The following is a 230,686-nucleotide window of genomic DNA, read 5'->3' on the forward strand; positions in this document are numbered from 1 at the left end:
ATATTTTATGCTTTGTATCTGCGGTAACTTCAATGTTCGAATTCATCTGTATAAGTTGTTGAACCTGCAACTCTACATCCTCTATCTTCCTCGTAGCATTTCCCATATGACTCTCCCATCTGAAGCTATATGTCCTTACAGTTACTGACATGCTATAAGCTCGTAGCGAAAAAGCTGTTCCTAAAAAAATGCAGGAACAGCTTTATGCTCATTCTAATTATTGTGCTTTGTTTTTACGCTTCCTCTTCCAAAAATATAACCCACCGGCTGCTGGCGCCCCAATCGCACCTACCGTTAACATCAAATTACGCTGTTCTCTTTCACGCTCTTTTTTAATCCCCTGGCCTTTTGTAAAAAGGGAATCATAGAGGCTAATTGAGTCGTCATTGACCTTGTATTCTTCTGCTATGACGTATTCATCACTTTCTTCGCCTAGCGTTTGGGCGTTCGTTTTTATCTCTTTAGCGATTTCATTGCTTTCGTAGCCTTCTTTGTACCAGGCACTAAGAACTTCATTGTCCGTAAAGACTTCATTTACAAAATCTACTTGTTTAAACGCAGAATCATATCCTTCACTTTCCACTTCTTCTTTCCGTTTGTTCTTTCCATCTTCATACCCTTTTTCAAAAGCAGCTTGATAGCTTGGCTTTTTAGCTTCTTTCGGCACTACTAGCTCTGCCACTTCATATCCCGCTGCTTCCCCCTGCTTAGTAAGTTTTTCGATTTCTTTAGTATCCCGTTCTTGGACCCCTTTTACATGTCCTTTTTCGAACTCAGAACGCAAGGACTCTTCTTCACATGTTTTAGAAATTACCAGTTCATCTTGTTTCAATCCCTGGTTATAGCCCTCCTCAAAACAAGCTTCTGCAAGTTTAGCCGTTTCCCAAGAGGAAATAAATTTTTCATTGTATGCTTTTATATAAGTTTCAGAACTCTGAGCTTCATGAGTAAATGCATCTACTGCTTTTCCAGCATAATAGGCAATTTTTCCGTCTGCTTTCCCTTTTGCCGCTCCTTCTACTTTATCTTTTGCTGCTTTTTCTTCCGCTTCTTTTTTCTCGAGGCCTTCTGTATAACCAATATCAAAACCAGCAGTCCAACCTTCTATATAGTCATCGTTAGAATCGGTGGACTCTACACTGTCTTCTCCCTTTTGATAGCCCATCTCAATCCCTTTCGAGTAACCGGCTTTATAACCGTTATCATAGTAGACTTTCGGATTGTAAACGGGTTCCTGAGGCTTCGGAGTTGTACTCGGACTCGTTTTAGGTGCTGAACTTCCTCCGCCATTATGGTAATGATAGCCCGTACACAATCCTTTAGCTACTGACTTTGCCGAACAGTTATGTCCCCCACTACTATCTGTTCGTCCAGAATGAGCTTCTGCATTTAAGGCGAAAGAAAAGACAAGTATTATAACAAACAATAAAGACCATTTTTTCATATATATTCCTCCAATTCAAATTGCACAAATACATTATACTATGATATTACTAAGTAATTGGTAATTTTTTTATCTTACCTATCAAAAAGACTTACTCCACTTACCTTTACAATCTAAGTTGTCCCTTAATTTTTTTAGAGTATTTGATTACGCACGAAAAAACCCTCTCAAATGAGAGGGTTTTAATCCATTATTCAAGCATTGCACGGTTCACTATTTAACAAGTTTGCCGGAGTGCTACACCTTTTAAGTGGTTAATACTGCACTTTATAAAGGGATTTCTAGTAATGTTTTGTAAGTGCAAAATTCTGTTCATTCGAATTTGCACCTTTATACTCCTTACTCTTTCAATAGGTTTCTCAATGATTGCAAAGTTAAAACATCGTCTTTTCTTCTGTGGACCATACGATGGCAATTCGCACATAAGGGAATTAAATCCGTCTCCGGATTAACCTCAGTCGCTTCTGTCAATGTACTTAGAGGATTGATATGATGCACCTCTACAAAGTCTTTTCCCCGTTCTCCATATTTTTTTTCGAAATTAAACCCACAACCAAAACAGTCGAGACCATGCTTTTTGATTGCTAATTTTCTATTCTTTGAGTTCCTCTCAAAGCGTTTCCCATAGTAATTGGCCACTCTACCTTCTATTCCATACCCATCCTCTACCTCTTCCGCTTCCACGTCTAAATCAATATTTTTTTCTAATTCTGCATCAGTGGTTTTTGACTTTTGGAAATCTTGAACTGGTTCTTGTTCACTTGCACCTTGTTTGAAAGAAGATAAAGTTTGTTCACTTTGAACACCTTCAAATAATTTCGCCAAATTCTCGTAATACAAACTGTAAGTATGCTTCAAATAATCAAAAAAATAGGCGTCAGTTAAGTTGAATTTTGCGACCTCCTCATTAAGAATAGAGAATATCAATTGTTTTCCTTTCGGTGTTCGAAGCTTTATACCTTCACGCTGAAAAGGAAGATTCCACTTTTTGTAATATAACTCACTCGCCTTGCTCCTACCTCCAGTCCAATTTTCCACTTGGCATTTTATATGGATGGCCAGGCCTTTCCCTCGTTTTCTTTCATCAATTGAAATAACTCTAATCCATACTGATGGGTTTTCAAACCAGTTTAAAGACCCCTTCATATGACGGGCTTGGTGGTTATATAAATGATTCGAATCCTTGTAAAATTGAGTGTTTTCTTTATTTACTAAGTCAAATGATTGATATTTATTCTTCGAGCCTGGAAATGCGGTTACATCAAAATTTGAAGTAAGAAATTCGATTATTTCTTTTTTTTTTTGCAATCAACTCATTACTTGTTACAACAGTCATCGTATTCCCCCTACTAACGTTTTTATGAAAGAAAGTAACTATTGATGATTAAAAATCTGATTATGAGTTTAAAATGTTTGATTAACCCGACCTCTTCAGGTTTACGTTTTGAATGTAAAAATTTCAAGGTTAATCCAACATTTCAAAATTTCATTTCAGAGGACCCTGCTTTTTTGGTAAAGATAAGCTTATTCATCTAAAAAACCTGTTATGTCATCCAAATTTTTTATTCTATAAGAAAAGATAAACGCTTCATTAAGCATATCTCTTTCGCGGTTGATATTAAACTTAAATCGCTCAATGAGTTTTTTTCTTTATGCACAAGATGTTCTTGATATCCCTCATCTTATTTATCATCACATCAGCAGTAATTTTATACTCATACCCCTTCCAATAACTGTTTAATATCCAAAAATTCTTCATAATGATATTAAAATTTATGACGATAGATTAGAAAGTTAGATTCCAAGTGAATGTGGTATTTATGAAAGAACCAGCTCTTGGCGAATTATTTCTAATCAAAAAACACCCTCATATAAATGAGAGTGTTTTCATTCATTTTTCATATAACATGGAAATTATAATGCCATTTGAAATAACCTTTGGTATCCTCATTCCAGTATTTACACTCTTGATTATCATATTCTTTCAACAATTGAGTGATTGAAGGAGTTACCACAATATCATTTAGTGCATCTGTTCTTTTGAACTTCCCATTCTCATCAACTACTACTAAACCTTTTTCAAACATTGTGTCACATCCGAAAAGACACAACGGAATTACTACCTTGGCATCGAGTTTTTCATCGATTGTACAATATGCCCTTTTTTTGATATGGGCGGTAATTAGATAATTGATGGGATATTCTTTACCGCAACATGCACAAATTTCGGTTTCTTTTTTGTGGAACAACAATTCCCTTAAAATACTCTGTTCCATACGCGCCTTTCTCTTTGCTACCAAATCAAGTTCTTTGTTTTCCTCCAATAACAGAAGAGACTTTAAAAGTTCATTGGCAGACTTGGTGGCAAACCGATTTTTCTTTCTTGGCTTTGAAATATCCCTTGGTTCATCTTCAACGTTCAATCCATCGACAAGCAATGCAGTTTGCATTTCCGATAAAACTCGAAAACCCATTACAGGAAAGGATTCCTCTTTCCCGTATACTAGTTTGTTAAAAACTTGAATCTCTAGGTTAAAGGGCGAAACCTCAGCCAAGAAATAGATATTCTCGAATTGTGTATCGTCATTCCAAAGGTAATGAGAAAGCTGCTTACTGTGTAATTTATACATTACAAAAGCTTGTGAGTAAAACAAACTCGACTTATAAAACCACGCTAAGTCACCGACCTGAAGTTTGTCATACTGTTTTTTGGTCGCATCATTTTTACCGTTTTTCACACCCCAAACATTACATTTTCCAGAGGGATAAACGGCTTTTAACTCATCATATTCCTGAGATTGAATAAAAGGTTTAACTTCGTCCAAATCTATCAAATTTAGAATCGTTTTCTTGTAGTTTGCCTGAGCAGTCTTGTCACTAGTAGGTTGTAGAACCACTCTGAAATCATCTGTACTCTCTAACATTTGTTGAAAATCTGAAGGTTTTTCAGCTTCCTCCATTAGTTTTTCCGCATCAACGCTATACCGTTTAGAAAGTTTCTTCAAGCGTTCCTTTGGAATCTCCTTCTTCCCACTAAGCCAGGACTGAACTGCTTGCGGTGAAACACCAAGAGAGTCAGCTACATCTTTCATTGTTTCATTGCGTTCTTTCATGAATTGATGAAGAATTAGTTCCTTCTTGATTTTTGGTTGTTTTTTTGACATAATGAAAACCTACTTTAATATATATTGAGAACACGTAATACACGCTTTTCCGAGCGATTATTGTATTACTGGCGGTGGTACACACTATCTCCCCAGATAAAGACTACCGCTGTTCTCTATAAACCTAGTTTAGCAGGTTGTTTTCGACATATCTATCGAAATTAAGAAAATTGTTCTAAAACAGTTAATTAAAACCATTTATACAACATATATTCCTTCTTTTTCAATACTTTTTTTATAATAATGTTATTTATTTGTTGTTAACAAAAGAATATTGGTTGTTTTAAAAATATCCATCATGATTCTTGCCATTAACTTACATAGGCATCTGCCTTTACTTGTTTACTCATAAAAAGATTGCTGCGCACGAAAAAAACCTCTCAAATGAGAGGTTTTTAATCTGTTATTTTAGTATTTCACGGTGCGTATATTTAACAGGATTGTGGTGGCCCCACACCTTTAAATGGTTAAAACCGTTCTTTTATCCAACTAAAAAATGATACAATGTTATGATTTCAATATGGATAGAATTTACAACTTAAAGAAAATGTCGATATGGGGGTTAAAGTAAAATGGATTTTTTTAGAAAAAAGGAACTTATAATTAATCTAATTGAAGAGATGGAGAGTATAACTTATCAAAAAAAGTCATCCAAACTTTCAGATTTTCAAGCTACAGGAGAAGTAGTTCTAACTAAAATTTTTGGTGAAAAATCAATTCATATTGAAAAGTTCAAAAAAGTTAGATTTTCCCCTTCCTTTCTAAGTAGTGGAGACAATACTCATCTATATATTAATAGTTTTCAGAGAGGACAGACTTCTGTGTTAAGTATATTGAACGGGGCTTTAAAAGAAATTGAGTTGGACGAAGAGTTTTCCTCCACTACTCCAACTTTACCCACAAATACAGAAATAACTGAACCTATAAAAAGTAAAAAGGTTTTTATTGTCCATGGTCATGATGATGGTTTAAAAAATGAAGTTGCACGATTTGTAGAAAAGTTAGGTCTTGAAGCCGTGATACTTCACGAGAAAGCTAATGCAGGAAATACAATCATTGAGAAAATAGAGAAAAACTCCGATGTGGGTTTTGCTATCATTCTATATACTCCATGTGATGAAGGTAAATCGAAATTATCTGAAAAACTTAACAGTAGAGCTAGACAAAATGTTGTTTTTGAACATGGTTTCTTTATCGCTAAACTAGGTCGTTCAAATGTTGTTGCACTACATAAAGGTGAAGACCTTGAATTACCTAACGATATTTCAGGTGTTGTCTATGTTAAATACGAAAATGGTGCATGGAAAACTCAAATAGCCGATGAAATGGAAGCTAGTGGATATGAAATAAACTATAAATTGGTTAGATAGCCTGTTATTCTAGGACTTATGCTATTCACATGCCATAAGTCCTTTTTCTACCTTCAATTTCTTTTCGAAGAACTTCCGCAGCTCGACATGACGGGGAACTGGAGATTGACCATCTTATGCCTTGGTCGAAGGAACTTCAAAAGAGTGCTATATCCAAAAGAAAAAATAAAAAATGCCTTTCCGACAAAAAATCGGAAAGGCATTTTCTTTTCTAAGAAACAACGTGTGGACTATTGGACGCTTACATAACAGATTAGCTTTTCAATTCCGTCTATTTCAATTCATCACTCATTAGCAACTCCTTCTCTCTTATATTGTCAGGCGTCTTTCCATAACAAACAAAGGCGGGTCATTTGATATTAAGTGTTTAAAACTTCAATTTTATCTAAGGATACTGTTTTCGAATTTCAAAGGTTTTTGACAGGATATATAAGTTCACGCTCTTTTATCCTGTCGAAAACCCTTGTTCTTTTTATCTGTGGGTATGCTAAGTGAGTCCTCAATACTCCACCCCACTCTCACCCTAGCTGCTAGAGTTCCTCTAGCAATACCCGTCCTTTCTGCCCACAATTTAATCGGCAAGTTCTCTCCCTTATAACTCAATATTGTTGATGTACGCCTATTATTTGATTGCACTTCTTTAGTAGTCCACCGACAATTTTCTGGTTCGTAGTTGCCTTCCCCATTGATTCTATCAATGCTTAACTCGTCATTATATCCATTGGCTAAAGACCATTCCATGAATCCCTCGAACTTTAACCATGCCTCACAAATTTTAATACCCCGTCCTCCATAATCTTTATAGTTAGTGCTTTTAGGATTCAAGCACCTAGCTTTCATACCTACCCATCGTCCGTATAATAGGGTTTTTGACATGCCATGAGTTGTTCTTTCTTCTCTCATATTTTGGCGACTGATACACCCACAACTTTTCTGTCCCTTTTCTCTCTTTAACTCTGAAGCTAGAATGAAACGGATATTTCCACAGATACACTGACATCTCCACTTCCTTGTTCCACGCTTAGACTTTTCTTCACTCAGTTCTAACGCTGTAAAATTTTTAAATTTTTGTCCTTCTAGATGGTGCTTTCTTTTTGCCATTCTCTCCATTCCTTTTTTAATATCTAAAGATAATCCAACCTTTATATACGTTATTTTCCTTTCTGATTTTAATCTCAATTTTTCATTCGTTCACTCTTGAAATTCTCGATTAAATTTACGTTCCCCATCATATGGGTTTGTGTTTTTGTGTTTCACCTAAAGTTAATCCAGAATTCCAGAATCCTTACAACTCTTTAGTGGTTCTTCAATGCTCTCTATGTACTGTCTTTTTCGAATGATATAGCCGAATCCATCGCCATCTATGTTTAGCTCGGTTTTCAATTGCTTATTTAACCGAATGCGTTCTAGGTCATAGCCGTCTATTAACTCGCCCAGACAGATTCTGAATTGCTTCTTCTTAAATTTTTGTTGTCCCTTAAAGTACAAGGCGACATTATCTAAAATTTCTTGTTCGGTCGTAAAACCATAGTCTTTAATCAATTTCAGGGCATTCAACGTAATAACTCTGGTCACCTCCTCACTTAGCGGAGTGATAGTCCTGCCTTTATCTTGAGGAAAACATCTGTCAGCTTCTTCTACCCCGAAATTCCGTAAGATACCTTCATAATTGACTGAATTTGTGGTGCAGCCTTTCTCCATCCAAATGCGGCTCATGTCATCCAGTTCCCTAAAAAAATCATAGTCTCGGAGCGGCAGTTCATATGTGGAGTTTCGGTATTTATGTCTTTTCTTCCGCTTACTTGCCTGTTGAATTTCAAATAATTGCAACGGGACTTCATGAGATTCAAGCTTCGTAACTAACTTGAAAAACGAGAACAAGTTGATTCTTGTATGTGTGGCACTGGTGCTTCTGTTGAATTTCTTCGCGATGGTTTCGATGGAATGATGAAAAAGCAACCTTGGGTCATCTCCAGCTGGAAGATGCTCCTTCACTAAATCAAGCAACACGTACAAATCCTGTAAATAGTCATATCTGGAAAACAACCTGTAAAAGTTCGGATACAATTCTTCTAAGTCTTCGGATTGCAAAAGCTCCTTGTAAAAGTCAATCTCATCCCGTAATCCTTTTTGTGTTTCATTCTCCACCAGCTCAATTCGATACAATTCCATCAGAAATTTTCTGACTTCCCCTACTGAATATCCTAACAAGGCTTGTGTAATATGGAAGATTGTACCGACAAAAGAATGGCTATCTGAGTGACACTTATACAGTTGATGTCCGTTATTTTTGTTTGAGGCGAAAATTCCTGCACTCGGATTCGATTCATCATGAAATATATCTATAAAACTCCCACTGCTTTCAATCCCTAGATAGAGGCGTAAATCCTGTTGCTTTAAATAATCCGTCATTTCAAAGTTGTTATGCACGACTTTCGGTTCTGCGTTAATTCTTCTATGTAATTCACTAAGATTTTTATGTCTAATCAATTCTATGTTTTGAGCTATGTTCTTTTTACTGCTTGATTTTGGTGCTTGGGCTGCTTTTGGTTGTTTTGGGTTTTTGACAGGATATATAAGTTTACTTTCTTTTGTCCTGCAAGAAACCCCATCATCAAAATCCGTTATTTTAATCCGATTGTTGTAATTCAATTCGATAATCTCTGTTCCACCATAGAACAATCTGGTGCAATCTTTGCACTGTTTGTCTGCTGCTGGATATGCGATAAGTAACCGATTCAATAATCCTTCTACTGCTTCTATACTGTACGTCGGTTTGTCTAAGGCAAATACTACTCGAAATTTGTGTTGCAGTTCTGTATGTGAAAAGGTTTTGTAAATGAATACGGCTTTATCTTTAAACAAATCAACCGCTTCTTCCAAAGTCATTCCACTATCAAAATCTAATGCAATTATTTGCTGAGAATACCAGTAGGGTTTTTGCCTCATCACTTCCCCTCTATTTTCTCGAAAGTACGCTGGGGTAAATGTCTTCCCTTTCACTATATTTTTCGCTAGTTCTTCTAGTGAAATATCTACAGGATATTTTATTATCCTGTTATTGATAAGACCGCTTACATTTCCTTCCGGTTTTTTAACAAACTCTTTTACGTCTAACATTAACTTCATTCTTTATCCTTCCTTATTATTTTATTTTGTATTTTTCAATAGTTCAGCAAATCCCTCAGCAAAATCTTTATACTTCTTTGCTACTGCTGTTAACGGCAAATCCAATAGTTCTTCGTCAATGTTTAGGATATACATAATCACTTTGAACCTATCTATAAGATTTTTGTCAGACATAACTTTCATTACTCTACTCAAGGTTTCTGTATCCGATAAATCTATATGCGAAGAGTTGTTAATTTCTTCTATATTTAACGATTCTTCTTTATTAAAAATTGATTCGTCTGCCATCAGGGATTCGACAGTATTTCTAATGTAATTTTGTTTTTCTTTCTCCTGGATTAAGCTTTTTAAAAATTGTATTTCCTCTTCATAGCTTTCTTTTTCATAGTAACCTACCATTCTCCCGTTCTCGTCAGTGACAGGTTCAGTTTGCTTAATAGATATACTTCTAAGATACTGTATCCGTACTTCTGCCATTTCTTCAAAAGTTAATTCCTTTTGAAAATAAGTCTTAGAACAAGAGAATAAATCTGCAAGTTGGTCTAAGCGTTTATCTGGTATCTTCTTGTTTTTATTTACCCAATCATTAATAGTTGATGTGGTAATACCGAGACTTTTTGCAACTTCTTTATAATCCATTTTAAATTCTTTGACTATGTATTCTAAGCCTTTCATTATTGACACCTCCTTTTCACACTTCATTTAAAGACCCTGTATTTGAGGTCTTTATAAACTATAACACGACTCAATTATTGAGTCAAGTTGAGTCACTACCCGTTTTTTTCTACCTCTCAATAAGCTACTTACCTATTATAAAAATTAAAAAAATCTAACCATTTGAAGGTTAGATTTGCTTTTTAATATAGTTCCTCCTTACAGTCTTTTCCCCATTAAAGGACTCGCGTTTATAGCCTTAGTTAGGAGCTGCTCATCATTCATTGATTGCAAATATCGTTGCGTTACAGAGATGTCAGAATGCCCTAGGAGGCGTGATAGACTGTACACATCCATCTTACCTTCGTTTAAACATGTAACTGCATAGAAGTGTCTAAAGGTATGCGGAGACACCCTTTTCCCTGTTATAGCCGCTCGCTTACCAGCTTCTTTAACAACACTGTCTAATGCTACATGCGAAAGTCCTGACCCTGTATAAGATAGAAAATAATTGGTAGTAACATCTTTATCTTTAAAATACTGCTTTTTCATACGCTCATACTTGATTAATATTCTCTTTAGAACTGGGCTAATGAAAACTATTCGTTCTTTGTTTCCTTTCCCATTAACTAGAATGGTTGCTTCTTTTACATTGAGAGATTCTATCCCTCTTATTTCCATTGCTCTAATACCTGTATCGGCTAACATTGCAATCATCGCTTTGTTTCTGACTTCCAAATAAGATTTATAAGAAAACGAGTCAATCATTGCATGGACTTCTTGTATGGTAAAACCCTTTAATACCTTCCTAGGGACTTTAGGTGTCTCTACTTTGCTTGCAACGTTAATCTGTAGATATTCTTCTTTTACACACCAGCTAAAAAATGCTCGTATAATCTTAAACATTGAGTCAATACTTTGCGGTTGTAACCCGCCAATCTGTTTTAACCTTACATAAGCCTTCAAGTCATATGTCGTTACACTTTCCAACTCTGTAATTGCTCTCTTTTGAATTAAAAACTCCTTCACCTGCTTCAATTCCTGCCGCTTGTTAATCATGGTCTTTGTCGTAAATCCTTTTGCTTCACAGTGATATAAATATTCCTTTAGCACATCTTCTAATTCCATAGAAAAAACCACCTCTCTGGTTAAGTTTCAACAGAAAAAGTGGTTTGTTCAGTAAAGAATGAAGGATTAAGCAGCGGTTATAAAAATCCCAAGGAAAAATTCAGTCTACAGGTTTGTTGCAGATTTTTCCTTGTCATAATAACCACTTACTATCTTTCACTCATTATTGTTTAGGCTAGAAACCCTTGATAGCACTCCAAAAGAGTGCTTTTTATTTTTTAGCCGGTTTATTAGAAGCTTTATTCATTTGAGCCATCATTTGGTTGATTTTTTTCTGAGACGGTTTTTGTCCCATTTGCATCATCATAATGCGCAGCATTTCTTCATTAATCGGTGGATTGTCTTTCAAATACTTCATCATATATTGACGAGCGATGAAAAAGCCAAGCGCAACACCTGCGATCAACGCCACGATAACGATTACGATCCAGATCCAAGTAGCCATTCATGTTACCTCCTTCGCGTTGCATAAATAAGTAGTGCACCACAATGGATTATACTATAAAATCGTGCACATGACCATAAGATCAAAATAATAAAAGCGGAAGCATCTTACAGCTTCCGCTTTTATGGCATTTTATTGTTCGTTGATTAAATTCTTGACTTTAGCCACAACATTTTCTGGTGTGAAGCCGAATTCTTTCATGATGCGCTCGCCTGGTGCGCTGGCGCCAAAGCGGTCGATTGAAAGGATATCGCCTTCATCGCCTGTGTAGCGTTCCCAGCCAAATGAAGTACCCATTTCAATTGCCAACCGTTTTTTGACTGTTTTCGGAATAACCGACTGCTTGTATTCTTTGTCTTGTTTTTCGAAACGATCCCAAGACGGCATCGATACAACAGAAACCGAAATTCCTTCGTCAGCCAATTGTTTTTGAGCTGCTACCGCAAGGCTCACTTCAGAACCGGTTGCCAATAGCAAAGCTTGCGGGTTTTCTGCAGGCGAAACCACATAAGCTCCTTTTTCAACTCCGCTTGCTGCCAAGTCATTCGTGTGCTCAAGCACAGGCAGGTCTTGGCGTGAAAGAACCAATAAAGTTGGAGCCGTTTTCGCAGTCAAGGCCAATCTCCAAGCCGCTTTTGTTTCATTTGCATCCGCAGGGCGGACAACGCTCAAATTCGGCATAGCGCGCAACGAAGCCAAATGCTCGACTGGTTCGTGAGTTGGTCCATCTTCTCCTACCGCTACACTGTCATGAGTGAAGACAAAAGTTACAGGAAGGCCCATCAATGCCGCCAAACGGATTGCAGGGCGTACATAGTCACTGAATACGAAGAATGTCCCGCCGAACACATGCAGGCCGCCGTGAAGCGCCATACCGTTTAAGGCAGTTCCCATTGCAAATTCGCGTACCCCAAACCAGATATTGCGCCCGGTTGGATTTTCAGCGTCAAAGTCGCCTCCGCCTTTGATGTTTGTTTTGTTTGATCCGGCAAGGTCTGCACTGCCTCCAAAGAATGAAGGAACAGCTTTCGCGATAGCGTTGACCATATCGCCTGAAGAAGCGCGAGTGGCTTGCTTTTTGCCAACTTCATAAGTTGGGAAGTCGGCATCGAAGTTCTCTGGAAGTTCTCCTTTGATTGCTTTTTGAAGCTGTGCAGCCAGGTCAGGATGCTGCGCTTCGTACTCAGCATACAACTCGTTCCATGCCGCTTCAGCGTTGCCGCCAAGTTCTTCAGTTGCTTGTTTGAACGTTTCGTATACTTCTTCCGGCACGTGGAAATCCTGGTCGAAGGTCCACTCGTAGTATTCTTTCACCAGCTTCATTTCAGCTTCGCCAAGTGGTGCACCGTGCGCATCCGCTTTACCGGACTTGTTTGGAGCTCCGTATCCGATGACAGTTTTCACTTCGATGATTGTCGGTTTATCAGATGACTGTTTCGCTTGCGCAATTTTCTCAGACAAATCGTCCATTTCGTTGCCGTCTTCAACACGCAAATAATTCCAGCCATAAGACTCGAAGCGTTTCTTAATGTCTTCGGAGAAGCTCATGTGAAGATCGCCATCTAATGAGATGTCATTGCTGTCATAAAGTACGACCAATTTATTTAATTTCAAATGGCCAGCCAGTGAAATCGCTTCGCCGGCAACGCCTTCCATCAAGTCACCGTCTCCGCATAAAGCGAATGTATGATGATCAACAATATTCAAGTTTTCTTTATTGTATGTAGCCGCTAAATGGCGTTCTGCCATAGCCATTCCTACTGCCATCCCAATTCCTTGGCCGAGTGGTCCTGTAGTCGCTTCAACGCCTTCTGTATGCCCGTATTCAGGGTGTCCCGGAGTTTTCGAATCCCATTGGCGGAAGTTTTTGATTTCATCCAATGTAAGTCCATATCCGCTCAAATGAAGCAAGCTGTATAAAAGCATTGAACCGTGTCCAGCTGATAATACGAAACGGTCACGGTTGAACCATTTAGGATTTTTAGGATTATGGTGCATATGTTTCGTCCATAATGTATAAGCCATAGGAGCTGCTCCCATTGGCAATCCAGGATGCCCGGAATTAGCTTTCTCGATAGCATCGATGGAAAGTGTGCGAATCGTAGTCACTGCAAGTTGATCTGCATGGTTTGACATAAAAAAACATCCTCTCTAGAACAAAATTTCATCCCTTTCTAGTGTAGTCAACAATAGAAAAGAATACAAATAAAAAAAGCATAAACGCCCGTTTTAGCCCGAAATAAGAAATGCAGGAGTGCCTACTCAGCTTTGACAGGCACAAGACGGACCAATGGAGTAGTGGTTATTGACACGCAATTGGGCTGGTTTATGTCCCGAAGAGCTGGGCGTTGGAGTCAGGACACAACGAAAAAGAGAACAAGTATTAATTTAAATACTTGTTCTCCCGGATATTCTTAATTTTTTCTGGCGTTACATCGTCGCCATTCGGATCGATCACTTTTACATTTTCAATGGTTCCGCGCATCGTTTTCCGGAATGTCTGCAAGTATTCTTGGCGCAATAAAGATTGTTCTTTCGCTTCTTCTATCGACAGTCCTGCTCTTTTGGATTTACGTGATAATTCATTAATTCGATTTAATTTATCGGGTGATAACATCAAATCCCACCTTTCTACTTACATATCGTACAAAAGAAGATGGGTTTCTGCAATATATTAGCCCTGTTTCATCTGTTCAAATTCTTTATAGCGGCGATGGACAGTCGCTTTGCTCGCCTGGTAGCCGAATCCCTGCAAAGTAACTGCAATCTCATGGAATGTCAGTCCGTTTTCTTTCAGGCTTACGATTTGGTCGATTGGCAAATCAAGGCGCTCCCGTCCTTCCGGATTGCCTTTCCCTTTCAAATTCTTTTCGGGTTTATAGCCGTTTTCAACTGCACGTTTCATGCCTCGTTTAATTTTGGCGTTATGTATTTTCCGCTGGTATTCTTCGACGATCGCTAAAATTTCCAGCACCATATCATCCATATCATTCAAGGCAATCGGTCCTTGGTCAGATAAAGTGTAGACTTCAACGCCGTATTTTTTCATGACATGCAAAAGAGCGATGCGGGCATGCCCTCGTCCAAGACGGGTTTCATCCTGGATAAAAACAGCATCTATTTTTTCGGTCTTTATGCAGTTCAACATTTCCAATAAGCCTTCACGGTCCATTTCATAGCCGCTATGCTGATCGAAAAATATTTGATCGACGATATATCCTTGTTCAAATGCAAATTTCAGCAGCTCTTCTTCTTGCCTTTCGAGCGAAGTTTCCTGTGTATCTTTCGTGGTGCTGACCCGGCAATAAATTAACGCAGTTTTTTTCATTCTGCGTCACCTGCCAGCTTGATGGTTTCATCAGGGGTGTATTTGAGTTGGTCGCTGGGAATCTTGAGTGATTGGCCCGCAACGATTTTAGCAGTAGTTAATCCGTTTTCCTTCATAATTTCATCAATCCATTGCTGATGAGGGGTGTCTCCACTGAATGCTTCCGCTAAAGTCCACAAAGTATCGCCTTCTTCAATTTGAACATGGCTCATTTGTGTTTTCTCATTGTTATGGATGATTACCGAAAAAATTGAAAATACAAGTATAAGGGTAAATAATGCTGTAAAATAAGAGTTTTTTTGAATGATTGTCATATGAACCGCCTCCTAGGAATGTGTGTTCGGAATGTATGTTCTTATATTAATGCGAACAGGTGTTTTTGTCAACAAAGAAATTCGAACCTATGTTTGCATTTCATATCCCAAGTTGGTATACTATGGGTAGAAAAACATACTGAACAACTAAAAAGAGGTGAAACTGTTGAAAAAAGTATCGAAACGCCAAGAAGATATTTTGACATTCATAAAAGATGAAGTTCGTGCTAAAGGTTATCCGCCTTCCGTTCGTGAAATCGGAGAAGCAGTTGGCCTGGCCTCCAGTTCGACTGTCCACGGCCATCTGGCCCGTTTGGAAAGCAAAGGATTGATCCGCCGAGACCCAACTAAACCAAGAGCAATTGAAATTATAAGCACAGAAGATGCGTTAATTGAAAGAAACCCCGTGTTGCATGTTCCGTTAATTGGTAAAGTTACTGCAGGGGTGCCGATTACTGCCATTGAAAATGTTGAAGAATACTTCCCGCTTCCTCAATCCTACGGTACTGAAGATGACCATATTTTCATGCTTGAAATTATGGGTGAAAGTATGATTGAAGCAGGTATTTTGAACGGAGATTACGTGGTAGTGAGACAGCAGCAGACAGCTAACAATGGAGATATTGTAGTTGCCATGACCGCTGATGACGAAGCAACAGTGAAACGCTTTTTCAAAGAAGATAATTATTTCCGCTTACAGCCTGAAAATTCCTCGATGAATCCGATCATCGTCGATCAAGTCTCTATTTTAGGCAAAGTGGTTGGCGTTTATCGCCAAATCCTTTAATTAAAACGCTGAGAAAAAATTCTCAGCGTTTTTTCTATGAATGAACCTCTTTTTCCACTTTTATTTTTCACAGGAAAACGCCAGCATAATAGGAATTCTTTTGCGCCGCTGGTACTCTTCCTCATTCCTGAAATTTTCCCGTTTCGGTTCGCCTTCACGCAGCGAGACCACATTAAAGCCTGCCTCTGTGAGAGAGCTAAAATATTGCTCGGTGGTCCGGTGATGCTTTACGACGATTTTATCAATCCACGGCTCTTTTCGTTCGCCTGTGTTAAAATAATCATCCACAATCCAATTGCCTTTTCGTTCGCCTTCTTTTTTGCTGATAAAAGAAGAAGTTGTCAGTGGGTGCTGCACGCTAAAGACAAACTTGCCATTTTCTTTTAAGGATTGATGCACTTTTATAAACAGCTCTTTTATATCAGCAACATAATGAATGGCAAAGCGGGAAGTCACGAGATCAAATTTATTCGGAGAAAACGCATAAGTTTCCATCGCTTCTTGGAGAATGCTGCTATTGGTGCCTTTCAGGTTATTTTTCGCCATTGTAGCCATCTGCGCAGAACCTTCGACACCCGTATAACTCTTTGCTCCAGCCGTATGCAGCTCTTTCCCAAAGCTGCCATCTCCGCATCCCAAGTCCAGTATGTTTTTCCCTTCTAGCTCTCCCAGCAGTTCCATGATCATCGGTTTTTCAATCGCATTATTCGGGCTTTCTTCCCGGCTTCTCCTTTGTAGATACTGATTTAAAAAATCTTTCTGATCATACGCACTAGCGCCTTTGAATTCCACTTTTCTTCATCCCCTTGTCTGAAAGCTCCCTTATTTTTAGGTATAAAAAAAGCATTCGCTGCGAGAGCGATGCTTGTTTTATCAAGATGCGTTGACTACGATATATTTGACAAGATTAATGGTGATGCGATAGATTTTCCCGCTTGCTTCATCTATTACATCGTAAGTTCCGTTTGAAGGAATTTTACCTAAAGCAGCTTCTTTATCTGTTGCCTGTACAGATAGGACAATTGTATTCCCCTGGTCAAAATAGAATTCTACTTGAAATGTTTTCATTCACTGACCTCCTCTGTATACTTTCTCCAGTTTACCATAGATAGCGTTTATTGTTTTCCGTAGATCTCTTTATAGGCGATGACTTTCAATGCCAGCATCTCTTCTTCCGTCAGGTTCTGTTCCAGTTTTTGAATGGCTTCCTGATGAGACATGGTTCCATTTTCGACACCACTCTTAATATTGTTCAATTCCGTCAGCCCAACTTTTTGGATCAATACCCGTGTTGCCTGTCCGGTTGAGTTGAATGGCAAGGAACTTTCGTCAGCCACCTTTGCTTCTTCGATGTAACCTGACAATTCAGGATCATCTTCCACATACGACTGTATATTTTCCATTTGCCCGCTGGTGTCCAGTTTTTCTGTTGCTTCGTCTACAATTTTTTCTGAAGCCATATTAGTGCCGAAATAATACACACCAATCGCTCCAAGGAATAATACGATAAGCAGTACAATTAAAACCTTAAGTATCTTCATCCAGGGTTCCTCCAATTTCGTTCTCGTCATTAAGACGTCCGCCATCCAAGAAAGTTACTTTTTTAGGCAAGACAATACCCCGAACCCGAATTCTTTTCTTGAAAAGGATCCGGCTTCAGGGTGTTGTTAAAACTTAATTATTTTTGTTCTCCAGTTTCCGCTGTTCTGCTATCCACCAATCAATATGGCTTAAATCAAAAAAAATCGTATCGCCATAAGACTGGTTATGCGGAATCTTCCGTTGGGCCATGTATTCTTGCACCCGCTCTTCAGTCATCGGATAATCCGCTGCTTCGAGGTACCTCAGTAAACTCTTTACTCCTTGTACCTTTTTCATTTAATCACCCCCACAAAATTCTCTTGGCAGCGTTTGCCATAGAAAATTCAGTACGAATTATTAAATAGAGGTAAAGGCTATCTAGTTTATATATACCCTTATTTCAGGAAAATAATCTTTTCCCGTTCAAGAGCTTTTCCCAATCAACATAAAATTCTTTGGCATCTTTCTTAACCGCCTCTTCTAGAAGTGGTGACCGGCTCTGTATAATCTTTAACTTTCACCAATTTAACGTCTGCTTTATTAAAAATATTCAGTTCTCCAAAAACGTCCTCATACTGGACGATGCTTTCAGAAAGAGCCATGGTGGCCACACCTTCTCTTGACTCCGCTTCTACCGTTCTTTCTACAGTAAGGCCTTTTTCCAAAAAGTACTGGATGACGAATTTCTTCACACTCTCACCTCCTCCTTTAAAATTTCTTCAGCAACTATGCATAATCCTTTAAAATTTTATGTAAAGACAGTATTTACAGGAATTCAGTTAAAAAGTCATTGCTTTCTTTTTCCTATGAAAAGACCGCCAGCAGGTGAATGCGGGCGGCCTTTGACCGGAATTCTTCGTTAGTTCCCCAGCTGTTTGATTTGCTCTACAATGCTGGTGATTTCCTGAAGCGATTTAAATGCTTCCGTATTCTTCAGCACCTCTGAATCCAGTTTTCCATTTTCAATATTCTCTAAGTATAAATCGATCCCTTCAATCGCCCGATTGTTCTGATTGACCACTTGCTGATGGAGATCCGCACCAATTTTAGGTGCCTCGAGTTTATTGAACTCCTCAATTTTCGCTTTCATTTCCTCCAGCCGTGTTTCGAGTTCTTGGGCCGCCTGTTCGTCGTTGACTGCCTGTTTTGCCAAATCAGGCACTTCTTTCGCAAAAGCACTCGCCTCATTGGCATATTCCGATGCTTCAGTTGCGTAATTCAGTGTATTGCTGACGCCTTCAAGAGCAGAACAGCCGCTAAGCAACATACCGCTTACCATCAGTAGTAATACCATATATGTTTTCTTCATCGATTGTCCTCCATGTAATGCTTTATTGGTGGTATCAGTATAGCACGGACGAAAACAACTTCCTAAAAATTGGTCCACTTGCTTTGTGCTGTTCAAGGCAATCGAAAAACCGCCGGAGCCCTGAGGTTCCGGCGGGATTTATCATTTAGTCTACTGGCATTATCTTGACAATTTCATCAATTGGCAATCGCTTCATTCCAAAAGGTTCGTCGAAGACGATTGTTCTCGTCTGAGGATCCATTTCCACTATTCTCCCGACATGGTAATGAAGGTCATGGTTTTTCCACAATTGCATCCGAACTTGGCATTTGCGTATTAGCGCACTCGTCAATTCCTCCTGGATTAAATGTTTTGCCTTTTCATCTAATTCCGGTCTCTTTTCCTGTTTATCTTCTGCGTACCATTCGCTTAAGAATTTCATATGCTCGGACATCTTTAATCCCTGCCATTTGATATTTCTTTTGCCTATTGGATTGCCTGCTTGCTTCAGCTCTCTATTTAGTAGTACCATAACCTTCACCCTCCTGTCATATCTCTTTGTTGAATTACATTATACAGAACATTAGTTCTTATTACAAGAAAAATATAAATCTTCGGCCTATTCCCGGGATGAGGGCTTTCAATTACATGTTTTCAGCTTGTTGATCAAACCACTTTCATTCTTTTGATAGTCTCTGGTTTCTTTCGGTAATGCCGAACTTATTTGAAAGAGCCATTTGGGTTCCTCTTCGACTCATTCTTTCCATGCCGGCACGAAGTATGTCAGTGAACGTTTGAGCCATGCACATTATCAGATCACCGCCGACATTTATAACCACTTTTTTAAGAAAACGAAAGAACAATCCATGTAAAAATTTGATGAATACATGGAGCGTTTTTAAATTTCCTTGGTCAATAATTGGTGGTATCTCTGAACTTGCCCAATTTGCCGTCTTTCAATACAACACAAAAAACCGCTGGAGCCTTAAGGTTCCAGCGGTTTTGCCTTTTATTAATACATCTTCAGATATTGTTCGCGTTCCCATGGGTGTACAGCAATGCGGAACATATCCCATTCAATTTCTTTCGCTTCTACAAAGTTGTTAAGGATGTGTTCACCAAGTGCTTTGGTCATCACTTCGTCTTTTTGAAGCTCTTGTAGAGCTGAATATAATGTTGGCGGTAGATCCTCGATGCCCACCGCTTCGCGTTCTTTTCTGTTCATTGCGTAAATATTGCGGTCTACCGCTTTTGGCGGCGTCATTTTTTTCTTGATGCCGTCAAGGCCTGCACCAAGCAATACTGCCATTGCCAAGTAAGGATTCGCCGAAGGATCGACTGAACGCACTTCAACACGGGTAGACAATCCACGTGAAGCCGGAATACGCACTAAAGGACTGCGATTTTGGCCTGACCAAGCGATGTAGCAAGGTGCTTCGTAACCAGGCACCAATCGTTTGTATGAGTTTACTGTCGGGTTAGTGACAGCAGTGAAACCTTTTGCATGTTCAAGAATTCCAGCCATGAATTGATAAGCCGTTTCGCTCAATTTCATGTCGCCGTCTTCATCAAGGAATGCATTTTCATTGCCTTTGAAAAGGGACACGTTCATGTGCATACCTGAACCACTGACACCGAATAACGGTTTCGGCATGAATGTCGCATGAAGGCCGTGTTTACGTGCAATGGTCTTAACAACCAATTTGAATGTTTGGATATCATCGCAAGCTTTAATCGCATCTGCATATTTAAAGTCGATTTCATGCTGTCCTGGAGCCACTTCGTGGTGGGAAGCTTCGATTTCAAAGCCCATTTCTTCCAATTCCAATACGATGTCGCGGCGGCAGTTTTCCCCAAGGTCCATTGGAGCCAAGTCAAAATATCCGCCGTTGTCGTTTAGTTCAAGCGATGGTTCGCCGCGCTCATCCAATTTGAACAAGAAGAATTCCGGTTCTGGCCCAAGGTTGAAATGCGTGAATCCTAACTCTTCCATTTCTTTAAGGACACGTTTTAAGTTATTGCGTGGGTCTCCTTCAAACGGAGTGCCATCCGCACGGTAAATATCACAGATCAAGCGGGCGACTTTTCCTTTCCCGGTGATCCATGGGAATACGACCCAAGTATCCAAATCCGGGAATAAGTACATATCCGATTCTTCGATGCGCACAAAGCCATCAATGGAAGAACCGTCAAACATCATTTTATTGTCAAGTGCTTTGTCCAATTGAGATGTCGGAATTTCAACGTTTTTAATGATTCCCAGGATATCGGTGAATTGCAGACGGATAAAGTTTACTTCTTCTTCTTTCACTAATCGTTTAATGTCTTCTTTAGTAATTTTCCCCATGTTCTCTTCACTCTCCTATGAATTGTTTATGTAACCCGTTTCAATGAAAGAAACGGGATAAATCCGCTTGGCGATTTCCGCCTCTGTCATACGCTTTTAAGCTCATGAATTCTTCGCGCATAATCCGACGCAATTCAGCGTCACTGATGGTTTGCGGTTTGACCTGCTCAGCTTGCGGCTGCACTTTCATCGCAAAGATTTTCTTAATGCCTGCCATATTGAGTCCTTGGTCTAAATAGTCTTTGATCTCCAGTAAGGTGTCCACGTCATTCAATGAGAACATCCGCTTGTTGCCTTCTGTACGGGCAGGGCTGATTAACTCATGCTCTTCATAGTAACGGATTTGGCGCGCTGTTAGTTCCGTCAGCTGCATAACAATGCTGATTGGAAGCAGCGGCATCGTCCGGCGAACCCGATTCGTCATTTTTTTCACCCTTTTCACTTATTACTACTCTTTCAGTTTAACTCATGTCAGATTATTTGTCAACAATACGTTAGGTTTCCTGACACGAAAAATTCCCGCATCCTAAGATGCGAGAATCGATTTAAAGTAAATTCATTTTTTTTAAAGCTTCTACTGAGTTCAAGACCGCGATTTTCACATGTTCATAGGTTAATCCGCCTTGGACAAAAGCCGTATAGGGTGGACGGATCGGGCCATCCGCTGTCAATTCAATACTTGATCCTTGGACAAATGTTCCAGCAGCCATAATGACATCATCTTCATATCCTGGCATATAAGCAGGTTCCGGTTTGAATTGCGCATTGACTGGAGAACTCGCTTGAATAGTCTGACAGAACGCAATCATTTGTTCAGCGGTTTTAAAGGACACAGACTGGATTAAATCGGTCCGTTTATCTGCATAATGAGGCGTCGTTTCCATTCCGGCCGATTCAAGCAAGGCCGAAGTAAAAATTGCCCCTTTCAATGCTTGAGATACAATATGGGGGGCCATAAAAAATCCTTGGTACATATCCGGCAGCGCATTCAACGATGCCCCCGCCTCACCTCCTATACCCGGAGAAGTCATGCGGTAACCGCATTTTTCCACTAAATCTTTTTTCCCTGCGATATACCCGCCGATTTTCGCCATGCCGCCGCCAGGATTTTTAATCAGCGAGCCGGCAATCAAATCGGCTCCAGCTTCAATCGGTTCACGTTCTTCCACAAATTCCCCGTAGCAATTATCAACAAAAATAACGGCATCGGGCTTTAACGTGCGAATCCGTCTAACCATTTCTTCAATTTCATCTACGGTGAATGATGGCCGTGTATCGTACCCGCGGGACCGCTGGATTGCAATGATTTTCGTTTTTGCATGAACCGTCTCCTCAATAGCCTGCCAATCGATTTGATGAGCCGCTGTTAAAGGCACATGCCGGTAGCTGATGCCGAAGTCTTTCAGTGATCCGGTATCTTTTTCTCCACCGGATACAATAGAATCCAACGTGTCATATGGCTTTCCGGTAATATACAATAATTCATCCCCTGGCCGCAAAACACCAAATAAGGAAATCGTGATGGCGTGTGTTCCGGAAATGATCTGCGGCCGAACAAGAGCCGCTTCCGCTTTAAAAACTTCTGCATACACCCGCTCCAGTGTATCTCGCCCTTCATCGTCATAGCCATAGCCCGTCGACGGATTGAAATGGTGGTCACTGACTTTTTGGCTGTGAAATGCATCCAGAACTTTCTGCTGGTTGAAAAACGCGATGTCATCGGCATTTCGCAATTCATTTTGTATAATGTCTTCAATTTGTCTAATCATAGTTTGCATGGTATTCTCCATTCTAATTTACTCACTTACTTATTATGCAATTAAACTTGAAATTGCGTCAAATTCTGCTAAAATTCATACAGTTAAAGAAATTAGGAGGGTGCTGAAAATGGCGTGGGAGGTTTTAAGTTCTATTGGAACCATCGCTTTTGCGGTATCTGGCGCAATTATAGCAATGGAAGAAGAATATGATATTTTTGGAGTTTATCTGCTCGGGGTTGTTACAGCTTTCGGAGGAGGAGCAATCCGTAATTTATTGATTGGGGTGCCGGTATCGGCTTTATGGGAACAGGAGTTGTTTTTTCAACTGGCACTCGCTTCAATCACACTTGCATTTTTATTTCCCAATAGGTTATTAGGTCCATGGAATCGATGGGGCCATTTTTTCGATGCAATCGGATTGTCTGCCTTTGCCATTCAAGGCGCGCTTTATGCTGTGGATTTAGCAATGCCAGTGTATGCAGTAGTAGTAGCGGCTGTATTGACCGGTTCCGGAGGAGGTATGGTCCGCGACCTTCTTGCCGGCCGGAAACCGCTCGTCTTAAGGTCTGAAATATATGCAATTTGGGCAGCGATTGCAGGCATTCTCATCAGTTTCGATCTGGTTCGCTCAGACCTCCTCTTGTATCTACTCTTCATTTGCATTACCGTATTGCGCATTCTCTCCTATTTATACAAATGGAGATTGCCGACGCGCCATATTCATTCAGCTTCATAATTAAAAAAAGGCCGGTCAACTTTCAAAGTTGACCGGCCTTTTCAATTAGGCGATGGTTTCGCCGTTCCAATTCATCATGCCGCCTTCAACATTTACCGTTGCCATGCCGTTCGCTTCCAAAAAGTCGCAAGCCATCGCACTGCGCCCTCCTGCTTTACAAATCACATGGACGGGTTCTGCGCTTTCCAATTCTGCGATGCGCTCCGGCAATTGGCCAAGTGGAATATGTTTGGCGCCCGGCACCATGCCATATGCCACTTCTTCATATTCACGGACATCGATCAACTGAATCTCTTGTCCGGTTTCTACTATTTCAAGCAAATCGTCGGTTGTAATGGACTTCATGGTTAGTTGCCTCCTGCTTTAAATGGCTTTCAATTGAAAATGTTATACGGCAAAAGACGTGATGTCAAATAAAAAAACCAACAGGAGTAAGCTCCTGCTGGCAATGCAATTATTCCTGGTGTTCAATCGGTACCGACTTGGCAGGCGAAAAAGTGGAAATTGCATGCTTGTAGATCAATTGCTGTTTGCCGTCTGTTTCAACCAGCACCGTAAAGTTATCATAAGATTTAATGGTCCCTTTCAATTGGAATCCATTCAGTAAAAAGACCGTAACAAAAATATTATTTTTACGCAGCTGATTCAAATAAACGTCTTGAATATTTACTGGCTTCATGAATATCCCCCTCATTACCTCTAGTCTAAATTTGTTCTTCTATAATCCCAATTCGACGCTGCCGTTCTTTTTCCTGCATAAACGCTTCTATTTTCTGAATGTTTTTTTCCAGGTCAGCTAATGCATCAATCCAGAAAATTGGCAGCTTATTTCTGAAATAAGTAAATTGGCGTTTGGCATATTTCCGGGAATTTTGCTTGAGCAGACTGATGGCTTCTGCCCATTCCAATTTCCCGTCCAGATAAGCGTATATTTCTCTATAGCCGATTGCCTGAATCGACTGTACATCGCGGATTCCCCGTTCCTGAAGCAATCGGACTTCGTCCAGCAAGCCCCGCGCCACCATATCGTCGACACGCTGGTTGATGCGGTCATAAAGGATGTCCCGCTGCATATCAAGTCCGATGATCACTTCATTGTACATCGGCGATAGCGCTAACTTCCGGTCGGTTTTTTCATGGCCGCTTTTGATGATTTCAATCGCCCGGATGACCCGGCGCGTATTATTCGGATGAATATCCGCTTCCGGATCAAGCGCCATCAGCTTTTCATGCATATGAAGCGGACCGTATTCTTCCAGTTCCGCATGCAACTCCGCACGCAACTGTTCATCTACTTGCTCTTCTGTAAAGCGGTAGTCGAATAAGACAGCCTGAACATACAATCCGGAACCTCCTACAATGATCGGCAATTTGCCGCGGGAGCTGATTTCTGCGATTTTTTCCCGCACCAGTGTTTGGTACTCCGCAACTGAGAACGGTTCTTCCGGTTCTTTGATATCTAAAAGATGATGAGGAATACCCCGCATTTCCGCCGGCTCGATTTTTGCCGTGCCAATCGACATTTCCTTGTAAACCTGCATCGAATCCCCGTTAATGATTTCACCGTCCAACCGCGAAGCGAGCTCCAGGCTTAAAGCCGTTTTTCCTGAAGCAGTCGGGCCAACGATGGCTAATACGTCAATCATAAGCTAACATCCATTCTAAAATTGTTTCAAAATGCTGGTCCTTATCAATTTCATGGAGCAGTTCGTGGCGTGCACCTTCTGCCAGATAGACTTTTATATCAGTCATTCCCGCATCTTCATACTGCTTGGCTGCTTTGAAAATTCCTTGGCCATTGCCTCCTACCGGATCATTTGAACCGCTGATCAATAGCACAGGCAAATCCTTGCGAATTTTTGCCACTTCCCCTTTTTTATGGATCAAGTCCAGCCCGGTGAACAAATCTACGTAAAACTGGTTAGTGGTCGGAAAGCCACACATGGGATCTGCTTCATACTTCGCCACTTCAGAAACATCCCGGCTTAGCCAGGCAAAGGCAGATTTCTCACCTTTAAACTGTTTCATAAAACTGCCGAATGTCAATTTACCCAGCAACGCACTTGGCTCGTTTTTGCCTTTTCTCTTTGAAGCCATCAACGCCGTCACAAGGCCCGCCTTGCCGGCAGCCCCTGGGTTGCCGCCGCTTCCGGACAATACGACGCGGCTGATGCTGTCACCGTGTAATTGCATATAGCGCCTAGCAACAAATGATCCCATGCTATGGCCGAATAAAATCAATGGCAATTTGCCGATCTTACTTTGTACAGCTTCAATAACTTCCTGAACATCATCAACTACCCGATCAAAGCCCTTATCTTCTCCAAAAAAACCTTGAGTGCCATTGCGCTCCGCTGTTTTGCCATGGCCGCGCTGGTCATGGCCGGATACCGCAAAACCGTTAGAAGCCAAAAAGCGTGAAAATTCTTCGTACCGGGCAATATGCTCCGCCATGCCATGGATGATATGCACATGGGCAATAGGCGCTTTCGGTTCATAGAGTTCGCAGTATACTTCATGTCCGTCTGAAGCACGGATGAAATCCTTCACTCTGTTCAATGGAGCACCCTCTTTCCGAATCTAGAAGCTTTATCTAATTCCTTCAGCAACTCGCTGCGGTACTCATTTTGCTGTGATTCGCTATAAGCCAATATGCGGCTCATATAGTGAAGCACCGCTTCCTGGTACCGCACCACGTCATCAATATGGAAATACAAATCCCCGGTTCTTCTGATAAAGAAATCAGCCGGCGTCAAAGCCATCTCTTCTTCAACCGCATAGTCAATCACGGCAGCCAATGTTTTAGGGATGCCTTCCTGGATCTCATCCGGAAGCTTCTGAAAACGGCTAAATACCCGGTAAGCGTTGGTGCCAAAAAACTGGGCGAACATTCTTCCTTGCTCGGGCGTCAAGCCGTATTGCTCAGATGCCTCCGCCGCTTGCTGAACAAATTTCGCGAAATTTTCAGAGCCTCCGAAATCACCGCCAGACAAAGGCAGACTTTTCGTAACGCTTTTGCCATATTTCTTGCCTAGTTCTTTTTTCAAGCGCTTCGCTACTAGATCGACAATCGTCTCGGCCATGATCCGGTAGCCGGTAAGCTTGCCTCCCGCAATCGACACCAATCCGTTTTCCGACTCCCAAATTTCATCTTTGCGCGATATTTCTGAAGGGTCTTTTCCTTCTTCCAAAATAAGAGGCCGAAGCCCTGCCCATGTCGACTCAACATCTTCGGGAGACAAGTTAACACTTGGAAACATCGATTCCACTGCATGAATCAAATAATTTACGTCTTCTTTTGTCGCTGAAGGCTCATTTGGATCTTCTTCATAAAAGGTATCGGTCGTGCCGATATAGGTTTTGGTATCCCGAGGAATCGCAAATATCATCCGCTGATCCGGCGCATCAAAATAAACAGCTTGGCGAAGAGGGAATTTGCTTTGATCCACCACAATGTGAACGCCTTTGGTCAAGCGCAGCTGCTTTTCCTTGCCGTCAGAATCGAAGCTTCTTACTTCATCTACCCAAGGGCCCGTGGCATTGACCACTTTTTTTCCTTGGATCCGGATTGTTTTGCCTGACACCATATCGACGGCCTGAACGCCTGAAACTTTTCCTTCGTGATAAAGAAAGCCTGAAGCCCGGACGTAGTTGATGCACACTGCTCCCAGCTCCGCCGCTTTTTTTAACACCTCAAGCGTCAGCCGGGCATCATCCGTACGGTATTCAACATAAGAGCCGCCTCCTCTTAAGCCTTCCTTTTTGACCAAAGGCTCTCTTTGGAGAACTTCTTCTGCTGAAAGCATGACGCGGCGTTCGTTTTTTTTGACGCCTGCCAAAAAATCGTAAAACCGCAGTCCGAGGGAAGTCGTCAATGGACCGAACGTACCTCCTTTGTGAAATGGCAGCAACATGTGCTGAGGTTCAGTTACATGTACAGCATTTTCATAAACGATTTCGCGTTCCTTGCCAACTTCGGCAACCATTTTCACTTCAAACTGCTTCAAATAACGCAAACCGCCGTGGACGAGTTTCGTCGATCGGCTCGAAGTGCCGGCAGCGAAATCCTGCATTTCGATCAAAGCCACAGACATGCCGCGTGAAACCGCATCAAGTGCGATTCCCGCTCCCGTAATGCCGCCTCCTATTACAACCAAATCGAAACTCCGGGCTGATAACAAGCTCGTTTGCATCGGCCGCTGTTTTGATGAAAACATTGCGCTTCCCCCTTTTTTGCAGATAAAAAACCGTTTTTGCTCCCCCACGCTCATCTCTTTCCCTTGTTACATCACGCGCTTAAACATTTTCTCTACATCATAAGTTTTAAAATGAATGATGACCGGGCGTCCATGAGGACAGGTAAACGGCTGTTCCGCTTGTTTTAAATCTGCCAATAAACGTTCCATTTCATGTTTCTGCAAATGATGGTTTGCCTTAATGGAACGTTTGCAGCTCATCATAATTGCTGCGTCTTCTCGCAGCTTTTTCACATCTATCTTGCGATCGTTCAGCACTTGTTCAATCAAGTCTTCGACTATTTCCTGTTCAAATCCAGCCGGGAACCAAGTTGGGTGCTCACGTACGATGAACGACGTGTCTCCAAACTCTTCCAAGAAAACACCGCTTTCCGCCAATACACCGAGAGCATCTTTTAAGCGCATGGCCTCGTCACGGCTGTAGTGGAAAGTCAAAGGCAATAAGAGCGCCTGAAGTTCGCTGACATCAATTTCCCCAACTTTCTCCCGGAAGAATTCGTATTTGATGCGTTCCTGTGCCGCATGCTGATCAATCAAATAAAAACCGTCAGTGCTTTGTGCCACGATATAAGTGCCGTGGATCTGGCCTACTACTTCCAACTCTGGAAATTGCGGGCTATCGTCTTCCGCCGGTTCATTGATTGAAAAATCCACGGTTTCTTGCATTATTCCTTCTTCTATTCTATCTTCGAACTGGCCGTCAGGCTGAGGTTCTTCTTTTAAAACCGGATAAATATTATCTCCAGCTATACTTGGCTGATTTTCTAGTGCATGTAAAGATTCCGCAAAAGAACCAGCGGTTTGCTGTTCCACAGGTTCTTTCACGGTATAGGAAGTTTTCCATATATCGAGCTGCCTGCTTGGCACTTGTTTTGGGGCTTTCGGCTTTTCAATAATCGGCGCCCGCACAGCTGAGCTGATGGTTTGCCGAATCGTATCATGAATCAATTCCATCAGTTCTTTTTCTTTACTCAACCGGATTTGCTGCTTGGCTGGATGGACGTTTACATCCGTTAAATAAGGATCGCCTTCAATATTCAGAATCGTAATGGGTTGCCGCTCAAGAGGCAGGAATGTGTGGTAGGCCCTATGCACGGTGTTGGCTATGGCATAATGCTTTACCCAGCGCCCATTGACAAATAATGATATATAGTTTTTATTGGCACGGGTCACTTCAGGAAGAGAAGTGAAACCCGATACTTTATAGTCATGCGACTCCGCTTCAAATGGAATCATTTTCTTGGCAATGGAGACACCATAGATGTCCGAAATGACACGCTTGATTTCTCCGCTGCCGGATGTCTGCAAAATGGTTTTGCCGTCATGGACCAGTTTGAAAGATATGGACGGATAACTCAGCGCAAGCCGGTTCATCAAATCTATCGAATGGCCGAGCTCCGTCTGCAATGTTTTCAAATACTTCAGCCTTGCCGGGGTATTAAAGAACAATTGGTCGATTTTGATATCGGTGCCTTTTCGCAGCGAACCCGCCCGGTGCTCAATCAAGCGCCCCCCTTCCAGTTGGACAAAGGTGCCGCTTTCCCCGTTTGAAGTGTGGAGCGTCACTTTGGAAACCGAAGCGATACTGGCAAGGGCTTCTCCGCGGAAACCGAGTGTCCGGATCCGGAACAGATCGTGCTCGTTGGAAATCTTGCTTGTCGCATGGCGCGAAAATGACAATAACGCATCCTCCGAATCCATGCCGGCTCCATTATCGATAATTTGGATAGAGGTAAGACCAGCTTCAATCAGCAAAACTTCAATGGCAGTGCTTCCCGCATCAATGGCGTTTTCCACTAATTCTTTGACGACGGAAGTGGGCCGTTCGACCACTTCACCCGCAGCTATTTTATTGGATAACGGTTCATCCATCAATCGAATGACTCCCATAACCTCACTCCTTTTTGCTTAACTTGACTTGCAGGTCGTTCAATAATTGCAGCGATTGCAGCGGCGTCATCGCTGCAATATTAATATCCGCGATTGCTTGCAATACTTCTTCGCCTTCAGTGTCCCGCTCATCAAAAAATGACAGTTGTTCCACTTGGCTGACGTGTTTTTTATTTTCAGCTTCAAAACTGGCAAGCAATTCACGCGCCCGTTCTAAAATCGGCTGCGGCAGCTCCGCAAGTTCAGCGACATGAATGCCATAGCTTTTATCAGCCGGCCCTTTTTTCACTTTATGCAAAAATACCACTTTTCCGGATTGCTCCATTGCCGCAACATGGACGTTGCTCAATTTATCCAATGATTGGTCGAGTGCCGTCAATTCATGGTAATGCGTGGAAAACAAGGTATTGGCGCCGATATGTTCATGAATGTATTCAATCATCGACTGGGCGAGTGCCATACCGTCGTAAGTTGATGTGCCTCTCCCGATTTCATCGAATAGCAGCAGACTGCGCTCAGTCGCATGCGTGATGGCGTACTGCGACTCAAGCATTTCCACCATAAATGTACTCTGGCCCGACACAAGGTCATCAGCGGCGCCAATGCGCGTGAATATCTGGTCAACTATGGGCAAGTTTGCCGATTCCGCCGGTACATAGCTCCCGATTTGCGCCAGCACGATTGTCAAAGCGACTTGCCTCATATATGTACTTTTACCAGACATATTGGGCCCGGTGATCAACAGCATATTTTGGCTGTTCGTTAACACACAGTCATTCGGTACGTAGAGCTGCTTATTGAGCATTTTTTCGACCACCGGATGGCGGCCTTCGATAATTGATATTTCACGGGAATCGTTGAATACCGGCTTAACAAAACGGTATTTCTCAGCGACATTGGCAAAACTCATAAATACATCCAGTTCACTGAGTGTGGAAGCAAGCTGTTGGATGCGGCCGATATACTGTTTCACTTCTTCACGGATCTTAACGAATAATTCATATTCCAGATGCAGGCTTTCTTCTTCCGCAGTCAAAATCAGTGTTTCTTTTTCTTTCAGTTCCGGTGTAATGTAGCGTTCAGCATTGGCAAGCGTCTGTTTTCGCTCATAGCGGTCAAGATCGGCCAAGTGCATATTGGCTTTGGATATTTCAATATAGTAGCCGAAAATTCGGTTATAGCCGATTTTCAATGACTTAATGCCAGTCTTCACACGTTCTTCCTGTTCAAGCTGAGCAATCCAGTCTTTGCCATTGCGGGATGCATAACGGTATTCATCCAACTTTTCATGGAAGCCATCACGGATGACTCCGCCTTCTTTCGAAGACAGCGGCGGATTTTCACTGATTGCTTCCAGAAGCTCGCATACCTCCCCGCAGCGGTCGAGCTTATCGCTGAAATTAGCGAGGGTTCCATGTCCGGAATTCGCCAGCTCTGCAATGATGGTCGGCACTTTTTCAAGTGAACTTCTGAGCTGTGCTAAATCACGTCCACTGGCGCTGCCAAAAGCGATGCGGCCGCTCAAGCGTTCCAAATCATAAACTTCTTTTAATAATTCCTGCAACTCTACCCGGACAAAATACTGATCGATCAGCACTTCAACCAGTTGCTGCCGCTTTTCAATCAGATGGCGGTTCGCCAGCGGCTGATGCAACCATTGTTTCAATTTACGGCTGCCCATTGCGGTTACCGTTTCATCGAGCAGCCAAAGAAGCGTGCCTTTCGATTCACCACCGCGAATGGACTGCAGCAATTCCAAATTGCGCTTTGAATGGAAATCAATCGACAGCAATTGACCATTTTCATTAAAAACGAACGGTTGTATATGTTCGAGTGATTGCTTTTGCGTCCGTGAGATATAAGTTAAAAGTCGCTGAATGCTTAGCTTCAAATCTTCCGGACAAGTGGACAACAGCCGCTCATCTGCATTGTATATGAAGTCCATCGGTTCGATTGACAGTACCAAGTCCTGGGAATCTTCGTTCAGCAATAAAAATAATTGCTCGGAAACCACCAGCTCTTTGATATTTAATGACTGCAGTTCCTGAAGCAGCGCTTTTTCTGTTCCTGCTATGTACATGGCGCTAGCTTCACCTGTGCTGATGTCGACATATGACAAAGCAAAGCCATCTGTAAGCTGTTCAGCCGCTGCCAAAAACATATTCGATTTAGAATCGATGCTTTTGCCTTCGGTATGGGTGCCTGGAGTGATCAGCCGAACCACTTCGCGTTTGACCATCCCTTTTGTCGTTTTAGGATCTTCTACTTGCTCGCAAAGCGCCACTTTATGACCTTTGGAGATCAATTGATCGATATAGTTCTGCGCCGCATGATGGGGGACCCCACACATGGGAATGCGGTCATCCCCGGTGCCACCTCGGCTGGTTAATGTAATTTCAAGGATTTGGGATGCTTGTAACGCATCGTCATAAAACATTTCATAAAAATCGCCCAGACGGAAAAATAAGAAGGCGTCCTGGTAATCGGATTTCACTTGCATATATTGTTGCATCATTGGTGTAGGTGCCATTTTTTTACCTCTTTCACAAACTTTTCGTTGTCATTCCATTATAACAAAAACAAAGGGAGAAAAGAAAAAACTGAAAGAGCCGGAGCCCTTTCAGTTTATTTCATTATTTCTTAATTTCTTAGCGGTCAAAGCTGAGCAGCCGTTTCCGCTTTTCTTATTGGCCAGCTGCCACGGCCAACTCCTCGGGTCATAAGCCGACTTAGCTGTGCGGCAAAAATCGCCGCTTCGCCAATCCGTCTTATGCCTTTCGGAGCTGAACGGCCGTTTTCGCTTTTCTTATTGTCTAGCTGCAGCGCCTAGTCCCTCGGGGTCTTAAGACAGCCCACTTGTACGGCAAAAAGCGCCGTTTCGGTGTTCTGCCTTAAGCCTGTCGGGACTATTCAGGCGCTTCCGCTTTTCTTATTGGCTAGCTCCAGTGGCCAGCCCCTCGAGGTCGCTTCGGTCTTGTCCTGAATGGCCAAGTACGCCATTCAAGCCAAACCCTCCAGCGCTTGTCGGGGCTAGATGGCCCCCTGCGCTTTTCTTAAGATAGTTTAGTCGGTTTGCTGGCTTCCACTTTTGAGCCGGTTTCACCGCGAAGAAGGTCTCCGCCAGTTGAAGTGATGATGTTGTTTGTCACTTGGTTCGCGATAGCTGTTGAAACCATTTGCAAAAGTGCATTAACATCGCTTTGTGATTGTTTGAATTCCTGGACAATCGGCACAGCGTCGATTTCTTCTTCGATTTTTTGGATTTTTCCTTCGATCAATCCTAAAGCACGCTCTTTTCCGTATGCTTGGAAGTTGACCGCTTGTTTTTGAAGGCTCTTCATGCTGGCAATTTTCTCACGGATTTTTTGGTTTTCATTTATTTGAGCTTCCGCACGTTTGAAGAATTCCACTTCTTCTGTTTCGGCGATCATGTCCGCCACTTCGCGTGCTTTTGCAATAATTTCTTCTTTTGAATACGTCATGTAATTAGACACCCATTTCTTGGCCTGCTCCGGTTTCTACTAGTTCACCGTTCAGAGACCATGTTTTTGTTGTTGTAATCTTTACTTTTACCAATTGGCCGATAATCGACTTGGGGCCGACAAAATTGACGAGTTTGTTTTTCGCTGTATATCCCGATAATACATCGGGGTTTTTCTTGCTTTCACCTTCAACAAGCACTTCGACAATCTTCCCTTTATATGCAGTCATTGCATTTAAAGCGTATTCGTTCACAACTGCATTTAGACGCTGAAGCCGCTCTTTTTTCACTTCCATCGGGACATTGTCTATCATCTTCGCTGCTGGCGTGCCTTCGCGTGGAGAATAGATATACGTAAACGCCATTTCAAAACCGACTTCTTTGAATAAAGACAGGGTTTCTTCAAACTGCTCATCTGTTTCGTTCGGGAATCCGACGATGATGTCCGTTGTCAGCGATACAGTGGGAATGGCTTCCCGGATTTTCCGGACCAGTTCCAAATAATGTTCACGTGAATATTTGCGGGCCATGATTTTTAACATGCTTGTCGAACCTGATTGTACAGGTAAATGGATATGGTCGACAAGATTTCCGCCTTTTGCGAGTACTTGGATCAAATAATCATCGAAATCGCGCGGATGGCTGGTCGTAAAACGGATGCGCGGCAAATCGATCGTGCGCAGCTCATCCATCAAGTCACCAAGCCCATATTTTAAATCGGCAAAGTCTTTGCCGTAGGCGTTGACATTCTGGCCCAGCAGCGTCACTTCCTTATACCCTTGTGCTGCCAAGTGGCGCACTTCCTGGATAATGTCTTCGGGACGGCGGGAACGCTCTTTACCGCGTGTATACGGAACAATGCAATACGTACAGAATTTATCGCAGCCATACATGATATTCACCCAAGCCTTGATTTTGCCTTTGCGGACTTTTGGCAAGTTTTCAATGACATCGCCTTCTTTTGACCAGACGTCGATGACCATTTCTTTCGATAAGTACGCTTCATTCAAAATTTCAGGCAGCCGGTGGATATTATGCGTGCCAAAAATCATATCTACTTGATCGTAGGTTTTCAGGATTTTATTGACCACGGATTCTTCTTGCGACATACAGCCGCAAACCCCAATCAGCAAATCCGGTTTTTCCAATTTCAAAGGCTTCAAATGTCCCAGTTCCCCGAACACTTTGTTTTCAGCATTTTCACGAATGGCACAGGTATTTAACAGGATAACATCTGCATCGTTGACCGATTCAGTAATATCATAGCCCAATTGCATAAATATGCCGGCCATCACTTCGGTGTCATGTTCGTTCATCTGACATCCATAAGTGCGGATATAGAACTTGCGGCCTTCTCCCATCTTTTCAAATCGGGGATCGATTTTGAAATTATCGAAATAGGAGACTTGTTCTTTCCCTCGCTTTTTTGCTTCCTTCAATGAAGGCGGTGTATAAACACTCTGAAAGTATTGGCTATAGTCCTTTTCTGATGGCGCAGCCGTTACTTGAGTTGTTTGCATTCGCTGTTCCTCATTCATGAAAAAACCCCTTTCAATCATCACTTTATTATACTGAATACAGCAGCCTTACTACAAGGCAGGTGTATCAATTGTCGGAGAATCGACAAGAACGGGAAGAAAAATTAGTTCTGGAACGGGTAATCGTCATTAATGTAAACTCGTTCAAAAGAAACAGCTTTTCCGGTTTCGTCATCGACTTCCGTGAAAAAGCCGCTTACGACAGAACGCCCGCGTTTCGGCACTTCAAAACGAGTCGGCATATTTGTTTTGAACCGGTAAAGCACCGATTCTTTCGTCATGCCCAATATTTCATCGTAAGGGCCGGTCATCCCGACATCCGATATATAAGCAGTGCCATTCGGCAAGATCCGCGCATCGGCGGTTTGAACATGGGTATGGGTCCCTACGACAACGGAAGCTCGGCCATCCAAATGCCAGCCCATTGCAATTTTTTCGCTTGTCGCTTCAGCATGAAAATCGACAAAGACCAGTGGGGAGATGGCTTTCGCTTCTGCTAAAAGCTCATCCGCTTTTTGGAAAGGATCGTCATGCGGCAGCAAAAAGACGCGGCCATGCAAGTTGATCACGGATAAGGTCTTGCCATTTTTCGTGATTGTAGCCATTCCGCGTCCAGGAGCTTCCGGAGAAAAGTTAGCGGGACGGATCAAGTAATCGACATCATCGATAAAGTCGAAAATCTCTTTTTGGTCCCAGGTATGGTTGCCCATCGTAATGACGTCGACACCCATGAATAACAGGTCCTGATAAATTGATTGGGTGATGCCCCGCCCTGCTGCTGCATTTTCGCCGTTAGCGATGACAACATCGGGGGCATACTTCCGCTTCAACCTTGGCAAATATGACTCTAATGCTTCCCTGCCGATAGAACCGACAATATCTCCAATAAATAAAATTTTCAATTTTGTTCACCTTTTTCCATAAGAAAAAGGCTTCTTTGAATAGACATTCATCGAAGCCTTACTCTTATTATTTTGCATATTCAACTGCTCGTGTTTCTCTAATAACCGTCACTTTGATATGGCCAGGATAATCAAGCTCTTCTTCAATCCGTTTCCGGATATCACGTGCCAGACGATGCGCTGTCATATCATCAATTTGTTCCGGCCGGACCATAATCCGGATTTCACGGCCTGCTTGAATGGCGAATGATTTCTCAACACCTTCGTACGATTCGGAAATTTCTTCGAGTTTTTCGAGTCTGCGAATATAATTTTCGAGAGTCTCGCTTCTTGCGCCAGGGCGTGCTGCAGACAACGCATCCGCTGCTGCGACAATCACTGAAATGATCGATGTCGCTTCTGTATCCCCGTGGTGGGAAGCAATACTGTTGATAACAACAGGATGTTCTTTATATTTCATGCCAAGTTCTACGCCGATTTCTACGTGGCTGCCTTCAACTTCATGGTCAATGGCTTTCCCGATATCATGCAGTAGACCGGCACGTCTTGCCAAGGTTACGTCTTCACCCAGTTCCGCGGCCATTAAGCCCGAAAGGAATGCAACTTCCACGGAATGTTTTAAGACATTTTGTCCATAGCTTGTACGGTAACGAAGGCGGCCTAGAATCTTGATCAAATCTGGATGCAAGTTATGGACTCCAACGTCAAATGTGGTTTGCTCACCAATCTCACGAATTTGTTCATCCACTTCCCGTCTTGACTTCTCAACCATTTCTTCAATGCGCGCTGGATGGATACGGCCATCAGACACCAATTTCTCAAGAGCTAATCTGGCTGTTTCACGTCTGATCGGATCGAATCCGGATAAAATAACTGCTTCCGGTGTATCGTCAATGATTAAATCGATTCCGGTCAAGGTTTCCAACGTACGGATGTTGCGTCCTTCGCGGCCAATAATGCGGCCTTTCATCTCATCATTCGGCAAGTTGACTACGGAAACAGTCGTTTCTGCCACGTGGTCTGCTGCAAAACGCTGCATAGCCAATGATAAAATGTTTTTCGCTTTTTTGTCTGATTCTTCTTTCGCACGCGCTTCAGTTTCTTTGATCATTGCAGCAATATCTGTAGAAAGTTCATTTTCAACTTGCTGCAAAATAATCGATCTTGCTTCTTCGCGTGTCAAAGATGAAATGCGTTCCATTTCGGATTGTTGCTGCCGGACTAATTCCTCAGCTTTGCTCTCCATCTGTACAATATGCTGTTGTTTTTCTGCGAGCGCTTCGTCTTTGCGTTCCAGACTAGCTTCTCTTTTGTTTAATGCATCATCCTTGCGATCCAAATTTTCTTCTCTCTGCAACAACCGATTTTCTTGTCTTTGAAGTTCTAATCGGCGTTCCCGAATTTCAGATTCTGTTTCAGTACGCAATTTATGATTTTCGTCTTTCGCTTCCAATAATGCTTCTTTTTTCAGGGCTTCTGCTTCTCTTTTCGCATCTTCAACTATTTGCTCCGCAGAATTTTTAGCGCCTGCTATATTGGAATCGTTAGCTTTTTTTAACGCATAATACCCAACAACTACACCGACGATGATACCAAGCAAAGCGAAGATGATCTCGTTAATACCCATTCGGACACCTCCTCTTGCTATTCTTTTAACATTTTTCAAGAACGAAATAATAAAACCATTGTTCGACATCAATCGTTGTAAAAATAGTAAATTATACAATTTTAATTGTATAGATGGACTTATGTCGTGTCAACCCATTGACTAGCGAGAAAACCTGTACAATCAAGCATTGGCGATAGATTTCCGGCTTCTATCCACTCTTAATCTTCCAGGATTCTGCAAAAATGGAGCTATGAGAAAAAACCGCTCAGCAAAAGCTGGACGGTTTTTCATACGAAGCATATTATTCCTCATCAATAAGTAAATTAAACTCTTCCGGTTCTTCTTCACGTGCAGCAATCGTGTAGGTTGCTGCTTCCATGCCAAATGATTCCCGGATTTTGTTTGAGATTTCATGGCGTATTTCTGGATTGCTAATCAGGAATTGTTTGGCGTTTTCACGGCCTTGTCCAATACGTTCCTCATTATACGAATACCAAGAACCGCTTTTCTGAATAATCTCCATCTCTGAACCGATATCAACGATTTCACCTTCACGGGAAATCCCTTTTCCGTACATAATATCCACTTCAGCTGTACGGAACGGCGGAGCCACTTTGTTTTTGACGACTTTGATCTTCGTTCTGTTCCCGATGATATCCGTGCCGGATTTCAAAGCTTCAGCACGTCTTACTTCCAAACGGACAGACGAATAGAACTTCAATGCACGGCCGCCTGGAGTCGTTTCCGGGTTACCGAACATAACGCCGATTTTTTCACGGATCTGGTTGATGAAAATCACAATTGTGTTCGATTTATTAATGACGCCCGAGAGTTTACGAAGCGCCTGAGACATTAAGCGTGCTTGCAGACCCATATGTGAGTCGCCCATTTCGCCTTCAATTTCCGCTTTTGGCACTAATGCTGCTACTGAGTCAACTACAACAATATCAACAGCGCCGCTTCGAACTAATGCTTCTGTAATTTCAAGTGCTTGCTCGCCTGTATCCGGCTGAGACAGGAGCAGCTCATCAATATTAACACCTAGTGCTTTAGCGTACATCGGATCTAATGCGTGCTCAGCATCGATAAATGCTGCTGTCCCACCTATAGCCTGCACTTCCGCAATGGCGTGAAGAGAAACAGTCGTTTTACCCGAGCTTTCAGGTCCATATATTTCGATAACCCGTCCGCGCGGATATCCGCCTATTCCTAGAGCAGTATCTAGCGCCAATGAACCGCTGGAAACTGATGATACATTCCGGTCGCTTTTTTCTCCTAATTTCATGACCGAACCTTTACCGAATTGCTTTTCTATACTCTTTAACGCCATGTCTAATGCCGCTTTACGATCGCTCAAAAGAAGTCCTCCTCTAATTAAAACCATTTTTTCTACCTGTCTCTATTATACTAGGTTATTGAGAAATACACAAGAAAAAAGCGAACGTTTATTCGTGTTCGTGTTTTTAAATTTGTGATTTGTTCACCCTATAAATAGCAAATTCCCTTTTTGAGAACAAAAAAACACGCAAAATTAAATTTTGCGTGCATTTCCTTCTGTCAGTGTTCGTATAATATAAGAAAGCGCCAATTTTACAGCTCTTAGACGGTTGGTATTGCGCATTCCCGATAATTGAAGCCGGTAAGCTTTGGTTTCCTCAGCTGTCGCGATGCCGATCCAGACAGTTCCAGCCGGCTGATTGCCATGACTATCCGGCCCTGCAGCCCCTGTCAGGCCGACACTGATATCCGTGTTGAACTTCTCACGGACTGCTTCAGCCATCGCAATGGCAGTTTCTTCACTGACTACGCCGTATTCTTTAAGCAGCTCAGGAGACAACCCAAGCTGAGTAATTTTCATTTCTTCGTTATAGGCAATCACTCCGCCTGAAAGAACCGCACTCGCTCCAGCTAATGCTGCCAGCTCTGATTGGAAAAGTCCAGCTGTTAAACTTTCAGCAGCTGAAATTGTTTTCGATTGCTCACTCAATAATTCAATCGTTTTGGAAGCAAGTGAATCGTCGTCGTAACCATAAAGATATTCCCCTACATCATCCAAAATCTCTTTTTTCGCTTTGTTGATCAATTCCCAAGCCTGCTCTTCTGTGGCCGTTTTCGCGGTAATGCGAAGCGTCACTTCTCCGTCAGATGCCAGCGGGGCAATAGTCGGATTGGTTTGCCGGTCCAGCAGATCCTGCAGGCGGTCTTCCAGTTCCGCTTCCCCAATGCCGTAAAAACGCAAGACATGAGATAAAATGACATCCGCTTGATTCAATAAACGAGCCAATTTCGGTTTGCCTTCAAACTGGAACATCGGTTCCATTTCTTTTGGCGGTCCCGGCAGCAAAATATACACCCGGCCATCATTTTTATACAGCATTCCTGGAGCCATCCCATGGTTATTGACCAGCACTTCACTGTCTTTTAAAACAAGCGCCTGTTTTTTATTGTTTTCCGTCATTACCCGTCCGGCTCGTTCAAAAAATGCCTCGATGGATTTCAGGGCATATGCATCCATTTCAAGTGTTGTCCCTAAATGACGGGCTATGGTTTCTTTTGTCAAATCATCTTTAGTCGGGCCAAGGCCACCGGTAAAGATGATTAAATCAGCGCGCTCTTCAGCAATTTTAATGACATCCTCCAAGCGGCCGGCATTGTCGCCGACCACAGTGTGGTAATACACATTAATACCGAGTTCCGCCAAATGGCTGGATAAAAAACGCGCATTCGTGTTTGTGATTTGGCCAAGCAAAAGTTCCGATCCCACTGCAATAATTTCTGCATTCATCTGACTCCACCCCTTCTCAAACTGCAATCTTTATTTCGAAGCAAGCAATCCCCGGCGGTTGGCATAGAAATAATCCCAACCAGACCAAACCGTGAAAATAAGCGCTATATAAAGCATAATTTCCCCGAATGGAATATTAACTAAAGCAAAAATCGTATTATGGAGCAATAGCGCGGCAATGGCCAGAATCTGCGCAGTTGTTTTAATCTTGCCTAAACTGCCGGCTGCCACCACTTCCCCTTCTCCTGCCAATACCAAACGAAGTCCTGTAACCGCGAATTCCCGGCTGATAATGATAATAACAATCCATGAAGCGGCAAATTCAAGCTCCACTAAAATAATCAAGGCTGCTGAAACAAGCAATTTATCAGCAAGTGGATCTAAAAATTTCCCAAAAGTAGTAACTAGATTATATTTACGGGCATAGTAACCGTCGACCCAGTCTGTCAGTGAGGCAATAATAAAAATCAGCCCTCCGACAAAGTGTCTAACCGGCATTTCCGCTCCGAAAAGCGTCATGTCTCCCCATCCAAAATCGACTAGCATGATCACCATAAAAATTGGAATCAATAAAATTCTGGAAATGGTGATGCGGTTTGGAATGTTCATAGTGTTTCTCCTTTCGTCCTATCAAGAAAAATAGCCATCAAAAGATGGCTATTCCACGTCTTTAAATTGAATAACAATATTTTGAGTAAGAAGATCCTGCGTATATTTAACCGGTTCGCCGTTAAGTGTCAATACCACATTCGGGGTCGCCCCAAGCCGTATACGAATTTGTGAAAGGCCAGTTACATCGATGTTTTCGGCATCATTTTTAGCCATTGTGCGTGCGGGTATTAAATCTTTTTGGTCGGGCCCCATTGCCTGAACCCATGACGGTCCCCCGCTCGCTTTGATGACAAGCTCTCTTTTAGCCGGACCTGTCCAGGCATAGGTTGTTGTTTCGCCTTTGCTTCCTTTAACATCTAAGCTTGCCTCAGGTTTTGCCGGCTCTTTTTCTACAGGCTCTTTGGCTGGTTCTTCTTTGGCTGGTTCTTCTTTAGCGGGCTCTTTGGCCGGCTCGGCTGGAGTTTGTTCCTCAGCAGCTTCTTCATACTGTACTCCGCCTTCATTTTCTGTTCCTTCTTCAATCGGATCATTGGTATCAAGGTTTGAATAAAAGAAGACCACTACAGCCAAAATGACTACGATAAACAAAGCCACAATCACTTTCGGCATTATTTCACCTGTCCGATTAGAGGAATGTTTAGCGAAAGTTTCCCGGCGTGACGGTGTTGGCGGCGCAATCAATGCTCCCGACTCGTCTCTGGCTGGCACCGGTAATTCTGATTTATATTGTTCAAACAGTTCATCCGACTGGAGTCCTACTGCTTCCGCGTACTGCTTGATAAAAGCACGCGCGTAAAACGGACCTGGCATCATACTGTAATTGCCTTCTTCAATACCGGCTAAGTACCGTTTTTGAATTTTTGTTACCTCTTGTAAATCCTCTATACTATACCCTTTTGCGATTCTCGCTTCTTTCAAACGAGTACCTAATTCACTCAATACGATCACCTGCCTGCTTAAAAGTTAAAACCGCCGAACATATCCGCTTGGTTCCGGTCGTCCATGAAGTTGTTTTTCTCTAAAACTTCATATGTAATCTTCTCGTCTGGATGATGGCGCAATTCGATAATATAATCGAAATCTTCGATGTTGTACTCAGACTGCTGGACAAACAAATCGGGATGTTCCACCACTTTAATCGTAGGCATGCGCATCATTTCCCGAACCAGTTGCTGATGGCGCTCATCTGCGGAACGGCGTGTTACAATGCCATCCAATATAAAAATATTATTGGAATTGTGCTCATCGCCCATCAGACTGTTCCGCACGGTTTGTTTGATCATCGTGGAAGAAAGGAAAATCCACTTTCTATTGGCGCTGACACTGGCAGCGACAACCGATTCTGTCTTGCCAACCCTTGGCATCCCCCGGATTCCCACCAATTTATGGCCTTCTTGCTTGAAAATTTCAGCCATGAAATCAACCAGCAAGCCAAGTTCATCGCGGACGAAACGAAATGTCTTGCGGTCATCTGCATCGCGCTGGATATACCGTCCGTGCCGGACAGCTAAAATATCACGCAATTTGGGTTCACGGAACTTCTTCACTGCAATCGTTTCAATAGTTGAAACGATTTGTTCAAAACGTTCCAGCTGAACATAATGTTCAGCACGTAAGAGCATTCCTCGCCTGCCTTGGTCAACACCATTAATCGTCACAATATTAACGCGCAACATCCCAAGAAGTGAAGCTATATCCCCTAATAAACCCGGACGATTCACTTGAATTTCGTATTCAAAATACCATTCGATCATTCATCATCCGACCTTTCATATCAGTATATGGCGTTCAAAGTCCCTACCTCTTATGATAGCTGATTTACAACTACAAGAAAAGGGGCAATAAAAAGGAGTTGGCTTGAAAACATAAGCTGGCCAACTCCTTTAGTACTATTTGTTCATATTAAAAACCAGAAAACTTAGCAAATAGACCCTTTTGCATTGATTTTTGAAAGCTTTTCTACATATGCCAGCCACCATTGATATGAAGGGTTTGGCCTGTCATGTAATCCGCTTTGCCGCCTACCAGAAAATCGACTGCATCGGCTATGTCTTGGCAAGTGCCCAGCCCCAGCGGTATTTCTTCTGCAATGGCCAAAAGCTCTTCAGTGTCAAAAGCGTTATTCATTTTCGTTTGGATAAAGCCTGGAGCAATCGCATTTACACGTGTTCCTGACGCTGCCATTTCCTTCGCATAAGCTTTCACAAATGCTGTTTGTGCCCCTTTGACCGATGAATACATCGTCTCAAGCGCAGCCCCAGTTTGCCCCCAGATTGATGTGATAAAGACAACATACGTCTTCTGGTGGCGGTGGAAGTATGGAGAAATCAATTTGATAGCGGCGACAGGATTTCGGACATGGACACGCCATAACGCATCCATCTCCTCTTCAGATGTATCTATCAGCATTTTCATAAGGGCATGGCCGCTTGCTACTACGATGCAGGATGCATCATAGACATTTTCAGCGACTTTACGAGCTCCGTCCGGCTGGCTAAAATCAGCCTGGACGCCAATGAATTCCTGGTATGGATATTTTGCTTCTAATTTTCCAGTAAGCTCAACAACCGGATTGGTATTCCAGTGAAGATAAAGCGACCAGCCGGTTTCGGCCAGCTGCTGGGCAATCGCTTCTCCAATTTCTCCTGAAGCGCCCAAAATTACTGCAAATCGTTTCACACAGTTTCCTTCTTAGGAGGCACGATGGTAAAGACCGAACGCTGGCTGTCCAGACTGGCCGTAGCAAAAGCGGCTTGCAAATCAGGAACTTCTAAAGCTTCAAGAAAAGGCACCACATCGAAAAGATTCATTTGGTTGAACGTGTAGCGTGTAAACTGATTGGCAATATACTCAGGCGAATTCAAGGCTCTTAAGAAAAAGCCGATCTTTTTCCGGCGCACGCGGTCCAGGTCTGCCTGGCCAAATGGCCATTTTTCTATCGCTGCATCCAATGTATGCTGGATTTCTTTGGCCAGAACTTCAGGTTCAGACGTATCGGATCCAATCAATGCATAACCAAAGCCGTTTTCCAGCGAGTAATCAAACGAATACGATTCATCAATCCAGCCATTTTCATAAGCACGGTGATAAAAATCGGAAGTACGCCCGAATAATAATTCGAAAGCCAATTGTGATGCCAATTCATGTTTGAGCATCTGAGTGCCGGATAAATTCAAAACCTCGGGTTTGATGCCTACAAATACTTTCGGTTTTTGAACACTCATTTCCAATGTCCGTTCTTTGATTGCCGCTTCAATTGGCTCTTCCGGATAAATCCGTTTGATTTCTTTCGGCTCGTCAAACGTTTTTTCGCTTTGGTTTGTTCTGATAAAATCCATCATACTTTCCGGCTCAACCGCTCCAACGACGAACAAAACCATATTCGAAGGATGATAGAACGTGTTATAGCAAGTATATAAATGCTCAGCCGTGATTTCCTGGATTGAATCGACCGTTCCGGCAATATCGATTTTCACCGGATGGTTTTTATACAGGTTCTCGATCATGCCAAAGTACAGGCGCCAGTCCGGCTGATCGTCGTACATCGTAATTTCCTGTGCAATGATCCCTTTTTCTTTTTCGACTGTCTTTTCAGTGAAATATGGACTTTGAACGAAATCCAACAAAGTTCCGACATTTTCAGTAATTTGATCGGTTGCCGAGAATAAATAAGCCGTCCGTGTAAAAGAAGTGAACGCATTTGCAGAAGCGCCTTGTTTGCTGAACTGCTGGAATACATCGCCATCTTCTTTTTCAAACATTTTGTGCTCCAGGAAATGAGCGATGCCATCCGGTACTTTGACTGGTTCCTGCCCGCCAAATGGAACAAAATGATTGTCGATTGAACCGTATTTAGTGGTGAATGTCGCAAAAGTTTTCGAGAATCCTTTTTTCGGTAAGATATAAACTTCCAGCCCGTTAGGCAATTGCTCTTGATAAAGTGTTTCATCCAATTGATCAAAATGTACTTTATTCAACTGAATCATCCTCCTTGCCTGATAGGAAATAAGTCATTTCCAATGATAATTGCTGTGCAGCCTGTGCAATATCCTCTTTGGTGATGCTCTTCCATTTGCTGATTAAATAGTCCGGTTCAAATGAATCCGTCAATTCCATGTACTGGTCATAGATATCAATCTGGCCCCGTGCTGAATCCAGTGCTTCTCTCAATTGATTGATCAGCAATGCTTTTGTCTGTTCCAGTTCCGTATCGGAAATATTGCCTTTTTTCACTTCTTCCAATTGCTCAAGAACAAGTTTAACCGCCTTTTCTTCTAATTTGGAATCAATGCCTGCAAGTACGAACATCAATCCAAACTGGGAAGCGTACGAGCTGGATACGTAATAAGCCATGCTTTCTTTTTCGCGTATATTGACGAACAGTTTGGAATGCGCATAACCGCCGAGAATCCCGTTCATCAACTGCATGACTGGAAACTTTTCATCATAGAATGTAATCGGGGTAAAGAAAGCCATATGAAGCTTTCCTTGTTTCATATCTTCATATTCAACAACCCGTGATTGAGCCGGCTGTACCAATTCTACTGATGGTGCATCAATGGACTTTTCCCGGTCTTTGAAATGGAAGAATTCTTTTATATATGCTGCAATCGTCTCAGACTGAATATCTCCAACTGCATAAATCTCAATTTCGTTGTCATTGATCATTGCTTGATATTCCTTAAACAGCTTTTCGTTTGTCACCTGCTCTACTTCTTCGAGAGTTCCATTCGCTTGAATGGAAGCCGGATGTTCAGGGAGCGCCAGTTCCATCATCCGCTGCTGGGCATAACGCGTCTTCTCATCAAAAATGGATTCGATGCGCTGTTTGACCGCTTCTTTTTCACGGTTAAAAATGGTTTCTTTAAATAGGCCATTTTCAAAATTCGGTTTAAACAATACGATGTACATTAAATTCAGAACTTTTTCCAATACGCCTTCTTCAGACAAATACTGGTCGTTCACCGTTTCCACATTCAATGTCACAATATGCTCATTGCCCCGTTTAGAAGAATCTATGTACAGAGACGTGCCGTATAAATCATCAAGCACCATGCGAAGCGCAGTATGAGAAGGGTACACTTCATTGCTGTGCTGCAGGACATTCGCCAGAATCGACCGGGCAGACGCCTTTTCTTTTGTTAATTTATCTTTAAATTTCAGCGAAAAATTTATCGTTTTGAATTGTGTCGTTTCGTTAACATGCACATTGACGCCTTTTGCAATACTAGTTGTTTGAAACATATGGAAATCCCCTCTCTTCGTTCATAGTCTAACTATACCGAACCTTTTCGGCTAAATGCAAACAAAGAAAAGCGGAAACGGCCGCTCAGCTCCGAAAGGCATAAGACAAACCGGTGAAGCGGCGATTTTTGCCGCACAGCCAAGACAGCTTATGGCCCGAGGAGTTGGCCGCCGGAGCTGGACAATAAGAAAAGCTGAACGGCCGTTCAGCTTTCCAGGCAAAACAAAAAAGAGCCGTCGAAACGGCTCTTTTTTTGTTTTCTTATCGCTGTCCTTTGATATACGGAATTCCGTTCGCTTTAGGCGCATTGGCACGGCCAATGAAGCCTGCTAAAGCCAGGATTGTCAGTACGTATGGAAGAATCAGCAGGAAAACATTCGGAATGTCTTGGATATAAGGGATGGATGGTCCAACAATACTCAATGATTGGGCGAAGCCGAAGAACAAAGCTGCCCCCATGGCGCCCAGCGGATGCCATTTCCCAAAGATCATGGCTGCAAGAGCCATAAATCCTTGTCCATTGATCGTCGCATGACCAAAGTCCCCAGAAATTGTCTGTGCATAGATGGCTCCGCCAATACCGGCTAAAGCACCGGATATCATAACTGCGACATAACGCATTCTCGCAACATTGATGCCCATTGTGTCTGCAGCCATCGGGTGTTCACCAACAGAACGCAAACGCAAGCCGAATGGCGTCTTATAAATGACAAACCAAGCAAGAATTGCTATGGCAATTGCTAGGATAGACGTATTGTAAACCGAACTGAAGAACATTGGCCCGATGACCGGAATATCCGACAATACTGGAATATCATAACGCCCGAAACGTTCTGTAATAAAATCGGTCTGGCCTTTGCCAAATATTTTTTTAACCAAGTATATAGCTAAAGCAATCGCCAATAAGTTTATGGCTACCCCAGAGACGGTTTGATCCGCCCGGAAAGAAATAGAAGCGACCGCATGGACCAGAGACAGCAATAAAGCAGCGATCATAGCTGCTACCAAGGCAAGCCATGGAGTCGCATTGCCGAAAGTATCCGCATAAAATAAGTTAAACAAAATCCCCACGAATGCACCGATAACCATCAAACCTTCAAGGCCGATATTGATTACACCCGATCTTTCGGAAAATACACCTCCGATTGCTGTTAGGATAAGCGGGGCTGCGTAAAATATCGCTGAAGGAACGATGAAATACAAAACTTCCAAGAAACTCATATTACTTCGCCTCCTTCTTCTTAGCCGCGCGCAGCAGGAATAAGCGGATTACATAACCTGATGCCACAAAGAAAATAATAACGGCAATTACAATTTCAACGATTTCAAGCGGGATGCCCGCAGCATTCGGCATATTCAACGCACCGTATTTTAAAGAACCAAATAGCGTTGCACCAAAAATAACACCAAGCGGCGTATTCATCCCAAGCAAGGCAACCGCAATACCATCAAATCCGATACCTGTAAACCCGGCTTTTGACGACACATACTCAAACGTTCCAAGAGCTTCCATCGCTCCGCCAAGACCGGCAAAAGCACCTGAAATAACCATAGCCAAAATGATGTTTTTATTCACATTCATGCCGGCATATTTTGAAGCGTTTTGGTTAAAACCTACCGCTTTCAATTCAAAGCCCAATGTTGTTTTCTCTAAAATAAACCACATGACTCCCACCATTAATAAAGCAATAATAATTCCATAATGCAGGCGGGAAAATTCAGTCAAGTTCTGAAAAAATTCAGAGCGCAGCGATGCACTGGCAAAGATCGATTCTGTACGGTCTCCACCGCCAGAAACAGTTTTAATCAGTGCATTTGTCACGTGAAGGGCGATATAGTTCATCATGATGGTGACGATAACTTCGTGCACATGAAATTTCGCTTTCAATAAACCAGGTACGAATCCCCACAGCGCACCAGCTGCAGCTGCAGCTAAAATTGCCAAAGGCAAGTGAATGATTTTTGGCAATTCAACAGCTACTCCAACATAGGCAGCCGCAAACCAGCCCACAATCAATTGCCCTTCTACACCGATATTGAACAAACCGGAACGAAAAGCAAATGCCACTGCTAAACCGGCTAATAGGTAAGGCGTAATTTGACGCAAGGTTTCCCCAATTGTATACATATCACCAAAAATCCCATTCCAAAGGGCTGCATAGCCAATTACTGGATTGTATCCACTAATGAGCATGATAATTGCTCCAACCAGCAATCCGAGAATTACTGAAATGACGGGGACCAGAATATTTGTTGCTCTAATCGACATGCTGATCCTCCTTTACGCTATTTTCTTTTAGATGATCCTTTGAACGAACATGATGGCCTGCCATCAATAATCCAAGTTCTTGTTCTGTTGTTTCTTCCGGAGTAACGATATCAACAATTTCACCGTCGTGAATAACAGCTATGCGGTCTGACACGTTCATAACTTCATCCAATTCAAATGAAATCAACAAAACGGCTTTTCCATTATCCCGCTGTTCAATTAAACGGCTATGGATAAATTCGATGGCCCCAACGTCCAGACCACGTGTAGGCAAGGCGGCAATCAATAACTCTGGATTGCGGTCCACTTCACGGCCGATAATGGCTTTTTGCTGATTTCCTCCAGACAAAGCACGCGCTGGTTCATGCGGCCCTTGTGTGCGGACGTCATAAGCCTCGATGATATCCTTCGCTTTTTGATCAATTTTATCGTAATCAATGATGCCGGATTTCGAAATTGGAGATCCGTAATAAGTCTGCAACGAGATATTATGGCCGATTGGAAAATCCAGCACCAAGCCATGTTTATGGCGATCTTGCGGGATATGCCCTACTCCCGCTTCGGTAACCTTACGGGGTTTTAAATTCGTAATATTTTTCCCGTGTATTGAGATGATTCCATTTTTGACTTTGCGAAGTCCCGTAATCGCTTCAATCAGCTCTGTTTGGCCATTTCCATCGATTCCCGCAATTCCGACAATTTCACCTTGGCGGACGGACAAACTTAAGTTTTTCACTTTATCTACTCCGCGGTAATCTTCAACTACCAAATCTTTAATATCTAGAATTACGTCTTTTGGAGTTGCTGCTTTTTTCACGGTTTTAAATTCTACTTGGCGGCCAACCATCAGTGAAGCCAACTCAGCTGGATTCGTTTCAGCAGTAATGACCGTGCCGACTCCCTTCCCTTTACGGATAACCGTTACCCGGTCGGAAACATCCATGATTTCTTTTAATTTATGGGTGATTAAAATAATCGATTTTCCTTCTGCAATCAAGCGTTTCATAATTTGGATCAATTCGACGATTTCCTGCGGTGTCAATGAAGCCGTCGGTTCATCAAAAATCAGGATTTCAGCGCCTCTGTATAATGTTTTCAGGATTTCCACCCGCTGTTGCATCCCGACCGAAATATCCTCGATAATGGCATGTGGGTCCACGTTCAATCCATATTGTTCCGATACTTCCTGAACCCGTCTGGCCGCATCTTTTTTATTGGTGATGCCGAATTTCGTCGGCTCACTTCCCAGAATAATGTTTTCGGTTACCGAGAAATTCTCGACGAGCATAAAGTGCTGATGCACCATTCCGATTCCCAAGTCATTGGCGACGTTAGGATCTGTGATATCCACTTTTTTTCCGCGCACACGGATTTCTCCGCCATCCGGCTGGTACAGACCGAAAAGAACGTTCATCAATGTTGACTTGCCTGCTCCGTTTTCCCCAAGCAATGCGTGAATTTCACCCTTTTTCAACTGCAGAGTGATATTGTCATTGGCGACAAAATTCCCGAACACTTTACGGATATTGAGCATTTCGATTACATATTCCACTGTTTTCACTCCTTCGAAAACTGCTGACTTCTTTTTTTAAGTAATACAGGAAAGGTTTTTATTACTAAAAACCTTTCATCTATTATTAATTTTCTAAAAATAGGCGTAAAAAAAATCATAAAGACCGGATAGCCCGGTCTTTATGATGACCGTATCAACATGTATTTATCCCGCTTTAATGGGCAGTAGGACTCCCGCTTTTCCAAGCGGAAGATCCACTGACCGTAAAAGTCCGATTGAGGCCGACAGGATGTCGGTCACATAGGCGTTGCCGCAGTACACGGCGTTCTTAGCCTATGTTCTGCTGTTCCTCAGCGGATAAAGCTCCCGCTGAGTGAGTTTCACTTTATTCAGACAAAGTTTCTGGTACTTTGATTTCGCCGCTGGCAATTTTTTCTTTATATTCATTGACTTTAGCCATCACGTCTTCAGGGATTGCTCCACGTGAATCAGCAAGGCCTACGCCGTCTTCAGCTAAACCATAAGTTACAGTTTCGCCGCCAGGGAATTCGCCATCTTTGGCTTTGTTTGAAATATCAATTACTGCTTGGTCAACGCCTTTAAGAACTGAAGTCAAAGTTACGTTTGCATCGCCAACTTGGCCTTCGTCGTATTGGTCAGCATCAACACCGATAACCCAGATATTTGCGTCCGGATCTGCTTCTTTGCGTTCTTTTGCTTCGGTAAATACACCGTTGCCAGTACCGCCAGCAGCGTGGAATACAATATCCGCTCCCGCAGAGTACATGCGGTTAGCTGTTGTTTTACCTAATTCCGCTTTATCAAAAGCTCCTGTATATTGAACATCGACTTCAACTGCCGGGTCTACTGCTTTGACGCCTTCTTTGAATCCTGCTTCAAAGCGTTCGATAACTGGAATTTCCATACCGCCTACAAAGCCGATTTTTTTCGTTTCAGTCATCAAAGCTGCAGCTACTCCTGCAAGGTATGCTCCTTCTTGCTCTTTGAACAATACGCTCGCAACGTTCGGTGCATCTACAACCGCATCAATGATTGCAAGTTGTGCATCTGGCTGTTGCTCAGCAATTTCTTTTACAGCGCCTTCCATCAAGAACCCGATGCCGAAGACCACGTCAAAATCACGGCGGATCAAGTTGTTGAGGTTCGTGTTGTAATCAGCATCAGAAGCTGATTGCAGATAATCAATTCCGCCGTCCCCTTTTTTAAGGCCGTTTTCTTCACCAAAAGCTTGTAGTCCTTCCCAAGCTGATTGGTTGAATGATTTGTCATCCACGCCACCGACGTCTGTTACCATTGCTACTGAGAAATCGCTCGCTTCTCCGCCGCTTCCAGTTTCACCAGTAGAAGCGCCTTCTTCGCTGCCACATGCAGCAAGCATAGTGCCTGCAGCAAGCATTACAGATAGACCAAGACCAAATTTGCGTTTAATCAATGTAATAACCCCCAAGAATTTTTATCATATTAGCAGGAATTTGCCGTTTTACACACGTTTTCGAACTACATGGAAACTGAATTTATCAGCCCTGAAGTAGTTCTTTGAGTAAAGCACCACTCGATCGTCCTCATCGTAATGGAGCTGCTTTAATTCGAGTAATGCTGTTTCCGGATCACATTCCAAAATCGGCGAAGCTTGTTCATGGTAGCCAATTGGATCAATATATGTGACCGCATAGGAAATGTGTATATTCCCAGACTCCTCTAATGCAGAGAAGATGGAACTTTCTTTGCGTCCAAGAAAATCGGCAGGCAAATATGCGGAAGGAACTTTGTCAATGCAATAAACGACAGGTTCTCCATTTGCCGTCCGGACGCGTTCAATAGTTATGACAGTCTCATCGTTTTCGCAATGAAAGCGTTTTATATCATCTTCAGAAGATGGAGCCTCGGAAGTACTTAAGTAAATAGCACCTGGCTCCATTCCTGCTTGGCGGATCATATCCGAGACACTTGTCAATTGTTCGATGCCTGATGTAAACACCGGTTTCGCATTGACAAAAGTGCCGACTCCATGCCGTCTGACGATAATATTATCTTCTTCCAACAACCGCAGCGCCTCTCTTAAAGTAGCGCGGCTGACTCCCAGTGTTTTAGCTAGTTCGAATTCGGATGGCAACTTCTCTTTTTCTTTGTACAAACCGGCAGCAATATCCTGCTTCATTCGATCAATCACTTGAAGATACAAAGCACGATGATCCGATTTTATTGTCATACGATTCACCACCAATGACAGAGATCAGACATCTGATGTAAAACATTCCTACTAATCAAAATTACTATAACATTTATTCAAGACGAAATAAATAGTCTTTTGTCGAATTTCGCGAATTTTATTTTCAAAAAAAGTAATTGATGTAATCAATACGTCACGTAAAATACTTTGTTTTTTAATAATCCTCCTGCTTTGGAACTAATACTGTACGCGGTTTGCTTCCTTCATAAGGACCTACAACGCCTCGCTGTTCCATTTGGTCTATGATGCGGGCTGCCCGCGAATAGCCGACTCGGAAGCGTCTTTGCAGCATCGAAACTGATGCCGTTTGCATTTCAGAAACAAGTTGGACCGCTTCGTCATAAATTTCATCTGTGTCATCGTCTATAGCGGTTTCTTCAATTTCTGAAGGTATCATGTCTTCCTGGTATTGGGCTTTTTGCTGTTCAATCGCAAAGTCGACGATTTTTTCCACTTCGGAATCCGATAGGAACGCGCCTTGGACCCGGACCGGTTTCGATTTGCCGGCCCCTAAGAACAGCATGTCTCCCCGGCCTAGCAATTTTTCCGCTCCCCCCATATCCAGGATGGTGCGTGAGTCGATGGCAGAAGAAACAGCAAACGCGATCCGCGAAGGAATATTCGCTTTGATGACCCCTGTAATGACATTTACACTAGGGCGCTGTGTAGCGATGATCAAATGGATTCCCGCTGCCCGTGCCATTTGCGCCAAGCGTGTGATGGCATCTTCCACTTCGTTTGAAGCAACCATCATCAAGTCCGCTAATTCATCGACGATGACAACGATAAATGGCAGTTTTGGATGCTTTTCTTCGTTTTCTTCATTGAAAATCCGTACGTAATCGTTATATCCTTCGATATTGCGTGTTCCAGTATGGGAGAAAAGTTCGTATCTTCTTTCCATTTCAGAAACAATTTTCTTCAATGCCTGAGCTGCTTTTCTCGGATCTGTAACGACCGGCGCCAATAAATGCGGAATGCCGTTATAGACATTCAGTTCAACCATCTTCGGATCGATCATCATCATTTTCACTTCATGCGGTTTCGCCCGCATGATGATGCTCGTAATAATACCGTTGATGCATACCGATTTCCCGCTTCCCGTCGAACCGGCAACTAGCAGGTGAGGCATTTTGTTGAGTTCTGTCATGACCGCTTGTCCGGTAACATCCCGGCCAAGGCCGAACAGCAGCTTCGATTCAGGTTTATTGTTCTCTTCGGATTCCAATACTTCACGCAGCGAAACGATGGCCACTTCAGAGTTCGGCACTTCAATGCCGATCGCCGACTTGCCAGGAATCGGTGCTTCAATCCGGATGTCGCGAGCCGCAAGAGCCAACGCCAGATCATCGTGAAGCGCAACAATTTTACTGACTTTCACTCCTGTATCCGGCAGCACTTCATATTTCGTAACTGCTGGACCCATATGCACTTGAGTGACTTTTGCCCGCACGCCGAAACTTTGGAATGTTTTTTCCAGCTTTTTAGCGTTTTTCTGAATGCCAGCGTATTCTCCGCTTTGGTCACTGTGTGGAGGCAATGTCAGCAACTCAAGCGGCGGCAATTGATATTCCTCGTTTTCCATTTCTTCTCCCGAAGACAAAGTAACTTCTTCAGCAGCGTCCGCTTTGATATCTTCAGCCGGCACTTCCGCTTTTCTAGGACGGACATTTTCAGTAAACGCCGATATGATCGGTTCTTCATGCTGCATCACATGGACCGTTTCTTCTTCAGGATCGAGTGCTTCATCCACTTCAATCACTTGTTCAGGCTGCACTTTTTTGCGCGGTGCCGACAACCTCTTCGGTTTTGGCTTGCTTTGCTTCAAACGAGTTAATGACGATTTCAAGACCGGACGCAAACTAGGCACTTTCTCCGCCAAATAAGGAGCGGCCGTTTTTCCTGTAAGAATAATCGCTCCGATTGACAGTAGAATCAAAGCAATAACCCATGTCCCAGCCGTATCGAACAATAAATGGAACATGGCATATAGCACCGCCCCCATCATGCCGCCGCCGGTAGCTGTATAAGTCTCCCAAACTGACCCGGTAACTTTAGTTGACCGGATGGTCTCTGCTATCACATTGCCGGATGTAATAGGCAAAATAGAACCCGATGCCCAAATCAAGTGGCAAATTAAAAGAGTCCCTGTTATTAAAAACAATGAACTTGCAGCGATTTTCAGACGCGGTTTTGGCCAACGCCGTTTAACCATGATATGTGCTGCTAACAGCAATAACAGGATCGGCACAAAAATCGCCAAATACCCTGTCAATAATTCGGTTATATTTAATAATGTTTTTCCTATGATTCCTAACTGAAAAGCCATCAAGACCGCAACGCCGATCATCAGCAGCCCGATGACTTCATATCCAATCATGGACATCGGCTGCTTCTTTTTTTTGGCTGCCGGCTTTTTCTTAACTGGTGCCTTTTTTCTTGCCTGTGCCCGTGGCATATTGATCCCTCGTTTCCTAAAAATTGAAAAAGGATTTCCACCGAGTAGTTCGGTATGGAAATCCTTTCACTTTTTTCTTTCTTAGTATTCCATAATAATCGGAATGATCATCGGACGGCGTTTTGTTTGTTGGAATAAATAAGAATTCAGTGTGTCACGAATTTCCTGTTTGATGTTATTCCATTCAAAAGCGTCTTTCACCACATATTTCTCGACAATTTTACGGACCAATTGAGTGGATTCTTCCATTAGCTGCTCTGATTCACGGACATAAACAAAACCGCGGGAAATCATTTCAGGTCCGGATGCAATTTTCTTCTCTTTGCGGTTTAATGTTACCACTACAATAAAAATGCCGTCTTGCGAAAGAAGTTTACGGTCCCGAAGAACAATGTTGCCAACATCTCCGATTCCGATTCCGTCAATCAGCACATTGCCGGCAGTAACGCGGCCGCTCATACGAACTTTTCCGCCTTTGTATTCGACGATATCCCCTTTATCTGCAATAAAGATATCCGACTTATGCATACCGATTTGCTGTGCCAATTTCGAATGGGCAATCAGCATTTTGTATTCCCCTTGGATTGGGATGAAGTATTTCGGCTTCATCATGTTCAGCATCATCTTCAGGTCTTCCTGGCTTCCGTGTCCGGAGACGTGAACTTTCTTGCTCGATGTCAGTACATTCGCTCCGGCTTTCGCCAATTTGTTCATTGTCTGGAACATCTGGACTTCCATGCCTGGAGACGGTGTAAAGGTGATCATCACTGTGTCGGTGTCTTTGATTTTTACATCTTTATGCTGTTTACGGACCATTTTGTCCAAAGCTTCAAGCGGTTCACCTTGGTTGCCTGTTACGATAATCACGACTTCTTCATCTCGGTACTGCTCAAGCTCTTTTACCGAAATGACAGTCTCTTCATCGACTTCCAAATAGCCGAGCCGCAATCCGACTTCATAGCTGCTTTCGAGGCTTTTCCCAACCACTGCTACTTTTTTCCCTGTAGCTTTGGCAATATCGAATACTTGCTGGATCCGGATGAAGTTGGATGAATACAGCGATACTAAAATACGGCCTTCAGCTGCCAGGAATGCAGACAATAAATGGTCTGCCACAACTGTTTCAGGAGTTGTATGTCCTGGGCGTTCCGCTTCTGTAGAGTCTGACAGCAAAATCAAGACGCCGTCTTCTCCCAATTTTGCCATTTTAGCAATATCAGGCTTATAGCTTCCTTTTGCAGATTGGTCGAACTTGAATTCTCCCGTATGGACAATAGCGCCTTCCGATGTGTGGAAGACAATTCCAAGCGCATCCGGAATACTATGTGTTGTGTGGAAAAACGTCACATGAGTTTTATCAAAATTCATGCGGCTTTTGTTCGTCACTTCGAAAAATTTCACATGCTTCAATGAACCTTGTTCTTTGATATGCTCTTTCGCCAAAGCAATTGTCAATTTAGATCCATAAACTGGCGCCTGGATTTTTTTCAGCAAATATGCAATTGATCCAATTGCATCTTCGTGGCCATGAGTCAGGAAAATCCCTTTCACCCGGTCTTTGTTTTCCTCTAGAAATGATATGTCTGGGATAACAATATCGATGCCAAGCATTTCATTTTCCGGGAACATCAAGCCGCTGTCGACGACAAATAAATCTTCATCGATTTCGACGACATACATCGCTTTACCGATTTCTCCAACTCCGCCAAGCGGAATCACTCTAATTAATTCATTTTTTATTTTACTCAATTTATTTCCTCCTATAATTTACCCGTACACATCCATAGACTTTATTATACGGGAATCTTTGTAAACAGTCCAAAGAAAAAAATAAACCAGAGCGGCGTCCGGTTTATTTTAGGCGTCTTTTCATATTCAAATCTATTTTAAACAATTCCTTGTTCAATCATTGACTCAGCGATTTGAACGGAGTTCAATGCTGCGCCTTTCACTAAATTATCGGCGACTACCCATAAGTGGAATCCTTTTGGATTATCCAGATCTTGGCGGATTCGTCCAACAAAGACTTCATCAAGGCCAGTAGCCATCAACGGCATCGGATATACCTGATTGGCCGGATCGTCCATTAATTCCACTCCTGGTGCTGCAGCGATTGCCTGTTTTACTTCTTCCACTGTTGGTGCAGCGTCTAGCTCAACATACACCGATTCCGAATGCCCAGTCACCACTGGCAGCCGGACGCATGTAGCGGCAACCGATAAGGTATCATCATGCATAATCTTCTTTGTTTCATTTATCATCTTCATTTCTTCATACGTATAGCCATTATCAGTAAACTGATCAATTTGCGGAATAGCGTTGAAAGCGATCGGGTAGTGACGCTCTGCTGATTTCACTGGCAGCACTTTCGCTTCTGCATTCGGGGCATTGTCAAAATCCGCCGCCTGGTTCTTCAATTCATTGATGGCGTTGATCCCTGCGCCTGAAACAGCCTGATACGTTGAAACCACAATTTTATTTAAACCGAATTGTTCTTTCAATGGCTGCAAGGCACAAACCATTTGAATCGTGGAGCAGTTTGGGTTGGCAATGATTCCTTTATGCTCAGCGATATCGGTTTTATTGACTTCCGGCACGACGAGCGGCACTTCTTTATCCATGCGGAAAGCGCTCGTATTGTCGATGACTACAGCTCCGCGTTTAACTGCTTCCGGAGCGAACTTTTCCGAAATACTGCCTCCCGCACTGAATAAGGCTATATCAATCCCTTCAAAAGATTCGGGAACCGCTTCTTGTACTGTATATGTTTTTCCTTTAAATTCAATTTCCTGTCCAGCTGAACGGCTCGATGCCAAGAAAACAATCTCTTTAATAGGAAAGTTTCTTTTTTCCAGCTGTTCTTTCATTTGTTGTCCAACTGCTCCTGTTGCTCCCATAATTGCTACATTAAATGTTTTCAAATGACTCTCTCCTTCAGTGATGATTGGCGTTATTGTACCATAATTTACTGCACTAGAGGAATGACTTGTGTTTAAATAGTAAGTTATTTTAGATTTTTATCTAAAATTCACCTAAGTGTCAATTCTCGAACTTCCTTTAATTTATTTTCTCTTCAAAGCGAAAATGGCTTTTGAGTTCGATTGGCTTTCAAATTTCCGCCCATTAAAAAAAGCCCCCTCATTTTTAAGGGAGCTTACTTTGAGCGAATGATCGAAATAGCGGGTTCTCCTGCAAACAAATCCATCAATGAATTTACTTTTTCGAGTGAAACTTGGTCAACCAAATGGATGACTTCGTCGTATGGCTGATGTTTTTCCAGCAGCAATTCATTTTTTCCGTTGCGGTTCATCCGGGCACTCGTGCTTTCAAGCCCCAGCATGATATTGCCTTTAAGCTGTTCTTTTGAATCAGCCACTTCTTCAAGCGTTGCCCCGTTGCGCCGGACTTTCTGAAGTTCAGAAAGGATGACTTCCTGCAATTCGGGCATTTGTTCATTCGAAGTTCCCCCGTATATGGCTAAAGCGCCATGGTCGGAGTATGCCGAATGATAAGAATAAATGGAGTACGCCAACCCTCGTTCTTCCCGAACTTCCTGGAACAGGCGTGATGACATGGAACCGCCCACAATATTATTCAAGACGATAAAGTTATAGATGTTCTCATCTTTTACCGACAGTCCGGGATATCCTAGACATAAATGACCTTGTTCCGTCTCTTTATGCTTTAATGAATAGCCGGAACTAAATCCTGGAAATAGATAATGCTTATCCTGGTTCTTGCGCTGAAATGAACCGAAAAGTTGTTCAATCAATGCGATAAGCTGCGGCGTGATATTGCCTGCCACTGAAATCACCGTATTATTTGGCGTATAATGCCGGTCCATAAAGTGTTCAATCTTGTCTTTTGTGAATCCCTGCAAAGTATTTACAGTGCCGAGAATCGGAGCACCCATGGAATGGTGCGGGTACATCACTTTCCACAACTGCTCATGGACATCGTCATCCGGCATATCTTCGGTCATGCTGATTTCCTCAATTACCACTTGGCGCTCTTTTTCAATTTCTGACGCTTCCATCTTGGAATTGAAAAACATATCGGCTAGCACTGTCACCGCATGTTCAGCATGGTGGTCCAACACTTTAGCATAATAACACGTATATTCTTTGGAAGTATAAGCATTCATATCTCCGCCAATACGATCGAATTCCCGAGCAATCTGTTTAGCGCTTCTATTTTCTGTTCCTTTAAACAGCATATGCTCGATAAAATGCGTCATGCCGTTTTCATCCGGCAGTTCATCGCGAGATCCGGCTTTTACGAAAACACCAACGGCTACAGACCGGAAATGGGGAATGGATTCGGAAACAATCCGGAGCCCATTACCGCAAATATGTGTAGTAACCAATATTCATTCCTCCTAATACGAAAAAATTGCCAACATAAGCTGGCAATTTCGTTTGCTTTAAATTTTTTCGCTTCTATCGACAGCAAAAATTTTACTGATCAAAGTATCTGTTATTGATTGGCTTTTTCAGCAGTTTCTTTTTCTTCTTTCAAAACGATTTTACGTGAAAGGTTAACACGGCCTTGGCGATCGATTTCAATCACTTTAACTTTAACGACATCGTCAAGTTTCAAGACATCTTCCACTTCTTTCGTCCGTTCTTCCTGAATTTCAGAAATGTGAAGAAGTCCATCTTTTCCAGGGAACAGTTCAACAAAAGCACCAAATTTCTCGATGCGCTTCACTTTGCCTTCGTAGTACTCGCCGACTTTCGCTTCGCGGACGATATTTTCTATCATCGCTTTCGCTTTTGCGTTCATTTCCTGGTCAACCGAGGAAATGAAGATTGTGCCGTCTTGTTCAGTATCAATTTTAACACCAGTTTCATCAATGATTTTATTGATCACTTTACCGCCAGGCCCAATTACATCGCGGATCTTATCAGGGTTGATCTTTACCATGATAATCTTAGGAGCAAATTGCGATAACTGTTCTTTAGGCTCTGAAATCGTTGCAAGCATCGACTCCAAAATATGGATTCTTCCGATTTGAGCTTGTGTCAATGCCTCATCCAAAATTTCACGCGACAGGCCATCAATTTTAATGTCCATTTGAAGAGCTGTAATGCCTTTGGCAGTACCCGCTACTTTAAAGTCCATATCGCCAAGATGGTCTTCCATGCCTTGAATATCCGACAGCACAGTATAGTTTTCGCCTTTTTTAACTAATCCCATTGCAATTCCTGCAACCGGCGCTTTGATTGGCACTCCGGCATCCATCATCGCAAGCGTTGATGCACAAATACTTGCCTGTGAAGTCGAGCCATTCGATTCCAATACTTCTGCCACTAAGCGGATTGTATACGGGAAGTCTTTTTCAGACGGAATAACGGCTTCAAGCGCACGTTCTCCGAGTGCACCGTGCCCAATTTCCCGACGTCCAGGACCACGAAGGAATCCAGTTTCTCCTACTGAGAATAACGGGAAATTGTAATGGTGCATAAAGCGTTTCGTATCTTCAATGCCCAAGCCGTCGATGATTTGAACATCGCCAAGCGCACCTAAGGTACAGATGCTCATTGCCTGAGTCTGGCCACGAGTAAACAAACCTGAACCGTGTGTGCGATTCAAAATGCCGACTTCGGAAGATAAAGGGCGGATTTCAGATGGCGTACGGCCATCTGGGCGGATCTTTTCGTCTGTAATTAAACGGCGCACTTCATCTTTTACCATTTTGTCCAGAATCTGGCCAACTTGTTTTTTCACATCTTCATCGGCTTCTTCATAGGACTGCATGACACGGTCTTTAACAGCATCAATCGCTTCGTTGCGGGCCTGTTTTTCAGCTGTTTGCACAGCTGCATTCAACTCGTCTTCTGCAAGCGCCTTAATGGCTTCTGTAAGAGTGGCATCCAGCTCATAAAGCTGAATGTCTGTTTTTTCTTTGCCTACTTCTTCGGCAATCTGTTCTTGGAAAGCGATTAATCGCTTGATTTCTTCATGGCCAAACATAATAGCTTCCAGAATCTCTTGCTCCGAAACTTCCTTTGCTCCTGCTTCTACCATATTAATAGCATCTTTAGTTCCAGCAACTGTCAAGTTCATAGAACTCTGCTCCAGTTGGTCATTCGTTGGATTGATGATATATTCTCCATTAATTCTTCCAACGATAACGCCGGCGATAGGACCGCCGAATGGAATATCCGAAATCATCAATGATAGAGATGAACCGAACATTGCCGCCATTTCTGATGGGCAGTCCTGATCTACAGACATTACCATAGAAATAACCTGTACTTCATTGCGGAAACCATCCGGGAATAACGGGCGGATAGGACGGTCAATCAAACGGCTGGTAAGCGTCGCTTTTTCAGACGGACGGCCTTCGCGTTTGATAAATCCACCTGGGATTTTGCCGACTGCATATAAACGCTCTTCATAATTTACTGTGAGGGGGAAGAAATCCGTATTCTTCGGAGTTTTCGATGCTGTTGCCGTTGACAATACTGCTGTATCGCCGTAACGAATCAACGCAGCTCCGTTAGCTTGTTTTGCTAATTGGCCAACTTCAACCTGTAACTCGCGGCCTGCCCAATCTAATGTATAAACTTTTTTCGTTTGCTCCATAATCGAGCTCCTCTCTCTTACACTGTTTCATCATTCTCTTTACCCCGCTTTAACGGCCAGTAAAATCCACTACCAATCAGCGGGGATGAAGAAACTCCCCACTGATTGAAGTTTCTCTTTATCCCGCTTTAACGCTCAGTAGGACTCCCGCTTCCGCTGGGAGGTCCACTGTCCGTAAAAGTCCGATTGGATCAACTACCAATCAGCGGAGATGAAGAAACTCCCCGCTGATTGAAGTTTCTCTTTATGTATCCACTAGTAGTGTATCAAAAAAGCATTCACTGTGCGATTGAATGTTTAAATTTTTATCCATAAAGAAAAAGCGGGACGAATCCCGCTTTTGCTAATTGCTATTATCGGCGTAAGCCTAATTTTGAGATTAACTCGCGGTAGCGTGCTACATCGTTCTCGCGCAAGTATTTCAACAAGTTACGACGGCGTCCAACCATTTTGAATAGACCACGACGTGAGTGATGATCTTTCTTGTGAGTACGCAAGTGCTCGTTCAAGTTGTTGATGTCTTCTGTAAGAATGGCGATTTGAATATCTGCAGACCCAGTATCTGTGTCGTGCACTTTGAATTCATTGATCAATTCATTTTTACGTTCTTGAGTGATTGCCATACTGTTCCACCTCCTAATTTCTGATATCCCCAATTACCGAGCAACCGTTGGTGAATCGATTTGCCAAGCAATGGTTTGTACTTTTAGTACTTATAAATCATAGCATAAGCGCTTTTCAAAATCAACCGGTCACCTTATGTTAGGCTTTTGAAATAATCAATTGCCGTTTCCTTATCCTTTTGAATCTGAACCTTCAGTTCATCTATCCCCGAAAATTTCTTTTCATCCCGAATTCTCAAGTACCAATCTACATCCACCATTTCTCCGTAGATCGTTTTATCAAATTCTAAAATATAGACTTCAACCGTCTGCTTCTTTACGTCGGGATTGTTGAAAGTCGGTTTAAATCCAACATTGCAGACGCCATTGTATTTCCGGTCCTGAACCCAAATACTTACAGCATAAACTCCCCGGCCAGGAACAAACGTGCCAATTTCCGGCTCGACATTGGCAGTCGGGAAACCTATTGTCCTGCCCCTCTTATCGCCATTTACCACGGTGCCTGAAATTCTGTATGGCCGCCCTAATAAACGGCAAACTTCATCGACTTCACCGCTCTTCAGCAGATTCCGGATTCGTGTAGAACTGATTTTTTCTTCGCCGTCGACTTGTTTTTGAATAGTTGAAACAGAGAAAAAGCCTTTCCCAGCCTCTTCCATTGTTTTCATAGTCCCTTCACCTTTACAGCCGAACGAAAAATCGAATCCTGCTGTGACATGCACTACATTCAATTCTTTAATAAAAATATGGATGAATTGTTCAGGGGTCAACTTCGCAAAGTCGGAAGTAAATCGGACTACAAAACAAATATCAACTCCCATGCCATTCAAAATCTCTAATTTCTTTTGCATGGGCGTAATGTAAAATACTTCTTCTTTTCTTCCCCCTAAAACTACAGAAGGATGAGGATCAAACGTCATGACCGCCGATTGGATACTATGTTTTTTCGCATGGCTGATCGCTTCTCCAATAACCTGCTGGTGCCCTTTATGTACACCGTCGAAAAAACCGAGCGCAAGCGAAATAGGGCCAAGCTTTTCTTCAGGTCTAATATTGTTTGGATAACTTAAATGAATAATTTTCATGTCACACCTCGTTGATGCTCGGAATTCCGAACATTTTTTCAGGCTTCATTTTATCCACACGCTCCGGATGTCTTTTATATAATGCCAACGGCTGCCCGTTTACAGCAAATACTAAGAATTCCTGTGTTTCCATCAGAGGGTGCCGGTCTAGGACCTGGCCGTTTTTGATGGCAAAAACATCTTTTTTATCAACCTCGACAAATGGGAAATTGCTCAATCCGTAGCTTAGCGGTTTTAAAATAGAGCCGATATCTTCATTTTGAGCAAGTTCCGCCACTTCAGCAAGTGTTACGCAGTCTTTTGCTGCAAATTTTCCGGATTCGGTGCGCGTCAATTTGGACATATGGGCTGGGTATCCAAGAGCTTCTCCAATTTGAACGGCCAAAGTCCGGATATACGTGCCTTTTCCGCATTTAATGCGGATAGAGAATTTCAATTCTTTTCCGATCCATTCCGATTGCCCGTCAAGCAATTCTATGGAGTCAATCCGGACGACTCGTTGCGGCCGGTCCACTTGGATGCCTTGGCGCGCATATTCGTACAGCTTCTTGCCATTAACTTTTACAGCTGAATACATCGGTGGAGTCTGCATAATTTCACCCGTTAAATCTTCAAGCGCTTTTAATAAGTCACTTCTTCCCAAGTATTTCTCCGTGTCATCCACATCGACAGTTGCGCCGCTGGCATCTTCTGTTTCCGTTGAATAACCAAGCGTTACTTCAGCCTCATAGGTTTTCCCTTGATCAGTAATATATTCAGCCACTTTTGTTGCTGTCCCGATGCAAATCGGCAGTACACCATCAACATCCGGATCTAAGGTGCCCGTGTGTCCAACTTTTTTGGTTTTCAGGATTTTCCGCAATTTAAACACACAATCATGAGAAGTCATGCCTCTCTCTTTCCATAAAGGCAGAACGCCATTCATTGCCACTTGGTTCAGCTCCTTGCTTATTATGTATGTAAAGAAAAACTCCAGCCCACAGGGTTCTTCCCTCGTGGTTTGTAAGTTGGTCTTATCGGGATTTTACGGCCCTATAAGGCCATCTTCTAAAGAAACGGAAACCCTAACGACCGTTAAAGTATGAAAAAAATAGCCTGCTAATAATTAGCAGGCTCCAGTTTTATCATACTTTAAACGCTGATCAGTCCACTTTCGCCCCCGAAAAAGATGCGGGGCGAAGTTTTCCTTACTGGTCTTCTTTCGGTTCTTTTATGTCACGGAGCAATGTATCAATTCGATTTCCATATGCTATGGATGAATCAAATTCAAACGACAACTCCGGCGTTTTACGCAAGCGGATCCGCTGTCCGATTTCAGAACGGATAAATCCTTTTGACTTCGATAAGCCGAGCAAAGTTTGTTCTTTCGCTTTATCATCACCCAGCACACTAATATAAACAGTTGCCTGTTGAAGATCTCCAGTTACCTCTACATCCGTCACTGTCACGAATCCGATTCTAGGATCTTTCAGCTTGCGGCTGATAATTTCGCTAAGTTCTTTTTTCATCTGCTCGCCTACACGATTTGAGCGCATCGTCATTGTTTATTCACCTCGTTCTTACAAATATTCTTGCTGAACTTCAAGGCATTCCCAGGCGGGGTTGCTTTCCAAATACTGCAATACTTGCGCCATTTCTTTATCCACCATCTCTTTTGAGGAAGAAACAGTAACAAAGGCGATGCGTGTGCGTTGCCATACATTTTGGTGATCAATTTCCGCGGCTGAAACGTTGAACTTCTGTTTTGTGCGGGTCAGCATGCTTTTTAATACTGCCCGCTTTTCTTTTAATGAATGCGAAACTGGTATGAAGAATTCACATTCCATGTACAAAATCATTTGCGTTCGATTTCTTCCATTACGAATGCTTCAATGATGTCCATTTCTTTAACATCGTTGAAGTTTTTGATGGTGATTCCGCATTCGTATCCTTTTGCTACTTCTTTTGCATCGTCTTTAAAACGTTTCAGCGTATCAATTTCGCCTTCGAAAACGACTATGCCTTCACGAATTACCCGGACACCGCTATCTCGGGTAATTTTACCGTCGATTACATAGCTTCCTGCAATTGTTCCAACTTTAGATACTTTAAACGTACTGCGAACTTCAGCTTGTCCAATAATTTTTTCTTCGAATTCAGGATCCAGTAATCCTTTCATTGCGAATTCAATTTCTTCAATTACTTTATAGATGATGCGGTGCAAACGGATATCCACACCTTCTGCTTCAGCAGCACGTTTCGCATTAACATCCGGACGCACGTTAAATCCGATGACGATTGCATTAGACGCAGCAGCAAGTGAAATATCTGATTCTGTAATAGCACCAGCACCCGTATGGATGATTTTCACATTCACACCTTCAACATCAATTTTCATCAATGAGGCAGCCATTGCTTCAACTGCGCCTTGAACGTCAGCTTTAACAATCAGGTTTAGTTCTTTCATTTCCCCTTGTTTCAACTGGTCAAACAAGTTATCAAGAGTGACACGTGTTTTTTCAGAGCGCTGTACTTGAAGTGCAGATGTTGCACGAGTTTCACCGACTTGACGGGCTGTTTTCTCGTCTTCAAATACTACAAAACGGTCACCGGCTTGCGGCACATCATTTAATCCTGTAATTTCTACTGGAGTAGATGGGCCTGCATCTTTCACCCGTCGTCCAAGGTCGTTAACCATGGCCCGGACGCGCCCGAATGTATTACCGACAACAATTGGATCACCGACATTCAAAGTGCCATCTTGCACTAATAGAGTGGCTACCGAACCGCGGCCTTTATCCAGCTCCGCTTCGATAACAGTTCCGATTGCACGGCGTGCTGGATTTGCTTTCAATTCTCCAACTTCAGATACAAGCAAGATCATTTCTAGCAACGAATCGATGCCTTCTCCTTTTAAAGCTGAGATTGGAACAAAAATAGTTTCGCCGCCCCATGCTTCCGGTACAAGTCCATGTTCTGTCAGTTCTTGCATCACCCGGTCAGGATTAGCGCTTGGCTTATCCATTTTATTGACTGCGATAATGATTGGCACTTCAGCAGCTTTTGCATGATTGATCGCTTCCACAGTCTGAGGCATAACGCCGTCATCAGCTGCTACAACAATAATGGCCAGATCTGTTACTTTCGCTCCTCGTGCACGCATTGTTGTAAATGCTGCGTGTCCTGGAGTATCAAGGAACGTAATTTTTTTGCCGCCCTCATCCACTTGATAAGCACCGATATGCTGAGTGATACCGCCAGCTTCGCCTGCAGTCACTTTTGTGTTTCGGATAGAATCCAGTAATGTTGTTTTACCATGGTCAACGTGTCCCATGATTGTAACAACCGGTGGACGTTCTTCTAGAAGAGCTTCATCTTCCGGTTCGAAGTAAACTTCAAGATCCGATTTATCAACCAGAACTTCTTCTTCTACTTCTACCTCGTATTCAGCACAAATCAATTCAATAGCATCTTTATCCAATTCTTGGTTAATGGTAGCCATTACCCCAAGCATGAACAATTTTTTGATGATTTCAGATGGCTCACGGCCTAATTTTTTTGCTAATTCTGCTACCGTCAAAGACTCAGTAAACGTGATTTTAGCCGGCAGCTCTTTTTCTTTTCTAGGCATTGGCGGCATTGGATTTACCGGTTGCTGCTGTCTGCCTTTGCGGTTGCGGTTTTGGCCTCCGCGGCCTCCAGCGCCGCCTGGACGGTTGTTGCGCTGTCCTGGACCTGCAGTCGGTTTTGCAGCTTTCGGTGTGAAGTTCGATCCTTTAGCTGCTGCTGGACGGTTCTGCCCTTGGCCACTGCTTTGTGGACGGGATTGTCCTTGGCTGCTTTGTGGACGAGCTTGCCCCTGTCCGCTGCTTTGCGGGCGGGACTGCCCTTGTCCAGAAGGACGGTTCTGTGCTTGATGCTGTTGGCGCGCTTGTGTTTGCACACGCTGACCTGATGCAGATTTCTTATAAATGCCATCCAATTTTGAAACAGCATTGTCCTCCAAAGTTGCCATATGGTTAGCCACTTCAATATTCAGCTTTGATAACTGGTCAATAATCTCTTTACTTGGCTTGTCTACTTTTTTAGCGTATTCATGTACTCGAATTTTGGTCATCTGCTCACCCCCGGTTAATTTCTTCAAGCAAACTCGCTAGTTTTTTTGCAAACCCCTGATCGGTGATTGCTACTACTACACGCTCTGCTTTGCCTATTGCATGTCCAAGTTCAAAACGCGTTCCGAATACTTGGAGATCAACATTATACGAATTGCATTTGTCATGCACTTTCTTGCTAGTGTTTGCTGATGCGTCTTCTGACAATATGACCAATTTTGCATTGCCATTGCGCACTTCTGCCACTGCCATTCCTTCTCCGGAGGTCGTCATCCGGGCTCGGGTAGCCAATCCTAAAATTTGCAGGAATTTCTCTTTGGTCTGTAATTGCTCAGTGTTCATTATTTCTTCAACTGCTCTCTTAGGACTACGCGAATTAATTCGCTGTAAATTTCATCTGGAACTTTAACTTCCAGCTGATTGTCCAAAACTTTCTTTTTGCGCGCTAATGCTATCGCATCTTCCGATTTAGAGACATATGCACCGCGTCCTGATTTTTTGCCCGTCAAGTCGACAAATACTTCGCCTTCTTTTGTTCGGACCACTCGGATCATTTCTTTTTTAGGATGCATCTCGCCTGTAGCTACACACTTCCGCAATGGGATTTTCTTTTGCAGAGCCAACCGACATCACCTTTTCTACGTTATTCTTTTTCCTCATAAAAATCAAAATCGTCAAGTTCTTCACCGGATTCAACCAGTTCAACTGATGCATTTTCATTCGGATAAATGCCAAGTTCCCGGGCATCGGTCTCACTCTTGATATCGATTTTCCAGCCGGTTAATTTAGCAGCCAGACGTGCATTCTGTCCGCGTTTCCCAATCGCAAGTGACAATTGATAATCCGGAACAACGACAGTTGTTGATTTGTCTGCTTCATTTACTTGAACATCCAGAACTTTAGATGGGGAAAGTGCGTTTGCGACAAACACCACTGGTTCTTCTGACCATTCAACAATATCGATTTTTTCTCCGCTCAATTCATTTACAATTGTTTGGACACGGGCACCTTTCGCGCCTACACATGAACCAACTGGATCAATATCATCACGATGAGCGACTACAGAGATTTTAGAGCGGTCTCCCGCTTCACGTGCAATCGACTTGATTTCGACGATTCCTTCATAAATTTCCGGAACTTCGTTTTCAAACAGGCGGCGCAGCAACCCTGGATGGGTACGCGATACAAAAACCTGCGGCCCGCGAGTCGTGCGTTCTACTTTAGTGATGTATACCTTGATGCGGTCGTGCGGCTGGTAAGATTCATTTGGCATTTGTTCGGTCTGTGGAAGAACCGCTTCCACTTTTCCAAGGCCGACGTATAGATTGCGGGCATCCATGCGTTCAACAATGCCATTGACAATATCGTCAGCACGGTCAACGAATTCCTCAAAGATCAAACCGCGTTCAGCTTCGCGTACACGCTGAGTTACCACTTGTTTAGCTGTCTGAGCAGCAATACGTCCGAAATTCCGTGGAGTCACTTCTTCTTCAACGATATCGCCAAGTTCATAAGCGGGATTGATCACTTTTGCATCTTCCAATGAAATATGCAGGCGGTCATCTTCAACTTCTTCCACCACGTCTTTACGGGAATAAACAAGCATTGTTCCCGTGTTCAAGTTTAAATCCACCCGAACATTCTGCGCTTGGTTGAAATTGCGCTTATAGGCTGTAACCAGCGCAGCTTCAATGGCTTCTATCAGTACATCTCTCGAAATTCCTTTTTGCTTTTCTAAAGCATCTAATGCATCCAAAAACTCATTGCCCATTATTTATTCACTCCCATGTTCTTCAATCAGGTTTTACAGAAAAATCAATGGCGAGCCGGATAACTGCAATTTTGTCCCGGGCAATAACGATTGTTTTTCTGCGTGTTTTGATTTTAACTTCAATTTCTACTTCTTCATCATTGTAAGACATCAAGTAACCTTCGAATTCTTTTGCATTTTCCACAGGTTCATACGTCTTAATATAGATGTACTTTCCGCGCGCATTTTCGAAATCTTTTTCTTTTTTCAATGGGCGTTCTGCACCAGGTGAAGAAACTTCAAGGAAATAGTTCTGCTCAATCGGATCAAGTTTATCCAGGATTTCGCTTAACTTTTCACTGACAAGCGCACATTGATCAATGTCTATCGGCGCTGCCGGATTATCTACATAAACACGTAAAAACCAGCTGCGTCCTTCTTTTAAAAATTCTACATCCACAAGTTCCAAATGCAGTTCTTCTGTGATGGGCAATGCGATTTGTTCAATCTGTTCTGTAATTTTGCTCATATATGCCTCCCGCCGATTTATTCCATAACAACAGAAAAGAGCGGGAGAACCCACTCTTCTGCGACAGAGCTATCAGTAAATGTTATTACAATAATACCATATTTCCTATTGCTGTGCAACTTACTAGAACAGCGACAGTTGATTGGCATCCGGCATGCCCTCTAAGCATCCGTGGTCATCCATGTATTCAATAATGGTCTTGGAAACACGTCCACGCTGCTGCAAGTCTTCTTTCGATAAGAATGTTCCATGCTCACGGGCTGCAACGATTGATTTCGCTGCGTTTGTACCCAATCCCGGAATTGCATTAAATGGAGGAATCAATGTCTTGCCTTCAATGATAAATTGGTCAGCGGACGATTTGTACAAGTCGACTTTTTGGAACGAATAGCCTCGTTCAACCATTTCAAGCGCCAATTCCATGACTGTCAACAAGTTCTTTTCCTTGGTTGATGCTTCAAGCCCTTTAGCGTTAATCTCATCGATTTTAGCACGGATCGAATGAGATCCTTTGGCCATTGCATTGACATCGAAATCTTCTGCGCGGACGGTAAAGTATGCTGCGTAATAAAGAATCGGGAAATGCACTTTGAAATAAGCAATGCGTACTGCCATTAATACATAAGCGGCAGCATGGGCTTTCGGGAACATGTACTTGATCTTTTTACATGATTCGATATACCAATTCGGCACGCCTTCTTTTTTCATCGCTTCTTCCATTTCCGGAGTCAGCCCTTTACCTTTCCGTACCGACTCCATGATTTTAAATGCCAGTGAAGACTCCAATCCCTGATAAATCAAATAAACCATGATGTCATCCCGACAGCCGATTACGTCTGACAGCTGGCATGTACCATTTTGAATTAGTTCCTGGGCATTGCTGAGCCATACGTCTGTCCCATGGGAAAGTCCTGAAATCTGGACAAGCTCGGAAAACGTTGTCGGTTTTGTTTCTTCAAGCATCTGGCGAACAAAGCGCGTTCCGAATTCCGGGATGCCATATGTTCCGGTTTTACAACCGATTTGCTTCTCGGTAACACCCAAAGATTCCACCCCTGAGAAAATCTTCATCACTTCAGGGTCGTCTGTCGGAATCGTTTTTGGATCGATGCCTGATAAATCCTGCAGCATCCGGATAACGGTTGGATCATCATGTCCAAGAATATCCAGTTTCAAGAGGTTGTCATGAATAGAATGGAAATCGAAATGAGTCGTTTTCCATTCGGAATCCTGGGCATCCGCTGGGAATTGGATAGGTGAGAAATCATAAATGTCCATATAATCCGGCACAACGATAATTCCGCCCGGGTGCTGGCCGGTGCTCCGTTTAACTCCGGAACAACCTTGCACCAAGCGGTCTATTTCAGCGCCGCGGAGCGTCATGTCTCTGTCATTGGCATAGCCGCGGACGTAACCGTAGGCCGTTTTTTCCGCTACCGTTCCGATCGTTCCAGCACGGAAAACATTGTCTTCCCCGAATAATTCTTTTGTATAGTTGTGGGCTCTGGCCTGGTAATCCCCACTGAAGTTCAAGTCGATATCGGGAACTTTATCTCCTTTAAATCCAAGGAATGTCTCGAAGGGAATATCTTGTCCTTCTTTTTGGAAAGGGATATCGCAATCCGGGCAATTTTTATCCGGCAAGTCAAATCCTGAACCGACAGACCCGTCATCAAAAAACTCGGATTTTTTGCATTTCGAACAAATATAATGCGGCGGCAGCGGATTGACTTCTGTAATCTCCGTCAATGTCGCAACCAATGAAGAACCGACAGAACCTCGGGAGCCTACCAGATAACCGTCATCCAACGATTTTTTAACAAGCTTATGCGATATCAAATAAATAACCGCGAAGCCGTGTCCAATAATCGATTTCAATTCTTTTTCAATGCGTGCCTCCACAATTTCAGGCAGCGGAGAACCATAGATTTCGTGGGCCATATTATAGCTGAGCTCCCGTACTTCTTCATCCGCACCTTCAATTTTCGGTGTATAGAGATCGTCTTTGATCGGTTTTACCGTTTCAATCATATCCACGATTTTATTGGAGTTTTCAACCACTATTTCACGGGCGGTATCTTCTCCTAAAAATTCAAAGGCATCGAGCATTTCATTGGTCGTTCTAAAATGCACTTTAGGCAGTTTGTGGCGGTTCAATGGGTTAGCGCCGCCTTGAGAGCCAATGAGAACCTGGCGGAAAATCGCATCATTTTCGTCCAAGTAATGGACATTCCCTGTCGCTACCATTGGAATTTCAAGCTTCCGGCTGACTTTCACCAGTTTGCGGATCACATCTTCCAGGTTCCACTCATCGCGAATCAGTTCCCGTTCAATCAAATGAGAATAAACTTCTTTTGGATGGACTTCCAGATAATCATAGAATCTCGCTGTCTGTTCGACTTCCTCCATTGATTTTTGCATCACCGCTTCAAACACTTCTCCTTTATCACAGCCAGAACCGACCAGTAAGCCTTTCCGGTGGCGCTGCAATAATGAACGCGGAATTCGCGGGACACGGTAGAAATAATCAATATGTGAGGCAGACACTAGCTTGAACAGGTTTTTCAAGCCTTCATCATTTTGAGCCAGCAGCGTGCAATGTGTCGGACGCGAGCGTTTATACGCGTCCCCTGCACCGACATAGTCATTCAACTGGTCATGATACAAAATTCCTTTTTGATGAGCTTCTTTTAATAAATGCGTCATTAAATATGAAGTTGCTTCCGTGTCATAGATGGCCCGGTGATGCTGGGTCAATTCAATGCCGAATTTTTTTGCCAATGTATTCAACCGGTGGTTTTTCAATTCCGGATGAAGCATCCGGGCAAGTTCGAGCGTATCGATGGTCGCGTGTTTCTTTTCAATGCCGAATTTTTTATATGCCACATATAAAAAGCCCATATCAAATGATGCATTATGGGCAACCATAATATGGTCGCCGGCCCATTCATGGTAGTTGCGGATGACTTCTTCCACTTCAGGCGCATTTTTTACCATGTCGTCCGTAATCCCAGTCAAGTCAATCGTCGTTGCCGACAGCGCATGATGGGGATTAGCAAAACTCTCAAACTTATCAAGGATCTGGCCGCCTTTAATTTTCACAGCGGCAAGTTCGATGATGGTATCGTAGACAGCAGAGAGACCAGTCGTTTCCAAGTCGAATACCACAAATGTCTCTTCTTCCAATAAGGCATGCCGCTCTTCATAAGCAATCGGCACTCCATCGTCCACTAAATTCGCTTCTAAGCCGAATATCGCTTTAATGCCATATTTTTTACTGGCAGCATAGGCATCCGGAAAAGATTGCACACCGGCATGGTCCGTAATAGCAATTGCAGGATGGCCCCATTTTGCAGCTTGAGCGACCAGTGAATCGACCGAAGAGACTGCGTCCATCGCACTCATCGGTGTGTGTAAATGGAGTTCTGACCGTTTTTGATCGGCAGTATCTTGCCGAAGCTGCGGATTGATTTCCACCATATCCTGGGCCATCATCACTAAATCACGGACAAAGGTATCTGTCTGAATGGAACCGCGGGCTTTTAACCACATCCCTTTTTTGACATTGCCCATATGTTCCGCATCTTCTTTGTCTCGCGAGAACATCTTCACTAGTATCGAATCCGTGTAATCGGTCATTTTAACGGTCAACAATGAACGTCCGCTGCGCAATTCACGAACTTCAACATCAAATACGAACCCTTCGATCGTCACCCTGCGTTCTTCATCGACAATCGATTTGATTTCCGAAATTTTTTCATCCGGTTTAATCGCAATCCCCATTTGGAAAGGACCGGACGGCACGCCATTTTCTTTGCGGTCTGTTTCTCTTTTCTTCATATCCGCTAATGCCTTTTTCGCCATTTCATCTTCTTCGATCTGACGCTGTTCCAGAAATTCTTGGTGGGCCGCTTCTTGATCCCCTTCGGTCAATTGGAAATCGATGGCAATGCGCGGGAATCCAAACTGCTGGTAAACTTCTGCAATTTTATCGCTGTACTTCGACTTTAATGCCATCATTTCGTGTTCATGGCTGCAGCACAGCATTAATTTTTGGCCATTCCAATCCGGCACTTGCGATTGCAATTGCTGACGCAGTGGCGGAGCCATATCCGAAAATTCTTCCACTACATAGCGCCAGTAGTCCATGACTAACTGTCCTTCAGCTTTTGAAGATTCGCTTTCTATAGCAATTTGCACCGAGGCGATAGATGAGAAGGTTATATTTAGACGTTCTTTTAATTGAAGATATAGTTGCAGAGGCAGAATTTGTTTTACTTTGATCAGAAAACGCCAAGTCCGCTCTTTTTTATGGACTGTCATCCGTGTCAGTTCCGCCTCTTCAAAAAAAGGCATATGCACATCGTCCGTTAAGTCCAGATGCTGAAGAAGAAGCTTGAATCGCATCTTTGAATCCTGCTGGTTTGTCATAACTATCCCCTTCGTAACAGATTTATTGATAAGAATAAAGAAAGGAAAGTACAGTTGTACTTTCCTTTCATCATATCAGATTTGTCGATTATTTATTAAAGAATTGCTGTAATCGGTCCAGTAATTCTTCTCGTTTCCATTCAAAAGTTTCTCCCGTGCGGCGATATTTCACTTCCAAAATTCCTTCAGAAGCTTTTTTTCCGACCGTAATGCGAACAGGTATGCCAATCAAATCAGCATCTGCAAATTTTACTCCTGCCCGTTCAATGCGATTATCCAAAAGAACTTCATATCGGTACGATTTCAATAATTCATACAAATCCTCACCCAATTCACGTTGTGTTTCGTCCTTCATGTTGACAGGTACAATGTGTACATCGTAAGGGGCAATGATATCCGGCCAAGTAAAGCCGTTGTCATCTTGGAACTGTTCAGCAACAGCAGCCATGACGCGTGAAACTCCGATGCCGTAGCAGCCCATGATATAAGGCATCGCTCTACCCTGGTCGTTCAGGAACGTCGCTTTCATCGGTTCACTGTAGGTTGTGCCAAGTTTGAAGATATGGCCAACTTCGATTCCTTTAGCGAATTGGATAATGCCTTCGCCATCCGGCGATAGATCGCCTTCCTGGACAAAACGCAGATCCGCATAGGCTTCGACTGAAAAATCTTTTTCAGGATTGACATTGATGAAGTGGTATCTGTCTTCGTTCGCGCCTGTCACTCCATTGACAATCGATTTTACCGCGTTGTCTGCATAAACTTTGATAGATGAAGGCAGTTTCACCGGTCCTAAAGAGCCAATTTCACAGCCCAATAATTGCTGGACTTCTCCAGGCTCTGCAAGGTCGACAATGGTGGCACCAGTTGCATGCTTCACTTTGACATCATTAATTTCATGGTCGCCGCGTGATAAGACAATCACTAAATCGTCATCCGCTTTAAATACCAATGTCTTAATGCATTGTTCCGGAGTAGTATCAAGAAATTCTGCTACTTCCGCGATGGTCTTCTGGTCCGGAGTTGATACTTTCTCCATGTCTTTCAATGCTTCATCAGACTTCGGATAATCTGCCTTCACTGCAGCCATTTCAATATTGGCAGCGTAGGAAGACGTATCCGAATAGGCAATAGTATCTTCCCCGATTTCAGACAGCACCATGAATTCATGGTTATCTTTTCCGCCAATCGCTCCTGAATCCGCAATAACTGCACGAAAGTTTAAGCCAAGGCGCGTGAAGATATTTGTATAAGCCTGCATCATATCATTATATGTGTCATCCAAACTTTCTTTTGTTGCATGGAATGAATAGGCATCTTTCATCAAAAATTCTCGGCCGCGGAGCAAGCCGAAACGCGGACGCTTCTCGTCCCGGAATTTTGACTGGATCTGGAACAAATTCAACGGCAACTTCTTATATGATTTAATTTCATCGCGAAGCAAGCTTGTAATGACTTCTTCGTGCGTTGCACCAAGAGCGAATTCGCGGTTATTGCGGTCTGTCAATCTCATCAATTCGTCGCCGTATGAATACCACCGGCCCGTTTCCTGCCACAATTCCGCTTGCTGCAATGCCGGAAGAAAAACTTCAACGCTGTTCGCCGCTTCCATTTCCTCGCGGATAACCGTTTCCACTTTTTGCAGAACCCGTTTTCCGAGTGGCAAAAACGAATAGATGCCGCTTGTGTTTTGGCGGATAAATCCAGCCCGCAGCAAAAGCTGATGCGACTTAACATCCGCATCAGCCGGTGTTTCTCTTAATGTAGGGATAAAAGTTGCTGATTGTCTCATTCCAAAATGCACCTCAACTGACTATTTAATTTTTCTTGCGTTTTCTCTGTCCAACTCCGTCGCCTAGCCCCTCGAGGTCGCGGTCTGCCCCCTGCGCCATGGCAAAGCCCGCCATTACCGCCGGGTCTTCCAGCGCTTGTCGGGGCTTGACAGGCGACAGTGTTTTTCTTAGTTAAAAGAAGAATTTTTGTATATCGTTCCATGTGACGACAATCATTAACAGCATGAGCAGCATGATGCCGACGAAATGGACCATTCCTTCTTTTTGCCGATCGACTGGTTTGCCGCGGATTCCTTCAAGGATAAAGAACATCAACCGGCCACCGTCAAGTGCCGGAAGCGGCAGTAAATTCATAATCCCTAAGTTGATGCTCAACATACCCGCCCAGCTCATCAAAGTGAAGATGCCGTATTTTGCAACTTCTTCAGTGGTTTTGTAAATTCCGACCGGTCCTGACAAAGCATCAATCGTAAATTGGCCAGTCACCAGCATGCCAAGCAAGCGGAAAATTTCCTTGAACCAAAAGACTGTTTGTTCGGCACCGTATGCAAACGAACCTAAAACATCTTTTTCAAGAGGACTTCGGTATAAAACCCCAATAACCCCTACTTTTTCAGGAGATTGTTCCGATACTTCAGGCGTAATAGTGAAATCCAAAGGCTGTCCGTCCCGTTCGACTTTGAATGGCAGCGGATTTCCGGCGTTATCCTGGACCGCTTCTACTAACTCGTTCCAAGAGCCAATTGCTTTTCCATCGATTTCTGTGACCAAGTCTCCATTTTGCATTCCGGCTTCTGCAGCCGGGCTGTCTTCTGTTACTTCCGTTATTACAGGTTCATTCGTTGGAATGCCCTGCATCAAACCAATGGCTGTGAAGATGAAGAAAGCCAAAATAAAGTTAAACAGCGGCCCCGCCAGAATCGTCATAAAACGATGCCCAAGGCTTTTCGAGTCGAATTGCCGGTCATAAGGAGCAAGTATCGTTTCTTTGCCATTTTCTTCAACGACAGCATCACGCGCTACTCCAATACGGACAAATTGATCATCCTCGTCATAACCTTTAATATAAAGTTCTTTCTCTAAATCCGCTTCTTCAACTTCCATAAACAGAATATCCGGATACATTGTCTTCTGATTCATGATAATTTTTTTAGCTAGGCCATCCTTGTCCAATAAAACACCAATCCGATGCCCTGCTTGAAGATGGATGGTATCCATGTCTTCCCCGGCCATCCGGACGTATCCGCCAATTGGCAGCAAACGAAGCGTATAGACCGTCTCGCCTTTTGTAATGCCTAGAATCTTCGGTCCCATTCCGATGGCAAACTCACGTACTAAGATTCCGGCGCGCTTCGCAAACAAAAAGTGGCCAAATTCATGAAAAAATACTAAAGCACCGAAAATAATTATAAACGCTAGAACTGTTTCCATTTGAACCCATCCTTATAAACCGTTTTCGGTTTTAATCTTTAGTTATTTTAGCATGTTTTTAACGGATTTTCTTGTCTCAGCATCTACGTGTAGAATCGTCTCTAAATCCGGCTTCGAAACCACTTTATGATTATGCATCGCACGTTCAATAAGTTCTTCAATCTGTAAAAATTTAATTTCTTCATTTAAGAACATCGCAACGGCTTGTTCATTTGCTGCATTTAAAACAGTCGTCATCGTGCCGCCTGTTTTACCAGCCTCAAAAGCCATTTTTAAGGCACGGAACCGCTTGAAATCCATTTCCTGAAAATGTAATTTACCGATTTCCGCCAGATTCAGCCGCTTGGCTTCTGTACGAGGAAGCCGCTCTGGATAAGTCAGTGCATACTGGATGGGAACTCGCATATCGGGTGTGCCGAGCTGCGCCATAACACTGGTATCGTGGAATTCCACCATCGAGTGGATGATGCTTTCCCGGTGCAGAAGCACTTCGATATCTTTATAGTCAAAATCGAACAGAATATGAGCTTCGATCACTTCCAAACCTTTATTCACCATGGTTGCGGAATCAATTGTAATTTTCGCCCCCATTGACCAGTTTGGATGATTCAATGCTTCTTTAACAGTAACGTCTTTTAAGTCAGCACGTGTAGAATCTCGGAAGCTTCCTCCGGATGCTGTCAAAATCAGCCGGCTCGCCTGTTCTCTTTTTTCACCGTTCAGTGCTTGGAATAATGCCGAATGCTCACTGTCGACAGGAAGGATGGTGGCTCCGTATTCTCTTGCACTCTGCATGACGAGATGCCCTGCAGTAACGAGTGTTTCTTTATTTGCGATTGCCACAGTTCTGCCTAATTTAATCGCTTCCAAAGTTGGCTTTAGGCCGACGCTCCCAATCACGGCATTAACCAGGATGTCTGCATCATAGGTAGCCGTTTCAATAAGTCCTTGTTCACCGTGTACGATAGAAACGCCAGGGAACTCTTTGGCGATTTCAATGGCATCTTCTTCATTTTGCACGCAAACGATTTCTGGCTGGAATTCATGGATGAATTTCCTGGTGACTTCCATGTTTTTTCCTGCAGAAAAACCCTTTAGAGAAAAGACAGTTCCGTGCTCCCGTATTATATCAGCTGTCTGCACACCTATGGATCCGGTGGCACCCAGCAAAATTATGCTCTTGCCCATTCAGACGCTCCCTTTCTTAGATGAAATGTAAAAAGTGAAGTAGCGGCATCACAAACAGGATACTGTCGAACCGGTCAAGGATGCCTCCATGCCCAGGTAAGATGTTTCCTGAATCTTTAACGTTAAAATGCCTTTTTAATGCAGATTCGACTAGATCGCCCATTTGGCCGAATATCGATGCAACGATTGTCACTCCAATGATAAGCAGTATAGGCTTGTCCAAATCGATGAAATAATTCAAAATCAATCCGATGCCTATAGCCCATACGATGCCTCCGACAAAGCCTTCCACCGTTTTGTTAGGCGATATCTCAGGCCATAGTTTGCGTTTGCCGATCTTTCGGCCTGTAAAATAGGCTCCGGAGTCCGTGAACCAGACGATAAACAGGGCAAAGATGATAAATGCAAGACCAGCTTCGCGCGTTTCAATTGTGTAATAAAAACCCATTCCCAAATACAAAGTTCCGAGTACGGCAAAAGCAGCATCGTCAAAAGTAAAGCTGTTTTTAACTACCACAGTATGTATAAGAAGTAAAAGAACTGCTAAAAATGCGAACTCCACTTTTATATAGCCGGTCCATTCAAAAATTTGCAGCGCCCATTTATCGGGCAGCATAAGTGCGTATAACGCAAAAAGAGCGATAAGCCCTGGAATACTCCATAAATTGCGGCCTTTCATGTTAAGCAACTCTTGCAATCCCACCGTGCCTAATGCATACATCAGAAGTGTAAAAGGCGTTCCCCCAACATAAACAAAAGGAATGAAAAGAGCCGCAGCAATGATTCCAGTTATGATGCGCTGTTTCAATTTGCTTCTTCTCCTTTCAATCCTCCAAAACGGCGATTTCGTTTTTGGTAATTCTCAATCGCATCCAATAAAGCTTCTTCTCCGAAATCAGGCCACAAAGTCTCCGTGAACCAAAATTCTGTATAAGCCAGCTGCCAAAGCATGAAGTTGCTCAGCCGCACTTCCCCGCTTGTCCGGATCAATAAATCTGGCTCTGGCAACTTGCTGGTCATTAGCCCTTCAGTGATATGCTCTTCAGTAATATCTGCTATATTCAGAGTTCCAGCAGCCACTTGTGCAGCAATATCTTTAACCGCATCCACGATTTCCGCACGGCTTCCGTAATTCAAGGCGAAGTTCAACACAAGGCCGGTATTGTTCTTGGTTGCTTCTTTCGCTTTTCTGATGGCTTCAATGGTATGCGAAGGCAAATTCTGATGATACCCCATCATTTCTACACGCACATTCTCTTCAATTAACTCCGGCAGAAAAGTAGATAAAAACTCTTCAGGAAGACGCATCAGAAAATCTACTTCAATTTTCGGGCGTTTCCAATTTTCGGTGGAAAAAGCATAAAGAGTCAAGACGTTGACTCCTATATGACTCGCCAGCTTCGTAACTTTGCGGACTGTCTTCATTCCTTCATGATGGCCTGCCACTCTAGGCAGTGAACGTTTTTTAGCCCATCGCCCATTGCCATCCATAATGATGGCAATATGTGACGGGACCCCTGCTCTGGCAACAGCATATGAGCGCTCCTCATATTCCGGAACCGGATCTGCCATTCGTTTTAATAATTTATTGAACATAGTTTAATCCTCCACCTATTGCAAATCGGCATGTCTATTGCTTATCATATCAAAAAAATCGGCATTGTGCGCTTTCTTTGATGCAGCAATGCATATTTTGGCATGAAAAAGCGTCCTGCTAAACAGGACGCCCGGCAATCGTGAAAGTTCGAATTAAACTTCCATTATTTCTTTTTCTTTATCTTTTGCCACTTCATCGATTTTTGCAATATATGAATCCGTCAATTTTTGCACTTCATCCGAATAGCTGCGCAAATCATCTTCCGTTATCTCGCTCTTTTTCTCGAGTTTCTTGTATTCGTCATTAGCGTCCCGGCGAATGTTGCGGATACCGATTTTCGCTTCTTCCGCTTCTTTTTTCACTTGTTTTACAAGGTCTTTCCGGCGTTCTTCAGTAAGAGCCGGAATTGCCAAGCGAATTACCGTACCGTCATTAGTAGGGCTTAAGCCTAAGTCTGATTTAAGAATCGCTTTTTCGATGTCGCCCATTATGGTCTTGTCATATGGTTGAATAACGATTAGGCGTGCTTCCGGAACAGATACACCCGCCACTTGGTTGATTGGTGTAGGAGCTCCGTAATATTCAACAGTCAATTTGTTTAAAATTGAAGGATTTGCACGACCTGCTCGAATCGAAGAAAGTTCACGTGAAAAAGCTTGGATTGCATTTTCCATTTTTGTTTTCGTGTCGTTCATCACATTTTTCGGCATTATAAAGTTCTCCTCACTACTGTCCCGATTTTTTCACCGAGTACAGCCCGTTTTATATTTCCATTTTCCATAATTGAGAATACTACGAGTGGAATGTCATTGTCCATACAAAGTGTGGAAGCTGTTGAATCCATTACTTGCAAGCCTTGCTGAATCACATCAAAATAAGATAGCTCATCGTATTTAACAGCTGTATCATCAGTTCTAGGATCTGCTGAGTAAACACCGTCCACGTTGTTTTTAGCCATTAAAATAACATCGGCTTCAATTTCAGCAGCGCGAAGTGCCGCAGTCGTATCAGTAGAGAAATAAGGATTGCCTGTGCCTGCAGCAAAAATAACAACCCGTTTTTTCTCTAAATGGCGAATGGCTCTTCTTCGGATATAAGGTTCAGCCACTTGGCGCATTTCAATAGAAGAAAGGACACGTGTTTCTACTCCTTGTTTTTCCAAAGAATCTTGCAATGCCAACGAATTCATGACCGTTGCCAGCATTCCCATATAATCCGCTGTCGCGCGGTCCATACCCATTTCCGAGCCGACCTTGCCCCGCCAGATATTTCCGCCGCCTACAACTACAGCAACTTCTACACCGAGTTCTACAACTTCTTTTACTTGGCTAGCCACTGTTTTGATGATTTCAGGAGACAAACCGAAACCTTGTCCGCCAGCCATCGCTTCTCCACTTAGTTTTAGTACAATGCGTTTATATTGTTGAACACTCATCGGTACCCTCCGTTACACTTTTATTGAAAAATAGGGAACACCTTTCAGTGTTCCCCGGGTTGAATCTTATAAGAATAACCTTATTTTTTGTTTACTTGGCTCATTACTTCATCAGCAAAGTTATCTTCGCGTTTTTCAATGCCTTCTCCAACTTCATAACGGATGAATTCTTTTACAGTTCCACCAGTTGAAGCTGCGAAATCACGGACTTTTTGGTCAGAATTCTTAACAAATGCTTGGTCAAGCAAGCAAACGTCTTCGAAGTACTTGCCAAGGCGGCCTTCAACCATTTTAGCAACAATGTTTTCTGGTTTGCCTTCGTTAAGAGCTTGTTCAGTCAATACTTTGCGTTCATGTTCTACTTCCTCAGCAGAAACTTCGTCGCGTGAAACGTATTTCGGGTTCAAGGCTGCAATGTGCATTGCGATATCGCGTGCAGCGCTCGCGTCTGTAGAATTTTCAAGAACAACTAGCACGGAGATGCGTCCACCCATGTGAAGGTAAGGACCAAAAGCGTCAGCGTCAGTTTTAGTGCGGACTTCAAAGCGGCGCAAAGTGATTTTCTCACCAATTTTAGCGATAGCGTTTGAAATATGGTCTGCAACTGTAACACCGTTAGACATTGTCGAAGCAGTAGCTTCTTCAATAGTAGCCGGTTTAGTTTCGATCAAGTGCTCGCCCAATTCTTTTACTAACGTCTGGAAGCCTTCGTTTTTCGCTACGAAATCTGTTTCAGCGTTTACTTCGTAGATAACTGCGTCATTGTCTTTTACAAGGATTGAAGTAATCCCTTCAGCTGCAATGCGGTCAGCTTTCTTAGAAGCACTTGAAAGGCCTTTTTCACGCAAGAAGTCGATTGCTGCGTCAATATCGCCGTCTGTCTGAACTAGTGCTTTTTTGCAATCCATCATACCCGCGCCTGTTTTTTCACGCAATTCTTTTACCATTTGAGCTGTAACTGCCATGATTAAATTCCTCCTTAGGATATATACGTTTTCTCAAAAAAAGGTGATAAGTGGGGTTGGCCGCTTATCACCTGTACTACTTGTGAATTACTCAGCAGCAACAGCTGGAGCTTCTTCGTCTTCTTCCGGTTTAGACTCAAGCAAAGCGTCTGCCATTTTACCAGTCAATAGCTTAACAGCGCGAATTGCATCATCGTTTGCAGGAATTACATAATCGATTTCATCCGGATCACAGTTAGTATCAACGATACCAACGATAGGAATGTTCAATTTAATAGCTTCTGCTACTGCAATGCGTTCTTTGCGTGGGTCAACTACGAACATTACGTCCGGCAGTGAACTCATATCACGGATACCGCCAAGGAATTTAACAAGGCGTTCGTGTTCTTTTTTCAATTGAACTACTTCTTTTTTCGGTAGAACATCAAAAGTTCCGTCCTCTTCCATGCGCTCGATTTGTTTCAAACGGCTAACACGTTTTTGGATTGTACCGAAGTTAGTAAGCGTTCCACCCAACCAGCGTTGGTTGATGTAGTAGTTACCAGAGCGCTCTGCTTCTTCTTTGATAGCATCTTGAGCTTGTTTTTTCGTTCCGACGAATAACACTTTACCGCCTTCTTCGCCCACTTGTTTCATGAAGCTGTAAGCTTCCTCCAATTTGCGGACTGTTTTTTGAAGATCGATAATGTAGATACCGTTACGCTCAACGAAAATATATTTTTTCATTTTCGGGTTCCAACGGCGAGTCTGATGGCCAAAGTGTACACCAGCTTCAAGCAATTGTTTCATAGAAATTACTGACATGTGTGTTTCCTCCTGATAGGTTATTTTTCCTCCGCATTCTTCTTCTCTGAACCGTTACTTGTTCCAAGCACCTGCGATTCAAATCGAAATGCGTGTGTATTTAACACCATTTGAAATTATACCACGGTCTCTTATAGGACCGCAAGAAGTTTCTCTTATAAGATTCGGCTTCTTTATTTCCACTTCTTATTTTGTTTTTGACTCGAATTTAAAAACACTGACATTTTGAAGAAGGATTAATGAAATCCCTTGGGCAGTGGCTCTCCGCCAGAAGCGAGCCGCGGAAAAAATTTGCCTAAATCGTTTCTGGCAAAGCTAACGCAGCGGCTGTTTTTCATGCACCGAAGCTAGCACAGCGATGCAGGTGCAATGCGGAAACAAAAACAGCGAATGAACTAAAGAACGATACAAGAGCAAATGGTTTTGTGCGGCTGTTTTTTCGAGATATCATCAAGACCATCCAGCGTTTCAGAAAAAAAGCAAAACAAAAAAGGTGCCGGAATTGATCCGGCACCTTTTGATTTAATTAGTTCATTTTCAATTGTTCTAATTCAGCAAGGAATTTTGTGTTCAATACTTTAATGTATGTCCCTTTCATTCCTAGAGAACGAGATTCGATAACGCCAGCACTTTCAAGTTTGCGAAGTGCGTTAACGATAACTGAGCGAGTGATTCCTACACGGTCAGCGATTTTTGAAGCGACAAGCAAACCTTCGTTGCCGTCAAGCTCTTCAAAAATGTGTTCAATCGCTTCAAGTTCACTGTATGAAAGTGAAGAAATCGCCATTTGAACAACTGCTTTGCTGCGTGCTTCCTCTTCGATGCGGTCGCCTTTTTCACGAAGGATTTCCATCCCTACTACTGTTGCACCGTATTCACCCAAAATCAAATCATCATCTCCGAACGGCTGATCAACGCGGCCAAGAAGAAGTGTCCCTAAACGCTCTCCTCCACCAATAATCGGAACGATTGTTGTCAAACCGCCTTTGAACAATTCACGTTCTTCAACCGGGAAGATCGTGTGCTCGCTGTTTACGTCCAAGTTAGCAGACGTTTCAGTGATGGTAGATAAGTTTTGTGTGTATTCAAGCGGGAATTGACGCTCTTCCAGCATCCCTTTCATACGCTCGTTTTCGATTTGGCGGTTAACTGCGAAACCTAGCACCTTACCTTTACGGCTTACTACGAAAGCGTTGCATTGGATTACTTCGCTTAAAGTTTCGGCCATATCTTTAAAGTTTACAGGCTTTCCTGCCGCTGCTTGCAGCATCGAGTTAATACGTCTTGTTTTTTCCAATAAATTCATTCTAATGAACCTCCTACAGTTTCAAACACTATTTATTAAATATTCTAAAGGTTTTTACTCTTTTTTGAAACTACTTTGCCTTGATTTACAAGATAAATTGTGACAAATCTTTATTTTTCGCCACATTTTCTAATTTTTCGTTCACATATTGAGGAGTAATGTCAATTTGTGCCGGCGATATTTCTGCTGCCTCAAATGATAAGTCTTCCAACAAGCGTTCCAAAATCGTATGGAGACGGCGAGCCCCTATGTTATCGGTTTCCTGATTTACTTCATAAGCAATTTCCGCAAGTCTGACTATTGACGCATCATTGAAGTGTACCATAACTCCCTCTGTTTCGAGAAGCGCTTTGTATTGATTTATCAAAGAATGTTTTGGTTCCGTTAAAATTTTGACAAAATCATTCACTTCCAGCTTCTGCAATTCAACACGAATCGGGAAACGTCCCTGCAATTCCGGAATAAGATCTGATGGTTTAGACATGTGGAATGCGCCTGCAGCTACAAACAGCATGTAATCGGTTTTGACTGCACCGTATTTTGTGGATACCGTTGATCCTTCGACAATCGGCAAAATATCACGCTGCACTCCTTCCCTTGACACATCCGCTGACGAAGAACTATTTTTACTTGCAATTTTATCCATTTCATCGATGAATATGATGCCTTGCTGTTCGGAACGCTGAATTGCTTCCATAGCGACTTCCTCGTTATCCACCAGCTTAGCCGCTTCTTCGGCAACCAAAATCCGGCGTGCTTCTTTTACCTGCAAACGGCGCTTTTTCTTTTTCTTTGGCATTAACGAAGATAAAGCGTCTTGCATATTTGCACCCATCTGTTCCATTCCCGAACCTTGCAAGGCGTCAAACATAGATGGAATATTTTCTTCCACTTCGACAACGACCCATTCATCTTCCAATTTTCCAGCTTTTAAATCTGCAGCAATTTCTCTTCTCTTCACACGCACTTCCACTTCTGCTGTCGGATCTTCTTCTTCTGCATCCATCTTTTGCCCAAAAAGCATTTCAAGTGGATTTTGGCTGTTTGGTTTTTTCTTGCGTGAAGGTGCAAGAAGTTTGACGATTCGTTCATTAGCCGCAGATTCAGCTTGGAACTTGACCGCTTCAAACTTTTCCTCTTTGACGATGCGCACTGCTGCTTCCACCAAATCCCGCACCATTGATTCAACATCGCGGCCAACATAGCCCACTTCTGTAAACTTAGTGGCTTCCACTTTTACAAATGGCGCTCCGGTCAATTTGGCAATGCGTCTGGCAATTTCCGTTTTCCCGACGCCCGTAGGACCAATCATCAGAATATTTTTCGGGATCACTTCATCACGAAGTTCCTCGTCCAGTCGGCTGCGGCGGTATCGGTTGCGCAAAGCAATCGCAATCGATCGTTTGGCGTCTTTTTGGCCAACAATAAAACGGTCAAGGTGATCTGTAATTTGTCTAGGAGTCAAATCTTGCTGTTTTTTCATTTTGACAACTCCTCTACTACGATTTGATGGTTTGTATAGACACAAATGTCTGCTGCAGTTTCTAAAGCGGACTTCGCTATTTCAGCCGCTGTCATCTGGTCCCCTGCAAACTTCTTCAAAGCTCTTCCTGCAGCAAGCGCATAATTGCCTCCTGATCCGATAGCCAAAATCCCATCGTCAGGTTCAATCACTTCGCCGGTTCCTGAAACGAGCAATAACTCGTCTTTGTTCATGATGATCAGCATTGCTTCTAATTGGCGGAGCATTTTATCTCCCCGCCACTGTTTAGCCAGTTCGACAGCGGCACGCTGCAAGTTGCCGTTGTATTCGGTGAGCTTGCCTTCAAACATTTCAAATAAAGTGAAAGCATCTGCAACAGAACCTGCAAAGCCGGTCAGAACCTGGCCATTGTATAACTTCCGCACTTTTCTCGCCGTGTGTTTCATCACTACTGCATTGCCGAATGTGACTTGGCCATCGCCAGCCATTGCGCATTCACCGTTATGCTGAACTGCGAATATCGTTGTTGCATGAAATTGCTGCATGTAGATGTCTCCTCTCTAAGCTCGTGGATGTGAATTCAAATAAGTTTTTCTCAAATGCTCTTTTGTTACATGCGTATACACTTGCGTAGAACTCAAGTGCGAATGGCCCAGCAGCTCTTGCACAGTCCGCATATCAGCTCCATTGTTCAATAAATGGGTTGCAAACGTATGACGGATCATATGGGGATAAATTGACGAATTAACAGATGCTTTTTTCATGCATTCGCTCAATATATGCCGAATGCCTCTATCAGTCAGCGGCTCTCCGCGGCTATTGACGAACAATCCCATATGCTCTTGCTTCTTCATCAACCTTGGACGAACTTCATCGATATAATGTTCCAAAGCATCATGTGCAAACTGGCCATATGGAATATACCGTTCTTTCCGTCCCTTTCCCATGACTTTCACAATTTGAATTTGCCGGTCCAAATCCTGCATCCGAATTGATACACATTCGCTGACCCGCATTCCTGTAGCATATAGCAACTCTAGCAGAGCAGTGTTTCGGATCGATAAATTATCTTCACCTTGCACTGAGGCAAATAACACTTCCATTTCTTCTTCGTAAAAAAATTGCGGAAGCCGTTCTTCTTTTTTGGGATGGTAAAGCGAACGGAAAGCCGCTTCACTCAACCCGTATTCCCGGTTGCCGTATTTAAAAAAGGAGCGAATCGCTGAAATTTTTCTGGATATGGTTGTGCGCGACAATTGAGCATCATATAATTCCGTCACATAATTTCTTGCATGCAAATATTCTACATCCTGTATCTCCGGCACCTTCTCTTTTTCCAAAAACAGAAAAAAATCCGCCAAATCTTTTTCGTAATGGTGGACGGTGTGTTCAGAGTAATTCTTTTCGAGTTGAATGTAAGTCATAAAAGATTTGAGCATTTCTTCTTTCTTCATCCATGCACCCACCTTTTTTTACAAATACAAAAGCCTCTAAATTATAACAACATTTAGAGGCTTTTATCAATTAAACCGTCGCTGTATTCATATAATTTCGAATTGCCTCGAGAGCTCGTTCCGCATGTCTTTCAGCCCGTTCCTGTTTTGATTTGATACGCTCACCTAAATCAGGGAACAAACCAAAATTGACATTCATCGGCTGGAAGTTCTTGCTGTCTGCTTCTGTAATGTAGCGCGCCATGCTGCCAAGTGCTGTTTCAGCCGGCAAGACAATCTGTTCTTCGCCTAATGCCAGTTTCGCTGCGTTAATGCCTGCCAGAAGGCCGCTTCCAGCAGACTCTACATAGCCTTCAACACCGGTCATTTGTCCGGCAAAGAAGATATTCGGATTCGCTTTCAGCTGGTATGTCGGTTTCAAAACGCGCGGTGAGTTTATGAATGTATTGCGATGCATTACACCATAACGGACAATTTCCACGTTCTCAAGTCCTGGAATCAGTTTCAGCACTTCTTTTTGAGGGCCCCATTTTAAATGTGTCTGGAAGCCGACAATATTGTAAAGCGTTCCAGCTGCATCGTCTTGGCGCAGCTGAACAACTGCATAAGGCCGTTTTCCTGTTTTCGGATCTTCAAGTCCTACCGGTTTCATCGGTCCGAATGTCAAAGTTTTTTCGCCTCTTGCGGCCATGACTTCGATTGGCATACAGCCTTCAAAGTAAATTTCTTTTTCGAATTCTTTTAATGGCACTACTTCCGCTTCGACAAGAGCGGTACGGAAACGGTTGAATTCCTCTTCTGTCATCGGACAGTTCAAGTAAGCCGCTTCGCCTTTGTCATAGCGGGATTTCAGATAAACTTTGTCCATATCAATGCTGTCTTTTTCCACAATCGGCGCAGCCGCATCATAAAAGTACAGATACTCTTCACCAGTCATTTGGCGGATTTTTTCAGCGAGCGCCGGAGAAGTCAAAGGGCCGGTGGCGATGATCGTGATGCCTTCCGGGATTTCCGTCACTTCTTCGTTGATGACTTCTACAAGCGGATGGTTTCGCACTTTCTCTGTTACCAGTCCTGCAAATTCGTGGCGGTCTACCGCGAGCGCGCCCCCTGCCGGAACAGATGAACGGTCGGCAGAATCAATAATCACCGACTCCAATTGCCGCATCTCTTCTTTTATAACCCCAACCGCATTGGTTAAGGAATTGGCACGCAGTGAATTGCTGCAGACCAGTTCAGCGAATTTGTCGGTATGGTGAGCCGGAGTTTGTTTAACAGGCCGCATTTCATATAACCGTACATTGATGCCGCGCTTCGCTACTTGCCAAGCCGCTTCACTTCCTGCCAAGCCAGCTCCAATTATATTCACATATTTTGTCATCATAAAACACCTCTATTAATTATTGAACTTCTTCTTTGTAATCACAGCTTGTGCAATTGATTTGCACACCTTTTTTCACTTTCTTTTCTACAAGCAACTGGCTGCATTTTGGACATGGACGTTCAATCGGTTTGTCCCACGATACAAAATCACATTCCGGGTAGCGTTCACAGCCGTAAAAAATGCGGCGCTTTTTGCTTTTCCGCTCAACAATTTCGCCTTCCTTGCAAGTTGGGCAAGTGACGCCGATATGTTTCACGATAGCTTTAGTGTTTCGGCAATCCGGAAAATTGCTGCATGCCATGAATTTGCCGTATCGACCTAATTTAAATACCATCGCCGAACCGCATAATTCACAATCTTCTCCGGCAGGTTCATCTTTGATCTGCACTTTTTCCATTTCATTTTCCGCTACTTCAACGTGTTTTTCAAAATCTTTGAAGAAAGTGTGTATAATGGCTCTCCATTCTATTTCGCCTTCTTCAACACTGTCCAAGTCATTTTCCATTTTCGCCGTAAATTCAATGTTTATGATATCCGGGAAAAACTCAAGGACCAGCTGATGGACAATTTCTCCCAGCTCTGTCGGTATAAAACGCTTGGCGTCCAGTGACACATAACCACGTTTTTGAATGGTGTCCAAAGTCGGTGCATAAGTAGACGGACGACCGATTCCCAGTTCTTCCAGCGCCCGGACTAAACGGGCCTCTGTAAAGCGCGGAGGCGGCTGTGTGAAATGCTGTTTCGGTTCAATCGTAACAGCTTCAACCGTATCACCTTCCGCCATTTCAGGCAAAATATTATCTTTGTCTTCTGTCTGGTCGTCTGTTCCTTCAATATAAAGCTTCATGAAACCTGGGAACTTTACTTGAGAACCGTTTGCACGGAATACTGCATCTCCGTTCTGCAACTCCGCCATCACTGTATCCAAAACTGCAGGAGACATTTGGCTCGCTACGAAACGATCCCAAATCAATTTATACAGCCGGTACAAGTCACGCGACAAGATGCTTTTCATAGATTCCGGTGTCCGCAAAACGCTGGTAGGACGTACCGCTTCGTGAGCATCCTGTGATTTGGCTGATTGTTTGGCAGCCGCTGACTTCGTTACATATTCCTCACCGTACTGCTCGACAATAAAATCCAGTGCATCTTTTTTGGCAGTTTCTGAAATACGGGTTGAATCCGTACGCATATACGTAATCAATCCTGTTATGCCTTCTTTTCCAACTTGTATACCTTCATATAATTGTTGGGCAAGCATCATTGTCTTTTTCGCTCGGAAATTTAATTTGCGGGCAGCTTCCTGCTGGAGGGATGAAGTTGTAAAAGAAGGGGAAGGATTTCTCTTTCTTTCTTTTTTCACCACGCGATTAACTGAAAAGTCTTTGCCTTTCATCGATGCCATCACAGCTTTAACATCATCTTCGTTTTGCAATTTCATCTTTTCTTTGGTACTTCCATAAAATTGGGCTTCAAATTTCTTTTTTGCTTTTTCAAACTCGCCTGTGATGGACCAGTATTCTTCTGGTTCGAAATTTTTAATTTCATTTTCACGGTCAATGATCAAACGAAGGGCAACAGATTGAACCCGTCCTGCTGATAACCCTTTTTTCACTTTTTTCCAAAGCAAAGGGCTGATGCTATAACCGACAAGGCGGTCGAGTATTCGCCGCGCTTGCTGCGCATCCACTAAATCCATGTCAATTTTCCGAGGATGTTTAAATGATTCTTTGATGGCGTCTTTTGTAATCTCGTTGAAAACGACTCTGCATTCTGTGCTTTGGTCAACACCTAGAGCATTGGCTAAATGCCAGGCAATGGCTTCTCCTTCACGATCCGGGTCAGCTGCCAGAAAGACTTTTTTCGCTTTTTTAGCTTCTTTTTTAAGATCTTGTAATATGGGGCCTTTGCCTCTGATCGTAATATAGCGGGGTTCGTAATTATTTTCTACGTCTACTCCCATTGTGCTGCGGGGCAGATCGCGTAAATGTCCGAGAGATGCACGGACTTTATACTTTTTCCCTAAATACCGTTCAATTGTTTTCGCTTTTGCAGGCGATTCAACAATAACCAAATAATCCGACATGAATATTCCTCCTCATAGAGGTTTCTTAAAATTATATAAAAGAATTACCTGTTGCAAAATGTATAACAGTTTTTGAAGGAATGCAAGGCTTTTCATTTATAACCATTATTTTTCAGCCCTTAAAAGACGATATTCTTCAAGGATTTGACTGCCTTTCCATACCGGCTTAGCCCCTTCCAAAATTAATTTGTGCGGCCCTTCAGACAAAGCTGAAAAAATATCTCCCGGAACAGCGAAAATATCTTTTCCATGGTCCAAAGCATGTTCTACAGTGCTTAACGTTCCACTTTTCGCTTTAGCTTCAGTGACCAGAATCCCTTGCGACAAACCACTGATAATCCGATTTCTCATAGGGAAATTCCACCGTTTCGGCTGCATATATGGCGGATATTCGGTGATCGATAAATATTTTTCTTCTATTATATTATGCAGCCCCGCATTCTCTTTCGGGTAGGGATGCAAAAAGCCGCTCCCTGTCACCGCAATTGTTTGGCCGCCAAGTTCAATTGTTGTGGCATGCGCCATGGCATCTGCACCTTTCGCAAGGCCGCTGACGATAAGAAATTGTTGTTCAACTAAAGGCGGCAGTATGGCATTGATGGCTTTTTGAGAATAATGGGAGGCGTTCCTAGAACCGATGACTGCTATTTTTTCGGGGGATAGCAGCAGTTCAAGCCTGCCTTTTGCATAAAGTATCGCCGGTGGATCAATCAAATCCAGCAAACTCACGGGGTAATTGGGATGGTGAAAAGATATGGGGGTTATCTTATGTTTCTCGTATAAATCTTTAAAAGGAATGGTTAAAGCTTTAGCATATGCAGTTTTCAATTGAATTGCCTGCGCGAGTGAAATTTCCATAAGGGCAGCTATTTCAAACGGCTTTTTTCTGTAGAGCTTCTCCAACTCCGGATCATCGCCCATTAACCGATTTATCCGGTTTAACGGTTTTGGGTAGACGTAATGCAAAGCTAATAGCCGCTGCCAAAAATCTTCTGTCATCAAATTCCTCCTTCAATCAAATAAAAATAAGACGCACCAGCAAGATGCGCCTTACTCTCATATTAATGTGTTTTACATTGATCGTACAAGCCTTTTTCTCTGATTACTCGGATTAAAGTCTCGCCGATTACTGAAGGAGTTTCTGCAACTTCGATTCCAGCTTCGTTCATCGCTTTAATCTTGTCTGCAGCTGTTCCTTTACCGCCAGAAATGATCGCACCGGCATGGCCCATACGTTTTCCTTCTGGAGCCGTTTGACCGCCGATAAAGCCGACAACCGGTTTTGTCATGTTCGCTTTAACCCACGCAGCAGCTTCTTCTTCTGCTGTTCCGCCGATTTCACCGATCATAATAACCGCATACGTATCTTCGTCTTCGTTGAATGCTTCAAGAGCATCGATGAAGTTTGTTCCGTTAACAGGGTCTCCACCGATTCCGACAGTTGTCGATTGGCCGATTCCTGCAACTGAAAGTTGAAGAGTCGCTTCGTATGTCAACGTCCCAGAACGGGAAATAACGCCGACATGCCCTTTTTTATGGATATAGCCAGGCATGATGCCGATTTTACATTCGTCTGGAGTGATAACGCCCGGACAGTTTGGTCCGACCAAACGCGTTTTTTTGCCTTCCATATAACGCTTCACTTTAACCATATCCAAGACCGGAATGTGTTCAGTGATGCAAATCGTCATATCAAGTTCAGCATCAACCGCTTCAAGAATTGCATCAGCCGCAAAAGGAGCTGGTACATAAATTACTGAAACATTAGCGCCGGTAGCTTTGACAGCATCTTCCACTGTGTTGAAAACCGGTACGCCTTCAACTTCAGTGCCACCCTTGCCAGGTGTTACCCCAGCAACGATTTTTGTTCCATATTCAAGCATCTGTTTTGTATGGAAAAGGGCAGTTGACCCTGTAATTCCTTGTACAATAACTTTTGTGTCTTTGTTAATGAATACACTCATCTTTGTCCCTGCCCTTCTTTAGCCTACAAGTTCTACGATCTTTTGAGCGCCTTCTGCCATTGTGTCAGCAGAGTTGATATCAAGACCTGATTCGTTCAGCAATTTTTTGCCTAATTCAACGTTCGTTCCTTCAAGACGGACGACTAAAGGCACATTCAAGCTTACTTCTTTCGCTGCTTGGATAACGCCTTCCGCGATGATGTCACACTTCATGATACCGCCGAAAATGTTAACGAAGATTCCTTTTACATTCTTGTCAGAAAGAATGATTTTGAAAGCTTCCGTTACTTTCTCAGCAGTGGCACCGCCCCCAACGTCAAGGAAGTTAGCGGGTGTTCCGCCGTAATAGTTGATCGTATCCATTGTTGCCATAGCTAGGCCGGCACCGTTAACCATACAGCCGATATTTCCGTCTAGGGAAATATAGCTCAAGTCATATTTTGACGCTTCGATTTCTTTTGGATCTTCTTCATCATAATCGCGCATTTCCATGATGTTCTGATGGCGGTAAAGAGCGTTTGCATCGAAGTTGAATTTCGCATCCAATGCTACTACTTGGCCGTCTCCAGTCACTACAAGCGGATTGATTTCGACGATAGCTGCATCGGTATCAACATAAGCCTGGTAAAGGCCCAGCATCAATTTAGCTGCTTTATTGACAAGTTTAGTCGGGATGTTCATGTTATAAGCCATACGACGTGCTTGGAAGCCAGTCAATCCGACAACCGGGTCGATTTCTTCATAGAAAAGACGCTCCGGATTGTTTGCTGCTACTTCCTCGATGTCCATTCCGCCTTCTTCTGAACCCATAAGAGTTACACGAGAAGTTTCGCGGTCAAGCACCAATCCTAAGTAATATTCCTTCTGGATGTCGCTTCCCGCTTCAATATACAAGCGTTTAACTTCTTTTCCTTCAGGACCAGTCTGATGTGTCACAAGTACTTTACCAAGTAATTCTTTGGCAATTGTGCGCACTTCGTCCAAGTTTTTGGCAAGCTTGACTCCGCCTGCTTTCCCGCGGCCACCTGCGTGGATTTGGGCTTTTACCACAACAACATCAGTACCTAGTTCTTTAGCCGCTTTCACTGCTTCTTCCGGAGAAAAAGCTACATGGCCTTCAGGAACTGCTACTCCATATTGTTTAAGGATTTGTTTCCCCTGATATTCATGGATATTCATCTGTCATCCTCCAATCAAACATCTGTATCTTTATGTAGTGCCTTTATCATTGTATTAAAGATGCCTTCAAAAGTCCACAGTTGTTGGCTATACTACAAAAAAATCAGAATTTTCAGTTGTTTTCGACCGGACATTTTTAAATTAATTTCTCTTTCAGCAATGACTTTACGGGCTCAAACGTTTTCCGGTGAATGGGGCAGGGGCCGAATTTCTGCAAAGCGGCTACATGCTCTTTTGTGCCGTATCCAGCATGTCTATCGAAACCGTAAACCGGATACTCTGCTGCATAAGCCTCCATGATGGCATCACGGCCTGTCTTTGCCAGGATAGAAGCAGCGGCAATGCTCAAGCTTTTGGCATCCCCTTTAATAATCGATTCGCTTTGTCTTCCAACGTCCAGTTTCATCGCATCTGCCAGAACAATATCGGGTTCCGGATTTAATTGCAATGCCGCTTTTGTCATCGACATTTTAGTCGCTTGATAAATATTCAATGCATCAATTTCTTCAGGAGGCTGAATATGCACGGCATAGCTGACCGCCATATCTTTAATCAGTGAGGCAAAATATTCCCGTTTCGCTTTTGGCAGTTTTTTCGAATCGTCCAGGCCAAGGAGGGCTGAACAGTCTTCAGGCAGGATGACAGCTGCAGTGACTACCGGACCGGCAAGCGGACCTCTGCCTGCTTCATCGATTCCACAGACCAAATCGCCTTTATTCTTTTTAAAGGTTTCATCAAAATCTATTTTTTGGCTGTGCGCTAAAACCAGTTTTTCGCGCTGGCTTTTTTTTCGCAGCCAGCCCGAGAGTGCGGCCTGTACATTTTTTCTTGAATCTTGTTGGAGTTCATCCATCCAAGGCTCCCATTCGACAGCCTCTGCCAATCTTTCTTTTACTTCCCCAATTGTTTTCATGCCATCAGCTCTTTCTTTTTTGTATGTAAAAAAAGAGCCGGACTCAATTGCTTGAGCCAGCCCTTTTGATCGCACATCATTCCTCAACAATCATTTCATCGCGGTAGTCGAACGTAATACGGCCAAGATATTGGTTGCGGATATCACGGACGATGGCTTCAGCAGTCATTTCATAATCCACTTCTCCACCTGGTGAAATGAAACTCCGCTTTTTTGCAATGTGGTCAAACGTATGGACAATTTCTTCATCTACTCCATCGATGCCATAGCGCTCTTTCAAGCGTTCCGGATACCGCTCTTCAAGAAATTTCAATGCATAAATCGCCAGTTCCTCCATATGGATGACCGAGTCTTTTATCGCCCCTGTAACGGCCAGTTTCAAGCCGGTTTCCGGGTCTTCAAATTTCGGCCAAAGTATGCCGGGAGTGTCCAAAAGCTCTATTTCCTTGCCTACTTTAATCCATTGCTGCGCTTTTGTTACGCCGGGCATATTGCCGGTTTTCGCCAGGCTTTTTTTAGATAGCCGGTTGATGAGTGTGGATTTCCCGACATTCGGTATTCCTACAATCATTGCCCGGATAGCCCGGGGTTTGATCCCTTTGGAAATCATACGATCCCATTTTTCAGCTAAAATTTCTTTTGATGTTTTGGTCACTAATTGCAGCCCTCTTCCTTCAAGGGAATTGATTGCAACTGCGCGGGTTCCTTGATCCTCAAAATATCGAATCCACTTTTTGGTTTCAACTTCATCTGCCATATCCATTTTGTTTAAAATAATCAAACGTGGTTTTTGCTGAATCACTTGATCAATCATCGGATTTCGTGAAGATAAAGGTAACCGGGCATCTACAAGTTCGAAGATGATATCCACCAATTTCAGTTTTTCCGTAACTTCTCTTCTTGCTTTTGCCATATGCCCTGGAAACCATTGTATCGTCATAAAAACACTCCTTAGTTAACGACTCCCGCTTCAGCCATCGGCCAGAACACAAAATTTGTGCTGCCGATGACTTCTTCCATTGGCACAATGCCAATATGGCGGCTGTCTTTGCTTGCTCTCCGGTTATCACCCATTACAAAAACATACCCTTCCGGAATCGTGCTTTTATTGGTGATATCCTCTAAAGTAAAATCTTCAGTTAATGTACCGGTAATTCCTTCTTTATAAGAATCCAAATAAGGCTCTTCTACCGCTTCACCGTTTATATAAAGCTGATCATCTTCATAGGCGACGTGATCGCCAGGCAGCCCTATTACTCGCTTAATATAATCCTTTTCTTCAGGAGCATGAAAAACGATAATATCAAATCGCTCAGGATCTCCAACAGTATAGCCAATTTTGTTGACGATCATCCGGTCTCCGTGCTCTAAAGTCGGCATCATGGATTCTCCGTCTACAACAATCGGTGTGAAAAAGAAAAATCGTATTATTGCAGCAAGCCCAAACGCAATTAATAAAGCTTTAGACCATTCCCATACTTCATTTTTTTTCTTCACTTCAGGTTCCATGCGTGTTCCTCCCTAAACTTTCTGGTTTAATTGTACAAGGATTGTCCACTTTTAGCAAAGAAAAGCGAAAGTGCCTAAGCTAGTCGTGACAAGCGCTAACAGGCATAAATATTCCCCGGATTCAATTACACCAGCAGCTCTTTTCCCTCTTTTTAAGTCACTGAAACAATTGAACAGATCCAAACTTGTCAATAAGGCAACCAACGCCCAGTCTCCTCTGATTGGATAGTCCCCTTAACATGAAATTTTTTCAAAACTTGATTGGATTACAACCCATTAAATTTATCGAAGGCAAGCAAAAAGAAAGAGGGCGGATTCCGCCCTCTTTCATCAGTGCAATCTTATCGAATTTCTTTGATGCGTGCTGCTTTACCGCGTAGGTTGCGCAAGTAGTACAATTTCGCACGACGTACTTTACCGCGACGGACAACATCAAGTTGTGCAATTTTTGGTGTGTGTACAGGGAATGTACGCTCAACACCAACACCATAAGAGATTTTACGGACAGTGAATGATTCACTGATTCCGCCTCCACGGCGACCGATTACTACTCCTTCGTATACCTGAATACGTTCGCGAGTTCCCTCGACAACTTTCACGTGTACACGAACAGTATCTCCTGGACGGAAATCCGCAAGATCCGTACGTAGTTGTTCTTTAGTAATGTCTGCAATAATGTTTTGCATGTTTTTTCTCTCCTTCTACAGATGCTCTTGCACACAAAGGCTGCTGCAGCGGAACACCGTGATCCTGTACTTCACATAAAAGTACAGACTCCATAGTACCACTAAACAATCCGTTTCGCAAGAGTCATTCTGATTATCGTTTTTGTTTTTTCAATCCATTCAAAATCTTCTGCTGCTCTGCAGTCAATTCAAGCTCTTCAAGCAAATCCGGTCTGCGGTCTAATGTGCGTTTCAGCGCTTGCTCTTCCCGCCATTGATCGACTTTGGCATGATTCCCGGAAGTCAGGACGGCCGGAACTGTCCAGCCTCTAAAATCCGCAGGACGGGTATACTGAGGATGTTCCAACAAGCCGGTCGAGAAAGAGTCTTGGACCGGAGAGTCGGCATTGCCCAGTACGCCTGGAAGCAGTCTGACGACACTATCGATAACCGTCATCGCCGCCAGTTCACCGCCAGTCAACACAAAATCTCCGATTGAAATTTCGTCTGTTACCAAATGCTCCCGGATCCGTTCATCATAGCCTTCGTAATGGCCGCAAATGAAAATCAATTCCTCTTCCTGCGCCAGCTCTTCCGCTTTTTTCTGAGTAAAGCGTTCGCCTTGCGGACACATCAGGATAATCCGGGATTCCTTGCTTTGAGAAAGGGATTCCACCGCATTGAAAATCGGTTCCGGTTTCAGCACCATGCCGGCTCCTCCGCCAAAAGGATAATCATCCACTTGGCGTTTGTTATCGGCAAACTGCCGGATATCCGTAATCCCCAGGGTGACCGCATTTTTTTCTTGTGCCTTTTTCATAATGGATTGATTGAAGATTCCCTCGAACATGGTCGGAAATAAAGACAAGACATTTATATTCATTCGTTCAACAAACCTTCCAGTACATCAATGACGACTTTCTTCTCATCTACATCAATTTCTTTAACTACATCTTCAATATAAGGAATGTAATGCTTTTTCCCCGATTTCGGAGTGACTTCCCAGACATCATTAGCACCGGTTTCTAAAATTTCAGTGATGATGCCAATTTCCTGACCTTCCGTCGAAAAGACAGTACAGCCCAAAATTTCATGATGATAAAAAGCGTGGTCTTCCAACTCCGTCAAATCATGTTCAGCGATGCGCAAATAAGAATCTTTGAATTCTACTACGTCATTGATATTCGGGTAGCCTTCAAATGTCAGCAATTCAAAATTTTTATGCTGACGATGGCTGGCGATTTTCACCATAATCGGCTTTTTCGCATCGGGTTTAAAGAGGCCGAGTTTCATGCCGACCGCAAACCGTTCTTCAGGGAAATCAGTACGCGATAAAACCCGGACCTCTCCTCGGATTCCATGAGTATTAACGATTTTTCCAACATTAAACCATTCCACTCAAAAACACCCTTCCACTTTCTGTTTAAACTAATATAATCGCTAGTGCCCTTATCAGACGCACTTACTGAAGCGGCCAAGTGAAGCAGGACTCTGACGTATACTCATAAAACTCGCTATCTTTAAGCTTAAACAAGCTATATAAGTTGTACTAATAATTAAAGAGCTATATCATTGATTCTTTCTTTTATAAAGAGTTTATCCAGCGCCGGCGCGTCTATGGGCTAGGCGGAGCAAGAAGACAGGTGGTCTTCCTGGCTTCTTGTGGGAGCCATGTCCAAAGCGGCCGAAGCGGTGTAGTAAAGAATCATTCTTTAGTTCAACTTTTGTAGATTTCATTTTACAATTCCATTTAATCTGACAAAAAAGGAAGGAACCTGGGCTCCTTCCTTTTTGTTAATCCACAATATCTACGTAAGTCTTTTTCTTATGATAATTGCTTGCTGCTGAATACACGATGGAGCGGATAGCTTTCGCCACACGTCCTTGTTTCCCGATCACTTTCCCTGTATCTTCTGAATGCACGGAAAGCTTGTAGACAATACGGCTTGCATTTTCGTCGATTTCGACTTTAACATCATCCGGATGATCAACCAGCGGTTTCACAATGGTTTCAATCAGCTGCTTCATAAGAAAACTCCCTTACTTGCTTAATTTTTCGTTATGGAATTTCTCCATAATGCCATTTTGAGAAAACAAGTTACGAACAGTGTCAGATGGTTTTGCGCCATCATGAAGCCATTTCAACACTAATTCTTCGTCGATCTTAACTTCAGCTGGAACTGTTAGCGGGTTGTAAGTACCTACTGTTTGGATTTGACGGCCGTCACGTGGAGCACGTGAGTCAGCTACTACGATACGGTAAAAAGGAGATTTTTTTGCTCCCATACGTTTCAAACGAATTTTTACTGCCATTTCTTAAAGCACCTCCGAATAGTTTCACACAAGATATTATATTAGCAAGCTTTAAATAGTTTGTAAAGTATTTTTTCTTAACACCTTATTTTTTTTCGAAAACTGTACTAAAAGTATGGTTATTACTCTGTAAAACAGCTACAAAGGTAAGGGACATTGTGTGCCTGCCCCGTATCTTCGGAAAGAAGACATACATTAATTATTCGTCTCCCCTGTTCTACTTTGTATCTTTAATAAACGAACAATTGATATTGTCCCTCATAAAGCTTATTTAAAAAGTGAATCCAGTCCCGGCATCGACATTTTCTTTTTGCCTTTTTGGTTCATACCGGACATTTGTTTCATCATTTTCTTCATGTCCTCGAATTGCTTCAAGAGACGGTTGACGTCTTGGATCGTTGTGCCAGATCCTTTAGCAATGCGTTTGCGGCGATTTGCGTTAATGATTTCAGGAGTGATTTTCTCTTGTTTTGTCATTGAACGAATAATCGCTTCTACACGTCCCATCTGGCTTTCATCGACTTTCGCATTTTCAAGGCCTTTGATTTTATTCGCTCCTGGGAGCATTTTTAAAATTTCATCGAGCGGTCCCATCTGTTTCACTTGAGTCAGTTGATCCAAGAAATCGTCAAATGTGAAAGAAGAAGTTCTGAACTTCTCTTCCAGTTCTTTCGCTTTTTCTTCATCGACATTCGACTGCGCTTTTTCAATCAATGACAGCATATCGCCCATGCCTAGAATTCGGGAAGCCATGCGTTCTGGGTAGAAAGCTTCCAGCGCGTCCATTTTTTCGCCCATTCCGACAAATTTAATCGGCTTGTCGGTAACTGAACGAATAGAAAGTGCAGCACCGCCTCGTGTGTCCCCATCAAGCTTCGTTAAAACGACGCCTGTGATGCCCAGCGCTTCATTGAAGCTTTGAGCTACGTTGACTGCATCTTGACCTGTCATCGCATCCACTACAAGGAAAATTTCATCCGGTTCTTTTAATGCACGAATGTCTTTCAGTTCCTGCATGAGATTTTCATCGACGTGCAGACGCCCGGCCGTATCAATCAGAACCGTATCCATATGTTCCTGTCTTGCATATTCAATTGCCTGGCGCGCTATTTCCACAGGGGAAATATCTGTTCCTTTCGAAAAAACTGGAAGGGACAATTGCTTACCGATTGTTTCAAGCTGCTGGATGGCTGCCGGACGGTAAACGTCCGCTGCTACCATCAGCGGCTTGCGGTTGTGTTTTTTGCGCAGCAAGCTTGCCAGTTTCCCGGTAGTGGTCGTTTTACCTGCACCCTGTAAGCCGACCATCATAATGACAGTCGGCTGTTTTGTAGAGAATTCTATTTTGCTTTGTTCGCCGCCCATTAATGACGTCAGTTCATCTTTAACAATTTTTACGACTTGCTGGCCTGGCGTCAAGCTTTGCATAACATCTTGGCCAATTGCGCGCTCACTTACTTTTTTAACAAATTCTTTTACTACTTTTAAATTGACATCCGCTTCGATTAAAGCAAAGCGGACTTCACGCATCATCTCTTTGACGTCTGCTTCAGACACTTTACCTTTGCCTTTAATCTTTTGGATGGTCCCCTGCAGGCGTTCGGATAATCCTTCAAATGCCATAGTTTCCGCCTCCTAATCCCATTCTTTCAGCTGTTCGATCAATTCTCGTACCCGCTCTTCTGTGAAAGGCTGTTTTTCAAACGATGAAACCATTTGCTGCCGTTTTTGAAATTTCTCAAAAAGCTGCAGTTTTGCTTCGTATTCTTCCAGCATCGCTTCCGTGCGGCGGATATTATCATAGACCGCTTGGCGTGTGATATTATATTCTTCAGCAATTTCACCTAAGGAATGATCATCTAAATAATACAGCATCATATAACTGCGCTGTTTAGGCGTCAGCAATTCTTGATAGAAATCAAACAAATAGTTCATGCGTGTTGTTTTTTCTAACCCCATCATCGCTGTTCACCCCCACTGACTCTCCTGATTAGGATACTGAAAACGCATGGAAGCGTCAAGTAATTTTACTTGTCTGCTTCTGCGTTTTCCATTTCCTCTTCCATATCCAGTCCTTCTGCAAATAATCCGTAGACATATTTCTGAGGATCAAACGGCTGTAAATCGTCCATTTGCTCACCAAGCCCCACAAACTTCACCGGAATATTCAATTTGCTGCGGATTGCCAGAACGATTCCGCCTTTTGCGGTGCCGTCCAATTTGGTTAATACAATCCCTGTCACATCTGTCGCTTCTTTAAACATCTGTGCTTGTACCAAAGCATTCTGGCCTGTGGTCGCATCAAGAGCCAGCAGCACTTCATGCGGCGCTCCAGGAATTTCCCGAGAAATGACACGATACACTTTCTCCAGTTCGTTCATCAGATTGACTTTGTTTTGCAGCCTGCCAGCTGTATCACAAATCAGCACATCCACACCACGTGACTTCGCTGCACGCACTGCATCATACATGACCGCTGCCGGGTCGGATCCTTCGCTTTGCTTGATGACATCAACACCGACACGCTGGCCCCAAATATCCAATTGTTCAATGGCTCCTGCACGGAAAGTATCTCCGGCAGCCAATAAAACTGACTTTCCTTCGTTTTTCAACCGGTGCGCCAATTTAGCGATAGTCGTTGTTTTACCCACACCGTTTACGCCGACAAACAAAATAACAGTCAACTCATCCGAAAAGTTCAATTCATTGATTTCTTCTTCACCGGCTTGATAAATCTCTACCAGTTTTTCAGATATAACCGATTGGACAGAAGAAGTATCTTTGACATTTTGCCGCTGTACTTCATAACGCAGCTGATCCATCAATTCCATAACCGTTTCAAAACCAACATCCGCTTGAAGTAGGATTTCTTCCAGTTCCTCAAAGAAATCTTCATCTACTTTCCGGTATTTTGCTACTAAATCATTAATTTTTGAAGTAAAGCCGGTACGAGTTTTGGTTAAACCTTCTTTATATTTCTCGGTTGATTCTTCAGCCTCCGTATTTCCCGCAAATTTATCTTTCAACTTTTTAAAGAAACTCACGTAACCACTCCTTTTTTATATTTCTTCCTGCAGTTTAACAGAAACGAGTTTTGAAATCCCGGATTCCTGCATCGTGATGCCGTACAGCACATCGGCGCCTTCCATAGTGCCTTTGCGGTGCGTTATGACGATGAATTGTGTATCCTCACTGAATCTTTTCAGGTACTGGCTGTAGCGAACAACATTCGATTCATCGAGTGCAGCTTCTACTTCATCGAGCACACAGAACGGCACCGGACGGACCTTCAAAATCGCAAATAATAAAGCAATCGCTGTAAGAGCGCGTTCTCCGCCTGACAGCAAACTTAGATTCTGCAATTTCTTACCGGGCGGCTGTGCGATGATTTCTATGCCTGTCAGCAATAAATCTTCAGGGTTTGTCAACACAAGATCGGCTGCTCCGCCCCCGAACAACTCCTTGAAAACCCGTTGAAATTGGATGCGAATGGCATGGAACGTGTCATCAAAGCGGCTCGTCATTTCTTCATCCATTTCCCGGATGACAGTCCGCAATGTTTCTTTTGCTTCGTTCAAGTCATTGCGCTGTTCAGCCAAGAAGCTATGGCGTTCCGAAACATGTTCAAACTCTTCGATCGCCCCTATGTTAACAGGCCCTAATTCTTCAATCGACTGTTTCAGCAGTTTCACTTTTTTGCGTACTGCACTTTCTTCCTCAGCCAATTCATACTCTTTTGCTTTTTCCAATGTGATATGGTAGTTGCTTTCAAGCTGGGCAAGGAAGCTTTGGATCTGCACTTCAATTCGCGTAGATTTTACTTCACAAATGCGGATTGCCTCTACGTAACCTTTATAAATACGCTGCATTTCCTTCAGTCGTTCTTCTAATGCGTTCATTTCATCTTGTTTGCTGCTGCGCTCTTCTCTCAGTTTCTGAATGGATTGTTGCGCTGTCTGTTTTTTCTCAGTCCATGTGAAAATTTCTTGAAGAATTTCGTCATCAGAGTAAACTTTTGTTGCTTCTTCTGACTGAATCCATTCAAGCTCTTTTTGATTCTCTTCTAATTTCCGGTCACTTTTCAGCTTCCGTTCGAGAAGCTCCGACTCGCTGCGGATCAATTGCGCCACTCTTTCTTTCATTACGGCCATTTGCGATTTATGGTCGGCCAGTTTTGCCAGAACCAAATCACGGGCAGACTCGTTTTGTTGTTTAAATTGAGTCAAATCATCGATTTGTTTGGAAATGGCGGTAAGTTCTCCGCCAATCTCTTCTAGCCTTGTTGCCGCTGATTCTTTTCTCAAGACAACAGAAGACAAATCAAAATCCCTATTTTTTCGTTCGGCTTGGAAAAGCTGAAACCGATCTTTGGTCGTTTTCAATACCGCTTCTATTTCTCTCAAAGTCATGGCTCGTTCTGATTCCAAATCACGGTATTTCTCACCTTCTGAACGCAGATTGTTCACTCGCTGTTCAGTGGCATGCACTTCGGCTTGTTCTTTTCTCACCGTTTTTTCAGCATGCACAATCGTTTCGGCAAGTTCTCTTGATTGTACAATCAGCTGTTCCAGTTCGGCTTTCCGTGTAAAGAAAGAAGCTTGGGATTTACTCGCTCCTCCCGTCATCGAGCCGCCAGCATTGACTACATCCCCTTCTAACGTAACAACCCGGTAACGGCTCATTGTCATTTTGGATATAGCAGATGCACCTTTCAAGTCAGAAGCAACGATGACATTGCCTAACAGATTTTCAATGATCATTCCATATTCAGCATCATAGCCGACTAGCTCGAAAGCCATTTTTACAAAAGATGGATGGTTTTCAATAGATGCGATGGTTTGTGCCGGAATCTTTCTTGACTTCATCACAGTCATCGGCAAAAATGTCGAACGTCCAGCGCGTTTTTTGCGTAAAAATTCAATCGCTTCGCGCGCATGCTGTTCTGTCTCCGTAACGATATGCTGGCTGGAAGCGCCCAAGGCCGTTTCAATGGCTTTTGCATAATTCTGGTCTACTTGGACAATTTCAGCCACTGCCCCGACAATTCCGTCGAGCTGACCTTTTTGGCGCGCTACTAGGACTTCACGCACCCCTTGGAAAAATCCCGAAAAATCGGCTTCCAATTCCTGCAAGGTTTCAATGCGGGAGCTTAATTGTTTCTGCGATTGGTAGGCTTGGAAAAGCATCGATTGTTTTTTCTCAAATGTCTCTTTCCTGTCGCGGAAAGCCGTTTCTGTTTCTTTATATTGTGTTCGCTTATCTTCAAGCAGTTTTTTTATTTCAACCATTTTCTTCTCGGCTGCTGCTTTTTCCTGTTCCAATTTAGTAATCTCAGACGTAAAATCTGCTTGCTGGACTGCAATCCGGCTTGTGGATTCGGATAATTGCTGTTCTTGCAAGTCAATATTTTTCAACTCATTTTTGACTGTAGCTTGTTCATTCATCAAATCAATATAAGTCGATTTATGGGATTCGATATCGTTGTCGATATCTGCTGGAGTCCGGTTTAATTGTTCTTCAAGAAGTTTGATGGTTTGGCGGATGGATAGTTGTTCGGCTTTTTGCTCTTCCAGCAACGCCAGTTGTTCGCCATGCTTTTTTTGAAGATCATCATTTTCCGCTTTTTCAGTTTTCAGTGCTTCCTGCAGCTGCTGCGCCTGCCGGGTGGCATTATTCTTTTTCTCCGACATTAATAATTTGCGGCCTTCCCATTTTTCGCTTTCACTGCTGGCTTCTACTAAATTGTTTTGGGATTTCTCGATTTGGCTGTCCAGTTTAGAAAGCGCGGAACGGATGGCACTTACCGCTTTTTCTTTGCTTTCAATTTCAGCTGCAAGCTGGTTTTCCTTTTCTTCGTGCGCCCGTGTTTCTGAAGACAATCCAGCAAGTTCCTGCTCCAATTGTGAAAGGTCAAATGCCAATAATGCGATGTCGGCATCCTTTAGCTGTTCATTCATATCTATATAATCGCGGGCTGCAGACGCCTGGATTTGAAGCGGTTCCATACGGCCATCCAGTTCATGCAGAATATCCAGCACCCGGTTTAAGTTTTCATCTGTTTCATTCAATTTCACTTCAGCTTTTTTCTTGCGCTGTTTGTATTTCAATACCCCAGCAGCTTCTTCAAAAATCGAACGCCGCTCGTCTGCTTTGCTGTTTAATATTTCATCTACACGGCCTTGTGAAATAATGGAAAACGCTTCTTTTCCAAGACCCGAATCCATGAACAGGTCGGTGATGTCTTTTAAGCGGCAATTTTGCTTATTCAATAAATAAGCACTTTCACCACTTCGAAAAACCCTCCTCGTTACGCTGATTTCGCTGTAATCGAGAGGGACCCGTCCATCTGTATTGTCTAAAATTAAAGTTACTTCCGCAAAATTCAACGGTTTTCTGGAATCGCTGCCGGAAAAAATGACATCTTCCATTTTTGCTCCACGCAGTGATTTCGCTGACTGCTCCCCGAGTACCCAGCGGATGGCATCTGTGATGTTGCTTTTGCCGCTTCCGTTTGGTCCGACTACAGCTGTTACCCCCGGCACAAAGTCAATGCCGATGCGATCAGCAAATGACTTAAATCCCATGACTTCTAATCTTTTCAAAAACATTTTCTAATCCTCCATTGCTTCTTGCAATTTACGGATGGCCAGCTGAGCGGCTTGTTGTTCAGCTTCTTTTTTTGACCGGCCATTTCCAACGCCCAGTTCTTGTTCAGCCAGCGATACCCGTGTGACAAAAACCCGGCTGTGCGCAGGTCCTTTTTCATCGATAATTTCATAAGTCAACGCACCATTATTTTTTTGCTGCACCAATTCCTGCAATTGGCTTTTATAATCCATCACATGCGAAAAAGCACCGGTTCCCACTTTTGGAAATAATACAACTTCCAAAAATGCTACGACAGGTTCTAAGCCTTGATCTAAAAACAAAGCCCCAACAAACGATTCAAAGACGTCTGCCAAAAGTGCTGGCCGCGTACGACCGCCAGTCTGTTCTTCTCCTTTGCCAAGCAGGATATACTTGCCAAAATTCAACTCATTGGCGAAAAGAACCAGAGAGGGTTCACAAACAATCGCTGCACGCAATTTTGTTAGTTCCCCTTCGCTTATTTCAGGATACTCTGTATATAAAAAGTGGGAGACCGACAATTCCAAAACAGCATCCCCTAAAAATTCAAGGCGTTCGTTGTCCAAATATTGTCTTCTTCGATGCTCATTCACATAAGATGAATGGGTGAATGCTTGATAAAGCAAAGCAGGTTGTTTGAATTCGATCTGGAGCTCTTTTTGCAATTGTTCAAAAGCCAGTTTGGTACTTTCTTTGATTGAACCAGGCTTTTGCTGGTTTAGTTTCTTTTTCATTGCCATTTGTAATCTGCCTTCCTTTGACGTTCTTCCTTTGATTTTACCTTTTTTCGTATGATAGTGCAAAAAGAGAATTGGCGCACAGCCGCTTTGGATAAGCAGTTGCACGCCAATTTCTAATGTTAAAGGTTCATATTGAATGGAAACGGCCAGATTCTTGGGTCATAAACCTGTCGAAAAATGAACGGCCGTTTCCGCTTTTCAATTAAGCTTGTTTCTTTTCAATATACGTTACCGCGTCGCCTACTGTAGCCATGCCTTCAGCGTCTTCGTCGGAAATTTCCATATCGAATTCGTCTTCAAGTTCCATAACCAATTCAACTACGTCTAATGAATCTGCACCTAGGTCGCCTGTGAATGAAGCTTCAAGCTTCACTTCGTTCTCTTCTACACCTAGACGATCTACGATTACTTTTGTTACTCGCTCTAATACTGTTGCCAATGTCGTCACCTCCCCTCAAATCAGTATACAAAATTTTTGCTTACATGACCATTCCGCCATCAAGATGAAGCGTTTGGCCGGTCATATAAGATGATTCGTCCGAAGCTAAGAATAATGCAGCTTTCGCCACTTCTTCCGCTTCCCCGAAACGCCCGAGAGGAATTTGGGCGAGCATTGTTTTTTGGATGTCTTCATTCAATTTATCCGTCATATCTGTGCTAATAAAACCTGGAGCAATAGCATTCGCTGTAATGCCGCGGCTTGCCAGCTCGCGTGCAGTGGTTTTTGTCAATCCGATGACGCCTGCTTTGGCGGCTACATAGTTTGCTTGCCCGGCATTGCCCATAACACCCACAATCGATGAAATATTAACGATTCGGCCTGAACGCTGCTTCATCATTTGGCGGGTTACCGCTTTTGTGCAAATGAAGACGCCTTTTAAATTGGTGTTAATGACATCATCCCATTCATCATCTTTCATGCGCATCATTAAATTATCCCGTGTAATGCCGGCATTATTCACCAAAACATCAATCGAACCGAATGTGCTCATTGTTTCATCAATCATTGCTTTTACGGCCTCTGAATCGGAGACATTAGCTTTTACTGCAATAGCTTCTCCGCCATTTGCCTGGATTTCGGCTACGACTGCTTCCGCTTTTTCCTGGCTCCCGCTGTAATTGACAACTATTTTAGCGCCTGCAGTTGCGAGTTTACGGGCAATTTCTGCTCCTATGCCGCGTGAAGCACCTGTTACGATTGCCGTTTTCCCTGTTAAATTAGTCATTTAGACAGCTCCTCTACCGCTTTTTCAAATGATTCCATATCGTATACCGGCAGCGTCTGGACTGAGCGGTCAATTTTTCTAACAAGCCCGCTCAGCACTTTGCCAGGGCCGACTTCTACGAATATCGTAACGCCAAGGTCAATCATTTCACGGACCGATTGTTCCCAAAGAACCGGCGAATACAATTGACGGACCAATAATTCCTGGAACTGTGAAGCATGCGTCTCGCTTTTTGCCGTGACGTTCGTGATAACCGGAATGGCCGCATCTTTCAAGAAAGCATCGCTTAAAACTTTTGATAAAGCCTGAGATGCCGGACGCATTAATTCGGAATGGAAAGGGCCGCTGACATCAAGAGGAATAGCCCGTTTGGCGCCGCGTTCTTTGGCAATGATGCATGCCTGCTCTACGCCATCTTTGGTTCCTGAAATAACGATTTGCCCTGGGCAATTCAAGTTTGCAAGCTGAACCACGCCTGTTGAATCAGTCACTTCATTCGTCACTTTTTTTAATTCTTCGCTGTCCATGCCAAGTATCGCCGCCATAGCGCCTTCTCCAGCTGGAACAGCATCATTCATAAACAACCCGCGTTTATGGACAATGCTGACCGCTGTTTCAAAAGGCAAAACACCTGAAGCAACAAGCGCGCTATATTCGCCTAAGCTGTGGCCAGCTGTAAAGTCCGGTGTGATGCCTGCGCGGTTCAGCCTTTCTGTAATCATCGCGCTGACCGTTAATAAAGCTGGTTGCGCATGGTATGTAAGTGTCAAGTTTTCTTGGGGTCCTTCAAGCATAAGTTCCGACAGTTTTACGCCAATTGACTCGTCTGCATTTGTGAAAAACTGGCGGCTTTTGTCATCAGAAAGAAAGCTCGCGCCCATGCCAATTGTTTGGGAGCCTTGTCCTGGGTAGATAAATGCAATTTTAGTCATCTGGGTTCTCCTTTTTCAACGTACTGTATATTGTGCCTGTCACATCATATTCAACCATTGTCCGCGTTTGGCGGATTGCATTGAATAAGGCATTTGCGTTGGACGAGCCGTGGGCTTTTATGACTGGCGCTTTCAAGCCGAACAACCCGGCTCCACCGTATTCACTGTAATCGAGCATACCCTTTAAGCCGTTCAAGTCATTTTTCACTAAAAGAGCAGCAAATTTTGTTTTTGCGGAAGACATAAAAACGTCTTTAATCATCGAAAAGACATTCATCGCGGTTCCTTCGATCGTTTTTAAGACCATATTTCCAGTAAATCCGTCTGTAACAACCACATCGGCCGCTCCGTTCAGCAAGTCACGCGACTCCACATTACCGATAAAATTCACCGGAGCTTCTTTTAGCAGCGGAAATGCCGCTTTTGTCAAATCATTGCCTTTTTTCTCTTCCGTTCCAATATTCAATAATCCAACTGTCGGATTTTGAATGCCCCTGACTTTTTCAGCATAAATGCTACCCATCACCGCGTATTGCACAAGGTGTTCGGGTCTGGCTTCAGCATTTGCTCCCATATCGAGCATGACAAATCCTTTGCCGTCTATCGTCGGCAATGTCGGTGCTAAAGCAGGGCGATCGACTCCATCAATACGGCCGACAACAAATAATCCCGCCGCCATAAGTGCTCCTGTATTGCCTGCAGATACACACGCATCCGCCCGGCCATCTTTTACCGCTTGCGCCATCTGGACCATAGAAGCGCCTTTTTTCCGGCGTACTGCCCGCACTGGATCGTCTGTCGCTTCGATAACCTCATCACAATGGATAACAGAGAGCCGTTCATGGACTTTTAAATACGGCTGCATTTTATCCTGATGTCCATAAAGCTGGATCGACAAATCCCCGAATTCCTCTAACGCTTTATAGACGCCCTCGATAATTTCTTTTGGCGCATGATCTCCGCCCATTCCATCAACTGCTATAATCATTTTTTGTCACCTTCACTTTGTTCCGTCATTCGGTACATCTCAAATGTACCGATAAATACAGTCGCTAAATCCACCGAAGAAACGACTTTTACATATGCCCGGTTTTTTCCCGGATTGCGGTCTATGACATGGGCTTTCGCCACGACCCGCTGTCCAGCTGTCACCGGGCGCAGAAATTGCAGTTCCGACTTTACTGTCAGTGCTAGCTCATCATTCATTACAGCTACTGCGAGGGAATTGGCCTGCGCAAATAAATGATGCCCTCTGGCTATCTGGTTGCGCTGGAAAACATGTTCAGGTTTCACATCAAATATTGATATTGCCCGTTCATCCAGTTCAATATCTATAATTTCACCAATGACTTCGTCAATTGGCAAAGATTTCACTTCATCTTCAAATGTTTTCACGGCTACATGTTTGATGCGCTCTCGCAATTCAGGAATACCGAGTTCCATCCGGTCAAGGCGAATTGTCTGCACACTGACATCAAACTTCATCGACAGTTCTTCATCAGTGACAAATGGATTATCCTTGATAGACTCTGTTAACGCTTGCTGCCGCTCTTTTTTTGGTTTTCTCACGTTGTCACCGCCCGCTATTAGCACTTGGTACTAATATGAGTATATAAATAACAAAAAAAGAATGCAAGGATTATCTGAATCCTGCATTCTCAATCTAATCTGCCCGTCGCCAGTGCGCCTGAATCTTCAAGTTGCTCACGCAAGCATCTCGTTTCTTCACTGGTCCAAAATTCCTGGCTATTGACAAGCGCTTCCGCATCCCGCCTTGCCGTTTCCAATGCCCGGTAGTCGTGGACTAAATCCGCCATTTTGAACTCTGGCACCCCGCTTTGCTTGCGGCCGAAAAAATCTCCCGGTCCACGGAGCTGCAAATCTTTTTCCGCGAGTACAAATCCATCGTTCGTTTCGGTCATAGATGTCATCCGCTCTTTCCCGACTTCTGTTTTCGGATCAGCCAGCAATACACAATACGATTGATCGCTGCCCCGTCCGACCCGTCCGCGTAATTGATGGAGCTGGGATAAGCCAAAACGTTCAGCGTCGTATATCAGCATAAAGGTGGCGTTAGGTACGTTCACACCGACTTCGACAACCGTCGTTGACACCAGGACCTCGATTCTGCCTTCGGTAAAAGCACGCATCGTTTGCTCTTTCTCATCGCCGGACAGCCGCCCGTGCATCAAACCAACCGTGTGTTTGCCATGGAAATAACTTGAAAGCTGCTGGAATAAATCCACCGCATTCTGATAATCCAGCTTATCGGATTCTTCGATCAATGGGCATATCACATAGGCTTGCCTGCCTTCAGCAAGCTCTTTTTCCATACGGCCGACTATCTTCCCGAACATCTCTTTTTTCATCCAGTATGTTTGTATTTCTTTTCGGCCTACCGGCATTTCATCAATCACTGAAACATCCATTTCACCAAAAGCGGAAATTGCCAAAGTACGCGGAATCGGAGTAGCGGTCATGAACAGTACATCCGGATTATAGCCTTTATCTTTCAACACACGGCGCTGATCCACACCAAAGCGATGCTGTTCGTCCGTAATGACTAACCCAAGTTTTTTGAACTGGACATCCGGCTGGATCAAAGCATGGGTACCAATCAGAATATCGATTTTGCCTTCCGCGAGCTGCTCAATAATGAACTGGCGTTTTTTCCCTTTTACTGAGCCTGTCAGCAAGGCAATATTCACTTCAAACGGCTGGAACCATTGAGCCAATGTATTGGCATGCTGTTCTGCCAGAATTTCAGTAGGCGCCATTAAAGCGCCTTGCATCCCAGCAGTCACAACAGCGTATAAAGCAATTGCGGCTACCACCGTTTTTCCTGATCCTACATCTCCTTGCAACAGCCGGTTCATGCGGAAAGGCTCTTTTAAATCCCGGCAGATTTCATTGACAACGCGCTTTTGGGCATCGGTCAAATCAAAAGGAAGAGTATCGATAAAGTGTTTCAGCCGGTTCAAATCGTAATCGACAAATGAACCGCCTTCTTCTTCTCGGTTCTTTTTGCGCAATGCTTGCATTTTCAACTGGAATATTAATAATTCTTCATAGACAAACCGTCTGCGGGCTTGTTTCAAAGCTTCTCCGTCAGTCGGAAAATGAATCCATTCAAGCGCATCTTGAACAGGCACTAAATGATAAGCAGTTCGGAACCTTTCAGGCAAGCAATCTTCTAGGTCATCTTTCGCTAAATCCAGTGCTTGCCGCATCAGTTTACGAAACGTTTTTTGAAAGATGCTTCCTTTCAAACTGTAAACCGGCTCAAAATCCACACCGCCGGTCCGGGGGCCGATGGAATGGTTTGTCACGGTGATCACTTGTCGGCCACGGTCCCATTTCCCGGACAAAGTGACGACTTCACCAATTCTTAATTTGGCTTTAACATATGGCTGATTAAAGAAAATAGCTTTAACCAGATGTCGGCCTACCATCACCTGGACTTGGGTCCTTGATTTATTTTTCCCTAAAAAAAGGACGGAAGGTTCGCTTTCGACCCTTCCCTCCACAGTGACTCTTTCATTATGCGGTGTATCTGCCAAATCCTTTAGCTGAAAATCTTCGTGGCGGTACGGAAAAGTCATGATCAAGTCATGAATAGTCTCGATTTTCATTTCCTGTAAAGTTTCAGCTGCCTGTTTGCCTACCCCTTTTAAAGAGGCGACAGAATCTTTACTTGCCACTGCCAACCACGGCTCCGCCAAAGATTTTCGATTCCAGCCATTTACCTGTTGGAGTAGCGGCAAGTCCGCCTTTTGCCGTTTCTCTTAATGCGCTCGGCATAGATTGCCCGATTTCAAACATGGCACTGATTACTTCATCACAAGGGATACGGCTTGTTACGCCAGCCAGCGCCATATCTGCCGCAACCACTGAATTGGCTGCTCCCATGGCGTTTCGTTTCACGCAAGGCACTTCTACCAGCCCTGCGACAGGATCGCATACCAGTCCCAGCATGTTCTTCATGGTGATGGCAAAAGCTTCAGAACTTTGCTGCGGAGTTCCTCCAGCCATTTCAACAATTGCAGCTGCAGCCATTGCTGCTGCTGAACCAACTTCTGCCTGGCACCCTCCGGCAGCACCGGAAATGGAAGCGTTATTGGCTACTACGAATCCGAATGCGCCTGATGTAAACAAATAACGAATCATTTGTTCACGCGTCGGATTCAGTTTATTCTTGACTGCAAACAAAGTTCCAGGCACAACGCCTGCTGACCCTGCAGTCGGTGTAGCGCAAATTGTTCCCATAGCCGCGTTTACTTCATTCGTTGCGACAGCTTTGCTGACGGCATCAAGAAGCAAATCTCCTGATAGGGATTTCCCCGTTTCTCTGTATTTTTGAAGAAGGACGGCATCTCCGCCAGTTAAACCGGAAACCGAATGTACACCTTTCAAACCTTTTTCAACCGCTTCTTCCATGACTGTCAAATTGCGGTCCATCTGTTTCATGATATCTTCTCGCGAACGGTCCATCAGCAGCATTTCCTGCTCGATCATAATCTCCGAAATAAGCTTGCCTTCATCTTCCGCGCGTTTAACTAATTCTTTTACATTGTGAAATAATGCTTCCAATGTTTATACCCCCTTCTTAATCAGCGATTCTTGTCACTTGAGTAATGTTTGGAAGCTCAGCAAGCTCGTCCATCACTTCTTTATCGACATTTTGATCCACTTCGATCACCATAAGAGCCATGCGCCCTTTTTCTTTTCGGGAAACTTCCATATGGCCGATATTGATATCGTATTTATATAAACAGTTTGCTACGTTCGCTATACATCCTGAGCGGTCTTCGTGAACCACTAAAATAGCTGGATGTTCTCCTGAAAGACGCAGTGGAAATCCGTTCAATTCTGTGATTTCTATTTTGCCTCCGCCAATCGAAATGCCCATCATCGACATTTCAGCACGCTCATCACCAATGACGATTTTAACGGTATTTGGATGTTCCACGTGGCTGGTCTCCGGAATAAATTCGAATTCCAGTCCGAGTTTCTGTGCTTCTTCAAATGATGTTTTTATGCGTTCATCGAATGTGTCATAGTCCAGTAGCCCGCCGACAATAGCAACGTCCGTGCTGTGGCCTTTATATGTTTCGGCAAATGAGCCATATAAATGGATTTTCGCCCATTTTGGCTGACGTCCGAATAAATCTCTTGCTACTCTCCCAATACGTGCTGCTCCCGCAGTGTGTGAGGAAGATGGACCAATCATAACCGGCCCGATTATATCAAAAACAGATTTGAACTTCATTGCTCAAACCCCTCTCTTTCATTAATATAAATTCATTTTACATGAAATTGCCACATTTAACAAAATTGAACCGCTTTCATTCCCCTTTAAGTAAAAATCCGGAATGTTCTGAATCTTTATACAGTAAAAAGCGCATACTTTTGTACGCGCTTTTTCTTTTATTCAACCGATAAAATATACGGATATAGCGGCTGTTTGCCATTGTGGATTTCCACTTCAACTTCATCATTTAACTCTTCGATAAAGCCGGCAAGCTTTTCAGCGTCTTCAGCTGTAACATCTTCGCCGTAAAGTATTGTGACGATTTCCGCATCTTCATCAATCAGCTTTTTAACTAATTCTTCTGTCACCCGTTCCAGGCTGTTATCAGAAATAACAATCCTGCCTCCGGAAATTCCCATGAAATCATCTTTTTTGATTGTAATGCCATCTATCGAAGTATCTCGCACTGCAAACGTAACAGAACCGGATTTTACTTGTTTAGACGCTTGTGTCATGATCTTTTGGTTATCTTCAACAGAAGCGTTTGGATTGTAGGCTAATAGTGCAGCCATTCCTTGCGGCACATCTTTTGTCGGAACAACTGCAGCTTCGATTTCAAGCAGCTCAGCAGCTTGTTCGGCTGCCATGATAATGTTTTTATTGTTCGGCAAGATTAAGACCCGTTCGGCTTCGATCGATTTAATCGCGTTAACGATGTCTTCTGTAGAAGGATTCATTGTTTGGCCGCCTTCAATCACATATGAAGCTCCGATGCTACGAAGAAGTTCAGCTATGCCTTCTCCCATCGCTACTGTGACCACAGCATATGGATGCTTAGCGGTTGTTTTTGGAGCATCTTTATGGAAGTCTTCTCCCACAATATCAATGTGCTGCTGGCGCATATTTTCAATTTTCATCGATATCAAGCTGCCATAATTCTGGCCATAGGTAAGCACTTTGCCCGGTTCTTCAGAATGAATATGGATTTTTGCAATTTCATCATCCGAAATGACGAGCAAGGAATCTCCGTAAGCGCTTAGGTCCGTACGGAATTCAGCTTCAATGAATTCTTTTTTGCCTTCTTCAAATTTGACCATGAACTCTGTGCAATAGCCGAATTCAATGTCTGCTGTGTCCATAAAACCGGCGATATTTTTGTGATGTTCCGCACTTACCAGGTCATCCATGGTATTATGGGCATGCTTTTCTGGCAACGCTTCCCCTTTCAGGCACGCTAAAAAGCCTTCATAGACATAAACAAGGCCTTGGCCGCCGCTGTCGACTACTCCAACTTCCTTCAATACCGGCAGCAAATCGGGAGTCCGTTCCAAAGCCGCTTTTGCTTCTTCCACAATAGCTTCGAACAATACAATGATGTCTTCTTCTGTTTTAGCTAACTCCATACCTTTTGCCGCAGCATCTTTTGCTACTGTCAATATGGTTCCTTCTACCGGCTTCATAACGGCTTTATACGCTGTTTCAACTCCATGCTGAAGCGCTTCCGCGAATTTTGCTGCGGATAATTCTGATTCGTTCGCAATATACTTGCTGAATCCCCGGAACAACTGAGACAAAATAACTCCGGAGTTGCCGCGTGCGCCCATTAGCAATCCTTTTGACAGGGCATTAGCAGTCTTGCCGATATGTTCTTGTGCATTTGCTTCTGTTTCTTTCGCACCTGATGTCATTGATAAATTCATATTTGTTCCGGTATCGCCATCTGGCACCGGAAACACATTTAATGCATCTACATAATCCGCATTCTGGTACAGATGGTGCGCTCCCATTGTTACCATTTCCGCGAACTGATTTCCATTTAATGACTTCATAGCCGCTTCTTCCTCCTCTTACGGGTTCGTCACACGAACTCCCTGAACGTAAATATTGACCGCTTTGACAGGCATGCCCAGCGTTTTTGTAATCGTATACTTAACTTTTGATTGGACTTGATAAGCAACTTCCGAGATTTTTGTACCATAACTTATGATAACGTACATATCAATAATCAAGTCTTTATCTTCTTGGCGAACAATAACACCTTTCGCGAAATTCTCTTTGCGCAAAATGTCTGTTAAGCCATCTCTTATTTGATGTTTAGTTGCCATTCCTACAATTCCGTAACATTCAATGGCGGCTCCGCCTGCAATTTGCGCGATCACATCATTGGAAATATCGATTTGGCCATATTCGTTTTTAATTTCAATCGACATTGAGAATTCCTCCTTGAGTCCTATTTCACTCTTTTCATTCTACATGAAACTATTATACAAGAAAAGCAGGCGTTTTGGGTGTAAAGGCTTTTTTCTTGAAAGCATACTAAAATTAGTTGCAAACAGCATTTGTGTGTGGTAAATTATTAAAGTATGTGAAACGAAAAACGAACTGAAATTCTATCATAATTTTCAGCTTCACTTGTGAGGAGGGACTTACATGCCTAAAGTATGTGCAATTAGTGGACGCAAAGCTCGTTCTGGAAACGCCCGTTCACACGCGTTAAACTCGACAAAACGTACATGGGGAGCAAACCTTCAAAAAGTTCGTATCCTTGTAGACGGTAAACCGAAACGTGTATGGGTTTCTGCAAGAGCAATGAAATCAGGAAAAGTTGAGCGCGTATAATCGCTCATGAATAATGCCAGGCCTGACATTCGTCGGCCTGGCATTTTTTCATTATTTTTCATGTAGTGCATTTTAATTCAAAAAGAGATTCCGGAATAAAACTATTCCGGAATCTCTTTTTTGTTGAGCAACGAAGCTAAGCGGCTCTTTTTGTTTTTCTTGGTGTCTAGCTGCAAGAGCCAGCTTCTCGGGTCATAAGCCGCTCCGGCTGTGCGGCAAAAAACGCCATTACCGGCCAGACTTCCAGCGCTTGTCGGGGCTACATGGGCACCTACGCTTTTCTTAGCTATCCGAGCTTTCGATCATGATGCAGCTGCCTTTTGTAAGCGACACTGTTCCTTCGGTCTTCAGCTCGTTGCTGATAAAACGGGTGGAGCCAAACGGGATTGTTTCGCTGCTTACTTCGTATTTAAAATCCTTCAAGGTAAATCCATGAACTTCTTCTGCAAATGGGTAAAACGAAATATAGTGGTATTTTTCATCCGGCTTTACAAGATGTGTTCCTGGACTTAAAAAACGGATGCGATTCTGGCGGTTGACTAATACGAATTCAATTGCCGGAAACTTTCGCTGGTATTTATAGATGGCATGAAGGGCACTCATATAATGATCTAGCCTGCCGCCCGTCACTCCTGTGATAATGACTCGTTCCGGAGAAAACCCCATCGCTTTTTCCAACGCCAACTCAGTATCCGTTTCATCTTTTTCAGCTGCTGCCCGGTTTAACTCTGGAAACAATTCTCCTATTTTCTCCATCTCTTCAGTGGATACAGAATCAAAATCACCTACGGCTGCCACTGGCTGGATGCCCCGGTCCAGCAAAACTACTGTACCGGCGTCCACTCCGATAAACAGGGCAGATGGCCATAGAGAGAAATCAGGAATTTCCGCAACCGGTCCCCCTGCTGCCACAACGACAATCACAGAATCGCCTCTTCTCCTACCTGTTTAATGCTCTGCAAGGCTGCTGCACGGTCTTTTTGGCTATAGATGGCAGATCCAGCAACAAAAACATTAGCTCCTGCTTTTGCGCAAGGAACGATCGTTTCTTCGTTGATGCCGCCATCGACTTGGATTTCGATATCCAAGCCTTTTTCGTCAATGATCCGGGACAACTGCTCAATTTTCGGCACAACCGAGTGGATGAACTTTTGTCCACCGAATCCCGGATTGACAGTCATGAATAGCACTAAATCGATATCTTCAAGTATATGCTGGATCGATTCAACCGGTGTATGCGGGTTTAATACCACTCCCGGCTTAACGCCGAATGAACGGATCAATTGAATGGTTCTGTGCAGATGCGGAGCCGCTTCTACATGCACAGTTATATAATCCGCTCCTGCATTTGCAAAATCTTCAATGTACTGATCAGGATTTGCAATCATCAAGTGAACATCTAACGGAAGATTGGTCAAAGGGCGCAATGCGTCAACAACAATCGCTCCCATTGTAATATTCGGAACAAAATGACCATCCATAACATCGATATGAATCCAATCTGCTCCTGCTTGTTCAACTTCCCGGACTTCTTCTCCTAATTTCGAAAAATCTGCTGCTAGTATAGAAGGTGCAATTTTAATCATTTGTATACCTCGGCTTTCGACTCATAATTTCTTCCAAAAATTTCAAGTAATGCTTATAACGATATTCTGGAATCTCTTTAGATTCCACGGCTGCCTTGATGGCACATTTGGGTTCATTCAAATGAAGGCATTCCCGAAATTTACAGCCGTTTGAGCGCTCTGCCATTTCCGGAAAATAACCGGACAATTCTTCTTTTTCAATTGTGTCAAAATCAAAAGAACTGAATCCAGGTGTATCCGCCAGTAATCCATTGTTCACTTCAATCAGTTCGACATGGCGTGTGGTATGTTTGCCTCGGTTCAGCGCTTTGGAAATATCATCTGTTTTCAGCTTTAACGCCGGTAAAATTGTATTGAGCATCGTTGATTTTCCAACGCCCGACTGGCCAGCCAATACACTGATTTTCCCTTCCAGCACAGGCATTAACCGCTCCTGCAAAGTGGGATCCCCTTTATAAGTTGGAATTACTTCATAGCCGATCTTTTCATAATCGGCTATGAAGCCTTCCAGTTTTTCTTTTTCGCTGTCTTTTAAAAGGTCCATTTTAGTCAGGCAAATAACAGGTTGTATATTATGCTGTTCAATTGCTGTCAGGAACCGGTCCAAAAGGAGCGGATGAAAATCAGGCTGTTTTGCAGAAAAAACAAGGATTGCCTGGTCGATGTTCGAAATTGGCGGACGCACTAATTCGTTTTTCCGCTCATGGACATGAGTAATTGTGCCTTCTAAATCATGATCGGCTTCATAATCCACAAAATCTCCAACTAATGGCGAAATTTGCCGATTTCTAAAAACGCCTCGCCCTCTACACTGGATATATCGCTGTCCATTGTCGTCCAGAACGTAATAAAAACCGCTAAGCGCTTTTCTAATTTGACCTTTCGGCATGCTTGCTTTCACTCCTTTTTATTATATTTATACCACTAAAGGGGCAACAGCCCCCTAATCAGTGAAGTTTTTCTTTATTCCACACTGTCATATTCTATGGTTTCTTCCAGAATAATAGTCGAGTCACGGACAATTCGGTAAGTGGCACTCTCGCCTTCTGCTATCTGCAATTCCAGTTTACGCGTTTCGTTTTCAGTGATGGTGAATTCTTCTACCGGTTCCACCATTGTATTATTTTGGTCCTGGATATAAATCTGCACCGTCTGTTCGACTGGCTCTTCTCCTTCTGCAGCCGGTTCGGCCGGCTCATATGGAATCTCGACCGTATGGATATAAGTTTTCAGCGGAAGCGGCGCTTTGCCTGAAGACATAATGACTTCTATTGTACTGCCTGCTTCCAACTGTTCTTCTGCAGCCGGGCTTTGAGACAAAACGGTTCCTTCCGGTGCATTTTCAGAAGGCTCTTCTCCAATAATACGGATGTTAAAGCCCGAAGAACGAGCATATTCATTCAAATCTTCTTCGGTATATCCTGTAATATTTTCGACGGTCCGTATATCTTTCCCTTTGCTGACCGTGAATTCAACATCTGTTTCTGAAATGATGATTTCCTCGCCGGCTCTCGGATCCTGTTCAAGAATCGTCCCGACAGGTTCATCTGAAAATTCCGGCGTCTGCTCAATCGATTTGTAATTTTCCTCTTCGAGCGATTCCAATGTTTGTTCAATATCACGGCCTACATAATCCTCAAATTCTTTTGATTCTTTGCCGGTGCTGATAAACAACTGAATTTCCGACTCGCGGTCTCGCATTTTATTGGCCTCGGGAATTGTCCTGATTATTTGTCCTTCTTCGATTTCCTCGGAAGGCTGCTGCTGTTCTTCTCCGACCACGAATCCTACTGCCTCTAATTCTTCTATTCCTTCGTCTCGCTCCATTCCGGAAACGTCCGGTACAACTACTTGCCTTGGCCCGAAAATTTCAGGAAATGCCAATGCAATGATCAGCCCAACAAGAACCAATAATCCAATAAACATTGCAACTAAAGGTCCTTTTTTCCTTTTTTTCTTAACTGGCTCAGAAGGCTTATCTTTTTTTTCGATCGAGCCGGCTGGAGCCAGTTCTTTTGTTTTTTCCATGCTTTCGTAAACAACCCGGTCTTTAATGATGGGCATCGCTCTTGTTTCATCCTGGTCAACTGGAACCGTAAATTTAGGTTCATTCAAGCGTTCCGGCAGTAAAACCGTAGCTAAATCCTCTTCCATTTCATTTGCTGATTGATAACGGTGCTGTGGGTTTTTTGTAGTGGCTTTGAGCACTACGTTTTCCAGGCTTTGCGGCATTGTTGGAACAAGCTGACGCAAAGAAGGAGTTTCTGTCTGCAAATGCTTTAAGGCAATCGATACTGCAGATTCACCGGAGAACGGCAATCTTCCAGTCAAAAGTTCAAACATCACAATTCCAAGAGAATAAATGTCTGATTTTTTGTTGGCCATGCCGCCGCGCGCTTGTTCTGGAGACAGGTAATGCACGGTCCCGAGTACCGAGTTGGTTTGTGTATAGGAAGTGGCACTCAATGCCATCGCAATTCCAAAATCGGTGATTTTCACATTTCCTTCTGCATCCATCAAGATATTTTGTGGCTTAATATCGCGATGGACAATCTGGTTTTGATGAGCATGGGCGAGAGCTGATGTTAACTGCGTCATAATCTTGACCGCTTCTTCAGGGGCCACTGGTGAATGTTCGATTATGTATTCTTTTAAGGTTTTGCCTGGAACATATTCCATTACAAGATAATGAATGGATTCTTCTTCGCCTACATCAAAAATGTTCACGATATTTGGATGAGCGAGGCTGGTGGTCGATAAAGCTTCCCGCTGGAATCGCCGCCGCAGTTCTTCTTCATTAGAAAAATCGTATCTTAAGATTTTTATAGCGATATCACGGTCCAAAATCATGTCATGGGCCAGATAGACGTTTGACATACCGCCTCCGCCGATCAATTCCAATATCTTATAGCGGCCATTAATACTTCTGCCGATCAACATGGCTACACCTCCTCAGCCTTAGAGGAAAGAAGAACAAATGAAATATTATCTTCTCCTCCCAGTTCATTGGCGAGTTTCACCATTTCTTCACCTTTTTGTGAAAGCGGAACAGGAGATAGAACAATTGATGCGATATCACTTTTCGAAACTTTATTGCTCAAACCATCTGAACAGATAAGCAAGTAAGAAGACGATTCCAAAGAAAAATGGAGAATCTCTCCGTCAATTTCCGGATCAGTCCCAAGTGCTTTAACAATCCAATTTTTCTTAGGATGGGCCTCAGCTTCTTCTTCGCTTATTTCTCCGCTGTCAACCAGTACATTGACGTATGAATGATCACGCGTCAATTGTTCTACTGCTCCGTTTATTACATATGCCCGGCTGTCGCCAATATGGCACATGACGCAATCCTGTTTGTCGATCAACGCTGCAATCAATGTTGTTCCCATTCCTTTGCAATCCGGATGGGTCAAGGCATATTCATAAACGAGCCGATTGACGTACTGAACGTTGACTGATAGCCATGTTTTTCGTTTGTCCACAGTTAAAAATGTATCTGCTGCTTCCTCAATAAAAAGCCTGCCCAGCGTCGACACCGTTAGTTCGCTCGCTACATCCCCCGCATTATGTCCACCCATGCCATCGGCAACGAGTGCCAACAGCAATCCTTCCGGGCGTCTGAGGACAGCGACACGATCTTCATTTATTTTGCGTTTTCTTCCTGTATCACTTTCCATGACGTATTGAAACAAATCCCGCCACCCCGTTTCTTGTCTGTAATTGCTATTATTTTTAAGCTGTCGCTTTTTTACGGAAAGCTGCGATAAAAAACCCGTCGCTGCCAAAATCTTGTGGGAACACTTGGACAAACCCAGTATTTTTCAAGCCAAGCGTTTCAGGCAAGAATACCTGGATTTTCTCCATTTCCGGATGGTCTTTCAAGAACTGCTCGGCTGTCCCCCGGTTTTCGATCGAGTCGACTGTGCATGTGCTGTATACCATGATGCCGTCCGGCTTTAATAATTGAGCTGCCTGATCCAATAACTCCAACTGAATTTCCTGAAGGCGTGCGAAATCCTCTTCTTTTTTTGTGTATTTGATGTCTGGCTTGCGCTTGATGACGCCAAGTCCGCTGCACGGAGCATCCACTAATATGCGGTCAAATTTTTCGGGCCCGAATCGCTCAACACTCTTTTTGCCGTCGCCGATTTCTGTTTCGATGACTGTATGGCCAAGGCGTGCTGCATTTTCTTCAATCAGCTTGATTTTATGCTTATGGAGGTCCATCGCGAATAAATTCCCTTTGTTCTCCATTTTCTCGGCAATATGGGTGGTTTTGCCTCCTGGAGCTGCACACATATCCAGGACTTCCATATTCGGGCCAACTTGCAAAGCGTATGCCGGCAGCATGGAACTTTCATCTTGAATGGTGATAAAGCCTTTTTCAAACGTCGTCGTTTTAGCCGGTTGACCATTGGTGACAATCAGGCATTCCGGGACCAATTTGCTTTGAACTGCGTCCAGCCCTTCAGATTCCAACATATCAATCACTTCTTCAGGTGTTGTCTGCACTGTATTGACGCGGACAGTCTGAGACGGAATTTTATTGTTTTCCAAAGCCATTTCCCGTGTTTTCTCCAAGCCGAACTGCTCAGCCCAGCGCTTGATCATCCAAACAGGATGGCTTGTCTCAATTGCAACCTTTTCATACGGATCACTGATCGTATTAAATGAGCGGACACCGCTCCGCTGAATCGAGCGAAGGACTCCGTTGACTACAGATGCCACTCCGCCATGGCCGCGCCGCTTGGCGATTTCCACCGCTTCATGGACGGCTGCGTGCGCCGGAATACGATCCAAATAGACGATTTGGTATAACGACATACGCAGCAATGTTTTTACCCAGGGCTCGATTTTGCCTTTTAGGTACGGTTCCAAATAATAGTCGAGCGTCATTTGGTGCTGCAATGTGCCGTAGGTGATTTCAGTCAACAGGCCTTTATTTTTATCAGCAATTCCATAGCTTTGAATTGTCTGATGCAACAGCAGATTGCTGTAAGCCTGTTTGTTTTCAACAGCCCAAAGAATCGAAAATGCGGCGTCCCGTACATTGCCTTGTAGTTTTTTATTTTTCATTCGAATGTATCTCCTGCCTGGATTTTAGGTCCTTTTAAATAATCTGTGGCAGACATCCGCTTTTTGCCAGCCGGCTGCAATTCCGTAATGGCCAAAACGCCATTACCGGTTTGGACAAGAAGGGCATCATCGGCCAGTTCCACCACTTCGCCGGGTTGGCCGCTTTTCGCTGAATCACGGACTTCCGCCCACCAGATTTTCATATTCTGTTCATTGTGCGTAGTAAACGCCACGGGCCACGGATGCAGTCCGCGTACCTGGTTGTAAATCGCTTCCGCAGATTTAGCCCAGTCAATGCGTTCCTGTTCACGCGAGATATTGCGGGCAAATGTCACTTTTTCTTCATCTTGCGGAATCCGGTCATTGGTTCCATCGATGATTGAAGGCAAAGTTTCTTTCAATAATTCCATGCCGGCCACGCTCAACTTATCAAACATGATGCCGGTATGGTCGGTTTTGCCGATTGGCACAGTGACTTGTGAAATGATATCCCCTGCATCGAGCCGGTCAACCATATACATGATGGTGACGCCGGTCTCCGCTTGGCCGTCAATGATCGCTTGATGAATCGGAGCTCCTCCGCGATATGCGGGAAGCAGAGAAGCATGAACGTTGATTGCACCCAGTGTCGGTGCCTGGAGCACTTCACTTGGAAGAATCTGTCCAAATGCAGCCGTGATGATCAAATCCGGAGCTAGATCAAGGACATGCTGCAATTCTTCCGGATTTTTCAGTTTTTCAGGCTGGTAGACGGGAAGGTTAAGGCGCAATGCCTCTTCTTTCACCGGTGTCGGCGTCATCACTTTTTTGCGCCCTACAGGCCGGTCCGGCTGTGTGACGACTGAAATGATGTCGTAGCCTTCTTCAACCAGCATGCGTAGGATGGGTGCCGAAAAAGCCGGCGTTCCCATAAAAACGATTTTGGTCACACCTGTTCCTCCTCTTCAGCTGCAGCCGCTTCAGCGATCATGGCATCCAATTCTTCCTGGGTAACGTATTTCGAAATTTTGCTGGTGAACAGCACGCCATCCAAATGGTCCATTTCATGCAGAATCGCACGCGCTTCATAACCTTCAGCTTCTAGTTCATACCAGGAACCGTCCCTTTCTTGAGCTTTGATTTTGACGTGATCCGGGCGTTCTACTTCTCCGTAGATTCCCGGGAAGCTCAAGCAGCCCTCAATGTCGGTATCTGTGCCTTCAAAAAGTGCCAATTCCGGATTTACCATCTCAATTGGGTCTTGCCCTTCGCCGAAGTCAACAATGGCCACGCGCACCGCCACTCCTACTTGAGGTGCAGCAATTCCAACACCGTCATTGGCAATCATTGTTTCATGCATATCATCTAATAAAGTAGCCAGGTTTTTATCGAAATTGGTAACCGGCAAACATTTCTTTTCTAAAATGTCACTCGGGTGTTTCACAATATTCCGGATTGTCATTTCAAATTCCTCTTTTCTTTTACATGACTGATGTCGGATTCATATCAATCGATAATGTAGCGCCTTTTTTCAACCACTCAGAGCGGTAGATTTTAATAAGCTGCTGCAGGACATCAGACAATTTCGGTTCTTTTTTGTATTTTATCAAACATTGATAGCGATATCTATTGTTCACCCGGGCAATCAGCGATGCGGATGGGCCGATGATGATTGTGCTTTGGGATAGCTGGGATTGCAAATAACGGACGGTCTGATCCGCATATCCCGAAGCTGTCATCAAATCTTCATGGGTAAATTGAATATTTACCACATAATAATAAGGCGGGTAGCCGCTGGCTCTGCGCATCGCCATTTCCTGTTCGTAAAACGGTTCATATAATTGGTCTTTTGCAAGAGTAATCGCATAATGCTCCGGCGTATAGGACTGGACATATACTTCGCCCGGCAATATATCGCGCCCTGCCCGTCCGCTCACTTGAGTCAGCAATTGGTAGGTTTTTTCCGCCGCCCGGAAATCCGGCAAATGCAGCGTGGTATCTGCCGACAAGACGCCGACCAGTGTGATATTCGGGAAATCCAGCCCTTTTGCAATCATTTGAGTGCCAAGCAGGATATCCGCTTTGCCTTGGCCAAATGCCGACAGAATTTTTTCATGGGCTCCTTTGTTTCGGGTACTATCAACATCCATACGCAGTACGCGGGCTTCAGGAACCAATTTAGCCAGTTCTTCTTCTACTTTTTGAGTGCCGGTCCCAAAAAAGCGGATGTGTTCACTTTCACATTCCGGACAGATATGCGGCACCGGTTCATCGTAGCCGCAATAATGGCATTTCATCAGTTCACTTGACCGGTGATAGGTCAAGGAAATGTCGCAGTTCGGGCATTGCATGACCGTGCCGCAGTCTCTGCACAATACAAATGAGGAATATCCCCGTTTGTTGAGGAATAGCACCACTTGTTCTTTTTTCTCTATGCGGTCACGTATCGCTTCAGCAAGCGGCACAGAAAACATTGATCGGTTTCCATTGCGCAGTTCTTCCCGCATGTCAACAATCTGCACATCCGGCAGTGGCTGGTTTTTCGCCCGTTTTTCCAGCACCAATAGCTCATAGACGCCTTTTTGTGCCCGTGCATATGATTCGAGCGATGGCGTCGCACTTCCCAATATGACCGGGCAATTATGCTGTTCACTGCGCCAAATAGCGACATCTCGGGCATGGTAGCGCGGCGAATCGTCCTGTTTATAACTGGATTCATGTTCTTCATCCAAAATAATCAACCCAAGGTTCTCAAATGGCGCAAAAATAGCCGATCGGGCTCCGACCACGACTTTCACTTCAGCACGCTGGATTTTTCGCCATTCATCATACTTCTCACCTGCTGACAAGCCGCTATGCAGCACCGCCACAAGATCCCCGAATCGTTCTTTAAAGCGAATCGTCATTTGCGGTGTCAACGAAATTTCCGGAACGAGCATGATGGCCTCTTTTCCTTCTTTAAGTACCTGGTCTATTGTCTGAAGGTATATTTCGGTTTTTCCGCTTCCGGTAATGCCATGGAGCAGGAACGTTTTCGGTGTATTCAGCGATCGTTCAACGGCATCAAAAGCCACCTGCTGGGCTTCTGTTAACAGCAGTGAATGTGTTTTCTCTATTTCCGTAAGCAATTGCGGATCCCGGTAAGATTCTTCATTTTTGATGAAAGCGGCTCCTTTTTCCACCAGACCATATATCGTCGGCAGCGAGACACCCGCTTCTTTTTGCATATGGGAAGATTCAATCGCTTGCCCCACACGGTTTTTCATATACTCCATCAGCTTTACTTGCTGCTTGGCATTGGCACGGATTTCGATGGAATCCAATTTTTCAAGGGATTCCGCGATATGGATCATGCGGACTTTTTTGACGGCAGTCTGCTGCGAAATATCTGTATCGGCAACAATAGTGCCCCTGTTCAATTCCTTCTTCAGTAAGCCATAAACTTCGACAGCATCCTGTGAACGCACAAATGGCCGTTTTTCAAAATAAATACGAAGCGGTTCTGCGATTTCTTCCAACGGAGCATTCAGTACAAAACGTTTTTCGTATTTCGCTCGGAGCGCTGAAGGAATCATGACTTGCAGTGCATCTATCTCAAAGCAGACGGTTTTTTCTTTCATCCATCTGGCCATTTCCAAAAGTTCTTTATTCAAGACCGGTACAACATCCATCAATTCATGAATCGGTTTCAGCCGAGCCGGATCAAATTCTGTCGTTTCTTTAATCGCTGTTATAAAGCCAAGCACTTTGCGGTTGCCAAACGGAACTTTCACACGCATGCCAGGTTCAATGAGCACTTGAAGATGAGCTGGAATGGCGTAGTCAAAAGGACGGTCAATAGGGTGCGCTGCAACGTCGACGATGACTTCAGCGATCATGTAAATCTTCCTTTTCCAGTATTAATTGAAGCACATGGCGGGCAAGTTCCAGTTTCGGCATCATGCCGAAGGACTGTTCAAAGCCGTCTTTGCCGTAGACTGTCACGCGGTTCGTATCCGATTCAAATCCAGCTTCCGCCTCGCTGACATCATTAGCGATAATGTAATCCGCATTTTTCCGTTCCAATTTATCTTTTGCGTATTGTCCGACATTGTTCGTTTCAGCTGCAAAGCCGATCAGCAATTGATTGGTCTTGGTTTTTCCGAGATGCTGCAGGATATCAACGGTACGCTCCAACTCAAGGATTGAACCGCCTTCCTGTTTTTTCATTTTCTGGTTATGCACATCAATAGGCCGGTAATCAGCCACTGCTGCCGTCTTGATGACCACATCAGCCGTCAGGTATTCCGATTCTACTGCATTTAGCATGTCTTCCGCACTTTCCACAAAAATCCGCTGGACGCCTTTCGGTACAGGCAAAGAAACAGGGCCGCTGATCAGAATCGTTTCAGCACCCATTTCAGCTGCGGCTTCTGCCATCGCATAGCCCATTTTGCCGCTGGAGAAGTTGGTAAGGAAACGAACGGGGTCAATGCGTTCACGCGTTGGCCCTGCAGTTACCACTACTTTTTTTCCAGTCAGCAGTTTCGGGCGGGCAAAAAAGCCGGCTACCAGTTCCGTGATTTTTTCCGGTTCTTCCAGCCGTCCTTTTCCGACATAACCACAAGCCAGAAAACCTTCAGACGGCTCGATAAACTGAACGCCATCATCATGCAGACGCTGGATATTGCGTTTGACTGCCGCATGGTCATACATATGCACATTCATCGCCGGAGCTACCCAAATGGGAGCAGTCGCTGCAAGCAGCGTTGTTGTCAGCATGTCATCACCGATGCCGTTTGCCAGTTTTCCGATAACATTTGCAGTAGCAGGCGCTACGATGATTAAATCTGCCCAGTCGGCAAGGTCGATATGAGCGATGACGGATGAATCTTTTTCATCGAACGTATCATAATAGACATCGTTTCTGGACATCACCTGGAAAGACAGCGGCTGGACAAATTGGCGTGCAGACCCAGTCATGATCACTTTGACGGAAGCTCCTGCCTGAGACAATTTGCTGACAAGCGCAACCGCTTTATAAACGGCGATTCCCCCGCTTACACACAATAAAATTTTACGATTTGCCAACAATATAAACACCCTTTCTAAACAACAAACTCCCAAAGAACAAGTTTGCTCTGGGAGTCGTTTGCTGCGATTAATGGTTAAATTTCATCCTCATAAATTGCATATTCATCTTGATGTTCTAGTCTTAATACGCCGGCAGCTACTTCTTCAAGTGCTTTGCCGACCGATTTAGCTGAAACATAGCTGTCTAATTTTTCATCGCCGTGCTCGTGCAATTGACGCGCGCGCTTTGACGCAAGGGCAACCAGTGAGTACTTCGAATCAATCTCGTTTTTTAACTTATCAACGGATGGGTATAACATTAGGCATTCTCCTTTAGCATATCAAAATATCTTTTTTCTACACGTTCGCGTTTGCAATGCTCAGCAATAATAATGGCATTTATGCGATCACATGCGTTTTCAACCAAATCATTCTCAACCACATAATCATATAAATTCATCATTTCAAGCTCCTGGCGTGCAGCAAAAAGCCGGGACGCAATGACGTCATCCGTTTCCGTGCCTCGTCCAATGAGCCGTTCTTCCAATTCCGATAAACTTGGAGGAGCCAGGAAAATAAACAAGCCATCAGGAACTTTCGCACGTACTTGCGCAGCTCCTTGAACTTCAATCTCCAGGAATACATCCCGTCCGGCATCACGCATTTTGTTGACGTACTCAAGTGGCGTGCCATAATAATTCCCGACAAATTCAGCCCATTCCAGCAATTGATCCTGCTCGATCAACTCCTCGAATTCGCTTCGCGTCTTAAAGAAATAATCCACTTCATCCACTTCACCTTCGCGCGGGGCTCTGGTCGTCATCGAAATGGAATATTCATAATTGGTATTTGGCTGCGAGAACAGCTCTTTTCTTACAGTGCCTTTTCCGACACCCGATGGCCCTGATAATACAATCAGCAGTCCGCGTTGCTTTCTCATTTTATCCCTCATTCGTCTCATCATCATTTTCTTCCGCACGCGCAATCGCAGTTTCAGCCGATACAGAGGAAATTACCACATGGTCACTGTCCATGATGAAGATGGACTTGGTCTTTTTCCCTCCGGTCGCATCGATCAGCAAACCTTTGCTCCGTGCTTCTTGGATCAGCCGCTTAGACGGCGCAGAATCCGGTGTTATAATTGAAACGATCCGGTTCACTGAAACGGCGTTGCCGCCGCCAAGAGAAATAAATTTCACCGATTTCTTCATCCTTATCACCGCCATCGCAACTGATCTTCGTTGTTCGTTTTCTTTCTAACTGTCTTATTATATCATATTATACCGTGAAAATGATAAGATGGAACAAAACGATTTGAAAGAGGGATTTTTAATGGCATTTGATGGATTATTCACAAAAGCAATGACACGTGAGCTTCAACAACTTGTGTCAGGCAGAATTTCAAAAGTTCATCAGCCTAACCAGCTTGAACTGTTATTGCATATCCGCGCACAAGGAAAAAACCATAAATTACTGATTTCAATTCATCCTTCGTATTCGCGCATCCACTTGACAGCGGCGGCGAACATCAACCCATCCGAACCTCCGATGTTTTGCATGCTTCTCCGCAAACATATCGAGGGCGGTGTGATAACGGAAGTCATCCAGCATGAAATGGACCGTTTGGTCATTTTGAAAATCAAAAGCAAAAACGAAATCGGCGATGACATTGAAAGAGAGCTCCATATAGAAATCATGGGCCGCCATTCAAACATCATCCTGGTTGATGCAGAGCGTATGATGATTCTTGACAGCTTGAAGCATTTGCCGCCGAGCGTCAACTCCTTCCGTACGATTTTGCCGGGCCAGCCCTATGTATTCCCGCCTTCCCAAGAAAAGCAAAATCCATTCGAAGCTTCTAATGGCTTGGCAGAACTCGAAGAGAAGGAAATCGTCAGCACTTTTGCCGGATTCTCTCCATTAAATGCGCGCGAACTTTATTTCCGGATGGAACAAGCTGACAATAAAAAAGAAATCGCTGACCATTTTCTTCAGGACTTTCTGAAAGACCAGCCAACCGGCTACTACATAGAACTTGAAGGAAAAAGCTTTTTCTCCGCTACTCAACTGACGCATATCAATGGCACTGAAATGGTATTCCCAACGCTTGGGGAACTTCTTGACCGCATGTATTACGCCAAAGCGGAACGTGACCGCGTTAAACAGCAAGCAGGCGACTTGGAACGCTGGCTTCAAAATGAAATCGCCAAACTGAAATTAAAACTTAAAAAATTGAAAAAAGAACAAGACCAGGCGGAAAAACGTGATCAGCTGCAGTTGAACGGTGAATTGATCATGGCCAACCTCCATCGCATTACCAAAGGCACGAAAGAGATTGAAGTCGACAATTATTACAACGATGAAAAAGTCACCATCACACTTGATCCTAGGAAAACGCCGATCGAGAACTCGCAGAAATTTTATTCGCGCTACCAAAAAGCGAAAACCGCGTTAATAAAAACCCAAGAACAAATTGAAAAAACCATTGAAGACATCTACTATTTTGAAACCCTAATGCAGCAGGTCCAGCAAGCGGGGATTTCCGATATCGAAGAAATCCGGGAGGAACTGGCAGAACAGGGCTTCATGAAAGCACAGAAATCGAAGAAGAAGAAAAAATTGACAAAACCTTCCGTTGAATCGTATGTATCCAGCACCGGCGTCCCCATTTCTGTCGGCAAAAACAATAAACAAAATGATTATGTCACATTCAAAGTCGCCGCTAAGTCCGATACGTGGCTTCATACCAAAGATATTCCTGGATCGCATGTCATCATTCATTCAAATGAGCCTGATGAAACAACGATTATGGAAGCAGCGACGATTGCCGCCTACTTCAGTAAAGCTCGGGAGTCGAGTTCAGTTCCGGTCGATTACACAGAAGTTCGCCAAGTGAAAAAACCAAATGGTTCAAAACCCGGTTTTGTCATCTATTTTGAACAAAAAACCGTTTTTGTCACGCCTGATGAAGATTTGATCATTAAATTAAAAAATAAATGATATTGACGGGAAAGCTTCTGGCTCTCCCGTTTTTATTTGGAATACGCTCAGTAAAGGTTAATATACGCTCTTTAAACAAAAAAATGTGCACAGTAACAGTTAAAATAAGCTCGGTTAATCCTCAAATATGCTTCTGCACTTCTGTTAGTTTACATAACAAAATTATTATTAAACGAATTGATTGCATTGCTTGAATTCAAAGTAAATGCTATCTTTTTAAAGAACATAAATTTTGGGAGGCTTATACATATGATTACTTTTTTCAACAAGCCAAAATGGCTCGTGGCGACTACCGTCGCATCAATGGTTTTATTAGCAGGCTGCGGCAATAATAGCAGCGATACAGCAGAACCCGCTGAAACCAAAACAGCATGGGACGAAATTCAGGAACAAGGCTCCATGACGGTTGCGACTTCCGGAACACTTCTTGCCACTTCGTTCCGGGATGCCGAATCTGATGAATTGACCGGTTTTGAAGTGGAAGTCGTCCGCGAGCTGGGCAATCGCCTGGATTTGGATATTGAATTCAAAGAGCTTGGGTTTGACGAGATGCTGACAAGCGTCAACACTGGCCAAATCGATATCGCAGCAAACGACATCGAAATTTCGGAAGACCGTTTGGATAAATTCACCTTCTCTACGCCTATCAAATATTCTTATGGCACAGCAGTTGTCCGAAAAGATGATTTATCCGGCATCAAAACGCTGGAAGACTTGAAAGGCAAAAAAGCTGCTGGCGCTTCTACATCCATTTATATGGAACTTGCCCGAGACTACGGCGCTGAAGAAGTGACTTATGATAATGCGACAAATGAAGTGTATTTGCGCGATGTATCAATCGGCCGCACCGATGTCATTTTGAATGACTATTATTTGTCGAAGTTCGGAGTCGCTGCTTTTCCTGAGCTGAACATTACAATTCATCCTGACATCAAGTACAGCCCATCAGAAGTTGGCCTTGTAATGAATAAAGACAACACGGAACTTGCTGAAAACGTTAATAAAGTATTAGAAGAAATGCTGGCGGACGGAACGATTTCTAAGATTTCCGCCGAGTTTTTCGATGGTGCAGACGTATCGGTAAAACCGGATATTGAGTAAGTCATTAAAATGGAGGGTTTGTCATGAGTGATATTGAATGGGGGCTGCTCTTTGATCCGGCATTGGCGATTGAATCCCTTCCTTATGTATTGGAAGGCATCTGGTATACCTTGCTGATTTCGATAGTGAGCATGGGATTGGGACTGATTATCGGTTTTTTCCTGGCGCTTGCCCGCACTTCCAAACTCATCTTGCTTCAATGGCCGGCACGCCTCTATATCTCCTTTATGCGGGGCGTCCCGATTTTGGTCATTTTGTTTTTGCTGTATTTTGCCTTGCCGGTAATCGGCATCGAGTTCACCGCATTGCAGGCAGCTTTAATTGGCTTCACCATCAACTCCGCTGCCTATATCGCTGAAGTATTCCGGTCCTCATTAGCTTCAGTTGACAAAGGGCAATGGGAGTCATCAACTGCACTCGGCCTGTCCTACTGGCAAACGATGCAGCGGATTATACTGCCGCAGTCTGTCCGGATCGCCGTGCCTCCGCTTTCAAATGTTTTTCTGGACTTGATCAAAGCCTCTTCTTTAGCAGCGATGATCACGGTTCCAGAAATTTTTCAAAAAGCCCGAATCGTCGGGGCACGTGAATACGATTTGCTGACATTATTGATTCTAGTGGCGCTCATTTATTGGGCAATTTGTTCTGTCATGACCATTCTGCAAAATTATTTAGAAAAACGCTTTGCAGAATTTTTATGAAAAGTAAAATTCAATCGCAAAAAAGACTTCCCTTTCCGGAAGTCTTTTTTGCGTTAATGAGAAGCAGATTTCACTAGTTTTCTTTGTGTTCTCCTCTATCCTCATTTGGTAAGGCAATCCATGCGGATGCGCGGAACTACTTAAAAATAGAATTTTTCTACACGCATGACTTTTAATCCAGCACAAGAAGTGAAAGCTACAGGGCAGTATTTTCTCCACAAAAATAAAGCCAAAAGCTGCTTATTTTAAAGCATCCAGGCTGTCGAGAAACTCGTATATCCTTCTGTCATTTCGCTCCAGGGCGGACGCTTTCCGCGGGGTGCGGCCCTAAGCCTCCTCGCTCGCTAGCGCTCCCTGCGGGGTCTCAGGGCTCACACTATTCCCACAGGAGTCGCCGCCTTCCGCTACATTCACCTTCCTTTTACCACTTTTAAAGACTCTCGAAAAGAGGGACGGTTCAAGAAAGCTCTTTCTTGTTTGTTCAGACTCTCCAGATATGGAGCCAAACAGCGGAGAAAACCGTACTGCTCCTGCGCAAGCTCGTCGCAAAGACTTAGCCTCGCAAGCTTCGGCTAATGTCTTGCCTGCGGGATAGCGAGACAGCCGAGACTCTGCAACGCCCTTTCATGTTTCGAAGCTAGCGCAGCGATGCAGAAACAGGAGCGTAAGCGACGAAGCGGCTTGGCGCTCGCCCGCGGCGAAAAACCTATGCTCCTGCAGCGCTGCGCGCTTCGTCGCAAAGACGTGGCCTCACAACCCTCGGCCAATGTCTTCGCAGCTGGTTGGCGGAATATCGGTTAAAGGATCACCAATACAAGTTTTATCTTTCTCAACAAGCTGGCTGCTTATTTCAAAGCAGCTTCTGGCTGTTGCCCTTAACTTTGTTGTGGCATATAAATGACTTCCCAAAGATGCCCATCCACGTCCTGAAAACTCCAGCCGTACATATACTCATCGTCCATTCGATCATTAGAAGCTGTACCGCCTGCGGCAAGCGCCTTATTGACCATTTCATCCACTTCTTCCCGGCTATCCGCTGAAATCGCTGTAATGACTTCCGTGTTGCGAGTTGCATCCGTTAACTCTTTTTTCGTGAATGTCTTAAAAAAAGCCTCTGTTAATAGCATAACGTAAATGTTTTCTCCAACCATCATACAGGCGCCTTGCTCATTGGTCATTTCCTGATTAAATTCAAACCCCAGGCTGCTGAAAAAGTCTTTCGATTTTTGCAGGTCCTTCACTGGCAAATTCACATAGATTTCTTTAGCTTGCACTGCCATTTGTCCTCCTCCTTCCTTCCGAAATTTGTTATCTTTCTTATTCGATATAAGTTTTTATAAGTCCTTTAAAAATTGAAAAGAACAGCCATTTACGGCTGTTCTTAAAAAAGCAGATATTGGGTTCCAATAGAAAATGCATCTGTTGAGTATAGTCTTCAATGTTCCAACGACACTTGTCTGCTGAATAACTACTGTTTGCAAAGCAATCTCAGAAATACTTGCCTTTTAAAAATTTAAAAGAGGAGGTAGTTTAATATTTCAATTGATCATTCAAAATTTCCATTCCCTTTTCATAAAAACGTTCCATGTCTTCCCGAGGGACCAAGTTCCCGCCTGTCGCCCAGACAATATGGGTGATCATCTCTTCATTTAAGCCATGGTTTGTTATATAATCACTTCCCAACACTTCTCCTGGGCCTTTTAAGCCGGCAGTCGCAGAAGGTTCAACGGAGATGCCTTCACTGTCAGATAGCATTACGAGCAATTTAAACAATTCCCCGTCTTCCAAAGTGTAAACCCCGCTCACCAGCTTTTCGCTGATTGAAGAGGCAAAACTGGAAGGCCGGCCTACTGCCAATCCATCTGCTTCTGTCCGGTTATCGATGCCAAAATCCTGGACGCTGACTTTCTCTTTTTCGCCTGTCAGCAATCCGATCAATACCGCCGGCGAATGCGTCGGTTCCACAAAAAAGCAATGCACAGCATCACCAAAAACTTGTTTCAATCCAAATGTGATACCGCCAGGAGCACCGCCGACGCCGCATGGCAAATAGACAAATAAAGGATGATCCGCATCAACAGCAACTTGTTTTTCTTCAAGCTGCTGTTTCAAACGGAAAGCTGCGACGCTATAACCAAGAAATAGTTGTTTCGACTTTTCATCGTCTACAAAATAAGCATTTGGATCCGCTTGCGTCCGTTCCCTGCCAAGCGTTATCGCTTTGCTGAAATCCCCTTCACATTCATGAACAATGGCACCTTTTTGGCGAAGTAAGTCTTTTTTCCACTGCTTGGCATCCGATGACATATATACGGAGGTCTGAAAACCAAGCCTCGCACCTATAATGCCGATGCTGAGTCCCAAGTTTCCAGTAGATCCAACGCCAATCGAATAATTGCTGAAAAACTGCCTAAAAGCCGGTTTGGAAAACATTTCATAATTGTCCTCTTTTGAAATCAACCCTGCTTTTATTGCCAGTTGTTCTGCCAAATACAGTACTTCATACACGCCACCGCGAGCTTTAATCGATCCCGCTATCGGCAATTCGTTGTCGCATTTCAAGTATAAGTTTCCTTGTATATTCGCATGGTAATGTGCATTCAGCGCTTTTTTCATTTCTGTAATTTCTCTAAGCGGTGACTCGATGATGCCATCCGAAGGTTCCGCATCTTCGAATTCTTTAGCCAAAAAAGGTGCGAAACGCTGCCATAATAATTCCGCTTGTTCCATATCCTCCAAGGAAACTGCCATTGGCGGAACGTTATCCATAGAAGTTTGTTTCGGATTCTGCCAGAAAACCGGCCTTAAAGAAAGTACGTCCTCTAATAAAGGATATTGCTGTTTCCAATTGTTGATTTGCTGTTGAGTGACTTGCATGCATTTCATCCTTTCTATCTAAAGATGCTCTTTGCTTCTATCATACACGAAAATCAAATATTTTTTACTGAATTGAGTGTTTATTTTACTAAATCTGCTACTTGTACAAAATTGAAGCTGCGGCATTCTGCTTCTTCTCGCGCGGCAAAATCTCAAGCAGTTTATCCATCCGCAAGTCTGTCTTTCTATACAGATGATCAGTTTTACAGTTTTTTCATTTACTGTCCATTTAGAGCAAATACTGTCCGCTGAACCATAAATACTGTCCCCGAATGCCCTGTTACTGTCCGCAATCAACCAAATACTGTCCAACGAAAAAAAGCCGACCCAAAGGTCAGCTTCCCAACGTTCCTGCTTTCAAACTTTCATGCCAATCGGCAAGCATTGGCAAATCCTCTTCTGAAATGGCGTTCATTTCCATTGCTTCTTCTACAAGTGCCGGGAAATTCGTTAAGGTATGGAATGTATAACCGGCGCCAGTAATCGCTTCAATCGATTGCGGTAAATCATATGTAAATATCGCCACGATGCCAAGCACGTCGAAGCCAGCCGCTTTCAATCCTTCTGCTGCCTGCAAAACTGAACCGCCTTTGGAAATCAAATCTTCCACAACGACCACTTTTTTTCCGGCTTCCACTTTGCCTTCGATCATATTGCCTTGGCCATGTTCTTTCGCTTTCGAACGGACATAAACCATCGGCAAGTCCAACAAATCACTGACCCATGCCGCGTGGGGAATCCCAGCCGTTGCTGTACCAGCGACCACTTCACAGTCAGCGTAAAATTCATTGATCAGGCCCGCTAAACCTTTGGCGATTTCTTTTCGTACAGCCGGATAAGACATAGTCAGCCGATTGTCGCAATAGATTGGTGATTTAACGCCGGATGCCCAAGTGAATGGATCTTGGGGACGCAGCTCAACCGCCCCGATATTCAATAATTGTCTCGCGATATGTTGTTTCATGCTTGGCCGCTCCATTCGTTTTTAATTTGGTGATAACTTGCTGATGGATCTTCCGATTTAGTGATTGCCCGACCGACCACGATATGTGTAGAGCCTTGCTCGCGGGCTTTCCCCGGAGTCGCTACCCGTTTTTGGTCGTCCACTGCAGCGTTTGCCAAACGGATGCCCGGCGTGACTTTCAAAAATTCCTGCCCGCATACCTCGGAGATGCTGCTTGCTTCCAGAACTGAGCACACCACTCCATCCAGGCCAGCCCATTTTGCCAGTTTGGCATAATGCAGCACCGATTCTTCAAGGCTGACGTAAATTAATTGGTTTTCATGCATCTGCGATTCGTCGGTAGAAGTCAACTGAGTCACCGCAATCAGTTTTGTATCAGAACCTTTCAACCCGCGTTTAGCTGCCTCCATCATTTCAAGGCCGCCTGCTGCATGGACATTGGTTAAGTCTACGCCCAGTTTCGCTAACCCGCGCATCGCCGCTTCCACAGTGTTCGGGATATCATGCAGTTTCAAGTCCAGAAAAATCTGATGGCCCATCGCTTTGATGCTGCGCACCAGTTCCGGTCCTTCTTGATAGAAAAGTTCCATGCCGACTTTGACAAAAAGCGGTTCGTCGAACTTAGACAAAAATTCCTCTACTTGTTGTTTTGATGAAAAGTCTAGGGCAATAATGGGTTTGTTCACAGACGGTGGCTCCTTCCGACTAGTTCTTCAACGGTTTCATAACCGAGGTCATGCAATTTCTCCGGTAATTGACCGATGATTTCCGGGCACACGAACGGATTGACAAAGTTAGCCGTCCCTACTGCTACGGCATTGGCGCCGGCGGATAAAAAGTCAATGACGTCATCGATATCTGCAATTCCGCCCATTCCGATAATAGGCAAATCGGTTTGCTTCCGAACTTCATAAACCATGCGAAGTGCGACCGGTTTTACTGCGGGGCCGGACAATCCTCCGGTGATATTAGCAATGACCGGACGCCCAGTTTTTGCATCCAAGCGCATGCCAAGCAGCGTATTGATCATCGTGATGCCATCTGCCCCTCCTTCTTCAACCGCTTTGGCGATTGATACGATATCTGTGACGTTCGGAGATAATTTGATGTAAACCGGAACAGATGAAACGTCTTTTACGGCGCGCGTTAATTCTCTGGCGATATCCGGATCGGTTCCAAACGTAATGCCGCCTTGTTTGACATTCGGGCATGAAATATTGATTTCAAGTGCATGGACGTTCGGAGACTGGGAAATCGCCTTTGCTACTTCCACATAATCTTCTGTCGTGGTTCCTGCTACATTCGCGATGATCGGCACATCATATTGCTCGAGCCGCGTCAGTTCCTCACCCAGCACTTTTTCAAGGCCTGGATTCTGAAGCCCGATCGCGTTCAGCATGCCTGATGCCGTTTCGGCTACGCGCGGCGTCGGATTGCCGAGGCGCGTTTCGACCGTTGTCGCTTTGATCATAATGGCCCCGAGCTGTGATAAATCATAAAGCTGTGCATACTCCTTGCCGAAACCGAAACAGCCGGATGCCGGCATAATGGGATTTTTTAAATCAAGCCCTGGAAGTTTTACTGTTAAATTTGTCATGTAATCACTACCCCCGCTGGAAATACCGGTCCATCAGAACATACTTTGATGTAATCCATTTCACTTTTTGTCGTTCGGCAAACGCAGGCGAAACATGCGCCGATACCGCAGCCCATCCGCTGTTCATAAGACAGGAACCCTTGCTTCTCCGGGTAAGCCCATTGGACGGCTTCAAGCATCGGAGTAGGTCCGCAGCTGTAATACGTGTCAAAGTCCTTCGGCAGCTCATTTAAAATATGAGTCACAAATCCTTGCGTACCATGGGACCCGTCAACTGTCGCAATATGCGTGTCTCCCAGCGCCCGGAATTTGTCTTCGTAGAAAACAGCTTGTTTGCTTTCAAAACCGAGAATATGGACGGTTTCAATTCCTTTTTCATTCAGTTCTTTCGCTAACTCATAAAGGGGGGGGACACCGATGCCGCCGCCGATCAAATAGGCTTTTTGTTTAGCTTGCTCTACCGGAAAACCGTTGCCAAGCGGCCCAAGGATATCCACTGTGTCGCCGATTCTTTTCGCGGACAATAATGTCGTTCCTCTTCCTTCAGCCCGGTAAATCATGGTGAATTGAGAGTTTGCATAATCAATGGAAGCTACCGAAATCGGGCGACGCAGCAGCGGTTCAAAGCTTTCTGCTACTCGCACATGGACAAACTGACCCGGAGCTTTCATTTCCCCGGTCAATTCGCCTTTCACAGTCAATTCGAAAATGTGGTGGGCAATTTCCTGCTGATTAGCAACAACCATACGTTCTTGTTTAATCATACGCCAGCTCCCATTTCTTCTGCCGAAAATGTCATCGATTCGATGACGCGCAGCATCGCTTCTGCTGTGTCGAGTGACGTTAAGCAAGGGACTCCATTTTCCACGGATTCGCGGCGGATGCGGAAACCGTCCCGTTCCGGCTGTTTGCCTCTGGTCAATGTATTGATGACCAGCTGGGCATGGCCGTTCTGGATGACGTCGATCAGCGTCTTTCCTTCTGAACCGATTTTGCCGATTGTCGTAACTCGTACACCAGCTTCTTCCAATGATTTTGCAGTTCCTTCGGTAGCCATAATGTGGTAGCCGATGGCTGTAAAGCGTTTTGCCAGGCCTACTGCTTCTTCTTTATCTTTATCCGAAATCGTCATCAATACAGAGCCGTGGTCTTTAATTTCCATGCCAGCTGCGACAAGTCCTTTGTATAAAGCTTTTTCGAGTGTTGAATCTTTCCCCATGACTTCGCCTGTCGATTTCATTTCAGGTCCGAGCGTAATGTCTACGCGACGCAGTTTAGCAAAAGAAAACACCGGCACTTTTACGTAAACGCCTTTTGAAAGCGGTGCAAGCCCTGGCGTGAAGCCTTGATCGGTGATGCTTTGTCCAAGAATCGCTTTCATCGCGATATTGGCCATTGGAATCGCCGTAATTTTGCTCATGAATGGCACTGTCCGGCTCGAGCGTGGATTCACTTCGATCACGAACACTTCACCTTTCGAGATGACGTACTGGATATTCAGCAAGCCGACAATGTTCAAGCCTTTTGCCAGGCGAGTCGTATAGTCGACTAATGTATCGAGCAAATCTTGTGAAATGTTTTGCGTCGGGTAAACCGCAATTGAATCTCCGGAGTGGACTCCTGCACGTTCGATATGTTCCATGATCCCTGGGATCAACACATTCTCTCCGTCTGAAATGGCATCGACTTCGATTTCGATTCCTGTCAAATATCTATCAACAAGGACCGGATGTTCCGGGCTCGCTTCAACGGCATGCTCCATATAATGGCGCAGGTCCGTTTCGTTATAGACAATTTCCATCGCGCGTCCACCCAAAACGTACGAAGGGCGAACGAGTACCGGATAGCCGATGTCATTGGCGATGACAGCCGCTTCTTCTGCTGACACTGCTGTTTTGCCAAGCGGCTGTGGAATACCGATTTCATGCAAGGCTGCTTCGAATTTATTGCGGTTTTCTGCTCGGTCCAGGTCTTCAAGAGAAGTGCCAAGGATTTTCACGCCATTTTGTTCAAGCTTGTCAGCCAAGTTGATGGCTGTCTGCCCGCCAAACTGAACCACTACCCCTTTCGGCTGCTCTATTTCTACGATGTGCATGACATCTTCTACGGTCAAAGGCTCAAAGTATAATTTGTCTGAAATCGAGAAGTCCGTTGATACAGTTTCTGGATTGTTGTTGATGATGATTGCTTCGTATCCCGCTTCTTTGATGGCCCATACGGAATGCACAGTTGCATAGTCAAACTCGACGCCTTGCCCGATCCGGATCGGGCCAGATCCAAGGACGATGATGCTTTCTTTATCCGTGCGGATCGATTCATTTTCATCTTCATACGTGCCGTAGAAGTACGGTGTTTCCGACTCAAATTCCGCTGCACACGTGTCGACCATTTTATAGACCGGCATCAGCTTCTGCTCTTTGCGCCAGTTATAGACTTCCTGCTCCGATACATTCCATAATTTCGCGATGGTTTTATCCGCAAAGCCCATGCGTTTCGCTTTTTTCGCTGTTGCATAATCAAATCGGTTGTCGCTTAAGACATTTTCGTACTGGACGATATTGTGGAATTTCTTCAGGAAGAACAGGTCAATCTGGCTCCACTCATGGATGGTTTCAATTGTCACACCGCGGCGGAGTGCTTCCCCGATAAAGAACAAGCGCTCATCGCCCGCACGGCAAATGCGTTTTTGGATCCACTCATCGCTCATGGCATCAGCATTTTTCAAGTCAAGATGGAACTGGCCTGTTTCAAGAGACCGTACTGCTTTCAAAATCGCCTCTTCAAATGAACGGCCCATCGCCATGACTTCACCTGTCGCTTTCATTTGCGTACCCAAGTTGCGTTTTGCCGATTCGAACTTATCGAAAGGCCAGCGCGGAATCTTCGCAACTACATAATCCAGTGCCGGTTCGAATGAAGCGTAAGTGCGTCCGGTTACCGGGTTCATCATTTCATCCAGTGTCAATCCAACAGCAATTTTTGCGGCCAGTTTGGCAATCGGGTAGCCAGTCGCTTTCGACGCCAATGCCGAAGAACGGCTGACGCGCGGATTTACTTCGATGATGTAGTAATTAAAGCTGTCTGGATCTAGTGCAAGCTGGACGTTGCAGCCGCCTTCGATTTTCAAAGCCCGGATGATTTTCAATGAAACATTGCGCAGCATCTGGTATTCCCGGTCGGACAGCGTTTGGCTTGGTGCGACAACAATCGAGTCGCCAGTATGGATGCCGACAGGATCGACGTTCTCCATATTGCAGACAACAATCGCCGTATCATTGGCGTCCCGCATGACTTCATATTCAATTTCCTTAAGGCCGGCTATTGATTTTTCGAGCAGGCATTGTGTTACGGGGCTGTATTTCAAGCCGCTTGTGACAATTTCCTGCAGTTCTTCTGGCGTGTGGCAAATCCCGCCGCCAGTGCCGCCTAAAGTGAACGCTGGACGGACGATGACTGGGAATCCCACGCGTTCGACAAAAGTTTTCGCTTCATCCAGGTTATGGATGATATCTGAATCCGGAACCGGTTCTCCGAGTTCGTTCATCAATGTTCTGAACAAGTCACGGTCTTCTGCTTTATGGATGGCTTCCAGTTTCGTACCTAAAATTTCAATGCCCAGTTCATCCAAAATTCCGGACTCATCCAATTCAATTGCCATATTCAGTCCTGTTTGTCCACCAAGTGTCGGAAGTAAAGCATCTGGACGCTCTTTTCGAAGGATGCGGCTGACAAAATCGAGTGTAATCGGTTCGATATACACTTTATCTGCAATTTCTGTATCGGTCATGATTGTTGCCGGGTTGGAGTTGATCAGAATGACGCGGTAGCCTTCTTCTCTTAATGCCAAGCAGGCTTGCGTTCCGGCATAGTCAAATTCTGCAGCTTGTCCAATAACGATTGGACCTGATCCGATTACGAGTATACTTTGAATATCTTGTCTTTTAGGCATATTGCTGCTCCTTTCGAGTTGCGCTCATAATTTCGATAAAACGGTCGAACAGATAGTTTGAATCTTCCGGTCCAGGTGATGATTCCGGATGATATTGCACGGTGAACGCTGGGTAATCCAAGTGGGCGAGCCCTTCATTGGTGCCGTCGTTGATCGCTCTATGCGTTACTTTTAGGCGCGTGCCTTGCAAAGTATCTTCATCCACTGCATAGCCATGGTTTTGTGAAGTGATTTCCACTTTTCCTGTCGCCAAATCTTTTACCGGATGATTGCCGCCGCGATGGCCGAATTTCAATTTGAAGGTTTCAGCTCCGCAGGCACGGGCAAACAGCTGGTGGCCCAGACAAATTCCGAAAATCGGCACTTGGCCGAGCAGTTCCCGAACCACCTCGACACATTGTTCCACGTCTTTCGGATCTCCAGGACCATTTGATAACATGACACCGTCCGGACCCCAAGCCAAAATTTCTTGAGAAGTTGTGTTATAAGGGACAACGATCACGTCGCAATCCCGATTATTCAATTCGCGCAAGATGCCGTGCTTCATGCCGTAGTCAATCAGCACCACCCGTTTGCCGCGCCCAGGGCTTGGATAAGGGCGTGCGGTTGAAACCTGCTCCACTTGATTATTCGGCATTTCCGTCCCCTTAAGTTTTGCCACCACTTCATCGATGTTCACTTCTTCGCCTGCAGCTGTCAAAACCCCTTTGATAGAGCCTTTGGAACGAATCAGCCGCGTCAATTTGCGGGTATCAATTTCAGCAATTCCCGGAATATTTTTTATGCGGAATAAATCATCAAGCGTTGAGTTGCAGCGGAAATTGGATGGATATTCCGCAACTTCACGGACCACCATGCCTTTTACAGCAGGCTGGATTGATTCAAAATCATCGCTGTTGATGCCGTAATTGCCAATCAATGGATACGTCATGGTGACAATCTGTCCGCAGTAAGATGGATCTGATAAAATTTCCTGATACCCTGTCATGCTCGTGTTGAACACCACTTCGCCCACTGATGCAGTGTCGCTGCCGAATGCCGTACCTTCAAATACCGTTCCGTCTTCTAGAATTAAATACCGTTTCATTATTTTGTCTCCTCCTGCCATACGATTTGTCCACCGTAAATTGTCATTGCCGGCCATCCGATGCAGCTCCAGCCGCCGAATGGAGTATTTCTGCCTTTGGTTAAAAATTCATCGATTTGGATTGGCTGTTCTTTTTTCAAATCCAGCAGCACCAAATCAGCTGTTGTTCCAACTTCCATTGTTCCATAAGGCAGCCCGAATGTTTCGCTCGGTTTAATGGTCAGCCAGTCAATCAATTGCTGCAGCGTCCATTCACCGGTTTCGACGAACTTTGTATACAGCAGCGGAAACGCCGTTTCAAATCCCACGATACCAAACGGCGCTTTTTGCATGCCGTTCGATTTTTCTTCCAAGGTGTGCGGTGCATGGTCTGTCGCAATAAAGTCCAGCGTGCCGTCAAGCAGACCTTCGTGCAGCGCTTCTAAATCTTCTTTGGCACGAAGCGGCGGGTTCATTTTCCAGTTGGCGTCGTCTCCCGGAATATCGTCTTCCGACAGCAATAAATGGTGCGGCGTCACTTCTGCCGTTACGTGGATGCCTGCACGTTTTGCATCGCGGATGACACGGACTGATTCTTTCGTAGAAACGTGGCATACGTGATAATGTGCACCTGCTGCTTCCGCCAGCAGAATGTCCCGAGCAATATGAACCGATTCAGCGATCGATGGAATTCCTTTAAGCCCTAGTTCGCTGCTTCGTCTGCCTTCATGCATGACGCCGTCATATATCAGGCTATTGTCTTCACAATGTGCCACAACCGGCATATCGATTTTAGCAGCGTCCAGCATCGTTTCGTACATCATTCCCGCTTGCTGTATGCCGACTCCGTCATCAGTGAAAGCGAAAGCGCCGTTTTCTTTTAATTCCTGTAAGTTCGTGCGTTCTTTTCCGGCTTCCCGGATGGTGATGGAAGCATACGGCAAAACTCGGATAAGCGCATTTTTCTCAATCAAACCGTTGACATGCTGCAGATTTTCTTTCGAATCCGGCACTGGACGCGTATTCGGCATCGCACAGATTGTCGTATAGCCGCCTTTAGCTGCAGATTTTGTCCCGCTTTCGATTGTTTCTTTTTGCTCGCCGCCTGGTTCACGCAAATGCACATGAACGTCTACAAATCCTGGTGCGATCATCCGGCCTTTGCCGTCTATTTCATTTTCTCCATTAGGATTCAAATTAGCTCCAATTTCCTTAATCTTCCCCTGTGCCACCCGCACATCCGTCTCTGTTAGTTCTCCGTTTTCCAGCATCTTCACGTTTTTAATCAACAATTCCATTCTCATTCTCTCCCTTTTAATGCATATTCCAGTACAGCCATCCGGACAAAAACTCCGTTTGCCATTTGTTTGAATATCCGCGAACGTTCGCATTCTACTAAGCAATCCGCGATTTCAACTCCTCTATTGATTGGAGCCGGGTGCATAATGATTGCCGAGTCTTTCATTTTCCGTTCACGCTCAACGGTCAGGCCATATTGTGCGTGGTAGTTTTCTTTTGAGAACAAGGCGGATACCGCATGGCGTTCGTGCTGGACGCGCAGCATCATGACAACATCCGTATCTGCGAGAAAGTCGTCCAGGTTTTGCGACGTTTTGTAGTTGCCGCTCCATTCTTTTGGACATACGAACGAGACTTTGGCGCCGAGCTGTTCAAGTGCCGCTGCATTTGATTTTGCCACCCGGCTATGGGCGATGTCTCCAACTATCGTTACATGGATCCCTTCAAACCGGCCGAACTCCTGGTGGATGGTGTACAAGTCCAGCAATGACTGTGTCGGATGCTGCCCCGAACCATCGCCTCCGTTAATGATGGCGACATTGCAGCCTTTGAGTTCTTCATAATAAGCTTCTTCTTCGTGTCGGATAACGACTCCGTTCACGCCAATCGATTCAAAAGTTTTGACGGTGTCATACAAAGTTTCTCCTTTTTGGACGCTTGAAAATGCAGTTTCGAATGGCAGCACCGTCAACCCCATTTTATGTTCCGCCATTTCAAAACTCATTTTCGTCCGGGTGCTCGGTTCATAGAACAAGTTGACGATAGTGCCTGTCATTGGCTGTTGCTCGCCGCGCTCGAATTCTCCTGCCCGTTTCAGCAATTTCATGATGGTTGAATTTTTCAAGTTGTTCATTGTCAGTACGTTTGGCAAGTGGATCCCTTCCTTTCATAAAGAGAAACTTTATTCAGTGTGGGTTTTCTTCATCCCACTGAATATTAGTTGAACCAATCGGGTTTTATGGTCAGTTGATTTCCTACTTCGAGAAGCGGGAGTCTTACTGACTGTTAAAACCGGATAAAAAAACACCTTCCTGAAGGCAGGAAGGTGTGAGGAAATAAAGGCATAATTCGCCCTTGCTTCGACCCTTTCCATGCCTCTCTGGACATTCATTAAAAGGTGATTATTCAGTTCCGTGATCAATTTCGTCTTTATTGCGTCCTGGCAATATCAGATTCAGTAAAACGCCCACGATGGCTGCCAACGCCATTCCTTCGATTGAGAACGACTCGCTGAACTGGATTTTCGCTCCGCCGATCCCGATAACCAAGATAACCGAAGAAATGACCAGGTTCCGTTTGTCTCCAAAATTGATGCGGTTGTCTACCAGCATGCGCAGGCCGGATGATGCGATAATACCGAACAGCAGGATGGAGATGCCGCCTAAAACCGCTGTTGGAATGGTCTCGATGACTGCCATCAGTTTTCCAAAAAACGAGAACAAGATGGCAAACACGGCGGCGCCGATGATGACGTAGATGCTGAATACGCGCGTGATTGCAAGAACACCGATGTTTTCGCCGTAAGTTGTCTTCGGTGGCCCTCCGACAAAAGATGAAACCAATGTGCCCAGGCCGTCTCCAAGAATCGAGCGGTGAAGTCCGGGATCTTTTATGTAGTTCCGTTCAACTATTTTCCCAAGCACCAGCTGGTGGCCGATGTGTTCGGAGATCGTTACGATGGCAATCGGCACCATGACGAACAGCAGCGTCGGCGTTACGGTAAAGCTGTAGTCGATTCCCGGAATCAGAAAGTCCGGCACTTGGAACCAGTTTGCTTGATCAATCGGTGCATAATCGATAATTCCGATGGCTGCCGAGTACAGATACCCTGTAATGATGCCGATCAGGATTGGCATCAAGCTGATGATATTCTTAAAGTAAATATTACAGATGATGGCAGTTATTAATGTCACAAGTGCTGCAGAGAAATGTTTCATGCTATATTGGCTCACACCGTCTACCGTTATGTTCATCGCCATATCAACCGCCGTTCCTGACAATGCCAGTCCGATGACGATAATGACCGGCCCCACTACAATCGGCGGGAGCAGTTCCATCAGCCACCGGTAGCCGGTCTTCCAGATGATCAATGCGACGATGGCATAGACAAGCGACACAAACATCGCTCCGATCATTGCTGAACCGATGCCGCCGGTTTCTGTCGCAATGGTGATTGGCACAATAAACGCAAACGATGAACCGAGATAAGCCGGCACTTTGAATTGAGTGATAAGGATAAAAATGATAGTCGCGATGCCGCTTGTCAAAAGCGCAATCGCCGGGCTCAAGCCGACCAATTTTGGAACGAGGATCGTCGCACCGAACATGGCGAACATATGCTGTAGGCTCAATGAAATCCATTGGACCGTTTTCGGTTGATCTTGTACATCGAGTACTGCTTCATTCACGGTCATATCTCTCCATTTCTATTCGTGTATCGCTACACGATCGCTGCCGTCACTTTCTTCCATTTGAACGACGATGCGTTCGTTGCTTGATGTCGGGATGTTCTTGCCGACAAAATCCGCCCGGATCGGCAATTCCCGGTGGCCCCGGTCGATCAAGACAGCCAACTGGATCTGTGCCGGGCGGCCAAGATCCATGACAGCGTCCATGGCAGCTCTGACAGTTCTGCCTGTATACAGGACATCATCCACCAACACCACTTTTTTGTTTGAAATATTATGCGAGATGTCCACTTGCTGGACCAGCGGCTCCTGATTCTTGTTCTTGAGACTCAAATCATCCCGGTAAAGCGTAATGTCCAGCTCACCGGTTAAAATCGGCTTGCCTTCAATTTGTTCAATCTTTTCAGCGAGTCGCTTTGCAATGAATGCTCCTCTTGTTTTAATGCCGACCAAAATGCAATCGTCGATGCCTTTATTGCGTTCAATGATTTCATGGGCAATTCGGGTGATGGCTCGGGCAATCGCTTTTTCATCCAGTATGTCCGCTTTTTCTACCATGGACTCCACTCCTTTTCCAAATAAAAAACCTCTTGCCAGAGAGGCAAGAGGTTAGATGCGCAGAAAAATTCAGCATGGGAGACAGTCTCCCAGCCAGCGTAAATACCTTCTCGGCCTCTCTGGACCGTTTTTAAAGGTGTTGCTTATTCGATTTGTTTTTTTAAGTATAAAGAACAAGCTATTGCTTTGTCAATCTTTCTCTCGAAGAGATTCCAAAAGCTCAGAGAATTCCTCAGGCGCATCAGCGGAAAATTCAAGATATTCACCAGTTCGCGGATGATTAAAGCCGATGACTTCAGCATGCAGCGCCTGCCCGCCAATGTCCATCGTTTTTTTCGGTCCATACTTCGGGTCTCCAACTAATGGGAAACCAATATATTTCATATGAACACGGATCTGATGGGTGCGGCCTGTCTCCAAACGGCACTCAACCAATGTATAATTGCCGAAACGCTCCAGTACACGAAAATGCGTAATAGCATGTTTGCCTTTATCAATGACTGCCATTTTCTGGCGGTCTTTCACATCCCGGCCAATCGGTGCATCAATTGTCCCTTTATCATGCGGAATATGGCCATGGACAAGGGCCATGTATTTTCTGGTAACTGTCTTTTTCACTAACTGATCGACTAAAGAAGTATGGGCCATATCATTTTTGGCTACCATCAATAAGCCTGATGTATCTTTGTCGATACGGTGGACGATCCCAGGACGGGCAACGCCGTTAATGCCTGATAAATCCGTGCAATGGAACATAAGTCCATTTACAAGAGTGCCTCCTGCATGTCCCGGAGCCGGGTGAACCACCATTCCTCTTGGCTTATTCACGACCAGAACATCTGCATCTTCGTAGACGATTTCCAAATTTAAATCTTCTGGAATCACATCCAGCTCTTCCAGTAATGGCGGAGAGACAATAATGATGTCATCCATACGTACTTTGTAATTCGGTTTAACTGTTACGCCGTTCACTTTTACAGCGCCGTCTTTTACCCAGTTGGCGATTTGTGAGCGGGACCAGTCTTCGTCGATTGACGATACGGCTTTGTCAATCCGTTCGCCAGCCATTTCTTCTGTTATTTCTATTGTCAAATCTTCAATTTCCATTAAGACACCTTTTTCTTTTCTTGTTTTTCGTCAATGATGATAAATATGATCATCAGCACAACACCCACTGTCAATGCAGCATCCGCCACGTTAAAAATCGGGAAATCGTAATTGATGACAGGAATCAGCACATCCACAAAGTCTACGACTTCACCGCGCAGCATGCGGTCGATAAAGTTTCCGATTGCTCCGCCGAGCAGCACCATCAAACTTAGTTGAAATAAAGGTTTGCCGGTTGCGTGCTTATGAAAATACCAAACAATCCCGGCTACTACAGCCACTGTGATAATAGCGAACAGCCACATCTGCCCTTCCAGCATCCCCCAGGCAGCTCCGCGGTTCCGATGCGAAAGCCATCCAAGATACGGGTCCATGACAGAGATCCGTTCACCCAGTTCCATATTTTTTACTACCAGCCATTTGGTCCACTGATCCAGTACAACAATCAGCAGTGCAATCCCATAATAAATAATAAACATGTGTTTCCCCCGTCAATTCATCAGTCAGTTTATTTTACCACATACCGACTTAAAAAAGGAAACTGCCTGAAATGTCACATTTGATAAGTTAAGTATCTTGTCTTCACTTGCCAATATTCCGAAAGCCACTACCCACTAAACAGCAAACTGTCACAACTAAAGCAAACAAAAAAGCTGCCAGGGTTTCTCCCGGCAGCTTTCCAGTATTCATATTATGCGTATTGTTTTTCGACGACGCTTGCACAACGCGGGCATAATGCCGGATGTGATTCGTTTTTGCCGATTTCTTCAGAGATTGTCCAGCAGCGTTCGCATTTTTCGCCTGCGGCTTTCTCAACAACCACTGCAACTTCGTTCAATTTCAAAGCATGTTCTGGTGCTTGGTCAATCGTCCCGCCAAACTCGTATTGAGACACGATGAACAATTGAGCAACGTTTTCGTCCACAGATGAAAGTAAGCTGTTTACTTCTTCTGTGCCATAAACGGTCACTTTCGCTTCGAGTGATTTCCCGATAGTTTTCGCGGCACGGGCTTCTTCTAGCGCTTTTAGCACATCATCGCGGACATCCATAAAGTTCGCCCATTTCACTTCAAGATCTGCAAATGCTGGGTTCATTTCACTTTCCGGGAAATCAGTCAGCTGAACGCTTTCTTCTTCCACGAATCCTAAATAGCCCCACATTTCATCAGTAGTATGCGGAATGATTGGCGTAGCTAATTTCAAGATGGCCATCAACGAATCGAACATAACGGTCTGCATAGCACGGCGATGCGGATGATCAGCAGCTTCGATATAAACGACGTCTTTTGCGACATCCAAATAGAATGAACTTAAATCGTTTGCGCAATAACCATTTAATGCATGGTAGATTGATGAGAAATCATACGCTTCATAACCTTTGCGAGCCGTTTCAATCATTTTCTGCAATTTCATGACCATGTACTGATCCATCTCACGCATATCTTCAAATGCCACACGGTTTTCTTTTTCGTTGAAATCCGCCAAGTTGCCGTGAAGGAATTTCAGCGTATTGCGGATTTTGCGGTAAACTTCAGAAACTTGCTTGAAGTTATCATCAGATACGCGTACATCAGCCGTGTAATCAACAGAAGCTACCCAAAGGCGAAGAATATCTGCACCCATCTGGTTCATTACTTTAGCAGGAACGATAACGTTCCCTAAAGATTTACTCATTTTGCGGCCATTTCCATCAAGCGTGAAGCCGTGGCTTAACACTCCTTTGTATGGAGCGATGCCATTAATCGCAACACTGGTTGTCAATGATGAGTTGAACCATCCGCGGTATTGGTCAGAGCCTTCCAAGTACAAGTCTGCTGGATATTGAAGATCTTCCCGTTCTTCAAGCACACCTTGGTGTGAAGAACCCGAGTCGAACCATACGTCCATGATATCCGTTTCTTTGACGAAAATTCCATTTGGGCTGCTTGGATGCGTGAATCCCGGTGGCAATAATTCTGCTGCCGGACGTTCAAACCAGATATTTGATCCGTTTTCGCGGAACAAGTCAGCGATATGAGAAATTGTTTCTTTTGTGATGATTGGATCACCGTTTTCCGCATAGAATACCGGAATCGGTACTCCCCATACACGCTGGCGGGAAATATTCCAGTCTCCGCGGTCACGCAGCATATTGAATAGGCGCGTCTCGCCCCATGCCGGAGTAAAAGTTGTTTCATTAATCGCTTTCAGGATTTGGTCACGGAACGCTTCGATGGAAACGAACCACTGGGCAGTCGCACGGTAGATAACCGGTTTTTTGGTCCGCCAGTCATGTGGATAAGAGTGCGTGATGAATACCAAATGTTCAAGTGCGCCTGCTTCGTTCAACGCTTCAGTAATGGATTTATTGGCTTTATCATAGAACTGGCCTTCGAATCCTGGAGCTTCTGCTGTCATTATGCCTTTTTCATCAACCGGACAAAGAACGTCTAAGCCGTATTTCTTGCCTACCAAAAAGTCGTCTTCCCCGTGTCCTGGAGCAGTATGAACGAATCCAGTACCGGAATCGGTCGTGACGTGTTCACCAAGCATCATCAATGAAGTGCGGTCATATAGCGGGTGCTTTGTCAGAATATGTTCCAACTGGGCCCCTTTGAATTCGCGAACTACTTCATAATCCGTCCACTCTACTTCTTTTGCCACTTCTTCTAATAAATCTTGTGCCACCATGTACAATTCGTTATTTACAGAAACCTCAACATAGTTGAAGTCAGCATGTGCCGTGATTCCAAGGTTTGCCGGGATTGTCCAAGGAGTAGTTGTCCAGATCAGAACTTTCGTCCCTTCTGCTAAAACACCTTTTCCGTCAACAACCTTGAACGAGATATAGATCGAAGGAGATTTCTTATCCTGATACTCGATTTCCGCTTCTGCCAGTGAAGATTCACTTGATGGCGACCAGTAAACCGGTTTTAACCCTTTATAAATATAGCCTTTGTTTGCCATTTTACCGAATACTTCAATTTGGCGTGCTTCATAAGAAGGTTTTAAAGTAACATAAGGATTTTCCCAATCGCCCCGGACACCAATCCGCTTGAATTGCTCGCGCTGGTTGTCGATTTGCTCGTAAGCATATTCTTCGCAGAGTTTACGGAACTCCGCAAGAGACATTTCTTTGCGGTTAACCCCTTTATTGGTCAAAGCCTGTTCAATCGGCAATCCATGGGTGTCCCAGCCTGGCACGTATGGTGCATGGAATCCCATCATCGAACGTGAACGGACGATCATATCTTTTAATACTTTGTTAAGGGCATGGCCCATATGAAGGTCGCCGTTGGCATATGGAGGCCCATCATGAAGAATGAAGAAAGGGCGGCCTTTCGTGCGCTCCAGCGACTTTTGGTAAATATTCATTTCTTCCCATTTCTTCTGCATTTCCGGTTCCCGGTTCGGCAAGTTGCCGCGCATCGGAAAATCTGTTTTCGGCATCAATAATGTATCTTTATATTCCATTGTAATTCCTCCTGTAGACATAATAAAAAGCCTCCCATCCCTGGAAAGGGACGAGAAGCTAAACTCGCGGTACCACCCTTGTTGCAGCTTATTGCTGCCACTCGAACACCGTAACGTGGTGGAAACGGAATTGGATACTCAATCGGTTCACCAATTCTGCTCAAGAGTGATTTTCCTCAACATATTCTTCATCAGGCTCGCACTGTCCCTGACTCGCTTTATCGAATTATAAAGAGTACTGTCTCCGTCAACGCTTTTTAATATATGACGTAATTATAGAAGTTAGATGTTCTTGCGTCAAGCTCAGTAAACTTCTTTCTTTTCTTCCAGTTTATCCAGGTTGGTCGTATCGATATCATACTCCATCAATGTTTCCCAATCATCTGTGTCAATCAAGTCCAATTGAGCTTCCACAAGCATTCTGAAACGGCTGCGGAACACTTTTGACTGCTTCTTCAACTCATCGATTTCCATCGCAATGCGGCGGGCTTTTGTCAATGATTCATTGACAATGCGATCCGCATTCTTTTCAGCTTCACGAATAATAAGTTTCGCTTCTTTCTGCGAGTTCCGGCGAACTTCTTCAGCAGCTTCCTGTGCAACAACAATTGATTTTTGAAGAGTGGATTCGATCGTTGTAAAATGGCCGACACGTTCGTCTGTCTGTACCAAACGATCCTCTAATTCTTTCTTTTCTCTTATCAATAATTCGTAGTCTTTGATGATTTGGTCCAGGAATTCGTTTACTTCGTCTTCCTGATATCCTCTAAATCCTCTGCTAAACTCTTTATTATGTATATCCAGCGGGGATAATGGCATTTAGGGCACCTCTCCTTAATTATCTTCGTTTCTTTACATTATACAGTCCGTAGCAGTAAATATCAGTAATATTTCGCATTTTTTCAAACTGCCTATTTGTTATTCTCTAATCGGCCAATCAACAGACGGATTTTATCCTTCTTGGTACGGCCTTCGATTTCCACCATTTTAACACGTCCATACCCACGAGATGATATCATATCCGATTCATTCAATTCAAATGCCGGCTGTTCTTGGACGGTCCAATTCACTTTTACTTTGCCTCCAGAGATTAAAGCAGCCGCTTTTTGGCGGGAAATATTATAGACTGAACTAATGACCGTATCGAGGCGCAGAGAGCTGACTGTATGGCTTTCTTCCGTCCATTCTTCTGTCACATTTATAAAGTCGCTGTCAGAACTTACCTCTTCTAAATGCACTTTCACTTTTGCAGCCGTTGTAAAATTCGCCTGCAAGTATGCACTGACTTCATCGGCGACGGCAATCTGAATCTGCTGGCCCTTGATTCGGATGTCACCATACTTGCTGCGATCGAGGCCGATCGACATCATGGAGCCTAATATATCCGGATGCTGGAGAGTAACAAATTTGGTCGGGTAATTCAATTCAAATACCGTGATCTGAAAATCCTCTTTTTGCACTTCATAATAAGATGGATACAACAACACACGCTGTCTTTCGGCGTCTTCAAACAATCCCGATGCGGCCATTTGGATATCACTTGAACCTCCGATGACAGAAGTTACGATAAATCGCTGGCGCGGATCAAGAAAATCAGTCAGCTTAGGCGTGTAGCGGTCTTCTACATCAATCATCCAGCCAGCGACTTGTTCAATGAACGGCTGCTCGTCTTTTCTGAAATGCTGAAATAATGAATCCATGGGAATGGCTCCTTTACGAAATTAAATGGGCTTCAAGCAAAAAACCTCACTTATCGTGAGGTTATTAGACGAAATAAGAAAACAGAACAACTATGCCTCGGCTTGCAAGATTCAAAGCGAAAATTGCGACGATCGGAGAAAAGTCGATCATGCCAAGCGGAGGAATAAACCTCCGGAAAATATCAAGGTACGGGTCTGTAATGCGCGAAAGCATTTGGCCAATACTTGATTCTTTCGCATTTGGCAGCCAGCTCATTAAGATGCTGGCAATCAAAATAAATGAGTATATATTTATAGCCATTAAGATTAAATTCAATAGAGCTATCATTGGTTGTTCATCCACCTCTTTTATTGTTCATCGTCATAATAATAATCAGAGATTGCTCCGTCTACTTCAACTGTATCCGGTACGCAAAGAAAAATATCCGTTCCGATGCGCTGAATATCTCCTCCAAGTGCATATACGGTGCCACTTAGAAAATCAATGATCCGCAAGCCTTGGTCTTTTTCAATCCGCTGCAAATTAACGACAACGGCACGTTTATTTTTTAAATTCTCAGCAATATCTTGAGCTTCTGCATAAACTCTCGGCTCAGCTAAAATCATTTTTGAAGATTTGACTGCACTCTGCAGGCTGATCAAATTAGGTGCACTTGTTTCCACTGTTTTTTGTCTCCGTTCATTTGATTGTTTGCGAATTTCTGTTTGAACTGTTGCAGGTTTTTCATAGCGTGAAGCTGCTGGCTGCTTCGGCTGTTCTGCCGGCGGCTCTTCTTCTTCGAACTCTTCCAAGTAAAAAAAGTTTTTGAATTTGTTTTTAATGCTCATCACTTTGCCTCACTTTCTGACCCAACTAATGCAGTTCCAATACGCACAAAAGTTGCTCCTTCTTGCGCTGCAATTTCATAATCATTCGACATTCCCATTGAACATTCAGTGCAAGGGGCATGGCTCAATCCTTCAGCAGCAATTTCAAGTTGCAGCGCTTTTAATCCTTTGAATACTTCGCGGATTTCAGTCTCGTCTGTCGTGTTTGGCGCCATCGTCATTAATCCGATTACTTGGATTTTATCGAAGGCTTTCAGTGATTTTACAAAATCCAACGTTTCTTCAGCAAACAAACCACTTTTAGACTCTTCTTTAGAAACATTCACTTGCACAAAACATTTCACTGGATGAGCAGCGCGTTTTTGAATTTCTTTCGCCAAACTCATTCGGTCTAAAGAATGCAGATAATCAATTTGGTCAATGACCTCTTTGACTTTTCTTGTCTGCAAGTTGCCGATGTAATGCCAGTTTACATCTGCTTTAATCGCCTGCCGTTTTTTCAACAACCCTTCCGGACGATTTTCGCCAATATGGCGAATTCCTGCTGCAATCGCTTCTTCCGTGCGCTCAATTCCTACTTGTTTAGTGACTGCAATGACCTGAATATCCGGCCGGATATTATTTAATTGATTTTTGATTTCTTCATACACTGGTTTAATGGCTTTCATGGATTCACAACTTTTCTATCTTTTCTATAGATGTTCAACTTATTGTACCAAGTAACAGATTTTTTATCAATTATGCCCTATTCTCGAAGCCATGTTAGGAATTCCAAATTTTTTTCTTATTCGTTGATGTGGAAGAGGCTTTTGCGTACATGCTTTTACAATTTCATCATTTTAATGTTGAAGACAGGATAGAGAACGTGAACAACTGGATTGAACTCTTTTTCAACAACAGCTTTTTGTCATAAAATCCATAATTAAAATAGCCATAAAAAAACAGCTGCCCACAGGCAGCTGTTCTATTATCTTCTTTTTTGTCTATTGCGCAAGAACGTAGGGATATCTAATGCATCGTCCTGTTTTTCCTGGCGCACAGGCTCTTGCTGGTAAGCAGGGTATGCCGGCTCTTCACGGCGCTGTTCTTCGCGACGTGCTTCACGAAGCGAAGGCGGTGGAGTTTGCTGTTGGATGGATTGCACTCGGCTTGAGTTTAATCCTGATCCTCTTGGCGTTCTCGGCTGCAGCAATTCTTCATTAAAGCCTGTAGCGATAACCGTTACCACAATTTCATCTTTTAAGTTGTCGTTGATGACAGATCCAAAGATCATATTCACATCTTCGTCTGAAGCAGATGCTACAATATCAGCAGCTTCTTGAACTTCATAAAGGCTAAGATTAGACCCACCTGTTATGTTCATCAAGACGCCTTTTGCTCCGTCAACGGAAACTTCAAGCAATGGGCTTGATACAGCTTTTTTCGCAGCTTCTGAAGCACGGTTCTCACCTGAAGAAACACCGATGCCCATCAAAGCTGATCCTTTATTGGACATAATTGTTTTAACATCGGCAAAGTCAAGGTTGATAAGACCCGGTACGGCGATCAAATCTGAAATCCCTTGAACCCCTTGGCGAAGAACATTATCCGCTTCACGGAATGCTTCAAGCATCGGAGTGCTCTTGTCAACGATTTCAAGCAAACGATCGTTTGGAATAACGATTAGCGTATCAACCGATTCTTTCATCGTGCTAATTCCGCTGATTGCTTGTGTAGCGCGTTTGCGGCCTTCAAATGTGAATGGGCGAGTAACTACCCCTACAGTCAAAGCGCCAAGTTCTTTTGCGATTCCTGCGATGACAGGTGCAGCACCTGTACCGGTTCCTCCGCCCATTCCTGCAGTAACAAATACCATATCTGCTCCGCGAAGAGCTTCTTCAATCTGCTCTTTACTTTCTTCAGCGGCTTTTTTGCCGACTTCTGGATTAGCGCCTGCTCCAAGTCCGCGAGTCAGTTTACCGCCGATTTGAAGTCTAACTTCAGCTAGTGAAAGGTTTAATGCTTGTGCATCTGTATTTACAGCAATGAATTCCACGCCTTGCACACCGTGTTCGATCATACGGTTTACCGCGTTGTTTCCTCCGCCGCCAACACCGATCACTTTAATAACTGCTAGTGCATCAACTGTTGTGTCAAATTCCAACATTCTTTTTCCTCCTAAAATTGCTCAGCTTTTATAGTAAGCATAATGCAACGTTGATTTTATTCAAAGAATCTATCGAACATTTTTTTGGCTTTTGTGACGACGCCTTCGCCATTTTGCTTCGGTTGTCTCTGCTTTTTAGGCTGCGGTTGCTGCTGTTCTTGCTCAATTTTAACTGATTCGGATAAAGCAGCTCCACTTCCTACGTTGCCATAGAACATATCTTCCATGTAAGCATATTGGATAAGGCCTACAGCGGTTGTATATTGAGGCTCACGCACACCGATATATTCCGGCACAAACAAGCGGACACGTGTTTGAAGGATATGCCGGGCTAGCTCTGGCAATCCTTCCAGCTTAGCCATACCGCCCGTTAAGACGATTCCTCCTGGAAGGTCTTGGACTCCAAGCCGGTAAAGCTCATCTAAAATCAATTCGAAAAGTTCTTCCAGGCGAACTCCGATTATTTCAGATATGTATTTTTGACTGTATTGCTCTTTTGTATCCGATCCGATAACTGGCACTTCGAACAATTCATCTTCAGAGGCATCGTCGTAAAAGGCATGCCCATATTCGAGTTTGATTTTTTCGGCTTGTTCTGTTGGTGTTTTCAAGACAATCGATAAATCTTTTGTAACATGGTCTCCTCCTACAGGAATAACTGAAGAAGCAGTCAGATGGCCATTTTGGAAAATAGCTATCGACGTAGAGCCTCCACCGATATCAATACAAGCTGTACCGTGGTTTTTCTCATCTTCCGTCAAAGCTACATATCCTGCAACTAACGGTTGTACATAAATATCCCTGATCTGAAGGCCTGCGCGTTCCACACATCTTAATACATTATGCAAAATAGTTTTAGATGTTGTTACCATTGTACCATCCATCTCAAGCCGAATCCCAATCATACCTCGCGGATCTTTGATTTCGTCCAAGTGATCTACAATATACTGTTCCGGGATGATATTAACCAGTTCCCGTTCAGGTGGGATTGAAATAACTTGGGCTGCTTCCAATACACGATCTAAATCATCATCTGTAATTTCCCTGTTTTCACTATTTACCGCCACAACACCTTTAACTGGGTGAAGCGAAGCTTTATTTGCTGGAATTCCCAAAACCACTTCGTGTATCGATTTGCCAATCATGCGTTCTGCTTGATCAACCGCTTTTTTTATGGATTGAACTGTAGCATCTATATCAACAATCGCACCTTTTTTAATTCCATTGGATTTTACGTTTCCTACGCCGATGACATGCAACGACTTGTTGGCCATTTCTCCGATTAAAACTTTAACGGATGACGAACCGATATCTAGGCTTACATATAATTCTGATTGACTCAATTCGTGGCACCTCCTTATTAAACTGCTGTTACTTATATTCTATTGTAAATTGTACACCTTGTCTAAGTAAAACGGGGTAACTTTGAAAATTTTCCTTTAACTTATCCATGAGACTCCTGCAGTTCTTTTTTTTCAGACCATTTTGTTAAAATAATCCGGCGGATAACAGCGATATTTTGGAACAAACGGACGCCGAACGCAAAAATAGCTGCCAAGTATAAATCGACTCCCAAATGCACTCCTATAAAAGCAAGGCCAGCCGCAAGAACGATATTAAAGAAAAAGCCGGACACAAAAACTTTATCATCGTAAACTTGCTGCAGATGGGCACGGATTCCTCCGAATAATGTATCCAGGGAAGCGAGTACAGCAATTGATAAATAGTTCGCGTATTCAGGTGGAATCTGGATATCAGTCAAAAGGCCAAGTGAAATTCCAAGTATTAAACCCAATATTGATAACCACATCGCTATTCACCCTCCGCTTCCTCTAAATAATGATATTCAATTTCTCTTTCATATGCTTCTACTGTCAATGCATCTACCGGCTCAGAAACAATGACTGATAAATTATCGATATAAAAATCATCAAGAATACGGGATGACATTAAATGATTATACAGCTTTTCTGTGTCTTCTTTCGATTTTGACACAATTTTAATATTGAACGGCGGGGTTTGGATAGGGACAGTGTTAACGGTGGTCGCTCCATTAATATCTCGGATTGCAGTCGTATTTATAATCCGGTTGCCGTCAATCGAAACGTATAGCCCATTATGACGATTAATTTCATTGACAAGGCGGATCAGTAAATCAGGTGCAATGTCTTCGATATTCAACCCTAAAGCGACTGCTTCTGGAGAAGGTTCAATGGATACTTCTATGCCTGGGCCAGTGATTTCTGTTAGGCCGGCCAATCTCTGCAAATCTTCGACCGTTTCTTTTAACGCTTGCTCCGGACTTTCAGTAGATGCATCTTCGTATTTTGTTATAGTTTCATCGACTGTCCCGATTTCTGACAGCAATTCAGAATGAAGCCGCTTTTCCTGTGCAAGCTCTTGCCTAATTTCCCATACATCTCGTGTATCACGGGAATCCGGTTCGTTGATCGTGTTATATTGAATTGCCACCATCAATCCGATGACGAATAATATGATTGAAAACCGGGAAGAGATTTTCTTTTTCATCCAGCTCCCCCTCATTTAGGATTCTGACAGCAAAGCGGGCATTGAAATTTTTTGCCCCGCGTCTAGTGTGACAATAACGTTGTCGTTAACCAGCTGATCCATTACTCCACCTGAAAGTTTTATTGACGATTCCAGTACTTCAGGTTTTCCAATAGCTTCAATTGTAAATGGGGCAGGATATTGGACGCCGTCAACTGTGATAACAGGACCCGTACATACAATATACGAATTCCCATGTATCCGTTGTCCATTGATTGAAATTGCCTGAGCACCAGATATGTATAATTCATTGATTACTTGAAACACATGGCTTTCGTGCACGATATAATCATTCGGATTGACTGAATTCGCATCGTATTCCCCGTCTTGGAGCGTGACTTTCAATCCGCTTCCTTCAACTGGCAATATCCCAGTATATCGCCGGAGCGCGTCAGCTTCTTCCGCATAATCAGTGAAGCGGTTTTCACCGTCTGAAAATGATTTCTCATATTCCTGGATAGTTATTTGTTTTTCTTGCAATTCCTCGCGCAATGACTTGTTGCGCTCCTGCTGCTCAATCAACTCTCCCCGGAACCGTTCCTCTTCCTCGAAAAAGGCGCCTCCGGTGAATTCTTCAGCAGCCTGCTCAGCTTGTGAAAGGCTGTAAGAATAAGCCAGGATAAAGCCTAATACAAGAAAGACCAAAGAAAAAACAATTGATTTACTGATGCTTGCCTTGTTAATCCTGTTCGGGTTCTGCCGGTTTTTCATTTTCAGCACCTTCCTTCCGAGGACCATAAACATCATCGTACGAACGGAAGAAAATTCCGACCTCCATGTCAATAACACCCTTTTGCCCATCTTCTAATTGTGCTACGACTGATGGATAATAATTCAGCTTTTCGGCTAATGAGCTCAAAAGACCTCTTACTTCGTTCCCGTCATTCATATACAGTGTAACAAATGCAGCCCGTTCTTCGCTCGGCTTCAAAATAATTTGAGAAATCAAGTTATAAACTACCGGCTTGACTTCGGTAAGCTGGGACACCAGTTCTGTCCGATTTTTATCGTCGTCAAAATTAGAGAAGATGGGACCGCTTACTGCCTCGACCGGTTTTTCTAAAGGAAATCCGTTTGATAAAACCATTTGATAGCTATTGCCTTTATCAAGATAACCAATACCCTTAAATTCCTGAATTTCAATTTCTACGCCAGTCAGCCATTTCTTGTTAACTGAAGATTTTTCAACCCATTCCAGTTCATCCAGGTTCTTTTCGATTTCTTTTTCGCTAAATGACCACATAGAATCGCCAATCGTCAATTCACTTAGCCGTTGGTATTCTTCTTCGTTGTACAGCTTGGCTCCTGTAACGCTGATATCCTGGATTTTGCTGTACTTTGTCTGGCTGTAAATGAGAACACCCAGTAGAACAAGAAAAATGAACAGCAACGCCACGAACTTGCGATTGGTTCTTTTTTTCCGCCGCTCACGAAGCGTCGGGATACGTTCTTCAATATCAATCACTTTGTCCATACTTGCTGCTCCTTCCCCTTTATTCGTTTGCTTCCGTTACCCGTTGAACTGCATCGATAAATGCATCTCCACGAATTTCAAAACTGTCGTATTGATCCCAGCTTGCACAGGCAGGAGACAAAAGAATCGTGTCTCCACTTTCAGAATGCCCTACTGCTTTTTCAACTGCATCTTGCATGTCCCCTGCTTTTGCGATAGTGGAGACACCGCAGTTCTCTGCAAAATCAGCAAATCTGTCTGCTGTTTCGCCAAACGTGATAAGTGCTTTGACTCGATTCATATAAGGACGCAGTTCTTCTAAAGAATGGTTGCGCTCTAAGCCGCCGGCAAGAAGGACAATTTGTCCAGGAAACGCTTCAAGCGCACTTTTCGTGGCCAAAGCGTTGGTTGCTTTTGAATCGTTATAAAACTTTCGGCCTTTCCAGGAAACAATAAACTGGGAACGGTGCTTTACTCCTGTGAAGGACGTAAGAACCCGGATAATAGTTTCCTTTGTTCCGCCCCACAGCAAGGCAGCTGCAGTTGCCGCTAAAATGTTTTCAAGATTGTGCTGGCCGCCAAGCATGATTTTCGACCGTTCAATCAGTTTTTCTCCTTGCCAATAGACAAATTCACCGTCAGCACTAATGCTTTCCTCTGTTCTGCCTTTCAAGGTAAAAGGAATTAACTGGGCCTGGCACTTGGCAGCAAATGCAGCGAGAAGCGGTTGGTCTGCATTATAGATAAAGTAATCGTCTTTTGTCTGATTTTGAGCTATTTTCATTTTTGAGGCTCTGTAGTCTTCGATCGAGCCATGATAGTCAAGATGCGCTTCATAAAGGTTAGTAATGATCGCGATATGCGGACGGAACGTTTCTGTTCCTTTTAATTGGAAAGAAGATAATTCCGTGACGATGACATTTTCCGGCGTCGCTTTTTCCGCTACCCCTGCTGCCACTGTTCCGATATTCCCTGCTATTAATGGTTTTTTCATATCTTGGTTCAGCATATGGAACAACAAAGTCGTTGTTGTGGTTTTGCCATTTGATCCGGTAATTCCGATAAAAGGAGCTTCACTGATTAAATAAGCAAGCTCAATTTCCGTCCAGATTGGAATGCCTTTTTCCATAGCTGATTGAATAATAATATTAGTATAGGGAATTCCCGGATTTTTCACTACTAACTCAAAACCTTCATCAAGCAGGTCTTCTGGGTGCCTTCCGCAAATTACGGTAACACCCGCATTTAGCAGTTCTTGTGCTTCCGGATTTTCCGCAAAAGGTTTTGAATCGTTGACAGTCACGAAAGCCCCAAATTGATTGAGTATACGGGCAGCTGTGAATCCGCTTTTAGCGAGTCCGAGCACCAGTACTTTTTTATGATGAAGTTGTTGTACTTGATTCATTTACATTACCTCCAAAGCAACAGCGATAGCTGCAGCGATAAGCCCTACTGTCCAGAAGACAGTGACGACTTTCCATTCTGACCATCCGCTCAATTCGAAATGGTGATGAATTGGGCTCATCTTGAAAATTCGTTTCTTTCTTAATTTGAAGCTGCCGACTTGTAATATTACAGATAAGGTTTCTATAACAAAAACCAGTCCGATCAAAAGAAGCAGCAATTCTTGTTTCAATAAAATTGAAACCATGGCCAATGCCCCGCCAAGTGCTAAAGATCCTGTATCGCCCATGAATACTTTCGCCGGGTATTTATTGAATACCAGGAAGCCAATCAAAGCACCAGCTACTGAAAAGGTGAATAAGGCGATTCCGGTCTCTTCTTGGTTGATAGCCAAAACACCAAATGCAGCAAAAGCGATAGACGCTGTTCCAGCGACCAATCCATCAAGACCATCCGTCAAATTGACAGCGTTGGAAAATCCAACAAGCCAAAAAATCAAGAATAATACATAAACAATAGACAATTCAATTGAAAAAGTTGTAAATGGAATTGTGACAGCCGTATCAAATTCAATGCTATTCAGCAATAAGAATGAAATGACGGCAATGACGATTTGAGCAATTAGTTTCTGAAGTGATGTTAAGCCTAAATTCCGCTTTAATACCACTTTGATAAAATCGTCCAAAAAGCCGATTAAACCAAATCCGAAAAGGACCAGCAAAAGAATCATGATTTCCGCTGTTATCCCTTCCGTAAACAACGCAACCAGCAAAACAGTTGCGATTATAGCGATTAAGTAGACGAGGCCACCCATAGTGGGAGTTCCCGTTTTTTTCATATGGGATTCGGGTCCTTCTTCACGGATACTCTGTCCAAATTTCATCCTTCTCAACAAAGGGATAAAAATCGGCATGAGTATTACTGTCAATAAAAAGGCGAGTCCAAAACCTAGCAACAAATTTACGTCCATTATAGAGCTCCTTTAAGCAAAAAATTATTCAGCTGTTTCTTCTTCAGGTGTTTCTTCAGGTGTTTCTTCAACTAGTTCTTCTTCGGCCGCTTCGCCAGCATTGTTTTCTTCCTCACTGGTTTCTTCACTGCCAGGTTCAGCCGTTGCTTCTTCTTCCGCAATGGCTTGATCTTCTTGTGGAATTCCTTCTAAACCATCCGTCATCTGTACTTTCGAAAAATCTTCGGGAGTCTGAAGCTGAATGACAACTGGATCGCTTTGAGTGACTTTAGAGCCTTTCGATAAGCTTTGGCTTACCGCGTACCCTTGGCCAGCAAGTTCCAGTGACAAACCGCTGAGTGATTGATAAGCCAATAAATCACGCTTCGACCAACCAGTAAAATCAGGTAAAATTGTCGGTCCTTCTGTTTTTAGAATAACAGTTCCGCCTTCGACTATTGTCTGTCCAGCTTCCGGGAATTGGCCCTTCACTTCTGAAGCATCACCAGTAACGGCTACTTTCAAGCCTTTTTTTGTCAATTCCTTTGTTATGTTAGCAGATGATTTGCCTGCATAGTCTTCCAAAGTAATGGTTTTAGCAGATTTCGAGTTTTTCGGTTTGATATTCATATGCTTTAATCCGTTTTCCATCACTGAAGTGAAGATTTTGGCTACAGGTGCAGAGCCGTATTCACCTGCAGGCAATTGGGGTTGCTGAACACCGATATAAACAAGCAATTCCGGATCTTCGGCTGGTGCCATTCCAAGGAAAGAGTACAAATAACCATTTTTCCCTTGATTGATATAACGTCCATCTTTTCCTGGCACTTGGGCAGTCCCTGTTTTACCGGCAACTGTATAATCCTGTAAAGCAAACGGACGGCCAGAGCCGACTTCCGATGTAACAGTAGACGCAAGGATTTTCCGGACTTCTTTTGCCGTCTCAGCAGATATAGGCTGGCCAGCTTCTTCCGGCTTGCTTTTCACAGAAACTTTCCCGCTGTCAGGATTCTTAATCTGGTCAATCACATACGGCTTCATCATGACGCCTTCATTGGCAATCGCTGATGCAGCTTGGATCATCTGGATCGGCGTCACTGTTGACCCTTGGCCGTAAGAAGTCGTCAACCTATTGATCGGATACTCATTCAGAATTTTACCGGAGGCCTCATTCGGCAAATCAATACCCGTTTTTTTGCCAAAACCGAAGGCATCGATATAGGTCATGAATGTTTCAGGTCCAACCCGTTCTAACAAATACGCCATGGAAACATTGGAAGAACGCTGGAAGCCTTCCAGAAACGTAATACTTCCCCAGCCTCTGCCGCTATTATAGTCACCGATGGTGGTGTCCAGCAATGTATACTTCCCGGAATTATAATAAGCATCCGGGTCCCATTTGCCTTCTTCAATCGCAGAAGCGAGCGTAAACATCTTCATCGGCGATCCAGGTTCAATCGTCAATTCTATACTTTCATTGAGCCAATTATCCGAAAGGCCCTCACGTGTGTTCGGATTAAATGTCGGACGTTGTGACATGGCCAGAATTTCACCAGTATCCGGATCTGCAATGACAGCAATCATCCGGGCCGGTTCATATTCATCCTGTACCTTAGTCATTGCATCTTCCAGGAAGTTTTGAAGTGTTCTATCCAGTGTCAGTTGGACATTCGAGCCATCAACTGCCGGAGTTACTGCAGACTCGCTATTTGGAAGCAAGAATCCCCATTTATCTGTAGAAAACTCCATTTTGCCGTTCTTTCCAGTTAACGCTTTATCATGAATCGATTCAAGTCCCATTCTCCCTTTTGTAACCATTTGCCCATCATCTGCTTCTTCTTTCATTGCAAAGCCGACTAAATGGGACGCAAAGACTCCATTTGGATATAAGCGCTTTAAATCTTTAACAAAAAGAATGCCTGGGATTTTGTCTTCTTTCATTTCCAGCATTTGGGTATGGCTGATTTCCCGGCCAGCTACTCCAAATTCAACTTGATACCGGTCTTTCTCAACGCCTTGCTTTAAAATACTCAAGATTTTTTCTTCTGGCATTTTTATATGCTGAGCAAGTGCTTCTGCGGTTTTTTCCACATTTGTCACATGTCGTGGACTGCTGGCATGCTGAGTAGCGGATTCATCCAGAACGGCAACCACCTTATACGTCAATGTATCTTCCGCAATCACATCTCCATTGCGATCCAGGATTTTCCCGCGCTCAGCTGTAAGTACTTGTTCTTGTTGATATTTTGCCGCGGCTTTAGCTGCTAATTCTTGTCCTTCAACAGTTCCAGTTGCCTGAATAGTGACAATTCTGACCGTTAAAATGAAAAAGAGCCCTGCGAAAACTAAAAACAGCAGAAAGGCTCCCCATTGAAATCGAAACTTTTTTTTCATTGTCCTGGCACTACCACCTTTACATTTTGCTCATCTAATTTTAGGCCTTTTTCTTTCGCTTTTGCCCAAATGCGCTCATATGAAGACAGTTCTTTTACTTGTACAGACAAATCTGTATTTTGTTTCATTTTTTCATCGATTGAATGTTCAATTTTTTGAATTTCTTGTGTAGATGCCTGAATCACTGATTGGTTTTGAAGCACCAATAGTGCACACAGGACAAATGCCGTCAAGAAAGACAAGTAAAGGACTTTCTCACCTTTTGTAATAAGTTTTTTTCTTTTTACCGGTTGCCGGTCCGGATTTTGAGGAACGGCCGGCTGTTGTATGTATGTTTCCTTTCTCACATGTAACGCCATTTGAACACGCCCTTACTCTCTAATTTTTTCTACAATCCGCAATTTTGCTGACCGTGATCGATTGTTTTGTTCTAGTTCTTCATCAGAAGGAAGAATAGGTTTTCTGGTTATAAGTTTAAATTTCGGTTCCATGCCTGCTGGGATCACCGGCAGGTTTGGAGGCAGTTCCGGCATCGAAGACGATTCTTTGAAAATCGTTTTGCATAACCGGTCCTCCAGTGAATGGAAAGTGATAACACTGACTCTTCCTCCAACAGCAAGCAACTCGAGCGCATGCTGCAATGATGTTTCCGCTGCACCAAGTTCGTCGTTGACTGCAATCCGGATCGCTTGAAAAATACGTTTTGCCGGATGGCCGCCTTTCCGTCTTGCAAAAGCCGGAATGCCGTCTTTAATGAGGTCTACTAACTGGCCAGTAGTTTCAATCGGCGCCATTTCTCTTGCTGCTTCAATTTTCCGGGCAATTTGCTTGGAGAACTTCTCTTCGCCATACCTGTAGAAAATACGGACCAGCTCTTCAAATGACCACTCGTTCACCACATGATAAGCACTCAACTCGGCTGATTGATCCATTCGCATGTCTAATGGAGCATCATTGTGGTAGCTGAATCCTCTTTCAGGTGTGTCAAGTTGAGGAGAAGAAACACCGAGGTCATAGAGAATGCCGTCTACTTTTTCAATTCCATGCATTTCTAACTCTTCTTTTATGAACTTAAAATTTGCGTGAATAAAAGTGATTCTGTGTAAGTAATCTTTCAGTTTTACTTGCGCATGTGCAATTGCTGTGGCATCTTGGTCGAAGCAATATAGATGGCCATCATCTGATAACTGCTGCACCAGATATTCGCTATGCCCTGCTCCGCCGAGCGTGCAATCCACATAGATGCCGTCAGGACGAATGTTCAGTCCATCGACAGTCTCCCGCAGTAGAACCGTGGTGTGGTTGAACAATCCATTCCCCCCATTCAGTTTTTAGAAATCAAAGTCTGCTAAATTCTCTGCAATATCATTAAATGAATCTTCAGATGCGGTGAAATATTCTTCCCATGCTTCTTTCGACCAGATTTCAAATCGATTAGAGACACCGAGGATTACGCATTCTTTTTCAAGTTTCGCATAAGATAACAACGTTGCTGGAATATTGACGCGTCCTTGTTTATCAAGTTCCACTTCAGAAGCACCTGAAAAAAAGAACCGTGTAAATGCACGTGCGTCTTTTTTAGTGACTGGCAGCTCTTTCAGCTTTTCTTCAATCTTTTGCCATTCATCCATTGTGTAACCAAATAAGCATTGATCCAGGCCACGGGTAATAACAAAATTTTCGCCAAGTTGTTCGCGAAACTTTGCAGGTACGATTAAACGTCCCTTTGCATCAACGCTATGTTGATATTCTCCCATGAACATACCTGTCACCCCACTTAATGTCTTTAATGTACCACAATCCCCCACTTCTCACCACTTGTTTTTGAAATATTTCATGTATGTTACAGAATTTAATCTCATACGCACTTCTTGAGACAAAAAAAAGTCTGCCGAGGCAGACTTTTTACTGTTACAGGTAGATTATTTTATGGTTTTTGTCATATTTAAAATCCAGTTTCAGCATGTCATGAACAAGATCTAAGCCGTAGGCATTCATATAAGGAAAAGGGCTAAAAACACGTTCCTGGAAATTTGCATCCGGACGCAATTCCATCTCGATCAACCCATAATGATTAAATTGTGTACTGTTTTGCAAAACGACTTCATCTTCCATTTTATGCCTTAAAAATTGAAGCTGTTTTAAATGAAATTGAAGATTTTTCTCTACAAGCGGCACTAGCCCTCCACTGATGGCGGCAAAACTCTCTTTTATTTCTTCGTACTTGGTTTCCAGTTGCTGCTGCACTTCTTCTACCAAGCTTTCGGCTTCTTTTTCCCGAATCGATTCCATTAAAGTATTGCGTAGTTCTGCCACTTTCAGTTCAGTGAAGACTTCCGAAAACGTCAGCTTGTATTTTTCCAGAAGAGTTTGGACTTGTCGGTTGATCAAAGTCATCCCCAGACGCGGCATGACGATGGGAAGTTCCATCCCCATTACTTTAAATGCCCCTTTAAGGGCAGCCCAATAAGCAATTTCGCCCGGCCCTCCGACAAATGCTAAAACCGGAAAAACCATTTCTTGCATCAATGGGCGGGTAACCACATTATTGCTAAGCCGTTCCGGAGAACTTTTAGCGATTTCAAGCAATTCTTCAACAGTAAACGACACAGCTCCTTCGTTGCCTATGAAATTTTGGCCATCACGCTGAAGCAAGATCCGTTCGCTGTTCACTGTGATGAACAAATTTGCAGCTTGAGATTCCGCTTCTATCACCGCGGAATAACCGTCTTCCACTAAACTTTGTTCGGATGCCAAAACAGCTTCCGCAATTTCTTCCGAGTTTTCAATCATTTGCACAAAATAAGGAGATTCATATTTCCGAAGCGCCGGATTCGCTGCATCAACATAAAGGAGTCCTTCTTCTTTGAAAAAATAATTAAGCAAAGCTGAAAAGAATTCCGTGAACGACTCTGCCTGTTCCAGGAGTGAAAACACCAATTGATGAAGTGCTTTTGAATGCACTGTTTCAGGCAAGCTTCTGAAATATTCTTCCAAGTATGAATGCACTTTTACCTTGTTGAGTTTTGCGGATGAAGCTGAGTTTTTCCCATATTCGGCATGCGGGAAGTTCAATTTATCCAACCTGCCGTTTACTTCTCTATACAGATGGCTGATTTCCGCCAAGTCGTGGTCTTCACCGGCAATCCAGAAGACGGGAACAACTTTTGTTTTTAATTGTTCCGTGGCCTGTTTTGCCAGCACAATTACTGAAATCGCCTTATGCACCGTATAAAGTGGTCCCGTTAAAAGCCCTGCCTGCTGGCCTGTCACGACGACCGGCGCGCCGTTCTCAAAGTCGCTCAAATGGCTTTCCGCTTTTTCAGAGATGCCATTCGGCTCCATGTATTTCCGAAGAATACTCCCTAATCCGGCACGGTCAACTTTATGCTGCCGGATAGCTTCAAAACGCTTGCTGAACTCTTCAGCGCTTGGTTCATATGAAAAATACTGCAGTATTTTCGACTTTCCGTTTATGTAATCATCCATTAGTTTGCTAGCCGGTGCTATATATTGTTCCTCTAACTTCATGAAAAATTGTCCCCTTTTCCCTTTACATTCAGTTCTACTATATCAAACGCAAACGCAGTTGGAAAAAAATACGCCTACAATCCAAAAAATCGGCTGATTGTAATTGCTGCGCCGGCAATCCAAAGGAGAACGTAGGTAAAGCTTAAAATCAAAAAATAAATTCGCCATGTCTTGCGGAAAAACTTGCCAATCTCAATCTCCTTTGTTTTTTTCCATTCGATGGTTAAAACAGAAATTGCGATTAAAATGGCCACTATATAAATAATAAATGCAAGATCGATTTGCCATATCACAGAAACTGCTAGCGGTACGGAAATAAACAGCAGAAACGTCGTTAAGTCAGCGGCCAGCCCAATAGACCTTAAGCCCAGCTTTTTTCTCGTAAGCAATACAGCCAACACAAACAATATGAACGGGACAAAAATAACAACGGCTCCGATAAAATATAGGATGTCCATCGGTCAAACCTCACTGGATTTTAATAAATGATAAAAAGCTTTGAGCAAAGGAAGTTCAGTTGATGAACGTTTCAGTAGATAGAGCAAAATCGTATCGAGCTCCATCTGGCGGCCCGCCATTTTATCCATCAGCATGGAAGAAGAATTTTGTGCAGTGACAGCGCAAAGAGCAGTTACTTCTTCAAAAGGCAGCAATGTTTCAATTTCCGGGAATGCCCGGTATAACTCCGTATAAACATCTTTCATCAGTTCGTAGGCATAAGGGTTCGTCAAAAGTTCGCCGTTCTTTATCGCCATCAATGCTGTCAATGGATTAATGATGCCATTTAGCAGAACTTTCCGGAACAACAGCTGATCGGCATTTTCACGCCACTCAATATTGGCTCTGCTCAGTTGAAGCAGCGGCAAAAACTTTTGTTTATCGCCTTTTAAAAGCGCCAATTTAATCATGCCATTTCCCGTATGCTTTATTTCATTGTCGCTAATCTTAAGAGCCCCATGTTCTACACTGCCTGCTGCAATATTTTGCTGGGGCATTTCTTTGATAAACTGAAGGTGCAACATGCCATTCTGCAAAAACACCAGTGGATTTTCACGGCCGTACTCTTTTAAATAAGGCAAAATTTGTTCCAATGCATCATATTTCACTGCCAGCAAAAGATAGGCTTTCGGATCGATATGACTCCAATCCGTAAATGCCTTGACATGATGATTTCTTTGTCCTTTGATGATTCCATTTTCATTGATTTTTTTTGCTTGTTCACTGCGGCGCGTCAATAATTGCACTTGTGCCCCAGCCTCTTCAAGCAGGCAAGCAAGCAGCATTCCGACAGCTCCTGCTCCCACTATGACAAATTTCATGGCAATCCTCCTTGATCAATACAATATTTTTCTAAAAAAAGAAGCCTGCCTTATAAAGGCAGACTTCCATACTTAGTATGATTATACAGGATAAACCGCATGTTTTCGATATGGCATCGGCAAATCTTTAGTTTCATAAAATGCCAGACGCTGCGATACTACTTCCCGCAATTGATGCGGTGCCACAATTTCATCGATGATCAGCTCGGACGCCAATTTATAGATATCAATTTCTTCTTTGTATTCCTGATGTTTTTCCTGAACATACTTCAGCCGTTCTTTAGGATCTTCAATGGCTTCGATTTTATTCGAATAAACTGCATTGACTGCCGCTTCAGGACCCATTACAGCGATTTGCGCTGTAGGAAGTGCGATGCAGACATCCGGCTCGAATGCAGGTCCAGCCATTGCATAAAGACCGGCACCGTATGCTTTACGGACTATGACCGATATTTTAGGCACAGTGGCCGAACTCATCGCAGCGATAAACTTTGCACCGTGCCGGATGATGCCGGCACGTTCCACTTTCGTTCCGATCATAAAGCCTGGAACATCCGCAAGGAACAATAACGGAATGGAGAAAGCGTCGCAAAGATTGATGAATTTGGCGCCTTTATCGGCAGAATCACCAAACAGCACGCCGCCTTTCACTTTTGGCTGGTTAGCCAATATCCCGACCACTTGGCCGTCGATGCGTGCAATTCCAGTGATCAATTCTCCAGCAAACAGCTTTTTGATGTCAAAAAAGCTGCCTTCGTCCACCAATTGGTCAATCAACTCATACATATCAAATGGCGCGTTCTGGTTCTCAGGAATAATCGCTTCTAAAGTCCGTCCGGCTTTTGCTGCTTTTGCTTCAATTTTCTCCGGTTTCAAAGCAAAGTTTGCCGGGAAATTGGACAAATAGCGGCGGGCTTCAGAAATGGCTTCTTCTTCACTGAAAACGAGGACATCGCCGACGCCGCTGACCGTACAATGCATGCGTGCACCGCCCATTTCTTCAAGCGTCACTTTTTCACCTATGACTTTTTCGGCCATGCGCGGCGATCCAAGGTACATTGACGCATTGCCGTCAACCATGATGACTATGTCGCAAAATGCCGGTATGTAGGCGCCTCCCGCTGCAGATGGACCGAACAATAAACAAATTTGCGGCACCATGCCGGACATTCTTACTTGATTGTGGAAAATCCGCCCCGCACCCCTACGGTTTGGAAACATGTCAAGCTGGTCCGTAATTCTGGCCCCCGCCGAGTCCACCAAATACAGCATCGGCACTTGCATTTTCTCGGCCGTTTCCTGTATCCGGATAATTTTCTCAACCGTTCGCGAACCCCAAGATCCTGCTTTGACGGTGGAGTCATTGGCCATTACGCAAACCGTTTGGCCATTCACTTTGCCGATTGCTGTGACAACGCCGTCAGCCGGCAAATCACCAGCTTCGACATTGGCAAAGCGCCCATCTTCCGCATAATGCTCATCGTCGAATAAGAGCTTCAAGCGGTCACGGACGAATAATTTATTGTTTTCCTTCATCTTCTCGTGATATTTGGGATGTCCTCCCGCAAAAATCGTCGCGAGTTTTTGTTCCAAGCGTTCGTTATAGCCGGTCGTTTCACTCGTTTTTGTCATTTTCGCTGTCCCCTTTGCATAAAAACTTTCTTATTCACCAAGTGTAATCAATGTTTCTTCTTCGTTGACAAATCCGCCGACTTCTACATGAATTTTCTCAACAGTACCGCTGATTTCGGCTTCAATTGGAATTTCCATTTTCATCGATTCGATTGTGACAACTGCTTGCCCTGCACTTACCGCTTCACCTTCTGCAACCAAAACATTCAATACCGTTCCTGCCATCGATGCTTTCAATTCTTTCATAATCCTTGTTCCTCCTTTGTCTTTTCGAGCCATGTCGGCAATACAGATGTTGCGTATTCTCCGCTTGCAAATTCCTGGGATTCAATAAACTCTTTAAATAACGGAATATTGGTTTTTACTCCCACTATTGTAGCATGATTGAAAAAATTCTGTGATTTCCGAAGAGCTTCTGCCCGGTCACTGCCCGTAATAATTACTTTTGAAATCATCGGGTCATAAAAAGGAGTGATGCTATTGCCTTGTTCATAACCTGATTCAATTCGGGCGCCTTCCCCCCATTCAATTGTCTGAAGCGTACCAGGCGAAGGGAAGAAGGTTTTTGGATCTTCTGCATATATCCGGTATTCGATTGCATGCCCGGTAGACTGGATGCTGTCCTGCGATGGCAGCTTTTCCCCTTTCGCAACGTTTATCTGCCATTCGACCAAGTCAAAACCAGTTACTTGTTCGGTGACTGGATGTTCCACTTGGAGCCGGGTATTCATCTCTAAAAAGTAAAAGTCATTATTTTCATCAACGATAAACTCAACCGTTCCGGCATTTGTATAGCCGACCGCTTGGCCTGCCTTAAGAGCCGCTTCACACAAACGGGCACGGGCTTCCTGCGGCAAATGAGGTGATGGCGATTCTTCAATGACTTTTTGGTTTCTCCGCTGGACGGAACAATTCCGCTCAAACAAATGAACGATATTACCATGTTGATCCCCAAATATCTGTACTTCGATATGCCGGGCGTTTGGTACAAACTTCTCCAAAAAAACGACATCATCGCCGAAATAAGCTTTGGCCCGATTTTTTACAGAAGCGAATTGCTGACTGAGCGCTTGCTCATCATCACAGCGCACCATGCCGATGCCTCCGCCTCCAGCACTGGCTTTCAGCATAACTGGATAACCAATCGCTTCCGCTTCTGCCAAGGCTGCCTCAAGAGATGCCGCTCCTTGTTCTGTTCCCGGCACTACCGGAACACCAGCTTGAATCATCGTCCGGCGGGATTCGATTTTATCGCCCATTTTTTCCATGATATCAGCGGCTGGGCCAATAAAGATCAATCCTGCTCTTTCCACTTTTCGGGCAAACTCAGCATTTTCGGACAGCAGTCCATATCCTGGATGGATGGCTTCTGCTCCATGCGTTTTTGCCGCTTCAATAATCTTGTCTACTTGCAAATACGATTGTACGACCGGATTTGGTCCGATTAAGACAGCTTCGGTTGCTTCACTGACATAAGGCAGATCCCCATCAGCCTCAGAGTGAATGGCAACCGTTTCGATGCCAAGCCGATTGCATGTGCGGATAATCCGCCGTGCAATTTCGCCTCGGTTCGCAATCAGGATTTTATTCATATAAGAAATACCCCCTGTGTTTTTCTCCCTTCTCTAGCATATACGACTTTTGTAAGCGATTTCAACTATTGGTGAAATTTTTTTATAAATTGAAAAAAGACTTCCGCAATTCGGAAGTCTTACTTTTTAGGTTTTGTTAAAAAATCATTGACGGCTTCATGATGTGCATCTTTGGCCCAAAGCTCGGCGCAATGCCGCACTTCTGCTTCTACACGGTCTTTGAGGCCGTTCAATCGCCATTTTCTGACGGCGACTTCTTTATATGCGCGGTGCACTTCCGGCCGAATTTTCTTCATGGATTGGAAAAATTCTTCGATGTCGGCCTGATCTTTGACCACTTTTGTCGCCCAGCCAATTTCAAACAGCTGTTCCGCTGAAAGGGCATTAGCATCGCTCAGCATTTTCAACGCACGGTCATGCTGCAAAGTTTCAAATAAATAAGTGCCTCCACCCCAGCCGCTTGTCATCGCAAGTGTCCCTTGAATAAACCCGCATTTCGCGTGCTCCCATACCAGCCTGTAATCGCATGCTGTAGCGATTTCACAGCCTCCGCCGACTGCCGCTCCATTTACCAGCGCGACTACCGGCACAGGCAAAGTTTTAATGGAATAAAGCACTTCACTCATCCGTTTCAACATCGGATAAGCCTGTTCTTCTGTTTTCAGTTCATGAAAAACCGATAAGTCGCCTCCTGAACAAAAAGCTCGGCTTCCGGTTGCGGTAATAATCACAACACGCGGATTCGAATTATGTACTTTCTTTATTAGCTCTTCAAGTCCTGCCATGACTTCATCATTAATGGCATTTCGGATTTCTGGCCGATCTATCGTAAAAGTCATGATCCCTTCTGCCATTTCAATTTTGTACGACATCTTACCACTCCTTATTTTTGGATAGAGAAAAAGGCTATCGAGAGCCATGGCCTCTCAATAGCCTTTTAGCAGCAAATACTGTTTTATTTGCTTGCTACTACTTCTTTCCCTTTGTATGATCCACATGCTTTGCAGACGTGGTGAGCCAATTTCGATTCGCCACAGCTTGGGCAAGTTACCATGCCCGGCAATGACAATTTGAAATGTGTACGGCGTTTTCTTTTAACGGTTTTGGACGTTCTTCTAGCTGGTACAGCCATCGGTGACACCTCCTTACAATGATTCTATTCATCTGACTGATCAAAATACTTGGCTAAATCAGCAAGTCTTGGATCCGGTTTTGGTTGTGCGTCTTCTTTCTCGGCTTCCACTTGCTCATCAGTTGAATAGGACCAGTCGTTGCCGCCAGTTATAACGGTTTCTTCAGAGTCCTCCTTGAACACTTGAATCGGTACTTCCAACAGAATCAGTTCTTCCAGTACCGGCTGAAGATCAATTGTTTCAGTGGCCACCATGTGAACATTATCGTCTTTTGTATCCCGGTCTTTTTCAGACCATGAGAAAATTTCAACCGATTTAATGTCAATAGGAAATTCAACGTCTTCCCAAGTTCGTGCACAAGGTAGCGTTAGCATCCCTTTGAGATGAAGCTGGCACGTAATTTGTTGTGAACCAATCGTGCAGTGTCCTGTGACGTGTACAGGTGAAATTTCACGAATATCGCTATTGCGTTTTTTCACTGCATCCAAATGGACGATTTCGTCAATTGGCATTCCGTCTTTGCGATGCTTTTGAAGCTGTTGAATCGCCATTTTCATAAGTATCACCTCTAAGACAACAAAGTTGATTATATAATGCACAGAAATGGATGTCAAGATAAAATCTTGTCAGGTCAATCCCAACATCGGTATACTGTTATTAAAGTTTACCAAAGGAGGGATAGAAATGAAAGCTACAGGCATCGTGGTTGAGTACAATCCTTTCCATAACGGCCATCTCTACCATGCTCAGCAATCCAAACTTGAAACAGGCGCTGATGTGATCATCGCTGTTATGAGCGGCCAATTTCTTCAACGCGGAGAACCTGCGTTTGCCGACAAATGGACTCGGACAGAAATGGCGTTATTGAACGGCATTGATATTGTCATTGAACTTCCCTATGTTTACGCTACTGCCCAAGCATCGGATTTTGCAAAAGGCGCCATTGCTCTGCTCTCTGCCATAGGCTGCGAATCTTTTTGCTTCGGCAGTGAACAAGGCGCTATCCATCCTTTTCTTCGTACGTACGAGCTCCTGAATGGACAACGGGAGCAGTATGAACAAAAGATCCATGAAGCCGTCCAAACCGGCATCAGCTACCCCAAAGCTATGAATAGAGCTTATAATGCCTTAACCGGGAATAACGATGGATACGCCGACTTGACACAGCCCAATAATATTCTGGGCTATCATTACATAGAAGAAGCAAAAAAAATGGGTTCTCCTATGCGCCCATATACAATTCAGCGCATTGCTGCAAATTACCATGATCCGATTGATAAAGGATTAACCATTGCCAGTGCTACAGGCATACGACAAGCATTTTTCGAAGAAGGTTCCATGAAAGAAATAGCGAATTACATGCCTGTGCCTTCTCTCCTAGGCTTACAGGAATTCAACCGGCAATATCATGCATTCGGCAGTTGGGAGCAATTCTATCCTATACTGCGTTATAGCATCTTAAAAGAGCGCCCAGCTCAGTTAAAACGTTTTTCCGAGGTGACCGAAGGCATTGAAAACTTAATATTTGAAGCAGCTGCAAAAGAGCATGAATTTGAAGGGTTTATCGGCCGCGTCAAATCGAAACGCTTTACCCGGACGCGTGTCCAGCGCATGCTGACGCATATTTATACCGGCTTTACATGGGACCAGCTCCGGTCTTTCCAAACCCCTTCTTATCTGCGTTTACTGGGAATGTCTGAAAACGGTAAGCGTTATTTAAATCAGCAAAAAAAGAATATCGGGCTTCCCCTCATCAGCCGCGCCGCTAATTTAACGGACCCGATGGGGAAACTCGATATTCATGCCAGTTCCATGTATCTGCTTGGAATAGGAGCTAAAGATTTGAAGAAAGAATTCACTTCGCCTCCGCTTTATTTCGGCTGAAGCTCTTTCAAATATTCAATAGCGTCGTCGATGGTCTTAACCGGAACGATTTCCATATCAGTCCCGATATTTTCCGCCGTTTCTTTGGCTACATCATAATTGGATGCTGAAGCTCCTTCTGTTTCATCGGCTGGAGCGAAGAAAATATCAATCTCTTCATTGTCGGCAGCGATCACTTTTTGGTCAATGCCGCCAATTCTTCCCACTTCCCCTGTGCCTGCCATGGTTCCAGTCCCCGCAATGTTATAGCCTTTTGTAATATCTTCCTCAAGCAATTGATTTAAAATTTCAAGCGTAAACATTAATCCTGCCGAAGGTCCTCCAATGTTTTCTGAATCGATTTCTACATCGGGAGTTGTCTTTATTTCTTTGTTTTCCACAAAAGTGATTCCTAGTCCGATCCTTTCCGGATCAGTCGGCAGCGGTGCTAATGCAATGGTTTCAGTGATTTTCCGCTGTTCCCGTTCAAAAGCCAGTTCCACTTTATCGCCATCATTTTTGCTGGATATATAATCCACAAACTCTTTTTGAGTTTCAAAATCGTTGCCGTCAATCGACAGCACTTGATCTCCGGGAGCTAAAATTTCATCTGCGGCTCCACCAGGAAGCACGTTCATAACAAAAACACCCTTATTATCAAGTTCATAAGGCAATTCGGCTTCTTCAAAAGCGACTTGCAATGCATTCACTTGAGAATCGGACATCAATTTCAGCTGCCGAACATTATACTCTTCGTCACTTTCGTGAGGACTGCGCACTTCTTCCGGTTTTAATATCTTATAACCGTCCTGGAATTGCGCGAAAAGATATAAAGTCGGCGTAGCATTCAGCATAGAGACCGTCATCAAACTCAAACTTCCTTGATCATCGTCATCTCCGCCGTCCACATTCACTAACGGGCTTAGCTCATAGGCTCCGCCCGGACGTGTAATATATAAGTTCATTTGGTAAGTCGATAAAAAAACAGCCAATGCGGCAACTATTACCAGCACAATCAGCTTATTATTTTTCATTTGCTGCTCCTTTCCGAATTGGCAGCCAATAACAAAAAGCCACGTTAAACGTGACTTATTTGAATTTCTGCTTTAATGCCTCTTCCACTGCACTTGGCACTAATTCACTGATATTCCCACCGTATTTCGCAACTTCTTTTACGATGCTTGAGCTTAAAAATGAATATTGGTTATTTGATATCATGAACAAAGTTTCGATATTTTCGTTCAAAAATCTATTCATTGAAGTGATCTGCATTTCATATTCAAAATCTGAAACTGCCCGAAGCCCTCGAATGATGGCATTCGCTTTCACTTCACTCGCATAATCAATAAGCAGGCCAGAGAAAGAATCCACTTTTACATTGGGTATTGAATCGGTAACTTTGGAAATCAATTCATGGCGTTCTTCCACATTAAAAAGCGGCTTTTTTGACGAATTGTTCATAACCACTACTTTAACTTCATCAAAAATGGTTGAAGCTCTTTTAATTATATCAAGATGCCCCAATGTAATAGGGTCAAAACTTCCTGGCACTACTGCAATCTTACTCAAATTCTTCTCCCTCTTCCCCTTGAAATCGATAAATTGAAATGACGGTGGCACCATAAAGTTCTTTTTTAAATCGTTCAAAAAAAACTGTGCGGTCGCCGAGTTCTACTTCTTTGGCGTGTTCACATACTACGATGGAATCCTCCGTCATGATTCCAAGTTCTGCTGCTTTATCCATCAGCTCATATGCTTTTTCCATATGATAAGGCGGATCCAAAAACATCAAGCGTGCTTGCAGATTGTTTTTTTTAATCGCCTTAAGTGCTCGTTCAGCATCAATTTTGTATACTTCCGCTTGATCTGTCAGCCTTGTTTTTTCCAGGTTCGCCCGGATCGTTTCAATCGCTTTGCGGTCTTTATCTGTGAAAATCACTTTATCAATGCCTCTGCTCAAAGCTTCAATGCCCATTCCTCCGCTCCCAGCGAATAAATCCAAGGCATTGCCTCCATCAAAAAACGGGCCAATCATATTAAAAATGGATTCCTTGACTTTGTCAGTCGTCGGCCTTGTTGAAGTGCCTGGCACCGCTTTGAGCGGAAGGCCTTTTACTGTTCCTGCTACAACACGCATTCTATCGCCTCTTATTTGCTAAAATTTCTTATGAATTAAACCTGCATAATGGTAAAATATTAATTGGAAAGGACGTGACCCTATGATTCAGCGATTTATCGAATTAGGAGAAGGATACGGAGACCTATATGAGCTCCGTGAACTGATCACCACAAATTCAAACCGTTTTAAGCATGGCTTTATATTTGTTTCCTTAACCAAAGGAGGCCAGCCGGTGCTATCTGTTGCAGCGGCATTCGAACCAGCCGAAGAAGGCGGCTTCATGCCAATTTACATATGCCGGGAAGGAATACCGGAAAACTCTAAAAGGCTCGGTTTATTTGAAGAAACCGTTAAACAGCTTGGCCATCAACCCATTAAAATGGATGTAAAACATTCTTCAGCCTATGCCGAGAAGAAATTTTACTTTAGCCATCTGATAGCGATTCTAAGATTAAATCATTATATTCCGCCTATGCAGTAATTATAAACCAATTTTATAATCATATTCTTTCGCCTTATCCGGCTTTGCATTTTCGTACTCGGTTTTCAAAAACGGCCGCTGTGACTCAAGAATTTGTTTGACGTACGGCAGTTTTGATAATTTGGTTTTTGTGCTCTCAATAACTTCCTGGTCCATATAAAGAACGACATATTTCAGTCTACGTGAAATAAAATGAACATGCCCATATTTTCTTAGTGATTTGGCTTGTTTTAAATGATGCACATAAACAATGAGGCCCTGGCGATCACGCATAACTATCCCTCTTTTCTTAATTTCTAGAATACCATAGGAAAGAAAAAAGCCGCAACCAGAGAGAACGAAACTTTGGACCGAAGCTGTATGATTCGGCTTTTGATCTGTGCAACATTGCTAGGTTTTCCCCGAACGGCCGGCTTCCAGGTTTGAAGAGATCTCCTCCCGGTTAAAACAGGATAAAACTAACAATAAATATTGGAATTCGCTATAATAACTTTAGCTTTATTTTTGAGGGGGTTATCCATTCATATGGGAAAAAAGACAAAAATCGGACTCGCTGCGGTCGCTGTGGGCGCAGCTGCTTGGGCTGGCTCTAAAGCGCTGGTAAATCCTCAGATAAGACCGGGGAAAGAAGTTTTAGGCTACGACCACCCTATTGTCCTTGCTCACCGTGGCGGCGCCGCCATTGCTCCCGAGAATACGATGGCAGCATTTTCAAAATCTGCAGAACTTGGAGTCCATGGATTTGAAATCGATATCCGTTTAACAAAAGATGAGGAAATCCTTGTTTTTCACGACGAATACCTCGACCGGACAACAGATGGAGCCGGTCGTGTAGCAGAAATGACGCTTAACGACTTGCAGGAATTTGATTTAGGCTATCATTTTCTCGATCAATCGGGCAAACATTCTTACCGGGGCAAAGGCGAAAAAATCGTGTTGCTTCGTGAATTGCTCGAAGCGTTTCCAGAGATGTATATCAATATTGACATGAAAGACTCTCCTGAAACTTATGAAGGCAGCCTGGTTCCTTCTAAGTTATGGAGATTGATTGATTCGCTTGGAGTGCACAACCGAGTAGTGGTCACCAGTTTTTTTGATGAACAAATCGACCGTTTCAATCTATATGCCCAAAACCGAGTAGCGATCGGAGCAGGCCAAAATGAAGTGAAAAAAGCGTATACCGCTTACAACAGCCAATTTGGCCATTTGTATAATCCTCGTGCGGATGTTTTTCAAATTCCAGTCCGTTCATCAATGTTCAGGCTTGATTCGCCGCGATTTATGGCATTCTTATCAAATCTGAACATTCCTGTCCATTATTGGACGATCGATACTGCAGAAGAAATGAATGCTTTGATTGAAGCAGGCGCACAAGGCATTGTCACTGATCGCCCGGATATTGCGATTTCAGTCATCAGTGAATTGGAAAACCAAAAGCAATAAAAAAATGTGCAACGACATCGTTGCACATTTTTTCATAGGGTTTATTTAGGCTGAGCAGGAACAGCCGCCGCCTGTTCCGCAGCTTCCGCCGCAAGAAGAGTCCGAAGAAAAGAAAGGATTGCTTGAAGGTATTTTAACTGCTTCAGACACCGATCTTCCAATGATGAAACTGACTTGGTCCATTAGATCCTGAAGTTCGTTTTCAGCAAGCCGCAACGACGCTATTTGTTCATTCAGATCCAGGCGCCGTTTATCCACGCGGATCTGTTTCATCACCCGGCTGTATTCGGGATGGTATTTGCCAAACCTTTGAACTTCTTCGTATTGTTCTTTCAATCTTGTGAAGGCATAAATTTCTTCGGCAAGATTTTTATCATTATAAACAGCATGATAAGCTTTTTGGTATTGCTCAACCTGCTCTGATTGTAAAATCATTTCGCTTAACTCTTCTGCAGAGTCTGTGATTTGAACCCATTCATAGGTCATAAACATATTGTATTCCTCCTCTACGGTTTTATCATAGCAGAAATACTCCCAGTTTCATACATATTGAAAGGAATGGTTTAATGAAAAATCTATCTAAGCAATTTCAGCGCATTGTTGATAATAGCTCTTTAGAAGACTTGAAAATATTAGGAGATTTTCTTGAAAACTTTGAAAAAAAACAACACGGAGAGTTCAATACTTACTTGAGTGCCAGCTTGAACATGAAACGGGAGACAGATGAGAATTCCAGTGTTGTCAGTATACCGAATACTCCTTTTATCCACAACAATATCGACATCCCTCACGGAGGCATTTTAGCCGTATTGCTGGACACAGCTATGGGGACATTAGCAAACAGTAAATGCCCGGATGGATATTCCGCAGTCACTACCAATATAACGATCCACTACCTTTCAGTCTCTGTGGAAGAAATCATACAAGCAGATGCCAAGTTAATTAGACAAGGCAGCCACACGATGGTAGTGGAAGGAAATATCTTCCAGCAGGACGGCAAGCATATAGCAACAGCAACCGGCTCTTTTTTCATCGTTCCGAAAAAGCGCTGAATCCTTATTGCTGCTCACTATTTGACGATTCTTGCCTCAAAAAATTTTGAGTGTAGTATTTGCCGTACACCCCTACCCCTATCTGATTAAAGCGGCTGGACAATAAAGTTTCCCGATGGCTCGACGAGTTGATCCATCCATGAACAGCTTCAGCAGCATCAGAATACTGAGTCGCCGTATTCTCTGCCCCCTCTTCAAATACAATATTTGCAGCGGTCAAGCGTTCATCCAAACTCTTAAGTTCAATTTCTTCTTCAGAAGAAAAATTTTTCTTGGCTGTATTTTGACTGTGCTCTTTAGCCAACATGCTGACTGACGGGTTGACAGACAGCGGGTTTTTCTGATGGTGCAGCCGGTAAACATTGGTAAGGTCAATAATCTGTTTAGCATTCGCTTCATCGATAGACTGCTGCAGACTCGACGAAGGAGTGATAACCGGCAATAAATCGCCAGAAAACATCATATCGTACGGCTGATGCCTGATCAGTGTTTCTGCATCCATAAAGCGGACTGCTTCTAATGTCCGGTCTTCCTCATCTATATATAGTTGAGCATAAACTCCATCAAAGCTGATTAGGAGCCGTTTATTCACATCATCTGCACTAAGGCTGAAAGTATAAATGCTAGTTCCATACTTTACCGTTATCTCATTTTCGATAATCGTGAAGCGGTATAAATCATCCAACGTCTGCCCAATTTTATAAGGGGCAGCATTGGTTGCTGTACCTGCTGTATAAACCTGGACAATATTACCATCCTTAACCCCAGCCAATATATAATTGGAATAAGAAGCATCATAGACCCACCATTCATAGCCAAAAGCAGAAGGTTCGATGCGGGAAGGTTCACCGTAATCTACCAGCCAATCTTCAGCTGGATTTCCAATATAAGTGGAGAGCCCTTCTACAGGCCTTTCTACATCAAGCGGATTTTCCACTAAGTCTTGTGCAGGAAGAGGATCCTGGGTCTGCGGCGCTTCCAATATTTCATTTTCTTCGATGGAAGAATCAAAATAGAAAAATACGATTAGAATAATCGATAGAAAAATCATTATCCGCAATAGGTCTTTCAATCGAACAGCTCCTTTAAAGTCGTATTTAAACAATTATAACAGCCGTCTGTATTCTGACACAATCTAGCCATTGCAACAACTCGTTTTTTCATCTATTATTAAAGAAGCATTTAGTCAGTTTGATATCGAGGAGGAGATCCTATGTATTTTGAAAATACAGGACTAGAGAACATTCGGGTAGACTTTACTTTACTTGATGACATTATGAGCCGTCATGGCTTAACTAAAGAAGGCCAATGGGATTATGAGCGTGTTACATACGACCGCAAATTCATTGTTCGCGAAGGCACTTACTACTTGCGGGTATTTGGCTTTGCAGTAGCAGGCGACATTGACGCCGGCGATGCAGTAGTCAAATTGATGAAGCCTGTAGTAGGCAAACATTATTATCCACATGGTGTAGAATATGGAGAAGATGAGCATTTTCCGGAGCATTTAGTTAAATCATGCGCGGAAGTATTAAAAGCCATCAAAACAGAAATCGCCGCTTTTGAAATCAAAGCATAAAAGAACCGCAGTTCAAATTGAACTGCGGTTCTTTATTTGCTCAATGCCTGCTCTTGCCTGCTAATTCAATAGCATTAGATTTTGTTACTCATTTAACATTAGTGCTGCTTATGAGCGAGATTACCTTGCTTTGACGTCAGATTAGCATTGCCCTCTCTTGGCCGACTGTAGAATTTAAGGAAAATAAAAAAAGAACCTGAAAAGGTTCTTTTTTTATCCTCCAAGTATTGCTTTAAAGACAGACGTAGTGTGTCCGCCATCATAAATGACATAAAGCAAAAGGTAGACTATAACGCCTGTAATCGCTGTGAAAAACCAAATCACACTTGTGACTGGCCCAAACTTTCTGTGTTTCTCTAAACGGTTTTTCAGTCCAAGCCAAATCGTAATTAAGCCCATAACTCCGCCCGTAGTGGCCAGGCATATATGAAAGATCAGAAATACAGTGTAGATTAATTTATATTCATCCGGCCCTCCGAAAGCGGTATTACCGATAAATATGGTGCGGGACATGTAAATGATAAAGAAAGTTAACGCAGCAGCGCCTGCTCCCAGCATAACTTTTTTGTGTGCTTCAATATTGCGGCGGCGGATCAAATACCAGCCAATCGCCACAAGCACTGCACTTAATACGATGAAAAATGTACTGATTGTCGGTAATAGGGGCAAATTCATTTAATAGGATCTCCTTTAACTTCGTTAAGCATTATGTCTGTGAAAAGCCATTTTCTTTCTATCTTGCAGAGTTTTCGCTGTAATTTCATCAGCATTATCGTTTTCATTTTTCAGCCATTCATAGAAAACCATCCAAAGGAATGCAGAGAAAACCAGCTCCTGCAGTACTTTCATGGCAATGCCGCCAGTCCGCTGGTCTTCAACAGTGGACATGGTCGTAAATAGTTCTGGCCCCGATAAATTGAGCTGGGAAAGCGTTCCCATCGGAACACATAAAGCCATAGCCTGCAACCATGCTTCTCCGTCTGAATAAGTGGCGTAAAAAGGAGTGCTGCTGAAAATGATCAATGCACAAGCGGGAGTCATTAAAACGCTTAGCGCAAACAAATAACCGATTTTCTTCAAGCCATGGAATTTATGCGCGCCTTCCAAATTATTGACGACCGGCCACCAGTAGCACAGCGCTGAAACAAACAGTACAATATTGACTGCAGCATGAAGCAATGAACTTGATTTTACAAAATCAAAAACCATCGGGATATGGTAAAACGAAAATACCATTCCGAACAAAATCAAAGCCAGCATTGGCTTTGTAAAGAACATAAATAAGGGTTTAATAACCGGTAAGTCAATGAATTTTCTCCATAACCAAGTTGGAATACCCATAATGATCAATGGCGGCACAAGCAATAGCAAAAACGCCATCTGAACCATATGCATAGTAAAAATAATATGTCCCAATAAATCTGTTGGCGAACCTTTTATCACGTACAATAATGCTATTCCTGAAACAAACAGCATAGCTTCCTTCGTTTTTAGAGGCTCGCTATTTTTAAACTTGTGTCTCCATTTTACTGTTACTAAAAAATATAAGACCGTAATTAATACGAGAACTCCTAAGTAAACCGGACTCCATAATGCTTGAAACCCGAATATACTGATCGGCATGCCAGCATACCTCCTTTTTCTTAAGTACCCTCATTATATAGCGCCCCCGTTGGTATATCAATGAACGAACTATGACAATTGAGGAAAGAAAAACCTATCGCGCCTTGTTCCGCTCAACAAGTATTGGAACTTTACTAAAATAGCATTCTTTGCCGCCTCCAGCCAGCCCGAAACAATCGTGAAGGGCTCTAGCGATAAAATTGAACAAGAAGAGAAACAAGGGCCAGTCATTCATTTATAAGGCTGCCATTTCCTATTAGATGCAAAAACCCCGTTTGCCTTAAGGCAAACGGGGTTTTCATCTTATTACCACCAAACGATTGTCACTAATGCAAGAATCGTGATGAACGCTACAAACATTCCGCTGAACATAAAGAACGCGACCATGCCATGGCCTTTATTGCTCATATGCATAAAGTGATAAAGCTGAAGCACTACTTGAACAGCTGCCAATAACAGGATGATTGGCGTGATTAAGTAAGGTGAAAAATCAGCTGCTACTGCCGTAAATGAAATCAATGTCAAGAAGATCATGATTGCAAAAGACGTCAGATGATTGCGCATCTCTTTAGCTCGTTGGCGCCGTACGAATTCGTATTCTGCCCGTGATCTAACATGTGTCTGCGTATCGTGTGCCATATTAACCGATCACTCCCATCAAATAGACGACAGTAAAGATGAACACCCATACTACGTCGATAAAATGCCAGTATAATGCAGCAAGATAAAACTTAGGTGCATTGTATGTGTTTAATCCACGTTTTGAGTTGCGGATCATCAACGCAATGAACCATGATAGCCCGAATAAAACGTGGGCTCCGTGTGTTCCGACTAATGTATAAAATGCAGAACTGAAAGCACTATGCGTATAGCCGAAACCTAAATGGACATAATGATTAAACTCATAAATCTCTAATCCAAGGAAAGTTGCACCCAGTAAAACAGTTACCATGAGCCAAGCTTGCATCGCTTTAAAGTTATGGTTCTTCATATGGTACATTGCATAAACACTTGTCAAAGAAGACGTTAAAAGTATCATTGTCATCGCAAACACAAGTGGAAGTTCAAACAGTCCAGAAGCCGTAAAATCCATGCCGCTTGGCCCTTTATCTTTTAACGCCAAATAAGTAGCGAATAAAGATGCGAATGTTACAGTTTCAGCAGCCAGAAGAAGCCAGAAGCCGACGAACTTATTTTTACCTTCCATTGTTGCTGTTTCAGGATGATCCGGCCATGTTTGCGGGGTATATTTTTTATTTAGATCCATCTGTGCTACCCCCTTTAACATCTTTGATCAAATCTGCTTTAGAGATATGGAATCCAAGATCATCTTTCAATGAACGAAGCATCATAGAACCGAAAGTGATCACTAATCCTAGAATTAACACTGGAAGAGCCCAGGCTTTATCGCCATCAAGATGGTATAGCGCACCAAATGAAGCAACGAATAAGCCGAATGACATAATTACAGGAATAATGGAACCGTTCGGCATATGAATCTCTTCTAAAGGTTCAGCATAAATCATGCCTTCTTTGTTGCCTTCCATTTTCTCGATCCAGTACGTATCAAGTCCACGCACTAGAGGAGTTTGTGCAAAGTTATAGAATGGCGGTGGTGATGGAAGCGCCCACTCAAGTGTACGGCCATCTTCCCACGGGTCATTTCCAACACGTTCGTTTTTAATGCTAGTAATTACAACGTTGACCAGCATTATAATAACACCGATGGCCATGAACAAAGCACCTACAGAACTGATCGCGTTGAACAAGTCCCAGCCTTGATCAGATCCAAACGTGAAGACGCGGCGTGGCATACCCATTAAACCTAAGAAATGCTGGATAAAGAATGTTAAATGGAACCCGATAAAGAAGAACCAGAAAGTGATTTTACCCAACTTTTCGTTAAGCATTGTACCGAACATTTTCGGCCACCAAAGGTGTGTAGCTGCGAAAATCGCAAGTACAACCCCACCGACAATAACGTAATGGAAATGCGCAACGATAAAGTAGGAATCGTGTAGTTGATAATCCAAAGGAGCAATAGCCTGCATGACTCCTGTTACTCCACCTGCTACGAATGATGGGATAAATCCGATCGCATATAGCATTGGAGTTGTGAAAGTGATGCTGCCTCCCCAAATGGTCAATAGCCAGTTGAAGATTTTGACTCCTGTAGGAACTGCGATAATCATAGTCGCTAAGGCGAAAACTGCGTTAGCTGTAGGTCCTAAACCAACTGTAAACATATGGTGAGCCCAAACCATGAAACCATAGAAACCAATTAGGATTGTTGCAAACACTAGTGCCGTGTAACCGAACAAGCGCTTGCGTGAGAAAATCGCAAAGATTTCAGAGAAAATACCGAAAGCCGGTAAGATCAAAATGTATACTTCTGGGTGTCCAAAAATCCAGAACAAATGTTCCCAAATGATTGTATTTCCGCCTAAAGCTACATCAAAGAAATTAGCTCCAAACATGCGGTCAAATACCATAAAGAAAAGACCTACTGTTAATGGAGGGAACGCCAATAAAATTAAAGCTGAAGCTACAAAAGTCGTCCAAGTGAACAACGGCATTCTCATATAAGTCATGCCAGGAGCTCTCATATTGATGATGGTAACCAAGAAGTTAATACCTGAAATCAACGTACCGAAACCGGAAATCGTCAACCCGAGTGTATAAAAGTCAATACCATGGCCTTCCGATGCGAGCGCGAGCGACGCATAGTTCGTCCACCCTGCATCTGGTGCACCGCCCATGAACCATGAAAGATTCAGGAAGACTCCACCAAAGAAGAATAACCAGAATCCAAGTGAATTCAAGAACGGAAATGCTACGTCACGTGCGCCAATCTGCAAAGGCATGACAGCATTCATAAACGCAAGCAATATTGGCATCGCTGCCAAGAAAATCATCGTGGTCCCGTGCATCGTCAATACTTCGTTATATGTTCCAGCACTTAGGAAATCATTTCCGGCTTTCATCAACTGGATCCGGATCAACAACGCTTCTATACCACCGATCAGGAAGAATAATCCTCCTGAAGCGAGATAAAGATGTGCGATTTTTTTATGGTCTACTGTTGTCAAGTAGTCCCAAATGGCAGCACCTAAGCCCCTTTTCTGAGCAATAGAACTCACAGTGTAAACCTCCCTTTTTTAAGCTCCGATTCTTTTACTCTTCAACGGATAAAGACATTAAGTAAGCTGCAAGCGCATCAAGCTCTTGCTCTGTAAATGGTTTTCCGTCGTTCAAAGCCTCTGGATCAGGCATTAAGTTGCCCGGTTTGTATTGTTGTGGATCTGCAATCCATTTTTTAAGATTTTCTTCGTTATGTTCCATGAAACCAGCTACACGGTTGCGGTCTCCGAAAGTTGCTACGTTCGGTCCTTGCATAACGCCGCCTGCTCCTGAACCTGAAACTGCGTGGCAAGCGATACAGCCAGCGCCATCAGCTCCGAAAAGCTGTTCTCCTTCTTGTGCAAGTGCACCTTCAGCAGGAGTTGCTTCTTCTTGCATAGCCGTTACCCATGCATCAAAATCTGCACGTTCCATTGTTTTAACTTTGAAGTCCATCAACGCATGGGATGGTCCGCAAAGCTCCGCACACTTACCGTAAAAGACGCCGTCTTCCAGTTCAGAAGACTCTTGGTCAAATTCCAAGTAGAATGTGTTTACGTTTTCAGGGTTTGCATCCAATTTACCGCCAATGGATGGAATCCAGAAAGAGTGTTTTACATCCGCTGCAATCAAGTTAAAGTAAACTCTTTCATTTGTAGGAACGACTAATTCCTGAGCAGTAACAATTCCTTGCTCCGGATATTCGAATTCCCACCAGTACAATTTAGCTGTTACATTGACTGTCAAGTTGGTCATGCCTTCGCCTTCTTCAGCTTGAACATCCATTGAAGAAACATCCGCTAAATCGAATGTGGAATACACTGTTGGGACAGCAAGAATCAAAAGCAAAACGATTGGAATAGAAGTCCATAAAAATTCAAGTTTTGCGCTTCCTTCAACTTGCTCTGGGATAAGATCATCTCCCAGTTTAGAACGTCTGAACTTAACAATTGCCAAAATAAAAATAATTGTTACAACAATAATGACAAAGGCCATTACTATAGTAGACAAAATCAATAGATTGAATTGATCTTGAGCTACTTTACCGGCTGGTATTAATGTAGAGATTTCTGCTCTACCACACCCTGCAAGAAAGACGACTAGTGCAGTCATCAACGCGAAAAGGCGCCATTTTTTGAGCCCTTTAATCATAGCTTTTCATACCCCGCTCTCATTTTTAAAATTTTTCTGCAATGTTGGAAACTAGACAAAGACGGCAAAAATAATCATCGACACAAATAAGATGGTCATATAATTCAGTGAGTAGATGAACATTGTCTTTGCCCATTTCAAATCATCTTTTACATTAAACCCGCGAATGGCAAGTACCAGCCAGCCGATATTGAGCAATGTAGCCAAGATGATGAAGCTTATTCCGAGATCCATTAACAGGAATGGCAGAGGGAACAGCAGCAAAATCCATGCAAGCATAGATTTCTTTGTGCGGTGGAAGCCTTTTACCACTGGAAGCATTGGAATGCCCGCTGCACGATATTCTTCAGTGCGCTTCATAGCCAGTGCATAAAAATGTGGCGGCTGCCAAATAAACATAATCAAGAACAATGCCCATGCACCTGAACCAAGCGCAGGCTCAACCGCTGCCCAACCGATTAGCGGCGGGATTGCTCCCGATATGCTCCCTACTATTGTATTGCTGACGTGTCTTCTCTTGGACCACATGGAATAGAGGACTACATAAGCCAAGATTCCTGCGATTCCTAAAACGCCAGCAGAAACAGATGCAGAGAACAATAATATTTCGCCTATAACCATGAAACTCAAAGCGAGTGCTAAGACAGCAGACGGTTTAAATCTTCCTGTTACAGTTGGACGCGCCCTCTTACTCGCCATCAATGGATCGATATCTGTGTCTATGTAGTTATTCATCGCAGCTGAACCAGCTATGATAAATGCAGAACCGACCAACGTATAGACGAGGATGTCCAATTCCTGCAGGAAATGCCTGTCGGAAAACTGGAACGCTAACCACAATCCTGTAAACACGGTTATTAAATTAGAATTCACAATTCCGATTTTAATTAACGCGAGAAAGTCTTTCAGGAATGTGGCCGTTTCCGCAGTTTCATGAGTTTCCGCAGACAAAGACCGGCTGTTTGACATATAACCCCCTCCTTTCAAAGTTGTAAGCATATTCCGCTAACCATTACTATATCTAAATTCCAGCCTTTTTTCTACTTCAAACTGAAATTTCCCGATAAAAGCGTTGATTTTCATGTAATTTGTCTCAGATATATGCTCTTTCAATCATACATGAGTAGTCTCGTTATTTTAAGATAGAAAAAAATTTGTTTTTGAACAGTTTGTGAAGCTCATTGGATTATGTCTAAATCTTGAAAGTTTCCGCTATTCCTCATTTTCCGTTGTGTTTTGTTGTGACTTTCGATATTATCGAGTATGCAGGCAACGGACGTTTAAGAAAGTTTCAACAAGAAAAAGTGGGTGACATTCTTGCATCAAAGTAAATATATAAAATGGTTTGCAGTAGCAGCAACCGTCGGAATGCTTTTAATCCTGCTTGGCGGCGCTCTTGTCACCAAAACAGACAGCGGTATGGGCTGTGGCCGATCGTGGCCAAGCTGCAATGGTGAATTGATTCCTGATGATATCACTGCTGAAGTCCTTATTGAATTCTCACATCGGCTTGTAACAGGATCGGTCGGCATTTTAATCGTAATTTTAGCTGTATGGGCTTGGATAAAATATGGCCATATCCGTGAGACTAAATTTTTAGCTTTCATGGCGGTCTTTTTTTTAATTCTTCAAGCATTGATCGGTGCTGCCCAAGTGTTATGGGGACAAGGTGACTTTATACTTGCGCTTCACTTCGGAATTTCCCTCATTTCTTTTGCATCAGTATTATTATTGACTCTGCTTGTTTTTGAAGTAGACCGGAAATTTGACGCTGACCGACTCGTAATCGGCAAAAAATTAAAAGTGCATACCATTGGAGTAACTTTATATTCCTATATCGTGGTTTATACTGGAGCACTTGTGCGCCACACGGAGTCCAGCTTAATCTGTGCAGATTGGCCGCTGTGCCGGAATGACCAATTCGCTCTCCCGAATAATATGTATGAATGGGTTCAAATGGGACACCGTGCAGCTGCCGGACTGATTGTTATCTGGCTTGCTTACATTGCGTGGCACGCTTTCAAAAATTATAAAGAACAGCGCGTCATTTATTGGGGTTGGATTATTGCCTTTATCATCGTACTGCTCCAGGCTACAACCGGGATGCTGGTGGTCTTGACTAAATTGAATTTAGCTGTCGCACTTCTTCATTCTCTGCTTATTTCTCTGTTATTCGGATTACTGTGTTACATGATCTTGCTCGTATCACGCAGCAGTTTCAGCAATAAATAGAAAAAACAGCCGGCGCATAATGCGCCGGCTGTTTTTTTATATTCTTTCCATTTCTATCAAGAGGTCTCCAGTGGATATTCCTTCATTGGCACCTACATGTATTTCTTTAACTATGCCATTGAACGGCGCTTGCACTGTTGTTTCCATTTTCATCGCTTCTGTAACTAATAAATGTTCTCCGCGCTGTACTTTAGCACCCACTTCGGCTACTACTTTCAGTACAGTTCCCGGCATAGTTGCAGCAATATGCGATTCGTTTTTCAGATCTGCTTTTGGTCTTGCCAAAGCATCCGCTTCAACGGTCATGTCTTGGATATTCACTTCACGCGGCTGGCCATTCAGCTCAAAGTAAATTGTTCGATGGCCATCCTTCTGAGGTTCCCCGATCGACACCATTTTAATCATCAGCGTTTTTCCTTTTTCAATTTCCACTTCTATTTCTTCACCAAGTCTCATTCCATATAGGAATGTCAAGGTATCTAGAACTGAGACATTGCCAAATTGCTGATTGGTAGCGGTGTACTCTTCAAATACTTTCGGATACAGCGCGTATGCTAAAATTTCCTGGCTTGTCACCGGCCGTTCCAATTTTTCGAATAAAGTTTTCTTGATTTCATCAAAATCTGCAGGCTCTAATAACTCTCCAGGCCGGACAGTAATTGGTTGGCGTCCTTTTAATACTACCTTTTGAAGTTCTTCAGGGAAGCCGCCGTGCGGTTGTCCAATATATCCTTCAAAGAATTCGATCACGGATTCAGGGAAGTCAATTGTTTGCCCGCGCGTAATGACGGTTTGCTCGTCCAAATCATTTTGCACCATGAACAACGCCATGTCCCCTACAACTTTGGATGAAGGCGTTACTTTCACGACATCTCCAAATAACAGGTTAACGCGAGAATACATATTTTTTACTTCTTCCCAGCGCAAACCTAAACCTACTGCTTTGGCTTGCTGCTGCAAGTTGCTGTACTGGCCGCCCGGCATCTCATGGACATAAATTTCAGAATGCGGACTGTTCATGCCACTTTCAAAATCGCTGTAGTATTTGCGGACATCTTCCCAGTAATGTGACAATTTTTCAATGGACTCGATATCCGTTCTAACTTCCCGGTTGCTTCCTTTCATTGCGTAATACAGGGAGTTGGCACTCGGTTGGGAAGTTAATCCCGCCATCGTCCCTATAGCCGTGTCCACTATGTCTACGCCTGCCTCAATGGCCTTAGCATACAAGTAAATGCCATTGCCGCTCGTATCATGGGTATGAAGGTGAATAGGAAGTGATACCGTATCTTTCAACTCTGAAACTAACCGGTATGCAGCTTCAGGCTTCAATAATCCGGCCATATCTTTAATCGCTAGAATATGAGCTCCTGAAGCCTCTAATTCTTTTGCCATTTGCTTATAGTAATTGACCGTGTATTTATCCCGGCTCGGATCTAAAATATCCCCCGTATAACAAATAGCCGCCTCTGCCACTTTTCCGCTCTGGCGGACTTCATCTATTGCCACTTCCATGCCTTTGATCCAGTTTAAACTGTCGAAAATCCGGAATACATCAATTCCAGCGTCCGCTGATTTACGGACAAATTCACGGATTACATTGTCCGGGTAATTCTTATAGCCGACAGCATTAGCGCCGCGGAAAAGCATCTGGAACAAAACATTCGGAACTTGTTCACGAAGCTTGATTAACCGCTGCCAAGGATCTTCTTTTAAGAAACGGTAGGATACGTCGAAAGTTGCGCCGCCCCACATTTCCATAGAGAACAAATCCGGCTGAAGACGGGCAGTCTCGTTTGCAATGGCGAACATATCATGTGAACGAACGCGTGTTGCCAATAAAGACTGATGGGCATCGCGAAGAGTAGTATCAGTCAACAATACTTCTTTTTGGTCATGAATCCATTTAGCCAGACCTTCTGGGCCGTGCTGATCCAAAATTTGCTTCGTCCCGCTTGGTGCTGGAGCAGTCAAATCCACTTTCGGTATTCTCGGCGCTGCATGGATCGGTTTCTTTTTCTTTTCAATTCCCGGGAATCCGTTAACCGTTATATTTCCGATATACGTTAATAATTTTGTACCTCGGTCTTTGCGTACTGGGAAAATGAACAATTCAGGTGTTGAATCGATAAAGCTCGTATCGAATTCGCCATTGATGAAGTTTTTATGGCGGACAACATTCTCTAAAAATGGAATATTCGTTTTAATCCCGCGAATCCGGAATTCTTGAAGATTTCGGTCCATTTTTGCAGCAGCTTCTTTAAACGTATTGCCCCATGTTGAAACTTTTACTAAAAGCGAGTCATAAAAAGGTGTTATAACTGCTCCTTGGAAACCATTGCCGGCATCCAAGCGCACTCCGAAACCGCCTCCAGAACGGTAAACCATAAGCTTTCCTGTATCTGGCATGAAATCGTTTAAAGGATCTTCTGTTGTAACCCGTGACTGGATGGCAAAGCCGTTTAACGGAATGTCCTCTTGTGCTGGAATCCCGATTTCTTCGCTATGTACAGCGTGGCCTTGAGCGATTTTAATTTGGGCATGGACAATATCGATGCCTGTTACCATCTCAGTGATTGTATGTTCAACTTGGATCCGAGGGTTGACTTCAATAAAATAAAACTCATTATTTGCGACTAAGAATTCTACAGTACCGGCATTTATGTAATTTATATTTTTCATAAGTTTAACTGCCGCATCACAAATCTGATTTCTCAGTTCATTGCTGATTGAATTCGATGGCGCAATTTCCACTACTTTCTGGTGCCGCCGCTGTATCGAACAGTCCCGCTCATAAAGGTGGATAACATTTCCTTCCAAATCTCCAAGGATTTGCACTTCAATATGTTTTGGTTTGTCCACAAATTTTTCAACATACATTTCGTCTGATCCGAAAGCGGCTTTTGCTTCGGATTTTGCGCGTTCATACGCCGAGGCCAGTTCTTCTTCTGTTCTGACAATGCGCATTCCGCGCCCGCCTCCGCCAAGTGATGCTTTGATCATTAACGGGAAACCAGCTGTTTTGCTGAATTCTTCAACTTCCTGCAATGATTCAACAGGTCCGTCAGTTCCTGGAATGACCGGGATATTAGCAGCGATGGCTTGATCCCGCGCTTTCACTTTATCGCCGAACATGTCTAGATGCTGGGAAGTGGGTCCGATAAAGATAATCCCTTCTTCTTCGCAGCGACGGGCGAAATGGACGTTTTCAGATAAAAAACCGTAACCTGGATGAATGGCGTCTACCCCAGAATCTTTCGCAATGCGTATGATGTCTTCAATGTCCAAATACGCATCAATCGGCTTTTTGCCTTTGCCGACCAGATAAGATTCATCCGCTTTATAGCGGTGATAGGAACCACTGTCTTCCTGTGAATAAATTGCAACCGTCGGAATTTTCAGTTCTGTACAAGCGCGGAAAACCCTAATTGCGATTTCTCCGCGGTTTGCCACTAAAATTTTGCTAATCGTTTTCACACCGCAGCACACCCTTTACTTTTTCGATTTTTCGAATTTGTGGAACATGGAAACATTCATCAATACTCCCATAGCTAACGATAACAAAATTATTGACGTTCCGCCATAGCTTATAAATGGCAATGTAACTCCTGTTAACGGAATAATTCCACTCAATCCCCCTAAATTCACGAAAGATTGTATCCCAATCATGCTCGAAACACCTGTCGCAAGCATACGGGCTAGAGGATCGTTTGTAGTCATCGCAATCGAAAGACCACGCAATACGATGAAAGCTAACCCTCCAAGAACAAAGAGTACGCCCAATACACCCAGTTCTTCCGCTATGACAGACATGATGAAATCTGTATGCGGTTCTGGAAGATAACCCAGTTTTTGAATCGATTGCCCTAGACCTAACCCGCTGAGGCCACCGGAGCCGATTGCAAGGTAGCCATTGACAATTTGCAGCCCGAATCCCAGTTCATCCGAAAAAGGGTTAAAAAAGGCATCCAGTCGCCCTAGGCGCTTTTCAGTAAAAATCATATCCGATGCAAAAAGCATGATCGGAACTATAAAAACAGCACAAGCGGCTATGACCCAGCCGGCCACCTTGGCGAAAAACTTAAAGCTGATGCCGCTTGCCGCCATGACCGACAAGCCGACAGCGCCGATGATCATCATCGATCCTAAATCCGGCTCGAAGAAAACGGAAAGCAGAACTAAAGTCAGGATAATAACAGGCGGCGCAATGGATTCATTTAATTTATTGATATTGCCTTTTTTATATTTATTGGAGAAGACACCGGCTAAATAGAAAATAATCCCAACTTTGGCGACTTCTGACGGCTGTATATTGACAAAACCGATGTCAATCCAGCTTCTGGCACCTCCTGCTTCGTATCCAATCAGATGGACTAGCAGCAGACCCAAAAAGACAACAGCTAGCACGGTCATCATCATCCATTTCTTGCCGAAATGTTTATAAGGGAAAACAGCGGCAATTGCAAACACTGGAAATGCCAAAGATAAATTGATCAATTGCTGTATGTAAAAACGGTCAGGTTCATCGTCGTAGTAATTTACTGACCAGGCCATGCTCGCACTGTATATCATAACCAAGCCGAACACTGCTAAAGCGATATAAACAAAAAATAAGGGGTAATCAAAGTGCTTAACGTATCTTTTAATGTACTGTTTCATTTTTATACCTCGATTTAGTAGATTAGTAAAAAAACTCAAACAAAGATCGTTTGAGTTTTTAGTCATTTATTTGTATACGCTTCATGTAAAATAGAAAGTTTCTTTTCCAGCGTATCCATTAAATTTTTTCCAGTTTCACGTTCGATTAACCCAAGCTTTACAGCAAAATCGATTTCACGTGAAAGCCCGAACATTTGTGTATCGAGCACTTCTTCATATAAAGGGCAAGAAGGCAAAGTCAAATTGTCCATTTGGACTTTGATCAATTGCTCAATTTTTTCTGCATCCGCTTTGAGGAGTTCCAAAGCTTTCACTTGGTAAGTTTGTTCTTCTGTATGTTCCATGAGGACTCCCCCATTTATTGATTTTTATCCCGCTTCGACGGCCAGTAAGATTGCCACTTATTCAAGCGGGAAATCCACTGACCGTAAAAGTCCGATTAGATCAACTAACAATCAGCAGGGATGAAAAACCCCACTGATTGAAGTTTCTCTTACCTCTATTAGCCTGTTTAAAGTGTATCTTCAATGAGATAAAAATGCAAGCTCTACACAGGCTAGAATTAATCCCTTTAGCAATTTGCCTGAAAAAGGTATACTGAAAGAAGATCGATTATTTGATGGAGGGTTTGTAATGGAATTTATTGTACCATTTAAAGGCAAAGTGAAATTTAAAATTGTTTTAGATCCAACTGTTTGGATTTTTGATGACCGCAGAATAGATTTAGAAACTTACTTTTCGGAAGACCGTATAGTCGTTGACGAAACAGAAGAATATAAACGCGGCATGGGTGAACATTGGTCACGGGAAATCATGGAAGGCGCCACCGTTCCCCAAACTCTCAAAACAGAAAAAAGGTACAACCGGAAAGAAAAAAACGAAATGATTACCGGTACTTTCGGAATCCTGTTTGCACCTTTCCTAAAAAATGCAGAACCCGATGAAGATGCGGCGACAGTCATATTTGAAACTGCTCACGGTGAATTCGCGTTTCCAATTAACGAAGCAAAAGAACTGATTTTTAAATTCAGTGAAAAAGGAAAACCCTTAAAAGAAAACGGTCCAGTCCATATTTTACATAATGATGGATCTAATCAGGAAAATCCAATTACTGATGTTTTAGCCATCCGAGTCGAATAGGAGTGAACAGCTATGCGCGTACAATGTGTTATCTGCGACACCATCGAAGAACTGGTTGACGATACACTCGAAGCAAAAAGATTGCGGAACCGGCCGATTCATACCCATATGTGCAAAGCTTGCCACGATCGAATTACGGAACGTACGAAAGAAAGACTCGCAACTGGATCTTTCCGTTTTTATAGAAGCTCCCGCAGAATTGAGGACGACTTCTGATGAAGCTGCTAAAAGGCATATGGATCGGTTTTTGGAGCGGATTGCTTTTGGGGGTTTTACTGAAATGGATTCAGTCGGTTACAGGTGAACAAGTTTATACGCTTTTACTGAATGTAGATTTTCTTCCCTTGATTGGCAACGTCGACTGGTCGGAGCCCGTTGAATTCGCATTCCACCTGGCTATATCTTTGCTGATCAGCATTGTTTATGTCTATCTTGCTAAACGGAGGGCCTATACATTTGGCCAGCTGGTTTTGTTCAGCCTCGCCATGTGCATACCATTTTTCCTGCTTTATTTTCCGCTAGCTGCGTTTGCAGTGCGTGAAGACGTGCCTGCAGTAACCGATGCCGGCGCTATCATTTATTGGATGTTTGCGCATTTGACTTATGCCTTAGCATTGCCGATTCTATATAAAACATTTGAACGAAAAAACGCTGCATCTCAATGAGATGCAGCGTTTTCGCGTTTTTCGCGCCATAAGCGGATTTTATACAGTATCAGGATAAGTGCGGCAATGACCAAACCTTCTACAACCGGCAGGAAGAAAGCTAAAAATGTTAGCCCCAGGCCGCCGACAAGAAGGAATAATCCGATAACCGCGTTTTTTCCAAATGATAATTTTTTTGCAAAACCCAATTTATAGACAAATGCCGACAATAGGAAGATGACGGCAAAGAGCGCGTATCCCGCTATTGTATAGTTCGGCAGATTTTCATATAAGACTCGAGCTACGGGATACATACTGTCATAGACAAAAGCTTGTTCGTCGCCCACAGATTATACACCCTTCCTAAATTGATTATTCTTCAATTGCAACTTTCTTTTTCTTAGCCATGCGTTCGCGTTCGTTTTTATCAAGAATTTTCTTGCGCAAACGGATGGTCTGCGGAGTAATTTCGCAATACTCATCGTCGTTCAAGTATTCAAGCGCTTCTTCCAGACTCATTAAACGGGCTTTTTTCATTGTCGTCGTTTGGTCTTTGTTTGCTGAACGGATGTTTGTAGCAGCTTTGATTTTTACGATGTTTACAGTCAAATCGCTGTCGCGGTTATGCTCGCCAACAATCATGCCTTCGTAGATTTCAGCGCCTACTTCAACAAAAGCAGTTCCGCGGTCTTCGATGCCCATAAGGCCGTAAGTTGAAACTTTTCCGCGCTCCATGGAAACCAATACACCTTGACGGCGTCCGCCTACGCGACCTGCTGCAACTGGCTGATAGCTGTCAAATGTGTGGTTGATAATCCCGTAACCACGAGTTTGTGTCAAGAATTCAGTTGTGTAACCAATCAAGCCACGAGCCGGTACGTTAAACACGAGGCGGACTTGTCCGCTTCCGTTGTTGACCATATCCAGCATTTCGCCTTTGCGCTCACCTAAAGATTCAATGATTGCGCCTGTATATTCTTCAGGAACATCAACTTGCACGCGTTCAACCGGTTCGCAGCGAACGCCGTCAACCATACGGACGATGACTTCAGGTTTGGATACTTGAAGTTCGAATCCTTCACGGCGCATGTTCTCGATCAAGATTGACAAATGCAATTCTCCGCGTCCGGAAACAACCCACGCATCCGGTGAATCCGTGTTTTCTACACGCAGGGATACATCTGTCTGCAATTGTGCATCCAAACGTTCCTGAATTTTTCTGGAAGTGATCCATTTGCCTTCTTTACCGGCAAACGGGCTATTGTTTACTAAGAAAGTCATTTGCAATGTCGGTTCGTCAATGCGAAGAACAGGCAATGCTTCTTGATGGTCAGCCGGACAAACCGTCTCACCAACGTTGATGTCTTCCATACCAGAGATGGCAATCAAATCGCCAGCTTCAGCTTTTTGGATTTCTACGCGTTTAAGCCCCATGAAACCATGGATCTTTGTAACGCGGAAGTTTTTAACTGAACCGTCAAGCTTCATTAAAGCAACAGATTGTCCAACTTCGATAGTTCCGCGGAATACCCGGCCAATCCCGATACGACCTACATAGTCGCTGTAGTCAAGAAGCGCTACCTGGAATTGAAGTGGCTCATCTCTGTTATCGATTGGTGCTGGTACGTGTTCCAAGATTGCATCATAAACAACCTGCATGTTTTCTTCTTGATCTGCAGGATCAGATGAAAGACTCGCAGTACCGTTCATGCCTGATGCGAAAATAACTGGGAATTCAAGTTGATCGTCATTTGCTTCCAGTTCAATGAACAATTCGATGACTTCGTCAACCACTTCTTCCGGACGAGCGAAATCGCGGTCAATTTTGTTTACAACAACGATTGGTTTCAAGTTTTGTTCCAATGCTTTTTTCAATACAAAACGCGTTTGTGGCATACAGCCTTCGTAAGCATCTACTACAAGCAAAACACCATCTACCATTTTCATGATACGTTCAACTTCTCCACCAAAATCGGCGTGTCCAGGAGTATCTAAAATGTTGATTTTAGCGTCTTTATATTGAATCGCAGTGTTTTTAGCAAGAATTGTAATTCCGCGTTCTCTTTCGATATCACCAGAGTCCATTGCACGTTCATCAACGTGCTCGTTTGAACGGAAAGTTCCGGATTGCTGAAGAAGCTGATCCACTAAGGTTGTTTTACCATGGTCAACGTGGGCAATAATCGCAATGTTTCTTAAATCGTTTCGTAAGTTAGTCATACTTTCACTCCAATATTCTTTTTTCATGTCCATAACTGTGTTAGTATAGCACATATGGGGAGAAAACCCTAAGACTTTATTTCGAGCAAACAGTGCAGGAGGAAAAAATTTTGAAAAACATAAAATGGATTTTCGTCTTTTATTCACTGGCGGCACTTTTATCAATGGCTGGCATTGGAATCGCAGTTGGCTTGCGCAGTATCCCAGGCATTCTTCTCGCCATTTTGCTTCTTTGCCTGATCATGGGAATGGGCTTTAAAAAGAAAAAAGAAATGCGGGAAGCCGGTATACTTTAATGATGGATAAAGAGGATGCGACGTGTCGCATCCTCTTTTATTTTAACCGAATATAGTCAGATAGCATACGATTGTGTATCGAAGGATTAGCCGCGATAAAAGTATCTTGTTTAAGCAAGTTTGCTGGTTCTCCTGTAAAAGTCGTTGTTACCGCACCCACTTCGCCTGCTATGACGGCGCCTCCGGCAATATCCCAAGGTGAGAGCCTCATCGATACGTATGCGTCTATGCGCCCGCTCGCTAAAAATGCCAGCTCAAGTGCTGCAGAACCATACGAACGTGTTCCACGGACAGCCCGTACTAGACCGATTGCCGCTTCATGGTCGATATATTTATTTGGCGCTAGCCAAGAGGCATTGATTGCTACGATTGATTCCTCAATTGAAGTTGCAGCCAGTGATTTCAGCTTTTCATCATTATAATATGCCCCTCCGCCTTCAACCGCATGGTATAAATCATCATTTACGACATCATATATGTATCCAAGTTTCCCTTTTCCATCTTCATAAACTCCAAGGGAAATCGCAAAGTTTCGTTTTTGATGAACGAAATTCATCGTGCCGTCAATTGGATCAAGCATCCAAATAACACCTGACAAATCGTCGATTGCATCTCCAAACCCTTCCTCGCCGAAAATCCGGTGGCCAGGATAATCCCGTCTTATCCGTTCAATGAAAAATTGTTCAATTTCTTTGTCAATATTTGTAACTAAATCATTTGCATCGGATTTTGTCTCAATTGTAATATCACTGATAAAAGAATTCCGGATTTTGTGCCCTGCTTCTTTGATCATTGACTTTATGTACCGGTCCATTGCATGCAGCTCCATGTTTTCCGCCTCCTTGTTTCTATCCATTATAACGAAAAAGGCACCTACTGTCTTATCCCAGTAGGTGCCTCTATGTGATAGTTTTGTCAGAACGCATGAAGTGCCTCCAGTTCTACATATATTTCATGAAGCCGTTTTTTGCTTTTATCCGCTTCACGGCCATCTTTTTGCTGCATGGCGTCAAACAAAGAAGCAAGTTCATAGTCCAGTTCAAGTTTCAATACATTGATATATTCTTTCTCTATCTCTGCTTTGCGAATGATTTGAATCATCTGTTTCATAATAAGCACCCCTTCCTCTTCGCATTTCGATAATTCAGATAATTATAAATATAATTGCTATAAAAATCAATACCCAATGGCGATTAGAAAAAACTTATTTATATTCTTTCTTCCCAAACTTCGCTAAAATGAAACCTGTGAAATAGATTAAGGAGGAAATTAAATTGACATCTTTTTGGACCGAACAAGATTTTGAAGTATTTGAAACTCCAGGGCTGAAAGAGCGCATGGAATTGTTGGCGGAACGCGTCCGTCCCAAATTTGAGGAACTGGGCAAATTCTATTCTTCATTTTTCTCTGCAGTGACTGGAGATGAATTTTTCCCTCACGTCGCCAAACATATGCGGCGCACAGTAAATCCCCCAAATGACAGCTGGGTTGCTTTTGCTCCATATAAAAGAGGCTATAAAGCAGTTCCCCATTTTCAAATCGGATTGTGGAACAGCCATGTTTTTATCATTTTAGCGGTAATCTACGAAGCTCCAGGAAAAAGCGCCATGGCCCAAAACTTATTAGATGAAGATGCCCTTGCTGCATTGCCTGCTGATTTCATGGTGTCCGGCGACCATATGAAACCGGAAGCGACACCACTCGAAGAAATGTCAGGCGATGAGTTCAACAAACTGATTATACGCCTGCGCGATGTTAAAAAAGGTGAATTGGTCATTGGGCGGCATCTTCCAAAAGAACAGGCAATCAATCTTACTGAAGAAGATTTCAAAGAATTTGCAGAAGAAACATTCGCGGCTCTCTTGCCGATTTATAAAACGCTCTTACAGAAAGAAAAAATGCCACAGCGATAAGCTGTGGCATTTTTAAATGCTGAAATTTGAAGTGAAACTGTTTTTATTTCTTTTGAACGCTAATTAAATCATTATCGTTTCTAGCTTTCATTTCTTTGATCACCGGAAAACTTGCATAGCCGCTTTCTTCTTCAAATTCCCGGAAATACGTTTTTTCTTCAGCAATAGATGGCACGATTTCTTTAAAGCGGCGATATCGGAACATCATGTCTTCCCTTCTGATGCCTTTCTCATACGCCAATTCAATTCCTTCAAAAAATGTCACTACATCAATTATTTCGTCTGTTGTCCAGTCGATTGAAAACGGATAAGAATAATCCATTATTCATCCCTACTTTCATGGTGTAATTGCCCATCTTGTCCGGATTTCGACCGCTTCCTTGACCATCCGGTCCATCAGCTCCTGAACAGTTGGCACATCTTTGATCAAGCCTGTCACTTGGCCCGCCCATCCAAATCCTTCGGTTAAATTCCCATCATAAATATATCTTTTGTTCGCAGTACCGCTGACGTAATCACGCAATGCTTCATAGCTCGGGGTAACCGCTTCAATTTCCAGGATTTTATTGGTCCAGCTATTTTTGAGGGTACGGGCCGGAGCGCCGATGCTTTTCTTAATTATAACCGTATCGCTTTCATTGCTGTCAACTAAGGCCTTTTTATATTCCTCTGAAGCATGGACGCATTCTTTGGTCGCAATAAAGCGGGTGCCCATTTCAATGCCTTCTGCTCCCAGAGCATGTGCGGCCATCCAGCCTCTTCCATCCCCGATGCCCCCTGAAGCAATAACCGGAATGGAAACAGCATCAACCACTTGGGGAATCAGCACCATCGTGCCAATATCATCTCTCCCCAAATGCCCGCCGCCTTCGTGGCCGACTACCATCACTGCATCCGCGCCCAGCTCTTCCGCTTTTTGGGCTTGTCGTCTGGCCGCAACGAGCACCAGTTTTTTGATGGGCGTTCCTTTTAATTGATCGAAAATCGGCGTCGGATTTCCTCCGGTCATGGATACTACGGGGACATTTTCTTGAATAGCTACTTCAAGCATGTGCGAGAACGGCCGGCCATGTTCGCCGATTGCGAAATTGACGCCAAAAGGCTGATCTGTCAATTTCCGTACTTTACGTATTTCTTCTCTAAGCAACTCCGGAGACGACAAGCTCATCGCCGTAATTTGACCCAGTCCTCCTGCATTGGAAACAGCTGCCGCAAGCTCTGCATATGCCAGATATGCCAATCCTCCCTGCACGATTGGCAGGCGTGTCCCTAATAATTCAGTTATTCTTGTAGTAAAATTCATGTGTATGATTCCCTCCCCTTTATTTCCTCTTATTCGATAGAACATGTCAAAATCCTTTTATTTTTATAGTATAGCTTTGTTCAACATGCTATAATTCATTTTGTTTTCATTTTATAAAGTGAGGTGGGTTACCATTGTCTCAATTAGAAACCCCGTTATTCGATGCGCTCCTAAAGCACCGTAACCGGCACCCAATTCAGTTCCACATTCCTGGGCATAAAAAAGGGCAAGGCGTAGATCCTGCTTTCCGGGAATTTGTTGGCGATAATATATTATCGATCGACTTAATCAATATTGCTCCTTTGGATGATCTCCATTCGCCAAAAGGTGCCATTAAACACGCACAGGACCTGGCAGCGCAAGCTTTTGGCGCGGATCATACATTTTTCTCTGTTCAAGGGACAAGCGGCGCTATTATGACCATGATTTTAAGTGTCGTCGGTCCTAATGACAAAATTCTTGTTCCGCGAAATGTCCATAAATCCATTATGTCAGCTATCGTATTTGCCGGTGCCATCCCTATCTTCATCCATCCGGAAGTTGACAAGGAACTGGGCATTTCCCATGGCATTTCCGCAGAAGCTGTAGAAAAAGCATTGGTTGAATACCCCGATGCCAAAGCTGTACTTGTCATCAATCCGACTTACTTTGGTGTAGCAGCTGATTTAAAACGAATTGTAGATATTGCCCATGGCCGCAATATTCCGGTATTAGTAGACGAAGCACATGGTGTACATATTCATTTCCATAAATCATTGCCTGTATCGGCTATGGCTGCAGGAGCTGATATGGCTGCAACTTCCGTCCATAAATTGGGCGGCTCTATGACGCAGAGCTCTGTGTTAAACGTTCGTGAAGGGCTGGTATCGGCAAAACGCGTTCAGTCGACGCTTTCCATGCTGACAACCACTTCAACTTCCTATCCAATACTGGCGTCGCTCGATACCGCACGCAGGCAGCTGGCCATTCACGGTTTCGATTTGATTGACCAGGCCATCCGGCTATCACAGGACGCACGCAAACGGATCAATAAAATTCCGCATTTGTATTGTGTTGGCAAAGAGATATTGAATACATCAGCAACTTATGACATGGATCCGACAAAACTCCTGATTAGTGTCAAAAATTTAGGCATTACAGGGCATCAGGCAGAAGAGTGGCTAAGAGAAAACGCCAATATCGAAATCGAGCTGTCTGATCTGTATAACATTCTTTGTTTGGTAACAATCGGCGATACACGAAAAGAGCTCAATCTCCTGATCAATGCGCTTCAGCGGATGAGTAAAGCCTTCGAAAGCGATGCAGCAGTGATTGAGCCTGTCGTTCTCTTGCCGGATATCCCGCGCCTTGCTATGACGCCGAGAGATGCTTTTTATGCAACAACTGAAGTGATTTCAATCGAAGATGCAGTCGGCCGCATTTCAGCGGAATTCATCATGGTTTATCCGCCTGGCATTCCGATTTTCATCCCTGGCGAAATCATTACGCAGGAAAACATCGCTTATATTGATATGAACGTCAAAGCCGGCCTTCCAGTCCAAGGTCCGGAAGACGATACATTGAAAAAGCTTCGAGTCATTAAAGAACAACAAGCAATACGTTAAACGACAAAACGGCCAGAAAGCAATGTAATTTGCTTTCTGGCCGTTTTTTTATTATTTTACGTTTTCAATTTCTTTAGGGTCAATAAATGAGTAGCCTTTTGCCTGCAAGCCTTCAATAATTTTCGGCAGCGCCTCTGCAGTCCATTTGCGGTCATGCATCAGCAGATTCGAGCCATTTCTCAAGAATTCCGTATTGACCATAATATCGGCCAATGCAGCAGGGTCCATGTATTGCTTTTCCCAGTCATAGCCATATGACCAGTTCATTAACAGCATGCCTTCTTGAGCCGTCAGCTCCTTGCTGAAATCAGTATTGGAACCATTAGGCGCTCTAAAAAACTTCGGTTTTTCGCCGATGATTTGTTCAACGGTTTCGCTCAGCGATAAAATTTCTTCACGCTGCTGTTCTTCTCCAATGGTTTTTAAATTCGCATGGGTAGAAGTGTGATTGCCAATAGCAAAACCCATCTCATGAATTTTTTTCAAATTCGCTTTTTCTTCATCCGTATCAAGGAAATGGCCATTAACAAAGAAAATAGCTGGAACATTTCTGTCTTTTAATACAGAAGCCATTTCGACCGAGTGATCATCCGGTGCATCATCAATGGTAATCAACACCGCTTCAGCAGGCGCTTCCCCAATTGGTTCCAAGCTCCAAGTTTGTGGATTGAGCCGGTATTGCGGCTCAGCTGCCAGCTCTACGGGTTCTTTTTCCGGTTTTTCAATGGTGTCTTCCGCCTGCTCGACTTCGATTTCCTTTTCTTCTTCTGCTTTGTCAGGCGCTGCTGCAGCCGATTCTTCAGTTTCTGCAGCTTGACCGTTATTGCCAGTATTCGCTTTTTCATCACTGCAAGCTGTCAACAACGCCAGTCCTGCTGCCAGTACAAACCATTTTGTATGTATCATGCCATTATCACCTGCCGCCCTTTCTTTACCAAACAGATTTTACCATAATTGGTTAAAAGAAAAAAGGAGCCCGCATCAAAGATGCCGGCTCCTTTAAAATTATTTAATGATGTGGATAGGTGTTCCTAGAGCTACTTCAGCAGCTTCCATTGTAACCTCAGCCAAAGTCGGGTGAGCATGGATTGTCATTGCGATATCTTCCACAGTCATTCCTGCTTCAATTGCAAGGCCAAGCTCAGCGATCATATCAGATGCCCCTGCACCCACAATGTGAGCGCCAAGAAGCAAACCGTCTGATTTGCGTGAAACGAGCTTCACGAAACCATCAGCTGCATTTAATGACAATGCACGGCCGTTTGCGCCAAATGGGAATTTGGCTGATGTAAATTCAAATCCTTCATTTTTTGCTTGCTCTTCAGTTAAACCGACGCTTGCAAGTTCAGGATCTGTAAAGCAGACAGCTGGAATTGCCAAGTAGTCCACGACAGATTTTTCACCGGCAATCGCTTCAGCAGCAATTTTGCCTTCGTATGATGCTTTGTGAGCCAATTGAAGCCCTGCTACAACGTCGCCGATTGCATAAATGTTTGGAATGCTAGTGCGGCATTGCTTGTCAACCTCGATTAAACCGCGTTCAGTCATTTTAAGGCCTAGTTCTTCAAGACCCATTTCATCTGTATTCGGACGGCGTCCAACTGTTACAAGCACATAATCCGCTTCGACAGTTTTTTCTTCGCCGCCTGCTTCATAAGTTACTGTAACGCCAGTTTCTGATTCTTCCACACCTTTAGCAGATGCTTTTGTAATCACTTCAACGCCTTTTTTCTTCAAGCCTTTTTTAACGATAGCCGTCATTTGTTTTTCAAATCCTGCAAGGATATCAGGTGCGCCTTCCAGGATCGTTACAGATGATCCCATGTTTGCATACGCAGTTCCAAGCTCAGTACCGATATATCCGCCGCCAATAACGACTAATTTCCCAGGTACTTCCTGAAGGTTTAACGCTCCAGTTGAGTTGATCACACGTTTTGTAAATTTAAATGTCGGAATTTCCACAGGACGAGAACCTGTAGCAATGATAGCGTTTTTGAATTTGTATGTTTGCGCTGAGTTTTCATTGATTACACGGATCGATGTATCGTCTACAAAATAAGCTTCACCGCGGACGATTTCCACTTTGTTGCCTTTAAGCAATGATTCGACGCCGCCAGTCAATTTGTTCACAACGCCGTTTTTGAATTCCTGCGCTTTTTCAAAGTTAAGGGAAACTTCTTTAGCAACAACTCCCATAGCATCCGAGTGCTGGGCTTCTTCAAAACGGTGCCCTACAGAGATCAAGGCTTTTGAAGGGATACATCCAACATTCAGGCAAACGCCTCCGATGTATTCTTTCTCAACGATTGTTACTTTTTGTCCAGTTTGCGCTGCACGGATAGCTGCTACATATCCGCCAGGGCCTGAACCGATGACGAGCGTGTCTGTTTCGATTGGAAAATCTCCTACTACCATAAGTTTTACGCCTCCATTAATAGTAATTCAGGTTGACTTAATAAACGCTTAATGTGATTTAACGCATGCTGTGCTGTTGCTCCGTCAATCATTCTGTGATCGAAGCTCAAAGATAATGCTAACACAGGTGCTGCAACAATTTCACCATTTTTAATTACCGGTTTTTCAGCGATGCGGCCGATGCCAAGGATTGCAACTTCCGGATGGTTGATGACCGGAGTGAACCATTGTCCGCCTGCAGATCCAATATTTGTGATTGAACAAGAAGCGCCTTTCATTTCAGCAGGACTCAATTTTCCGTCACGGGCTTTAGTAGCCAGTTTATTGATTTCATCCGAAATGGCAAAGACAGACTTACGGTCAGCATTCTTAATAACAGGCACAAGAAGGCCTTTCTCTGTATCTGCAGCAATTCCGATATTGTAATAATGTTTCTGGATCACTTCGCTTGTTTCATCATCAAACGATGTATTTAACGCCGGGAATTCGCGCAAAGTGCTCACTAGAGCTTTGACGACATACGGTAAATAAGTTAGTTTGATTTCTTTTTCCGCTGCAATGTCTTTGAACTTTTTGCGGTGAGCGACAAGTTCCGTAACATCCACTTCGTCCATCAACGTTACGTGTGGAGCAGTTTGTTTCGAATGAACCATCGCTTTTGCAATCGCTCTGCGCATGCCGGACATTTTTTCGCGTGTTTCAGGGAAGTCGCCTTCTGGTACCGGAGCCGCTTTAGGCGCCGCTTCTTTTGCATCTTTTTGTGGAGCTGCTTGTGCAGTTTCTTCCGCCGCAGGTGCCTCAGCAGTTTGCTGTCCACCGCTCAAGAATGACTCTACATCTTCTTTTAGGATGCGGCCATTATTGCCGGAACCAGAAACTTGTGTGATGTCGACATCTTTATCGCGTGCGAATTTACGGACAGACGGCATTGCGATAACACGTGCATTCGAATCAGCCGAAGCTGTTTGAGGTTGTGCTCCTGCTCCAGTAGACCCTTCCGGCTGTTCAGCTTTTACAGGTTCTTTTTCTACGTTTTGAGCAGATTCAGCAGTTCCTGCTTGCACTTGCTCTTCAGTTTCCTGTTTTTCTTCAGGAGCTGCTGCTTGTTCAGAACTTCCGCCTTCGTTGTCAGCTGCATCATCACTTTCAATGCGCACTAACACGTCTCCAACTACTGCTACTGTTCCTTCTTCTACTAGGATTTCTTGGATCTTCCCAGTAACTGGTGATGGCATTTCAACGACTGCTTTATCGTTTTGCACTTCAAAAAGGATATCATCCTCTTCGATTCTATCTCCAACTTTGACGAACCATTTTACGATTTCACCTTCATGGATACCTTCTCCGATATCCGGTAAACGAAATTCAAAAGCCATTAATTTCACCCTTCCTTTTACGCAACTTTTAGAACGTAAGAACTTTTTTCGCTGTTTCTACTATATCCTTCGAGTTCGGAAGCCAAACTTGCTCCGCCTGCGAGAATGGGAAAATAGAATCCGGTGCAGTTACACGAAGCATCGGTGCTTCCAAGCTTAAAATAGCACGGTCCATAATTTCAGCTACTACGTTAGCTGCAATACCTGCTTGCTTTTGCGCTTCTTGGACGACCATTGCACGGCCTGTTTTTTCAACCGATGCCACAAGTGTTTCTATATCCAGCGGCTGAATCGTGCGAAGGTCGATCACTTCTGCAGAATAGCCTTCTTTTTCAAGTTCTTCAGCAGCTTTCAAACTTTCCTGTACCATTGCGCCGTAAGCGATGATGGAAATATCTTTCCCTTCACGTTTTACATCCGCTTTTCCTAATGGAATTGTGTACGATTCTTCTGGAACTTCCTGGCGGCCAGATCGGTAAAGTTTCAAATGCTCAAGGAAAATAACCGGATCGTTGTCGCGGATTGAAGAAATCAACAATCCTTTTGCGTCGTAAGGAGTTGATGGCACAACCACTTTCAAACCTGGCTGTGAAGTCATCAACAATTCCAACGAGTCAGCGTGCATTTCCGGTGTATGAACACCGCCGCCGAACGGAGAACGGATTGTGACCGGTGCGTTCAAGCTGCCACCGCTGCGGAAACGCATACGAGCCAACTGGCCGCTGATTGAATCCATGACTTCATAAACGAAACCGAAAAACTGGATTTCAGGAACCGGACGGAAACCTTGCAATGCTAAACCGATTGCCAAACCGCCAATTCCAGATTCTGCAAGTGGTGTATCAAATACGCGGTCTTCACCGAATTCTTTTTGCAAACCTTCTGTTGCACGGAAAACTCCGCCGTTATTCCCGACGTCTTCTCCGAAAATCAGAACGTTCTCATCGTTTTGCAATTCCAATCTGAGAGCGTCCGTAATTGCTTGAACCATCGTCATTTGTGCCATCGCTTACTTCGACTCCTTTGCTTTGTAGATTTCTAGCTGTTCTTGCACGTTAAATGGTACATCTTCATACATGATTTCAAGTAAGTTGGTAACTGTTTGTTTTGGCGCGCTGTCTGCTTTTTTAATCGCCGCTTTGATTTCTTCTTTTGCTTTTTCGATTACTTCGTTTTCTTTTTCTTCATTCCATAAGCCTTTTGCTTCCAGGTATTTGCGGAATCGAACTAATGGGTCTTTCTTTTCCCACTCGCTGTCGATGTCAGATGTGCGGTAGCGTGTCGGGTCATCTCCTGCCATTGTATGTGGACCATAACGGTAGCAAAGAGTTTCAATCAATGTCGGACCTTCACCTCTAACAGCCCGTTCACGTGCATCACGTGTCACAGCATATACAGCTAATGGATCCATGCCATCCACAAATACTCCTGGAATTCCGGCAGCTACAGCTTTTTGAGCAATTGTTTTAGCTGAAGTCTGCAATTCACGTGGAGTTGAAATAGCATACTGGTTGTTTTGAACGATGAAAATAGCCGGTGCGCGGAACGCTCCTGCAAAGTTGATTCCTTCATAGAAATCTCCTTGTGAAGAACCGCCATCACCTGTATACGTGATCGCTACATTTTGCTTTTTGCGTTTTTGCATGCCTAATGCCACTCCGGCTGCCTGGATATATTGAGCACCGATGATGATTTGCGGTGGTAAAATATTAAGGCCTTCTGGCATCTGGTTCCCCATGAAATGTCCACGGGAGAACAAGAATGCCTGATGAAGCGGCCAACCATGCCAGATCAATTGAGGGACATCGCGGTATCCCGGCAAGATGAAATCGTCTTTTTCAAGTGCGAAATGCGAAGCAAGCTGTGATGCTTCCTGCCCCGCTGTAGGTGCGTAAAACCCTAAACGTCCTTGGCGGTTCAATGAAATAGAACGTTGATCAAGGATGCGTGTATAAACCATGCGGCTCATTAACTCCTGAAGTTCCTCATCTGATAATTTCGGGTCAGCCTCTTCATTGACAATGACGCCTTCTTCATTTAAAACTTGAACCATTTCAAACTTCTCTTCGATTGCGTTAAGCGTTTCCACTGGATCGAAATGCTGTGATTTTTTCGCAGCCATAAAAGCAACTCTCCTTTATCTGTATTAAAATTATTATATTCAATTAGTAATACAATTGCACATTCTTCCTAAGTATACGTCACTTGAATTGCTCGGTCAATCATGTAGAACCTCTAATTATCAAGCTATTTCAAAATTCAAGCATTCAGAAATAATAAATCTGTATCAGTGATTATTTACCATCTGTATTATAAAACAGTATCTTTTTATCCATCCTTTTATAGCACAGAAAAAAGCGGCCGCTTGGGCCGCTTATTGCTCTTCTTTTTCCAGTTTCTCTATAATCCCGTTTTTTAACTCGTTGAACTGCTCGGTTTTATCGTTAAAAACTGAAACAGTTTCCTGAACAGCTGTATTTTGCTCGTTGACTTCCATGGCTTTTTCTTGAAGTTCAGGAAGTTGGGCATCTTCATCGATGAGCATTGTGTAAAGTTCTTGTTGGAGATTGTACAACGTTTCATAAGCTGCGGCGAACTCGTCATGGGCATTATATCGTTCTGCCATTTTTGTTTTTAATGAACCCAAGTCTTCTTTAATTTGTGTGTTATCGGTTTCTTCAATAACAGCATCAAGTTTCTTGAAGTTTTCCTGGGCCTCGTTCATCGATTCTTTTTCAATTTCGAGCAGTTCCAGTCTTTCATCTGCAGAAGCCCGTGCTTCTTCCACTTGGTTTTTTACTTTATCTTGCTGTTCTTGAGTCAAAGCCATAGTGGATTCGAATAATTGCTGTTCGTTTTTCTCCAGCTCTTCCATATCCCCTTGTGTTTCCCTATACGTTTTTTCTGCATCAAACGTATCTTTCAGTACAGTGTCGAGTTGCTCACTTGCTGTTGGCCCTGAACAAGCGCTCAAGATTAATACACTCGAAAAAACGGCGGCTAATACTGATTTCTTCACACAAAACCCTCCTTAAGACTTAAATCAACTATAATCGGTGATTTTAAAAAACACAACTGGCTTTAATGGGTTTTTCTTTTCGAGAATGTCTCTATTGCGTTATACTTACATACAGTGGTTTTAATGAAAGGATGAATACTCTTGATATTGATGAAAGACATTATACGCGAAGGTCATCCGACGCTTAGAATGCGTTCTGAAGAAGTGGCGTTCCCACTTTCAGAAGAAGACCGCAAGCTGGCCGAAGACCTTTTAGAGTATGTGATAAATAGCCAAAATGAAGAAATGATTAAAAAGTACGATCTTCGCCCCGGTGTAGGAATTGCCGCTCCTCAAGTAAATGCGCCGAAGCGGATTTTCGCATTGCATTTCGATGAAAGCTCTGGTGAAAACCTGAGTTTGATCGCCGTCAATCCTAAAATCGTCAGCCATTCAGTTGAACGGGCTTATTTGGCTGCTGGCGAAGGCTGTCTGTCTGTCGACCGTGCCATTCCGGGATATGTTCCCCGCTATGCACGCGTCACGATCAAAGCTTTCGATATTGAAGGCAAAGAATACAAAATGCGTTTGAAAGGTTTGCCAGCCATCGCGTTTCAGCATGAGCTGGACCACTTGAACGGCATTATGTTCTTTGACCACATCAATCCGCAAAATCCATTTGCCGAAATTGAAAATGCCATACCAATAGAAAGAGACTCGGGAGAATAATCCCGAGTCTCTTTTTATTGATGTCGAGAAATTCGTATGTCCTTCTGTCATTTCGCTCCAGGACGGACGCTTTCCGCTGCATTCAGCTTCCTCTTACCACTTTTAGAGAATCTCTAAAATCGTGACTGTTTTGGAAAGCTTTCTTATGTTTGTGCTTACTCTCCAGATATGGAGCCAACCAGCGGAGACGCCCGCGGCAAGCGCAGCTGGTTGGCGGAATATCTGTTAAAGGATAATCACTAATACAAATTTTATCTTTCTCAACAAGCTGGAAAGAGACTCAGGAGAAAAACCCCAAGTCTCTTTTTTATATCAATCCCAGATGGCTGAAGGCTTTTGCCAGCCCGTCGTTGTCAACATGGTCGGTTACGTGTGTCGCTAATTCTTTTGTGCGTTCATGGCCGTTGCCCATTGATACGCTGATACCGGCAATATCCATCATCTCCAAATCGTTGAGCCCATCTCCAAATGCGATCGTGTCTTCTATGGCATGGCCTGTCGCCTTGATCAAATGCTTAATGCCGCTCGCCTTGCTGCCGCCTTCCGGGATAATATCGCATGATACCCGATGCCAACGGACGAATTGCATATTTTTAAACGTCTCATGATATTGTTTTTGTTCCTCTTCTTCACAAAATAATAGTGCTTGGTAAACCTCATGAGTTAGATGAAAATCTTCAATCATCGCTGGATGCGGAAACTTCAAGCTCTTAATGCCTTCATCGATGTCCGGATGATAATCAATGGTAGAAACCATTCGCTCATCCGTCAAAAACACAATCGGATGATCTCGTTGTTCAGCATATTCGACAATGTCAGAAAGCGTATCAGTGTTTAATGCCTCTTTATGTATCAAATCACCTTTATGAACAACATACTGGCCATTGAACGTTATAAATGTATCAATATTCAGCTCTTTCAAGACTCTTTTTATCATGAACGGCCCTCTGCCAGTGGCAATCGCTAATTCATGCCCATTTGCCCGCGCTTGAACCAACGCCTCTTTAGCACTTGCCGGTATTTCCTTTTTTGAATTCATCAATGTCCCATCAATATCAAGCAATAATAATTTACCCATACATCATTCTCCTATCTATAATTTTTTGCCGCAAATGGCCTATTTCTTTACATTTATCAGAAAATACAGTATAATGCACTTAAGGAGTGAGATAGCCATGCTGAAACTGAAACGTATGCGAAGAAACCTTCTCAGACAGCTAAACGGCATTATGAACAAAAAGAAAATTGCATAATTTTGGTTTAGCCCTTCTTAATAAATAGGAGGGCTATTCTTTATTTTAAAACAATGTCATGATAATATAAAGAAAGTGAATTTAATTGAACGTGCAAAAGGAGAGCAAATAATGATTTTTAAAGTATTATACCAAGAAAACCGTGCAGAGGTACCAGTTCGCGAAAATACACAGAGCCTCTATGTTGAAGCATCATCCGAGCGAGAAGTCAGATTCCATCTTAAAGACCGCAATTACAATATCGAATTTATTCAGCTGCTTGAAGGAAACCACCTTGCTTATGAACAAGCCAGCGAAAATTTCGAAGTTGAGAGTTTGGACTAACTATGAAGTTTGTAAAGAATGACCAAACTGCCGTCTTCGCCCTTGGCGGACTAGGGGAAATCGGCAAAAACACGTATGGCGTCCAATTTCAGGATGAAATTATCCTGATTGATGCCGGCATTAAATTTCCGGAAGACGATCTGCTCGGGATCGATTATGTAATTCCGGATTATACTTACCTAGTAAAAAATATGGATAAAATTAAAGGCCTATTTATCACTCACGGCCATGAAGACCATATTGGCGGGATTCCTTACCTTTTAAAAAAAATCAATATTCCCGTTTACGGAGGCAAACTTGCATTAGGCTTGCTGCGTAAAAAATTGGAGGAGCATGGTTTGCTTCGCCAAACAAAGATGATTGAAATCGAAGAAGAAGATATCATCAAATTCCGTAAAACTTCGGTCAGCTTTTTCCGTACTACCCATAGTATTCCCGACGCTTTCGGTGTGGTTGTCAAAACTCCTCCCGGAAATATCGTGCATACCGGAGATTTCAAATTCGATTTCACTCCGGTAGGCGAACCAGCTAACCTCTTGAAAATGGCGCAAATCGGCAGTGAAGGCGTTTTATGTTTATTGTCCGACAGCACGAATGCTGAAGTACCGAACTTCACCATGTCAGAGCGCAAAGTTGGCGAATCTATCAAAGATATTATGAGAAAAGTGGATGGCCGCTTGATTTTCGCTACTTTCGCTTCCAATATTTACCGATTGCAACAAGTCACAGACGAAGCTGTTGCCCAAGGCCGTAAAATTGCCGTTTTCGGACGCAGCATGGATAATGCCATGACAATCGGCCGTGAACTTGGATACATCAATGCACCGGAAGACGCTTTTGTTGATACTCAGACTTTGAATCGCCTTCCGGCAAACGAAGTGCTGATTCTTTGCACAGGTTCACAAGGTGAACCGATGGCTGCGCTCTCAAGGATTGCAAACGGTACCCACCGCCAGATCCAGATTCAGCCAAACGATACGGTCGTCTTCTCTTCTTCCCCGATTCCGGGCAATACGAGCAGCGTTAACCGTACCATCAATTTGCTTTTCCGTGCAGGTGCAGACGTTATTCACGGCTCTTTGAATAATGTCCATACTTCCGGTCATGGCTCACAGCCTGAGAACAAATTGATGCTTCGTTTGATCAAACCGAAATTCTTTATGCCGATCCACGGTGAATACCGGATGCAGAAAATGCATGCTCAATTAGCAGTGGACTGTGATGTTCCTGAAGAAAATACGTTCATCATGGAAAATGGGGATGTGTTGGCTTTAAGCCAAGATGAAGCTGCAGTTGCTGGCCGCATACCTTCCGGCGATGTTTACATCGATGGAAGCGGAATCGGAGATATCGGCAATATTGTACTTCGCGACCGCCGCGTCCTTTCTGAAGAAGGATTAGTGATTGTTGTTGTCAGTGTCAATATGGAAAAAAATAAGATGGTTTCGGGTCCTGATATCATTTCACGCGGTTTTGTTTATATGCGTGAATCCGGCACGATGATTTATGAAGCTCAGCAAATGCTGAACCGTCACCTGAACAAAAAAATCCATGGCAAAAACACGGAATGGTCAGAGCTGAAAGGCGATATTTCTGATGTCCTTGGACCGTATTTGTATGAAAAAACAAAACGCCGTCCAATGATTCTGCCAATCATCATGGAAGTCTAATAAAATTCAGATCCTTATGGATTGAAAAAGGGAAGTTCCGAAATACCGGAACTTCCCTTTTGATTTCTATAAATTTTGCTGCTTTAAAAGCTTAAGTAAAATCTTCTAGCTCTTTTCTCTATCCCTGCAAAAAAGCCCCGCCCTAATCAGCTGCTGCTGACCACGGCGGGGCTTTTCAAATTTCAGAGACTTTTTAATTAAGCACTTTCTTCTCAAAACGATTAATATCTGCATCGGAACCGATAATAATCAAAACGTCTTTTAATTCGATTTCCATGTCTGCCTGCGGCGACACCAAAATCTCGCCCTCTCTCTTAATGGCAACAATATTTATTCCATATTTTGCACGGATGTCTAAACCGATCAGCGTCCGCCCTGCCAATTTATCGTTTGCTTGTATTTCTGCAATGGAATGCTGGTCTGACAGCTCTAAATAATCGAGAACATTGTTTGACAGCATATTATGAGCAATCCGGATTCCCATATCGCGTTCCGGATGGACCACTTGGTCTGCACCAATTTTGTTCAGCACTTTGGCATGGTAATCATTTTGAGCCTTTACAGTGATTTTTTTCACACCGATTTCTTTCAGCATCAATGTTGTCAAAATGCTCGCCTGGATATTTTCACCGATAGCCACAATGACGTGTTCGAAATTTCGGATGCCGAGTGATTTCAAAACCGCTTCATCTGTTGTATCAGCTACAATGGCCTGCGTGGCAATAGAAGCGTATTCATCTACACGTTCCGTATCTTTATCAATTGCCATGACATCGGCGTCCTGTTCGATTAGTTCGCGTACGATACTGCCTCCGAAACGCCCGAGGCCGATGACTACAAATTCCTTTTTCATATCCATCCCCCAAATTCTCTAATTGGCATCAGTTTATCATACTACTCGCCACAATATAATTTCCATAAAAAACCCCCGCTCATCTGCGGGGGTCTAATGGTCGTTTTGGCCGTTTTTCACAATATTCACAGCTGTCATCGCTGCATTTTTCTTCGCGCCATTCGTTGCATTCAGAGCAGTAGCTAGCGTCGAATTCATCATCAAACGTTAAGGCAGACAAGCATTTATGGCAATACGTATGCACATCCATCCAATTGATGAACTTTTTGTTCGCCACTAAATATAGGCCTTGCTGTTCTTGTTTATAATTCATGATTGAGGGTCTTTGAATTACCCGGTTTTTAGGATCTAAGAAAAAATTCATTTTGCCGTTCACTTTTATCACTCCCAGAAGATTGGTCGGGCTATTAAATCATTTTATATATTGAACTGAAATATTATTCCACTCATTAAAGCTTTTTTACCATTTCTTTATAATAGTAAATACTCCTAGTAAAAAGCAATAGATTTGTTTTTATAATTTCATTTTCTTTTATAACTTGAATAATAGCAGACATTTTGTATAATAAAAGACGTTGTCAGTAAACAATATATATATTTTAACTAAACTTTTATTTCTCGATGTTTACTAATACTAAATGAATTGGAGTGCAATCTTATGCAGATTGGGACCAAGATAAAGCGGCTGCGTTTAAAAAACGGTTTAACCCAGGAAGAACTGGGAGAACGAACCGATCTCAGCAAAGGATTTATCTCTCAGCTCGAGAGAGATTTAAACTCTCCTTCTATCGAGACACTGTTCTCCTTGTTGGAAGTGTTGGGCACTTCACCGAAAGAGTTTTTTGATGACTCTGATGAAGATAAAAAAGTGGTTTTCATGCCCGATGAACACATCATTCACACGGATGAAAGTCTTGGATATGAAATTGATTGGCTGATTACGACTTCAAATAAAAAAGAAATGGAACCCGTTTACTTAACATTGGCCGAAAAGGGCCAATTTAAACAATTTGAGCCATCTCTTGCCGAAACTTTCATTTATATTTTGGAAGGAAAAGTGCGTTTAGTGTTAGGCAGCCAAGAGCACATAGCAAAAGCCGGCGATTCAATTTATTATGAAGCCTCTGATCATCACCAATTGATCAATGCCTATTCAGGAAAATCTGAAATGATTATCGTTACGACTCAATCTTATTTATAACAGGAGGTATCATATGTCACACACACCGATCATCCGCTTTGATAACGTGACTCAACAATATGAAGGAGCCGGCAGCGTGCTCAGCAATATCAGCTTTGAACTGGAAAGAGGAAAATTCTATACGCTGCTTGGCCCTTCAGGATGCGGAAAAACAACTATTTTACGATTAATCGCAGGCTTTATCACGCCTACTTCAGGTGATATTTATATCGAAGGAAAAAAAGTCAACCACTTGCCCGCAAATGAGCGCCAAGTAAACACCGTTTTCCAGGATTACGCTTTATTCCCCCATTTGAACGTCTATGAGAATATAGCGTTTGGATTGCGGATTAAAAAATTAAAAAAAGCGGAAATTGACCGGCGTGTTAAAGAAGCACTGGAGTTCGTCAACTTAAAAGGCTATGAAAAGCGGGAAATCCAGGAAATGTCTGGGGGCCAGCGCCAGCGTGTAGCCATTGCCCGTGCGATAGTAAATGATCCAGAAGTAATCCTGCTTGACGAGCCGCTTTCTGCGCTTGACTTGAAGTTGCGGACAGAGATGCAATATGAGCTGCGGGAATTGCAGCAGCGGCTCGGCAAGACGTTTGTCTTTGTTACACACGACCAGGAAGAAGCACTCGCTATGTCGGATGAAATTTTCGTCATGAATGCTGGAGAAATCCAGCAAAGCGGAACGCCCATGGACATATACGATGAGCCGATCAACCGTTTCGTCGCTGATTTTATTGGTGAATCGAATATTGTCTCAGGAGAAATGGTGGCTGACTATCGGGTCCGTTTCGCCAACAAGGAATTTGACTGCGTAGACGCTGGCTTAAATCCGAACGAAAATGTAGAAATCGTGATCCGTCCGGAAGACTTGGAGATTACTCCGGTTGCGCAGGGTAAAATGGCCGTTACGGTCGATACTCAATTGTTCAGAGGCGTCCATTTTGAAATTTCCACGCTCGATGAAGCCGGCAACGAATGGCTGGTGCATTCGACTAAGAAAGCTGAGGTCGGCTCACGCATCGGGTTGGATTTTGATCCAGAAGCAATTCATGTTATGCGCTTAAATGAAACAGAAGATGCATTTGATGCGCGCCTTGAAGCGTATGGAGAAAATGTTTATGAAAAGTAATGCAGCTCGTCCTTTCTACATGATCCCTTATTATCTTTGGATTGCTTTTTTTGTCATTGCACCCATTGTCCTTATTGGCTATTATTCTTTTTTTGATCTGGAAGGCAAATTCACGCTCGGCAATTACCAAAACTTTTTTTCATCGGTTTATTTGGAGCTGACGTTAAGTTCATTCTGGTACGCTTTTCTTATCACATTATTTTCCATATTAATCGCTTATCCAACGGCTTATTGGCTGACCAAAACGAAGCACAAGCAATTGTGGCTTTTGCTCATTATTATCCCTTCCTGGATCAATTTGCTTTTGAAAACCTATGCCTTTATCGGCATTTTCGGATTGAACGGACCGGCCAATAAATTAATGAGCGCGCTTGGAATCGGAAAACAGCAGATTTTGTTCACAGATTTCAGTTTTATTTTTGTGTCGGTTTATATCTTTATTCCTTTTATGATTTTACCGATATTCAACTCGTTGGATCGATTGAATCCGGCTTTGATTGATGCATCACGTGATCTGGGAGCCTCTTCCTGGATGACATTCAGAAAGGTTATTTTCCCTTTAGCGATCAATGGCGTAAAATCGGGGATTCAAGCTGTCTTTATCCCTGCATTGTCGTTGTTTGTCATCACCCGTTTAATTGCCGGCAACAAAGTGATCACGCTCGGAACGGCGATTGAACAGCAATTTCTCGTTACACAGAACTGGGGCATGGGGTCCACCATTGCGGTGTTCTTAATCTTATTCATGTTCATCATTATGATGGCGACAGGCCAGAAAGACAAAGGAGGTGCTGCAAATGGGAAAATTAAGTAAGCCGGCTCGGGTTTATTTGGCCTTTGTCTTCTTTGTCCTGTATGCCCCCATCTTTTATCTGATTTTTTATTCATTCAATAGCGGCGGTACGATGTCGAGTTTTGAGGGCTTTACATGGGAACATTATGCTGCTGTATTCAATGACACCCGCTTGATCATCATTTTGCTGAATACCATCATTGTGGCTTTGCTGTCATCGTTGATCTCGACGGCAATCGGCGTGCTGGGAGCGATCGGCATTGTTTTTTTACGGAACCGGAAGATACGGAATGCGGTCTTATCGCTTAACAACATACTGATTGTCAGCCCCGATGTTATTATCGGAGCCTCGTTTTTGATCCTTTTCACAATGGTTGGCGTTAAACTTGGCTTTGCTTCTGTGCTGATTTCACATATCGCTTTCAGTATTCCGATTGTCGTGATCATGGTGCTGCCTAAGCTGCAGGAAATGAGTTTTTCGCTGATTGATGCGGCGGCGGATCTTGGAGCTTCAAAACGGGATATTTTAACCCGTGTCATTATCCCTTATATCAAGCCAGGAATTTTCGCCGGATTTTTTCTGGCTCTCACCTACTCGCTTGACGATTTTGCCGTAACATTTTTTGTTACAGGCAACGGTTTCTCTACACTATCCGTAGAAATATATTCCATGGCGCGTGCCGGAATCACTCTTACCATCAATGCGTTGTCCGCCTTGATCTTTATCGTGACGCTCGGGCTTGTTGTCGGTTATTACTTCTTTAATCAACGGGCACGCACCGTCGGAACAGGAGGCCAGTAATATGAAGAGCATCGTTCAAGTAAGCGTAGCAATTCTTGTTGTTTGCGCTCTGTTGTTTTACGGAGTCGCATCTCTCGAAAAAAGCTCTGCAACAAGCGGCGGTGGATCGATAACCGTCTATAACTGGGGCGAATATATCGACCCTGAACTGCTTGAGCAGTTTGAAAAAGAAACCAATATCAATGTCGTATACGAAACCTTCGATTCAAACGAAGCGATGATGACGAAAATCGAACAAGGAGGCACATCCTATGATGTCGCTATACCTTCCGAATATGCCATAGAAAAAATGAAAGAAAATGATTTATTAATTCCGATTGACCACGAAAAAATCCCGAACTTGAAAAACATCGATCCTTATTTTCTCGATTTGCCTTTTGACCCTGGCAACGAATTTTCGATTCCATATTTCTGGGGAACCGTCGGCATTGCCTTCAATCCCACGCTTTTGGAAGGGCAAACTTTTGAAAGCTGGGACGATTTATGGGATCCCAGCCTCGAGCAGGAAGTTATTATAGTAGACGGCGCCCGGGAAGTTATTGGCATGGGGCTAAACAGCTTAGGTTACTCGCTGAATTCGCGTGATGTTGCAGAACTTCGGGAAGCTACCGATAAACTGAAGACGCTGGGACCGAATATCAAAGCAGTCATCGGCGATGAAATCGTTGAAATGATGCGGCGGGAAGAAGCGGCCGTAGCCTTAACTTGGTCTGGCCAGGCCGCCGATATGATGTTCGTCAACGAAAACATCGATTTTTCTGTTCCTGAAGAAGGCTCCAATCTTTGGTTCGATAATATGGTCATCCCCAAAACTTCAAGTAATATTGACGGCGCACATGCCTTCATCAACTTCATGCTGGATGCAGAGACCGCAGCACAAAATACCGAGTATGTCGGCTATTCCACTCCCAACCAGGCTGCTGTTGAACTGATGGATCCGGAAGTCACCGGAGATGAACGCTTTTATCCTCCTGAAGAATTGCGTGAACGGTTGGAAGTTTACGAAAACCTCGGACTTGAAATGCTGGGCATCTACAATGAGCTTTTCTTAGAGTTTAAAATGGATATGGAAAATTAACAGGCAGACTTTTCTGGCTGTTTTTTTCTTTGCTCAACGGGTATTGTATTTCATATTCTTTATGATAAACTTTTAGACACACGAAATATTAACGAAAGAAGGACAATATATGGCCGCAAAGTCACATAAATTCGCCTTGTATGTATTGATGTTCAATATGTTTATTGCCATGAGCGGAATCGGTCTAATCATTCCTATTATGCCAGAGTACTTGGATACTTTCGGCGTCGCAGGGCAGGCGCTCGGCACTTTGGTTGCAACTTTTGCACTCGCGCAATTCCTCTTTTCACCGCTTTCCGGCCAATTGTCAGATAAGTATGGGCGGAAAAAACTGATCATTTTTGGCCTGATCATTTTCGGGCTGTCACAATTAGTATTCGGATTAGCTTCCCATCTATGGATTTTGTATCTCGCCCGGTTCTTCAGCGGCCTTGGCGCAGCATTTTTAATTCCTCCGATGATGGCATTCGTGGCAGATATCACGACATTCGAAGAACGCGGCAAAGGAATGGGCTTGCTTGGCGCTTCCATGTCGCTTGGCTTTATGGTAGGTCCAGGATTCGGCGGATTTTTAGCGGAAGTCAGCCTGCAATTCCCTTTCTATGTCGCGACTACTGTCGCACTCTTAGCCGCTGCCATTTCGCTTATCGCTTTGCCGAACGTAGCACCGACCGTCCCTGCCATTCCTGTTAAGAACGAAAATCTGTTGGAGCAGATGAAACGGTCAGTCTATACTCCTTATTTCGTCATGCTGCTTGTCATGCTGATTTTCGCTTTTGGCTTGGCCAATTTCCAGTCCACCATCGCTTTATATGTGGACAAGAAATTTCAGTTTACCCCTAAAGAAATTTCGGTATTGATAACGATAGGTGGTTTTGTCGGAGTAATTGCCCAAACTTTCGTCATCAACCGGCTGTTTAAACGCTTTGGCGAGATGAAAGTGATTTTGGTCAATCTGCTGGTTTCAGCGGGAGCCATGATCGGTATATTATTCGTCAGCACATTCTGGACAATTTTGCTGGTGGCGACGGTATTCTTCACTGCAGCTTCCCTGCTGCGGCCTGCTATTAACACCTTGATTTCAAAACTTGCGGGCAAAGACCAAGGGTATGCAGCGGGGATGAACAACGCTTATATGAGCTTAGGCAATATGATAGGACCTGCTTTAGCCGGAATCCTTTTTGACATTGACATGAGCTTCCCTTATATTTTTGGAACCGCCATTTTAATCACGTGTTTCTTTATCGCCAATACTTGGTCTATGAGAAAACAGCAATTACTGGCTGCCAGCAGAAGCTAATAAGAAAAGCTGGCACCTGTGTAAGGAAGCCCCGTCTGTAATGGCGGTCTTTGCCATTACAGACGGGGCGCTGGAGTCTGGATAAAAAATAAAAAGCGAAAAAGAGATTAATTTCTCTTTTTCGCTTTTATTAATTGGCCGATTGTTTGAGTCGCATCGGCAGATTCATCTTCATTCTTATATTTTCTTGCTGGAATTCTTAAACCAAAGCGGCGGATGGTGATATCTGTGAAAAAAAGCAGCATGGCTAACAGCAGCAGTAATTGCTGAATTGGCTGCTGTGCTCCACTCTCATATGGAACATCTCGCATTGCTGTGTCCAGTGATTCTAAAACCTGGCCACCGCTTCGCTCAGCAAGAGTTGTCAGCATCGGCACATTAGGAGCAAGGATTTTGAATTCATCGCCGTACGGCACTGTCAGGCCCGTTTTATAAGAAGCTCCGTTTTCATTTGAAATGCTGAAAAACACCAAGCCCGGATCGGCATCCATCGTAACTTCCACTTTACCTGGAGCAACAGGCTCTGTTTTAATCGGAATTTCATTGCCTTTTTCATCCACCACTGTGACATCAATGATGGCTGAACTTTGGGAAGGGTCTTCAATGGAATAGACCCCTTGCTGCTGAGCGCTCACTGAAAATGGAATCTCAGTAAAGGACGGCAGCAATTCGGAAACGGTCCGGTTCCAAAAAGCCGGCCAATTATTCCAGGATTGGAAATCCCCGCTCCAAGCGCCGCTGCCCGATGTATAAGCAATCGTTTTGCCGAGTCCATAGTTCCAGGCGGCCAGCACCGGATCTTCTTCTTCACTTTCAAGTGCTACCGAAGCTGTGCTTTTAGGAGTGGTGGCGATATAGGCATTCATTTTTGGAACGCCTGCATTAAACAAATTATTCCAGTTGCTGTCATAGACGATAGGGCGGAAAGGTTCGTCAACGATATAGGTCCGCGACATCATAATTGTTTCCCTCGATAAGATAGCAGGAATGGTTGTAGCGTCGGTGACATCGTAATAACGGCCATTGCCTGTTGTTGCCAGCGATTCCAGTAAGTTTTTATCGGCATCAGCGCCAATGGAAACTGTTGATAATGTCACATTATTCTCTTTGCCGTTTTCTATCAAGCTGTCATAATCGTTCTGAGTAGAGGACTGGCCATCTGTCAATAGAATAATGTGCTTGCGCTGCAGTTCCAAATCTTCTAATTGGCTATAAGCTTCTTCCAGAGAGCGGTAAATCTCTGTTCCTCCGCCTGGTGTGACAGAAAGGATTTTATCGGCCGCATCCTTTGGATTCTTCAGTTTTTCGGTCGGGACAATTTGCCAAGGCTGATCATCGAAGGCAATGACGCCTACCGTATCATCTTCCCGCAATAATTCCACTGAGCGGGCTGCCGCTTCTTTCGCCAACTCCATTTTTGTGCCCGCCATGCTTCCTGAACGGTCCATTACAATCACCAACCCCAGGGAAGGCAGTTCATGTTTGCCTTTGACTTCCATTTCTACTGGCAAAATCCGTTCGATTGGCGACTTGAAATAACCGCCGAGCCCAAAACTCTGATCGCCTCCTACCATCATGAAGCCCATTCCAAATTTCTGGACGGCTTGTTCAATAACTGCCATTTGCTGGCCGCCGACTGTAGTGCCGGATACGTTATCAAAAATGACAGCGTCGTATTGCAGGATAGATGATAAATTAGCGGGCAAGTTATTGGCTGCTATATTGGTCACCCGTATGTTCTCTGTATCCAGCAATTCTGGAATCGGACTTTCTTCGCTGCCATTGACGACCAGCAATTCAGGGCTTCCTTCGACTTCTGTCATGCTGATTAAAGCATTATTTTCCAGGAATGCATCGTTCTCCAGTTCCAGCCTGGCTTCATACTTTGCCAGCCCTTCCTCTTTGGCCGGGTATGCATATGAAAATAAGTTTTCGCCTTCAACCAGCGCAATGTCCTGGCGGTCCAGTTCTTTATCGTTTTTGGAGAAAACCAATTGCCCCGCCGCTTCTCTATCAGCTTCAATTTGTACAGAAAACACTTGTGATTCCCCTAAAAAGGCATTCACCGGAGTTTTGAAACTAAGGATCCCTGCATCGTTTCGGGCTTTTTGCTCAATTGGCATTACATCGATTTGTATGCGGTCCCCTTCAAGGCGGTTTAGGCTTTCAAGTGCCGAATCCTGGGTTTCATTGCCATCAGTCAAGACGACTAAACGAGTAGCTATACCCGTATCGCCACTGTTAGCGGCAAGCTCGAGAGCACGTGCAATATTCGTATGGCGGTTTTCGTTTTGCGTCTGGTCCTTCGGCAATGGCCGCATTTCTTTTGAAACAGGCAATAGTGTTTGAAAATCCTCCGCAAACGTATAGACTCCGACACTTTGCGAATCTTTTTTCCCTGCCATCGCAGAATCGATCGCTGCAGCTATGCCATCTTGCGTTCCTGCCATCGAAGCCGACCGGTCCACCAAGAAAATGATTTGTTCTTGTGCCGCTGGTCGGTAAATTCCTGGTGCCGCCAGCGCAAAGATTACGAGCAGCACAGCAATAATTCGGAGAATGTATACGATGCGATACTGATTCGAATATTTTTTATAATTCCGATAGCCGATTATGGCAAAATAGGCAATAGTGGGAATCAGCAGCCAAAGCCATAGGGGATTATCTAAGCGCAATTCCACGTCGGTACACCTCCCATTCCACCAGAAGCAAAATCAGAATAAAAATCAAAATTGGCGGCACTATGGAAAAACGAACTGTCTCTTCTTCACTGGCAGCTTGCCCGATCTGATAATCCGCCCCTGCTGCAATTGCTTTTTCTTCATTGCTTAGCTGAACAATCATCTTTAAGTTCTGGCTGTCTCCTTTGACGTCATAGATTCCCGGTTTTGCCGGTGCCGCAAAAGGCCCTTGTCCTTCAAGATAGGAATGCATATACTCACCGTCTTTAAAAATTTCCCATTCCCCAGAACTTGAAGCGAGTGTCACAGAGCGGTATTCATTCGGCTGGAAAAACCCCAGAAAACTTTCGCTTCCAGCCAGTTCATTGGCGGCACTCCATAAAAATAACGGAAATGAAGGACTCAGCGGCCAGTCGGTCGATTGAATGTCCGCGAGTATTACAATATCTCCTTCTGGAGACAATTGGATAAAAGGCTTTCCGTCAATGGATGCAATCGTTTCAAATGAATCGAATCCTGGATAGAGATGGGAAACATAGACATCATCCAACGGCGCATACGTGAACAAGGGATGATCGACCGTTTCAATTTGTCCTGCCACTTCAACAGCAGCTGCGTCGTTTCTTCCGATCAGCAGAATAGGGGCACCTTCGTTTGCCAATGCTGTCTGATTAGTGACAATCGGTGCTCCTTTTCGCTGGTCCAGTTGGTTTGAAGCCACCGAAGTCACTTTCATATCCAGTGAATGAAAACCGCTCGCTACTAATTCATGAAGGCTGGAATCGATAAAGACCGTATTGATTGGCTGTTGGACAAAAGTTGTCATTTCATTATCAGCCGAATAATCATCGTTGATATCCAATGTGGCTGTCCATAGCTTTTCTTCCGGCAGTTCTTCAAAAGGCACTAAAATTTCTTCTTTCCCTTTTAATTCGATGGCAGTTTCTTTTGCAAATTCTCCAGTTGATAAGCGGATGGCGCCTGTAAGGCTGTCTTCGCTTTCATTGACCACTTGGACGATAGCCTTCATGCCTTCTTCAGTTTGAGTTAAGCCGAATTGCCGGATGGAAACATTGCGCAATTGCCCTTCCATGCCATGGACTTCATAAGCAAGATCCGTTTTGTTTGCCAGAACTTTCCGGTCAAGTGCATCGGTAAAGACATGGATTACGGTTGATTCGTTATCGACAAGCGTTTCTGCAAAAAGCAAAGTTTGCTCCATATGCGCATTCTCATATGTCACTTCTAATTGCTCTATCGCTTGTTCCAGCGTTGCCATATTTCGCTGGTCTCTGGCGATCACTTCCGGACTTTGGCCGGTTAGAACAATCGTAACCGGCTTGCCGCCGGTCTGTTCCAGCAGTTCCAGCATTTTTTCTTTTTGTTTATCAAAATTGCTTGGACTGCCGGCCAGCATTGTCGCAGAGGTATCGACAACGAATATAAATTCATTGCCTTTTAATGTATCCGAATTTATATAAGGCTGCAGCAAACCGAAAACACATAGCAGCAGGGCGGCTAACTGGAGATAAAAAAGCAGATGATGCTGAAGTTTTTTCAAATAAGGGGAAGCCTGGATTTCTTTCATCGTTTCCTGCCAGAACAAAGTGGAGGAAACCGGCCGGTCTTTGTATTTTTTCCGGAAAAAATAATACAGAATGACTGCAAGCGGCATAATGATCGTCCAAATCCAACCCCAGTTTGTAATTCCCATGCCGCTTCACCTCATTCAATCCAATTTTTTCGAGCCAGTTGCTGAAACAAGACGTGCTGGATGCCATCTTCAATCCGAATCTCCAAATACTGTACTCCATGCTTTGCACATAACGCTTTTAAGCCTTCCGTATGCAGTTCCCTTTTTTGGCGATAAGTCTGTATAGCTTGTTGGGTTATCGTCACATTGACATTTTCGCCGTTTTCGTCATCAATGAGCCGTAAATCACCCGAAAAATCGGGAGCTCTTTCTTCTTCAGCCGTCAAATGCAAAAAGCGGATATCGTGCGAAAATCTAGGGACTTGCCGGAAAAACGTTTGCCATTCTTCCAGAGGCTCCAAGCCATCTGAAACCACGAACAACACCGTCGAATCTTTAGCGGCATAAAAACTGGCGTCTTTAGTGAATGAATCTTTTTCTGGCAATGGCAAACTTGAGATGAAATGTTCATACAGTTTCCTTGCTGATTTTCCTTTTTTCCGAAAAGGTGCAATAGCCGCTTGTCCTGCTGAAACTGTCAACCGGTCGTCATGGCTCAGCACCATGAGCCCCAATGTAAAAGCCAGCTGCTTGGCAAATAGCCATTTGGAAGCCATTGATTTTGAGCTGTCGATTAACACGTGGACACGCATTTCCTGTTCATCCAAATAACGCTTGATGTAGACGCGCTCTGTCCGGGCATAGACATTCCAATCAACGTGCCGGACATCATCTCCGGGGTGATATTCCCGGAAATCGGAAAAATCCAATGAAGAACCGAACCGCATAGAACGATGAGAACCTTTGTGATGTCCTCTTATTTTAGATTTTGTCGCTATGGAAAAACGTCCGATTCGAGTAATCCAGTCTGCCGGCAATTGCAATGACGTCATTTTAAAACGCCTCTTCCGGCACCGCTGACTATAAGATCAATTAAATCATCCGTGCTTGCCCCGTTAGCCTCTCCTTCATAATTCAGTAAAAGCCGATGGCGCAAGACCGGTTTTGCTACATATTTCAAATCCCCGATGGATACATGGTATCTGCCTTCCGTCAAAGCCCGGGCTTTAGCCAGGCGAATTAAGCTTTGCAGACCGCGTGGCCCGCTGCCGTATTGAACAAATTGCCGAATCGGTTCAAATTCGGATTGCGCCGGGTGGGTGTTTTGAATGATATCCACAGCGACCATTAAAATATCTTCAGCTATCAAAACCGCTTTCACCAGTTGCTGGGCCTCGATTAATGCAGCCGTATCCATCTTCTTTTCCAATACAATGGTTTCTGAACCCGTCGTTCTTCTGCTGATTTCAGCAAGTTCTGCACGGCTTGGATACGATACGAGGATTTTGCAGAGAAAACGGTCCATTTGAGCTTCCGGCAATGGATACGTGCCTTCCATTTCAATCGGGTTTTGCGTGGCCAGCACAAAAAACGGTCTGGCCATCGTTTTGGTATCGCCTAAAATTGTTACCGTCTTTTCTCCCATCGCTTCCAGCAAGGCGCTTTGGGTTTTGGGCGTCGCCCGGTTTATTTCATCCGCTAATACCATCTGATGAAAAATCGGCCCTTCCCTGAACGTGAATTGCTGCCTGCCTTCTGCATCCCGCTCAATGAGACTGGTGCCGGTAATATCAGTTGGCATTAAATCTGGTGTAAACTGGATTCTGGAGAAAGACAAGTCCAGCACATCTGAAATTGTACGAATCAGCATTGTTTTCCCAAGCCCTGGCAAACCTTCCAGCAAGGCGTGCCCATCTGCCAAAACGGAATAAAGAGAAAACTCGATCGCTTCTTCCTGCCCGACAATAAAATGTCCGATTTCTTCCCGCACTTCTCGCAAACGGTCGCTCATTTCAGTAAATTGTTCCGGTCTAAATGTCATGTAATCCCCGCTTTCTATTGTTCTGACTCGATTGAAGAAAAGTATTGCTCAACCACTTTCTGCAAATCCGGCGGCAATTCCAGCTTATCTGCGCTGGAAAAATAAGAATCCGAATATTGGCCGACAACATCCGAATAAGGACGGACAGTCCCACGCTCTGCTGGCACTACAGCCTCTTGTTCTTCCCGAGCTTCCCCTTCACCAAGTTCTCCATTATCCACTTCAGTTTCTCCTGTGCCCCCGATTCGGGACGGAACAGTAAGTAATTCACGATTGCCTTGTCCGGTTCCTGCCCCTTGTCCTTGTCCTTGTCCTTGTCCTTGTCCTTGTCCTTGTCCTTGTCCTTGTCCTTGTCCTTTTCCTTGTCCCTCTCCTTGGCCCTGTCCTTGGCTTTCTCCTTGGCCTTCTCCTTGGCCCTGTCCTCTGCCCTCTCCTTGCTCCTCTCCTCCGCCTCCGCCTTGGCTAGTTCCTTCTCCATTGCCAGTTTGGCCAGAAGATGACGTGGTTCCGTTTTCTTGTCCTGCTTGAGTTCCAGAGCTTTCTCCAGCATTTTCTGCCTGATTATTCGCTATTGTTTGCTGAAGCGGAAAATTCACCGGTTTGCCCATATTGCTCAAAGCAGTTTGAGTCTCCCCTGCCTGTTCAGCTAATTGATCCGCAGCTTTCCCTCGATCTTCACTATCCTCCTTCACTTTTTCAGTGCCTTCTTCAGCCAGCTGCTGCTCTTGCAGATTCAGCTCTTTTTGCTTTTTCACCACTTCTTTTAACGCGTCTTCTGCAGTTTTACTTTCTTCAATCTTTTGCTGCAGCTCCTGCATTTCTTTTTTCAGCAGATCCGTTTCCGCTTTTTTCTCAATTTCCGCTACTTCTTTTTTTATCTCTTCAATCAATTCCAGTTCCTTTTCAATTTCTTTCGCTTGCTGTTGCGAAGTGCTGGGAAACAGCACCAATAAGCTCAACAGTGCAGCACTTATTATTGAACCCACTAGCCATTTTCTAATAAACCATTTACGGGGTTCTTTTTTAAACAAATGATAACTTGAGGGAATTATTTCCACGGTTTTATTTGTTAAGGCGTCAGTCAGATGATTGTTTTCTTGAGTTTGCCAGACCGTCAGCAGCTGATTATGAGGTGTGTAACGGTCGAGTTCTTCAACTGCTTGATGCTGATTGGGCATGTCCCGCAGCGATAATGCCAGCCAAACAATCAGCGTCAGTGCGCCGGCAGCATATGCATAAAATTCATAATAAGGAAGCACGAACAACCGTGACAGAACAAGAAGCAGTACAGCAGCAGTTAATCCGATAAAGACCGCTAGTTGAAGCGACTGGCTTATATGCACCCTTTTCAAGCGCCTGCCCGCTTTTTTTACGTAAATCGCAATGTCGCGGTTGTCCATG

222 protein-coding genes and 1 other annotated feature (1 of these 223 cut by a window edge) are annotated in these 230,686 nt (G+C 43.7%); of the genes, 28 read left to right on the forward strand and 194 right to left on the reverse strand.

What is annotated here, in order from left to right:
• The 4 genes from ACSFXN_RS10930 to ACSFXN_RS10945 all read right to left on the reverse strand — a co-directional run.
• Nucleotides 1-151 carry the 5' end (the start) of an excinuclease ABC subunit C gene (locus ACSFXN_RS10930; protein ID WP_437150147.1) on the reverse strand. Its footprint begins 1,649 nt before the window's first position, so 151 of the gene's 1,800 nt are visible here — the first part of the coding sequence; it begins with the start codon at nucleotides 149-151; its stop codon lies off the left edge, out of view.
• A 66-nt stretch (nucleotides 152-217) separates the two neighbouring features.
• Nucleotides 218-1,444: a YHYH domain-containing protein gene (locus ACSFXN_RS10935; RefSeq protein WP_437150148.1), complete on the reverse strand. Its 1,227-nt coding sequence runs from the start codon at nucleotides 1,442-1,444 to the stop codon at nucleotides 218-220.
• A gap of 339 nt (nucleotides 1,445-1,783) precedes the next feature.
• Complete coding sequence (locus ACSFXN_RS10940) at nucleotides 1,784-2,752, reverse strand: HNH endonuclease (RefSeq protein ID WP_437150149.1); 969 nt, start codon at nucleotides 2,750-2,752, stop codon at nucleotides 1,784-1,786.
• 590 nt (nucleotides 2,753-3,342) lie between these two features.
• Complete coding sequence (locus tag ACSFXN_RS10945; RefSeq protein ID WP_437150151.1) at nucleotides 3,343-4,608, reverse strand: helix-turn-helix domain-containing protein; 1,266 nt, start codon at nucleotides 4,606-4,608, stop codon at nucleotides 3,343-3,345.
• A 572-nt stretch (nucleotides 4,609-5,180) separates the two neighbouring features.
• Between ACSFXN_RS10945 and ACSFXN_RS10950 the strand changes: the two genes are divergently transcribed.
• Nucleotides 5,181-5,978 (forward strand): TIR domain-containing protein, encoded by a 798-nt coding sequence (locus ACSFXN_RS10950; protein WP_437150152.1) that lies wholly within the window; start codon nucleotides 5,181-5,183, stop codon nucleotides 5,976-5,978.
• 435 nt (nucleotides 5,979-6,413) lie between these two features.
• Here ACSFXN_RS10950 and ACSFXN_RS10955 read toward each other — a convergent pair whose 3' ends face one another.
• The 9 genes from ACSFXN_RS10955 to yneA all read right to left on the reverse strand — a co-directional run bounded on the left by ACSFXN_RS10955 (nucleotide 6,414) and on the right by yneA (nucleotide 14,976).
• Nucleotides 6,414-7,079, reverse strand: a complete 666-nt coding sequence (locus ACSFXN_RS10955; protein ID WP_437150153.1) for a hypothetical protein — start codon at nucleotides 7,077-7,079, stop codon at nucleotides 6,414-6,416.
• A 162-nt stretch (nucleotides 7,080-7,241) separates the two neighbouring features.
• A complete protein-coding gene (locus ACSFXN_RS10960) occupies nucleotides 7,242-9,107 on the reverse strand; it encodes a hypothetical protein (RefSeq protein WP_437150154.1) in 1,866 nt (621 codons plus the stop codon).
• Between the two features lie 21 nt (nucleotides 9,108-9,128).
• Entirely contained in the window at nucleotides 9,129-9,782 is a 654-nt protein-coding gene (locus ACSFXN_RS10965; RefSeq protein ID WP_437150155.1) for a helix-turn-helix domain-containing protein, read from the reverse strand.
• Between the two features lie 198 nt (nucleotides 9,783-9,980).
• The gene (locus tag ACSFXN_RS10970; RefSeq protein ID WP_437150156.1) at nucleotides 9,981-10,889 is read right to left on the reverse strand and encodes a tyrosine-type recombinase/integrase; all 909 of its coding nucleotides are present in this window, start codon (nucleotides 10,887-10,889) and stop codon (nucleotides 9,981-9,983) included.
• 211 nt (nucleotides 10,890-11,100) lie between these two features.
• On the reverse strand, nucleotides 11,101-11,334 hold the full coding sequence (locus ACSFXN_RS10975; protein ID WP_300989539.1) for a YneF family protein: 234 nt from the start codon (nucleotides 11,332-11,334) through the stop codon (nucleotides 11,101-11,103).
• Between the two features lie 132 nt (nucleotides 11,335-11,466).
• A complete protein-coding gene (gene tkt / locus ACSFXN_RS10980) occupies nucleotides 11,467-13,470 on the reverse strand; it encodes a transketolase (protein WP_437150157.1) in 2,004 nt (667 codons plus the stop codon).
• A 247-nt stretch (nucleotides 13,471-13,717) separates the two neighbouring features.
• Entirely contained in the window at nucleotides 13,718-13,951 is a 234-nt protein-coding gene (locus tag ACSFXN_RS10985; protein ID WP_300989541.1) for a DUF896 domain-containing protein, read from the reverse strand.
• A 57-nt stretch (nucleotides 13,952-14,008) separates the two neighbouring features.
• Nucleotides 14,009-14,662, reverse strand: a complete 654-nt coding sequence (locus ACSFXN_RS10990; RefSeq protein ID WP_437150159.1) for a YneB family resolvase-like protein — start codon at nucleotides 14,660-14,662, stop codon at nucleotides 14,009-14,011.
• Nucleotides 14,659-14,976: a cell division suppressor protein YneA gene (gene yneA, locus ACSFXN_RS10995; RefSeq protein WP_437150160.1), complete on the reverse strand. Its 318-nt coding sequence runs from the start codon at nucleotides 14,974-14,976 to the stop codon at nucleotides 14,659-14,661. The genes ACSFXN_RS10990 and yneA overlap by 4 nt, the downstream gene beginning before the upstream one ends.
• Nucleotides 14,977-15,142: 166 nt before the next feature.
• On the opposite strand from yneA, the gene lexA reads away from it, so the two are divergent.
• Nucleotides 15,143-15,763: a transcriptional repressor LexA gene (lexA, locus tag ACSFXN_RS11000; protein WP_437150161.1), complete on the forward strand. Its 621-nt coding sequence runs from the start codon at nucleotides 15,143-15,145 to the stop codon at nucleotides 15,761-15,763.
• A 60-nt stretch (nucleotides 15,764-15,823) separates the two neighbouring features.
• Here lexA and ACSFXN_RS11005 read toward each other — a convergent pair whose 3' ends face one another.
• The 10 genes from ACSFXN_RS11005 to ACSFXN_RS11050 form a co-directional block, all read right to left on the reverse strand.
• On the reverse strand, nucleotides 15,824-16,555 hold the full coding sequence (locus tag ACSFXN_RS11005; protein ID WP_437150162.1) for a class I SAM-dependent DNA methyltransferase: 732 nt from the start codon (nucleotides 16,553-16,555) through the stop codon (nucleotides 15,824-15,826).
• 81 nt (nucleotides 16,556-16,636) lie between these two features.
• Nucleotides 16,637-16,831: a hypothetical protein gene (locus tag ACSFXN_RS11010; RefSeq protein WP_300989546.1), complete on the reverse strand. Its 195-nt coding sequence runs from the start codon at nucleotides 16,829-16,831 to the stop codon at nucleotides 16,637-16,639.
• A gap of 47 nt (nucleotides 16,832-16,878) precedes the next feature.
• Complete coding sequence (locus ACSFXN_RS11015; RefSeq protein ID WP_437150163.1) at nucleotides 16,879-17,304, reverse strand: hypothetical protein; 426 nt, start codon at nucleotides 17,302-17,304, stop codon at nucleotides 16,879-16,881.
• Nucleotides 17,305-17,437: 133 nt separating this feature from the next.
• On the reverse strand, nucleotides 17,438-17,641 hold the full coding sequence (locus ACSFXN_RS11020) for a hypothetical protein (RefSeq protein ID WP_300989548.1): 204 nt from the start codon (nucleotides 17,639-17,641) through the stop codon (nucleotides 17,438-17,440).
• 170 nt (nucleotides 17,642-17,811) lie between these two features.
• Nucleotides 17,812-18,036 carry a hypothetical protein gene (locus tag ACSFXN_RS11025; protein WP_437150164.1) on the reverse strand — a complete coding sequence of 75 codons (225 nt, stop codon included), beginning with the start codon at nucleotides 18,034-18,036 and terminating at the stop codon, nucleotides 17,812-17,814.
• A 167-nt stretch (nucleotides 18,037-18,203) separates the two neighbouring features.
• Complete coding sequence (locus ACSFXN_RS11030; RefSeq protein WP_437150165.1) at nucleotides 18,204-18,653, reverse strand: DUF6376 family protein; 450 nt, start codon at nucleotides 18,651-18,653, stop codon at nucleotides 18,204-18,206.
• A gap of 145 nt (nucleotides 18,654-18,798) precedes the next feature.
• A complete protein-coding gene (locus ACSFXN_RS11035; RefSeq protein ID WP_437150166.1) occupies nucleotides 18,799-19,164 on the reverse strand; it encodes a YolD-like family protein in 366 nt (121 codons plus the stop codon).
• A gap of 480 nt (nucleotides 19,165-19,644) precedes the next feature.
• Nucleotides 19,645-20,979 carry a type I glutamate--ammonia ligase gene (gene glnA, locus ACSFXN_RS11040; RefSeq protein WP_437150167.1) on the reverse strand — a complete coding sequence of 445 codons (1,335 nt, stop codon included), beginning with the start codon at nucleotides 20,977-20,979 and terminating at the stop codon, nucleotides 19,645-19,647.
• Nucleotides 20,980-21,019: 40 nt separating this feature from the next.
• Entirely contained in the window at nucleotides 21,020-21,403 is a 384-nt protein-coding gene (locus ACSFXN_RS11045) for a MerR family transcriptional regulator (RefSeq protein WP_437150168.1), read from the reverse strand.
• A gap of 121 nt (nucleotides 21,404-21,524) precedes the next feature.
• Nucleotides 21,525-22,757 carry an aminotransferase class I/II-fold pyridoxal phosphate-dependent enzyme gene (locus ACSFXN_RS11050; protein ID WP_437150170.1) on the reverse strand — a complete coding sequence of 411 codons (1,233 nt, stop codon included), beginning with the start codon at nucleotides 22,755-22,757 and terminating at the stop codon, nucleotides 21,525-21,527.
• Nucleotides 22,758-22,866: 109 nt separating this feature from the next.
• Here ACSFXN_RS11050 and ACSFXN_RS11055 point away from each other — a divergent pair, with 109 nt between their 5' ends.
• Entirely contained in the window at nucleotides 22,867-23,475 is a 609-nt protein-coding gene (locus ACSFXN_RS11055; protein WP_437150171.1) for a trimeric intracellular cation channel family protein, read from the forward strand.
• Between the two features lie 45 nt (nucleotides 23,476-23,520).
• On the opposite strand, the gene ACSFXN_RS11060 is transcribed toward ACSFXN_RS11055, so the two are convergent.
• From ACSFXN_RS11060 to ACSFXN_RS11460, 81 genes are all read right to left on the reverse strand, one after another.
• Entirely contained in the window at nucleotides 23,521-23,820 is a 300-nt protein-coding gene (locus ACSFXN_RS11060; protein ID WP_300989556.1) for a rhodanese-like domain-containing protein, read from the reverse strand.
• A gap of 109 nt (nucleotides 23,821-23,929) precedes the next feature.
• Nucleotides 23,930-24,154 (reverse strand): RNA chaperone Hfq, encoded by a 225-nt coding sequence (gene hfq / locus ACSFXN_RS11065; RefSeq protein WP_300981176.1) that lies wholly within the window; start codon nucleotides 24,152-24,154, stop codon nucleotides 23,930-23,932.
• Nucleotides 24,155-24,179: 25 nt separating this feature from the next.
• The gene (gene miaA, locus ACSFXN_RS11070) at nucleotides 24,180-25,121 is read right to left on the reverse strand and encodes a tRNA (adenosine(37)-N6)-dimethylallyltransferase MiaA (RefSeq protein ID WP_437150172.1); all 942 of its coding nucleotides are present in this window, start codon (nucleotides 25,119-25,121) and stop codon (nucleotides 24,180-24,182) included.
• Entirely contained in the window at nucleotides 25,114-26,025 is a 912-nt protein-coding gene (locus ACSFXN_RS11075; RefSeq protein WP_437150468.1) for a lysophospholipase, read from the reverse strand. The genes miaA and ACSFXN_RS11075 overlap by 8 nt, the downstream gene beginning before the upstream one ends.
• Before the next feature lie 5 nt (nucleotides 26,026-26,030).
• Complete coding sequence (locus tag ACSFXN_RS11080) at nucleotides 26,031-27,692, reverse strand: glycerol-3-phosphate dehydrogenase/oxidase (protein WP_437150173.1); 1,662 nt, start codon at nucleotides 27,690-27,692, stop codon at nucleotides 26,031-26,033.
• 66 nt (nucleotides 27,693-27,758) lie between these two features.
• Nucleotides 27,759-29,621 carry a DNA mismatch repair endonuclease MutL gene (gene mutL / locus ACSFXN_RS11085; protein WP_437150174.1) on the reverse strand — a complete coding sequence of 621 codons (1,863 nt, stop codon included), beginning with the start codon at nucleotides 29,619-29,621 and terminating at the stop codon, nucleotides 27,759-27,761.
• A 4-nt stretch (nucleotides 29,622-29,625) separates the two neighbouring features.
• Complete coding sequence (gene mutS / locus ACSFXN_RS11090) at nucleotides 29,626-32,151, reverse strand: DNA mismatch repair protein MutS (RefSeq protein ID WP_437150175.1); 2,526 nt, start codon at nucleotides 32,149-32,151, stop codon at nucleotides 29,626-29,628.
• Nucleotides 32,152-32,674: 523 nt separating this feature from the next.
• Nucleotides 32,675-33,103, reverse strand: a complete 429-nt coding sequence (locus tag ACSFXN_RS11095) for a RicAFT regulatory complex protein RicA family protein (protein WP_301854670.1) — start codon at nucleotides 33,101-33,103, stop codon at nucleotides 32,675-32,677.
• Between the two features lie 4 nt (nucleotides 33,104-33,107).
• Entirely contained in the window at nucleotides 33,108-34,640 is a 1,533-nt protein-coding gene (gene miaB, locus ACSFXN_RS11100) for a tRNA (N6-isopentenyl adenosine(37)-C2)-methylthiotransferase MiaB (protein ID WP_437150176.1), read from the reverse strand.
• A gap of 104 nt (nucleotides 34,641-34,744) precedes the next feature.
• On the reverse strand, nucleotides 34,745-35,542 hold the full coding sequence (locus ACSFXN_RS11105) for a TIGR00282 family metallophosphoesterase (protein ID WP_437150177.1): 798 nt from the start codon (nucleotides 35,540-35,542) through the stop codon (nucleotides 34,745-34,747).
• 67 nt (nucleotides 35,543-35,609) lie between these two features.
• Nucleotides 35,610-37,169, reverse strand: coding sequence for a ribonuclease Y (gene rny, locus ACSFXN_RS11110; protein WP_437150179.1), 1,560 nt, complete (start codon nucleotides 37,167-37,169; stop codon nucleotides 35,610-35,612).
• A gap of 283 nt (nucleotides 37,170-37,452) precedes the next feature.
• Nucleotides 37,453-38,508, reverse strand: a complete 1,056-nt coding sequence (recA, locus tag ACSFXN_RS11115; protein WP_437150181.1) for a recombinase RecA — start codon at nucleotides 38,506-38,508, stop codon at nucleotides 37,453-37,455.
• Nucleotides 38,509-38,682: 174 nt separating this feature from the next.
• On the reverse strand, nucleotides 38,683-39,936 hold the full coding sequence (locus ACSFXN_RS11120; protein WP_437150182.1) for a competence/damage-inducible protein A: 1,254 nt from the start codon (nucleotides 39,934-39,936) through the stop codon (nucleotides 38,683-38,685).
• 30 nt (nucleotides 39,937-39,966) lie between these two features.
• Nucleotides 39,967-40,545 carry a CDP-diacylglycerol--glycerol-3-phosphate 3-phosphatidyltransferase gene (gene pgsA, locus ACSFXN_RS11125; protein WP_437150183.1) on the reverse strand — a complete coding sequence of 193 codons (579 nt, stop codon included), beginning with the start codon at nucleotides 40,543-40,545 and terminating at the stop codon, nucleotides 39,967-39,969.
• Nucleotides 40,546-40,593: 48 nt separating this feature from the next.
• Nucleotides 40,594-41,487: a helix-turn-helix domain-containing protein gene (locus ACSFXN_RS11130; protein ID WP_437150184.1), complete on the reverse strand. Its 894-nt coding sequence runs from the start codon at nucleotides 41,485-41,487 to the stop codon at nucleotides 40,594-40,596.
• A gap of 17 nt (nucleotides 41,488-41,504) precedes the next feature.
• On the reverse strand, nucleotides 41,505-42,302 hold the full coding sequence (locus tag ACSFXN_RS11135; protein ID WP_300989570.1) for a DUF3388 domain-containing protein: 798 nt from the start codon (nucleotides 42,300-42,302) through the stop codon (nucleotides 41,505-41,507).
• Nucleotides 42,303-42,507: 205 nt separating this feature from the next.
• The gene (gene ymfI / locus ACSFXN_RS11140) at nucleotides 42,508-43,227 is read right to left on the reverse strand and encodes an elongation factor P 5-aminopentanone reductase (protein WP_437150185.1); all 720 of its coding nucleotides are present in this window, start codon (nucleotides 43,225-43,227) and stop codon (nucleotides 42,508-42,510) included.
• Nucleotides 43,224-44,525, reverse strand: a complete 1,302-nt coding sequence (gene yfmH / locus ACSFXN_RS11145) for an EF-P 5-aminopentanol modification-associated protein YfmH (protein ID WP_437150186.1) — start codon at nucleotides 44,523-44,525, stop codon at nucleotides 43,224-43,226. Before yfmH ends, ymfI begins: the two co-directional genes overlap by 4 nt.
• Complete coding sequence (gene yfmF / locus ACSFXN_RS11150) at nucleotides 44,518-45,792, reverse strand: EF-P 5-aminopentanol modification-associated protein YfmF (RefSeq protein WP_437150187.1); 1,275 nt, start codon at nucleotides 45,790-45,792, stop codon at nucleotides 44,518-44,520. The genes yfmH and yfmF overlap by 8 nt, the downstream gene beginning before the upstream one ends.
• 262 nt (nucleotides 45,793-46,054) lie before the next feature.
• Nucleotides 46,055-47,014 carry an ABC transporter permease gene (locus ACSFXN_RS11155; protein WP_300989574.1) on the reverse strand — a complete coding sequence of 320 codons (960 nt, stop codon included), beginning with the start codon at nucleotides 47,012-47,014 and terminating at the stop codon, nucleotides 46,055-46,057.
• 1 nt (nucleotide 47,015) lies between these two features.
• On the reverse strand, nucleotides 47,016-48,062 hold the full coding sequence (locus ACSFXN_RS11160; protein ID WP_300989575.1) for an ABC transporter permease: 1,047 nt from the start codon (nucleotides 48,060-48,062) through the stop codon (nucleotides 47,016-47,018).
• Complete coding sequence (locus ACSFXN_RS11165; protein WP_437150188.1) at nucleotides 48,052-49,614, reverse strand: ABC transporter ATP-binding protein; 1,563 nt, start codon at nucleotides 49,612-49,614, stop codon at nucleotides 48,052-48,054. Before ACSFXN_RS11165 ends, ACSFXN_RS11160 begins: the two co-directional genes overlap by 11 nt.
• A 346-nt stretch (nucleotides 49,615-49,960) precedes the next feature.
• On the reverse strand, nucleotides 49,961-51,028 hold the full coding sequence (locus tag ACSFXN_RS11170) for a BMP family lipoprotein (RefSeq protein ID WP_437150190.1): 1,068 nt from the start codon (nucleotides 51,026-51,028) through the stop codon (nucleotides 49,961-49,963).
• A 48-nt stretch (nucleotides 51,029-51,076) separates the two neighbouring features.
• Nucleotides 51,077-51,805 (reverse strand): GntR family transcriptional regulator, encoded by a 729-nt coding sequence (locus ACSFXN_RS11175; RefSeq protein ID WP_437150192.1) that lies wholly within the window; start codon nucleotides 51,803-51,805, stop codon nucleotides 51,077-51,079.
• Nucleotides 51,806-51,980: 175 nt separating this feature from the next.
• Complete coding sequence (locus ACSFXN_RS11180; RefSeq protein ID WP_437150193.1) at nucleotides 51,981-54,284, reverse strand: DNA translocase FtsK; 2,304 nt, start codon at nucleotides 54,282-54,284, stop codon at nucleotides 51,981-51,983.
• Nucleotides 54,285-54,365: 81 nt separating this feature from the next.
• A complete protein-coding gene (locus ACSFXN_RS11185; RefSeq protein ID WP_300989580.1) occupies nucleotides 54,366-56,033 on the reverse strand; it encodes a ribonuclease J in 1,668 nt (555 codons plus the stop codon).
• Nucleotides 56,034-56,170: 137 nt separating this feature from the next.
• On the reverse strand, nucleotides 56,171-57,181 hold the full coding sequence (locus ACSFXN_RS11190) for an aspartate-semialdehyde dehydrogenase (protein WP_437150469.1): 1,011 nt from the start codon (nucleotides 57,179-57,181) through the stop codon (nucleotides 56,171-56,173).
• A 257-nt stretch (nucleotides 57,182-57,438) separates the two neighbouring features.
• A complete protein-coding gene (locus tag ACSFXN_RS11195) occupies nucleotides 57,439-58,650 on the reverse strand; it encodes a M16 family metallopeptidase (RefSeq protein ID WP_437150194.1) in 1,212 nt (403 codons plus the stop codon).
• A gap of 110 nt (nucleotides 58,651-58,760) precedes the next feature.
• A complete protein-coding gene (gene pnp, locus ACSFXN_RS11200; RefSeq protein ID WP_437150195.1) occupies nucleotides 58,761-60,875 on the reverse strand; it encodes a polyribonucleotide nucleotidyltransferase in 2,115 nt (704 codons plus the stop codon).
• A 353-nt stretch (nucleotides 60,876-61,228) separates the two neighbouring features.
• Nucleotides 61,229-61,498, reverse strand: coding sequence for a 30S ribosomal protein S15 (rpsO, locus tag ACSFXN_RS11205; protein ID WP_300989584.1), 270 nt, complete (start codon nucleotides 61,496-61,498; stop codon nucleotides 61,229-61,231).
• Nucleotides 61,499-61,632: 134 nt separating this feature from the next.
• Nucleotides 61,633-62,583: a bifunctional riboflavin kinase/FAD synthetase gene (locus ACSFXN_RS11210; RefSeq protein WP_437150196.1), complete on the reverse strand. Its 951-nt coding sequence runs from the start codon at nucleotides 62,581-62,583 to the stop codon at nucleotides 61,633-61,635.
• Nucleotide 62,584: 1 nt separating this feature from the next.
• Entirely contained in the window at nucleotides 62,585-63,508 is a 924-nt protein-coding gene (truB, locus tag ACSFXN_RS11215) for a tRNA pseudouridine(55) synthase TruB (RefSeq protein ID WP_437150470.1), read from the reverse strand.
• Between the two features lie 262 nt (nucleotides 63,509-63,770).
• On the reverse strand, nucleotides 63,771-64,124 hold the full coding sequence (gene rbfA, locus ACSFXN_RS11220) for a 30S ribosome-binding factor RbfA (protein WP_437150197.1): 354 nt from the start codon (nucleotides 64,122-64,124) through the stop codon (nucleotides 63,771-63,773).
• 18 nt (nucleotides 64,125-64,142) lie between these two features.
• Nucleotides 64,143-64,421 carry a DUF503 domain-containing protein gene (locus ACSFXN_RS11225; RefSeq protein ID WP_300989587.1) on the reverse strand — a complete coding sequence of 93 codons (279 nt, stop codon included), beginning with the start codon at nucleotides 64,419-64,421 and terminating at the stop codon, nucleotides 64,143-64,145.
• Nucleotides 64,418-66,679, reverse strand: coding sequence for a translation initiation factor IF-2 (gene infB, locus ACSFXN_RS11230; protein WP_437150198.1), 2,262 nt, complete (start codon nucleotides 66,677-66,679; stop codon nucleotides 64,418-64,420). The genes ACSFXN_RS11225 and infB overlap by 4 nt, the downstream gene beginning before the upstream one ends.
• A gap of 4 nt (nucleotides 66,680-66,683) precedes the next feature.
• On the reverse strand, nucleotides 66,684-67,019 hold the full coding sequence (locus ACSFXN_RS11235; RefSeq protein WP_437150199.1) for a YlxQ family RNA-binding protein: 336 nt from the start codon (nucleotides 67,017-67,019) through the stop codon (nucleotides 66,684-66,686).
• Nucleotides 67,019-67,300, reverse strand: a complete 282-nt coding sequence (gene rnpM, locus ACSFXN_RS11240; protein WP_300989590.1) for an RNase P modulator RnpM — start codon at nucleotides 67,298-67,300, stop codon at nucleotides 67,019-67,021. Before rnpM ends, ACSFXN_RS11235 begins: the two co-directional genes overlap by 1 nt.
• A gap of 20 nt (nucleotides 67,301-67,320) precedes the next feature.
• Nucleotides 67,321-68,448, reverse strand: coding sequence for a transcription termination factor NusA (gene nusA, locus ACSFXN_RS11245; RefSeq protein ID WP_437150201.1), 1,128 nt, complete (start codon nucleotides 68,446-68,448; stop codon nucleotides 67,321-67,323).
• A gap of 22 nt (nucleotides 68,449-68,470) precedes the next feature.
• The gene (gene rimP, locus ACSFXN_RS11250) at nucleotides 68,471-68,956 is read right to left on the reverse strand and encodes a ribosome maturation factor RimP (RefSeq protein ID WP_437150202.1); all 486 of its coding nucleotides are present in this window, start codon (nucleotides 68,954-68,956) and stop codon (nucleotides 68,471-68,473) included.
• 123 nt (nucleotides 68,957-69,079) lie between these two features.
• Complete coding sequence (locus tag ACSFXN_RS11255; protein WP_437150203.1) at nucleotides 69,080-73,387, reverse strand: PolC-type DNA polymerase III; 4,308 nt, start codon at nucleotides 73,385-73,387, stop codon at nucleotides 69,080-69,082.
• 88 nt (nucleotides 73,388-73,475) lie between these two features.
• Nucleotides 73,476-75,179, reverse strand: coding sequence for a proline--tRNA ligase (locus ACSFXN_RS11260; protein WP_437150205.1), 1,704 nt, complete (start codon nucleotides 75,177-75,179; stop codon nucleotides 73,476-73,478).
• A 172-nt stretch (nucleotides 75,180-75,351) separates the two neighbouring features.
• A complete protein-coding gene (rseP, locus tag ACSFXN_RS11265; RefSeq protein WP_437150206.1) occupies nucleotides 75,352-76,611 on the reverse strand; it encodes an RIP metalloprotease RseP in 1,260 nt (419 codons plus the stop codon).
• Between the two features lie 42 nt (nucleotides 76,612-76,653).
• Nucleotides 76,654-77,799: a 1-deoxy-D-xylulose-5-phosphate reductoisomerase gene (dxr, locus tag ACSFXN_RS11270; RefSeq protein ID WP_437150207.1), complete on the reverse strand. Its 1,146-nt coding sequence runs from the start codon at nucleotides 77,797-77,799 to the stop codon at nucleotides 76,654-76,656.
• A gap of 16 nt (nucleotides 77,800-77,815) precedes the next feature.
• Nucleotides 77,816-78,607: a phosphatidate cytidylyltransferase gene (locus ACSFXN_RS11275; RefSeq protein WP_437150209.1), complete on the reverse strand. Its 792-nt coding sequence runs from the start codon at nucleotides 78,605-78,607 to the stop codon at nucleotides 77,816-77,818.
• Nucleotides 78,604-79,395 carry an isoprenyl transferase gene (locus tag ACSFXN_RS11280; RefSeq protein WP_437150210.1) on the reverse strand — a complete coding sequence of 264 codons (792 nt, stop codon included), beginning with the start codon at nucleotides 79,393-79,395 and terminating at the stop codon, nucleotides 78,604-78,606. Before ACSFXN_RS11280 ends, ACSFXN_RS11275 begins: the two co-directional genes overlap by 4 nt.
• 153 nt (nucleotides 79,396-79,548) lie before the next feature.
• Nucleotides 79,549-80,106: a ribosome recycling factor gene (frr, locus tag ACSFXN_RS11285; RefSeq protein WP_437150211.1), complete on the reverse strand. Its 558-nt coding sequence runs from the start codon at nucleotides 80,104-80,106 to the stop codon at nucleotides 79,549-79,551.
• Complete coding sequence (gene pyrH / locus ACSFXN_RS11290) at nucleotides 80,106-80,831, reverse strand: UMP kinase (protein ID WP_300989599.1); 726 nt, start codon at nucleotides 80,829-80,831, stop codon at nucleotides 80,106-80,108. Before pyrH ends, frr begins: the two co-directional genes overlap by 1 nt.
• An 80-nt stretch (nucleotides 80,832-80,911) precedes the next feature.
• Nucleotides 80,912-81,796, reverse strand: a complete 885-nt coding sequence (gene tsf, locus ACSFXN_RS11295) for a translation elongation factor Ts (RefSeq protein ID WP_300989600.1) — start codon at nucleotides 81,794-81,796, stop codon at nucleotides 80,912-80,914.
• Between the two features lie 87 nt (nucleotides 81,797-81,883).
• Nucleotides 81,884-82,600 (reverse strand): 30S ribosomal protein S2, encoded by a 717-nt coding sequence (gene rpsB, locus ACSFXN_RS11300; protein ID WP_300989601.1) that lies wholly within the window; start codon nucleotides 82,598-82,600, stop codon nucleotides 81,884-81,886.
• Nucleotides 82,601-83,126: 526 nt separating this feature from the next.
• Complete coding sequence (codY, locus tag ACSFXN_RS11305; protein ID WP_437150213.1) at nucleotides 83,127-83,906, reverse strand: GTP-sensing pleiotropic transcriptional regulator CodY; 780 nt, start codon at nucleotides 83,904-83,906, stop codon at nucleotides 83,127-83,129.
• Between the two features lie 85 nt (nucleotides 83,907-83,991).
• On the reverse strand, nucleotides 83,992-85,389 hold the full coding sequence (gene hslU / locus ACSFXN_RS11310; RefSeq protein WP_437150215.1) for an HslU--HslV peptidase ATPase subunit: 1,398 nt from the start codon (nucleotides 85,387-85,389) through the stop codon (nucleotides 83,992-83,994).
• Nucleotides 85,386-85,934 carry an ATP-dependent protease subunit HslV gene (gene hslV, locus ACSFXN_RS11315; protein WP_300989604.1) on the reverse strand — a complete coding sequence of 183 codons (549 nt, stop codon included), beginning with the start codon at nucleotides 85,932-85,934 and terminating at the stop codon, nucleotides 85,386-85,388. The genes hslU and hslV overlap by 4 nt, the downstream gene beginning before the upstream one ends.
• Nucleotides 85,935-85,949: 15 nt before the next feature.
• Complete coding sequence (gene xerC / locus ACSFXN_RS11320) at nucleotides 85,950-86,843, reverse strand: tyrosine recombinase XerC (RefSeq protein WP_437150217.1); 894 nt, start codon at nucleotides 86,841-86,843, stop codon at nucleotides 85,950-85,952.
• A 70-nt stretch (nucleotides 86,844-86,913) separates the two neighbouring features.
• Nucleotides 86,914-88,224, reverse strand: a complete 1,311-nt coding sequence (gene trmFO / locus ACSFXN_RS11325; protein WP_437150471.1) for an FADH(2)-oxidizing methylenetetrahydrofolate--tRNA-(uracil(54)-C(5))-methyltransferase TrmFO — start codon at nucleotides 88,222-88,224, stop codon at nucleotides 86,914-86,916.
• Nucleotides 88,225-88,243: 19 nt separating this feature from the next.
• Nucleotides 88,244-90,313, reverse strand: coding sequence for a type I DNA topoisomerase (gene topA, locus ACSFXN_RS11330; protein WP_437150218.1), 2,070 nt, complete (start codon nucleotides 90,311-90,313; stop codon nucleotides 88,244-88,246).
• A 105-nt stretch (nucleotides 90,314-90,418) separates the two neighbouring features.
• Nucleotides 90,419-91,312, reverse strand: a complete 894-nt coding sequence (gene dprA, locus ACSFXN_RS11335) for a DNA-processing protein DprA (protein ID WP_437150220.1) — start codon at nucleotides 91,310-91,312, stop codon at nucleotides 90,419-90,421.
• Between the two features lie 62 nt (nucleotides 91,313-91,374).
• On the reverse strand, nucleotides 91,375-92,277 hold the full coding sequence (gene sucD, locus ACSFXN_RS11340) for a succinate--CoA ligase subunit alpha (RefSeq protein WP_300989609.1): 903 nt from the start codon (nucleotides 92,275-92,277) through the stop codon (nucleotides 91,375-91,377).
• An 18-nt stretch (nucleotides 92,278-92,295) separates the two neighbouring features.
• Nucleotides 92,296-93,456, reverse strand: a complete 1,161-nt coding sequence (gene sucC / locus ACSFXN_RS11345) for an ADP-forming succinate--CoA ligase subunit beta (protein WP_300989610.1) — start codon at nucleotides 93,454-93,456, stop codon at nucleotides 92,296-92,298.
• A gap of 136 nt (nucleotides 93,457-93,592) precedes the next feature.
• Nucleotides 93,593-94,369, reverse strand: coding sequence for a ribonuclease HII (locus ACSFXN_RS11350; protein ID WP_437150221.1), 777 nt, complete (start codon nucleotides 94,367-94,369; stop codon nucleotides 93,593-93,595).
• Between the two features lie 76 nt (nucleotides 94,370-94,445).
• On the reverse strand, nucleotides 94,446-95,309 hold the full coding sequence (gene ylqF / locus ACSFXN_RS11355) for a ribosome biogenesis GTPase YlqF (RefSeq protein WP_437150222.1): 864 nt from the start codon (nucleotides 95,307-95,309) through the stop codon (nucleotides 94,446-94,448).
• Between the two features lie 11 nt (nucleotides 95,310-95,320).
• Nucleotides 95,321-95,878: a signal peptidase I gene (gene lepB, locus ACSFXN_RS11360; protein WP_300989613.1), complete on the reverse strand. Its 558-nt coding sequence runs from the start codon at nucleotides 95,876-95,878 to the stop codon at nucleotides 95,321-95,323.
• Between the two features lie 341 nt (nucleotides 95,879-96,219).
• A complete protein-coding gene (gene rplS / locus ACSFXN_RS11365; RefSeq protein WP_437150224.1) occupies nucleotides 96,220-96,564 on the reverse strand; it encodes a 50S ribosomal protein L19 in 345 nt (114 codons plus the stop codon).
• A gap of 133 nt (nucleotides 96,565-96,697) precedes the next feature.
• A complete protein-coding gene (gene trmD / locus ACSFXN_RS11370) occupies nucleotides 96,698-97,426 on the reverse strand; it encodes a tRNA (guanosine(37)-N1)-methyltransferase TrmD (protein ID WP_437150225.1) in 729 nt (242 codons plus the stop codon).
• Nucleotides 97,423-97,941 carry a ribosome maturation factor RimM gene (rimM, locus tag ACSFXN_RS11375; RefSeq protein WP_437150226.1) on the reverse strand — a complete coding sequence of 173 codons (519 nt, stop codon included), beginning with the start codon at nucleotides 97,939-97,941 and terminating at the stop codon, nucleotides 97,423-97,425. Before rimM ends, trmD begins: the two co-directional genes overlap by 4 nt.
• A 396-nt stretch (nucleotides 97,942-98,337) precedes the next feature.
• Nucleotides 98,338-98,571, reverse strand: coding sequence for a KH domain-containing protein (locus ACSFXN_RS11380; protein WP_300989617.1), 234 nt, complete (start codon nucleotides 98,569-98,571; stop codon nucleotides 98,338-98,340).
• A gap of 12 nt (nucleotides 98,572-98,583) precedes the next feature.
• Entirely contained in the window at nucleotides 98,584-98,856 is a 273-nt protein-coding gene (rpsP, locus tag ACSFXN_RS11385) for a 30S ribosomal protein S16 (RefSeq protein ID WP_437150227.1), read from the reverse strand.
• A gap of 267 nt (nucleotides 98,857-99,123) precedes the next feature.
• Complete coding sequence (gene ffh, locus ACSFXN_RS11390; protein ID WP_300989619.1) at nucleotides 99,124-100,479, reverse strand: signal recognition particle protein; 1,356 nt, start codon at nucleotides 100,477-100,479, stop codon at nucleotides 99,124-99,126.
• A gap of 12 nt (nucleotides 100,480-100,491) precedes the next feature.
• Nucleotides 100,492-100,815 (reverse strand): putative DNA-binding protein, encoded by a 324-nt coding sequence (locus ACSFXN_RS11395; protein WP_437150472.1) that lies wholly within the window; start codon nucleotides 100,813-100,815, stop codon nucleotides 100,492-100,494.
• A gap of 68 nt (nucleotides 100,816-100,883) precedes the next feature.
• The gene (gene ftsY / locus ACSFXN_RS11400) at nucleotides 100,884-101,900 is read right to left on the reverse strand and encodes a signal recognition particle-docking protein FtsY (protein WP_437150230.1); all 1,017 of its coding nucleotides are present in this window, start codon (nucleotides 101,898-101,900) and stop codon (nucleotides 100,884-100,886) included.
• Nucleotides 101,901-101,915: 15 nt separating this feature from the next.
• The gene (gene smc / locus ACSFXN_RS11405; RefSeq protein WP_437150231.1) at nucleotides 101,916-105,464 is read right to left on the reverse strand and encodes a chromosome segregation protein SMC; all 3,549 of its coding nucleotides are present in this window, start codon (nucleotides 105,462-105,464) and stop codon (nucleotides 101,916-101,918) included.
• Nucleotides 105,465-105,467: 3 nt separating this feature from the next.
• The gene (gene rnc, locus ACSFXN_RS11410; protein ID WP_437150232.1) at nucleotides 105,468-106,223 is read right to left on the reverse strand and encodes a ribonuclease III; all 756 of its coding nucleotides are present in this window, start codon (nucleotides 106,221-106,223) and stop codon (nucleotides 105,468-105,470) included.
• A gap of 202 nt (nucleotides 106,224-106,425) precedes the next feature.
• Entirely contained in the window at nucleotides 106,426-106,662 is a 237-nt protein-coding gene (acpP, locus tag ACSFXN_RS11415) for an acyl carrier protein (RefSeq protein ID WP_300989623.1), read from the reverse strand.
• Between the two features lie 40 nt (nucleotides 106,663-106,702).
• Complete coding sequence (fabG, locus tag ACSFXN_RS11420; RefSeq protein WP_437150233.1) at nucleotides 106,703-107,449, reverse strand: 3-oxoacyl-[acyl-carrier-protein] reductase; 747 nt, start codon at nucleotides 107,447-107,449, stop codon at nucleotides 106,703-106,705.
• Entirely contained in the window at nucleotides 107,446-108,381 is a 936-nt protein-coding gene (gene fabD / locus ACSFXN_RS11425; protein ID WP_437150234.1) for an ACP S-malonyltransferase, read from the reverse strand. The genes fabG and fabD overlap by 4 nt, the downstream gene beginning before the upstream one ends.
• Nucleotides 108,374-109,369, reverse strand: a complete 996-nt coding sequence (gene plsX / locus ACSFXN_RS11430; RefSeq protein ID WP_437150235.1) for a phosphate acyltransferase PlsX — start codon at nucleotides 109,367-109,369, stop codon at nucleotides 108,374-108,376. Before plsX ends, fabD begins: the two co-directional genes overlap by 8 nt.
• Entirely contained in the window at nucleotides 109,366-109,950 is a 585-nt protein-coding gene (gene fapR / locus ACSFXN_RS11435) for a transcription factor FapR (protein ID WP_437150236.1), read from the reverse strand. The genes plsX and fapR overlap by 4 nt, the downstream gene beginning before the upstream one ends.
• 89 nt (nucleotides 109,951-110,039) lie before the next feature.
• A complete protein-coding gene (gene recG / locus ACSFXN_RS11440; RefSeq protein WP_437150473.1) occupies nucleotides 110,040-112,082 on the reverse strand; it encodes an ATP-dependent DNA helicase RecG in 2,043 nt (680 codons plus the stop codon).
• On the reverse strand, nucleotides 112,072-112,971 hold the full coding sequence (gene sdaAA / locus ACSFXN_RS11445; RefSeq protein WP_300989628.1) for an L-serine ammonia-lyase, iron-sulfur-dependent, subunit alpha: 900 nt from the start codon (nucleotides 112,969-112,971) through the stop codon (nucleotides 112,072-112,074). Before sdaAA ends, recG begins: the two co-directional genes overlap by 11 nt.
• A 16-nt stretch (nucleotides 112,972-112,987) precedes the next feature.
• Entirely contained in the window at nucleotides 112,988-113,650 is a 663-nt protein-coding gene (sdaAB, locus tag ACSFXN_RS11450; protein ID WP_437150237.1) for an L-serine ammonia-lyase, iron-sulfur-dependent subunit beta, read from the reverse strand.
• A gap of 158 nt (nucleotides 113,651-113,808) precedes the next feature.
• Nucleotides 113,809-115,461, reverse strand: a complete 1,653-nt coding sequence (locus tag ACSFXN_RS11455) for a DAK2 domain-containing protein (protein ID WP_437150238.1) — start codon at nucleotides 115,459-115,461, stop codon at nucleotides 113,809-113,811.
• Nucleotides 115,462-115,479: 18 nt separating this feature from the next.
• Nucleotides 115,480-115,842, reverse strand: a complete 363-nt coding sequence (locus ACSFXN_RS11460; RefSeq protein ID WP_300989631.1) for an Asp23/Gls24 family envelope stress response protein — start codon at nucleotides 115,840-115,842, stop codon at nucleotides 115,480-115,482.
• Nucleotides 115,843-116,062: 220 nt separating this feature from the next.
• Between ACSFXN_RS11460 and rpmB the strand changes: the two genes are divergently transcribed.
• Entirely contained in the window at nucleotides 116,063-116,251 is a 189-nt protein-coding gene (rpmB, locus tag ACSFXN_RS11465; protein WP_300989632.1) for a 50S ribosomal protein L28, read from the forward strand.
• A 282-nt stretch (nucleotides 116,252-116,533) separates the two neighbouring features.
• Here the strand turns inward: rpmB and ACSFXN_RS11470 are convergent, their stop codons facing one another.
• The 13 genes from ACSFXN_RS11470 to ACSFXN_RS11530 form a co-directional block, all read right to left on the reverse strand.
• The gene (locus tag ACSFXN_RS11470; protein ID WP_437150239.1) at nucleotides 116,534-117,175 is read right to left on the reverse strand and encodes a thiamine diphosphokinase; all 642 of its coding nucleotides are present in this window, start codon (nucleotides 117,173-117,175) and stop codon (nucleotides 116,534-116,536) included.
• Nucleotides 117,172-117,837 carry a ribulose-phosphate 3-epimerase gene (gene rpe / locus ACSFXN_RS11475; protein ID WP_437150240.1) on the reverse strand — a complete coding sequence of 222 codons (666 nt, stop codon included), beginning with the start codon at nucleotides 117,835-117,837 and terminating at the stop codon, nucleotides 117,172-117,174. Before rpe ends, ACSFXN_RS11470 begins: the two co-directional genes overlap by 4 nt.
• Complete coding sequence (gene rsgA, locus ACSFXN_RS11480) at nucleotides 117,830-118,726, reverse strand: ribosome small subunit-dependent GTPase A (protein WP_300989635.1); 897 nt, start codon at nucleotides 118,724-118,726, stop codon at nucleotides 117,830-117,832. Before rsgA ends, rpe begins: the two co-directional genes overlap by 8 nt.
• A gap of 74 nt (nucleotides 118,727-118,800) precedes the next feature.
• Nucleotides 118,801-120,777 (reverse strand): Stk1 family PASTA domain-containing Ser/Thr kinase, encoded by a 1,977-nt coding sequence (gene pknB / locus ACSFXN_RS11485; RefSeq protein WP_437150241.1) that lies wholly within the window; start codon nucleotides 120,775-120,777, stop codon nucleotides 118,801-118,803.
• 2 nt (nucleotides 120,778-120,779) lie between these two features.
• Nucleotides 120,780-121,529, reverse strand: coding sequence for a Stp1/IreP family PP2C-type Ser/Thr phosphatase (locus tag ACSFXN_RS11490; protein ID WP_437150242.1), 750 nt, complete (start codon nucleotides 121,527-121,529; stop codon nucleotides 120,780-120,782).
• Nucleotides 121,530-121,569: 40 nt separating this feature from the next.
• A complete protein-coding gene (gene rsmB / locus ACSFXN_RS11495; protein WP_437150243.1) occupies nucleotides 121,570-122,913 on the reverse strand; it encodes a 16S rRNA (cytosine(967)-C(5))-methyltransferase RsmB in 1,344 nt (447 codons plus the stop codon).
• Complete coding sequence (gene fmt, locus ACSFXN_RS11500; RefSeq protein ID WP_437150244.1) at nucleotides 122,910-123,842, reverse strand: methionyl-tRNA formyltransferase; 933 nt, start codon at nucleotides 123,840-123,842, stop codon at nucleotides 122,910-122,912. The genes rsmB and fmt overlap by 4 nt, the downstream gene beginning before the upstream one ends.
• On the reverse strand, nucleotides 123,839-124,354 hold the full coding sequence (def, locus tag ACSFXN_RS11505; protein ID WP_437150245.1) for a peptide deformylase: 516 nt from the start codon (nucleotides 124,352-124,354) through the stop codon (nucleotides 123,839-123,841). Before def (ACSFXN_RS11505) ends, fmt begins: the two co-directional genes overlap by 4 nt.
• 19 nt (nucleotides 124,355-124,373) lie before the next feature.
• Nucleotides 124,374-126,770 (reverse strand): primosomal protein N', encoded by a 2,397-nt coding sequence (gene priA, locus ACSFXN_RS11510; RefSeq protein ID WP_437150246.1) that lies wholly within the window; start codon nucleotides 126,768-126,770, stop codon nucleotides 124,374-124,376.
• Complete coding sequence (gene coaBC / locus ACSFXN_RS11515; protein WP_437150247.1) at nucleotides 126,760-127,965, reverse strand: bifunctional phosphopantothenoylcysteine decarboxylase/phosphopantothenate--cysteine ligase CoaBC; 1,206 nt, start codon at nucleotides 127,963-127,965, stop codon at nucleotides 126,760-126,762. Before coaBC ends, priA begins: the two co-directional genes overlap by 11 nt.
• A gap of 74 nt (nucleotides 127,966-128,039) precedes the next feature.
• Nucleotides 128,040-128,264, reverse strand: coding sequence for a DNA-directed RNA polymerase subunit omega (gene rpoZ, locus ACSFXN_RS11520; protein WP_300989643.1), 225 nt, complete (start codon nucleotides 128,262-128,264; stop codon nucleotides 128,040-128,042).
• Nucleotides 128,264-128,884 (reverse strand): guanylate kinase, encoded by a 621-nt coding sequence (gene gmk / locus ACSFXN_RS11525; protein ID WP_437150249.1) that lies wholly within the window; start codon nucleotides 128,882-128,884, stop codon nucleotides 128,264-128,266. Before gmk ends, rpoZ begins: the two co-directional genes overlap by 1 nt.
• Nucleotide 128,885: 1 nt before the next feature.
• Nucleotides 128,886-129,155, reverse strand: a complete 270-nt coding sequence (locus ACSFXN_RS11530) for an extracellular matrix/biofilm biosynthesis regulator RemA family protein (RefSeq protein WP_437150250.1) — start codon at nucleotides 129,153-129,155, stop codon at nucleotides 128,886-128,888.
• A gap of 121 nt (nucleotides 129,156-129,276) precedes the next feature.
• On the opposite strand from ACSFXN_RS11530, the gene ACSFXN_RS11535 reads away from it, so the two are divergent.
• From ACSFXN_RS11535 to ACSFXN_RS11545, 3 genes are all read left to right on the forward strand, one after another.
• Nucleotides 129,277-130,944 (forward strand): Rqc2 family fibronectin-binding protein, encoded by a 1,668-nt coding sequence (locus ACSFXN_RS11535; RefSeq protein WP_437150252.1) that lies wholly within the window; start codon nucleotides 129,277-129,279, stop codon nucleotides 130,942-130,944.
• A 249-nt stretch (nucleotides 130,945-131,193) separates the two neighbouring features.
• Entirely contained in the window at nucleotides 131,194-132,045 is an 852-nt protein-coding gene (locus ACSFXN_RS11540; protein ID WP_437150253.1) for a transporter substrate-binding domain-containing protein, read from the forward strand.
• A gap of 23 nt (nucleotides 132,046-132,068) precedes the next feature.
• Nucleotides 132,069-132,746: an amino acid ABC transporter permease gene (locus ACSFXN_RS11545; protein WP_437150255.1), complete on the forward strand. Its 678-nt coding sequence runs from the start codon at nucleotides 132,069-132,071 to the stop codon at nucleotides 132,744-132,746.
• A gap of 875 nt (nucleotides 132,747-133,621) precedes the next feature.
• On the opposite strand, the gene ACSFXN_RS11550 is transcribed toward ACSFXN_RS11545, so the two are convergent.
• The 41 genes from ACSFXN_RS11550 to ACSFXN_RS11750 all read right to left on the reverse strand — a co-directional run bounded on the left by ACSFXN_RS11550 (nucleotide 133,622) and on the right by ACSFXN_RS11750 (nucleotide 175,231).
• Nucleotides 133,622-134,026, reverse strand: coding sequence for a VOC family protein (locus tag ACSFXN_RS11550; protein ID WP_437150256.1), 405 nt, complete (start codon nucleotides 134,024-134,026; stop codon nucleotides 133,622-133,624).
• Between the two features lie 250 nt (nucleotides 134,027-134,276).
• Nucleotides 134,277-135,623 carry a D-serine ammonia-lyase gene (locus tag ACSFXN_RS11555; protein ID WP_437150257.1) on the reverse strand — a complete coding sequence of 449 codons (1,347 nt, stop codon included), beginning with the start codon at nucleotides 135,621-135,623 and terminating at the stop codon, nucleotides 134,277-134,279.
• Nucleotides 135,624-135,957: 334 nt separating this feature from the next.
• Nucleotides 135,958-136,587, reverse strand: a complete 630-nt coding sequence (pyrE, locus tag ACSFXN_RS11560; RefSeq protein WP_437150258.1) for an orotate phosphoribosyltransferase — start codon at nucleotides 136,585-136,587, stop codon at nucleotides 135,958-135,960.
• Nucleotides 136,584-137,273 carry an orotidine-5'-phosphate decarboxylase gene (gene pyrF, locus ACSFXN_RS11565; RefSeq protein WP_437150260.1) on the reverse strand — a complete coding sequence of 230 codons (690 nt, stop codon included), beginning with the start codon at nucleotides 137,271-137,273 and terminating at the stop codon, nucleotides 136,584-136,586. Before pyrF ends, pyrE begins: the two co-directional genes overlap by 4 nt.
• Nucleotides 137,270-138,184: a dihydroorotate dehydrogenase gene (locus ACSFXN_RS11570; protein ID WP_437150261.1), complete on the reverse strand. Its 915-nt coding sequence runs from the start codon at nucleotides 138,182-138,184 to the stop codon at nucleotides 137,270-137,272. The genes pyrF and ACSFXN_RS11570 overlap by 4 nt, the downstream gene beginning before the upstream one ends.
• Nucleotides 138,181-138,948: a dihydroorotate dehydrogenase electron transfer subunit gene (locus ACSFXN_RS11575; RefSeq protein ID WP_437150263.1), complete on the reverse strand. Its 768-nt coding sequence runs from the start codon at nucleotides 138,946-138,948 to the stop codon at nucleotides 138,181-138,183. The genes ACSFXN_RS11570 and ACSFXN_RS11575 overlap by 4 nt, the downstream gene beginning before the upstream one ends.
• Nucleotides 138,945-142,133 carry a carbamoyl-phosphate synthase large subunit gene (gene carB / locus ACSFXN_RS11580; protein WP_437150264.1) on the reverse strand — a complete coding sequence of 1,063 codons (3,189 nt, stop codon included), beginning with the start codon at nucleotides 142,131-142,133 and terminating at the stop codon, nucleotides 138,945-138,947. Before carB ends, ACSFXN_RS11575 begins: the two co-directional genes overlap by 4 nt.
• On the reverse strand, nucleotides 142,126-143,223 hold the full coding sequence (locus tag ACSFXN_RS11585) for a carbamoyl phosphate synthase small subunit (RefSeq protein ID WP_437150474.1): 1,098 nt from the start codon (nucleotides 143,221-143,223) through the stop codon (nucleotides 142,126-142,128). Before ACSFXN_RS11585 ends, carB begins: the two co-directional genes overlap by 8 nt.
• Entirely contained in the window at nucleotides 143,220-144,497 is a 1,278-nt protein-coding gene (locus ACSFXN_RS11590; RefSeq protein ID WP_437150265.1) for a dihydroorotase, read from the reverse strand. The genes ACSFXN_RS11585 and ACSFXN_RS11590 overlap by 4 nt, the downstream gene beginning before the upstream one ends.
• Before the next feature lie 2 nt (nucleotides 144,498-144,499).
• Nucleotides 144,500-145,369, reverse strand: coding sequence for an aspartate carbamoyltransferase catalytic subunit (locus ACSFXN_RS11595; protein ID WP_437150266.1), 870 nt, complete (start codon nucleotides 145,367-145,369; stop codon nucleotides 144,500-144,502).
• Nucleotides 145,370-145,619: 250 nt separating this feature from the next.
• Complete coding sequence (locus ACSFXN_RS11600) at nucleotides 145,620-146,906, reverse strand: solute carrier family 23 protein (protein WP_437150267.1); 1,287 nt, start codon at nucleotides 146,904-146,906, stop codon at nucleotides 145,620-145,622.
• Nucleotides 146,907-146,924: 18 nt separating this feature from the next.
• Nucleotides 146,925-147,464, reverse strand: coding sequence for a bifunctional pyr operon transcriptional regulator/uracil phosphoribosyltransferase PyrR (gene pyrR, locus ACSFXN_RS11605; RefSeq protein ID WP_437150268.1), 540 nt, complete (start codon nucleotides 147,462-147,464; stop codon nucleotides 146,925-146,927).
• A gap of 189 nt (nucleotides 147,465-147,653) precedes the next feature.
• A complete protein-coding gene (locus ACSFXN_RS11610) occupies nucleotides 147,654-148,565 on the reverse strand; it encodes an RluA family pseudouridine synthase (RefSeq protein WP_437150475.1) in 912 nt (303 codons plus the stop codon).
• 5 nt (nucleotides 148,566-148,570) lie between these two features.
• Nucleotides 148,571-149,050, reverse strand: coding sequence for a signal peptidase II (gene lspA, locus ACSFXN_RS11615; RefSeq protein ID WP_437150269.1), 480 nt, complete (start codon nucleotides 149,048-149,050; stop codon nucleotides 148,571-148,573).
• 212 nt (nucleotides 149,051-149,262) lie between these two features.
• The gene (ileS, locus tag ACSFXN_RS11620; protein ID WP_437150270.1) at nucleotides 149,263-152,025 is read right to left on the reverse strand and encodes an isoleucine--tRNA ligase; all 2,763 of its coding nucleotides are present in this window, start codon (nucleotides 152,023-152,025) and stop codon (nucleotides 149,263-149,265) included.
• Between the two features lie 43 nt (nucleotides 152,026-152,068).
• Nucleotides 152,069-152,285: a binding site (T-box leader), on the reverse strand.
• 43 nt (nucleotides 152,286-152,328) lie between these two features.
• Complete coding sequence (locus tag ACSFXN_RS11625; RefSeq protein ID WP_437150271.1) at nucleotides 152,329-152,844, reverse strand: DivIVA domain-containing protein; 516 nt, start codon at nucleotides 152,842-152,844, stop codon at nucleotides 152,329-152,331.
• 92 nt (nucleotides 152,845-152,936) lie between these two features.
• Nucleotides 152,937-153,725 carry an RNA-binding protein gene (locus ACSFXN_RS11630; RefSeq protein ID WP_437150272.1) on the reverse strand — a complete coding sequence of 263 codons (789 nt, stop codon included), beginning with the start codon at nucleotides 153,723-153,725 and terminating at the stop codon, nucleotides 152,937-152,939.
• A 64-nt stretch (nucleotides 153,726-153,789) separates the two neighbouring features.
• Nucleotides 153,790-154,053 (reverse strand): YggT family protein, encoded by a 264-nt coding sequence (locus tag ACSFXN_RS11635; protein ID WP_300989665.1) that lies wholly within the window; start codon nucleotides 154,051-154,053, stop codon nucleotides 153,790-153,792.
• Nucleotides 154,054-154,073: 20 nt separating this feature from the next.
• On the reverse strand, nucleotides 154,074-154,553 hold the full coding sequence (locus ACSFXN_RS11640) for a cell division protein SepF (RefSeq protein ID WP_437150273.1): 480 nt from the start codon (nucleotides 154,551-154,553) through the stop codon (nucleotides 154,074-154,076).
• The gene (locus ACSFXN_RS11645) at nucleotides 154,553-155,221 is read right to left on the reverse strand and encodes a YggS family pyridoxal phosphate-dependent enzyme (RefSeq protein ID WP_437150275.1); all 669 of its coding nucleotides are present in this window, start codon (nucleotides 155,219-155,221) and stop codon (nucleotides 154,553-154,555) included. Before ACSFXN_RS11645 ends, ACSFXN_RS11640 begins: the two co-directional genes overlap by 1 nt.
• 299 nt (nucleotides 155,222-155,520) lie before the next feature.
• A complete protein-coding gene (ftsZ, locus tag ACSFXN_RS11650; RefSeq protein ID WP_437150277.1) occupies nucleotides 155,521-156,699 on the reverse strand; it encodes a cell division protein FtsZ in 1,179 nt (392 codons plus the stop codon).
• Between the two features lie 56 nt (nucleotides 156,700-156,755).
• Nucleotides 156,756-158,042: a cell division protein FtsA gene (ftsA, locus tag ACSFXN_RS11655; RefSeq protein ID WP_437150278.1), complete on the reverse strand. Its 1,287-nt coding sequence runs from the start codon at nucleotides 158,040-158,042 to the stop codon at nucleotides 156,756-156,758.
• Between the two features lie 101 nt (nucleotides 158,043-158,143).
• Nucleotides 158,144-158,509: a small basic family protein gene (locus ACSFXN_RS11660; protein WP_300989670.1), complete on the reverse strand. Its 366-nt coding sequence runs from the start codon at nucleotides 158,507-158,509 to the stop codon at nucleotides 158,144-158,146.
• Nucleotides 158,510-158,511: 2 nt separating this feature from the next.
• Entirely contained in the window at nucleotides 158,512-159,228 is a 717-nt protein-coding gene (locus ACSFXN_RS11665; RefSeq protein ID WP_437150280.1) for a DUF881 domain-containing protein, read from the reverse strand.
• Between the two features lie 15 nt (nucleotides 159,229-159,243).
• Nucleotides 159,244-159,978, reverse strand: a complete 735-nt coding sequence (locus tag ACSFXN_RS11670) for a DUF881 domain-containing protein (RefSeq protein WP_437150281.1) — start codon at nucleotides 159,976-159,978, stop codon at nucleotides 159,244-159,246.
• Entirely contained in the window at nucleotides 159,947-160,741 is a 795-nt protein-coding gene (locus ACSFXN_RS11675) for a cell division protein FtsQ/DivIB (protein ID WP_437150282.1), read from the reverse strand. Before ACSFXN_RS11675 ends, ACSFXN_RS11670 begins: the two co-directional genes overlap by 32 nt.
• 19 nt (nucleotides 160,742-160,760) lie before the next feature.
• Nucleotides 160,761-162,125, reverse strand: coding sequence for a UDP-N-acetylmuramoyl-L-alanine--D-glutamate ligase (gene murD, locus ACSFXN_RS11680; RefSeq protein ID WP_437150284.1), 1,365 nt, complete (start codon nucleotides 162,123-162,125; stop codon nucleotides 160,761-160,763).
• Nucleotides 162,126-163,094, reverse strand: a complete 969-nt coding sequence (gene mraY, locus ACSFXN_RS11685) for a phospho-N-acetylmuramoyl-pentapeptide-transferase (protein WP_437150285.1) — start codon at nucleotides 163,092-163,094, stop codon at nucleotides 162,126-162,128.
• Between the two features lie 24 nt (nucleotides 163,095-163,118).
• On the reverse strand, nucleotides 163,119-165,467 hold the full coding sequence (locus ACSFXN_RS11690) for a penicillin-binding transpeptidase domain-containing protein (protein ID WP_437150286.1): 2,349 nt from the start codon (nucleotides 165,465-165,467) through the stop codon (nucleotides 163,119-163,121).
• Complete coding sequence (gene ftsL / locus ACSFXN_RS11695) at nucleotides 165,464-165,826, reverse strand: cell division protein FtsL (RefSeq protein ID WP_437150288.1); 363 nt, start codon at nucleotides 165,824-165,826, stop codon at nucleotides 165,464-165,466. Before ftsL ends, ACSFXN_RS11690 begins: the two co-directional genes overlap by 4 nt.
• 12 nt (nucleotides 165,827-165,838) lie before the next feature.
• Complete coding sequence (gene rsmH, locus ACSFXN_RS11700; RefSeq protein ID WP_437150289.1) at nucleotides 165,839-166,777, reverse strand: 16S rRNA (cytosine(1402)-N(4))-methyltransferase RsmH; 939 nt, start codon at nucleotides 166,775-166,777, stop codon at nucleotides 165,839-165,841.
• 21 nt (nucleotides 166,778-166,798) lie between these two features.
• Nucleotides 166,799-167,230 carry a division/cell wall cluster transcriptional repressor MraZ gene (gene mraZ / locus ACSFXN_RS11705; RefSeq protein ID WP_300989679.1) on the reverse strand — a complete coding sequence of 144 codons (432 nt, stop codon included), beginning with the start codon at nucleotides 167,228-167,230 and terminating at the stop codon, nucleotides 166,799-166,801.
• A gap of 148 nt (nucleotides 167,231-167,378) precedes the next feature.
• Complete coding sequence (gene bshC / locus ACSFXN_RS11710) at nucleotides 167,379-168,998, reverse strand: bacillithiol biosynthesis cysteine-adding enzyme BshC (protein WP_437150290.1); 1,620 nt, start codon at nucleotides 168,996-168,998, stop codon at nucleotides 167,379-167,381.
• 74 nt (nucleotides 168,999-169,072) lie between these two features.
• Nucleotides 169,073-169,456, reverse strand: a complete 384-nt coding sequence (locus ACSFXN_RS11715) for a DUF3397 domain-containing protein (RefSeq protein ID WP_437150291.1) — start codon at nucleotides 169,454-169,456, stop codon at nucleotides 169,073-169,075.
• A gap of 3 nt (nucleotides 169,457-169,459) precedes the next feature.
• Complete coding sequence (locus ACSFXN_RS11720) at nucleotides 169,460-170,317, reverse strand: 2-dehydropantoate 2-reductase (RefSeq protein ID WP_437150292.1); 858 nt, start codon at nucleotides 170,315-170,317, stop codon at nucleotides 169,460-169,462.
• Between the two features lie 81 nt (nucleotides 170,318-170,398).
• The gene (locus tag ACSFXN_RS11725) at nucleotides 170,399-171,949 is read right to left on the reverse strand and encodes an acyl-CoA carboxylase subunit beta (RefSeq protein ID WP_437150293.1); all 1,551 of its coding nucleotides are present in this window, start codon (nucleotides 171,947-171,949) and stop codon (nucleotides 170,399-170,401) included.
• A gap of 30 nt (nucleotides 171,950-171,979) precedes the next feature.
• Complete coding sequence (locus ACSFXN_RS11730; RefSeq protein ID WP_300989684.1) at nucleotides 171,980-172,195, reverse strand: acetyl-CoA carboxylase biotin carboxyl carrier protein subunit; 216 nt, start codon at nucleotides 172,193-172,195, stop codon at nucleotides 171,980-171,982.
• A complete protein-coding gene (locus tag ACSFXN_RS11735; RefSeq protein WP_437150295.1) occupies nucleotides 172,192-173,541 on the reverse strand; it encodes an acetyl-CoA carboxylase biotin carboxylase subunit in 1,350 nt (449 codons plus the stop codon). Before ACSFXN_RS11735 ends, ACSFXN_RS11730 begins: the two co-directional genes overlap by 4 nt.
• Before the next feature lie 119 nt (nucleotides 173,542-173,660).
• Entirely contained in the window at nucleotides 173,661-174,413 is a 753-nt protein-coding gene (locus ACSFXN_RS11740; RefSeq protein ID WP_437150296.1) for an enoyl-CoA hydratase/isomerase family protein, read from the reverse strand.
• A gap of 83 nt (nucleotides 174,414-174,496) precedes the next feature.
• The gene (rpmF, locus tag ACSFXN_RS11745; protein ID WP_300989687.1) at nucleotides 174,497-174,673 is read right to left on the reverse strand and encodes a 50S ribosomal protein L32; all 177 of its coding nucleotides are present in this window, start codon (nucleotides 174,671-174,673) and stop codon (nucleotides 174,497-174,499) included.
• Nucleotides 174,674-174,697: 24 nt separating this feature from the next.
• Nucleotides 174,698-175,231: a YceD family protein gene (locus ACSFXN_RS11750; protein WP_300989688.1), complete on the reverse strand. Its 534-nt coding sequence runs from the start codon at nucleotides 175,229-175,231 to the stop codon at nucleotides 174,698-174,700.
• A 127-nt stretch (nucleotides 175,232-175,358) separates the two neighbouring features.
• Between ACSFXN_RS11750 and ACSFXN_RS11755 the strand changes: the two genes are divergently transcribed.
• Nucleotides 175,359-176,558, forward strand: a complete 1,200-nt coding sequence (locus ACSFXN_RS11755; RefSeq protein ID WP_437150298.1) for a nucleotidyltransferase — start codon at nucleotides 175,359-175,361, stop codon at nucleotides 176,556-176,558.
• Here ACSFXN_RS11755 and ACSFXN_RS11760 read toward each other — a convergent pair.
• Genes ACSFXN_RS11760 through rsmD form a run of 3 tightly spaced genes read right to left on the reverse strand, consistent with a single transcriptional unit; the run spans nucleotide 176,546 to nucleotide 178,674 of the window.
• Nucleotides 176,546-177,571 carry a SepM family pheromone-processing serine protease gene (locus ACSFXN_RS11760; protein ID WP_437150299.1) on the reverse strand — a complete coding sequence of 342 codons (1,026 nt, stop codon included), beginning with the start codon at nucleotides 177,569-177,571 and terminating at the stop codon, nucleotides 176,546-176,548. The two genes, ACSFXN_RS11755 and ACSFXN_RS11760, sit on opposite strands and share 13 nt — an antisense overlap.
• Nucleotides 177,572-177,626: 55 nt before the next feature.
• Nucleotides 177,627-178,106, reverse strand: coding sequence for a pantetheine-phosphate adenylyltransferase (gene coaD, locus ACSFXN_RS11765; protein ID WP_300989691.1), 480 nt, complete (start codon nucleotides 178,104-178,106; stop codon nucleotides 177,627-177,629).
• Nucleotides 178,099-178,674, reverse strand: a complete 576-nt coding sequence (gene rsmD, locus ACSFXN_RS11770) for a 16S rRNA (guanine(966)-N(2))-methyltransferase RsmD (RefSeq protein WP_437150300.1) — start codon at nucleotides 178,672-178,674, stop codon at nucleotides 178,099-178,101. The genes coaD and rsmD overlap by 8 nt, the downstream gene beginning before the upstream one ends.
• A gap of 82 nt (nucleotides 178,675-178,756) precedes the next feature.
• Here rsmD and ACSFXN_RS11775 point away from each other — a divergent pair, with 82 nt between their 5' ends.
• Complete coding sequence (locus ACSFXN_RS11775; protein ID WP_300989693.1) at nucleotides 178,757-179,137, forward strand: DUF7147 family protein; 381 nt, start codon at nucleotides 178,757-178,759, stop codon at nucleotides 179,135-179,137.
• On the opposite strand, the gene ACSFXN_RS11780 is transcribed toward ACSFXN_RS11775, so the two are convergent.
• Nucleotides 179,138-179,410: a YlbG family protein gene (locus tag ACSFXN_RS11780; RefSeq protein ID WP_300989694.1), complete on the reverse strand. Its 273-nt coding sequence runs from the start codon at nucleotides 179,408-179,410 to the stop codon at nucleotides 179,138-179,140.
• Nucleotides 179,411-179,662: 252 nt separating this feature from the next.
• Between ACSFXN_RS11780 and ACSFXN_RS11785 the strand changes: the two genes are divergently transcribed.
• Complete coding sequence (locus ACSFXN_RS11785; protein ID WP_437150301.1) at nucleotides 179,663-180,580, forward strand: glycerophosphodiester phosphodiesterase; 918 nt, start codon at nucleotides 179,663-179,665, stop codon at nucleotides 180,578-180,580.
• 45 nt (nucleotides 180,581-180,625) lie between these two features.
• Here the strand turns inward: ACSFXN_RS11785 and ACSFXN_RS11790 are convergent, their stop codons facing one another.
• Nucleotides 180,626-181,072 (reverse strand): YlbF family regulator, encoded by a 447-nt coding sequence (locus tag ACSFXN_RS11790; protein ID WP_301854721.1) that lies wholly within the window; start codon nucleotides 181,070-181,072, stop codon nucleotides 180,626-180,628.
• Nucleotides 181,073-181,146: 74 nt separating this feature from the next.
• Between ACSFXN_RS11790 and ACSFXN_RS11795 the strand changes: the two genes are divergently transcribed.
• Nucleotides 181,147-181,632: a PaaI family thioesterase gene (locus tag ACSFXN_RS11795; protein WP_300989697.1), complete on the forward strand. Its 486-nt coding sequence runs from the start codon at nucleotides 181,147-181,149 to the stop codon at nucleotides 181,630-181,632.
• Nucleotides 181,633-181,636: 4 nt separating this feature from the next.
• On the opposite strand, the gene ACSFXN_RS11800 is transcribed toward ACSFXN_RS11795, so the two are convergent.
• Nucleotides 181,637-182,704, reverse strand: a complete 1,068-nt coding sequence (locus ACSFXN_RS11800; protein WP_437150302.1) for a CAP domain-containing protein — start codon at nucleotides 182,702-182,704, stop codon at nucleotides 181,637-181,639.
• Between the two features lie 141 nt (nucleotides 182,705-182,845).
• On the opposite strand from ACSFXN_RS11800, the gene ACSFXN_RS11805 reads away from it, so the two are divergent.
• Nucleotides 182,846-183,211 carry a YugN family protein gene (locus ACSFXN_RS11805; RefSeq protein WP_300989699.1) on the forward strand — a complete coding sequence of 122 codons (366 nt, stop codon included), beginning with the start codon at nucleotides 182,846-182,848 and terminating at the stop codon, nucleotides 183,209-183,211.
• A 213-nt stretch (nucleotides 183,212-183,424) separates the two neighbouring features.
• Here ACSFXN_RS11805 and ACSFXN_RS11810 read toward each other — a convergent pair whose 3' ends face one another.
• The 7 genes from ACSFXN_RS11810 to cyoE all read right to left on the reverse strand — a co-directional run bounded on the left by ACSFXN_RS11810 (nucleotide 183,425) and on the right by cyoE (nucleotide 190,075).
• Nucleotides 183,425-183,886, reverse strand: coding sequence for a DUF420 domain-containing protein (locus ACSFXN_RS11810; protein WP_437150303.1), 462 nt, complete (start codon nucleotides 183,884-183,886; stop codon nucleotides 183,425-183,427).
• Nucleotides 183,887-183,910: 24 nt separating this feature from the next.
• On the reverse strand, nucleotides 183,911-184,834 hold the full coding sequence (gene ctaG, locus ACSFXN_RS11815) for a cytochrome c oxidase assembly factor CtaG (protein WP_437150304.1): 924 nt from the start codon (nucleotides 184,832-184,834) through the stop codon (nucleotides 183,911-183,913).
• A 306-nt stretch (nucleotides 184,835-185,140) separates the two neighbouring features.
• Entirely contained in the window at nucleotides 185,141-185,473 is a 333-nt protein-coding gene (gene ctaF / locus ACSFXN_RS11820) for a cytochrome c oxidase subunit IVB (protein WP_437150305.1), read from the reverse strand.
• Nucleotide 185,474: 1 nt separating this feature from the next.
• Nucleotides 185,475-186,101 (reverse strand): cytochrome (ubi)quinol oxidase subunit III, encoded by a 627-nt coding sequence (locus ACSFXN_RS11825; protein ID WP_437150306.1) that lies wholly within the window; start codon nucleotides 186,099-186,101, stop codon nucleotides 185,475-185,477.
• Nucleotides 186,088-187,974, reverse strand: coding sequence for a cytochrome c oxidase subunit I (gene ctaD / locus ACSFXN_RS11830; protein ID WP_437150307.1), 1,887 nt, complete (start codon nucleotides 187,972-187,974; stop codon nucleotides 186,088-186,090). The genes ACSFXN_RS11825 and ctaD overlap by 14 nt, the downstream gene beginning before the upstream one ends.
• Nucleotides 187,975-188,008: 34 nt before the next feature.
• Entirely contained in the window at nucleotides 188,009-189,106 is a 1,098-nt protein-coding gene (gene coxB / locus ACSFXN_RS11835; protein ID WP_437150308.1) for a cytochrome c oxidase subunit II, read from the reverse strand.
• 51 nt (nucleotides 189,107-189,157) lie between these two features.
• On the reverse strand, nucleotides 189,158-190,075 hold the full coding sequence (cyoE, locus tag ACSFXN_RS11840; RefSeq protein WP_437150309.1) for a heme o synthase: 918 nt from the start codon (nucleotides 190,073-190,075) through the stop codon (nucleotides 189,158-189,160).
• 399 nt (nucleotides 190,076-190,474) lie between these two features.
• On the opposite strand from cyoE, the gene ACSFXN_RS11845 reads away from it, so the two are divergent.
• Complete coding sequence (locus ACSFXN_RS11845; protein ID WP_437150476.1) at nucleotides 190,475-191,338, forward strand: COX15/CtaA family protein; 864 nt, start codon at nucleotides 190,475-190,477, stop codon at nucleotides 191,336-191,338.
• Between the two features lie 36 nt (nucleotides 191,339-191,374).
• Here the strand turns inward: ACSFXN_RS11845 and pyc are convergent, their stop codons facing one another.
• The 3 genes from pyc to ACSFXN_RS11860 form a co-directional block, all read right to left on the reverse strand.
• Entirely contained in the window at nucleotides 191,375-194,815 is a 3,441-nt protein-coding gene (pyc, locus tag ACSFXN_RS11850; protein WP_437150310.1) for a pyruvate carboxylase, read from the reverse strand.
• 15 nt (nucleotides 194,816-194,830) lie between these two features.
• Complete coding sequence (locus tag ACSFXN_RS11855; protein ID WP_437150312.1) at nucleotides 194,831-195,997, reverse strand: FtsW/RodA/SpoVE family cell cycle protein; 1,167 nt, start codon at nucleotides 195,995-195,997, stop codon at nucleotides 194,831-194,833.
• Nucleotides 195,998-196,059: 62 nt separating this feature from the next.
• Nucleotides 196,060-196,341, reverse strand: a complete 282-nt coding sequence (locus tag ACSFXN_RS11860; RefSeq protein ID WP_300989710.1) for a YlaN family protein — start codon at nucleotides 196,339-196,341, stop codon at nucleotides 196,060-196,062.
• A gap of 289 nt (nucleotides 196,342-196,630) precedes the next feature.
• Between ACSFXN_RS11860 and ACSFXN_RS11865 the strand changes: the two genes are divergently transcribed.
• The 3 genes from ACSFXN_RS11865 to ACSFXN_RS11875 are packed head-to-tail and all read left to right on the forward strand — an operon-like array spanning nucleotide 196,631 to nucleotide 197,802.
• Complete coding sequence (locus tag ACSFXN_RS11865) at nucleotides 196,631-197,137, forward strand: peptidyl-prolyl cis-trans isomerase (RefSeq protein WP_437150313.1); 507 nt, start codon at nucleotides 196,631-196,633, stop codon at nucleotides 197,135-197,137.
• A gap of 12 nt (nucleotides 197,138-197,149) precedes the next feature.
• On the forward strand, nucleotides 197,150-197,353 hold the full coding sequence (locus ACSFXN_RS11870; RefSeq protein ID WP_437150314.1) for a YlaI family protein: 204 nt from the start codon (nucleotides 197,150-197,152) through the stop codon (nucleotides 197,351-197,353).
• Complete coding sequence (locus ACSFXN_RS11875) at nucleotides 197,353-197,802, forward strand: hypothetical protein (RefSeq protein WP_437150315.1); 450 nt, start codon at nucleotides 197,353-197,355, stop codon at nucleotides 197,800-197,802. The genes ACSFXN_RS11870 and ACSFXN_RS11875 overlap by 1 nt, the downstream gene beginning before the upstream one ends.
• Here ACSFXN_RS11875 and ACSFXN_RS11880 read toward each other — a convergent pair.
• Nucleotides 197,796-198,095, reverse strand: a complete 300-nt coding sequence (locus ACSFXN_RS11880; RefSeq protein ID WP_437150477.1) for a YlaH-like family protein — start codon at nucleotides 198,093-198,095, stop codon at nucleotides 197,796-197,798. The genes ACSFXN_RS11875 and ACSFXN_RS11880 overlap by 7 nt on opposite strands.
• Before the next feature lie 58 nt (nucleotides 198,096-198,153).
• The gene (gene typA / locus ACSFXN_RS11885; RefSeq protein ID WP_437150316.1) at nucleotides 198,154-200,001 is read right to left on the reverse strand and encodes a translational GTPase TypA; all 1,848 of its coding nucleotides are present in this window, start codon (nucleotides 199,999-200,001) and stop codon (nucleotides 198,154-198,156) included.
• A gap of 110 nt (nucleotides 200,002-200,111) precedes the next feature.
• On the opposite strand from typA, the gene ACSFXN_RS11890 reads away from it, so the two are divergent.
• Entirely contained in the window at nucleotides 200,112-200,297 is a 186-nt protein-coding gene (locus ACSFXN_RS11890; protein WP_301854727.1) for a YlaF family protein, read from the forward strand.
• Nucleotides 200,298-200,334: 37 nt separating this feature from the next.
• Here the strand turns inward: ACSFXN_RS11890 and ACSFXN_RS11895 are convergent, their stop codons facing one another.
• Nucleotides 200,335-201,126, reverse strand: coding sequence for an inositol monophosphatase family protein (locus ACSFXN_RS11895; protein ID WP_437150317.1), 792 nt, complete (start codon nucleotides 201,124-201,126; stop codon nucleotides 200,335-200,337).
• 86 nt (nucleotides 201,127-201,212) lie between these two features.
• Nucleotides 201,213-201,407 carry a hypothetical protein gene (locus ACSFXN_RS11900; protein WP_437150318.1) on the reverse strand — a complete coding sequence of 65 codons (195 nt, stop codon included), beginning with the start codon at nucleotides 201,405-201,407 and terminating at the stop codon, nucleotides 201,213-201,215.
• 164 nt (nucleotides 201,408-201,571) lie between these two features.
• Between ACSFXN_RS11900 and ACSFXN_RS11905 the strand changes: the two genes are divergently transcribed.
• Entirely contained in the window at nucleotides 201,572-202,210 is a 639-nt protein-coding gene (locus ACSFXN_RS11905) for a YktB family protein (RefSeq protein ID WP_437150319.1), read from the forward strand.
• 43 nt (nucleotides 202,211-202,253) lie between these two features.
• On the opposite strand, the gene ACSFXN_RS11910 is transcribed toward ACSFXN_RS11905, so the two are convergent.
• Both ACSFXN_RS11910 and ACSFXN_RS11915 read right to left on the reverse strand, forming a co-directional pair.
• Entirely contained in the window at nucleotides 202,254-202,532 is a 279-nt protein-coding gene (locus ACSFXN_RS11910) for a UPF0223 family protein (RefSeq protein WP_437150320.1), read from the reverse strand.
• Between the two features lie 15 nt (nucleotides 202,533-202,547).
• Nucleotides 202,548-203,513 (reverse strand): NAD(P)H-dependent flavin oxidoreductase, encoded by a 966-nt coding sequence (locus tag ACSFXN_RS11915; RefSeq protein ID WP_437150321.1) that lies wholly within the window; start codon nucleotides 203,511-203,513, stop codon nucleotides 202,548-202,550.
• 134 nt (nucleotides 203,514-203,647) lie between these two features.
• Here ACSFXN_RS11915 and ACSFXN_RS11920 point away from each other — a divergent pair, with 134 nt between their 5' ends.
• On the forward strand, nucleotides 203,648-205,117 hold the full coding sequence (locus ACSFXN_RS11920) for an aminotransferase class I/II-fold pyridoxal phosphate-dependent enzyme (protein ID WP_300989721.1): 1,470 nt from the start codon (nucleotides 203,648-203,650) through the stop codon (nucleotides 205,115-205,117).
• A gap of 51 nt (nucleotides 205,118-205,168) precedes the next feature.
• Here the strand turns inward: ACSFXN_RS11920 and ACSFXN_RS11925 are convergent, their stop codons facing one another.
• From ACSFXN_RS11925 to ACSFXN_RS11950, 6 genes are all read right to left on the reverse strand, one after another.
• Nucleotides 205,169-206,023 carry a polysaccharide deacetylase family protein gene (locus tag ACSFXN_RS11925; RefSeq protein WP_437150322.1) on the reverse strand — a complete coding sequence of 285 codons (855 nt, stop codon included), beginning with the start codon at nucleotides 206,021-206,023 and terminating at the stop codon, nucleotides 205,169-205,171.
• Nucleotides 206,024-206,122: 99 nt separating this feature from the next.
• The gene (gene lpdA / locus ACSFXN_RS11930; RefSeq protein WP_437150324.1) at nucleotides 206,123-207,532 is read right to left on the reverse strand and encodes a dihydrolipoyl dehydrogenase; all 1,410 of its coding nucleotides are present in this window, start codon (nucleotides 207,530-207,532) and stop codon (nucleotides 206,123-206,125) included.
• 5 nt (nucleotides 207,533-207,537) lie between these two features.
• Nucleotides 207,538-208,908 carry a dihydrolipoamide acetyltransferase family protein gene (locus ACSFXN_RS11935; protein ID WP_437150326.1) on the reverse strand — a complete coding sequence of 457 codons (1,371 nt, stop codon included), beginning with the start codon at nucleotides 208,906-208,908 and terminating at the stop codon, nucleotides 207,538-207,540.
• A 28-nt stretch (nucleotides 208,909-208,936) separates the two neighbouring features.
• Nucleotides 208,937-209,914, reverse strand: a complete 978-nt coding sequence (locus tag ACSFXN_RS11940; RefSeq protein ID WP_300989725.1) for an alpha-ketoacid dehydrogenase subunit beta — start codon at nucleotides 209,912-209,914, stop codon at nucleotides 208,937-208,939.
• A 3-nt stretch (nucleotides 209,915-209,917) separates the two neighbouring features.
• A complete protein-coding gene (gene pdhA / locus ACSFXN_RS11945) occupies nucleotides 209,918-211,030 on the reverse strand; it encodes a pyruvate dehydrogenase (acetyl-transferring) E1 component subunit alpha (RefSeq protein ID WP_437150327.1) in 1,113 nt (370 codons plus the stop codon).
• Nucleotides 211,031-211,282: 252 nt separating this feature from the next.
• Nucleotides 211,283-211,927: a YkyA family protein gene (locus ACSFXN_RS11950; RefSeq protein WP_437150328.1), complete on the reverse strand. Its 645-nt coding sequence runs from the start codon at nucleotides 211,925-211,927 to the stop codon at nucleotides 211,283-211,285.
• A gap of 141 nt (nucleotides 211,928-212,068) precedes the next feature.
• On the opposite strand from ACSFXN_RS11950, the gene def (ACSFXN_RS11955) reads away from it, so the two are divergent.
• A complete protein-coding gene (gene def / locus ACSFXN_RS11955; protein WP_437150329.1) occupies nucleotides 212,069-212,635 on the forward strand; it encodes a peptide deformylase in 567 nt (188 codons plus the stop codon).
• Between the two features lie 307 nt (nucleotides 212,636-212,942).
• Here def (ACSFXN_RS11955) and ACSFXN_RS11960 read toward each other — a convergent pair whose 3' ends face one another.
• Nucleotides 212,943-213,713: a Cof-type HAD-IIB family hydrolase gene (locus ACSFXN_RS11960; RefSeq protein ID WP_437150331.1), complete on the reverse strand. Its 771-nt coding sequence runs from the start codon at nucleotides 213,711-213,713 to the stop codon at nucleotides 212,943-212,945.
• A gap of 286 nt (nucleotides 213,714-213,999) precedes the next feature.
• Between ACSFXN_RS11960 and ACSFXN_RS11965 the strand changes: the two genes are divergently transcribed.
• Nucleotides 214,000-214,212, forward strand: coding sequence for a DNA-dependent RNA polymerase subunit epsilon (locus ACSFXN_RS11965; protein WP_437150333.1), 213 nt, complete (start codon nucleotides 214,000-214,002; stop codon nucleotides 214,210-214,212).
• Between the two features lie 2 nt (nucleotides 214,213-214,214).
• The gene (gene rnjA / locus ACSFXN_RS11970; RefSeq protein WP_437150335.1) at nucleotides 214,215-215,882 is read left to right on the forward strand and encodes a ribonuclease J1; all 1,668 of its coding nucleotides are present in this window, start codon (nucleotides 214,215-214,217) and stop codon (nucleotides 215,880-215,882) included.
• Between the two features lie 193 nt (nucleotides 215,883-216,075).
• Here the strand turns inward: rnjA and ACSFXN_RS11975 are convergent, their stop codons facing one another.
• Nucleotides 216,076-216,735: a potassium channel family protein gene (locus tag ACSFXN_RS11975; protein WP_437150336.1), complete on the reverse strand. Its 660-nt coding sequence runs from the start codon at nucleotides 216,733-216,735 to the stop codon at nucleotides 216,076-216,078.
• Nucleotides 216,736-216,814: 79 nt separating this feature from the next.
• A complete protein-coding gene (locus tag ACSFXN_RS11980) occupies nucleotides 216,815-217,048 on the reverse strand; it encodes a hypothetical protein (RefSeq protein ID WP_437150337.1) in 234 nt (77 codons plus the stop codon).
• A gap of 345 nt (nucleotides 217,049-217,393) precedes the next feature.
• On the opposite strand from ACSFXN_RS11980, the gene ACSFXN_RS11985 reads away from it, so the two are divergent.
• From ACSFXN_RS11985 to ACSFXN_RS12010, 6 genes are all read left to right on the forward strand, one after another.
• Complete coding sequence (locus tag ACSFXN_RS11985; protein ID WP_437150338.1) at nucleotides 217,394-217,936, forward strand: helix-turn-helix domain-containing protein; 543 nt, start codon at nucleotides 217,394-217,396, stop codon at nucleotides 217,934-217,936.
• Between the two features lie 13 nt (nucleotides 217,937-217,949).
• Complete coding sequence (locus ACSFXN_RS11990; protein ID WP_437150339.1) at nucleotides 217,950-219,056, forward strand: ABC transporter ATP-binding protein; 1,107 nt, start codon at nucleotides 217,950-217,952, stop codon at nucleotides 219,054-219,056.
• Nucleotides 219,046-219,870: an ABC transporter permease gene (locus tag ACSFXN_RS11995; RefSeq protein ID WP_300989736.1), complete on the forward strand. Its 825-nt coding sequence runs from the start codon at nucleotides 219,046-219,048 to the stop codon at nucleotides 219,868-219,870. The genes ACSFXN_RS11990 and ACSFXN_RS11995 overlap by 11 nt, the downstream gene beginning before the upstream one ends.
• Complete coding sequence (locus ACSFXN_RS12000) at nucleotides 219,854-220,651, forward strand: ABC transporter permease (RefSeq protein WP_437150340.1); 798 nt, start codon at nucleotides 219,854-219,856, stop codon at nucleotides 220,649-220,651. Before ACSFXN_RS11995 ends, ACSFXN_RS12000 begins: the two co-directional genes overlap by 17 nt.
• Before the next feature lies 1 nt (nucleotide 220,652).
• Nucleotides 220,653-221,729 (forward strand): ABC transporter substrate-binding protein, encoded by a 1,077-nt coding sequence (locus ACSFXN_RS12005; RefSeq protein ID WP_437150341.1) that lies wholly within the window; start codon nucleotides 220,653-220,655, stop codon nucleotides 221,727-221,729.
• Nucleotides 221,730-221,838: 109 nt separating this feature from the next.
• Nucleotides 221,839-223,029: an MFS transporter gene (locus ACSFXN_RS12010; RefSeq protein WP_300989739.1), complete on the forward strand. Its 1,191-nt coding sequence runs from the start codon at nucleotides 221,839-221,841 to the stop codon at nucleotides 223,027-223,029.
• 107 nt (nucleotides 223,030-223,136) lie between these two features.
• Here the strand turns inward: ACSFXN_RS12010 and ACSFXN_RS12015 are convergent, their stop codons facing one another.
• The 5 genes from ACSFXN_RS12015 to ACSFXN_RS12035 are packed head-to-tail and all read right to left on the reverse strand — an operon-like array spanning nucleotide 223,137 to nucleotide 230,685.
• Nucleotides 223,137-225,710, reverse strand: coding sequence for a VWA domain-containing protein (locus ACSFXN_RS12015; protein ID WP_437150342.1), 2,574 nt, complete (start codon nucleotides 225,708-225,710; stop codon nucleotides 223,137-223,139).
• Nucleotides 225,691-227,424 carry a vWA domain-containing protein gene (locus tag ACSFXN_RS12020; protein WP_437150344.1) on the reverse strand — a complete coding sequence of 578 codons (1,734 nt, stop codon included), beginning with the start codon at nucleotides 227,422-227,424 and terminating at the stop codon, nucleotides 225,691-225,693. The genes ACSFXN_RS12015 and ACSFXN_RS12020 overlap by 20 nt, the downstream gene beginning before the upstream one ends.
• 11 nt (nucleotides 227,425-227,435) lie before the next feature.
• Nucleotides 227,436-228,296, reverse strand: a complete 861-nt coding sequence (locus ACSFXN_RS12025) for a DUF58 domain-containing protein (RefSeq protein WP_437150345.1) — start codon at nucleotides 228,294-228,296, stop codon at nucleotides 227,436-227,438.
• A complete protein-coding gene (locus ACSFXN_RS12030; RefSeq protein ID WP_437150346.1) occupies nucleotides 228,293-229,285 on the reverse strand; it encodes an AAA family ATPase in 993 nt (330 codons plus the stop codon). The genes ACSFXN_RS12025 and ACSFXN_RS12030 overlap by 4 nt, the downstream gene beginning before the upstream one ends.
• Before the next feature lie 14 nt (nucleotides 229,286-229,299).
• Nucleotides 229,300-230,685: a hypothetical protein gene (locus ACSFXN_RS12035; protein ID WP_437150347.1), complete on the reverse strand. Its 1,386-nt coding sequence runs from the start codon at nucleotides 230,683-230,685 to the stop codon at nucleotides 229,300-229,302.
• Nucleotide 230,686: the final 1 nt, after the last annotated feature.

The organism is Planococcus sp. 1R117A (genome assembly GCF_051417975.1).
GTDB classification, from domain to species: domain Bacteria; phylum Bacillota; class Bacilli; order Bacillales_A; family Planococcaceae; genus Planococcus; species Planococcus shenhongbingii.

What these genes read in the sequence shown, in the direction of transcription:
- ACSFXN_RS11900 (WP_437150318.1), bottom strand. Translation starts at nt 201,407, where the DNA reads ATGAAACAGATGATTCAAATCATTCGCAAAGCAGAGATAGAGAAAGAA.
- ACSFXN_RS11730 (WP_300989684.1), bottom strand. Translation starts at nt 172,195, where the DNA reads ATGAAAGAATTGAAAGCATCGATGGCAGGAACGGTATTGAATGTTTTG.
- ACSFXN_RS11760 (WP_437150299.1), bottom strand. Translation starts at nt 177,571, where the DNA reads ATGAAAAATAATAAGCTGATTGTGCTGGTAATAGTTGCCGCATTGGCT.
- mutL (WP_437150174.1), bottom strand. Translation starts at nt 29,621, where the DNA reads ATGGGAGTCATTCGATTGATGGATGAACCGTTATCCAATAAAATAGCT.
- miaB (WP_437150176.1), bottom strand. Translation starts at nt 34,640, where the DNA reads ATGAATGAGGAACAGCGAATGCAAACAACTCAAGTAACGGCTGCGCCA.
- ACSFXN_RS11960 (WP_437150331.1), bottom strand. Translation starts at nt 213,713, where the DNA reads ATGGGTAAATTATTATTGCTTGATATTGATGGGACATTGATGAATTCA.
- rnc (WP_437150232.1), bottom strand. Translation starts at nt 106,223, where the DNA reads ATGGCAATGAAAAAGAAACTAAACCAGCAAAAGCCTGGTTCAATCAAA.
- sucC (WP_300989610.1), bottom strand. Translation starts at nt 93,456, where the DNA reads ATGAATATCCATGAATATCAGGGGAAACAAATCCTTAAACAATATGGA.
- def (WP_437150245.1), bottom strand. Translation starts at nt 124,354, where the DNA reads ATGACAATCCGGAATATTGTGAAACACCCGAGTGACATTTTAGAAAAG.
- ffh (WP_300989619.1), bottom strand. Translation starts at nt 100,479, where the DNA reads ATGGCATTTGAAGGATTATCCGAACGCCTGCAGGGGACCATCCAAAAG.
- ACSFXN_RS11935 (WP_437150326.1), bottom strand. Translation starts at nt 208,908, where the DNA reads ATGGCTTTTGAATTTCGTTTACCGGATATCGGAGAAGGTATCCATGAA.
- ACSFXN_RS11640 (WP_437150273.1), bottom strand. Translation starts at nt 154,553, where the DNA reads ATGAGCATTAAAAACAAATTCAAAAACTTTTTTTACTTGGAAGAGTTC.
- ACSFXN_RS11630 (WP_437150272.1), bottom strand. Translation starts at nt 153,725, where the DNA reads ATGGATTCATTATTTCAGCATTTCAGAAAAGACGAGCAGCCGTTCATT.
- ACSFXN_RS11940 (WP_300989725.1), bottom strand. Translation starts at nt 209,914, where the DNA reads ATGGCACAAATGACGATGGTTCAAGCAATTACGGACGCTCTCAGATTG.
- rsmB (WP_437150243.1), bottom strand. Translation starts at nt 122,913, where the DNA reads ATGAAAAATAAAAAACTACAAGGCAATGTACGGGACGCCGCATTTTCG.
- ACSFXN_RS10935 (WP_437150148.1), bottom strand. Translation starts at nt 1,444, where the DNA reads ATGAAAAAATGGTCTTTATTGTTTGTTATAATACTTGTCTTTTCTTTC.
- ACSFXN_RS11020 (WP_300989548.1), bottom strand. Translation starts at nt 17,641, where the DNA reads ATGAAAAAGGTACAAGGAGTAAAGAGTTTACTGAGGTACCTCGAAGCA.
- rpoZ (WP_300989643.1), bottom strand. Translation starts at nt 128,264, where the DNA reads ATGTTATACCCATCCGTTGATAAGTTAAAAAACGAGATTGATTCGAAG.
- carB (WP_437150264.1), bottom strand. Translation starts at nt 142,133, where the DNA reads ATGCCTAAAAGACAAGATATTCAAAGTATACTCGTAATCGGATCAGGT.
- ACSFXN_RS11870 (WP_437150314.1), top strand. Translation starts at nt 197,150, where the DNA reads ATGCGCGTACAATGTGTTATCTGCGACACCATCGAAGAACTGGTTGAC.
- ACSFXN_RS11995 (WP_300989736.1), top strand. Translation starts at nt 219,046, where the DNA reads ATGAAAAGTAATGCAGCTCGTCCTTTCTACATGATCCCTTATTATCTT.
- ACSFXN_RS11990 (WP_437150339.1), top strand. Translation starts at nt 217,950, where the DNA reads ATGTCACACACACCGATCATCCGCTTTGATAACGTGACTCAACAATAT.
- dprA (WP_437150220.1), bottom strand. Translation starts at nt 91,312, where the DNA reads ATGACAGAAGATTTTTGGCAGCGGCTATTAGCTTTGCATTACGTCTAC.
- ACSFXN_RS11135 (WP_300989570.1), bottom strand. Translation starts at nt 42,302, where the DNA reads ATGATCGAATGGTATTTTGAATACGAAATTCAAGTGAATCGTCCGGGT.
- ACSFXN_RS11780 (WP_300989694.1), bottom strand. Translation starts at nt 179,410, where the DNA reads ATGCGTGATCGCCAGGGCCTCATTGTTTATGTGCATCATTTAAAACAA.
- rimP (WP_437150202.1), bottom strand. Translation starts at nt 68,956, where the DNA reads ATGAGCAAAATTACAGAACAGATTGAACAAATCGCATTGCCCATCACA.
- pnp (WP_437150195.1), bottom strand. Translation starts at nt 60,875, where the DNA reads ATGGAGCAAACGAAAAAAGTTTATACATTAGATTGGGCAGGCCGCGAG.
- ACSFXN_RS11455 (WP_437150238.1), bottom strand. Translation starts at nt 115,461, where the DNA reads ATGAAGTCATTAAATGGAAATCAGTTCGCGGAAATGGTAACAATGGGA.
- rsgA (WP_300989635.1), bottom strand. Translation starts at nt 118,726, where the DNA reads ATGCCGAAAGGTCAAATTAGAAAAGCGCTTAGCGGTTTTTATTACGTT.
- lepB (WP_300989613.1), bottom strand. Translation starts at nt 95,878, where the DNA reads ATGGAACCTGAAGTGAAGAAAAAAAATGAAGTATGGGAATGGTCTAAA.
- ACSFXN_RS11735 (WP_437150295.1), bottom strand. Translation starts at nt 173,541, where the DNA reads ATGAATAAAATCCTGATTGCGAACCGAGGCGAAATTGCACGGCGGATT.
- hfq (WP_300981176.1), bottom strand. Translation starts at nt 24,154, where the DNA reads ATGAAGCCAGTAAATATTCAAGACGTTTATTTGAATCAGCTGCGTAAA.
- ACSFXN_RS11660 (WP_300989670.1), bottom strand. Translation starts at nt 158,509, where the DNA reads ATGTGGTTATCAATATTGGGTTTAATACTTGGAATTTCACTTGGCCTT.
- ACSFXN_RS11175 (WP_437150192.1), bottom strand. Translation starts at nt 51,805, where the DNA reads ATGACAATAAAATCGGATCATCGTGCTTTGTATCTTCAAGTGATTGAT.
- ACSFXN_RS11080 (WP_437150173.1), bottom strand. Translation starts at nt 27,692, where the DNA reads ATGTTTTCATCAAAACAGCGGCCGATGCAAACGAGCTTGTTATCAGCC.
- ACSFXN_RS11825 (WP_437150306.1), bottom strand. Translation starts at nt 186,101, where the DNA reads ATGGATCTAAATAAAAAATATACCCCGCAAACATGGCCGGATCATCCT.
- ACSFXN_RS10965 (WP_437150155.1), bottom strand. Translation starts at nt 9,782, where the DNA reads ATGAAAGGCTTAGAATACATAGTCAAAGAATTTAAAATGGATTATAAA.
- ACSFXN_RS11790 (WP_301854721.1), bottom strand. Translation starts at nt 181,072, where the DNA reads ATGTTTATGACCTATGAATGGGTTCAAATCACAGACTCTGCAGAAGAG.
- ileS (WP_437150270.1), bottom strand. Translation starts at nt 152,025, where the DNA reads ATGGAATATAAAGATACATTATTGATGCCGAAAACAGATTTTCCGATG.
- ACSFXN_RS11690 (WP_437150286.1), bottom strand. Translation starts at nt 165,467, where the DNA reads ATGAAAAAAAAGTTTCGATTTCAATGGGGAGCCTTTCTGCTGTTTTTA.
- ACSFXN_RS11225 (WP_300989587.1), bottom strand. Translation starts at nt 64,421, where the DNA reads ATGATTTTGTACATGGAATGTGAATTCTTCATACCAGTTTCGCATTCA.
- ACSFXN_RS12010 (WP_300989739.1), top strand. Translation starts at nt 221,839, where the DNA reads ATGGCCGCAAAGTCACATAAATTCGCCTTGTATGTATTGATGTTCAAT.
- fabD (WP_437150234.1), bottom strand. Translation starts at nt 108,381, where the DNA reads ATGACTAAAATTGCATTTATCTACCCAGGACAAGGCTCCCAAACAATT.
- ACSFXN_RS11805 (WP_300989699.1), top strand. Translation starts at nt 182,846, where the DNA reads ATGTATTTTGAAAATACAGGACTAGAGAACATTCGGGTAGACTTTACT.
- mraY (WP_437150285.1), bottom strand. Translation starts at nt 163,094, where the DNA reads ATGGACGTAAATTTGTTGCTAGGTTTTGGACTCGCCTTTTTATTGACA.
- ACSFXN_RS11625 (WP_437150271.1), bottom strand. Translation starts at nt 152,844, where the DNA reads ATGCCATTATCCCCGCTGGATATACATAATAAAGAGTTTAGCAGAGGA.
- bshC (WP_437150290.1), bottom strand. Translation starts at nt 168,998, where the DNA reads ATGAAGTTAGAGGAACAATATATAGCACCGGCTAGCAAACTAATGGAT.
- ACSFXN_RS11095 (WP_301854670.1), bottom strand. Translation starts at nt 33,103, where the DNA reads ATGACGTATTCAAAAGAAGAAATTATTGCAAAAGCACGCGAAGTGGCG.
- ACSFXN_RS12035 (WP_437150347.1), bottom strand. Translation starts at nt 230,685, where the DNA reads ATGGACAACCGCGACATTGCGATTTACGTAAAAAAAGCGGGCAGGCGC.
- ACSFXN_RS11845 (WP_437150476.1), top strand. Translation starts at nt 190,475, where the DNA reads ATGCTTTTAATCCTGCTTGGCGGCGCTCTTGTCACCAAAACAGACAGC.
- rpsP (WP_437150227.1), bottom strand. Translation starts at nt 98,856, where the DNA reads ATGGCAGTAAAAATTCGTTTGAAACGTATGGGAGCAAAAAAATCTCCT.
- ACSFXN_RS11865 (WP_437150313.1), top strand. Translation starts at nt 196,631, where the DNA reads ATGGAATTTATTGTACCATTTAAAGGCAAAGTGAAATTTAAAATTGTT.
- ACSFXN_RS11975 (WP_437150336.1), bottom strand. Translation starts at nt 216,735, where the DNA reads ATGAAAAAGGAATTTGTAGTCATCGGCCTCGGGCGTTTCGGAGGCAGT.
- codY (WP_437150213.1), bottom strand. Translation starts at nt 83,906, where the DNA reads ATGAATTTATTGGAAAAAACAAGACGTATTAACTCGATGCTGCAAGCA.
- ACSFXN_RS11030 (WP_437150165.1), bottom strand. Translation starts at nt 18,653, where the DNA reads ATGAAGAAAACATATATGGTATTACTACTGATGGTAAGCGGTATGTTG.
- ACSFXN_RS11575 (WP_437150263.1), bottom strand. Translation starts at nt 138,948, where the DNA reads ATGATTAAACAAGAACGTATGGTTGTTGCTAATCAGCAGGAAATTGCC.
- truB (WP_437150470.1), bottom strand. Translation starts at nt 63,508, where the DNA reads ATGAATGGCGTTCTGCCTTTATGGAAAGAGAGAGGCATGACTTCTCAT.
- ftsL (WP_437150288.1), bottom strand. Translation starts at nt 165,826, where the DNA reads ATGGCGTTACATGTGAGAAAGGAAACATACATACAACAGCCGGCCGTT.
- rsmD (WP_437150300.1), bottom strand. Translation starts at nt 178,674, where the DNA reads ATGCGTGTTGTAGCAGGAACAGTAAAAGGCCTTCCGCTCAAAGCGGTG.
- priA (WP_437150246.1), bottom strand. Translation starts at nt 126,770, where the DNA reads ATGATCGCTGAAGTCATCGTCGACGTTGCAGCGCACCCTATTGACCGT.
- lspA (WP_437150269.1), bottom strand. Translation starts at nt 149,050, where the DNA reads ATGTTTATTATTTATTATGGGATTGCACTGCTGATTGTTGTACTGGAT.
- hslV (WP_300989604.1), bottom strand. Translation starts at nt 85,934, where the DNA reads ATGCAGCAATTTCATGCAACAACGATATTCGCAGTTCAGCATAACGGT.
- ACSFXN_RS11855 (WP_437150312.1), bottom strand. Translation starts at nt 195,997, where the DNA reads ATGAAACAGTACATTAAAAGATACGTTAAGCACTTTGATTACCCCTTA.
- hslU (WP_437150215.1), bottom strand. Translation starts at nt 85,389, where the DNA reads ATGAAAAAACAGCAAGATTTGACTCCTAGACAAATTACAGATCACCTT.
- sdaAB (WP_437150237.1), bottom strand. Translation starts at nt 113,650, where the DNA reads ATGAAGTTCAAATCTGTTTTTGATATAATCGGGCCGGTTATGATTGGT.
- ACSFXN_RS11550 (WP_437150256.1), bottom strand. Translation starts at nt 134,026, where the DNA reads ATGGCAGTGCAAGCTAAAGAAATCTATGTGAATTTGCCAGTGAAGGAC.
- ACSFXN_RS12030 (WP_437150346.1), bottom strand. Translation starts at nt 229,285, where the DNA reads ATGACATTTAGACCGGAACAATTTACTGAAATGAGCGACCGTTTGCGA.
- pyrR (WP_437150268.1), bottom strand. Translation starts at nt 147,464, where the DNA reads ATGGTAGAAAAAGCGGACATACTGGATGAAAAAGCGATTGCCCGAGCC.
- ACSFXN_RS11755 (WP_437150298.1), top strand. Translation starts at nt 175,359, where the DNA reads ATGAAAGCTACAGGCATCGTGGTTGAGTACAATCCTTTCCATAACGGC.
- ACSFXN_RS11570 (WP_437150261.1), bottom strand. Translation starts at nt 138,184, where the DNA reads ATGACAAATTTAACAGTAAAACTTCCAGGGCTTGATTTAAAAAATCCC.
- coxB (WP_437150308.1), bottom strand. Translation starts at nt 189,106, where the DNA reads ATGATTAAAGGGCTCAAAAAATGGCGCCTTTTCGCGTTGATGACTGCA.
- ACSFXN_RS12025 (WP_437150345.1), bottom strand. Translation starts at nt 228,296, where the DNA reads ATGACGTCATTGCAATTGCCGGCAGACTGGATTACTCGAATCGGACGT.
- ACSFXN_RS11875 (WP_437150315.1), top strand. Translation starts at nt 197,353, where the DNA reads ATGAAGCTGCTAAAAGGCATATGGATCGGTTTTTGGAGCGGATTGCTT.
- ACSFXN_RS10975 (WP_300989539.1), bottom strand. Translation starts at nt 11,334, where the DNA reads ATGGCTACTTGGATCTGGATCGTAATCGTTATCGTGGCGTTGATCGCA.
- ACSFXN_RS11720 (WP_437150292.1), bottom strand. Translation starts at nt 170,317, where the DNA reads ATGAAATTTGTCATAGTGGGAGCAGGAGCTGTCGGAATGCTGCTTGCT.
- fabG (WP_437150233.1), bottom strand. Translation starts at nt 107,449, where the DNA reads ATGACTAATTTAACAGGGAAAACGGCAATCGTAACAGGTGCTTCACGC.
- rny (WP_437150179.1), bottom strand. Translation starts at nt 37,169, where the DNA reads ATGGGTATTAACGAGATCATCTTCGCTTTGCTTGGTATCATCGTCGGT.
- ACSFXN_RS11785 (WP_437150301.1), top strand. Translation starts at nt 179,663, where the DNA reads ATGGGAAAAAAGACAAAAATCGGACTCGCTGCGGTCGCTGTGGGCGCA.
- ACSFXN_RS10970 (WP_437150156.1), bottom strand. Translation starts at nt 10,889, where the DNA reads ATGGAATTAGAAGATGTGCTAAAGGAATATTTATATCACTGTGAAGCA.
- ftsZ (WP_437150277.1), bottom strand. Translation starts at nt 156,699, where the DNA reads ATGTTGGAATTTGACACAACAGTTGATGCACTAGCAGTTATTAAAGTG.
- ACSFXN_RS12020 (WP_437150344.1), bottom strand. Translation starts at nt 227,424, where the DNA reads ATGGGAATTACAAACTGGGGTTGGATTTGGACGATCATTATGCCGCTT.
- ACSFXN_RS11775 (WP_300989693.1), top strand. Translation starts at nt 178,757, where the DNA reads ATGATTCAGCGATTTATCGAATTAGGAGAAGGATACGGAGACCTATAT.
- ACSFXN_RS11060 (WP_300989556.1), bottom strand. Translation starts at nt 23,820, where the DNA reads ATGAAGTCCATTACAACCGACGATTTGCTTGAAATAGTAGAAACCGGA.
- ACSFXN_RS11895 (WP_437150317.1), bottom strand. Translation starts at nt 201,126, where the DNA reads ATGGAGCTGCATGCAATGGACCGGTACATAAAGTCAATGATCAAAGAA.
- sucD (WP_300989609.1), bottom strand. Translation starts at nt 92,277, where the DNA reads ATGAGTGTATTCATTAACAAAGACACAAAAGTTATTGTACAAGGAATT.
- ACSFXN_RS11670 (WP_437150281.1), bottom strand. Translation starts at nt 159,978, where the DNA reads ATGAAAAACCGGCAGAACCCGAACAGGATTAACAAGGCAAGCATCAGT.
- ACSFXN_RS11795 (WP_300989697.1), top strand. Translation starts at nt 181,147, where the DNA reads ATGAAAAATCTATCTAAGCAATTTCAGCGCATTGTTGATAATAGCTCT.
- ctaF (WP_437150305.1), bottom strand. Translation starts at nt 185,473, where the DNA reads ATGGCACACGATACGCAGACACATGTTAGATCACGGGCAGAATACGAA.
- cyoE (WP_437150309.1), bottom strand. Translation starts at nt 190,075, where the DNA reads ATGTCAAACAGCCGGTCTTTGTCTGCGGAAACTCATGAAACTGCGGAA.
- ACSFXN_RS11180 (WP_437150193.1), bottom strand. Translation starts at nt 54,284, where the DNA reads ATGCCACGGGCACAGGCAAGAAAAAAGGCACCAGTTAAGAAAAAGCCG.
- pdhA (WP_437150327.1), bottom strand. Translation starts at nt 211,030, where the DNA reads ATGGCTGCGAAAAAATCACAGCATTTCGATCCAGTGGAAACGCTTAAC.
- infB (WP_437150198.1), bottom strand. Translation starts at nt 66,679, where the DNA reads ATGACCAAAATTCGAGTACATGAATACGCTAAAAAAGTAGACAAGCCA.
- ACSFXN_RS11635 (WP_300989665.1), bottom strand. Translation starts at nt 154,053, where the DNA reads ATGATAGCTCTATTGAATTTAATCTTAATGGCTATAAATATATACTCA.
- ACSFXN_RS11645 (WP_437150275.1), bottom strand. Translation starts at nt 155,221, where the DNA reads ATGAAAGCCATTAAACCAGTGTATGAAGAAATCAAAAATCAATTAAAT.
- ACSFXN_RS11750 (WP_300989688.1), bottom strand. Translation starts at nt 175,231, where the DNA reads ATGAAAATGGCGATTCAACAGCTTCAAAAGCATCGCAAAGACGGAATG.
- topA (WP_437150218.1), bottom strand. Translation starts at nt 90,313, where the DNA reads ATGTCGGATTATTTGGTTATTGTTGAATCGCCTGCAAAAGCGAAAACA.
- trmD (WP_437150225.1), bottom strand. Translation starts at nt 97,426, where the DNA reads ATGAATATAAATGTCTTGTCTTTATTTCCGACCATGTTCGAGGGAATC.
- ACSFXN_RS11925 (WP_437150322.1), bottom strand. Translation starts at nt 206,023, where the DNA reads ATGATACATACAAAATGGTTTGTACTGGCAGCAGGACTGGCGTTGTTG.
- ACSFXN_RS11260 (WP_437150205.1), bottom strand. Translation starts at nt 75,179, where the DNA reads ATGAGACAATCAGCAACTTTTATCCCTACATTAAGAGAAACACCGGCT.
- ACSFXN_RS11255 (WP_437150203.1), bottom strand. Translation starts at nt 73,387, where the DNA reads ATGACAAACCAGCAGGATTCAAAGATGCGATTCAAGCTTCTTCTTCAG.
- ACSFXN_RS11965 (WP_437150333.1), top strand. Translation starts at nt 214,000, where the DNA reads ATGATTTTTAAAGTATTATACCAAGAAAACCGTGCAGAGGTACCAGTT.
- typA (WP_437150316.1), bottom strand. Translation starts at nt 200,001, where the DNA reads ATGACTAACTTACGAAACGATTTAAGAAACATTGCGATTATTGCCCAC.
- ACSFXN_RS11235 (WP_437150199.1), bottom strand. Translation starts at nt 67,019, where the DNA reads ATGAACACTGAGCAATTACAGACCAAAGAGAAATTCCTGCAAATTTTA.
- miaA (WP_437150172.1), bottom strand. Translation starts at nt 25,121, where the DNA reads ATGATTGACGTATTAGCCATCGTTGGCCCGACTGCTTCAGGAAAAACG.
- ACSFXN_RS10945 (WP_437150151.1), bottom strand. Translation starts at nt 4,608, where the DNA reads ATGTCAAAAAAACAACCAAAAATCAAGAAGGAACTAATTCTTCATCAA.
- ACSFXN_RS11675 (WP_437150282.1), bottom strand. Translation starts at nt 160,741, where the DNA reads ATGGACAAAGTGATTGATATTGAAGAACGTATCCCGACGCTTCGTGAG.
- ACSFXN_RS11055 (WP_437150171.1), top strand. Translation starts at nt 22,867, where the DNA reads ATGGCGTGGGAGGTTTTAAGTTCTATTGGAACCATCGCTTTTGCGGTA.
- pgsA (WP_437150183.1), bottom strand. Translation starts at nt 40,545, where the DNA reads ATGAACATTCCAAACCGCATCACCATTTCCAGAATTTTATTGATTCCA.
- ACSFXN_RS11155 (WP_300989574.1), bottom strand. Translation starts at nt 47,014, where the DNA reads ATGAGTTTCTTGGAAGTTTTGTATTTCATCGTTCCTTCAGCGATATTT.
- glnA (WP_437150167.1), bottom strand. Translation starts at nt 20,979, where the DNA reads ATGGGGAAAATTACTAAAGAAGACATTAAACGATTAGTGAAAGAAGAA.
- dxr (WP_437150207.1), bottom strand. Translation starts at nt 77,799, where the DNA reads ATGGGCAAGAGCATAATTTTGCTGGGTGCCACCGGATCCATAGGTGTG.
- trmFO (WP_437150471.1), bottom strand. Translation starts at nt 88,224, where the DNA reads ATGACAAAATATGTGAATATAATTGGAGCTGGCTTGGCAGGAAGTGAA.
- ACSFXN_RS11395 (WP_437150472.1), bottom strand. Translation starts at nt 100,815, where the DNA reads ATGGGGTTAGAAAAAACAACACGCATGAACTATTTGTTTGATTTCTAT.
- rpe (WP_437150240.1), bottom strand. Translation starts at nt 117,837, where the DNA reads ATGATTAAAATTGCACCTTCTATACTAGCAGCAGATTTTTCGAAATTA.
- xerC (WP_437150217.1), bottom strand. Translation starts at nt 86,843, where the DNA reads ATGAAGAAAGAAGAAATGCTCAAATCTTTTATGACTTACATTCAACTC.
- ACSFXN_RS11535 (WP_437150252.1), top strand. Translation starts at nt 129,277, where the DNA reads ATGGCATTTGATGGATTATTCACAAAAGCAATGACACGTGAGCTTCAA.
- rpsO (WP_300989584.1), bottom strand. Translation starts at nt 61,498, where the DNA reads ATGGCAATCACTCAAGAACGTAAAAATGAATTGATCAATGAATTCAAA.
- rbfA (WP_437150197.1), bottom strand. Translation starts at nt 64,124, where the DNA reads ATGACGATGCGCTCAAATCGTGTAGGCGAGCAGATGAAAAAAGAACTT.
- ACSFXN_RS11160 (WP_300989575.1), bottom strand. Translation starts at nt 48,062, where the DNA reads ATGTCGATTAGAGCAACAAATATTCTGGTCCCCGTCATTTCAGTAATT.
- ACSFXN_RS11860 (WP_300989710.1), bottom strand. Translation starts at nt 196,341, where the DNA reads ATGGAACATACAGAAGAACAAACTTACCAAGTGAAAGCTTTGGAACTC.
- plsX (WP_437150235.1), bottom strand. Translation starts at nt 109,369, where the DNA reads ATGATTATAGCAGTTGATGGAATGGGCGGAGATCATGCGCCAAAAGAA.
- ACSFXN_RS11280 (WP_437150210.1), bottom strand. Translation starts at nt 79,395, where the DNA reads ATGTTCAATAAATTATTAAAACGAATGGCAGATCCGGTTCCGGAATAT.
- rplS (WP_437150224.1), bottom strand. Translation starts at nt 96,564, where the DNA reads ATGCAAAACATTATTGCAGACATTACTAAAGAACAACTACGTACGGAT.
- ACSFXN_RS11810 (WP_437150303.1), bottom strand. Translation starts at nt 183,886, where the DNA reads ATGAATTTGCCCCTATTACCGACAATCAGTACATTTTTCATCGTATTA.
- ACSFXN_RS11715 (WP_437150291.1), bottom strand. Translation starts at nt 169,456, where the DNA reads ATGGACATCCTATATTTTATCGGAGCCGTTGTTATTTTTGTCCCGTTC.
- ACSFXN_RS11545 (WP_437150255.1), top strand. Translation starts at nt 132,069, where the DNA reads ATGAGTGATATTGAATGGGGGCTGCTCTTTGATCCGGCATTGGCGATT.
- ACSFXN_RS11985 (WP_437150338.1), top strand. Translation starts at nt 217,394, where the DNA reads ATGCAGATTGGGACCAAGATAAAGCGGCTGCGTTTAAAAAACGGTTTA.
- ACSFXN_RS11590 (WP_437150265.1), bottom strand. Translation starts at nt 144,497, where the DNA reads ATGGAATTGTTGATTAAAAACGTGAAGATGCTGGAAAACGGAGAACTA.
- gmk (WP_437150249.1), bottom strand. Translation starts at nt 128,884, where the DNA reads ATGAGAAAGCAACGCGGACTGCTGATTGTATTATCAGGGCCATCGGGT.
- pknB (WP_437150241.1), bottom strand. Translation starts at nt 120,777, where the DNA reads ATGTTGATCGGCAGAAGTATTAATGGCCGCTATAAGATATTGGAATTG.
- nusA (WP_437150201.1), bottom strand. Translation starts at nt 68,448, where the DNA reads ATGGGCAATGAGTTTTTGGATGCATTAGATGCTTTAGAAAAGCAAAAA.
- mraZ (WP_300989679.1), bottom strand. Translation starts at nt 167,230, where the DNA reads ATGTTCATGGGAGAATATCAACATAGCGTTGATGCAAAGGGACGTTTA.
- ACSFXN_RS11045 (WP_437150168.1), bottom strand. Translation starts at nt 21,403, where the DNA reads ATGACGAATCGGGTTCGCCGGACGATGCCGCTGCTTCCAATCAGCATT.
- ACSFXN_RS11915 (WP_437150321.1), bottom strand. Translation starts at nt 203,513, where the DNA reads ATGAATTTTACTACAAGAATAACTGAATTATTAGGGACACGCCTGCCA.
- ACSFXN_RS10955 (WP_437150153.1), bottom strand. Translation starts at nt 7,079, where the DNA reads ATGGCAAAAAGAAAGCACCATCTAGAAGGACAAAAATTTAAAAATTTT.
- ctaG (WP_437150304.1), bottom strand. Translation starts at nt 184,834, where the DNA reads ATGCCGATCAGTATATTCGGGTTTCAAGCATTATGGAGTCCGGTTTAC.
- ACSFXN_RS12000 (WP_437150340.1), top strand. Translation starts at nt 219,854, where the DNA reads ATGGGAAAATTAAGTAAGCCGGCTCGGGTTTATTTGGCCTTTGTCTTC.
- ACSFXN_RS11980 (WP_437150337.1), bottom strand. Translation starts at nt 217,048, where the DNA reads ATGAATTATAAACAAGAACAGCAAGGCCTATATTTAGTGGCGAACAAA.
- yfmF (WP_437150187.1), bottom strand. Translation starts at nt 45,792, where the DNA reads ATGTTTCAAACAACTAGTATTGCAAAAGGCGTCAATGTGCATGTTAAC.
- ACSFXN_RS11120 (WP_437150182.1), bottom strand. Translation starts at nt 39,936, where the DNA reads ATGAATGCAGAAATTATTGCAGTGGGATCGGAACTTTTGCTTGGCCAA.
- rpmF (WP_300989687.1), bottom strand. Translation starts at nt 174,673, where the DNA reads ATGGCTGTACCAGCTAGAAGAACGTCCAAAACCGTTAAAAGAAAACGC.
- ACSFXN_RS11050 (WP_437150170.1), bottom strand. Translation starts at nt 22,757, where the DNA reads ATGCAAACTATGATTAGACAAATTGAAGACATTATACAAAATGAATTG.
- ACSFXN_RS11540 (WP_437150253.1), top strand. Translation starts at nt 131,194, where the DNA reads ATGATTACTTTTTTCAACAAGCCAAAATGGCTCGTGGCGACTACCGTC.
- ACSFXN_RS11725 (WP_437150293.1), bottom strand. Translation starts at nt 171,949, where the DNA reads ATGACAAAAACGAGTGAAACGACCGGCTATAACGAACGCTTGGAACAA.
- ACSFXN_RS10985 (WP_300989541.1), bottom strand. Translation starts at nt 13,951, where the DNA reads ATGTTATCACCCGATAAATTAAATCGAATTAATGAATTATCACGTAAA.
- tkt (WP_437150157.1), bottom strand. Translation starts at nt 13,470, where the DNA reads ATGTCAAACCATGCAGATCAACTTGCAGTGACTACGATTCGCACACTT.
- rnjA (WP_437150335.1), top strand. Translation starts at nt 214,215, where the DNA reads ATGAAGTTTGTAAAGAATGACCAAACTGCCGTCTTCGCCCTTGGCGGA.
- ACSFXN_RS11015 (WP_437150163.1), bottom strand. Translation starts at nt 17,304, where the DNA reads ATGAAGATACTTAAGGTTTTAATTGTACTGCTTATCGTATTATTCCTT.
- pyrE (WP_437150258.1), bottom strand. Translation starts at nt 136,587, where the DNA reads ATGAAACAACATATCGCGAGACAATTATTGAATATCGGGGCGGTTGAG.
- ACSFXN_RS10950 (WP_437150152.1), top strand. Translation starts at nt 5,181, where the DNA reads ATGGATTTTTTTAGAAAAAAGGAACTTATAATTAATCTAATTGAAGAG.
- murD (WP_437150284.1), bottom strand. Translation starts at nt 162,125, where the DNA reads ATGAATCAAGTACAACAACTTCATCATAAAAAAGTACTGGTGCTCGGA.
- ACSFXN_RS12005 (WP_437150341.1), top strand. Translation starts at nt 220,653, where the DNA reads ATGAAGAGCATCGTTCAAGTAAGCGTAGCAATTCTTGTTGTTTGCGCT.
- ACSFXN_RS11460 (WP_300989631.1), bottom strand. Translation starts at nt 115,842, where the DNA reads ATGTCGATTGAAATTAAAAACGAATATGGCCAAATCGATATTTCCAAT.
- rpsB (WP_300989601.1), bottom strand. Translation starts at nt 82,600, where the DNA reads ATGTCAGTAATTTCTATGAAACAATTGCTTGAAGCTGGTGTACACTTT.
- ACSFXN_RS10960 (WP_437150154.1), bottom strand. Translation starts at nt 9,107, where the DNA reads ATGAAGTTAATGTTAGACGTAAAAGAGTTTGTTAAAAAACCGGAAGGA.
- ACSFXN_RS11740 (WP_437150296.1), bottom strand. Translation starts at nt 174,413, where the DNA reads ATGTCGTACAAAATTGAAATGGCAGAAGGGATCATGACTTTTACGATA.
- ACSFXN_RS11910 (WP_437150320.1), bottom strand. Translation starts at nt 202,532, where the DNA reads ATGGATTATTCTTATCCGTTTTCAATCGACTGGACAACAGACGAAATA.
- ACSFXN_RS11010 (WP_300989546.1), bottom strand. Translation starts at nt 16,831, where the DNA reads ATGAAAACATTTCAAGTAGAATTCTATTTTGACCAGGGGAATACAATT.
- ACSFXN_RS11880 (WP_437150477.1), bottom strand. Translation starts at nt 198,095, where the DNA reads ATGTATCCCGTAGCTCGAGTCTTATATGAAAATCTGCCGAACTATACA.
- ACSFXN_RS11555 (WP_437150257.1), bottom strand. Translation starts at nt 135,623, where the DNA reads ATGCAAGTCACTCAACAGCAAATCAACAATTGGAAACAGCAATATCCT.
- yneA (WP_437150160.1), bottom strand. Translation starts at nt 14,976, where the DNA reads ATGACAATCATTCAAAAAAACTCTTATTTTACAGCATTATTTACCCTT.
- tsf (WP_300989600.1), bottom strand. Translation starts at nt 81,796, where the DNA reads ATGGCAGTTACAGCTCAAATGGTAAAAGAATTGCGTGAAAAAACAGGC.
- ACSFXN_RS11665 (WP_437150280.1), bottom strand. Translation starts at nt 159,228, where the DNA reads ATGAAAAAGAAAATCTCTTCCCGGTTTTCAATCATATTATTCGTCATC.
- rseP (WP_437150206.1), bottom strand. Translation starts at nt 76,611, where the DNA reads ATGGAAACAGTTCTAGCGTTTATAATTATTTTCGGTGCTTTAGTATTT.
- rpmB (WP_300989632.1), top strand. Translation starts at nt 116,063, where the DNA reads ATGCCTAAAGTATGTGCAATTAGTGGACGCAAAGCTCGTTCTGGAAAC.
- ACSFXN_RS11190 (WP_437150469.1), bottom strand. Translation starts at nt 57,181, where the DNA reads ATGGGAGCAACAGGAGCAGTTGGACAACAAATGAAAGAACAGCTGGAA.
- mutS (WP_437150175.1), bottom strand. Translation starts at nt 32,151, where the DNA reads ATGGCACCTACACCAATGATGCAACAATATATGCAAGTGAAATCCGAT.
- lpdA (WP_437150324.1), bottom strand. Translation starts at nt 207,532, where the DNA reads ATGGTAGTAGGAGATTTTCCAATCGAAACAGACACGCTCGTCATCGGT.
- ylqF (WP_437150222.1), bottom strand. Translation starts at nt 95,309, where the DNA reads ATGACGATACAATGGTTTCCAGGGCATATGGCAAAAGCAAGAAGAGAA.
- ACSFXN_RS11210 (WP_437150196.1), bottom strand. Translation starts at nt 62,583, where the DNA reads ATGAAAATTATTCATTTAAGTTATCCAAACAATATTAGACCTGAAGAA.
- frr (WP_437150211.1), bottom strand. Translation starts at nt 80,106, where the DNA reads ATGCCGAAAAATGTGATGAACGACACGAAAACAAAAATGGAAAATGCA.
- smc (WP_437150231.1), bottom strand. Translation starts at nt 105,464, where the DNA reads ATGTTTTTGAAAAGATTAGAAGTCATGGGATTTAAGTCATTTGCTGAT.
- ACSFXN_RS11350 (WP_437150221.1), bottom strand. Translation starts at nt 94,369, where the DNA reads ATGAAAACAATTGGGGAAGTAAAAGAAAGATTGGCAGAGGCTGTCGAA.
- ACSFXN_RS11035 (WP_437150166.1), bottom strand. Translation starts at nt 19,164, where the DNA reads ATGGTACTACTAAATAGAGAGCTGAAGCAAGCAGGCAATCCAATAGGC.
- ACSFXN_RS10990 (WP_437150159.1), bottom strand. Translation starts at nt 14,662, where the DNA reads ATGAAAAAAACTGCGTTAATTTATTGCCGGGTCAGCACCACGAAAGAT.
- ACSFXN_RS11380 (WP_300989617.1), bottom strand. Translation starts at nt 98,571, where the DNA reads ATGAAGCAGCTGATTGAAACCATTGTGAAACCGCTGGTTGATCATCCG.
- ACSFXN_RS11530 (WP_437150250.1), bottom strand. Translation starts at nt 129,155, where the DNA reads ATGAAGAAATCGGTGAAATTTATTTCTCTTGGCGGCGGCAACGCCGTT.
- pyrH (WP_300989599.1), bottom strand. Translation starts at nt 80,831, where the DNA reads ATGAGTGTTCAACAATATAAACGCATTGTACTAAAACTAAGTGGAGAA.